The following is a 225094-nucleotide window of genomic DNA, read 5'->3' as shown; positions in this document are numbered from 1 at the left end:
ATCGGACGGCTCGACCATACGGTGAGCTTCTTCAACCAGCTGCTCATGTCGGCCCCGCAGCTCGCCCAGTTCTTCGAGGTGCTGGACACGGTGGGCTCGGTGCGTGACCGGCCGGGGGCGAAGCCCCTGCCGCAGGTGGCGGGCGACGTGGTGTTCGACGATGTCTCCTTCTCCTACGACGGCAAGCGCACGGCGGTGGAGGATGTGACCTTCCATGCCACGCCGGGCCAGACCTTCGCCTTCGTCGGTACCACGGGGGCGGGCAAGTCCACCGCGCTGGCGCTGCTGCACCGGGTGTTCGACCCCCAGTCGGGATCGATCCGCATCGACGGCGTGGACATCCGCGACGTGACGCTCTCCTCCCTGCGCCATGCCATTGGCGTGGTGTTCCAGGAGCCGCTGCTCTTCAACCGCTCCATCGAGGACAATCTGAGGGTCGGCAAGCCCGACGCCACCGAGGCGGAGATGCGCGAGGCGCTGTCCCGCGCCCAGGCGCTGGAGCTGGTGGAGCGCAATCCCCTCGGCCTCAAGGCGGTGGTGGGCGAGCGCGGGCGGGCCCTGTCCGGCGGCGAGCGCCAGCGTCTGTCCATCGCCCGCGCGCTGCTGAAGAACCCGCCCATCCTGATCCTCGACGAGGCCACCAGCGCGCTCGACGCCGCAACGGAAGTGAAGGTGCAGGCCGCTTTGGACGAGGTGATGAAGGGGCGCACGACCCTTGTCATCGCCCATCGTCTCGCCACCGTGCGCAATGCCGACCGTATCCTGGTGTTCGAGCGCGGCTGCGTGGTGGAGGCCGGTACCTTCGACGAGCTGGTGCAGCTCGGCGGCCGGTTCGCAGCGCTGGCCCGCGCCCAGTTCATGACCGGCGCAGCGGATGGAGCGTCACACGTCGCGGCCCATCCCATCGTGGAAACGTAACGGGGCGGAAAGGTTTTCCGGAGCTCAATTCGGGCATTCCCCGGACTGGGGCAAGAATGTGGCAAACAGAACCGTGCCCATGGCGCCATTGCTTGCCTTTCGCCGCCCTATTGCGACTTTCCCGGCGGGGCGAAAGCGGGTAATGAAGGACCAATAGGGTGATGAGCTATTCTGGCTGACACGGGAGCTGAGCGGTTGGCGCGCACGAAATCCAGTCCCGGCGCCCGGGCGACTTCCATGGGCGATGCCCGCCGTGGACTTTGTCTCGGTCTTGCCGCTGCGGTGCTCGGCGTCGGGCTCGCCGGCTCGCTCCTCGTCCATCCCGCGCAGGCCAATCCGGTGCTTCTGGTGGAGGCCGACACCGGCCGGGTGATCGAGCAGAAGGAAGCCGGCCGGCCCTGGCATCCCGCCTCCGTCACCAAGCTGATGACCGTCTATGTGGCGCTCAACGCGGTGAAGAACGGGCGCCTCACCCTGGACACGCCCCTTACCGTCTCGGCCGCCGCCGCCTCCCAGCAGCCCTCCAAGATGGGCTTCAAGCCGGGCACCGTGGTCACCCTCGACAACGCCATGAAGATGGTGCTGGTGAAGTCGGCCAACGACATGGCCTGGGTGGTGGGCGAAGGCGTCGCCGGCTCCATGCCCGCCTTCGTGGCGGAGATGAACGCCACCGCCGCCCATCTCGGCATGAGCGGCACCCATTTCGAGAATCCCAACGGCCTGCCGGACCCGGACCAGATCACCACCGCCCGTGACCTCGCCATCCTGGCGCGGGCCATCATCTACCATTTCCCCGAGCACGAGGCCTTGTTCCGCATCCCGGCCATCAAGATCGGCAAGGCGGTGCTGCGCAACTACAACCGCCTGATCGACCGCTATCCCGGCGCCGACGGCATGAAGACCGGCTTCGTCTGTGGCTCTGGCTATAATCTGGTGGCCACCGCCACCCGCGGCAACAAGCGCCTCATCGCCGTGATCCTCGGCGCCCGCTCCGGCACCGCCCGCACCGAGCAGGCGGCGCTGATGTTCGAGAAGGGCTTCCAGTCGTCCTGGGGTGTGTTCGGCGCTGCGCAGCCGCTTTTGTCCAACATTTCCAACAGCGGCGGCCCGGCCTACGACATGAAGGCCGAGGTCTGCGGCGGCAAGCGCGCCGTCACCGCCTCCGAGGCCGATGACGAGTCCGAAGGCAGCAGCGGCGGCTTCGCCTTTGCCGCACCGGTGCTGCCCAAGTCCGGTGCCGAGCTGCTGCAGACCCTGCCGCCCTCCATGCCGCCGGTGGTGGTCTATGTGGGCACCCGCAACGCGCCGCAGGATCTGGCCTCGGCCTATCCCGAGGAAGAGAAGCCGAAGAAGAAGCCGGGCGCCAAGGACACCAAGCAGGCCAAGGCGTCCGCCGGCTCCGAGAGCGCGTCGGCCGAAAGCGGCGACGGCGCCAAGCCCACCGCCAAGCCGAAGCCCAGGACCGGTGATGGCAAGACCGCCGGCAGCAAGCCCTCGACCGCGACGGCCAGCACCGGTGACGAGCCCAAGTCTGCGGCCAAGTCCAAGAGTGCCAGCACCTCCGGCGACAAGCCGGCGAGCGGTACCGCCCAGAAGAAGCAGGTGCAGCCCCAGGCGCCGGTCACCGCCGGCTCGGTGCCCGCGTCGAAGCCCAAGCCCAAGCCGAAGCCCGCCGAAACCCCGGCCGAAAGCTCCGCCCCGGCCCCCAAGCCCGCCACCTGAGGCGCGCGCCCAAACGGGCGCATTCCAGCAGTCTTCATGCGGCCCGCAAGTGCCGCTCCGCAGGCGCTGTGGGGCGCGTGGGCATGCGCGCCATTCCGGGCGCTATGCCGATCCGGACATCCATCGCCCTTGACCCGGCGCGCCGGCTGATGGAGGCAGAGGGAAGAGACTTCCCTTTCGTCCTGTGGAGACATCGCCATGCCGGGCAACGTGCCCGCCCCAGAGGCGCCCGCCCAAAATGCGCCGGCCGACACCGCGCCCGCCCGCCGTCGCGGACCGCCGGAGCCCATTCCGGTCACGGTGCTGACCGGCTTCCTCGGCGCCGGCAAGACCACGCTGCTCAATGCCTTGCTGGCCGATCCGGGCCTGGCCGACACCGCTGTGCTCATCAACGAGTTCGGCGAGGTGGGGCTCGACCATCTGTTCGTGCGGCCGGTGGAGGAGGGCATCGTCATGCTCGCCTCGGGCTGCCTGTGCTGCACCGTGCGCGGCGACCTGGTGGCGGCGCTGGAGGACCTTTTGCGCGGCCGCGACAACGACCGCCTGCCGCCGTTTGCCCGCGTCATCATCGAGACCACGGGCCTCGCCGATCCGGCGCCGGTGATCCACACCCTGATGACCCACCCCTATCTCGGCCTGCGCTACCGGCTCGACGGGCTCGTCTGCGTGGTGGATGCGGTGAATGCGGACGCCACCCTTGATGCCCATGAGGAGGCGGTGAAGCAGGCGGCCATGGCCGACCGCATCGTCCTCACCAAGACCGACCTGGTGGCCGACGCGGACCGCCCGCAGCTGGAGGCGCTGCGGGCGCGGCTCAAGAGCCTCGCCCCCGGCGCCCGGCTGCTGGACGCGGCGGCGGGGGAGGCGCAGGCCGCGTCCATCCTCGGCGCCGGGCTCTATGCGACCGCCGGCAAGACGCCGGACGTGGCCCGCTGGCTCGCGGCCGAGGAGGTGGCGGCGGCGGAACCGGACGGCGCGCGCCTCGACCCCAACCGCCACGATGCCCGCATCCGGGCCTTCACCTTGGCCACCGACGCCGCCATTCCGGCCGCCACCCTTGACCTGTTCCTGGAATTGCTGCGCGCCACCCATGGCGGCAACGTGCTGCGCATGAAGGGCATCGTGAAAGTGGCGGAGGAGCCGGACGCGCCTATCGTGATCCACGCCGTGCAGCATGTGATGCACCCGCCCGCGCGCCTGCCCGCCTGGCCGGACGAGGACCATCGCACCCGGCTGGTGATGATCGTGCGCGACCTCGACCCCAAGGTCATCGCCCGCCTGTTCAACGCCTTCCTCGGCGTGCCGCAGGTGGATACGCCGGACCGCGCCGCGCTCACCGACAACCCCCTCGCCCCGCCGGGGCTGCGGTGATGCTCAAGGGCATGACGCCTGAGAAAATGACGCCGGCGGATGTGCTCGCCTTCTGGCGGGCGGCGGGCCGGGAGAAATGGTTCGGCGGCGGCGCGGCGTTCGATGAAGAGGTGCGCGCCGCCTTGCTGCCGGCCCATGAGGCCGCCGTGGCGGGAGCACTCGACGCGTGGCGGGAGACGCCCGAGGGGGCGCTGGCCTGGATCATCCTGACGGATCAGGTGCCGCGCAACGCGTTCCGCGGCACGCCGCGCGCCTTCGCCACCGACGCCCGCGCGCTGGCGGCCGCCGAACGGGCGGTGGAGAGGGGCTTTGACGGGGCGCCGGAGATTGCGCCGGCGCTGCGCACCTTCTTCTACCTGCCCTTCATGCATGCGGAGGACAGGGCCGCACAGGCGCGGGGCGTGGACCTCTACCGCGCGCTGGGGCAGGAGGAGGGGATGGCCTTCGCGCTGGTCCATAAGGAGATCATCGACCGCTTCGGCCGCTTCCCCCACCGCAACCCCATCCTCGGCCGCCAGATGTCGGCAGAGGAGCAGGCCTATCTCGATGGTGGTGGCTTCGGCGGCTAGGCCGGAGGATGATCAGGCGGAGGCGATCCTTCGGCAATGGTCCCTGCGCCAGGGATCTCCGGGCCAATCCCGAGCCGCGCCTTGATGCCTTCCGCCGCCGCGCGGCCGGTGGAGAAGCAGGCCTGCAGCAGATAGCCGCCCGTGGGAGCTTCCCAATCCAGCATCTCGCCGGCCGCGAACACCGGCGGCAGGTGGGCAGGCAGGCCGGCGAGGGCATAGTCGTCCCCCACATGGCTCCAGGCGATGCCGCCGGCGGTGGAGATGGCGCGCTCCAGCCCCGCATGGCCGGTCACTTCCAGCGGCAGCGCCTTGATGAGGCGGGCGAGGGCCGGCGCATCCGGCCGCACCGGGCCGGTGACCTCGCGCACCAGGTTCGCCGCCACCGGGGCGAGGCCGCCATTCTTGCCCAGCACGGTGGAGAAGGAGGCCTTCTGCGGCGCGGCGGCGAGCCGGGCGGCGAGGGCCTTTTCGTCCACGTCCGGGCGCAGGTCGAGATGGAGGGTGATGGAGCGGTGGCCCAGCGCCCGGCGCAGGTCGGTGGAGAGGGCATAGATGGCGCCTCCCTCCAGCCCCGAAGCTGTCACCACGGCTTCGCCGCGCACCAGCGTCTTGCCGAAGCGCAGGGCGATGCGCTTCAGCGGCGTGCCGGCGAAACGGGTGCGGAAAATGTCCGACCAGGCGATGGTGACGCCCATGTTGGAGGGCGCCAGCGCGTTCACCGGGACGCCCAGGGCCCGCATCCCCTCGACCCATCCGCCATCAGAGCCGAGGCGCGGCCAGGAGGCGCCGCCCAGGGCCAGCAGCACCGCATCCGCCGTCACCTCGGCCGGACCCTGCGGCGTGTCGAACAGCATTGCACCCGTCGGGCTCCAGCCCCGGAAGGCGTGGCGCAGATGGAAGGCGACGCCCTGTTGCGTGAGCCGCGCCAGCCAGGCGCGCAGCAGGGGCGATGCCTTGAAGCTCAGGGGGAACACCCGCCCGCTGGAGCCGACGAAGGTCTCCTCGCCCAATTCCAGGGCCCACGCGCGCAGGGCGTCCGGGGGGAACGCCGCCAGCGCCGGGGCGAGCCGGGCCTCGGCCGCGCCATAGCGGTTCAGGAAGCGCGGCAGCGGTTCGGAATGGGTGAGGTTGAGCCCGCCGCGCCCGGCCATGAGGAGTTTGCGGGCGACGGAGGGCATGCGGTCATAGACGCCGACGCGCGCCCCGGCTGCGGAGAGCATTTCCGCTGCGGCGATGCCCGCCGGGCCGGCGCCGACGATGGCGATGAAGGGCGCGTCGAGGGTCAATCTGTTGCCTTATGCCAGGGGCAGCCCGTGTGTGGTGGGCCGGGCCCTGAAAACGAGAAACCCTCCGCCGGACGACGGCGGAGGGTCGCAGACTTGCAAAGCTAGAGCACCCGCGCGCCGAAAAAGAGGCGGCGGGCCCTGGCGCTCAGATGGTCTGGTTGTACTCGCCCACTTCCGGGAAGGTGCGCAGCACGCCGTCGATTTCCTTGAACATCTCGCGCATGCGGGCGTCGGAGACCGGGCTCTCCACCACCACCACCAGCTCGGGCTTGTTGGAGGAGGCGCGCACCAGGCCCCAGGAGCCGTCCTCGCAGGTGACGCGCACGCCGTTCACCGTCACGAGGTCGCGGATCTTCTGGCCGGTGACGAGGGCGCCGTCCTTGGCGAGCTTCTCGTAATGCTCCACCACCTTGGCGACGATGCCGTACTTGGCCTCGTCGGTGCAGTGGGGCGACATGGTGGGCGAGGACCACGTCTTGGGCAGCGCTTCGCGCAGGTCGGAGAGCTTCCTGCCGGGGTTGCGGTCCAGCATGTCGAGCACGGCGATGGCGGAGATGAGGCCATCGTCATAGCCGCGGCCGATGGGCTTGTTGAAGAAATAATGGCCGCTCTTCTCGAAGCCGACGAGGGCGCCGGTCTCGTTCACCCGGCGCTTCATGTAGGAGTGGCCGGTCTTCCAGTAGTCCGCCTTCACGCCCAGCTTGATCAGCTCGGGGTCGGTGGCGAACAGGCCGGTGGACTTCACGTCCACCACGAAGGTGGGCTCGGGATAGATCTTGGCGAGGTCGCGGGCGAGCAGCACGCCCACCTTGTCGGCGAAGATCTCCTCGCCGGTGTTGTCCACCACGCCGCAGCGGTCGCCGTCGCCGTCGAAGCCCAGCGCCACGTCCGCCTTGTGCTCCAGCACCGCGTCCCGCATGGCATGGAGCATCTCCATGTCCTCGGGGTTCGGGTTGTACTTGGGGAAGGTGTGGTCGAGCTCGGTGTCGAGCGGGATCACCTCGACGCCCAGCGCCTCGAGGATCTTCGGCGCGAACGCGCCGGCCGTGCCGTTGCCGCAGGCCACCACCGCCTTGATGGGGTTCTTCAGCTTGGGACGGTCGGTGAGGTCCTTGATGTAGACGTCCGGGAAATTCTCCACGAACACGTAGGAGCCGCCGCCCTTCAGGTTGAACTTGGCGCCGAGGACGATCTCCTTGAGCTTCGTCATCTCGTCGGGGCCGAAGGTGAGGGGGCGGTTGACGCCCATCTTCACGCCGGTCCAGCCGTTGTCGTTGTGGGAGGCGGTCACCATGGCCACCGCCGGCACGTCCAGGGCGAACTGGGCGAAATAGGCCATGGGCGACATGGCGAGGCCGATGTCGTGCACCTTGATGCCCGCCGCCATGAGGCCGGAGACCAGCGCCAACTTGATGGAGGACGAATAGCTGCGGAAGTCGTGGCCGGTCACGATCTCCGGCTTCACGCCCATCTCGTGCATCAGGGTGCCGAGGCCCATGCCCAGCGCCTGCACGCCCATCAGGTTGATTTCCTTCTGGAACAACCAGCGCGCGTCATATTCCCGGAAGCCGGTCGGCTTCACCATGGGCTCGGACTCGTAGGCATAGGTGTTGGGGGTCAAGACCGGCTTGGGTGTGGGGAACATGCAGAGAGCTCCTGCGGGCCTGAATTTCGCAGCTGCGAGATAGCACGGTTTCGTGACTGAACGAACGCTGGAAGCTTGAGAATAGCTCCCGAGACGGCAAAAAGTAGCATATAAACGGTATTATAATAACTAAACAGGTGGTTCTGCAGGTCCCTGCGCGATTTTGGGGGCGGGCCCGAAGGCCCTTTCGTCCCCTTTCGCAAATTGCATTCGCGGCGGTGCAGCATGAGCGCCGCCGCGAATGGGGAGGGGTGCGTCGGGTCAGCCCCGCAGCGTGGCGCCGGTCTTCTTGGTGACTTCCGCCACGATGCGGCCCGCCACCTCCTCGATGTCCTTGTCGGTCAAGGTGCGTTCGCGCGGCTGGAGGGTGACCTCCACCGCCACCGACTTCTTGTCGGGGTCGATGCCCTTGCCCTCATAGAGGTCGAACAGGCCCACGGCGGTGACCAGCTTCCTGTCAGCGCCCTGGGCGGCCTTCAGGATATCCGCCGCCGCCACCTCGCGGCCCACCACGAAGGCGAAGTCGCGCTTCACCGCCTGGAAGGCGGAGAGGTCGAGATTGGGCTTCACCCGCGTGGCCTTGGCCTTGGGCTCGGGGATCTTGTCGAGGATGATCTCGAACGCCACCAGCGGGCCGGCCACGTCCAGCGCCTCCAGCACGGCGGGATGGATCTCGCCGAAATGGGCCATGGCGTTGGAGCCGAGGCGCAGCGTGCCCGAGCGGCCGGGATGGTACCAGCCCGGCGCATCGGTGGTGACCTGAAGGTTCGCCACCGGTGCCCCGCAGGCGGCGAGCGCCGCAGTGGCATCGGCCTTGGCGTCGAACACGTCCACCGCGCCGGCGGTGCCGGACCAGTGGCGGCCGGCGCCCGCGGGCTTCGCCGTGCCGCGCCGCAGGCCCGTGGCGGCCTGGCGCTGGCCGGTGGGGGTGTCGTCGAGGAAGATCTGGCCGACCTCGAACAGCGCCGCGTCGGCAAAGCCGCGCGCCGCATTGGTGCCGGCCGCCTTGATGAGGCCCGGCAACAGGCTCGGCCGCATGTCCGAAAGCTCGGCGGCGATGGGGTTGGACAGGGCCAGCGCCGGCGCGCCGCCGCCGAACATCCTGGCGGCCTCCTGGCTGACGAAGGACCAGGTGACCGCCTCTACCATGCCGCGCGCCGCCAGTGCCCGGCGGGCCTTGCGGCTCCTCAGCTGGAGCGGGGTCAGCACCGCCTTGCGGGCATCCTCCCCGCGCGGCAGCTCGGTGGCGGGCACGCGATCGAGGCCGAGGATGCGCACCACCTCTTCCACCAGGTCCGCCTTGCCCTCGATGTCGCCGCGCCAGGAGGGTGGCACCACGTCCAGCACCGGCGCCGCGCCGGAGACGGCGAAGCCGAGCGCCTCCAGCACGTCGCGGATCTCCTGTTCGGAGGCTTCCAGCCCGGCAAGGCGCTTCACCTCGGACAGGGGGAAGCGAATCGTGCGCGCGGTGCCCGGAATGGCGCCGGCCAGCACCACCTCGGAGGCATCGCCGCCGCAGATCTCCTGAATGAGATGGGTGGCGAGCTCCAGCCCCGGCAGGGTGAAGGCCGGGTCCACGCCGCGCTCGAAGCGGAAGCGGGCATCGGAGTTGATGCCAAGCGTGCGCCCGGTCCGGGCGATATTGATGGCATCCCACAGGGCGGATTCGATCACCACGTCGGTGGTGCCCTCGTCGCAGCCGGAGGCTTCCCCGCCCATGATGCCGGCAAGGCTCTCCACGCCGTTCTCGTCGGCGATGACGCACATGGTCTCGTCCAGCGCGTAGGTCTTGCCGTCCAGCGCCAGCAGGGTCTCGCCCGGCCGGCCCCGGCGCACCGCGAGATTGCCCTTCACCTTGGCGAGGTCGAAGACGTGGAGCGGCCGGTTGCGGTCGAACGTCATGAAATTGGTGACGTCCACCAGCGCGTTGATGGGGCGAAGCCCGATGGCGCGCAAGCGGTCCTGCATCCATTGCGGCGAGGGGCCGTTCTTCACCCCCTTCACCACCCGAAGGGCGAAGGCCGGGCAGAGCGAGCCGGTCTCGCCGAATTCCAGCGTGACGCCCAGCGGCGCGGGGAAGGTGCCGTCCACCGGCTTCACCTTCGGCGCCATCAGCTCGCCGAGGCCGGCGGCGGCAAGGTCCCGTGCCACGCCGGCGACGCCGAGGCAGTCGGCGCGGTTGGGGGTCACGGCGATTTCCACCACCGGATCGTTGAGGCCCAGCACCTCGGCGAAGGGGGCGCCGGGGGTGGCGTCCTCCGGCAGCTCCAGGATGCCGTCATGCTCTTCCGACAGGCCCAGCTCGCGGGCCGAGCACAGCATGCCGCGGCTTTCCACGTCGCGGATCTTGCCGATCTTCAGCTCCAGCCCGGAGGTGGGAATGACCGTGCCCGGCGCCGCGAACACGGTCTTCAGCCCCGCCCGCGCATTGGGCGCGCCGCACACCACCTGGATGGGGTCACCATTTCCGATGGAGACGGTGCAGACCTTCAGCTTGTCGGCGTTGGGATGCTTTTCGGCCGTGAGCACCTCGCCCACCACGAAGGGCGCGAGCTGCCTGGCCTTATCCTCCACCCCCTCGACCTCCAGGCCGATGAGGGAGAGGCGCTCGACGATGGCGTCGAACGAGGCGGTGGGCTCAAGGTGGTCCTGGAGCCAGGAGAAGGTGAATTTCATGGGTCCTGCTCCTTACGCGCTCAGGCCGCCGGCGAGGGTCGGGAAATCCAGCGGGCGGAAGCCGTAGTGGGAGAGCCAGCGCACGTCGGCCTCGAAGAAGGCGCGCAGGTCGCTCATGCCGTATTTCAGCATGGCGATGCGGTCGATGCCCATGCCCCAGGCAAAGCCCTGGTATTCGTCCGGGTCGAGCCCGCAATTGCGCAGCACGTTAGGGTGCACCATGCCGCAGCCGAGGATCTCCAGCCAGTCCGAGCCCTCGCCGAAGCGGATCTCGCCAGGGCGGGAGCGGTCGCACTGGATGTCCACTTCCATGGATGGCTCGGTGAAGGGGAAGAAGGACGGGCGGAAGCGCATCTTCACCCCCTCCACCTCGAAGAAGGACTTGCAGAATTCCTCCAAAATCCACTTCAGGTGGCCAAGGTGCGCGCCCTTGTCGATCACCAGCCCCTCCACCTGGTGGAACATGGGCGTGTGGGTCTGGTCACTGTCGCAGCGATAGGTGCGACCGGGGCAGATGACGCGGATGGGCGGCGTCTTGGTCTGCATGGTGCGCACCTGCACCGGAGAGGTGTGGGTGCGCAGCACCTTGCGCTGCCCGTCGGCGCCGGGGGGCAGGAAGAAGGTGTCGTGCATCTCCCGCGCCGGATGGCCAGGGGGGAAGTTCAACGCGGTGAAATTGTGGAAGTCGTCCTCGATGTCCGGGCCTTCCGCCACCGAGAAACCCATGTCGGCGAAGATGGCGGTCAGTTCCTCCATCACCTGGGCGATGGGGTGGACGCGGCCGGTCTCGGCGGCGGCCTCGCGGACCGGCAGGGTCACGTCCACCTTTTCGGTGGCGAGGCGGGCTTCCAGGGCCTTGGTCTTCAGCGCCGAGCGGCGATGGGTGATGAGGCCGGTCACCCGGTCGCGCAGCCCGTTGATGGCCGGGCCCATGACCTTGCGTTGGTCCGGGCTCATGGTGCCGAGCGACTTGAGCAGCTCCGAGACCGAGCCCTTCTTGCCGAGGGCGGCGATGCGCACCTCTTCGAGGCCGGCTTCATCCTCGGCGCCCAGGATGGCGCTCGCGATGTCTTGCTCCAGGTCCGTGATGGCGCCCTGGTCGGTCACGTCGATGTCGGACATGTCGATGCTCATGAAGTTCTGGAACACCCGCGGGGTCGGGCGGGCGCGGGTCCTGGACGGTTGCGCCGCTTATAGACGGGGGCCGCCCAAACGCAAAAGCCCCGGACGGATGACCGCACGGGGCTCTTGAAGGTCTCGGAAGACGGGATGGAAGCTCAGGCGAGCCCGGCTCAGGCCAGCGCGGCCTTGGCCTTCTCCACCAGGGCCTTGAACGCGTCGGGCTCGTGGATGGCGATATCCGAGAGCACCTTGCGGTCGACCTCGATCCCGGCCTTGCCGAGACCATCGATAAATCGCGAATAGGTCAGGTCGAGATCAAGCGCGCGCACACCGGCGTTGATGCGCTGGATCCAGAGCGCACGGAAGTTGCGCTTCTTAACCTTGCGGTCGCGGTAGGCATACTGCATCGACCGTTCGACGGCCGACTTGGCAGCGCGGATGGTATTCTTGCGACGGCCGTAAAAGCCCTTGGCGGCTTCAAAGACCTTCTTGTGCTTGGCGTGCGAGGTAACGCCACGTTTGACGCGGGCCATGGAAAAACTCCTTCAGATCGCGGTGCGGCGTCAGCCGTTCGGCAGGAACGACTTGCGGATGATCCGTCCATCGCACTCGGCGAGGATGGTCGTGCCGCGCTGGTTGCGGATCTGGCTGTTGGTCCGCTTGATCATGCCATGGCGCTTGCCGGCCTGGCCCGCGATCACTTTTCCCGTACCCGTCAGGCGGAAGCGTTTCTTGGCTCCCGACTTGGTCTTCATCTTGGGCATTTGGCTCTCCGTGGCATGGGTTCGCCACGCCTTGCGGCGGGGAACGCTCAGCCTCTTGTTGCTGTTGAGCGATATGAGCCAGCGCGGCAGCCCTTGTTCGCCGGCCGGCTCGAAGGCGGCAGTCGTTACAGGAGGATGACGGGAAAGGCAAGCGCCCGCAGGCGCCGTGGCCGCGAGTGGGTGCTGCGGCGCGAGGGAATTTGTGTAGTGCATCGTCACGCAGGCTTGAACGCGGGCGGTCCGAATTTGAGCAACGGCAACAACTTCGCCGCGTTGTAGCCGTAAGTTACCAAAGGTCCGGCGAAACAATCGACACAAATTCCGCCGAGCCTGTATCGCGTTAAGGGAGTGAGCATCATGTTCGGAACGAAAAGAGTGGCACTGCTCGCGGCCGCGATCGTCGCTGGTAGCATGCTCTCGTTTTCCGGAGCGCCCGCCAGCGCGCAGGCGCTGCGGCTCGGTCTCGTGAACGCAGACATGCAGAACAGCGCCGCGGCCGTGGACACCGTCGCCTACCGCGGCGGGCCGTATCGTGGCGGCGGCGTGAGAATGGGTGGTCCCCGCTACGGCGGTGGCGCGCGCATGGTTGGGCCGCGCTATGGCGGCGCGCGTTATGTGGGGCCCCGTGCCGTCGGCCCCCGCTATGTGGGTGGCTATCATCCGGGCTTTCGTCCTGGTCCGGTTCGCCCGGGCTGGGGTCCGGGACGTCCCGGCTGGGGTCCTGGCGGGCCTGGCTGGGGTCATCCGGGCTGGCGCCCGCCGCCGGGCGCGTGGGGTCCGGGTGCGTGGCGTCCCGGTTGGGGCTGGTACCGGCCGGGCTGGGGCTGGGGCTATTATAACAACAGCGGCGCGTGGATCGCGCTCGGCGTCGCCAGCGGCCTTGCCCTGGGTGCCGTGGCTGCCACGGCGGAGCCGGTCTACGGCGACGATGCGGTGGCCTACTGCGCGCAGCGCTACCGCTCCTACAATCCGGCAACCGGCACCTACACCGGCTATGACGGCTACCAGCATCCCTGTCCCTGAGCGGGACGGGGCTTGAGCGACTGCAGCCCGGCGCCTGGCGCCGGGCTGAGCTATCAGGTCAGCGATCAGGGTTTGGCGGGTGCCAGAGTTCTGGTGTCCTGTGCGTCGTCGACCGAAATCGCCGCGGCCGCGACTGGAAGGATGGGCCCCGAGAAGGGAATGGGCCGCCAGGACCGCCCCACGATGAGGCGATCGTAGAGCGTCCTTGCCGAACCGAGAGACCGTCTCCGCCAGCGGCCGACCTCGCGCAGGCATTTTTCCGGAAATGACCGAACGACCTTCATCTTGGGAGCCGGGGGAACGGGGTCTCGACCCAGAACGCGGACAAGCCGGTCAGGCTGCAGATCCGACTGGGCGAGCTTGGTTTGCTGCGATGGATGGTAAAGGTCCGCCTGAATGCACAGGCCCGGCCGCATCTGGTACCTGATGCTCGGAAAGTAATTGGGGCTGTTCACCGCGAACATGATGTCGTCGATCGGCTCGACGAAGGTCGTCAGGCTGCGAACGGCACGTTCAGCGAAGCCGCGGGTGATGATGCACGCCGCGGAGCCATGATGGCGTGAATAGAGCGCATGGACCCGGTGGCCCGCCAGCCCGCAGCGCCGCGCCCGCCCAACGAGCGATTTCTGAAGCCCTGTTTCCAGCCGCACGATGTCAGCATCCGCGGGCAGGTGGCGCGGATCCTCAAGCAGGAGCTTTGCGCGCGGCGCGATGAGGACATCGTCCTCGAGGATCAGGCAGCGGTTCTCACCAGTCTCCAGAAACCGCTGCCACGCCTTGCGATGGCTCATGGCGCACGCGATCTCGACGGGGGTGATCAGGTCAGTGCCCTGCCCCACGTCCTCGCGTTGCCCATCGACAGCTTCGATCCGCTCAAACGCCAAGCCGAGGGCATCCAGCTGGCCGCGCATGAAGGCGAGACGGTCAGGCCGGCGCGCCAGGTTGATGACGAAAATCAGCATGGGCCTGTATAAGGATGCGATCTGAGGTCGTGCAATCTTTTGGCGGAGCTTCACTGCCATACCGTGAATGCCGCCGGCGCCGCGCGCAGATGCAGACTGCGCGGGTGAAGGCCCTGCCAAGGTTTGGCGCGGCAGGATCGGGGGCCGCAGCTCATGGCAGGGGCCGCTCGGTGAAGCGGGCGACCGCCTGGATGCCCGACATGATCTTCCAGGTGAGGTCGCCTGCGATCCCGAGGTCGGGGCGCATGGGCGTGGCGTTGGCCTGGTGGTCGAGCATCTTCTGACGGCCCGCCACGGTGCTGCTCTCGCGCTTCACGGAATGGCTGATGCCGCAGAACTGGTTGCAGGAGCGCATCAGCTTGCGGATGTTGTCGGCGCCGAGCCAGAACCGCTTCAGGTCGCCGCTGCGCTCCAGGGTCTTGCCGGGAAAGCCGCCGGAAAAGCACAGGCGGGCCACGCCATAGTGATTGACCATGATGTTGCGGTCGTAGGAGTTGCAGATGTGCTCCTGCGTCGCCGTCTTGGAATGCCAGCCGCGGCCGAGGTCCTGCGCGCCGTAAAGCGAGCGGAAATACATGCCCACCTGCGCCACCCAAAGCGGATTGTAGCCGAGGCCGTACTTAGCGTCGCACTGGTTCAGGATCGCCACCAGCTCGTCGGGATCGACCTGGGTCTGCGCAGCGAAGAACGGGTCCTGCTCGCCGGCCTGGCCGAAGCTGGGCTGGAGGAAGTTCAGCTTGAGCTTGTCGGCGCCAATGTCGTTCAGGACCAGGTCGTAGAAGGCGTCGATGGAGCGGTAATTGTCGCCGAAGATGAGCCCCATCACATAGATGCGGGTCTTGTCCTGCGCGTTCAGGCGCTTGCGCGCCGCCACCAGCAGCCGCAGGGCGCGGACCGCCTTGTCGAAGGCGCCGGGCACGCCGCGGGTCTCGTCATGCTGCGCCGGGAACGGGCTGTTGAGCGAGATGGAAATCTCGTGCGGCCCCTCCAGAATCATGCGCTCGGCGAGCTTGTCCTCGCGGATGCGCGTGCCATTGACCACCGAGAGGGCATTGATGCCGTTGCTGCGGCAGGCCTTTGTCAGGGTGAAGTAATCTTCCAGGTCGAGCATGGGCTCGCCGCCGCAGATCACCACGTTGCCGTTGGGATTGAGCTGCGAGAATTCGGCGATCAGCTGCGAGCGTCCGGCGACCGAGAGATAGTTCGCCCGGTCGTCATCGGTCCGTTGCCAGAAGTCGCAGTGCTTGCACTTCAGGTTGCACCGCTTGTTCACTTCCAGAAACAGAAAGCGCGGCGGCAACAGCCGGGAGGATCCCGTCGGCGAAGGGGACGTCGCGCAAGACGCGTCCGACAATGAACCGTGCATGGAGAAACTCCGCTTTGGCCCTGCTTCGGCGCCACCATCGGGCAACCTCTCGCAGACATTTTTCCGGAACCGAACGCTTCACCTTGACCCGTGGACGCGTCACGTTCCGGTAGTTCTGCTCGCGCCGGACCTGGCGAACGTGACGATCCATCTCCAGGTCGGACCGGGAGATGGGGGTGCTTTGCGCCGGCTCATACAGTTCCGCCTGAAGGCATACGCCGGGGCGCAGCTGGAAGCAGACGTTCGGATAATAGTTCGGGCTCTTTGGCTCGAACAGGACATCGTCCAACGGCTCGGCGAACACGGCGAGATCGCGCACCGCGCGCTCGGCGCATGCGCGGGTGATGATATAGGCGGCGCAGCCATGGTGCCGCGACAGCAGCCGGTGCGCCTTGAAGCCGGGCGGGCCGCAGCGCCGGCCGCGTCCCAGGACCGAATGCTGCAATCGCGTCTCCAGCCGCAGGATCTCGGCTCCCTCGGGGAAGCTCCGCGGATCCTCGACGAAGCGCTTGGTCTGCGGCGCGATGAGCACGTCGTCCTCAAGGATGAGGCAATGGCTCTCGCCGCTGGCGAGGAAACGCATCCAGGCCTTGCGGTGGCTGAGGGCACAGGCGCGCTCGACCGGGGTGATGAGGTCGGTGCCCGGCCCCAGATCCACCGCCTTGCCGTCGATGGCGTCGATCCGCTCGAACGCAATTTCAAGCGCATCCAGCTGGTTGCGCATGAAGGCGAGGCGATCCGGGCGCCGGGCAAGATTGATCAGCAGAACCAGCATTCAGGCCATAAGCACGAATTGGAATAGTCCGTGTCTAGCAAACTGCCCTTGGGTCGCAACTCGATTTCAAACGGAGCGCCGATCGGGACGGTATCAAAGTGCGGGACGCGGTTATTCTGTGGGTGCCGTGTGCGAAAGATGTCGCACAACCGATCCCATTTCGAGGGTGGTGCAAGGCAACGCTTTCGCGCGATCGCGAACCCCATGTCGGGTCAAAAAAGAGCCCGTACGGATCAGATCGCGGTGCAATCTGATCCGTACGGGCTCTTGGGTGCTTGGGTGATGCCCAGGTGCTGCCTGAAGCGAAGTAGCGTTCGCCGCAGGTCCCGTTCGGTCGGCTGCCCTCAGCCGTCAGCGAGGATCACCTGATCGATGCGATCACCCGGGTAAAGGGCTCACCTGGGAAACATATCACCTGGGCGACAGGATCATGATCATCTGCCGGCCTTCGAGCATGGGCTCGGCTTCCACCTTGGCGATGGCGGCGACATCCTCCTTCAGCTTCTGAAGCAGCTTGAAGCCGATGTCCTGGTGCGCCATCTCGCGGCCGCGGAAGCGCAGGGTGACCTTCACCTTGTCGCCTTCCTCGAAGAAGCGCTCCATGGAGCGCATCTTCACCTCGTAATCGTGGGTGTCGATGCCGGGGCGGAGCTTGATTTCCTTGACCTCCACCACCTTCTGCTTCTTGCGGGCCTCGCTCGCCTTCTTCTGGTTCTGGTATTTGAACCGGCCGTAGTCGAGGATCTTGCAGACGGGGGGCGCGGAATTCGGCGAGATCTCGACAAGGTCGAGGCCGGCTTCCTGCGCAAGGGTGAGAGCATCGCGAATGGCCACCACGCCGCGGTTTTGCCCATCCTGGTCGATCAGCTGGACTTCGCGGATGCGGATTTCCTCGTTGACGCGCGGACCATCCTTCTCCGGCGCGACGGGTCTCATGGGGCGACGAATGGCTTTTCACTCCTCAGACATTGACGAAATACCCGAGGCGAATGGGCCACGGCGCCGGCTCCTGCCGTCGTCTGCGCAACCCGCGTCTCAGGGTAGGCTGGAAAGATCGTGACAAACGGTCGTAAAGTCAATGACCCATGAGGATTCGCGGGGCGTTCTTGCGGCACTGGTGCGCGGTTTTCCGGAGCGGAGGCGAGCCACAGTTCAGCCGCCTTCCCTGCGCATCAGTAACGATACGGCCGATCCGCGGGCCTTTCCCGTGGGCAACCGGCCTTTCCGGCCACGGACGCACCTGATGACCAACGCCCGTTCCGCCTTCCTGTCCGCGCGCTCCTTCGCGGCGGCTGGCGCCCTGTTCGCCGGCACTCTTCTGGCATCGTCCGACGCGGCCCGTGCCGACGGACGCCTCGAAGCCAAATACACGCTCACGGTGGGCAGCGTGGAACTGGGGCGCGGCTCCATCGTGGTGGAGGCGGGGGATACAGCCTACGAAATCACCGGCGCCGCCCGCGTCACCGGCGTGCTGCGCGCGGTTTCCTCCGGCAAGGGCGCCGCGGCCTCACGCGGCGCGCTGTCCGGCGGCAAGATGGTGCCTCGCATCTATGCCATGAACGCCGAGGCCGACGGCAAGGCCGAGACCGCCCGCATCGCCATCGCCGGCGGCGCGGTGAAGGAGATGGACGTGGAGCCGCCGCTGAAGCCGGTGCCCGACCGGGTGCCGCTGACGCCCGACACGCTCCAGAACGTCATCGATCCCATGAGCGGGGCCTTCATCTACGTGCCCGGCACCGCCGACCTCCTCTCCGCCGCCGCCTGCGACCGCTCGATCCCGGTGTTCGACGGCCGCCAGCGCTACGATCTCAAGCTCTCGTTCCTGCGCACGGAAAAGGTGAAGACCGAGGGCTATGCCGGCCCGGCCGTGGTGTGCGGCGTGCGTTACAGCCCCATCGCCGGCCATCGGCCGACCCGGTACACAGTGAAATACATGGAAGAGAACAAGGACATGCAGGTGTGGCTGGTGCCCGTCGCCGGGACCCGCCTGCTGGCGCCCTTCAAGGTGTCGGTGGCCACCATGATCGGCACCGCCGTGCTGACCGCCTCCTCGTTCGAAACCCAGGAGAAGACCGGCACCGTCCCGGTGAGCGCCCCGCGCCCCTGAATCGTCACGGCCCGAATCCGCCTTGCGGCCTGTCGCACCCCCACAGGTCGTAGGGGGAGAAGCGGGAACCTTCCGATGGGTTCGATTCGGTCGCGATTCGTTCGATGCCTGTTCCCTCCCGGTCCCGGATCGGGACGGGCCCCGGGATGCAGCGGGAGCGCGGCCGCGACGGCGCCGCGTTGACACCCGCCATGGCGCAGGTGTTCCCTCATCAGGCGTGAGCGGTTCACGCGTGAGGGCATCATGGCGAAACGCAGCAAGGGCGCGCAGAAGATTCCGGTGACGGCGCCGCGGGGTGTCAATTCCCTCGCCGAGGCCAAGGCCTGGATGGCCAGCCGGGGCATCACCGAGATCGAGTGCACCGTTCCCGATCTTGCGGGCGTCGCCCGCGGCAAGATCATGCCGGCCTCGAAATTCTTCTCCTCCCCGGTGATGAACCTGCCCCTGTCGGTCTTCTTCCAGACCATTTCGGGCGAGTATCCGGACTATGAAGGCCTGGTGGATTCGGTGGTCGCCGACAGCGACCTGGTGATGGAGCCGGACCTCGCCACCCTGTGCTCGGTGCCGTGGGCGCAGGACCCCACCGCCCAGGTGATCCACGACGCCTTCCACCGCGACGGGCGCCCGGTGGAGCTGGCGCCGCGGCAGGTGCTGCGCCACGTCATCTCGCTCTACGAGAAGAAGGGCTGGAAGCCGGTGGTGGCGCCGGAAATCGAATTCTATCTGGTGGAACCCAACACCGATCCCGACTATCCGCTGAAGCCGCCGGTGGGCCGCTCAGGGCGTCCCGAGATCGGCCGCCAGTCCTATTCCATCCAGGCGGTGAACGAGTTCGATGCCCTGTTCGAGGACATCTACGACTATTCGGAAGCCCAGGGGCTGGAGATCGACACGCTGATCCACGAGGACGGCGCCGCGCAGATGGAGATCAACCTGCGCCACGGCGATCCGCTCACGCTGGCCGACCAGGTGTTCCTGTTCAAGCGCACCATCCGCGAGGCGGCGCTGGCGCACAAGATCTACGCCACCTTCATGGCCAAGCCCATCGCCAACGAGCCGGGCAGCGCCATGCACATCCACCAGTCGGTGATCTCGGCGCAGACCGGCAAGAACATCTTCTCGGACGAGGACGGCGACCCGACGCCGGAATTCTTCTCCTTCATCGCCGGCCACCAGAAATACCTGCCGTCGGTCATGTGCATCATGGCGCCCTATGTGAATTCCTACCGGCGGCTGACGCGCGATTCCATGGCGCCCATCAACCTGCAATGGGGCTACGACAACCGCACCGCAGGCCTGCGCGTGCCGCCCTCCACCCCCGAGGCGCGGCGGCTGGAGAACCGGGTGCCGTCCTCCGACGCCAATCCCTATCTCGTCATCGCCGCCTCCCTGGCCTGCGGCTATCTCGGCCTCACCGAGAACCTGCGCGCCACCGATCCGCTGGAAGGTGACGCCAAGAACCTCGACTTCGACCTGCCGCGCGGCCTGCTGGAGGCGGTGGCGGCCTTCTCGGACAGCGAGCCCCTCGCCGAGGTCCTCGGCCATCGCTTCGTTGCCGCCTATGCCGCGGTGAAGCAGGCCGAGTTCGAGACCTTCATGCGGGTGATCTCGCCGTGGGAGCGGGAATATCTGCTGCTGAACGTCTGAGCGCGCGCATGGCAGGCGAGGCTCAATCCATGCCGCCGACGGGGCTCGATCCCGCCGGGCACGCGCCGTCCTGGTACGCGGCGACGGCCATCGCCTGTCCCGCCTTTCCCGCGCTCGCGGGGGAGGTGAAGGCGGGCGTGTGCATCCTCGGCGGTGGCTACACCGGCCTCTCCGCCGCGTTGCATCTGGCGGAAGCCGGCTTCGACGTAGTGGTGCTGGAGGCGGCGCGCGTCGGCTCGGGGGCTTCGGGCCGCAATGGCGGGCAGCTGCATTCCGGCCAGCGCCACGGCCAGGATGTGATCGAGAAGGCCGTGGGCCTCGACGACGCGAAGAAGCTGTGGGACCTCGCCGAGGAGGGCAAGGCGCTGGTCCATGGCCTGATCGCGCGCCACGGCATGGCGTGCGACCTGAAGAGCGGCCTCATCCATGCCGACCACAAGCCGCACTTCGTGAAGGAGAGCCACGACTACGCCCGCCTGCTGCGGGACCGCTACGGCTATGACGCGGTCGACCCGCTGACCCGCGAGGAGATCCGCGCCCTGGTGGGCACCGATGCCTATCATGGCGGAGTGATCGACCGGAAAGCCGGCCATCTCCACCCGCTCAATTTCGCCCTTAGTCTCGCCAGGGCGGCGGCCGGGGCCGGCGCGCGGATCTTCGAGGGCACCCGCGCCGTGGCCGTGAAGGAGGAGGGGGCGGGGGTCACCGTCACCACCGCGGGCGGCGCCGTGGTGCGCGCCGGCTTCCTGCTGGAATGCGGCAACGGTCTCATGGACGGCTTCGACCGGCGGGTGGACACCCATGTCATGCCCATCTGCAACTACATCATCGCCACCGAGCCTCTTGGGGCGCGGGCGCGGGAGATCATCGCCAATGACGCGGCGGTGGCGGATAGCCGCTTCGTCATCAATTATTTCCGCCTGAGCGGCGACGGCCGGCTGCTGTTCGGCGGCGGCGAGAGCTACCGGCGGGGTCTGCGGACCGACGTGGCCGGCTTCGTGCGGCCCTATATGCTGCGGATCTTCCCGCAGCTTCAGGACGTGCGCATCGACTATGCCTGGGGCGGGGTGCTCGCCATCACCCTCAATCGCATGCCGTTCGTGCGCCGGCTGTCGGACAAGGTGCTGGTCTCGGCCGGCTACAGCGGGCAGGGGGTGGCGCTGGCACCCCTGTTCGGCAAGATCCTGGCCGAGGCGGTGAAGGGACAGCTGGAGCGCTTCGACCTGCTCCAGCGCCTGCCGGTGCCGCCGTTTCCCGGCGGCCGGCTCATGCGCTATCCGCTGCTGGTGGCGGGCCTCAGCTATTACGCCATGCGCGACCGGCTCTGACCTGAGCCGGTCCACCCCGCACCTGAAAAGCTCCGGTCGGGCTCAGTTCAGCCCGCCGAGCCGCCGCGCCTCGGCGAGGGCCTTGAGGCAGCCCGCCTCGTCGCCACCGGCCTGGAGGTTAATGGCCTGGTTGAGCGCGCCATAGGCGCCGCTGTCCGGCGGCGTGAGGCCAGCGGCGGCCAGCGAGCCGGGGGTCGGCTGCTGGTCGGTCTGCGCACCGATGGTCTGTTCCTGGGACGGCGGCTTCTTGGGCGCGGGCTCGCGCGCCTTCAGCTGGGCCTGCACGGTGACGATCTGCTCCAGGCATGCCTCGGCGCGGGCAGGGGCCGACCAGGCGGCAAGAGCCAGCGCCGCGGTGAGCGCACAGGCGGTGCCGAGCACCGCAGGACGAGCGCAGGCGGTGCGAGATGCAAACAGGGCGATCATTCTCGACCTCGAAGACGGAATTCGGGCCGGCAGGGCCGGCCCGAAGCGAGCATAGAGAGGCGCGAGCCGCCTTGCCATTGGCCTTGCTCAAATGGCGGCGCGCCGGCCGCCATTTGTCGGCAAAGACGGGACTGGGCCGCGCTCAATGCCCGCCGGAGGCCGGGCGGCGCCGGCGGGACAGCATGTTGAGCGCCTCGATGGCGGCGGAAAACGCCATGGCCGCGTAGATGTAGCCCTTGGGCACGTGAGCGCCGAAGCCTTCCGCGATCAGCGTCATGCCGATCATGATGAGGAAGCCCAGCGCCAGCATCACCACGGTGGGATTGGCCTCGATGAACTTCGCCAGCGGATCTGCGGCCAGCAGCATGCAGGTCACCGCCGCGATCACCGCGATGATCATGATGGGGATGTGCTCGGTCATGCCCACGGCAGTGATGATGCTGTCGATGGAGAACACGAGGTCCAGCATCAGGATCTGGGCGATGGCCGCGGTAAAGCCGATGGTGACCTTGGCTTCCTGCACGTCCTCGGCATGGGTGCGCGGGTCCACATTGTGGTGGATCTCCGTGGTCGCCTTCCACACCAGGAACAGGCCGCCAGCGATGAGGATGAGGTCGCGCCAGGAGAAGCCGTGCCCGAACACCTCGAAGATGGGCGCGGTCAGCTTCACGATGATGGCGACGGTGCCCAGCAGCGCCAGCCGCATGACGAGCGCGAGGCCGATGCCGATGCGCCGGGCCTTGGTGCGGTACTGGGGCGGCAGCTTGTTGGTGAGGATGGAGATGAAGATGAGGTTGTCGATGCCGAGCACCACTTCCATGGCCACCAGCGTCACCAGGGCCACCCACGCGGCGGGGTCGGCGGCGAGTTGAAGGAGGTAGTCCATCTAGGCAGAACCTTCGGGCAAGAGGTTGGGGGAGAAGGCTGAGGCACCGGCGGGAGCCGGCGTATAAACGTGGATGGCGCCGGGCCGGATCCGGAAATGGGCCGGGGTAAAGGTGACCAGCTCGCCGTCGGTGTTCACCGGGCGCGGCCGGCTGGTGCGCACCACCACCTCGGTGGTGCGGAAGGCGCGCACGTCGTCCCACGCCCCCTGGGTGCCGCGCCGCAGCGCCGGCAGCAGCGCGAGCAGGCGCCACCAGTGGTCCACTTCGAGGCTGTAGAAATCGAGCCGGCCGTCGTCGGCGGTGGCGGTGGCTTCCACCGTCATGCCGCCGCCATAGTGCCGGCCGTTGCCCACGGACACCTGCAGGGTGCGCACCTGCTCCACTGTTCCGTCATGCTCGATGAAGGCGGTGAACAGGCGCGACTGCATCAGCAGGCGCGCGGCCACGATGCCGTAGCCGAGCACGCCGAAGCGGCGCTTGGCCTCATGGGTCAGCGCGCGGGCGAGATCGGCGGAAAAGCCGATGCTGGCCACATTGAGGAAGGCATGGCCGTTCACCTCGCCGAGGTCCATGGGCCGTGGTGCGCCGGCCAGGATCACGTCGGCGGCAGCCGCGAGGTCGCTGGGGATGGCGAGGGTGCGCGCGAAATCGTTGGCGGTGCCAAGCGGCAGCACGCCCAACGGCAGCTGGGTGTCGAACAGGCCCGAGGTGGCCGCGTTCAGCGTGCCGTCGCCGCCGCCGAGGATGACGAGGTCGGCGTCGCCGGCGCGGGCGCGGATGGTGTCGGAGATGGCGGCGGCACCGGGCCATCGCACGTCGGTGAGGTCCAGGTCGCGCGCCAGACGCTCGCGCACGCCGCCAAGCGACGCGGTGCCGTGGCGCGCGCCGGGATTGACCAGGAACAGCGCGCGGCGCCGGTGGGGAGGGCGCGGGACTGTCATGTCCGGTGGGGGGCGATCATGGGCCAGGGTTTCCGGTGAGTGCTGAGCACGCGGTGATCCGACATCGCGCAGCGGAACTGCGCCAGAGGGGCCCGGATCGGTCTCGATAAGGTAAGGCGCTGCGCGCGACGGCCAAGGTGATGTGGCAGAATGTCGCAGCAACGGGCGCGGCCTTCCGGTCCGGCAGGGCACCGGATGGTCAAGGCGCGCGGCCTTGTTACGCGAACAGATCTGAAGGGAGACCCGAAAAATTTGGGGGAGGAGAGCGGGGGCGTTGCTCTCCTCCCCCTGGTTCGATCAAGACGCGGGTTGCGGTGCCGCGGCATTGACCGAACGGTTCGGTTCGGTGCTTATGGTTTAGCGCAGCATGGATGGCTTTGCAAGAGAGAACTGAACGGTTCGGTCGGTTTTGGGTGGCGGCCTCCTGTTGCGGCGATGTCACCTCGTTCCGGCGTATCGCGGGGGTGCCGTACTCGGTGCTTGCGCGCCGGTGCTGTGATCCCGCAAGAACGTAGGGCTGGAAAGAAAGAGACGTGGGAGTATGACCGACATCGGAGGCGCCGACCTCAAGCTGCGCAGTTCGGATCCGCGGGACACGGTGGCGCGGGACGCGGGACATGGCGCGGGCCAGGACCCGGAAAAGCGTAGCCAGATCCTGTCCGGCGCCCGCCAGGTGTTCTTCGAGCGCGGCTTCGATGCGGCCAGCATGGGCGACATCGCCCGCGCCGCCGGGGTCTCCAAGGGCACGCTCTACGTCTATTTCGAGAACAAGGAGGATCTCTTTTCCGCCCTCGTCGGGAGCGAGTGCGAGGAGACCGCCGAGCGCATGTTCGTGCTCGACGCCGAGGAGGAGGACGTGGAAACCGCCCTCACCAAGCTCGGCTATTCCTTCGTCCATGCCATCCTGCGGCCGAGCAGCATCGCGCTCCTGCGCACGGTGATCGCCATCTCGGCCAAGTTTCCCGACATCGGCCGCCGCTTCTTCGAGGCGGGCCCCTGCGAGGGGATCTCGCGCCTGTCGGTCTATCTCGCCGCCAAGGTGGAGCAGGGCGTGCTCGACATCGACGACGTGTCGCAGGCGGCGAGCCAGTTCCTCACCCTGTGCAAGGACGGAGTGACCATCCCCGCCCTCGTCGGCGCGCCCGACGCACCCGATCCCGAGGCGGTGGAGAAATCGGTGAAGGGGGCGGTGCGCGTCTTCATGCGCGCCTATGGCGCCAGCCGCCCTCGACCGCAAGGCTCGTAGTGCGAGGGGGCTCGGCGTGATGGCGCCTCGTCCGAACATGAGCCTTCATGAAGCGGCCCGCTCCGGCACTGTGAGCCGGCCTTCGGCATCGAACGGGAAGAAGGGGTTGTGCGCCACTTCCCACAGGTGCCCGTCGGGATCGGCGAAATAGCCGCTGGTACCGCCCCAGAACACCTTCTGCGCTGGCTTGACCTCTTTGCCTCCGGCCGCCACGGCGCGGGCGATCACGAGCGCGACCGCGGCTTCCTGCGCCACATTGCAGGCGAGGGTCTGGCCGCTGAAGGGCTGCGGCGGCGTGTCGGCCAAGGAGGCGTCGTCGGCAAGGCGGTCGCGCGGATACAGGCTCAGCACCACATGCCCGGCGAGGAAGAAGGCGACGCCCTGCGTGTCCAGGTCCCGCCGCTCCAGTCCCATCGCGATGTAGAAGGCGATGGCGCGGCCAAGGTCGCCGACCCCCAGGGTGACGAGATGCAGGCGAAGCGCGGGTGCCGGCGGCATGGGCATCTCCATGGGGCTCTTCAATCGAACAGGCTGAGCTGCACGCCGGCCGGCTTGGGGCGGCGGAAATGGGCGGTGGTCAGCTTCAGCCCGCGCCCGGCGAGGCCGAGCCGCCGTGCCGCGATCTCGAAGCGGCGGCCCACGGTCCAGGCATAGGGGCCGTCTCCCCGCATCCGCTTTCCGAAGGCGGAGTCATAGTCCTTTCCGCCGTGCATCTGGCGGATCAGGCCGAGCACGTGCCGCGCCTTGTCCGGGAAGTGGGTCACCAGCCATTCGCGGAACAGGTCGGCGATCTCCAGCGGCAGGCGCAGCATGACATAGCCCGCCTCGCTGGCGCCGGCGGCCTTGGCGGCATCGAGGATGCGCTCCACCTCCATGTCGTTGAGCGCCGGAATGAGCGGGGCGGTGAGCACCGCAGTGGGAATGCCCGCATCGGCGAGGCGGCGGATGGTGCCGAGCCGCACATGGGGGCTCGCCGCCCGCGGCTCCATGGTGCGGGCCAGATGCGGATCGAGGGTGGTGATGGAGATGGCCACCTTGACGAGGCCCTTCTCGGCCATGGGGGCGAGGATGTCGATGTCGCGCGCCACCAGTCCCGACTTGGTGACGATGCCCACCGGATGGCCGAACTCGGCGAGCACCTCAAGCAGGCGGCGGGTGACCTCGTAGCGCTTTTCGATGGGCTGGTAGGGATCGGTGTTGGTGCCCATGGCGATGACGCGGGGCTGGTAGGAAGCCTGGGACAGCTCCCGCGCCAGCAGTTCCGGTGCGTCCGGCTTCACGAACAGCTTGGTCTCGAAATCGAGGCCCGCCGACAGGCCGTGATAGGCGTGGGTCGGCCGGGCGAAGCAATAGACGCAGCCGTGCTCGCAGCCCCGATAGGCGTTGATGGAGCGATCGAAGGCGACATCCGGCGACTGGTTGCGGGTGATGACCGTGCGTGCGCGCTCTTCCATCACCTGCGTGCGCAGGGGCGGCAGGTCCTCCAGGCTCTGCCAGCCGTCGTCGAACAGGATGCGGGCGGCCGGCTCGAAGCGGCCGGCGGCGTTGGAGACCGCGCCCCGTCCGCGCCGGCGCTCCCCGTCCACCACGCTCCCGACCTCTCCGTCGAGAGCTGGGGGGACCACGGGGGGCGGTGCGGCCTTTTCCTGCGCGAGGCGCCCGAGGATGCGATTGGCGCGCGGCTCGTTCACCGAGAGGGCCGCCGCCTTGGCCTTGGGTCCCGCAGCCTTGGGTCCCGCGGTCTTGGGGCCGGCCGGCCGTGGGCCGCGTGCGGCACGCGCCGCGGCGACGGTGGTGCCGGCAGGATCGAGGAGGGAATCGCGCTCACGGCTCATGGGAAAAAAGGTAGCACCCGAACCGGAACGAAACAAGAACATTAACGCGCCGGAGCGGCCTTTCCCATTGCGTTCAGGCGGTTGCCGGATGATTCCAATGACTCAGCGGTTTGGATTTGGCATACTGTACACCACAACCCGGTTGCCAGACATTCGCATCTCCGCTAAAGCGCTAATTGAGGCCTTAAAAGGGGGAAAAGATGGCTGAACACGCCACGACCGAATACGCCATTGCGGACGGTAACGACTACGCCGAGCACGAAGGCACCTATGTGCTGTTCACCGCCCTGACCAAATGGGGCGCGATCGCTGTCGCCGTCCTCCTCACCCTCATGTGGATCTTCCTCCTCTGACCCCCTGACGGGTTGGAGCACCGGAGACATCTCTGATGAAAATCGCTGTCCCCGCCGAGGTTGATCTCGGCGAGCCGCGGGTCGCTGCGACCCCGGATACGGTGAAGCGTCTGGTCGCGCTCGGCGCCAGCGTGGCGGTCGAGACGGGCGCGGGCCTCAAGTCGGGCATTCTGGATGCCGACTTCGAAGCCGCCGGCGCCACCATCGCGCCCACCGCCGCCGATGCCCTGTACGGCGCTGAAGTGGTACTGAAGGTTCGCCGTCCGACGGAAGCTGAACTTTCGTCGTACAAGCCCGGCGCGCTGCTGCTGGCCATCGTCGATCCCTATGGCAACGACGAGGCCCTGGCCACGCTGGCGCGCTACAACGTCAACGCCTTCGCCATGGAGCTGATGCCCCGCATCACCCGCGCGCAGGTGATGGACGTGCTGTCCTCGCAGGCGAACCTCGCCGGCTATCGCGCCGTCATCGACGCCGCGGCCGAATTCAATCGCGCCCTGCCGCAGATGATGACCGCCGCCGGCACTGTGCCCGCCGCGCGCGTCTTCGTCATGGGCGCCGGCGTGGCGGGCCTCCAGGCCATCGCCACCGCGCGCCGCCTCGGCGCCATCGTGACCGCCACCGACGTGCGCCCCGCCGCCAAGGAACAGGTCGCCTCGCTGGGCGCCAAGTTCGTCGCGGTGGAGGACGAGGAGTTCAAGCAGGCCGAGACCGCTGCCGGCTACGCCAAGCCCATGTCGGCCGAGTACCAGGCCAAGCAGGCGGCCCTCGTCGCCGAGCACATCAAGAAGCAGGACATCGTCATCACCACCGCCCTGATCCCCGGCCGGCCCGCGCCGCGCCTGATCACGGCGCAGATGGTGGCCTCCATGCGGCCCGGCTCCATCATCGTCGACCTGGCGGTGGAGCGTGGCGGCAACGTGGAAGGCTCGGTGCCCGGCGAAGTGGCCTGGGTCGGCAACGTCAAGATCGTCGGCCACCTCAACGTGCCCGGCCGCATCGCGGCGTCGTCCTCGCCGCTCTACGCCAAGAACCTGTTCAACTTCTTCGAGACGATGGTGGACAAGGCGACCAAGTCCCTTGCCGTGAAGTGGGACGACGAGCTGGTCAAGGCCACCCTCCTCACCCGCGACGGCGCCGTCGTGCATCCCAACTTCGCACCCAAGAATCTCGCCACCACCAGCGAGGGAGCGGCCTGATGAATCCCGCCTCAGCCCAGACCGCGACGGACGCCGCCTCCCAGGCCCGCGCCGCTGCAGAGATCGCGCGCCAGGCGGCGGAAGCCGCCCAGCTCTATGCCGACCAGGCCGGCGCCGCCCTCGGCGCGGTGGCCCACGGCGCGACGGGGGGGGCCATCGACCCCTTCGTGTTCCGCCTCTCCATCTTCGTGCTCGCGGTGTTCGTGGGCTATTACGTGGTGTGGTCGGTGACCCCGGCGCTGCACACCCCGCTGATGAGCGTCACCAACGCCATCTCCTCGGTGATCGTGGTGGGTGCGCTGCTCGCGGTGGGCGTCACCACCGTGGGCGATTCCAGCCACGCCTGGGGCGCGCGCATCTTCGGCTTCGTCGCGCTCATCTTCGCCTCGGTGAACATATTCGGCGGGTTCCTCGTGACCAGCCGAATGCTCGCCATGTACTCCAAGAAGAAGTGAGGCGGAGCACATGAACGCGAATTTCGCTGCCCTGCTTTACCTCGTTGCAGGCATCCTCTTCGTCCTCGCGCTGCGCGGCCTTTCCCATCCCACCACCTCGCGGCAGGGCAACCTGTACGGCATGGTGGGCATGGCCATCGCCGTCCTCACCACGCTGGCGCTCTCGCCGCCGTCGGACCTCGTCGGCTGGGTGCTGGTGCTGGCCGGTATCGGCATCGGCGGCGGTGTCGGCGCGGTGGTGGCCAAGCGCATCGCCATGACCCAGATGCCCCAGCTGGTCGCCGCCTTCCACTCGCTGGTGGGCATGGCCGCGGTGCTGGTGGCGGCTGCCGCCCTCTACGCGCCGCGTGCTTTCGGCATCGGCGATCCGGGCCACCTCCACGGCGCCAGCCTGGTGGAAATGTCGCTGGGCGTGGCCATCGGCGCCATCACCTTCACCGGCTCCATCATCGCCTTCGCCAAGCTCAACGGCAACATGAGCGGCAAGCCGATCATGCTGCCGTCGCGCCACCTCATCAATGCCGGCCTCGGCATCCTGCTGCTGGTCCTGATCATCGCCTTCGTGATCACCGGCTCGATCAAGCTGTTCTGGATCATCACCGTGGTCTCGCTCATCCTCGGCGGGCTGCTCATCATCCCCATCGGCGGCGCGGACATGCCCGTCGTGGTGTCGATGCTGAACTCCTACTCGGGCTGGGCGGCGGCGGGCATCGGCTTCACCCTGGGCAACACCGCGCTGATCATCACCGGCGCGCTGGTGGGCTCCTCGGGCGCCATCCTGTCCTACATCATGTGCAAGGGCATGAACCGCTCCTTCATCTCCGTCATCCTCGGCGGCTTCGGCGGTGACGCCGCGGCGGCCGGCGGCGGGGCCCAGGCGGAAGCCCGCCCGGTGAAGCAGGGCTCGGCGGACGACGCGGCCTACATCATGAAGAACGCCGAGAAGGTCATCATCGTGCCGGGCTACGGCATGGCGGTGGCTCAGGCCCAGCACGCCCTGCGCGAGATGGCCGACCTGCTGAAGGAGGAGGGCGTCGAGGTGAAGTACGCCATCCATCCGGTGGCGGGCCGCATGCCGGGCCACATGAACGTGCTGCTGGCCGAGGCCCAGGTGCCCTACGACGAGGTGTTCGAGCTGGAGGACATCAACTCCGAGTTCGCCCAGGCGGACGTGGCCTTCGTCATCGGCGCCAACGACGTGACCAACCCGGCAGCCAAGACCGATCCGCAGTCGCCCATCTTCGGCATGCCGATCCTGGACGTTGAGAAGGCGAAGACCGTGCTCTTCATCAAGCGCGGCATGGCGGCGGGCTATGCCGGCGTGGAGAACGAGCTGTTCTTCAAGGACAACACCATGATGCTCTTCGGCGACGCCAAGAAGGTCACCGAAGAGGTGGTCAAGGCCTTCGGCCACTGACCTGAGGCGCTGCGGAACGCAGATCTTCAAAGAGCCGCGCGGCGTCAGCCGGGCGGCTCTTGTCATTTGCACACATGTGGTGCCTTCCCCAGCTTGACTGCCAACGTCTTCTTCCGCAGAACGAATCCCGGTCGCGGCTCGACTCAACGAGGTCGGGCGCGTTCTGCCGGCAGGGATTGGCGCGATGACACGTTGGACCCACGGGCTCGTCAACCGCCTCGTCCTGTTGTGTGACGTCGCCATGGCGGCGCTGGCCGCCATCATTGCCCACGGGCGCTGGGATTTCCTGTCCTGGAGCCAGATGGCCATCCTCTGGGCCATCGGCGTCTTCGCCTTCGTCCAGATCCTGCAGACCGGCCGCGCCTATCGGGTCGAGCATTACACGCGCCCGCTGCGCCAGCTCGGTCACCTCGCGGTGGCCGGCGTGCCGGCCGGCGCGCTTCTGGCGATCTGCTACTACGCCATCATCCCCATCGGCTCGACCAACCTCGTTGCGCTGCTCGGCTGGGGCATTCTGACCGCGCTGACGCTGATCTTCGGCCGCTTCGTGCTGGTGCGGACCGGCGTGGCGCTGGTGAAGACCCGCGGCGTTCTGCGACGCAATGCGGTGATCATCGGGGATCCGGCCCGGGCCCGCGACCTCGTGCGTCGCTACCGCGAGGAGGAGGGCGCGAACGGCCTCATCACCTTCGTCGGCATGTTCGACGAGGGACACATGCCGGGCGAGATGACCCCGCCGCCCCCCGCGCCCGACGGCGTTCCCGCGATGGGCGGACTCGCCGACCTGCTGGAATATGTGAAGCACAATCCGGTGGACATCGTGGTCGTCGCCAAGAGCTGGGACGATCCCGCAGCCATCAGCACCATCGCCAACCAGATGTACCAGATCGCCGCCGACGTCATCGTCGAGCTGGATCCCGAGCGCTTCATGCTCAACGACGCCCGGATGACGCGCATCGCCGGCGAGCCCGCGCTCCAGGTGCAGCAGCAGCCACTCAAGGGCTCGCTGGGGCTGCTGAAGGGGGTGGAGGACTATGTGGTGGCCACCATCGGCCTCATCCTCACCGCCCCTATCCTGCTGGTCGCCGCCGCCGCCATCAAGCTGGATTCCCCCGGGCCCATCCTGTTCCGCCAGCCGCGCGTGGGCCTCAACAACCGCGTCTTCTCCTGCTTCAAGCTGCGGACCATGCGGGTCGATCTATCGGACGACGGCTCCCGCGGCACCACCAAGGACGATCCGCGCATCACCCGCATCGGCGCCTTCCTGCGCTCCACCTCCATCGACGAACTGCCCCAGCTCATCAATGTGCTGCGGGGCGAGATGTCGGTGGTGGGGCCGCGTCCCCATGTGCCCAACATGCAGGTCGCCACCAACGTGCGCTACGAGGCGATCCGGCAATATGTGGCGCGCTACCGGATGAAGCCCGGCATCACCGGCTGGGCCCAGATCAACGGCATGCGCGGCGGCATCAACACCCTTGAAAAGGCGGAGCGGGGCGTGGAGCTCGACCTTTTCTACATTGAGCACTGGTCCATATGGTTCGACATCAGAATCATGCTGCTCACCATCACCAAGGGCATGGCCGGGCCGGCGGTCTTCTGACCGTCCTGGTGGCGCTGGTCCTGGTCCTTGGCCTTTCGGCCGGCCACGCTGCGGCGGCGGAGGCAGAGCGACGCCCGTTCCTCGCCTATCTCGCGTCCTGGGCCGAGGTTGCCACGCAGGACCCGGAGAAGACCCTTCTCGCCCGGCTGCCCGGCGCCATCTCCCATGTGGCGCTGGGGTTCGTGAAGCCGGACCTCGCCTATGCCGGGGACCTCGACCTGTCGGGCACCGGCTTCGCCTTTCCCTTTTCCGGCGCCGTCCTGAAAGCGGCCATCGCCGCGCTGAAGGCGCAACACCCGGACACGAAGGTGCTGCTGGCGGTGGGCGGCTGGGGCTATTTCGGCTGGGATGCGCGGGATTTCCGCGCGCTGGCGCATCTGGTGAGCGATCTCGGCGCCGATGGCGTCGACCTTGATTACGAGACGGCGGATTCCGGCTGCGCCCGCACGCCGGACGACCGCATCGCCTGCGCCGACGATGCCCGCGCCATCGCGGTGCTGACCGATCTTCGCGCGGCGCTGCCCCGGCCTCATGTGGTGAGCCTCGCCGGCTGGAGCGTCGGCGCCTATGGCGAGGGCGCCTTCGCCGCCTCGCAGCCGCGCTACGGCCCCTATGTGGGCATGATGCGGGCGCTGCTGAAGTCGGAGGCGGCGCGAGGGCTCGACCTGGTCTCGGTCATGTCCTACGACGCCGGGCCGACCTACCAGCCGCTTGAAGCCTTCCGCGCCTATCGCAGCCTGTGGCCGGGGCCGCTGGCGCTGGGCATCCAGGTCATGCCGTCGGAGGCTGGCGGCCCGCGCTTCACCGTGGCGCGCACGGTGAAGCTGCTTCAGGACGTGCGTGCCGATCCGAAGGCGGGCGCCATGCTTTATGGCCTCGGCCTGGTGCCGCCCGGCCCCACGGGTCCCGATAATCCCGACTATCGCAGCCTCGCCCGCGCCATCTGTGTCAGCCTCGGCCTTGCCGGGTGCGATGCGCCGGTGCCGTGAGCGGGGCGCTCAAACCTGTGAGGAGCGCAGTCCGCGGGCGAAGGCGAGCAGGTCCCCGCCGGGAAACAGATGGCCGGCGATGCCCGCCGCCGCAGCGGCTTCCATGTCGGAAGGCTGGTCGCCGATGAGCAGGCTGCGGTCGCGCGCCACCGGCCAGTGGTCCATGAGGTCGAGGATCATGCCCGGCGCCGGCTTGCGCCAGGGGTGGACCGCGCGATAGGCCGGCACCGCCGCGTCCGGATGGAACGGGCAATAGCGCCAGTCGTCCACATGGGCGCCGATGGCTGCAAGCTCGTCGGCCATCCAGCCATGCAGGGCCGCGACCTCGGCTTCCCCGTAATAGCCCCGGGCGACGCCGGACTGGTTGGTCACCACGAACACGAGATGACCCAGCGCATTGAAGTGCCGCACCGCCTCCCGGGCCCCGTCCACCCAGCGGAAGTCTTCCGGGGCGTGGACATAGCCCGTATCCACGTTGAGGACGCCGTCCCGGTCGAAAAACACCGCCGGGCGTGGCGTGCGTGGGGCGTTCAAAGCATCGTCTCCCGTGCTGTCGGGCGCGACCATAGAAAAAGGGAGCGTTCCCCGCCAGCCCATCCCGGGAAGCTTCCTCCCGCAGCGTGATGACGGGCCTAGAAAGAGCGGCCGTCCAGATTAAAACCCTGCGTTGAAGCGGTGCCGAAGCCTTGTCGGCTTGCGGTAATGGGGCGGCCGACCTCAACGCCGACCCCCTGCCTTTGCTTCGATTGTCTTCCCTCGCGCCTCTGCTATGAGAGGTCAATAGAGTGGCGAGGACGCCTTCTGGCGCGGGGGATGGCCTCCGCATGGAGCGCATGCTGAGATCCCTGAAGGCCATCCTCGAACGCCGCATGCCGCGGGCATTCGCCCTGTTGTGCCCGCTGGTGGATGCACGCGCCGCCCATGACCCTGACAGCGAGGTCCGGCTTCTGCCGCTGCTGGTGGAGCCCGGCGACACCGTCTGCGATATCGGCGCCAACCGCGGGCTCTTCACCTACTGGCTGCTCAGGCGCGGCGCGCGGGTACTGGCCTTCGAGCCCAATCCCTCCCTCGTGCGCATCCTGAAGCTGCGGTTTCCCGGCGAGATCCGCTCCGGCGCGCTGACCCTGTTCGAGACCGCATTGAGTGCCGACGCGGGCGCGGCGGTGCTGCACATTCCGCGCGACCTGTCGCCGCTCGCCACCCTCGATGGCGACCTCGCCGAGCAGGTCGAGGGTCCGACCGATGATGTGCGCGTCGCCATGGCGCGGCTCGACGCGTGCGTGAGCGCGGACGTGAGCTTCATCAAGCTCGACGTGGAGGGGCACGAGGTGAAGGTGCTCCAAGGCGCGCGGGGCATCATCGTGGCGAGCCGCCCCACCTTCCTGATCGAGGCCGAGGAACGCCACCGGCCCGGCGCGGTGGCGGCGGTCCGGCAGGTGCTGGAACCCTTCGGCTATCGCGGCTTCTTCCGGCTGGGCGGCGGGATGCGGCCCGTCGCGGAGTTCAATCCCGCGGTTCACCAGTCGGTCGCGTCACTGGAGCGGGACGGGACGCGCCCTCGCAGGGGCGCGCTCTATGTGAACGATTTCTATTTCGCCGTCCGGCCCGACATCATCGCGCGCCTGGAGCGCTGGCGGGGCTGAACGCCCCACCCTCAAGCTCAGGCCAGCGGCCGGCCCTGCGGGTGGAGCGCCACATAGTTCCCGAACCGTGTGGGGCGGGTTGCGAGCGGGGTCAGCGTGCCGTCGTCCTGCAGCTGGAAGAAGCCGTAGCCAAGCCCGCCCAGCGCCACCCAGGCCGCCGCCGGATCGCCGCCGTCCTTGAGCAGGGTGGGGCAGTTCATCTCGAAGATGACGGCGGGGTGGAACCGGCCCAGGGTGCCGGCGGCGCCCTTGATGACCCGGTCCTCGGCGCCCTCCACGTCGATCTTGAGGCAATCCACCCGCGACAGGCCGAGGTCGCTCGCGAGGCGGTCGAGAGTGGTGATCTCCACTTCCTCGCTCTCGCTGCTGGTGCCGTCATTGATGAGGGAGAAGGCCTGCGGATCGTCGCCAAGGGGATTGTGGAACAGCACCGCCTTGCCCTCCGTGTCCGAGATCGCCTTGGGCACGATGGTGACGTTCCTGAAGCCGTTGAGGGCGAGGTTGTCGGCGAGCTGCCGGCCGGCGACGGCGCCCGGCTCGGCCGCCACCACCCGGCTGGCGAAGCTGGCCGCCTTCAGGGTGAACAGGCCGATATTGGCGCCCACGTCCACGAACACGTCGCCGGGGCGCAGGAATTTCTCAAGGTAGCGTACCTCCGGCTCCACCTTGTCGCGCAGCAGGAACACGCTGGTGGTGGTGAAGCGCAGGTCCGCCGGCAGCTTCAGGCGGGCACCGCCGGGGGTGATCTCCGCCACCGGGCTGCGGCCCAGCGCCACGTGGGCCGCGAGCGAGATGGCCCGGCCCGTCACGGTAAGCGGCGCCTCGCGGAAGGCCGGCTCGTTCACGAGCTTTTTCACGCGTCTCCACATGGCACTGCCCCCTTGGCTTCATCTTCGCACGGCCCATAGGGCCCGCGCCGGCCAGACGCCGGGAATAGACAGCTACCGCAACGCTTGGGCAAGCGCGCGGAACGGCTTTTTTGCACGGCTGGTCATCAATGCTCATGGTATCGCGGCCCGGCTGGCCTTGGGTCGCGCGCTCATGAGCCGCAGCAGTGGCTTCTCCACCGCCAGATGCACGGCGATGGCAACACCGATTGCCGCCCCCACCCCGCAGATGGCGCAGGCGAAGAAGGCGAGCGGCGCCGGCAGCGGCAGATGCACCAACACTTGTCCCACGGCCGAAAGCACCATGCCGTGCACCAGGTAGAGCGCATAGGAGGCATCGCCCAGCAGCACGAACGCGCCGATGCGCTTCACCGGCCTCGCCCGCTCCAGCACCAGGGCTCCGGCCACCACCATGGCGGCGGGGATGCCCCACTGGATCACCCGCGTCTCCGCCGGCACATCGCCCTGCGCCAGCAGCGACATGAAGCCGGCGGCGAGGAAGACGAAGCCCCAGCCGCGCGCCAGGGCCGGTCCTTCCAGATACCAGAGGCCCAAAGCGAGGCCGAACACGAACTCCAGCATGATCGGCGCGGTATAGAAGGCGAGGAACGGATTTTCGCTCGGCACCGCGCGGCCGAGGACGGCGAGCCCGGCGAGGAAGAGGGCGATGGCCGGCAGGCGCGCGCGCGCCGGCAGCAGCAGCGCCACGCCCCACACCAGATAGAAGAACATCTCGTAGTTCAGCGTCCATCCCGGCACCACCAGCGGCTCCAGGGTGCCCAGCACCGGATGGCGCGCCGGCAGGAACAAGTAGGAGGCGAGAATGTGCCAGGCGTCGGCCCGGCCGCTCTTCACCAGCTGCGGCGCGACCAGCAGCAGCGCAAGGCTCGCCGTGGTCACGATCCAGTAGAGCGGCACGATGCGCACGATGCGCTTGAGGTAGAAGCTCAAGGTGTAGCCGTCGCGGCCGCGGGTCGTGACCAGCATCAGGAAGCCGCTGAGCACGAAGAAGATATCGACGCCCGCCGCCCCCGATTGCGGCCACGGCGCCGTGAGGCCGAGGCGCGACAGCGGCGCCCCGAGGTGGAACACCACCACCATGAGGCTCGCCACCGCCCGCAGATATTGCAGGGACTCAAGCATGTCGCATTACTGCGGTGCGCTGGGCGCGGTCAGCCGGCACGTGCGATTGCTCCCGAGCGTCCAAGGGTCACGCGGCGGCCGCCCGAAGTGCGGCCGATGGGGAGCAGGCGGCGTTCTTCCGGCGGCGGGCCGGGCGGCAGCAGGCGCCGGCGCCGGTCGAGATAGATGGTGAGCGCCATGACGACGCCGAGCTCTCCGGGTGTGAACACCACCGAATACACGGCGGAGCTTATGATGAGATACAGCACGTAGTCGCTGAGGGCGAGGGCGAAGGGGTCCTCAAGGCCGCGCGTCAGCCGGAAAGCCGTGACAAAGCACCAGAAGTGCAACGCCGCGAGCAGGACGGCGCCGATGATGCCGTATTCGAACACGACGCCGATCCAGCCCAGATCCGCGATGAAGAACTGGTCGTTGCCGAAGATGTCGTTGAGCGTCACCGTGCTGAAGCGGGTGGTGGCGCCGACCCCGAAAATCCAGCGCAGCGGATCATCGCCCAGGAAGGCGAAGGCCAGCGCCGAGGAATTCTGCCGCACCGAGAGCGAGGCGCCGAAGGCATCCTGCGCATCGCCGGGCGCGGCGCCGCCGGGCAGAAGGCCGAGCTTTCGCCCCACCAGGAAGACACCCACCGCCACCGCCGCCAGCCCCAGCCCGATCACGATCCGTCGCGCCCGCTGCGGCAGCGACATGGCCATGCCGAATATCACCACCACCAGCGCGGCGGCGATGGCGGCGCGCTGCTTGTAGATCAGCAGCATGGGCGCGAAGGCCAGCACCACGCAGAGCCCGTAGAGGATGTTGCGCCGGAGCACGAAGGCGCGGGACAGGAAGAAGACCAGGATCATGCCGAAGAACATCGGCATGTAGACCCGGTAGCCGCGCTCCAGGTCGAACAGCAGCAGCTTGCTGTCGGCGGGATTGTCCGCATACCAGGATGTGGGTGCGACCAGATAGATGATCACCATCAGGAAGAAGGTCGCCGCGCCCAGCCCCAGCACCGCCTTGCGGACGCTCTCCGGCGGCACGGCGAGCAGGGCCAGCACCGCCGACAGGCTGAAATAATAGGTGAAGGGCCAAGCCTTGATGGTGGTGGTCAGCGCGTCGAGGAAGCCGTTGCCGAGCTGGATCACCGAGACCATGGGCGTGAAGCCGAGCCCATAGGCCAGAACCAGCAGGAACATGCGCCCCGCCGGGAGCTTCAGCCGGACCATGCCGTAGAGCGCCAGCGGCAGGGTGAGGAACGGCCAGGCCTTCGACAGCAGGTAGGGCGCCGGATACTCGTTGAGATAGTAGAAGACCTGGGCGAACAGCGGCAGCGTCGCCGCGAAGGCGAGCTTGGCGAGCATGGATGCGCCCCCGTCGAGCGCGGGCGCCATGCCCGAGGCGCTGCGGCGCAGGGGGATGACCACGCGGCGTTGGGGCGGATCCCGGCTCGCGGGGTGGTCGGTCACGATGGCCCGTCCCCGTCGCGCCGCATGCCGTAGGCTGCAGGATCCAGCTTCGCCTTGGCGGCGATGAGGAAAATGGGCAGGGAATCCACGAACACCCGCTCGAAATGGGTGCTCGGGCTCTGCGCCAGCCGGTACAGCCATTCAAGGCCCAGCCGGCGGAAGGCGGGGCTGGCGCGCTGGACGAGGCCGGTGAGGAAGTTAAGCGCGCTGCCGACGCACAGACCGGTGCCCACGGCGCCGCCGCGCCGCGCGATCATGTGCGCGAGATATTCCGAGCGCGGCGCCCCCACCACCAGGAACACGTAGCGGGCGGGATGCTCAATGACGAACTGGATGGCCGCTTCCACCGCGGCCGCATCGTCGATGAAGCCCATGGGCGGCACGTGGAGATTGAGCGTGCCAATGCCGTAGCGCGCCACCAGCCGGCGCTTCATCTCCTCGCTGCCGCCGATCACCGTCACCGGGTCGCCGGGCTGGATGACATGCTCGAACAGCTCGGCGGTGAGGTCGCTGCCGGGACACAGCGGGATGTCGAGGCCGAACAGGCGCTCCGCCAGCAGGTGGGGCACCGCGCCGTCGAGCACGTTGAGGCCCGCGTCATCGAGGGCGGCGGCGAAGCGCTCGTCCTTGCGGGCGTTGAGCCGCACCAGGTGGGAGGCGTTGGAGGTGATCACATAGCTGAACGGCGCGCCCATGGGCCGCGCGCCGATGACGCGCGCGGCGCCGGGCACGTCGAGGCAGGCGAACGGCGCGCCGAGGAAGGTCTCGGTGCGGAACTCCGGGTGCGTCTGGGATGCCGCGTGCATGCGTGTTCGACGCCTCTGGTCGGCGCCCTCCCGGCGCCGGACTGTCATGACACCCGGCGCGGGGGCAGTCGCGCCGGACCCGTCTGGAGCGCGGGCCGGACCATGGGGCGGCCGGTCCGCGCCAAGAAAACGCGTCAAGCTAAGAGGTTACGGCACGATCGAGGTTCCGCCGCCGGTGGTGGAATAGGAGCCGATCGTATAGCTGAACTGGCGCTGGAACGGCACCACCTTGTTGATGAACTGGTCAATCCACAGATTGACCTCCGCGATGGACGAACGCGGCACATAGATGATGTCGCCGCTCACCAGCGGAACGTCGTTGGCATCGAATCCGGTCTGGATCACGTCGCGCACATTGACGAGGCGCAGCATGGGCTCGTTGTTTGGGCCACGGCGGATGAGCGCCACCTGCCCGGTGCGCGATTCCTCGGTGAAGCCACCGGCGAGCAGGATGCCCTGGAGCACGCTGGTGCCCATGTCGGCGAGCTTGAAGGCGCCGGGATGGGCCACCATGCCGCCCACATAGACGCGGGCCGAGGAGGCTTCCTCCAGCGAGACCACCACTTTCTGGTCGGTCAGCTCCTTGCGTGATTCGCGCCGCACATAATCCTGCACCCCGGAGAGGGTGGAACCTTCCACCCGGATCTGGCCGATGGCGCGCGGCGCGATGGAGCCGTCCGGGCTTACGGTCAGGTCCTCATCCATCTCGCGGGTGATGAAATACTTGATCTTGATCTTGTCGCCGGGCCCCAGCCGATAGCTCGGCACCTGGTCGCTCCACGGCTTGAAGCGCTCGGCGTTCACCTCGGTGAAGCGCAGCTCGTGGCCGGTGGTGAACGGCTCGGTGCCGGTGCTCTGGGAACTGGCGATTGCGGCGCAGCCGTTGAGCGCGAGGCTCAATCCGAGGAGGGCAAGGGCGACCCTGCGCCGTGCCCCCCGCGCCCGAAATCGGTCTTTCCGGGCCGGGCCGCGAGCGGTGTTCACCACGCCGCATTCTGGCAAGACCATCGACCAACTCCCGCGCCTAATCGTATTCAAAAGGTTAATGCCGTGGTTTTGACGTGCGTCCCGTCCGGTTTCGACGGCGGACGACGCGGCAAATCTCAGGCGAAAACCCTTGAACGTGGTAAAGCGACCCTAAAGCGGCGTGGTTAACGAAACACTTAACAAAGGTGCCACGAAACCGATGGCGGATGATGCGGCGGTGGTGATGCGCCCGCGCCACGGCGCCCCGTATCCGCCCTCGGCGGACGGAACAGGCGGTGCGGTTCTCGGAACGGGGATGCGCGGGTGCGGCCGTGCACTCAGGCGCGGCTATAGAGCCAGTTCGGCAAGTAATAGCGCCGGCCGAGGAAGACGAAGCCGATAGTGAGGCCGCCGCTCTCCGCCACCTGGTCACGCAGGCGGGCCACCGCTGGCGTACGCGACTTTTCCGCCTGCACCGCGAGGATATTGGCATCCACCAGCTGGCAGAAGCGCTGGGTGACAAGCGAGGCGCCGGGCAGGTCGGAGGAGATGACGACGCAGTCGAAGCCGCGGCGCAGCTCGGCCATCATCAGCTCCGCCTCGGCGATGGGCAGGCGGAAATCGAGCAGCGGCGAGCGCTCCGCGTCGGCGGCGGCCCACAGCAGGGGCACCGGCGTGCCGGTAACGGCGATGCCGCCGCGCACCTCGCCGCCGCCGGCGGCCAGCGGGTAGGGCGCGGCGCTGGAGAGGTCGATCAGCAGCGTGCGCAGCTGGCGCCGCGCGGCGAACTCCTCCGCCAGCCGCCGGGCGAGCCAGGGCAGGGCGTCGTCGGCGTCGGGCGCGAGAAAATGCAGGACCCGCAGCGGCTCCTCGTCGATGCGGGTGTCGAGCAGCAGGGTGGCGCAACTGCCGATGGCCTCGTCGGTCGCGGCATTGCCGGGCTGCTCCGCCTCGGCGTCGAACACCGCGAGCGCCGGCAGGCCGAGCGCGCGTTCCGCCTCGGCGGGGGTGACGAAGGAGGTGCGCAGGCTTGAGGCGAGGGCTCCCGCCGCGCCGCCGAACAGGATGGCGGCGAACAGGCCCGCCGCCACCAGCGGCAGCGCCAGCGAGCGCTTGGTGACCGCCGAGCCGGCCTCCTGCACCACGCGCACCGCGGACTGGCGCGACTGGGCGGCCGCCTCCTCGATGGCGGCGGCCACGGCCCGGCGCTGATATTCGCGGAAGCCTTCGCCCAGCGAATCGCGCTTGCGGTTCAGCTCGATGAGCGGCGTCTCGGCGGCGCGCAGCGCAGCGAGGCGCTCCTCGGCGAGGCGCTGCTGCTGCACCAGCTCGGCCTTCTGCCGGCCGAGGGAATCCTGCTCCACCTTGAGGCTCAGGATCATGTTCTGGATGTAGTTGACCTGCGGGTTGCGCACCGCCCGGTCGGTGGAATAGCGCCGCTCCGAACGGGTCTTGATCCGCGCCCGGATGGTGGCGATCTGGCGATCGAGGTCGCGCAGCAGCTGGCTGCCCGGGGCGTATTGGGAGGCGACCCGGTCGCGCTCCAGCAGCAGCTTGGAGAGGGTGTTGTTGTCCTCGTCGCCGGGCAGGGCGTCGGTCTTCTCGGCGAAGTCGAAGACCGAATCAGGCAGGGCCGCGAACTGCTTTTCGGCCTCCGTGACCTGCGCGGCGACCGCCACCTCGCGCTCGGCGACCTGCCGGCGGCGCTGAAGGATGCTGTCCACCTGGTTAGAGGCGAGAATGGCATCCTGGGCGAAATCGATGATGCCGGCCTTGACCTTGAGCTGCTCGATCTCCCGGTCCACCGCCGTGAGGTCGCTCTGGAAGCGGTTCACCTCCAGCATCAGGATCTTGGCGGTGGGGTTCTCGAACAGGCGGCGGCGGGCGGCGAGATAATTCTTCACCAGCGCGTCGGCGGCGGCGATGGCCACGTCGCGGTCGGGATTGGTGAAGCTGACCCGAATCACGTTGGAGCCGGACTGCACCGAGGCCCGCAGGCTGGCCTGGAAGCGCTCCACCGCCTTGTCCATCACATCCTTGTCGGAGCTGAACAGGCGGGTGATGGCGGCAAGCCGCCCCGGCGGGAACAGCCGGTCCACCCCGATCTCGACCACCGTGGCGCGGGCAACGTCGGCGCTCTCGATGATCTGCACTTCCGATTCGACTTGCTTCAGGCCCTCGATGCTGAGCACGGCGGGGCCGCTGTCGGTCACGTTCTGGGCGTTGGACACCTCGCGGCTCACGATCACCATGAGCAGGCTGGAGGCGGTGTATTCGGTGCGGCTGGTCGCCGCCACCGCCACCGCCACCACGAGCGGGATCAACCCCGCCAGCAGCACGATGCGGATGTGGTAGAAAGCGGCGATCAGGAAATCGCGCAGGGTGAAAGCGGAAGGCGTGGATCCCGTGGCCGGTTCCGTGGCGCCGGTCTGGGCCGCCTGCGGCATCAACATGCGTCCCCCTGCTTCACGCCCCGCTCCCGTGTTCGGCCCTTGCTGCGGCGTGACGGGAGGCTTTCCCCACCGTGCAACGCCGCGCTTACTTTACCGTTAAGAGAGGGTTGCACGCCCCTCTCGCGGTGATCAGAACGCCTGGGGCATCAGCCTGCGCACCATGAGGCTGGCGCCGATGGCGAGCTGGGCCGCGAACACCGCCGTGGCGATGGCCGCCCCGATCATGCCGAAGGGCGGGATGAGCAGCACGCACAGGGCGCCGCAGACCACGGTCTGTGCCAGCGTGAGCCAGCGCAGCACGCCGCCGTGGCCGGCCATGGCCAGCACGATCTCCTGACACGGCAGCAGGCAATAGACCAACTGGCCGACGCCGAGGATGACCAGCGCCGTGGCCGCGATCTCGAACCCCGGCCCCACCAGGTGCAACACCTGCGCGGGAGCCAGCACCATCACCGCCACCACCGGGGTGCCGAAGACCGCCACCGCGAGGCGCACCCGCCGGTTGAGCTGGCGCAGTTCGGTCCATTGCCCCTGCCGGTGCCGGGCGGCGAACGAGGGGGCGGCGACGCTGCCGATGGAGGTGCTAACCACCCACACCAGCATGGAGATGCGGTTCGCCACGCTGAAGGCGCCCACCTGGGAGGGCAGGCCGAAGGTGGCGAGCAGCAGCACCGGCAGGGACGGCAGCAGGATCTGCACGATTTCCACCACCGAGAGCGGCGCCGCGGTGCGCCAGAGCGCGGGCAGCGGCGCGCCCGGCGGCGCATCGGTGTGGGTGTCCACGAAGCGATGGCGTTCGCGAAACAGCAGCACCGCGCCCACCATCGTGGCCGCCACATTGGCGGCGGCGAGGGCATAGATGAGCCCGTCGAGAGAGGTGACGCCGGCAACCACCGCCGCCAGCGTCAGCACCGGCCACAGGCCGTTCTGCACCAATTGCCCCGCCGCGCCCTTGTGGAGGCCGAGCAGCGCGTTGCCGATGAAATAGCAGGCGGCCTGGGGCAGGATGACCAGGGTGGAGAGCAGCAGCGGGCGGGCAGCCTCGGGATCGCGGAACACATAGTCCGCCAGCGGCTGGGCGAAGGCGGCGGTGAGTGCCGTCACCGCGAGGCCGAGGCCCAGTACCGCGCCCAGCCCGACGAGGAAGGCCTGCCCCGCCGCCCGGCCCTTGCCCACGGCCAGCTCGGCGGCGAGGTGGCGCACCACCGCCCGCTCGAACCCGCCGCGCGACACCGTGGCCAGCACGCCGACCAGGGTGAGGCAGAGGAAGAAATAGCCCGAATCATGCACCCCCAGCGCCCGCGCGCCGAGCATGTAGAGCCCGAGCTTGCCGACCAGTTCGAGCCCACGGGCCATCATGGCGCCGGCATAGGTGCCATAGGTCCGCACGAGGGTGAGGAAGGATGGGGACGGTGCCGCGCTCACGGCCGTCCCCGGCCGGTGGCGTTAGCATGCTGCGTGCCAGGCGGGCAGTTCGGGGCGAGCTTGGCTCGGGATGGTTTCGCGATCATGCCGGCCTTGCTCACCCCTGTTTCCCGTCCGTGGCGTTGATCTGGAGCACGTCCGCGCAAAATGCACCCCGGCTCGGGTGACGAACGTGCGATGAAGGCTGAGATAGAGCATGTCCCCTGAGCGGACGTGAACGGAAAATGCGCGCGCTGCGCTCTACACTGCGGCCTGCGCGTTGGCGCCGGACAGGGCCTGGCGCGGAGGGAGATTGTCCCGCGCCGGGTCTGGCTCTGTGCACGCAGCCATACTGCCCGCGGGCGCCGGAGGAAAGCGGCCGGGCCGGGATTGCGGATCAGGATGCGGCAGGGGAATGGGGCTGGAATGGTCGTGAGGATCGGCATGGGGACGGGGTGCCCGCAGGGGAGCACGGCAGGGCGGCACGGGGGGCGGGCGATCGTCACGCGGGCGCTGATGAGGCTGACTCTTGTGGCCGCGCTGGTGGGGGCCGGTGGGGCCATGGCCCAGCAGTCTCCCATGCAGAGCCTTGAAGGCCTGCCGGCGCGCCCGCCCGTCAATCCCGACGTGGACCCCTATCCGTTCGATCCGTTCTTGTCGCTGCGCAGCTATCTCAGGCAGCGCCTGCCGGCGGGCTGGTGGACCCGTGACCCGTCCTATGAGGCCGGGGCCTTCGTGGTGGTGGTGCATATTCCCGAAAGCTGGCGGGGCAATCCCACCTCGGCCATGCTGCGCTTGTGCCCGGAGCCGTCCAGCACGCTCTGGGAGCGCATCCAGGTCGTAGAGCTGCGGCCGTTCTATCACCAGGCGCCGTGGCCGGCGGCCACCTGCCGGCGCTGAAAAGTCCGCTTCAGACTTCGTCGCGCAGGGAACGATGGACGTGGATCGGCGCGGCGGGGGCCAGATGGCGGCCGGAGTGGCGCTCCAGCCCGATCACGGCTGCGATGGCCACGAAGCCGAAGAACACGATGCTGCTGGCGGTGGTCAAGGTAAGCACGGCGCTGCCGACGACGACGATCGTCTCCGACGGGCGCGTGAAGACGGCAACGAGCAGCACCAGGCCAAGGATCGCCGCCACAAGAACGCGAATGACCGACATCTCGCCTCCTCCGGCAATCTCAAGGTTGACGGGGAATTTTTTAACACGGAATGCGCGGGGTTGAGAAGCGCCCTACGCCCGCCGGGCTGCTGAGCACCACCCCGGGGAGCGATCCGCAAGCAAAAGGCCGCCACGCCAGGGGCGGGCGGCCTTTTGAAAAGGCGCGATCGCGATCGCGTGCCGTCAGATCTGGCGCTCGACCATCATCTTCTTGATCTCCGCGATGGCCTTGGCCGGGTTGAGGCTCTTCGGGCACGCCTGGGCGCAGTTCATGATGGTATGGCAGCGATACAGCCGGAAGGGGTCTTCCAGATAATCGAGCCGGGCGCCGGTGCGCTCGTCGCGGCTGTCCTTCAGCCAGCGGGTGGCCTGGAGCAGGGCCGCCGGGCCGAGGTAGCGGTCGCCGTTCCACCAGTAGCTGGGGCAGGAGGTGGAGCAGCAGGCGCACAGGATGCACTCGTAGAGGCCGTCCAGCTTCTCGCGGTCGTCCTTGGCCTGGCGCCACTCCTTCTCGGGGGGCGGGCTGTCGGTCTGCAGCCACGGCTCGATGGAGGCGTGCTGGGCGTAGAAATGGGTGAGGTCCGGCACTAGGTCCTTCACCACCGGCATGTGCGGCAGCGGATAGATGTTGACCACGCCCTTCACCAGCACCTCGTCCATGCCCTTGGTGCAGGCCAAAGTGTTGGTGCCGCCGATGTTCATGGCGCACGAGCCGCACACGCCCTCGCGGCAGGACCGGCGGAAGGTGAGGGTGGGATCGACGGTGTTCTTGATCCAGATCAGGCCGTCGAGAACCATGGGCCCGCAATCCTCGCGGTCGACATAATAGGTGTCGACCCGCGGGTTGCGGCCGTCGTCCGGGTTCCAGCGATAGATGCGGAACTCGGTCAGCTTCTTGGCGCCCTGCGGCTTCGGCCACACCTTGCCGGGCGTGATCTGGGAGTTCTTCGGGAGGGTGAGCTCAACCATGGGACGTCCTGGAACGCTGGAGCGGTAACCGCCCACAGGATTTCTGGCCATGGCCGCGCGCGGTGGGCTTTTTCGCCCGTGCCGCGCGCGGTCGCGATGACACGATCAGTACACGCGCTTCTTGGGCTCGATGTACTGGATGTCGTTGGACAGCGTGTAGGTGTGCACCGGCCGGTCATCGAGACGCACGTTGCCGGTTGCGGTGTCGAAGTAGGCGAGGGTGTGCTTCATCCAGTTCACGTCGTCGCGATCCGGGAAGTCCTCGCGGGCGTGGCCGCCACGGCTTTCCTTGCGGGCGCTCGCGCCCTCCATGGTGACGATGGCCTGGGCGATGAGGTTCTCGAACTCCAGCGTCTCGATGAGGTCCGAGTTCCACACCAGCGACCGGTCGGTGACGCCGATGTCGCTTGCGCCCTTGTAGACGTCGTGGATCAGCTTGCAGCCTTCCTCCAGCACCTCGCCGGTGCGGAAGACGGCGCAGTTGCTCTGCATCACCTTCTGCATGGCGAGCCGCAGCTCGGCGGTGGGAGTGCCACCGGAAGCATAACGAGCCGCATCCAGACGGGAGAGCGCGAGGTCTGCGCTGCCGGCCGGAAGCTCGCGGTGCTTCTCGCCGGGCTTCACCAGCTCGGCGGCGCGCAGGCCGGCCGCGCGGCCGAACACTACGAGGTCGATGAGCGAGTTGGAGCCGAGGCGGTTGGCGCCGTGCACCGAGACGCAGGCGGCTTCGCCGATGGCCATGAGGCCGGGCACCACCGTGTCGGGATCGCCGGAGCGCTTGTCCAGCACCTCGCCGTAATAGTTCGTGGGGATGCCGCCCATGTTGTAGTGCACGGTCGGGATCACCGGGATCGGCTCGCGGGTCAGGTCCACGCCGGCGAAGATCTTCGCGCTCTCCGAGATGCCGGGCAGGCGCTCGTGGAGGATGGCGGGGTCGAGATGGTCGAGGTGCAGGAAGATGTGGTCCTTGTTCTTGCCGACGCCGCGGCCCTCGCGGATCTCCATGGTCATGGAGCGGGAGACCACGTCGCGCGAGGCAAGGTCCTTGGCCGACGGGGCATAGCGCTCCATGAAGCGCTCGCCCGCGGAATTGGTGAGGTAGCCGCCCTCGCCACGGGCGCCCTCGGTGATGAGGCAGCCCGAGCCGTAGATGCCGGTGGGATGGAACTGCACGAATTCCATGTCCTGCAGCGGCAGGCCGGCGCGCAGCACCATGCCGCCGCCGTCGCCGGTGCAGGTATGGGCCGAGGTGGCGGAGAAATAGGCGCGGCCGTAGCCGCCGGTGGCGAGCACCACGAGATGGGCGCGGAAGCGATGGATGGTGCCGTCGTCGAGCTTGATGGCGATGACGCCCCGGCAGCGGCCGTCCTCATCCATGATGAGGTCGATGGCGAAGTATTCGACGAAGAATTCGGCGTGGTGCTTCAGCGCCGCCCCATAGAGCGTGTGCAGCATGGCGTGGCCGGTGCGGTCCGCCGCGGCGCAGGTGCGCTGGGCGGTGCCCTTGCCGTAATGGGTGGTCATGCCGCCGAACGGGCGCTGGTAGATCTTGCCGTCCTCGGTGCGGGAGAAGGGCACGCCCCAGTGCTCCAGCTCGTAGACCGCTGCGGGCGCGTTGCGCACCATGTATTCGATGGCGTCCTGGTCACCCAGCCAGTCCGACCCCTTCACGGTGTCGTACATGTGCCATTCCCACTTGTCCTCGCCCATGTTGGCGAGGGAGGCGGCGACGCCGCCCTGGGCCGCCACCGTGTGGGAGCGGGTGGGGAACACCTTGGTGATGCAGGCGGTGCGCAGGCCGGCTTCCGAGCAGCCGACCACGGCGCGCAGGCCGGCGCCGCCGGCGCCCACCACGAGCACGTCGTAGGTGTGGTCCTCGATGGGGTAGGCAGCGCCGTTGATGCCGGGCGCGGCGGCCCCGTTGGTTGCGGTGTCGGCCATGTCAGCCTCCCAGGCTGATCTTGAGCACGGCGAAGGCGCCGGCGAGGGCAATGGCGATGCTGAAGAAGGTGTTGGCCACGATGAGCATCACCTTGAGTGCCTCAGTGTGGATGTAATCCTCGATCACTACCTGCATGCCGATGCGCATGTGCGTGGTGACCGACAGCAGCGTCAGCAGGATGACCACCGCCACGAACGGATGGCCGAGGGTGGCGCGCGTCGCCGCGTAGCTGGAGCCGGCGAGGCTGATGACGATCCCGATGAAGGCGATCATCAGGATCAGGTTGGCGAGGCCGGTGACGCGCTGCTTGAAGAAATGGTCGGTGCCGGAGCGGGCAGAGCCAAGGCCGCGCACGCGGCCGAGGGCCGTGCGCATGGGGGCGTGTCCGGAGGACGGGGTGTTGCTCATGTGATCCTCCTCAGCCCTTCACCGCGAGACCGACGACCCACAGGATGACGGTCAGCGCCACCGAACCGGCCAGGGTCGCCTGGGCGAGGAGCATGCGCTCCTTCGGGCCGAAGCCGTGGATGAAATCCCAGATGAAGTGGCGCGCGCCGCCGAGCGCGTGGTGCAGCAGGGCCCAGGTGTAGCCGAACAGCACGATGAGGCCGATGGGCGAGCCCGCCACGGAGCGGAAGCTCTCGAAGGCCGAGGGGGAGGTCGCGGCGGCGAGCAGCCACCAGACCAGGATCGCCGTCCCGAAATAGAGCCCGACGCCCGTGATGCGATGCACAATGGACATCACCATCGTAAACAGCGGACGGTAGATCTGTAGGTGGGGCGAAAGGGGACGATCAATGCGTTGAGGGCTGTCGGCCATGGGGCCTCCTCCAAAAAATCGACCGATCAGGTATCTCAATCGTCGACACTTCGCAACGATTCCAAAGCACCTTGGCGGGGCTTTAAAACCGGATACGTCGCGCACCGCAATTGGATGATCGTTGCATGCCGCTTTTGGGTCGCGGCGAATTGCTGCGCTGCCAACGTTCCGGGCGCGGGCGGGTGCGCTGCACGCGCGAAAAAAAACAGCGCCGGAAGACCGGCGCTGTTCTGGAGGTCAGGTCTGGAAGGACCTTATCAGAAACGGTAGGTGACGCCCGTACCGAAGATCCAGGGGTTCAGGTCGGCGCCGCCGGTGAGGTAGCTGCCACCGACGGTCTGCAGGGTGAAGGAGGGCTCGAGGAAGAGCTTCTTCACGTCCACGTTGATGCCCCAGTGACGGTCGATCATCCAGTCGAAGCCGGCCTGCAGTGCGAGGCCCCAGGTGTCATGCACGTCGACGCTGGCGAACGCCGGGTTCTTGGCGTCCTGATTGAAAAACACGGTGTAGTTCACACCAGCGCCGATATAGGGCTTGAACGGCCCGAAATCGGTGAAGTGGTACTGCAGGGTGAGGGTAGGGGGCAGCAGCCACACCTTGCCCACCTGGCCGAGGCTGGTGATGGTGCCCGCGCCGTTGATGTCGTGGGGGGTGACGCCGAGGATGAGTTCGGCCGCGATGTTCTTGGTGAAGTAGTAGGTGATGTCGAGTTCCGGCACCACCGAGTCGGAATAGGTGAGGTCGGAGCCGAGGATGCCGTTCACGGAACCGCCGTTCTCCGGCATCACGTACAGCGCGCGAACGCGGATCTGCCAGGGGCTCAGGGCCTCCTCGACCACCGGAGCCTTGTAGACCGGGGTCGACAGGTCGGCGGCCATCGCGCCGCCGATCGTGAAGGCGGCGAAGCCCGCCGCAACAATGGCACCCAGACCGAACTTCTTCATTGCCCCGCTCCCGCGAACTTGATCAACACAACCATAGGGCAACACATCGCGCTGCTGATCCCCCGAAAGTTTGATTTATGTCAATTTTGGGTCTGTCGCAGCGAAACTGTGGCGCGGAAGCCACAGGGTGGCCGCCCGCCCGCCGCATTTGCCGGGCATGGCTCAGGCTGGTACGCCGTGCTGGCTACGGTCGCTGATTTCCCTTGTTCATGAATGGCTTCCTTTTTCATGTCCTGTTCTGCCGCGGCTCTGCCGCACCGCCTGGCGTGGGTCCGGTCGATTTTGGCCCTGCGTCAGTCGCAACCAGGCCGGGTGCGGCACGCGATCTTCGTGGTCACGGGTGTTCTCGTCCTGTTCGGTGCGATGTTCACGATTCTCCCCGCGCGGGCGGACGCCGTGCGTGACCTGCGGCTTTCAGTGAACGGCGAGGACCGGCGCTTCGTGGTGGTCACGCCCGAGGGGGTAAGCGGGCCAGCGCCGGTCGTGATCGCGCTCCACGGCGCGGCGCAGACCCCAGAAAGCTTCCGCGCCTATTTCGGGCTCGATGCGGCGGCGGCGGCCCACGGCTTCGTGGCGGTCTATCCGGAAGGGGAGGGCCGTGTGTGGAATGACGGGCGGCCCGCCGCCATGCGCCTCAAGATGATGCTGCGGCCCGGCGACGACGTGGCGTTCCTGGTGGCGCTGGTCCAGCGGCTGGCGCAGGAGGGCATCGCCGATCCGGCGCGCATCTATCTCACCGGCATTTCCAACGGCGGCTTCATGGTGCAGCGCATGGCCTGCGAGCATGCGGACCTGTTCGCCGCCTATTCGTCCATCATGGCCACGGCGCCGGCCAATTATCGCGAGGAATGCAAGCCCGACCGGCCGGTCCCCATCCAGTTCATCCACGGTACGGCGGATTCCGTCATCGCCTATTCGGGCTTCTGGACGCCGGTGGGGGCGACCCTGTCGGCACCCGAGAGCGCGCGCCTGTTCGCCCGCATCAACGGGTGCGGCGCCTCGAACCAGCGCGAGCTGCCCGATCTCGACCAGACCGACGGCACCACGGCGGTGCTGCGGCGCTGGGACGGCTGCCGGGATGGCTCGGCGGTGGAGCTCATCAGCATCGAGCGCGGCGGCCACCAGTCGCCGGCGCGGGTGGACACGAAGCCCGACCTCGCCACCCCTTTCCTCGGTCTGCGCAGCCGCGATATCGATTCCGGCGAGGAAGTCTGGCGCTTCATGTCCGCCTTCGGCGGCGGGGTCACCTCCGGGTCGCGCCTTGGCGCGGGCGCGGTGCCCTTGCCACCGCCGTCCCCGTTGCGGGGCAACCGCACGGGCGCCGTGGTGCGCCCGGCGGCGGCCGCCGATCAGCGCGGGATCAGCGCCCAGTAGTCGAGGTCGAGGATCACGCTCGGGTCATAGTCCTCGCCGGTCTCGGTAGCGACCTTGGCGGGGAAGTCGCCCGTAAGCCGGTCCTTGGTGGCGATGGTGCGCAGGCGCAGCGCGCCCACGTCCTCGCGGCCCGGCAGGGGCTGGGCGTCGAGCACCTCCGTCCAGGCATGCACGGTGAGGCCCGCGAACAGGGGCGCCACATGGCGCCCGCCATTGATGGCGGCCACGTGGAACACGTTGGCGAGGCCGTTGAAGGACAGCGCGCGGGCGATCGAGATGACGTGCCCGCCATAGATCAGCCGCCGCCCGAACCGGCCCTGGCCCTCGGTGAACTGGTTGAAATGTACCTTGGCGGTGTTCTGGTAGAGGCGGGTGGCGATCATGTGCTCCGCCTCCTCCACCGTCATGCCGTCCACATGGTCGATGCGCTCGCCCACCTGATAGTCGGCGAAGCGGGCATCCGAGCCGGCGAGGTCGTTGCGCCAGCCCTCGATGTCGAGCAGCGGCACGGCGCCGCCCAGAGCATCGGGGGCGAGCGCAGCCGGCAGCTTGGGCACCACCGGCTCGGGGGCGGGGCGGGAGGGGTCGGCCTTGCGCACCATCACCCAGCGCACATAGTCCAGCACCTCGGTGCCGTCCTGGTTGAAGCCCACCGAGCGCACATAGACCACGCCGCTCTGGCCGTTGGAGTTTTCCCTGAGGCCGATCACTTCCGACACGGCGGTGAGCGTATCGCCGGGATAGACCGGGGCGAGGAAGCGCCCGCCGGCATAGCCGAGGTTGGCCACCGCGTTCAGCGAGATGTCCGGCACCGTCTTGCCGAACACCACGTGGAAGACCAGCAGGTCGTCAACGGGGGCGCGCGGATAGCCGATGGCCTGCGCGAAGCTGTCGGCCGACTGCACGGCGAAGCGGGTGCCATAGAGCGCGCTGTAGAGGCTCACGTCGCCGACCGTGATGGTGCGCGGCGTCGCGTGCCGGATCACCTGGCCGACGCTGAAGTCCTCGAAGAAATTGCCCCGGTTGGTCTTGCTCATCTTCATCCCCCCGTGTCGCGCCATGTTGCAGAGCGGCGCGGTGCGACGCAACAGCCGCGCGGATCCGGCGCCACGCTGCTTGACGCGGCGTGCCTGATGGTCCTCATGGGGGTAAGGCGCTGCGGGCGGCGCCGCCATTCGACAAAGGGGGCAGGGGTGTCGGGTTCGGCGAGCCAGAAATTGTCGTTTCAGGCCATGATCTTCACGGCCTGCCTGTTTCCCTTCTACATTCTCGCGGCCACGCTCACCAATTCGGCGGCGATCCTGACCGACCTGTTGGCGACGTCCTTCGACCTCACCGCGCTCACCGCCTGCTGGCTGGTGCTGCGGCTCGCCCACAATTCCCATTCGGGCAAATATGCCTATGGCCTCGGCAAGCTGGAAAACCTCGCCGAGCTGATGATCGCGCTGCTGCAGACGGTGCTGGTCTTCATCGCCGGCTCCAACGCCATCATGCGCATCTTCCATCCCGAGGGGGTGAGCGGGGCGGAACTGGGCCTGTTCGTCACCGCTGCCGCGGTGATCGGCAATTGGGTCTTGAACCGCAAGGCCACGCGCCTTGCCCATGAGACGCGCTCGCCGGTGCTGGCGGCGCAGGCCCGGGTGCACCTGGTGTCGGCCATCTCCTCGGGCTCGGTGTTCACCGTCACCGTGATTCTGTCGATCTTCCAGAACGTGACGTGGATGTATTATCTCGATCCGGTGGCGTCGTTCGTCGTCATCGGCTTCATGATCTACAATATCTTCGCCATGCTCTCGAGCTCGGTGGCCTCGCTGCTCGACCAGGCCATCGACGAGGCGGGCCAGCTGCGCATTCTCAAGGTGCTCACCAGCCATTTCGACGATTTCGACGAGCTGGGCGACATCCGCACCCGGCAGTTCGGCGGCAAGATGTTCGTGGAGCTGCACCTCGGCTTCGAGGGCGACTGGACGGTGGCGAAGACGCGCGCGGTCGTCGCCCGGCTGACCGACGCGGTGCGGCAGGAATTCAAGCAGGCCGGCGACGAGGTGGACGTGGCCGTGGTGCTCATTCCCGCCCACGGCACCGAGGCCGCCTGACCTCGAAGCCTGTGGCGGGGGCCACCCGAGGCGCCCCCTCGATCAGAGCAGGAAACGCCCGCGCTCCGGTGCCGTGATCAGTGCTCGGACAGCACCACGTCGTCGGACCACTCGCCCTCCACCTCCTTGACGATGGCCTGGCCGCAGATGACGCGGCCCTGCACCGTATCGAAGGTCAGGGTGGGCGCGCCGTGCAGCTGCCAGCCCTTGTTGAGGGCGGCGGAGACGCGCTTGCAGAAGGCCGCGTCGTCGGGGCCGGTGAGGTAGCGGTAGAGCTTCATGGGTCTTGTCCTGGGACGATCGAGCGTTTTCGAGCGAGGTAGATACCGGTTCGCGTGAAGAAAGCGCGAAAACTCAATAATCCAGAGCGCTTTCCGTGAGCCTGGGCGAGCGGAAAACGCTCTGGCGGATCGCTCGGGAGGCGACGTTTCAGAGCCGCGTGGCGGCGCGGCGGGCCGCCGCCACGCGCTTTTCCTGGAAGGCGCGGGTCTTCTCCCGCACTTCGGCGACGAGGCGGGGGTCCTCCTTGTCGCGGGGCGGGAAGGCGGGCGCCGGCTGGTATTCGATAGCGAGGGCGATGCGCCGGGCCTCGTCCTCCCCGGCGATCTCGGCGGCCAGCGCCAGCGCGAGGTCGATGCCGGAGGAGACCCCGGCCCCGGTGAAGCGGTTGCGATCCACCACCACCCGCTCCTCCACCGGAATGGCGCCGAGCAGGGCCAGCTGGTCCAGCGACAGCCAGTGGCTGGTGGCGCGATAGCCGGTGAGCAGGCCGGCGGCGCCGAGAATCAGCGAGCCGGTGCACACCGAGGTGACATAGCGGGCCTGAACCGCCATGCGGCGCAGGAAATCCAGCGTCGGCCCATCATCCATCAGCTCCAGCTGGCCAGGGCCGCCGGGCACGAACAAAAGTTCGCAGCCGGCGACCTCGTTGAAGCTGGCATTGGCCATGATGCCGAGGCCCGCCACATCCACCACCGGCCGCTTGCAGCTCTCGGCCACGATCTCCAGCCGGGCTCCGGGCAGGCGCGCGAACACCTCGAACGGGCCGGTGAGATCGAGCTGGGTCATGCGCGGGTAGGCGAGCATGACAATGCGGAACGGGGCCTCGGCGGGCTGGGACATGCGGGCTAGGACCTCAGGCGCGGGCGGCGATGGCGTCGGCGAGGGCCACCGTGCGCTTGGCCATTTCGGCGTGGAGCAGTTCCACCATGCGCCCATCAAGGGTGATGACGCCCTTGCCCGCATTCTCCGGCAGCGCGAAGGCGGCGATGATGGCGCGGGCGCGGGCCACTTCCGCCTCGGGGGGCGAAAAGGCGATGTTGCAGGGCTCGATCTGGCTCGGATGGATCAGGGTCTTGCCGTCCATGCCGAATTCCACCGCCTGCGCGGATTCGGCCTTGAAGCCGTCGAGGTCCTGGAACTGGTTCCACACCCCGTCGAGCACGTCCACGCCATAGACCCGCGCGGCGGCCACCACGAGGCTCAGCCAGCCCACCATGGGCGCGCGGCCGGGCACCAGCGCCGCCCGCGTCTCCTTGGCGAGGTCGTTGGTTCCGAGCACGAACACCGTGAGCCGGGTCAAAGGATCCTGCGCCGCCTGGGCGATGGCCTTGATGTCGAGGATGGCGAGCGGGGTCTCGATCATGGCCCAGACCCGCGTGGTCTGCGGCACCTTCAGCGCCTCCAGCCGGCGGCCCACCGTGACCAGCTGCTCCACGGTCTGTACCTTGGGCACCAGGATGGCGTCGGGCGCAGCGCCGGCGGCGGCCTCCAGATCGTCTGAGCCCCACGGCGTGTCGAGGCCGTTGATGCGGATCACCACCTCGCGGGGGCCGAAGCCCCCGGCCTTCACCGTATCCACGATGCGGGCGCGGGCTTCCGCCTTGGCGTCGGGGGCCACCGCGTCCTCAAGGTCCAGGATCACCGCGTCGGCGGGCAGGGTGCGGGCCTTTTCCAGCGCGCGGGCATTGGAGCCCGGCATGTAGAGCACGCTGCGGCGCGGGCGGATGGCAATGGCGGCTCCAGCTTCGGCACCCATGGGGACTCCCTTCGCACGTCGATGCGGATCTTATCGCATCGAATCGGTAAAGCGACGCCCGTGCTTTGAAAAGGGGTGCCGCTGCACTGCGGCATGCGACCTTGGACGGCATGCGGCATCGCCCGGGCGATGCGGGTGCCGGGGAACCTATCGTGGCGCGTTAGCGGCGGGCTCGGCGTTGGGCGGGGGCCAGGAGAAATCGTCGGCCCGGCCGCGTACGGGGGCAGGGGCGATGCCGTCCTTCAGCACCCGGGAGGCGGCTTTGGCGCCGGCCGATACCGCCATGGGGTCGGGGGTCTTGGCCGGCACCGGGGGGCCGGCGAGGGCGGCGGGCCGGGAACTGGCGGGATTGGGGAGGTCGGCGCCGGGCTGGGCCTTGCCCGGCTCCTCCAGCATGCGGTTGATGTCCTTCTGCACGAAGAAGGCGAGCTTGCGCCCGCCGGCGCGGGTGAAGCGCACACCGTCGTTGAAACGCAGGCGGCGGCGCTGGCCGTCCACCGCCGGGCCGTTGGCGAGATATTTGCCGTCCTCGTCAACGAAGCCGTCCCACACATTGGCGAAGGCAAGGCCCGCCCGCGCGGCGCGGGTGCGCAGGACCTCGTTGAGCTTGGCGTAATCGTCGGAGAGGGCGGTGTTGGCCACCGGCGCGAGGCCGGTGACGATGACCCGGCCGGCCTTGTCGCGCAGCGCGGTCAGCACCTCGTCCACGCGCTTGCCATAAAGCTCCAGCCAGCGCTCGGTGAGAGGCTGGACGAAGGCCTCCCCGTCCTTGATGGGCTGGAGATCCTCGGAGCCGAGGGCGACCACCGTCACCGAGGGGCGGCCGGCGGCTATGGCGTCGGGGGCGCGGGTGATCCAGTCCACGGGCGTGGGCAGATAGCCGCTGTCGTCGGCGGTGTTGTCGATCACCGCGATTCGGGCGCGGTCGGGAGCGTAGGAATCGGCAAGGCCCTGGGCCAGCTGGGCTGCGAGCCGGTCACCGATCACCAGGATGAACTGGTTGGGCGCGGCGCGCTTGCCTTGCACGGCGGCATCGGCCGAGCCGTAGACCACGCCCTCCGGCTCGGCAGGCGCGGCCGGACGCTTGGGCTGCTGCTGCGGCAACTGCTGCGGCTGCTCGTACTGGGGCTGGGGCTGGAACGGCCACCAGCCGGAGTTCTGGGCCGGCCGCTGCGGCTTGGGCGCCGCCCGCGGAACCGTGGCGGGGGGGCGCAGGAAGGAAAAGAAATCGGCCTGGGCGAGGGCCGGCCGTCCAGCATCCCTCACGAGGGCAAGGCCCAGGGTGACGAGCGCCACGAGCACGGCGAGGCCTGCGCGCAGCGCCTCGGATCGCGCCGGCGCCAAGCTTGCCGTCAGCGGGCCACGGCGGTGGGCATCGGGCGCCGGACGCAACACCGGGCGGTCAATGGATGCGATCTGAACCTGACGGCACATGCGCTAGCAATGGACCAGCCGGGCGTCGGTTTCAAGGCGCGGTGCAGTAGGTGGGCGATTGCGCGGCATGTCCCTGCCATCAGGGAGGGCGGGTAAGCGGGGTGTCGACGCGGCTGGACATTGTGGCCAGGGCAGGAGGCGCCGGGTGCCCCGGCTCCAGCCGATCACGGCTACCGCCCACCCCAAACGAAAAGGGCCGCCCGAAGGCGGCCCGCATGTCGGCTCGAACGAGGCTCGGTGGCGCTCAGTTCAGCTTGGTCTTCACTTCGCCGATGGCGTTGGAGATGAGGCGGTCGCCCACATCGCCGCGCGCGGCGGAGCCCAGCAGGACTTCGGCGGCCTTGGCGGCGGCGTCGGCTGCGATGGCCTTCACGTCGGCCACGGCCTGAAGCTCGGCCTGGGCGATCTTGTCTTCCGCCATCTTGGTACGGCGGGTGACGAAATCCTCAAGCTTGGCCTTGGCCTCGGAGGCGAGGCGCTCGGCCTCCGCCTTAGCGGCGGTGACGATGGATTCGGCCTCGGCTTCGGCCTCGCGCTGCTTGCGCTTGAACTCGGCCACCAGCTTCTGGGCCTCTTCCTTGAGGCGGCGGGCTTCCTCCAGCTCGGCGGCGATGCGCTGGCCGCGACTGTCGAGGGCCGACCCGATGGCGCGGTGGGCGCCCACATAGATCAGGATGCCGACGAAGAGCAGAAAGGCGACGGCGACCCAAAGCTCGGCCAGACTCATCTCGTTCATCGCAGGGTCCTCAGATCCGTCGGCGGCCACACGGCCGCATCTGCGGGGCAATGCCCCTTACGTGCTGGTCCATCGGAGCCGCGAAGGCCGCGGCGGAAAATTCAGACGGCCGCGCGATGGGAGGCGCGGCCGGGGTGCGGCCCGATCAGGCCGCGTCCTTCTTGACGAGCGCCACGTCCACGGCCTTTTCCACGTCGGACTGCGCAGGGCTGGAGCCGATGAGGGTCGAGACGATGGCGTGGGTGGCGTCCACCGCGATGCCCCGCACATGGGTGAGGGCTTCGGTCTTGGTGGAGGCGATGCTCTGCTCGGCAGTCGCCAGCTTGGCGGCGAGGCCGGCTTCGAGCGACTTGCGGTTGGCTTCGGAATCGGCGGCGAGCCGGTTGCGGGTTTCGCCGGCGATGGCATTGGCCTTGGCGCGCGCCTCGGCGAGGGCCTTCTCGTAGGAGGCCTGCGCGGCCTCGCTCTCGGCCTTGTGCTTCGCCGCCTCCTCGAGGTCGTCGGCGATGCGGTCGTGGCGCTCCTCCAGGATGCGGCCGATGCGCGGCAGGGCCACGCGGCTCATCAGGAGGTAGAGGAGGCCGAAGCTCAGGACGAGCCAGAGCAGCTGGGAGGCGAAGGTGGTGGCGTCGAAGGGCGGGAAGTGGCTCTTCTTGCCATGCCCTTCTTCCGCAGCGCCGTGAGCCGCTGCAGCGCCATGAGCCGCCGAAGCCGCCTCATGGGTGCCCTGGCCTGCGGTTCCGGCCGGCGGGGCCGCCTGCGCGACCACGGCCGCCGGAGCGGTAGGGTGGTCGCTCGCCGCAAAGAGGGGGGCGCCCCAGAGGGCCGCACCCGTCATCGCCAGCGCGACAGTCATTTTCCACGACTTCATCATGGCTTGCCCGCCTTCGCACCTGACCTTGCAATCACAGCACCCGGGCGCTGATCGCCCGGGAACCTCGTTCGTCCGGGCGATCAGGCCACGAACAGGAGGACGAGGGCGACGACGAGCGCGAAGATGCCGAGACCTTCCGCGAGCGCCGCGCCGATGAAGGCGCGGGCGAACTGGCCGTCGGCCGCCGACGGGTTGCGCAGGGCGCCGGAGAGGAAGTTGCCGAAGATGTTACCGACGCCGACGGCGGCGAGACCCATACCGAGGCAGGCGAGACCGGCACCGATGAACTTTCCAGCTGCGGGATCCATGGGACTGCTCCTTGAGAACGCTTTGGATTTGGGGATTTGCGATGCGCCGCCCGGTCAGTGACCGGGATGGATCGCGTCGTTGAGGTAGATCGAGGTGAGCACCGCGAACACGTAGGCCTGCAGCATCGCGACCAGGAGTTCGAGAGCGTAGAGCGCCACGATCATGAAGAAGGGCAGGGTGGCGCCGAACCAGCCGACCACGCCGGCCGAAGCGAGACCCACCACGAAGAAGGCGAACACCTTCAGGGCAATATGGCCCGCCAGCATGTTGGCGAACAGACGCAGCGACAGGCTGATGGGACGCGAGAGGAAGGACACCACCTCGATCACCACCAGGAACGGCAGCAGGAAGGCCGGCACGCCCGACGGCACGAACAGGTGCAGGAAGTGGGTGCCGTGGCGCACGAAGCCGTAGACGATGACCGTGCCGATCACCAGCAGCGCCATGGCGGCGGTGACGATCAGATGGGCGGTGACGGTGAAGGTGTAGGGAATGAGCCCCACCACGTTCGACACCAGCACGAAGGTGAAGAGCGAGAACACCAGAGGGAAGAACACCATGCCTTCCGAGCCGGCCGAATCGCGCACCATCTTGGCGATGAATTCGTAGCTCATCTCCGCCGCCGACTGGGCCCGGCCCGGCACCAGGGTGCGGCCGCGCGTGGCGAAGGTGAGGAAGAAGAAGATGATGGCTACGATGCCGAACATGAACAGCGCAGCGTTCGTGAAGGAGAACTGCACGCCGCCGAAATTCAGCAGGTCCACGTAGCGCTTGATCTCGAACTGGTGGATCGGATCGACGGTCATCCGAACGCGCCCCCTGCCAATGCGGCCAAGCCGCAGGAACCAAAGATCACGGCCATAAGCCGCGACGGCCTAATCGACGAGACGACCGGAACGGTCGCCAAAGTGTCCACCGGCACGGCCGCATGAACGGATCCGGCCGCAAACAAAAGGCGGCATTTCGCCGCGAATATCTCGCCCGGAGCCGCCGCGCCTTGAAATCCTTGGAGGATCTGGCGCCCGTCAGGTCCCGGTCTTGCCACGGTTCCGGCCTTCGCCGGAGGCCCGCAGCATATTGGTCACACCGGCGGCGAAGCCGAACAGCGTGAACACGATCATGCCCCAGGGCGCGATCGAGAAGAAACGGTCGATGCCGTAACCGATGAGCGAGCCCACCAGAACGCCCGACACGAATTCCGCACCCAGCCGGAAGGCAAGCGCGGCGCCCGAGGAGGACGAGGTATCCCGGCCTTTCGGTGCGGGGACCTCGGTCTTCGAGCGAACCTGGCCCAACGAGGTGTTGAGCTGCTCGAGCCTTGCGGAAAGCTCGGTGTCGCTGGGCCGGGAGCCGTCCGCCCCGCCGGGTCCTTTGGTCCCCCCGTGGGAGGCGTCGTCAGGTCCCGACATGGCACAAAACCCCGGCTTCGGTGAAGGGCGTGCGGCCCTCCCCCTTGAAACCGCGGCGCACCATAGTTGCGTCAAAATTGGGTGTCAAGGCGCGCGGCCCCTATATTAAACAATTGAAACGAAAAGAAAAAATTGTGGCTGCGACATCGTGCTTCGCCATGATCGCCCGCCGCATTCCGTTTGGGCGCCCCAGCGTTCGCTCCTGCCACGGTCGCGCCGGTGCCCGGATGGGGCAGCATCAGACTGCTTCCAGCAGCCGCTCGGCGCGCTGCAGGTCCACCGAGACGAGGCGCGAGATGCCCCGTTCCGCCATGGTCACGCCGAACAGGCGGTTCTGGTGGGCCATGGTGATGGGGTTGTGGGTGATGGTGAGGAAGCGCGTGTCGGTGAGCTTCGTCATCTCCTCCAGCAGGGTGCAGAAGCGCTCCACATTGGCGTCGTCGAGGGGCGCGTCCACCTCGTCCAGCACGCAGATGGGCGCGGGATTGGTCAGGAACACTGCGAAGATCAGCGCCATGGCGGTGAGCGCCTGCTCGCCGCCCGACAGCAGCGACAGGGTCTGCGGCTTCTTGCCCGGCGGCTTGGCGATGATGTCGAGGCCGGCTTCCAGCGGGTCGTCGGCCTCGGTGAGCACCAATTGAGCTTCGCCGCCGCCGAACAGGGTGTCGAACAGCTTCTTGAAATGGCCGTCCACCACCACGAAGGAGGCCTGAAGCCGTTCGCGGGCCTCGCGGTTGAGGCTCAGGATGGCGCCGCGCAGCCGCTTGATGGCCTCCAACAGGTCGTCGCGCTCACCCACCAGCTTGATGTGCTGGCCTTCGGTCTCCTCCAGCTCCACGTCGGCGCGCAGGTTCACGGCGCCGAGGCGTTCGCGGTCGCGCTTGGCCCGCTCCAGCGTTGCCTCGATGGCGGCGACGTTCGGGGGCGGCGCGTCGGGGTCGATGCCGGCCTGTTCGCGGGCGAGTTCCGGCGGGCCTTCCAGAATGTCGGAGATTTCGCGCAGCAGGTCGTCGCGGCGCTGGCGGGCGGCTTCCAGCCGGGCGTCGGCGCGCGCCGCCTCGGCCCGCGAGCCGGACATGGCCTCCAACGCATCACGGGCGGCGCGGTCGGCGGCGGCAAGTGCCGCCTCGCCCTCGGCCAGGCGATCGGCGGCGTCGCGGCGGGCCGCTTCCGCCGCCTCCAGCGCATTCATGAGGGCCCGCCGGCGCCGGATGAATTCGGACGGGGCGTCCTCCAGCGTCTCCAGCTCGGCCCGCGCCTCGGCCTCGCGGGCGGCGACGGCAGCGAGCCGGTCGCCGGCCCCGCCGGCGCGCTGCCGCCATGAGCGTTCCTCGCCGATGATGGCCTCCAGCCGGCGCTGGCGCTGGGTATTGTCCCGGCGTACCGCGTCCAGCCGGGCGCGGGCTTCCGACACGGCGGCGCGGCGCTCGGCGGTCTCGGCGCGGGCGCGGGCCATCTCCGCTTCCAGAATCTGCGGGGTGTCGAGGGCGAGAAGCTCGCCATGCGCCTCCTCCATGCGCGCCTCGCCCTCCTCGCGCACCGAGGCGAGGCGGGTGCGCGCCTCGGCCAGCGCCGAGAGGCGGGCGAGATGCTGGGCGGCGCGGCGCTCGGCCGCCTCCAGCGCGCTGCGGCTCGCCTCGGCGGCGCGCTGGGCGGCGCGGCGGGCCTCGCGGGATGTGGTTTCGGCCTCCGCTGCAAGGCGCAGCGCGCTGTCGCGGTCGGCGAGGGCGGCGCGGATCTCTTCCAGATGGGCCTCGGCCACCGCCACCTCGGCCTCGATGTCCTTGAGGCGGTTGCGCTCGGCAAGGCGGCGGGCGGCGGCGGTGGGGGCATCCGCCGCAGCGACCACCCCGTCCCAACGCCACAGGTCGCCTTCCACCGAGACCAGCCGCTGCCCGGCCTTGAGCCGCGCCACCAGCCCCGCCCCCATTGCGCGCGGCACGATGCCCACCTGCGCCAGCCGGCGATTGAGCGCCGGGGCGCCGGAAACGAAGCGGGACAAGGGCTCGGCACCGTCCGGCAGGGCCGGGTCGGCGGGATCGGAGGGGGCACCGGCCCAGCGGGCCGGGGCGGCGGCATCCACCGGCAGGTCGAGGTCGTCCCCCAGCGCCGCGCCCAATGCGGTCTCATAGCCCTTGGCGACGGAGACGAGGTCGGCCACCGGCGGGAAGCGATGATCGGTGGATTGCAGCAGCTTGGCGAGGGTGCGCGCCTCGGCGTCGAGGCGGCCGAAGCGGGATTGCGCCTCCGACAGGGCCGGACGCAGCTCTTCCATGGCGCGGCGGGCGGCCTGATGGGCGGCTTCGGCCTCGATGCTGGATTCCTCTGCCTCGGCGAGGGCGTCGCGGGCGGCTTCCGCCTCCATGCGGATGCCTTCCAGCGCCTCGGTGCCGGCCTGCTGCTTGAGGCGGGACTCTTCCGCCTCCACCGAGGCGCGCTCGGCGGCGTTGCGCACCAGCCGGTCGCGGATCTCACGCACGGCTTGTTCGAGACTGGCGCGCCGCGCGCCCAAATCGGCGAAATGCGCGGTCTTCTCCTCCAGCGCCCGCTCGGCGTCTTCGAGGTGCGCGGCCGCCTCCTCCAGCCGGTCGGCGGCGATGGCCTCCAGCTCTGCCGCTTCTTCCTGCTCGAAGCGCAGGGTCTCGGCCTCGGTGGCGAGGCGCTCCAGCACGCCCTCGGCGTCGGCGGAGAGGGCCCGCTCGCGCTCGGTATCCTGGGCGAGCTGGATCAGGCGGCGCTCCAGCTCGTCCTTGCGGGCGGACAGCCGGGCCTCCTCGGCATCCAGCTCCGAACGGGCATGGGTGAGGCGCTGGAGTGCGGCGGCGGCCTCCGCCTCCTTCTGCCGCAAGGCCGGGAGGGCGTGGGCGGCCAGCGCCTGGAGGCGCGCCGCTTCTGCCTGCATGCGGGTGTGCTCGGCGCCGTCGCGATGGGCGGCTTCCACCGCGTGCTCGGCCTCGGCCAGGGCGCGGGTGACCTCGCCCCAGCGCAGCCACAGCAGGGTAGCCTCGCATTGGCGGATCTCGGCAGCCAGCGCCTTGTAGCGCACGGTCTGGCGGGACTGGCGGCGCAGGCTCTCCACCTGCCCGCCGAGCTGGGTGATGACATCCTCCAGCCGCAGCAGGTTCTGCTCGGCGGCCTTCAGGCGGGTCTCGGCCTCGTGGCGGCGGGCGTGGAGGCCCGCCACGCCGGCGGCTTCCTCCAGGATGCGGCGGCGGGCATTGGGCTTGGCGCCGACGATCTCGCCGATCTGCCCCTGCCGCACCAGGGCCGGGGAGCGGGCGCCGGTGGAGGCGTCGGCGAAGATGAGCTGCACGTCGCGGGCGCGCACGTCCTTGCCGTTGATGCGGTAGCTCGATCCCGCCCCGCGCTCGATGCGGCGGACGATCTCCAGCTGGTCCCATTCGTTGAAGGCGGCGGGGGCGGTGCGGTCGGAATTGTCGAGGCTGAGCACCACCTCGGCCGAATTGCGCGCCGGCCGCCCCGTGGTGCCGGAGAAGATCACATCCTCCATGTCGTTGGCGCGCATGGCCTTGTAGGAGCTTTCGCCCATCACCCAGCGCAGCGCCTCGACAAGGTTGGACTTGCCGCACCCGTTCGGCCCCACGACGCCGGTGAGGCCGGGCTCGATCAGGAGATCGGTCGGCTCGACGAAGGTCTTGAAGCCCACGAGCCGCAGGCGGTCGAACTTCATGCGGTCGCGCGCATCCGGAGGGGCGAAGGGGAAGAAAGGGTCATCAGCGCGGGGTGTGCCAGCCTTTGGAGGGTTTGGTCAAATCAGCGTGCCCCCCCTTGGGGAACCGCGCAAGCCTCGGCAGCGCAACGATCCACAGAGGGGCGCGGGCGGGTCGGCTTGTGCGCGAGGCGGCGCACGATGCACGGTTGTACCGGTGGCCCGCCTTAACTTGCCGGCCCGAAAGCGCTAGAACTCGGGTCTAACGCCGATTGCAAGCGCGCGGCGAACGCCCATCTATGGGCTGTCCGCCCCGGCCGCGCCGGGCGGGCTGACGATTTCGGGGATTGCGACACATGCTGTTGAACCAGGCGGGCGCCAAGGGCGCGGCGGGAACGGGCGCGGGAGCAGGCGCGAGCACGGGCGCCGGCAACGGGGCGGCCGGCGGCGACATCATCGACACCACCACCCAGACCTTCATGGCCGAGGTGATGGAGGAATCCAAGCGCCGCCCGGTGCTGGTGGACTTCTGGGCGCCGTGGTGCGGTCCGTGCAAGACCCTGACCCCGGTGATCGAGAAGGTGGTGAAGGCCGCCAAGGGCAAGGTGCGCCTCGCCAAGCTCAACATCGACGATCACCCGGTCATCCCCGGCAAGCTCGGCATCCAGTCGGTGCCTACGGTCTATGCCTTCGTCAACGGCCAGCCGGTGGACGGCTTCCAGGGTGCGCTGCCCGAAGGCCAGGTGAAGGCCTTCATCGATCGCCTCATCGGCCCCGCCGACGATGGCCTTGAGGAAGCGCTGGCCGCCGCCGACGCGGCGCTGGCCCAGGGCGACCTGACCGCCGCCGCCGAGATCTTCGTCGGCGTGCTGGGCGAGGAGCCGGACAATCTCAAGGCCCTCACCGGCCTGGTGCGGACCCAGGTGGCCGCCGGCGCGCTGGAGCAGGCCAAGGCGACGCTTGCCATGGTGCCGGCCGACAAGCAGAACGACGCGCTGGTGAATGCCGCCCGCGCCGCGCTGGACGTGGCCGAGCAGGCCGCCGCCCTCGGCGATCTCGCGACGCTGGAAGCCCGGCTGGACCTCGACCCCGCAGATCACCAGGCCCGCTTCGACCTCGCCCTTGCGCTCAACGGCAAGGGCCGGCGCGAGCAGGCGCTGATCCATCTCCTCGATATCGTGAAGCGCGACCGCGCTTGGAATGAGGATGCGGCCCGCAAGCAGCTGGTGCAGCTGTTCGAGGCGTGGGGCCCCACCGATCCGCTCACCCTTTCAGGCCGTAAGAAATTGTCGGCGATCATGTTCGCCTGAAGGGCGTTGTTTTTAAGGATTGTTCGTCTTGGCTGCCAATCGCACCTATCTGTCGCCGACGGAAATTCCGCCGGTGATCCCGGTTTTTCCGCTCACCGGCGCGCTGCTGCTGCCGCGGGCCGACCTGCCTCTCAACATCTTCGAGCCGCGCTATCTCGCCATGGTGGACGACGCGCTCGCCGGGGGCCGTGTCATCGGCATGGTGCAGCCCGACGAGCAGGCGCCGGTCTCGGCGCGCGGGCCGGGCGTGTATAAGGTGGGCTGCCTCGGCCGCCTCACCCAGTTCAGCGAGACCGGGGACGGGCGATACCTCATTACGCTCACCGGCATCTGCCGTTTCCGCATCGTGGAAGAGCTGGATACCACCACGCCCTACCGCCAGTTCAAGGTGGATGCCACCCCGTTCGCCCATGATTTCGAGGCGGAGGCCGGCGAGGCGGCGGTGGACCGCGACGCGCTGCTGGCTGCGCTGGCGGCGTTTCTGGAAGCCAACAAGCTGGAGGCGGACTGGGACGGCATCCGCGAGGCTGGCACCGAGACGCTGGTGAACGCCCTGTCGGTGATGTCGCCCTATGGCGCGCTGGAAAAGCAGGCGCTGCTGGAGGCGGAGAATCTGAAGGCCCGTGCCGACATGCTGGTGGCCATCACCCAGATGATGCTGGCTCGTATGCCGGGCGACGGCGAAGGCTCGCTGCAATAGGGCGAGCGGCCGGGCGAAGGGCACCGCGCGTCGGCCGGCGGAAAAAGCCCGGGCTGAAAACCGCTTTCGCCTTCGCCCGAGGATGCCGAAGGCGCGCGCGGACCTGTTGCCGCCACAAAATTGATGAACTGGTGCACGTGAAGCGCCCCAGCGTCCGCTCACGGCTCCTCGGCGAACCTCAGGCGGCCGGCGGGGGCGAGGGTGCGGGCGTCGAAGGTGCGGATTTCGACGGCGCCGCCCACGTCGAGGGTCAGCACCACCACGTCGCCGGACACGGCAGTGGCGGTGATCTTCGCGCCCTTGGGCAGCAGCGCGGTGATTTCGCCGGTCGCGATGGGCTTTGCCCGTATCATGCGATAGCCGATGACGCCGAAGACCGCAGCCACCCCCAGCACCATGACCAGCATGGACAGGCTGGAGAAGCGGCGAAACCGCTGGATGATGCGCTCCTGCTCCGGGGTCAGCGCCTCTTCCGGGGTCTCGGTGGGGGACGGGCGATGAAACATGAAGGGGCCGTGGCTCCTGACGGATCGAGAATGGACGCGACCATGACCCAGGCCCAGGTGAACCAGGCCGAGATGAACCAGGCCGAAACCGGCCTAGAGGACCTGGACGAGGGCTTCACCCTCACGGTCCAGATCGCGGCGGAAGACGCCGGCGAGCGGCTGGACCGTGTCCTGGCGCGCCGGTTGGCGCTTGAGGCTCCGGAACTCAGCCGCACCCGCATCCAGCGTCTCGTAACGGAAGGCCGGGTCTCCGTCAGCGGGCGTGTGGTAGGGGACGCGGCGGGCCGGGTCAATGCCGCAGATGTCTATACCCTGTTCCTGCCTCCCCCGGAGGCAGCCGAGCCGGTGGCGGAGAACCTGCCGCTCACCATCGTGTTCGAGGATGCCCACCTCGTGGTCGTCGACAAGCCGGCCGGGCTGGTGGTGCATCCGGCGCCGGGCCATGCCTCCGGCACGCTGGTGAATGCACTCCTGTACCATTGCGGCGACAGTCTCTCCGGTATCGGCGGGGTGCGCCGGCCGGGCATCGTCCATCGCATAGACAAGGATACCTCCGGCCTGCTGGTGGTGGCGAAGTCCGACGTGGCCCACAAGGGCCTCGCCGCCCAGTTCGCCGACCATGGCCGCACCGGGCCGCTGGAGCGGGCCTATCTCGCCTTCGTCTGGGGGGTGCCCGAGGCCCACGGCAGCGTGGACGCGCCCATCGACCGGCATCCCAGCCACCGCCAGAAGATGGCGGTGCGCCTCTCCGGACGGAACGCCATCACCCATTGGGAGGTGCAGGAGGCCTTTGTCGGCCACGGCCGCACCCATCTGCGCAACAAGGGGCAGGTGAAGGGCGAGGTGAAGATGGAGGAGGGGGTGGCCAGCCTCATCGAATGCCGGCTGGAGACCGGCCGCACCCACCAGATCCGCGTCCACATGGCCCATGTGGGCCATCCGCTGCTGGGGGACGAGGTTTACGGCCAGGGCTTCCGCACCAAGGAGACGTTGCTGCCCGAGGACGCCCGCGAACACCTCGCGCGTCTCGGTCGGCAGGCGCTGCATGCGGCCCGGCTCGGCTTCGCCCATCCGGTGACGGGGGAGACGTTGTCCTTCGAAAGCCAGCTGCCGGAAGACCTTGCCGCCCTCGCCGAGGTGCTGGGCGGGTGTGCATCCGCGTAAATTTCTCTCTCATCGACGTGAGAGGATGAAACCTATCCGCATTCCGCTCGTATCTATATCATGATGCGTCGCGGTCGGCGTCATGCGGCCGCTGAGGCGGTCGCCCGGACGGGGGCCGCGGGAGAAGGAGGCCTCGTCATGGCCCAGCCGAAGTCCATGTCCATTCCGTCCGCCGAAGGCGGGCTCTCCCGGTATCTCGAAGAGATCCGGCGGTTTCCCATGCTGGAGCCGCAGGAGGAATATATGCTCGCCAAGAGCTGGCGCGAGCACGGGGACCGTGATGCCGCGCACCGGCTGGTGACGAGCCACCTGCGCCTCGTGGCGAAGATCGCCATGGGCTACCGCGGTTATGGGCTGCCCATCTCCGAGGTGATTTCCGAAGGCAACGTGGGCCTCATGCAGGCGGTCAAGCGGTTCGAGCCCGAGAAGGGCTTCCGCCTCGCCACCTATGCCATGTGGTGGATCCGCGCCTCCATCCAGGAATATATCCTGCGCTCGTGGAGCCTCGTGAAGATGGGCACCACGGCGGCGCAGAAGAAGCTGTTCTTCAACCTGCGCAAGGCCAAGAGCCAGATCTCGGCGCTGGAGGACGGCGACCTCAAGCCCGAGCACGTCAAGCAGATCGCCACCAAGCTCGGCGTCACCGAGCAGGACGTGGTGGACATGAACCGCCGCCTGTCCGGCGACGCCTCCCTGAACTCCCCCATCCGCGAGGATTCCGAGGGCGGCGAGTGGCAGGACTGGCTGGTGGACGAGCGCCTCGACCAGGAGGAGCAGCTCGCCGAGAGCGAGGAGCTGGACAACCGCCGCGCCGCGCTGTCGGGCGCGCTGTCGGTGCTGAATGACCGCGAGCGCCGCATTTTTGAGGCCCGCCGCCTCTCCGAGGATCCCATGACCCTGGAGGACCTCGCCTCCGAGTTCGGCGTCTCCCGCGAGCGGGTGCGCCAGATCGAGGTGCGCGCCTTCGAGAAGGTGCAGAAGGCGGTTATGGACAAGGTCCGCCAGGTCGAGGCCCCGGAGGCGGTAGGGGCGTGAACGTCGCGGGATCAACGAGGCCAGAGCGCTTCTAGCGAGGATGATACTCCCAGTCTTGGTGCGGCGCGTTCTCCATCATTGAGTGAGGGGCGATTCACCGATCGGATTGGGTCAATCTGATCGGTGAATCGCGTTAGTCGAGTTCGTCGCGCACTGTTGAAATCAGGGCTGCGGGAATCTCGGATTCCGAAGCCTCGATGCTGTCCATCTCAGCATTATGTTCAACTCGGGTGAGGCGATACCTGAACATGTCCGGCTCCTGCGGCCTGGAGCCTTTGGTCCCTCGCTCGAACAGGCGAGAGATCGTGGCGCGATCCTGCGTACTCAGGTGATCCAGCGTAAGGCTTCCGCGGCTCTTCAATCGAGAGCCGGGAAGGCCGAACCCGGCGAAGCCGCCAATACGTTCAATGCGGATATCTGTCATAGCAACCTCCACGACATAAGCCGCAGTGTTCCAAGTCACTCGTCAGAGGCCGACGGTGCTCCACGCTGTATCAACGGCCTGAAGCACGCCGGGCTCCGCTGGGAACATGGAGCCTGCAAACTGGCGCGTCAGACCGGCGAAACGAGCCATCTTCATGCCCGGCGAGCGCCCTGATGTAAGAACAGCATACCAGACTTGCCCCATTTTTTCCCAGCTATGGCCGCCGATCTTGGTTGCGGCGAGATAGAAGGCGTGATTGGGAATGCCGCTGGAAAGATGAGGGTCCATTCCGGTCTGATAGCTGGAGAAGTGCTTGGGCTGCGGGGACAGGCAGTGCTGTGCTGGCGGATTCGCCAAGTCTCGCAGACAGGAATACCCCCGCTGTCGGGCGGCAGGCCCAACAATATCGCTGCCGATTAGCCAGTCCGCTTGGCTTGACGACTGGCCCGCGACCCATTGGCGGAACATGGAGCCGAACACATCCGATATGCTCTCATTGAGGCCCCCGGGTTCGTTCGTATAGTTCAGTCCGAGCGTGTGCTGGGTGACGCCATGGGTCAGTTCGTGGCCGACCACGTCGTTGCCCCGGCTGAAATCTACGAATAACTCGCCGTTGCCATCCCCATAGGCCATCTGGGTACCATTCCAGAATGCGTTGTTGTAGCCGTCTCCGAAATGTACGGATGACAGCAAAGTCATCGCCGCATTGTCGATGGAGTTTCGTCCGAACACTTGTTGGTAAAAATCAGAAACTTTGGTGGTTGTTGAAAAGACCGTCTTGATGGTTGTGTCCCGCGACGAGCCGGGATTGGAAACAGGTGTGCCAGGTAAAGTCTGTGAATGATTGCAGTCATAGACTACGATTGCTGGACTTGGTGCGATGGAAATTTTGGCAGCAAATTCAAACGAGGTTAGCCTTGACGCTTGCCGGCGAAGTTTTCGGATCTCTGAATCCAGTTTTATCGTTTGTGAAAGCCCTTGGCGGGCTTCTTCCGGGAGTTTGCGATCTTGTAGCAGTTTTTCGAGAACCGAATCTGGAACGATGCAGCATAAGCACATGGCGCCCTCCCTCCGTCCTTGGCGGACGTTCGACAAGAGCAAAATACTGAAGGTTCTGAATTTCAACCCCTAATTGGTTGAGTAGATGAAAATTATTTCAGGCTGTATATGCTCGCGCCGTTCCGGCCGGGCATGTGGCCGCTTCGTCGCCTGCGTCTTTGTCGAGGAGCGGCGGCTTTATCCTGTGATCGGGTGCTTGCCCCTGGGTTTTCCAGCCATGGCCACGTGCAGCATCATCAGCTCGCCCACATTCTCCGGTGTCAGCAGGCCCACCAGCTTTCCGGAGCCGTCCACCACGCCCACGGCTGGGGTCTGGGCGGAGGTGATGAGCTTGAGCGCCGCATCGAGCTTCGAGCGGGCCTCCACCACCGGAATGTCGGCCTGCATCACCTCGATCACGGCGGTCTGCGGCCCCTGGTCCTTCATGGCGCGGATCATGGCGTCGCGGGTGAGCACGCCGCGCAGGTGGCCGGCGCCGTCCACCACCGGGAATTCCTTCTGGGTGGAGCGGATGAGGGCGTCGGCGGCATCGTCCACGGTGGATTGTGGACCCAGCGTTTCGAAATGGGTGATCATGGCGTCCGCCACCAACAGGCCGCGCGAGGCTTCCTTCAGCTGCACCTGACCGGCCTCGCCCGATGCGGCGAGGAACACGAACACACCGATGATCATCAGCATGGGATTGGTGAAGATGCCCAGAAGGCCCATGCCGATGGCAAGGCCCTGGCCGATGGAGGCGGCGGTGGCGGTGGCCTTGGAATAACCCATCCTCATGGCCAGCAGCGCCCGCAACACCCGTCCCCCGTCCATGGGAAAGGCCGGGATGAGGTTGAACACCACCAGGAAGATGTTGGCGCCGGCCAGCTTCACCAGGATGGAGGTGCGCGGGTCTTCGATCTTGGCGAGGTTGTCCGCCGTCAGGTCGGTGCCGCCGAGGGTGGCGCTCAGGATCACCAGCAGCACCAGCGCGATCACCACATTCACCAGCGGCCCGGCGATGGCCACCACCAGCTCCTGCGACGGCTTCTCCGGGATCCGCTCCAGATTGGCGATGCCGCCGAACGGCCACAGGGTGATGTCCGGGGTCTTCACCCCGTAGCGGCGGGCAGCAAAAACGTGCCCCAGCTCGTGCAGCAGCACGCAGGCGAACAGCAGCGCCACGAACAGCACGCCTTCCCACGCCGCCGAAGACCCGCCGGAGCGATAATAGGCGGCCCAGATCCACACCAGGAACAACAGGAAGGTGACGTGGATGCGGATCGCGGTCTCGCCGAGCCGGCCGATGGTGAGGGACCAGGGCATGGGATCTCCTTGGGCGTGACGACGCACAGTGCCCGCGTCGCGTGCGGATGGAAACGGTCCGCTTCGGTCTAGACCGGGAATGTCGCAGCGACACGTCAAAAGCTGCGGATCGCGTCTTTCGCCGGCACGGGGGCCGAGACAGGTCAGCGAACCGGCCCCCCATCCCGATTTCATCCCGCAGGCGGACATCGCTCCCTTGATAGTAAGGTTTACTGACTATATTGTCTCCTTATCATGGCTGCTCCGTCTCCAACTCCCATCGCCGCCCCGCGCCCCGCGCCGAGCGAACCGCCCCTTGGCTTCGTCCTCGTGGATGCGGCGCGGCTTTATCGTGCGCGCATCGACCGGGCCTTCGAGGGCGCCGGCCTTGGCCTCACCGCCGGGGAGGCGCGCACGCTGGCCTATGTGGATTTCCATCCAGGCCTCAGGCAATCGGCGCTGGCCGAGAAGATGAATGTGGAGCCCATGACCCTGGTGGGCTTCCTCGACCGGCTGGAGGCCGCCGGCCTCGTCACCCGCGAAACCGACCCGAAGGACCGCCGCGCCAAGATCGTGGCGCTCACGCCCGAGGCGACGCCCTACCTTGCCGGGGTGCTCTCTGCGGCGGCCACCGCGCGAGGTGAGGCCACCTGCGGCTTCACGGACGCCGAGCAGGCGCTGCTGCGGGACCTGCTGCTGCGGCTGCGCGACAACCTCGCGCGGGAGCATCGCTTGAGGGACGAGAAATGAGCGCCGTCCCGCACAGAACCGCCCCCGCGCCGGCCGTCGGGGTTTCGGCCGCGCCGCTCATGAGCGAGCGGGAAGTGTCCGTCATCGGCGCGCTCATGGTGATGCTCGGCCCCATCAGCCTTGCCATGTATACGCCGGCGCTACCGACGCTGGTCGAGGCCTTCGGCACCAGCATCGCCACGGTGAAGCTCACCCTCACCGTGTTCTTCATGGGTTTCGCCTTTTCCCAGCTGATCTGCGGCCCGCTCTCGGACGGCTACGGGCGGCGCCCGGTGGCTTTGGGCTTCTTCGGCATCTATCTCGCCGGCAGCGTCGTCGCCATGCTGGCGCCCACCATCGGCTGGCTCATTGCAGGCCGCGCCCTGCAGGGCATCGGCTGTGCTGCCGGCATCGCCTTGTCCCGCGCGCTGGTGCGCGACCAATATACCGGCCAGGCGTCGGCGCGGGTGATGAACCTCATCGGCACCATGCTGGCCATCGGCCCGGCGGTTTCGCCCACTCTGGGCGGGTTCATTCTCGGCACGGCGGGCTGGCATGTGATCTTCATCGCCATGGCGGCCTATGGCCTCCTGCTGGTGGCGGTCCTCGCCCTTCGGGTGCCGGAGACCAACCGCTCGCCGGACCGCGGGCTGGCTTCCCCCCGCGGAGTGACGACGAGCTATCGCCGGCTCCTCACCGACCGTGTGTTCATGCGCGCGGCGCTCACCGCCGGCCTCAGCCTTGGCGGCATCTATACCCTCTCGGCGCTGCTGCCCTTCATTCTCATCCAGCGGGTGGGGCTCTCGCCCACCGGCTTCGGCCTCGCCATGCTGTTGCAGACCGGTGCCTTCATGTCCGGCACCCTCATCGCCCGGCCGCTGCTGAAGCGCTACAGCGCCCACGCCCTGATTCTGCCCGGCCTGTTGCTGGTGCTCACCGGGGCGGTGGGGCTGGGGCTGGGCCCGTTCGTGCTGCCGTTGAGCGTCGCCAGCGTCATGCTGCCGATCTCGTTTTGGGCCTGCGGCGTCGCTTTGCTGCTGCCGGGCTGCACCACCGCCGGCCTCGCCGGGTTCGCGCCCATCGCCGGGGCGGCCTCGGCGCTGATGGGCTTTCTCCAGATCGGCAGCGGCTTCCTCGGCACTTCCTTCGCGGTGCTGTTTCCCTCGCCGCTGGTCGCCATGATGACGCTGCTGCCGGCCCTCGCCGTCACCGCCGCCGGCGCCCACGTGCTGCTGGCTCCGCCCCGCGAGCCGGCCGTCGCAGTCGGGGCCGCTCCCGTCGAGGCCACCGACCTTGAGCTGGCCGCCGATCCGCTCGGCGTGGTGGGCGCCGCCGGCGACGAAATCGAGTCCGGAACTTACGACAGGGCCTCCTGAGGCAATAGGTTACGGCTCCTCGATACCGTCCGCGCCACTCAGGTGATGTCGCAGGTTGACCCCGGCCGATCGGCAATGGTCAATGCCCGCGTGCCCGAACCATCGGGCCGCTGGGGGGACATCGTATGAGATTTGCGGGACTAGCTCTGGCCGCCGTGCTGGCGCTTGCCGGGGGGCAGCTTGCCGTGGGACCGGCCAAGGCCCAGACCGTCAGCTACGCGCAGGCGGCCGGCCTCCTCGCGCAGCATTGCGGCGGGGATATCATGAAGCACTGCCGCGGCCTCAACCTTGGCAACAATGCCGTCGGCAATTGCCTGGCCCAGAACGCCGCGCAGCTGACGTCGGCCTGCGCCGCCAACCATGCCTCCATCCGTGAGATGACCGAGGCGCGGGCCGCGGCTCAGAAGCAGGTCTACAAGGCCTGTGACCGCGACGCCGCCCAGTTCTGCCCCGGCCTCGTGCCCGGCGACGGCAACATCGTCTCGTGCCTGCTGGAGGCGTCCAAGGTGGTGAGCGCCACCTGCACGGCCTCGCTCGTCAATGCCGGCTACGGCCAGTGAAGGGAGGGCTGAGCATGACCCTGTTCCGTTTCGCCAACGTCCGCCTTGGCGCGGTGGTCCCTTTCGCCCGGACGCGCCTCGGCGCGGCCCTGCTCCTTGCCGGCACCGCCGTGGTTCCCGCGCTCGTGGGCGTGCAGCCTGCCGCGGCCCAGGTGTTCACCCCCAACGCCGAGATCGTCCAGGGGCTGCAAACCTCCGTGGATGACGTGCCGCAGGTGTCGGCCGAGGCCCTGCGCGGCCTCGCCCAGGCGCACATGAAGTATACCGGCCCGCCGGAAAGCCGCCCGCCGCTGGCGGCCCAGCTCGACCAGCTGGCCCAGATCAACGTGGAGATCGTGTTCGACCTCAACTCCGCGATGATCAAGCCGGAATCCTACCGCACCCTCGGCTCCATCGCGGATGCCATGCATAATCCGGTGCTGCTCGGCTACAAGTTCCTGGTGGTCGGCAACACCGATGCCACCGGTACCCGCGAGCTCAACATGAAGCTCAGCCAGGAGCGCTCGGACGCGGTGGTCGAGGCGCTCTCCACCACCTTCCGGGTGGACCCGCGCCGGCTCCAGTCCGTGGGCCTCGGCGAGGAGGCGCTTCAGGATCCCAAGCATCCCGACGCCGCCATCAACCGCCGGGTGCAGATCTACAACGTCGGCCGTGCCGGTGCGCTTGCGCAGCAGTAACGCGGCCTGACGCGAAAACAGCGCCGCCGCCCGGACCAAGGTCGGGGCGGCGGCGTTTCCATTTGATGAGACCGTGACGCTCTTGAAGCCGTCCGGCATGCCGGTCAGGCCGGCTTGCGAGCCTTGCCGGGCTTGGTGGCGGCTTTCGCGGCGACCTTTGCGGCCGGGGCCTTCGCCACTTCGGACTTCTTCACCTCGGCCTTCACGGCTTTCGCCACCGGAGCCTTGGCGGGAGCTTTTGCGGCCGGAGCCTTTGCAGCCGGCTTGGCGGGCTTGGCGACGACCTTGGCCTCAGCCTTTGCTGCGGGCTTCGGAGCAGCAGCCTTAGGAGCCACCTTGGCGGGCGCCTTGGCCTCGGCGGTGCTCTTGGCCTTCGCCTTCGGCGCAGTCTTGGCGGGCTCGGCCTCAATCTTCGGGGCGGGCGCCTTGACGGACTTGGCAGTCTTCGCCGGGCTCTTGGCAACGGTCTTCGCGGGGGCAACCGCCTTCGGTGCTGCCGCCTTGGCAGGGGTCTTAGCAGGTGCCTTGGCCGCAGGCTTGGCGGCGGTCTTAGCGGCGGCCTTGGCCGGGGCCTTCGTCTCGATCTTGGCGGCGGGGGCCGGCTCGGCGGCCTTCGGCGCCGGCTTGGCCTTGGTCGCGGGCTTCGCGGCCGGAGTCGGAGCGGCGGCCTTGGGCTTGTCCGGGGCCTGGGTGAGGGCGGAGCCGGCGAGCGCCAGGATCTCGGCGTGGCTCAGGCTGGAGGGATCCTTCAGCGCCTTCGCCGCGATGCTGCTCACCTTGTCGCTCGTCACTTCAGGCTTCTTCGCCAGCTTCTTGGCCATGACTCAATCTCCGAATCCAACGCGCCGGCGCAGAACCTTCGGTCGAATCAAGACGCCCGCCAGCAACCGATCCATCTCCGGATAGATTTGCGGAATGGTTAACGACGATTTTTCACCATGTCTGCCAACGAGTTGGCTGAGTGCCTTGACGCCGGTGGGCGGGCGTGGCGACCTTTCCCCGGCCGCCGGCGCGTGCAGGGACGCCAAAATGATTCGCGTCGCCCGGCAGGTCTGCGCCAATGGGGCGGGCCTGTCATAACTGCGTCGGCTGGGTGGCGTAGGGTGCGATTCGGCGGGCGGGATGCCGTCACAGCGTTTTCGAGCCAGGTGGATATCGGTTCGCGGGACGAACGCGCGCCAGCGCATGTGCTGCTCATATTTCATCGTGATCGTATCCTGACGCGGGCTCCATCTTTCGGGGCGAGAGAAAGACCCATGCCGATGACCGGACGGCCCACTGTTCTCTTCGTGTGCCCGGACAATGCGGGCACGAGCCTGATGGCGGAAGCCATCGCCCTTCACGGCCACCGGGGGCTGCGCCCGTTCAGCGCCGCCGCTCTGGTGCCAGGCGCGGTGGACCCCGCGCTCATCGATTGCCTTCAGGCTGCGCGGGTTCCCGCCGATGGCCTTTCGGCCAAGCCCGCGGGGGTGTTCGGCCTGTCCGGCGCGCCCCGGCTCGACGTGGTGGTGGCGCTCGGGGCGCAGACGTGGCGCGCCCTGCGGCGCCAGCCCTTCATCGGCCTCCTGCGCTTTGAATTCTGGCAACTGCCCGAGGTGGCGCGGGACGAGAGCCTTGCCGCCCGGCGCGCCGCCTATCGCACCCTGCTTCCCGACCTCGACGGCGCCATCGGCCGCCTGGAAGAGCGCATCGCCCTGCGCATGGCCCGCGCTGCCGCCTGAACGGCGGCCGTGGCCCGTGCGACCGCCTGATGCAAAAGGCCGATGAGCCAGGCTCATCGGCCTTTGTTTACCCGCGCGGGGCTGGAGCGGGACTCAGTCCGCGATCTTGCCGCCCAGCTCGTCCTCGATGTGGATGCGGATGATCTCCTCGAAGGAGCTTTCCGCCACGAAGCCCAGCTCGGTGGCGCGGCGGGGCTCGAACTTGCGCGGCCAGCCGGACACGATCTTCTCGATCACCGGATCGGGCGCCCGCTTGATGCGGGCCACCGCCTTGTCGCCGGCCACCTTGCGCAGCGCCTCGATCTGCTCGCCCACGGTCACGGCGAGGCCTGGCATGGTGAGGTTGCGGCGCGGGCCGACCTTTTCGCCGTCGAGGGTGGCGGCATGGATGAGGAAGCCCACCGCCGAGCGGGGCGAGGCATGCCAGTGCATCACCTCTTCCGACACGGGCAGGATGGCGTCCTGCCCGGCAAGGGGCTCGCGGATGATGCCGGAGAAGAAGCCGGAGGCCGCCTTGTTGGGCAGGCCGGGGCGCACGCAGATGGTGGGCAGGCGGATGCCGATGCCGTCGAAGAAGCCCCGCCGGGTATAATCCGCCAGCAGCAGCTCGCCGATGGCCTTCTGGGCGCCGTAGGAGGTGAGGGGCGTGGCGAAGAACTCGTCCGGGATGGCATCCGGGAACGGCGCGCCGAACACCGCGATGGACGAGGTGAAGACCAGGCGCGGCGTGTAGCCTTCCATGAGCCGCACGGCATCGAACAGGTGGCGGGTGCCGTCGAGGTTGATGCGGTAGCCCTTGTCAAAGTCCGCCTCCGCCTCGCCGGAGACGATGGCCGCGAGGTGGAAGATCACGTCAGGCTTGTCCGCCACCACCGCCGCCGCCTCGCCGGGCACGGAGAGGTCCGACACCCGGGTGTCGATGGGAAAGGGCGCCTGCGGCGGCTTGGGCGGCACCACGTCATGGGCGGTGAGGCGGGTGATGGGCTTGCCGCCCAGGCGCCCCTCGCGGGCAAGGCGTTCGATGAGCTTGCGGCCGACCATGCCGGCGCCGCCGATGACGAGAATATGCATGTCAGGTTTCTTCCCTTAAGGCGCCCCGATGCGAGCCGAAGGCGCGATCTTTCGATGATCCTGTGGCAAGGCCGTCCCGGCGGGCGCCCTAGAGCGCCCAGCCGCCGTCGATGATGTGGATCTGCCCGGTGGTGAAGGCGCTCTCGTCGGAGGCGAGATAGAGCGCGAGCGCCGCGATCTCCTCCGGCGTGCCGAGCCGGCCCATGGGCTGGCGGCCGACGAAATCGGCCCGCACGTCGTCCAGCGAGCGGCCGGTCTGGGCCGAGACGGCGGCGATGCGCTCGTCCAGCGAGGGCGACTGGATGGTGCCGGGGCAGATGACGTTGGCGCGCACGCCCTTCAGGATGAAGTCCGCCGCCACCGCCTTGGTGAGGCCGATGACCGCCGCCTTGGAGGCGCCGTAGACATAGCGGTTCGGCACGCCCCGGATGGAGGACGCCGCCGAGGCGATGTTGACGATGGAGCCTTTGCCCTTCTCCAGCATGCCCGGCAGGAAGGCCGAGATGGTGCGGTGCATGGCCTTTACATTGAGGTCGAAGGAGAAGTCCCAGTCCTTCTCCGAAGTGTCGAAGATATTGCCCTGGTGCACGTAGCCGGCGGCATTCACCAGCACGTCCACCGGGCCGATCTCCTTCGCCAGCGCGGCGACGGCCTCGCTGGAGCGCACGTCGAGCTTGCGGGCGGTGCCGGGAAAGCCTTCGAGCTTGGCGGTGTCGAGGTCGGTGGCGATCACGCTCGCGCCCTCGCGCACGAAGGCCTCGGCGATGGCCCGGCCGATGCCCTGTCCCGCCGCCGTCACCAGCGCGGTCTTACCCTGAAGTCGTCCAGCCATGGCGTTCCTCTTGAGCTTTTGGATGGGTGAGGCGATGCCTCACAATGCGGCGCGGATGTCCTCCAGCCGCTGCGTCTGGCGGCCTTCGGCGTCGAAATTGGCGGGATCGAGCCAGGCCTCGAAGGCGGCTTTCGCCTTCGGCCACTCATGGTCGAGCAGGGCGTACCAGGCGGTGTCGCGGCTCAGCCCCTTGATGATCATGTGCTGGCGGAACAGCCCCTCGTAGCTGAAGCCGAGGCGCTCCGCCGTCCGGCGGGACGGGGCGTTGAGGGCGTTGCACTTCCACTCGTAGCGGCGATAGCCGAGATCCTCGAAGGCATGGCGGGCCATGAGATACATGGCCTCGGTCGCCCCCGGGGTGCGCTGGAGTGCGGGGGTGTGGAGGATGTTGCCCACCTCGATCACCCGGTGCGCCGGCTCGATGCGCATGTAGGTGGCGTGGCCCACCGCCCGGCCGGTCGCGGCCTCGACGATGGCGAACAGCAGGGGGTCGGCCTTGGTGGCGGCCACGGCGTAAAAGCGCGCGAAGGCGGCCTCGTCCGGGAAGGGGGCGGCGGAGAGATAGGCCCACAGCGCCTCTTTTTCCGGCCCGTGGGAGAGGGCGTAGAGCGAAGCTGCGTGCTGCTCGGCGTCGAACGGCACGATGGCGACGTGACGCCCCCGGAGGGTCACGGGCGCCGGCCGCCGGGCCGGGCCGCCCTCCACCGGCGCGCCCAGAGGCACCGCATCATGGATCGTGCCGGGCACCCCGCCGGGGACCGCGCCGGAACGGATGCCCGGCGCCGCCTGTTCGCTCATGGGTCTGCTCGCTCAGTGGTTGTCGCGGGGAACGCCCATGGTCTGGGCCACCCGCTGGTACTTCACCGCCGGCTTCAGCACCATACCCTCGTCGAACTGCGCCACCATGGAGCGCTGGATCTCCTGCCAGGGGGTCTGGCTCTGCGGCATGGGGAAGCCGCCATGGCCCTGCAGGTCGGCGCGGCGCTGCGCCAGCTCCTCGGGGGAGATGAGGATATCGGCGGTGCAGGTGTTGAGGTCGATCCGCACCCGGTCGCCGGTCTTCAGCAAAGCGAGGCCGCCGCCGGCCGCCGCTTCGGGCGAGGCATTCAGGATGGAGGGCGAGCCGGAGGTGCCGGACTGGCGGCCGTCGCCGATGCAGGGCAGGGCGTGGATGCCCTTCTTGATGAGGGCGGTGGGCGGCTGCATGTTCACCACCTCGGCACCGCCGGGATAGCCCAGCGGGCCGGTGCCACGAATAAACAGCAGGGTATATTCGTCGATGCCGAGCGACGGGTCGTCGATGCGGTGGTGGTAGTCCTCCGGCCCCTCGAACACCACGGCGCGGCCCTCGAAGGCCTCCGGATCGTTCGGGTTGGAGAGGAAGCGGTCGCGGAACTCCGGCGAGATCACCGAGGTCTTCATCACCGCATTGTTGAACAGGTTGCCGTGCAGCACGATGAAGCCGGCATCCTCCTTCAGGGGCGCGTCGTAGGTCTTGATGACCTCGCGGTCCCAGGAGAGCTTGCCCTTGCAGTTCTCGCCGATGGAGCGCCCGTTCACGGTGAGCGCGCCCTCGTGGATCTTGCCCTTCTCGATCAGCTCGGCCACCACCGCCGGCACGCCGCCGGCGCGGTGGAACTCCTCGCCCAGATATTCGCCGGCGGGCTGGAGGTTCACCAGAAGCGGGATCTTGTGGCCCACGGCCTGCCAGTCATCCACGTTCAGCGGCACGCCCACGTGGCGGGCGATGGCATTGAGGTGGATGGGGGCGTTGGTGGAGCCGCCGATGGCGGAATTCACGCGGATGGCGTTCTCGAACGCCTCGCGGGTAAGGATGTCGGAGGGTTTGAGGTCCTCCCACACCATGTCCACGATGCGCTTGCCGGTGTCGTAGGCGATCTGGCCGCGCTCGCGGTAGGGGGCGGGGATGGCGGCGCAGCCGGGCAGGGACATGCCCAGCGCCTCGGCCAGCGCGTTCATGGTGGAGGCAGTGCCCATGGTGTTGCAATGGCCCACCGAGGGGGCGGACGACGCCACCACGTCCATGAACTCGTTATAATCGATCTCGCCGGCGGCGAAGCGCTCGCGGTTTTTCCACACCACGGTGCCGGAGCCGGTGCGCTCGCCCTTCCACCAGCCGTTCAGCATGGGGCCGCCGGACAGGACGATGGCCGGAATGTTCACGGTGGCCGCCGCCATGATGCAGGCCGGGGTGGTCTTGTCGCAGCCGGTGGTCAGCACCACGCCGTCCAGCGGATAGCCGTAGAGGATCTCCACCAGCCCGAGATAGGCGAGGTTGCGGTCGAGGGCGGCGGTGGGGCGCTTGCCGGTCTCCTGGATGGGATGGACCGGGAACTCGAACGGCACGCCGCCCATGGCCTCGATACCGTCGCGGACCCTTTTGGCAAGGTCGAGGTGATGGCGGTTGCAGGGCGAGAGGTCCGAGCCGGTCTGGGCGATGCCGATGATGGGCTTGCCCGACTGCAGCTCTTCCCGGGTGAGGCCGAAATTGAGATAGCGCTCCAGATAGAGCGCCGTCATGCCGGGATTGTCGGGATTGTCGAACCAGAGCTGGGACCTGAGCTTGAGGCCGTGCTTCTCGGGCTGGTCGCCTTGACCGGACATGGGCGTCTCCATGGGAATCTGCGTGCTCCGACGTTCCGACGCGCCGGTTCTAATCGATTTGATTTTGGCGATATATGCGCCTCGGCGCGCCGGAAATCAATCGGGTTCGCGCCACGTCTCGGCAGGTTTCAGTCCGCCCGCCGTGGCGTGATGTGGCGCAGGGCGACCACCTCCCAGCCCGCCACCACCAGCAGGGCGCCGGTCCCCGCGGCGGCCAGGCCGAGCGGGCTGAACAGGCTGGCGAAGGGGATCAGCAGCGCCAGCAGGCCGAGCCCGACCAGATGGGAGAGCGGAAAGCGGCGGAGGAGCGGGTATTTGAAAAGTCCGCACGCCAGCACATAGAGCGCAGGGCCGCCGAGGATGGCGAACGCCGCCGCCGTCGAGAGATGTCCGTCGGGGTGGGCGAGGATCAGCTCATCGGAGACGGCGCAGCCGACAATGCCGATGACAATGATCTGGTGGATGTAGGTGTAGGTCAGCCGGGCCACATGCCCGCTGTCCTCGACATGGGCAAAGCGGGCGCTGGCGCGTTCCGATCCGGTGTCGAAATAGATCCACCACATGGCCACGGTGCCGAGAAAGGCGGTGACGAAGGCCGTAACATTGAGGCCGGTCCACGCGAGGTCGGAGGCGGTGGCGCCGGTGACGAGGATGGATTCGCCCAGTGCGATGATGATGAACAGGGCGCAGCGCTCGGACAGGTGCCGGCCCTCCACCTTCCAGTCCGCCGCCTTGGAGGCGCCGAGGCCCGGCACGAAGAAGCCGGTGGAGGGCGCGAGGCTCTCCAGCACCACGGCGAGCATCCACAGGCCGAGCCGGGCCTCGCCGTGCAGGAAGGCGCCGACGATCCACAGCACGGACGCCAATGCCTGCCATGCCAGGATGCGCTTGAAGTTCAGGGATTGGGCGCGATCGTGGCGCGCCACCGCCCAGATGGTAAAGGCGGAGCGCCCCGTCTGGAACGTCGCATAAGCGAGGGCGAAGGCAAGGCCGCCCTCATGGAAAGCCTTCGGCAGGGACGCGGACAAGACGAGGCCCACCAGCATCAGCGCCAGCAGCATGAGCCGCACCGGCTTGCGATCCGGATCGAGCCAGTTGGTGACCCAGGCGGTGTCGATCCACGCCCACCAGACGGCGACGAACAGGACCAGCGTCTGCAGCAGCCCGATCACCGAGAGGTCGTGCAGCAGATGGTGGGACAGCTGAGTGATGGCGAAGACGAAGACCAGATCGAAGAACAGCTCGATGAAGGTCACCGCGTGATGGCCGTGCTCCGGCGCCTTGCGCAGAAGGAATTGCCGCGCTCCCAGTCCGCTCATGCCACCTCCCGCAGCGCTGGCCCGCGCGACAGCGGAGCAAGTGCCGGATATCCCGGTGACCCGTGTTTTCGCATCCCCACGGGCGGCAGATCAATCGGTATCGTGGTGGCGCGGCAGGCGGGTCACGGCTTTGGCCGCTGGAAGAGCCGGCGGCGGCCGGGCTCAGCGCGGTCCAGCCCGGCTCAGGAGGCCGTGGCGAGCGCGGCGTCAGCATCCGCCCGGGTGGCGACCACGGTCGCGAGATCGCCAAGGCCCGTGGTGAGAAGGATCCGCTCTACCGTCGGCTCCGCGCCGAACAGGATCAGGCGTCCGCCCCGGCGGGTCAGGGCCTTGGCATTGCTGATGAACAGGCGGATGCCGATGGAGGCGACGTAGGGCATCGCCGACAGGTCCACCAGGGTCGCCTTGGCGTGGCTCGACGCGGCGCTGAACGCCACCTCGATTTGCGCCGTGCCTTCGATGTCGAGCCGGCCGTCGAGCACGATCAGAACCTGTTCCGGGCCGAGGGCGTGGGTTTCAATGTTCATGGAGGTGACCGGGCCTGAAGGATGGCGGCGGCCTCAGGGGTCGCGCCAAGGGAGCGTTTGAACGCAGCTGCCCGCCTCTATTCCATCTGGATGTTTCAGTTGTGTGACGCTGGCCGGGCGTTGTCCTCCCTCGCGTCCGCCGGGAGCCGACCGCCCGCGATAAGGGTTTGCACCGCGCGGGGAAGCGTATAATCCATCCCGCACCCGCGATGTTCACCGCTTCACGATCCGCGCGCCCCGCGCGCCCGCCGAACCGCCCCGACGCCGGCCCCCAGCCCGCCGTGGACAGTCCCGGCCGCGTCGACGGCATGGTGCTCGACCGCGTGGTGTTGGATCGAGGCGCCCGCTCGGTCTTCGCTGGCCTGTCCCTGACCCTGTCCGAGCGCCGCATCGGCCTTGTCGGCGACAACGGCTCCGGCAAGAGCACCCTGCTGCGGCTGTTGAACGGCCTGCTCCTGCCCGATGCAGGTACTGTCACCGTGGCCGGCCTCGACACCCGCAAGGAGCGCCGACGCCTGCCGGCGACCGTGGGCTTCGTGTTCCAGAACGTGGACCACCAGATCATCTTCCCCACGGTGCGGGAGGAGATCGCCTTCGGCCCCATCGCCCAGGGCCGTCCCAAGGCCGAGGCCAACGCCGCCGCCGATCAGTTGCTGGCCCGGCACGGCTGCGCCGGCTGGGGCGAGCGGGCGGTGGCGGACCTGTCCGAGGGCCAGAAACAGCTGGTGTGCATCCTCGCCGCCCTGGCGGCCGGGCCGCGCATCCTGCTGCTGGACGAGCCCTTCTCCAGCCTCGACCTCACCACCCGCCTCGGCTTCGCCGCGCGGCTCGCCGACCTCGACCTCCAGGTGGTGATGGCGAGCCACGACCTGCACCTGTTCGACGGCTTCGACCGCCTGCTGTGGCTGAAGGGCGGCATGGTCGCCGCCGACGGCGCGCCGGGGGAGGTCATCCCGCTCTATGAGGCCGACGCCCGCGCCCGTGCCGCCGCGAACAGGGGGCAGCCGTGATCGCCGGCTATCTCTCCGGCACCAGCCTGCTGCACCGGCTACCGGCGGGGGTGAAGCTCATCGCGCTGGGCGTGCTGTCGGTGTTCATCCTGCCCATCGGCGATCCGCTGGTGCTGGCCTTTGTGCTCGCGGCGGTGCTGCTGGTCTATGCCGGCTTCGGCCGGCGCGGGGTGCTGCGCGTGCTGGCGTGGCGCAGCATGGTGCTGCTGCTGGTGGTCATCTTCGTGCTGCAGGTGTGGGCCGCCTCCCTGTCGATGGCGGTGGCGAGCGTGCTGCGCATCGCGGTGATGGTGCTCATGGCCGACCTCGTCACCCTGTCCACCCGCCTGCAGGACATGATGGACGCCATCGCCGTGCCGCTGAAGCCGCTGGCGCGGTTCGGGCTCGATCCCGAGCGGCTGTCGCTGGCGGTGGCGCTGGTACTGCGCTTCGTGCCGGTGCTGCTGGAAAGCTGGCGAGGACGGGAGGAAGCCTGGCGCGCCCGCAGTCCGCGCCGGCCGGGGCTGGTGCTCATCGGCGCCTTCTTCTCCGGCGCGCTTTCCACCGCCGACCAGGTGGCGGAAGCCCTCGACGCCCGCGGCTTCGGCATGCCCGATCAACCGGTCCCGCCGCCGGCTGCGCCGCCGCGCCCGAACCCGTGAAGGATCGACCATGGACACCCGCACCCTCGTGCGCATCGCGCTCATCGCCGCCCTCATCGCGGCGCTCGGCTTCGTGCCGCCCATCTACATGCCGCTGGCGGCCGGGGTGCCCATCACCGCCCAGAGCCTCGGCGTGATGCTCGCCGGCCTGCTGCTGGGCGCGCGGGCCGGGGCAGCGGCGGTGGCGCTGTTCGTCTTCGTGGTGCTGCTGGGCGCGCCGCTGCTCGCGGGCGGGCGCGGCGGCCTCGGCCTCCTTGCCGGGCCCACCGCCGGCTTCCTCATCGGCTATATCGCCGGGGCCTATGTGGTGGGGCTTCTGGCCGAGCGGCTGAAGCTGCCGGCTTTCGCCTCGGCCCTGGTGGCGTCGGTGGTGGGCGGCATCGGCGTGGTCTACCTGTTCGGCATCCCGGTGCTGGCGGCGGCGGCGGGCATCGGCCTCTCCAAGGCAGTGATCGGCTCGGCGGTGTTCCTGCCGGGCGACCTGCTCAAGGCGGTGGGCGCTTCGGTGCTGGTCACCACCGTGCTGCGCAACTGGTCGGTGGCGGCGCAGCCGCGCCCGTGAGCATCACCCGCCATCTCGCCCGTCACGGCGCCGAGCGCCCCGACGCGCCGGCCCTGACCTGCGAGGGCGAAAGCCTCACCTATGGCTCCCTCGCCGTTCTGGTGCAGCGCTGTGCCGCCCGGATCAAAGAGGCGCCCGAAGGCGGCATCGCGCTCGACCTGCCCAATGGGGCGGCGCTGGCGGTGCTGTTCCTCGCCGCCGCCCATGCGGGACGGGAGGGGCAGGTGCTCGACCCCGCCTGGCCGCCGGGGCAAAGGGCGGACATCCTCGCCCGCATCCGGCCGGGGCTGCTGGTGTCGTGCGGTGCCGACGCGGATGTGCGCCTGTCCCCGGCCCAGGGACTGGCGGGCCTTGCCGAGGCCATGGGCGCCGGCGCGGCGGAGGTGACCGGGGCGCCGGACCCGGACCTGCCCTTCTATGTGGGCTTCACCTCCGGCTCCACCGGCCTGCCCAAGGGCTATCGCCGCGCCCACCGCTCCTGGACCGAGAGCTTCGATGCCGACACCCGCGAATTCGGCATCGGCCCCGATGACGTGGTGCTGGCGCCGGGGGCGCTCACCCATTCCCTGTTCCTCTATGCGCTGGCGAGGGGCCTCGATGCCGGTGCCCATGTGATCCTGTCGAAGAGCTTCCGCCCCCGCGCGGTGGCGGACCTCGCGCGCCGCCACACGGCCAGCGTGCTCTATGGCGTGCCGACCCAGCTCGCCTTGCTGCTGGATCATCTTGCGGCGGAGGGCGCGCGGCTGGACGGCATCCGCCTCGTGCTGTGCTCGGGCGCCAAATGGCCGGCGGGGCGCAAGGCGCTGCTTTCCCGCCACTTGCCCAAGGCCCGTTTCGCCGAATTCTACGGCGCGTCGGAACTCTCCTTCATCACTGTCGCGAAGGGCGAGGAGCCGGTGCCCGAGGGCTCCGTGGGCCGGGCCTTCGACGGCGTGCGCCTCGCCATCCGCGACAAGGCGGGCCGGCGCCTGCCCGTGGGGCGCACCGGCCTCGTGTTCGTGGAGAGCCCCTTCCTGTTCCAGGACTATGCCACCGGCGACAGCGCCGACCTGCTGCGCCATGGCCCGGAAATCAGCGTCGGCGACATGGGCCGGCTGGACGCCGCCGGCTTCCTCACCCTTGCGGGGCGGGCGAAGCGCATGATCGTCACCTCCGGCAAGAACCTCTATCCCGAAGAGGTGGAGCGGCAGCTGGAGCTGCACCCCGCCATCGCCACCGCCGCCGTGATGGGGGTGCCCGATGGCAAGCGCGGCGAGCGGCTGGTGGCCTTCATCCAGCCGGAGGACGGGGCGCAGATGACGCGGGCGGATCTGGTGGCGTGGTTGCGGCCGCGCCTCGCCCTGTTCAAGGTGCCGCGGCTTTATGCGCGGGTCGCCCGCTGGCCGCTGACGGCCTCCGGCAAGACCGATTTTGCCGCCGTCGCCCGCCTGTGGCCGCACGATTGCGAGCTGATCCCATGACCGGCGTCGCCCTTCTGGCCGCCCGGCGCACGGCGGTGGTGCCGCGCGGCGGCGCCTTCCGCGACATGGAGCCCTTCGCCCTGGCGGCGGCCCTGATCGGACCCATCCTCGCCGAGGCCGGCATAGCTGCGGCCGCGGTGGACGAGGTGATTCTCGGCAATGCCCTGTCCGGCGGGGGCAATGTGGCGCGGGTGGCGGCGCTCGCCGCCGGCCTGCCCCAGCACGTCCCGGCGCTGACGCTGGACACCCAATGCTGTTCGGGCCTCGACGCCATCCGCATGGGCGCGGCCCGCATTGCTGCGGGGGAGGCGCGCTATGTGCTCGCCGGGGGCGTGGAAAGCTTCAGCCGCGCCCCGCTGCGCGCCCATCGTCCGCGCAACAAGGACGAGGCGCCGGCCTTCTACCGCCAGCCCGCCTTCACCCCCTGGCCGGAGCGCGAGCCGGACCTTGCCGCCGCAGCGGCGGAGCTGGCCCGCGCCGAGGGCATCCCCCGGCAGGCACAGGAGGCCTTTGCGATGGAAAGCCATCGCCGGGCGCTGGTTCTCCCGCCGCCGGACGGCGAGATCGTGCCGGTGATTGGCGTGGCCACGGACCCGTTCGCGCGGATCCTGTCCCCGGCCTTGCTGGCCCGCCTGCCGGTGATCGCGGGGGACGCGGCCTTCGGGGTCACCGCCGCCACCACGGCGGTGGAGGCGGATGCGGCGGCCATGGTGCTGCTCGGGCCGGGTGGGGCAGGGCCGGTTCAAGTGCTGGGCGCCCTGGCGCGCGGTGGAGATCCGCTGATGCCGGCGCTGGCGCCGGTGCCGACGGTGGAGGCCCTGTGCGGGCGGCTCGGCCTTCATGCGCGCGACATGGAACATGTGGAACTGATGGAGGCCTATGCCGCCCAGGCCCTCGCCGGCATCGGGCGCCTTGGCCTTGATCCGGCGCGGGTGAATGCGCAGGGCGGCGCGCTCGCCCGGGGCCATCCCATCGGGGCTTCGGGGGCGGTGCTGGCGGTTCGGGCCTTCCACCGGCTGCGGGCGGCGGGCGGCCGGGCGCTGGTGGCCATCGCCGGGGCGGGCGGTATTGCCAGCGCCATGGTGCTATCCGGGAAAGACGAAACCCTCCCGCCGTGGCAGGATTGAAAGATGAGATCTGGAGAGGATTCCGGCGGCGGCAAGATCGCGCGACCGGACACCGCTGGCCCTGCCGGGCCGCCGGCCGCCGTTTCGGCCGCGGGGCAGGCGCTGGTGTTCGCGCTCATCGATGTGCTCGACACCCTCAAGGAGGCGCTTGAGGATCCGGACCCGGTGGAGATGGTCCACGATGCCCGCAAGGCCATGAAGGAATTGCGGGCCTTGCTGCGCCTCGTGCCCGGCGACACCGCTTTGGCCTTGCGCCGGCGCACGGCGGAGGTGGCCCGTGCCATGTCCGGCGCGCGCGACAAGGCGGCGGCCGGCGAGGCCATCGACGTGATCGAGTCCGCGGGCCTGCTGATTGCCTGCGACGCGGCGGATGCGCGGGCCGCCATCGGCCCCGATGCGGCGGAGCCGGAGGAGGCGGAGCGACATCGCGCCGCCCTCACGAGCTTCGGGGCCGAGGTCAGGGCGGCGCTCGCCGGCGATTTCGGCGCCGAGGTGGCGGCGGCGGACATCGGGGCCGGGCTTGTGAAAGCCTACCGGCAGGCCCGGCGCGCGCACTTCGCCGATCCGCACCTCCTGCACGAGGTTCGCAAGAAGGTGGTGGTCCATCGCTACCAGATGAGCTTCATCGCCTCCGCGTTCGGGGGGCGGGGCGCCAAGCGCGCCCGCAAGGCCCAGCGCCTGCGGGACATATTGGGCGCCCATCAGGACATCGAGATCCTGCGTCCCATCCTCCAGGCGGCGCCGGATATGGCGGAGGGGACGCGGCACCGGCTCGACTTCGCCATGGACCTTGCCCAGAAGCGGCTGAAGAAGAAAGGCCGCCTGCGGCACAAGGCGCTGTTCCGGCTGCGGCCCAAGGCATTTCTCGCCCGCTATCGTGATCTGCTTGAGCCGGTCGCGGCCATTTGATGCCGGTCATGGTGCCGTAATGAGCGACGCGCATGCTTTGACATTGAGCCGGGGTACGATCCGATCGGATTGACTCAATCTAATGGGATCGCGCCCCGGTGTGCCATGAAAGCGCCCCGAGCAGGGGCAAGGAACTGGATGTGCGTCGCCGGCGACCCGACCGGCGGCTCCCGAGTTTGTGAAGAGACCGGTCGATGCCCCTCGAAACCCGCGTTCCCTCCCTGACCCTCGTCCCGACCGCGCCGTCCGAGGCGCCGGCCGATGTGACCCCGAAGGCCGGGCCGGCCGCTCCGCCGTCCTCCGCTCCGCCTGCGTCCGTATTGCCCGCTTCCGGGACGCAGCGTCCGGCCATGGACTTCTCGCGCCTGCCGGAGTCCGCCCGGATGCTGGCGCAGACGTGGGCACGCCTGACCTGCCAGGACGACGAGGATTTCGAGAAGGGCTCGGGTCCCGAGGCGTTCCGGGCCGTGGACCGGGCAGCGGCGGCTCTGGTGGCGCGGGCCACGTCCGGCCTGTCGCCGGCGGCGCTGTCGCTGGCCTATCTCGACTGGTGGATGCATCTGGCCGCCGCCCCCGGCAAGCAGGCGGAGCTGGGGCTGAAGGCGTGGCGCAAGGCGGCGCGGTTCGGCTCCTACGCGGTGGCCTCCAGCTTCGACCGGACCTTCCCCAATTGCATCACCCCCCTGCCGGGCGACGAGCGCTTCAGCGCCCCGGTGTGGCAGGACTGGCCGTTCCGTCTCTGGTACCAGGCGTTTTTGCTGAACCAGCAATGGTGGCACAACGCCACCCATGGGGTGCCCGGCGTGAAGCCCCACGACGAGGCGCTGGTGGCCTTCGCCGCGCGGCAATTGCTCGACGTGTTCTCGCCCTCCAACTCGCCTCTCACCAATCCGGAAGTCATCCGCCGGACCCGCGAGACCGGCGGGATGAATTTCGTGGAGGGCGCGCGCAACGCGCTCGCCGATCTCGCCCGCAAGGCGAGCGACGCGCCGCCGGTGGGGGCTGAAGCCTTCGTTCCGGGGCAGAATGTGGCGGTGACGCCCGGCGAGGTGGTCTACCGCAACCATCTCATCGAGCTGATCCAGTATCGTGCCACCACCAGCGAGGTGGCGGCGGAGCCGGTGCTGATCGTGCCGGCCTGGATCATGAAATATTACATCCTCGACCTGTCGCCCGAGAATTCGCTGGTGCGCCATCTGGTCTCGAAGGGCCACACGGTGTTCTGCATCTCGTGGCGCAACGTGACCGAGGAAGACCGCCACCTCGGCTTCGACGACTACCGCACGCAGGGCGTCATGGCGGCGCTCGACGCCATCGCGGCCATCGTGCCCGGCAGCAAGGTGCATGCGGCGGGCTATTGCCTCGGCGGCACGCTGCTGTCGGTGGCCGCCGCTGCCATGGCGCGAGCCAACGATGCGCGGCTCGCCTCGGTCACCCTGCTGGCGGCGCAGACCGACTTCTCGGAGGCCGGCGAGCTCCAGCTCTTCGTCGATCCCAGCGAGCTCTATACGCTGGAAAGCATGATGTGGGACCAGGGCTATCTCGCCGCCGGGCAGATGGCTGGCGCGTTCGAGATGCTGCGCTCCAACGATCTCGTCTGGTCGCGCCTGGTCCACGAATATCTGATGGGCGAGCGCGCGCCCATGAACGACCTCATGGCCTGGAACGCGGACGCCACCCGCATGCCCTACCGCATGCATTCGGACTATCTGCGCCGCTTCTTCCTCGACAACGATCTTGCCGCCGGCCGCTACCGCGTGGACGGACGGCCGGTGTCGCTGCTCGACATCAAGGTGCCGCTGTTCGTGGTGGGCACGGAGCGCGACCACGTGGCGCCGTGGCGGTCGGTGTTCAAGATCCACCAGCTCACCGACACCGATGTCACCTTCGTGCTCACCTCCGGCGGGCACAATGCGGGCATCGTGAGCGAGCCGGGGCACAAGCACCGGCACTTCCGGCTGCATGAGACCAGGCACGGCAACATGCATCTGGGGCCGGACGAATGGGTGGAAGCCACCAAGCCGCAGGACGGCTCCTGGTGGCTCGCCTGGGACGATTGGCTGGCGGCGCGCTCCACCGGGCCGGTGGGCCTGCCGAAGATCGGCGGCCCCGGCTATCCGGCGCTCGGGCCGGCGCCGGGCACCTATGTGATGCAGCGCTGAGGACGTTCCGGCCTCGGGGTCACGGCACCAGCACGGCCGCGCCCTTCAGGCGGCCGTGGCGCAGGTCGTCCAGCGCTTCGTTGGCCTGCGCCAGGGGATAGGGCGTCACATGGGTGGTGACGCCGGCCTTGGGGGCCAGCGCCAGGAACTCGTGGGCATCCGCCCGGGTCAGGTTCGCCACCGACAGGATCTTCCGCTCCTCCCACAGCCAGCGATAGGGGAAGGAGGGGATGTCGCTCATGTGGATGCCGCCGCACACCACGCGCCCGCCCTTGCGCACGGCACGCAGGGCCTGCGGCACCAATTCCCCCGCCGGGGCGAAGATGAGGGCGGCGTCCAGCGGCTCGGGGGCGGGGGCGTCGGAGGGGCCGGCATAGACGGCGCCGAGGGAGCGGGCGAAGTCCTGCGCCGCCTCATCCCCAGGCCGGGTGAAGGCATAGATCTCCCGGCCCTGGAAGCGGGCCACCTGGGCGATGATGTGAGCCGCTGCGCCGAAGCCGTAGACGCCGACGCGCCGGCCTTCCCCCGCCATCTTCAGGGTGCGCCAGCCGATGAGGCCGGCGCAGAGCAGCGGCGCCAGCGCGGTGTCGTCGCCCGCCTCGCCGAGGGGATAGACGAAGCTGGCATCCGCCACCGTGTGGGTCGCGAAGCCGCCGTCCCGCGTGCAGCCGGTGAAGACGGGGGTGTCGCAGAGGTTTTCCTCCTGCGCGGCGCAATAGGGGCAGGTGCCGCAGGCGTGGCCGAGCCAGCCCACGCCCACCCGCTCCCCGATCCTGAGGTGGGACACGCCGGCACCCAGCATCGCCACCCGCCCGACGATCTCATGGCCGGGCACGATGGGAAGCACGGTCTGGGGCAGTTCCCCGTCCACCACATGGAGGTCGGTGCGGCAGACGCCGCAGGCGGTGACCGCGATCACCACCTCGCCCGGTCCCGCGACCGGGTCGGGCCGCTCCTGCGCGACCAACCTGTCGCCGCTGCGCTTCAGGACCATGGCGAGCATGCGGACCTCCAAGAATAGACCGATGGCGGGTGAGAGAAGCTCACCCGCCATCGGTCAAGCCCGCGTCGCGTTTGAGCGTAACCCGCTCGGCATCGGTCGAAGACCGAGGCCGACGGTATAAAGGACAAGGTTCGCACCCTTGCGGTCGCCGCGCCAATGATCTTGAGCAAGCTGCAGCGGCGTGGCGCCGTCAGCTGCCGCCGATGAAGATGCCGGCCGCCAGCACCAGCGCGCCGCCCAGCACCACCTGCATCACCGAGCGCCAGAACGGCGTTTCCATGAAGCGGTTCTGGATGAAGGCGATGGCCCAGAGTTCGATGAACACCACGATGATGGCGATGACCGTCGCGGTCCAGAATTCCGGGATGAGATAGGGCAGGGCGTGGCCCAGGCCGCCCACCGCCGTCATCACGCCGGAGGCGATGCCGCGCTTGATGGGCGAGCCGCGACCGGAGATGACGCCGTCGTCGTGCACCGCCTCGGTGAAGCCCATGGAGATGCCCGCGCCCACCGCCGCCGCGAGGCCCACCAGCAGGGTGGTGTGGGAATTCTGCGTGGCGAAGGCGGTGGCGAAGATCGGGGCAAGGGTGGAGACCGAGCCATCCATGAGGCCGGCAAGGCCCGGCTGCACCCAGGTGAGCACGAACTGGCGCCGGGCCTTCTCGTTCTCCTCGGCGCGCTTGTCCACCGGCAGGTAGCGGTCGGCCAAGGAGCCGGCGATCTCCTCGTGCTGCAGCTCGGTCTGGTAGAGGCTTTCCAGCAGCTTGATCGTGCCCGGGTCGGTCGCCTTCTTCTTGGCCTGGAGGTAGAAATTGGCGGATTCGTCCTCCATCCGCCCGACTTCCGCGCGGATGCGCTCGATGCCGAGATTGGCCACCGCCCACACCGGGCGGCGATGGTAATAGCCGGCGATGCTCTCGCGCCGGATCAGCGGCACGTGGGCGCCGAAGCGGCGCTCATATTCGCGGGTAAGGCTGGTGGCATGGCCGCGCTCCTGGGCCGCCATGGCATCGAAGACCTTGGCGGTGTCCGGATAGTCCTTGCGCAGGGTCTCGGCATAGTCGGTGTAGGTGTAGGCGTCGTCCTCCTCCGAGGAGATGGCGAGGGCGAGGATTTCCTGTTCGGACAGATCGGCAAAGCGACGACGGCCGGGGAAAAAGCGGGGCATCCCGGATGACTCCAAATTAGAATATTTCTAATATCAATAGACGAAAGATATCCGCAACGGCAATGCGACCGCATGGCCAAACGCCGGATGGCTACCGGCGAGGAGAGATGCATGCCCGGGGCGGCACGGACTGTGATGGGCGTCGGCCTGGCGCGCAACCGCTACCTCCTGCTCACGGCGGCCGTGCTGCCGCTGGTCACCGGCCTCGGCCTGCTGGTGGCGGGGCAGGATCGCGCGGCGTTCTTCGCCTTCGTGGCCGGCACCGTGCCGGTGCTCGCGGTGCTGGTGTTCGACATCGCGCGGGCGCTGGGGGAAGGCCGGTTCGGCCTCGACCTGCTGGCGGCCCTGTCCATGGCCACGGCGCTGGCCTTCGGCGAGCCGCTGGCGGGTAACGTGGTCGCCCTGATGTATGCCGGCGGCCAGCAGCTGGAGCGCTTCGCCGAAGGTCGTGCCCGGCGGGAGATGACCGCGCTCGCCGCCCGCGCCCCCCGCTCGGCCCTGCTGCGGGAGGGCGACACGCTCCGGGAGGTGCCCATCGGCGCGCTGAAGGCGGGCAACCTCATCGTGGTGCGGCAGGGCGACACGATCCCCGCCGACGGGCGCATCTGCGGCGGGCCGGCGGTGCTCGACCAGTCCTCCCTGACAGGCGAGGCGCACCCGGTGCGGCTGGAGGAGGGGGAGGAGGCGCCGTCGGGCGCCGTCAACGTGGGTGGCGCCTTCGACGTGCGGGTGCTCAGGTCCGCGGATGAGAGCACCTATGCGGCCATCGTGCGTCTTGTAGAGGCGGCGGCCGCCAGCCGCGCCCCCATGGCGCGCCTCGCCGATCGCTATGCGCTCGGCTTCCTGGTGGTGTCGCTGGGGCTGGCGCTGGCTGCGGCGTTCCTCTCCGGCGATCCGCGCCGGGCTCTGGCGGTGCTGGTGGTGGCGACCCCATGCCCGCTCATCCTCGCGGTGCCGGTGGCGCTCATGGCCGGCCTGTCGCGGGCGGCCAAACGCGGCGTGCTGGTGAAGAGCGGCGGCGCGCTGGAGAAGCTGGCCGCCGTGCGGGCGCTGGTGATCGACAAGACCGGGACCCTCACCCACGGCCGGGCCCAGCTTCAGGAGATCCGCACCGCGCCGGACTTCGCCCCCGACGAGGTGTTGCGCCTTGCCGCCGCCCTCGACCAGGCCTCCAGCCATGTGGTGGCGGCGGCTCTGGTGGCGGCGGCCAAAGCCCGCGGCCTCGCTCTCGCCGTGCCGGAGGGCGTGGCGGAAGAGGGCGGCGTCGGCGTCACCGGGCGGGTGGAGGGGCGGGAGGTGGCTGTGGGCGGCTGCAGTTTCGTCGCGGCGCGGGCCACCAGCGACGGGGACGCCCTGCGTGCCTGCCTGCCGACGGCGAGCGCGGTGGTCGCGGTCGGCATCGACGGATGCTTTGCCGGCCTGCTCATTCTCGCCGACCAGGTGCGGGACGATGCGGGGGAGATGGTGCGGGCGCTGAGAGCCGGCGGGGTGGACCACATCGTCCTCGCTTCGGGCGACCGCGCGGAAGCGGTGGAGGCGTTGGGCCGCAGCCTCGGCCTCGACAGCTGGGTGGGCGACCTTCAGCCCGGCGGCAAGGTCTCCCACGTCACCGATGCCCGTGCCCGCGCCCATGCCCGGCGCGCTTCGGGCACGGTGATGATGGTGGGCGACGGGGTCAACGACGCCCCGGCTTTGGCCGCTGCCGACGTGGGCGTGGCGCTGGGCGCGCGCGGCGCCGCCGCCTCTGCCGAGGTGGCGGACGTGGTGCTGCTGGTGGACCGGCTGGATCGGCTCGGCGAGGCCATGGCCATTGCCCGACGGGCGCTCGCCATCGCACGGCAGAGCGTGTTCGTGGGCATCGCCCTGTCGCTCATCGGCATGCTGGCGGCCGCCTTCGGCTTTCTGGAGCCGGTGGCCGGCGCCCTGCTGCAGGAGGCCATCGACGTGGCGGTGATCCTCAACGCCCTCCGGGTGCTGATCCCCGGGCCGGGGGAGGGGTGAGGGCGCACCCACCGGGCATCGCTTGAATAAAAAGGGCCCATGGCATGAGGCATGAAAAAGCCGGCCGCCCCTTCGGACGGCCGGCTTTTTTTATCGGTCGGGCTCAGATCACTCCGGGCCGCTCACTCCGAAATCTTGCGGGCCCGGCTGCCGAGGGTGCGCAGGCGCAGGGCGTTAAGCTTGATGAAGCCCGCCGCGTCGCGGTGGTCGTAGGCGACCGCGCCTTCCTCGAAGGTGACCAGTTCCTGGTTGTAGAGCGAATAGGGGCTTTTGCGGCCGATGACCGTGGTGTTGCCCTTGTAGAGCTTCACCGTCACTTCGCCGGTCACATAGGCCTGGGAGTGGTCGATGGCGGCCTGCAGCATCTCCCGCTCCGGGGAGAACCAGAAGCCGTTGTAGATCAGCTCCGCATAGCGGGGCATCAGCTCGTCCTTGAGGTGGGCCGCGCCGCGATCGAGCGTGATGCTCTCGATGCCGCGATGGGCGGCGAGCAGGATGGTGCCGCCGGGGGTCTCGTAGACGCCGCGGCTCTTCATGCCCACGAAGCGGTTTTCCACGAGGTCGAGCCGGCCGATGCCGTTGGCCTTGCCCAGCTCGTTGAGCTTGGTCAGCAGGGTGGCGGGGGAGAGCGCCTCGCCGTTGATGGCCACCGCATCGCCCTTGTCGAAGGCGATGGTGATGATGGTGGGCTCGTCGGGGGCGGCCTCGGGGGAAGTGGTGCGCTGGTAGACGTATTCCGGCGCGTCCTCGGCCGGGTCTTCCAGCACCTTGCCCTCGGAGGAGGAGTGCAGCAGGTTCGCGTCCACCGAGAACGGGGCCTCGCCGCGCTTGTCCTTGGCGATCGGGATCTGGTGCTGCTCGGCGAACTCCAGCAGGCGGGTGCGGGAGGTCAGGTCCCACTCGCGCCAGGGGGCGATGACGGTGATCTCCGGCTCCAGCGCATAATAGCCGAGCTCGAAGCGTACCTGGTCGTTGCCCTTGCCGGTGGCGCCGTGGGAGACGGCGTCGGCGCCCATCTTGCGGGCGATCTCGATCTGCTTCTTGGCGATCAGGGGCCGGGCGATGGAGGTGCCCAGAAGGTACAGCCCTTCATAGACCGCATTGGCGCGGAACATGGGGAAGACGTACTCGGCGACGAATTCCTCGCGCACGTCCTCGATGAAGATGTTTTCGTCCTTGATGCCGAGCAGCTGCGCCTTCTTGCGCGCCGGCTCCAGCTCCTCGCCCTGCCCAAGATCGGCGGTGAAGGTGATCACCTCGCACTTGTAGGTGGTCTGGAGCCATTTCAGGATCACGGAGGTGTCGAGGCCACCGGAATAGGCCAGCACCACCTTCTTCACGTCACGCGCCATCAGGTCTCTCGGGAGTTTTGCAGGGATAGGAAAGGGCGGCGCGGACTATAGGCCCGTGCGAGGCGGAGGCAAGGGCCGGCGCAAAGGGTGCCGGCGCCGGACCCGGCGTCCAACCCCGCGCCACGCGCGCTGGATGAAGGTCCGCAGCTTCAGCCCTGTCCGGCCGATCATGAGCTCCACGGCGGCGTCGCTCGGCGCGCTCTTGCGGTCGTAGAGGACATAGCGCGTCAGCACCACGAGCACGATCACCAGCACGCCGGAGAACACCACGTCGGTGAAGAAGTGGCCGCCGAAGGCGATGCGCAAGCCCCCCGCCACGCTGGCGAAGACCACCGCCGCCACCATGGCCACCGCCCCGGCCGGGCCGGGCACGAGGCTGGCGGGGGCGGTCATCCAGAACCCCAGCGCGCCCTCGCCGGAGACGAAGGAGCAATTGCCGGGGCAGGTGCCGTCGGTCTCATACCAGGACTTGAAGGCATCGCGGCCGCCGAAGGTATCCACGTGCACCGGCCGGGGCCGTCCCCATTCCTGCTTCAGGATGCCGTTGACCAAGAGGCCCGGCCCCACCGCCATGGTGAAGGCGAGCAGCACGGCGGCCCGCGCCGGCATGAACATCTTGCGGCGCGGGAACAGCAATTTCAGCACGATGGCGATGAAGGCCGGGGCGGCGATGGCCCAGGGGATCCAGTTGGCGAGCGTGCGCACGGTCTGCGCCCAGGGCGCGCCGGCGAGGACGAAATGGCGCCCGTGCGCATCCCAGAACAGGCTGGCGATGGCCATGTCCCAGTCCGGGAAGACGGTGAACAGGATCGCCACCGCGGCCCCGATCACCAGCGCGAAGAAAAGCACCCACTTCAAGGCGTCACCCGACCTCCGGTCCCTTTGATCCAACCGCTTGCGGAACGGCGCTGCCCCGCCGCAGATTGAGCCAGCGATGTACAGGCAGGACACGCCCATGGCCAGCGGCACCCTCGATTTCTATTATGAGTTCGCCTCGCCCTACTCCTATCTGGCCGCCGCCCGCATCACGGCGCTGGCCGAGCTGGCGGACGTGCAGGTGGCGTGGAAGCCGTTCCTGCTCGGCCCGATCTTCGCGGGGCAGGGCTATACCACCTCGCCCTTCAACACCTATCCGCTCAAGGGCGCCCACATGTGGCGGGACCTCGACCGCCTCGCCGTGCTGGCGCGGCTGCCGCCGGTGACCAGGCCGGATCCGTTCCCGGCCAACGGGCTGCTGGCGGCGCGGCTTGCGGTCTATCTCAACGATGCGTGCCGGCCCTCCTTCACCCGGGCGGTGTTCTACGCCGAGTTTGCCCAGGGCCGCGACATTTCGGACCGCGAGACCCTGCGCCAGATCCTGGCCGGGCTCGGCCATTTCTACGGCGATGTCATCGCCGAGGCGGAGCAGCAGGAGATCAAGGACCGCCTGCGCCACCAGACCGAGGAGGCCAAGCACCGCGGCATCTTCGGCGCCCCCAGCTTCGTGACGGCGGATCGGGAGCTGTTCTGGGGCAACGACCGGCTGGAGATGGCCCTCGACCACGCCCGCAGCCTCGCCAGGGTGGGGTGAGGATCACGCCGGTGTGTGCGACGCCGGCTTTATGGCGCCGGCCCGGATCATCCGATAAGGTCCCGGCCCGAAACAACAGCGTGCGGCCAGATTCCCCAATGACGGACCTGAATACGGACCTGAATACGGACCCGAATTCCCAGCCCGGCGCCGGCGCGCCCCGGACCGAGACCCATTTCGGCTACCGCACGGTTCCGCTCACCGAGAAGCAGTCGCTGGTGGACGACGTGTTCCACAAGGTGGCGCGCCGCTACGACATCATGAACGACTTCATGTCCGGCGGCCTGCACCGGGTGTGGAAGGATGCGCTGGTCTCCAAAGTGCGCCCGCCGCAGGGCGCGCGGCCGTTCGAACTGCTGGATCTGGCCGGCGGCACCGGCGACGTGTCGTTTCGGGTGGTGAAGGCGGGCGGCGCGGGCACCCGCGCCACCGTTGCCGACATCAACGCCGAGATGCTGGCGGTGGGCCGCGAGCGGGCGGAAAAGCGCGGCCTGGGCGACAAGGTCACCTTCACCGAAGCCAATGCCGAGGCGCTGCCCTTCCCGGACCAGTCCTTCGACGCAGTCACCATCGCCTTCGGCATCCGCAACGTGCCGCGCATCCCGCTGGCGCTCACCGAGATGCGGCGGGTGCTGAAGCCGGGCGGCCGCGCCTTCGTGCTGGAATTCTCCAAGGTGGACGTGCCGCTGCTGGACAAGATCTACGAGGCCTATTCCTTCAACGTCATCCCGCAGCTCGGCAAGCGGGTGGCCGGCGATGCCGAGCCCTACCAGTATCTGGTGGAATCCATCCGCCGCTTCCCCAATCCGGACGTGTTCGCCAACATGATGCGTGAGGCCGGCTTCTCCCGCGTCGACTTCACGCGCATGACCGGCGGCGTGGTGGCCCTGCACTGGGGCTGGCGCATCTGATGGCGCGCGGCCTTTGACCATGATCTTCTTTCTCGCCGCCGACGCGGCGCGGCTCGCCCGCGCCGGCTACGTGCTCGCCCGCGAAGGCGTGCTCTCCCTCATGTCGCCGGCGGCGGCGCCGCCCCTGGCGCGCCCGCTGCTGCGCATCGCCCGGCTGATCGCCCGCAAGGATGCCGGCAGCCGTCCGGCGCGCTTCTCCGCGGCCCTGTCCCGGCTCGGCCCGTCCTATGTGAAGCTCGGCCAGTTCCTCGCCACCCGGCCGGACGTGGTGGGCGCCTCGGTGGCCCGCGACCTGGAAGTGCTGCAGGACCGCATGCCCATCATCGGGCAGGAGGTGGCGGAGGCCACCGTCGCCGAGGCCTTCGAGCGGCCGGTGCACGAGGTCTATGCGCAGTTCGGCCCGGCGGTGGCCGCGGCCTCCATCGCCGAGGTCCACAAGGCCGAGGTGGCGGACAAGGACGGCACCCGCCACACGGTGGCGGTGAAGATCCTGCGGCCCGGCGTGGAGCGTCGCTTCTCCTCCGACATGGGCTCGTTCCGCCGCATCGCCCATTTTGCCGAGGCCAATTTTGCCGAGGCCCGGCGGCTGCGGCTGGAAACCGTGGTGGATACGCTGGCCCGCTCGGTGTCCATGGAAATGGACCTGCGCCTTGAGGCCGCCGCCTATGCGGAGCTGGCCGAGAACATCGGCGCGGACAAGGAAATCCACGTTCCCCGCGTGGACTGGGACCGCTCCGGCCGCGAGGTGCTGACCACCGAATGGATCGACGGCATCAAGCTCTCCGACAAGGAGGCGCTGGTGGCGGCCGGGCACGATCTCAAGGAGATCGCCCGCGTCGTCATGCAGTCGTTCCTGAAGCAGGCCATGCGCGACGGCTTCTTCCATGCCGACATGCATCCCGGCAATTTGTTCGTGGATGCCCAGGGCCGCCTCGTGATCGTGGATTGTGGCATCATGGGCCGCCTTGGCCTGAAGGAGCGGCGCTTCCTCGCCGAGATCCTCTACGGCTTCATCACCCGCAACTGGCGGCGCACGGCGGAAGTACATTTCGAGGCCGGCTACGTGCCGCTCCATCACTCGGTCGATGATTTCGCCCTGGCCATCCGCGCCATCGGCGAGCCCATCCACTCGCGCACCGCCGACCAGATCTCCATGGCCCGCCTTCTGGCGCTGCTGCTGGAGGTGACCGCTTTGTTCGACATGCAGACCCGGCCCGAGCTGCTGCTGCTGCAGAAGACCATGGTGGTGGTGGAAGGCGTCGCCCGCTCCCTCGATCCGCAGCTCGACATGTGGAAGACGGCCCGCCCGGTGGTGGAGGACTGGATCGCCGGCAATCTCGGGCCCGTCGGCCAGCTCCAACGCGCCGGCGGCGGCCTGTCCGAAATGGCCCATTTCGCCGCCACCTTGCCGGGGCTTCTCACCCGCACCGGGCGGGTGATGGAGCAGCTCGATGTGGCGACGCGGGACGGCCTGAGCCTGTCGCCCGCCTCCCTTGAGGGCATCGGCCGCGCCGAGGCCAAGCGCGCCTTCTGGGGCAACCTCGCCCTGTGGGTCATCGCCGCCGCCCTGCTGGGCATCTGGCTGGGGTGAACGCAAGGCGCGTCGGTATGAAAACCCGCCGCCCGTCCGCTCACTCCGGCATGGATTGCGGGAGGCGCACCCGCCCCGCCGGCGCCGGGCTGCCCACGAGGCTGCCGTCCAGCGCCGGTTCCAGCACCGGGGCGAGGCGGGGCTTGCGGGCGGGGATGGGGCGATAGAGCTGCTTGGTCGCCTCCACCACCAGCACGCCGGAGAACGGCAGGGAGAACTGGGCGCCGACGCGCTCCCATGCCACCGCCGTGCGCAGGAACCAGCGGCTCGGCGGCGCATAAAGTGCCTCGTTCCAGCCCACGGGGGTGAACAGGGCCTGCCGCAGCAGCGCAACCACCTGGCCGCGGGAGAACGGGCGGCCGTTGCCGAACGGCGTGGTGTCGATCCGGGCCCACACCCCGCGCCGGTTGGGCACCACCGCCAGCAGCCGCCCGCCGGGGGCGAGCACCCGCCACACCTCGCTCAGCATCTCAGCGGCATTGGGGGTCATCTCCAAAGCGTGCACCGCCACCACCCGGTCCATGCTGGCGGTGGGAAACGGCAGCAGGGTCTCGTCGGCCAGCGTCGCCAGCGTCGGCGCGGCGGAGGGCCAGCGCACCACCCCCTGCGCCGCCGGCATCACCGCAAGGCAGCGCTCGGCCTCCTCGCGGAACACGCCGAGGTAAGGTGTCGCATAGCCGAGGCCCAGGACGCGCAGGTTGGTGACGTTGTCGAAGCGCGAGCGGATGGCCCGCCCCAGCAGGCGCCGCGTCATGATACCGAGGGGCTGGGCGTAGAAATTGCGCAGGTCGACGACGTCGAGAAACATGGATCCCCTTCTCCCGGCCGCCACCGGTCTGCCGAACACGGGGTGTGCACACCCCGCCGGCCGCTCTTCCGCTCGGCGGCTTAATAGAGGATCATGCCGGCCGCGTCCGCAACCCATTCGGGCGCTGTGTCGAATGCCGTTCCGCTCGCGCTCCGGAGACCCGAGACCGTGCCAGCCGAAATCCGCCTCGTCCCCTGCCTCTCCGACAATTATGCCGTCCTGATCCACGATCCGGTCACCGAGGCGACCGCCGTGGTGGACGTGCCCGAGGCGACTCCCGTCATCGCAGCGCTGGAGAAGGAGGGCTGGAACCTCACCCACATCCTCGTCACCCATCACCATGCCGACCACACCCAGGGCATCCCCGCTGTGAAGGCGCGATTCGGCGCCACCGTGGTGGGGCCGAAATCCGAGGCCGACAAGATCCCCGGCCTCGACGTGACGGTGGTGGACGGCGATCCGGTGGCCGTGGGCTCGCTGGTGGGGCGGGTGCTGGAGACCCCCGGCCACACCGCCGGCCCCGCCACCTACCTGTTCGAGGGCGAGAAGCTGCTGTTCGCCGGCGATACCCTGTTCACCCTGGGCTGCGGCCGGCCGCTGGAATGCGAGCCGCCGGTGCTGTGGGACTCGCTGCAGCGCCTGCGTGCGCTGCCGGAGGACCTTCAGGTCTACAGCGGCCACGAATACACCCTGGCCAATGCCCGCTTCGCCGCCACGGTCGACCCGGACAATCCCGCCCTCATCCGCCTTTATGGCGACGCGCAGCGCAAGCGGGACGCCGGCTCCCCCACCATCCCCTCGCGCCTCGGCGACGAGGTGGCCGCCAACCCCTTCCTGCGCGCGGACGATCCCGGCATGGCGGAGCGCCTCGGCATGGCGGGGGCCGAGCCGGCCCTCGTCTTCACCGAGCTGCGGCTGCGCAAGAACGCCTTCAAGGGCTGAACGGTGGCTGATGGGCTCAACGGGCTGACCGCCGAGGAGGTGGTCGCCCTCCTCCAGCTCCAGCCGCACCCGGAGGGCGGGCATTTCCGCGAGACCTTCCGGGATCGGCCGGCAGGCCGCGATGCTGCAGGCGGGGCGCGGGGCGCCTCCACCGCCATCTATTTCCTGCTGAAAGAGGGCCAGCGCTCCCACTGGCACCGGGTGGACGCGGCCGAAATCTGGCACTGGCATGCCGGCGCGCCGCTGACGCTTGCCATCGCCGATGGCGAGGGGCGGCGCGAGGTGGCGCTGGGGCCGGATCTCAAGGCGGGGGAGCGGCCGCAGGCGGTGGTGCCGCCGTTCGCGTGGCAGGCGGCGCAAAGCCGGGGGGCGTGGACGCTGGTGGGCTGCACCGTGGCGCCGGCGTTCCAGTTCGAGGGCTTCGAACTGGCCCCGCCCGGCTGGGAGCCGGACGAAGGGCCGGCTTAGCGCCCGTCTGGAAACCGAAAAGAGGCATAGCCGCAAGCGCCAGCGTCATGCCCGGGCTTGTCCCGGGTATCCACGCCGAACCGCTTGGGAAGGCTTGCCCAAATTATTCCAGGCCTCGCCGCGTGGAGGGCCGGGACAAGCCCGGCCGTGACGGCGGTCAGAGCCTGAGAAGGAGGGGAGCGCCAAGCCCGCGCGGCGAGTGAGCGAAGTCAGCGTCCCGCGCGGCGATGGAGCGCGATCAGCCGACGCTGCGGGCGGCCGACAAGGCGACCGCGTCGCCTTCCACCACGTCGGCGGTGTTCTCGGCGCCCATGAGCACCAGCAGCTTGGCGCGGGCGCGGTTCACCCGGCTCTTGATGGTGCCCAGCGCGCAGCCGCACACCTCCGCCGCTTCCTCGTAGGACAGGCCCGCCGCGCCCACCAGCACCAGCGCCTCGCGCTGGTCGTCGGGCAGCCGGGCCAGGGCCTCCTTGAGGGAGGACAGGGTCGCCGACCATTCCTGGCTCGGACCGATGTTGGTGTCCTGCTGGGCCAGGGCGCTCATGCCGTCGTTCTCGCGGCGGCGCTTGCGGATCTCGGTGTAATAGGTGTTGCGCAGGATGGTGAAGAGCCATGCGCGCAGGTTCGTGCCCGGATCGAACTTGTCCATGTTGGACAAGGCCTTGAGCAGGGTTTCCTGCACCAGGTCGTCGGCTTCCGTGCGGTTGCGTGTCAGCGACCGCGCGAAGGCGCGCAGCGCCGGGAGGAATTCGAGCACCTGCGTGCGCAGGGCGGCGGCATCCATGTCTCGACGACCCCTTTCCGGGAGATCCCCTTCGCGATCCGCGAGCAAGTCCATTCGGTGACCTATCTTTCGGGCGAAACGGTGGGGCAACACAGGGTGTTGCCGGGAAGGGCGTTGCGGCGGTTCACCGCGCGAGATCCTGTACGAAGCGCCCGGCGGTCTGGCGCACCGCAGAGGGGCGCCGGGCCAAGAAAACGAGTCCCCGCACGCCGTCGTCCTCCCTGAAATCCCCGGTCCCGACCGGCTTGCGCCGAACGGGACCCCAGCCGTATCAAAGCCGCGCCGCACGCAAGCTCGGCCTTTCGTCATGCAGCTCAACGTCGCCACGGGCCTGTCGGTTCCATCACTGGCGCCGGTATCCGGAGGCTGCGCTCAGGTGGTGCCGCCGGTGGGGGGCGTGCCGCCCGACTGGCTGCTCTTCTGCCCGCCCTTCTGTCCGGCCTGCGAGGCCAGAGCCCGGTCGCGGGAGAAGCTGCGATGCTCGTCGGCGACGCTCTGCCCGCCCTTGCGGCCGGCTTCCGCCGCCAGCGCGCGATTCTGGAAAAAGCTGCGCTTTTCGGCGGGAACGCTTTCGCCGCCCTTGCGGGCGATGGCCTTCTGCTTCTCCGCATCCATGGCGGCGAACCCGCGTTGCGACGTGCCCTTGGTTCGAGCCTTGTCCATGTGCTCTGCTCCTGCCAATTGGGACCGTATCGCCATGGCGATACCCCTTGAACCGGATCTGGTCGGATGTTTCGGCGGATCCGTCTCCCGATCCTATGAGAATGCGGTGCCCGGTGGGCTTGCTCGGCAAGCCGTTCGGCGCCTGCTTCTAGGACAACGAGCCAGGGCGGCTCCGGTTCCGATTGAACCGCCCAAGTTTGAGCCGGCGCTCGGCCCGATCCTGCAGTCGTGAGGAAAAACCGCCGTTTCCGCCCCGGTGCCCGGCACCGGCGTGCGGAAGGCTTCAGGCCATGCGGCCGGTATTGGGGCCTGTGGTCCGGGGTACTGTCGTCCTGGGTCCTGTGTTGGGGCGGCAAGGGAAGTCGCCGGCCACCACCAGGCCGCCGCCGGCCTCGTCGCGGCAGCCGAGGCTGCCTCCGAGCTGGGCGGCAAATCCGGAGGCGAGGTCGGTGGCCGAGCCTTTCGAGTCCCAGGTCCCCGTGGCGCTGCGCAGGGCGATGTGGAGGCGCTCGCCATTCCGGCTTCCGCTCAACAGCACGGCAGCGGACCCGGTGCCCTGCGGCAGGGCGAGGTTGAGCGCCACTTCCACCACCATGAGGGCAAGGGGCACAGCCATGTCGGTGGGCAGGGGCGCATCCTGCAACTCCACGGTGATGCGGACATTGGCGTCGGTGCTGCCCTCGATCAGCGAGGCCAGCTCGCCGAGCAGCTCGCGCAGGTGCACCTGGGAGCCGTCATTGGCCTCGTAGAGGATGCGGTGGACCAGGGCGAGGGTGTTCACCCGCAGCCGTAGCTGGTCGAAGCGGCGGCGGTCCTCGCTCTTGCCGATACCCGATCCGTAGAGGCTGAGCAGGCTCACCACCACCTGCAGGCTGTTCTTGATGCGGTGGTGGATCTCGCGCACCAGCGCGGTCTTCTCGGCCAGGTTCTCGCGCAGACGGGCGTCGCGGTGGCGCACGGCGAAGGCCATGTTCTCCACCGCATGGCCGAGCACGCGGAATTCCGAGGGCGCCGCTCCGAGGCGGGTAGGGCGGAAGCCGTAGTGGCCCTGGGCATAGACCGCCGTCACCCGGCGCAGATAAAGCAGCCAGCGCAGGATGATGCGGTCCACCGCCACCCACAGGGCGGCGAGCGACAGGATGATGATGAGCGCCGGCAGGGCGATGCTCGCCGCCACCGTCACGAAGGTCCAGCCGAACAGCCGGTCCGAGGGCATGGCGAAGGCCACGGTGAGGCCGTCGCGGTCCAGCGGCGCGGTGGCGAAGGTCCAGCTCTTGCCGGCGGGATCGGTGCTTTCGTAGAGATTGCTGCGTACGTCCTGGCCGGAAGTCTGGAACATCTCGCGCTGGAACAGGGCGGCGCTCATGGTCCGGGCATTGGACACCAGCTCCTGCCCCCGGTTGGAGAACAGGGCGACGATGCCCGCTGAGGGCGGGATCTGCTGCTTCAGCAGGTTGTCGAGCCATCTGATATCGATGCCCAGGGCGATGGCGCCTTCCAGCCGCCCGGCGGCGTCGCGCAGCGGCAGGATGCCCACCAGCACGTCCAGATTGGCACCGGGGCTGCGCGTCGGCCCCACCAGGCTGAAGCCGGTCCTGCCTATGGCCTCCTTCCACCAGGGCTCCTCGCCCACCGAGCGGCCGGGGAAGGGCAGGGCGGCGCAGGTCACCCTGCCCTGGGCATCGAGCACGCCGATATTGGCGGCGAAGGGCAGGCTGATGGTGGCGCCACGCAGGGTGGCCGCGCAGCTTTGGCCGGCCGCGCGCACCTCTTCCACGTTCTTGAGCGCATAGAGCACGTTTTCTGTGGAGGCGAAGATGTTCTGCTGGCTGACGGCGGCGGCCACGGCCTGCTGCAGCAGGCGCTGGCGCGCAGCTTCCTCCGCATCGGAGAGCTGCATCACGCCCTGGACGATGTTCAGCACCGCGATGGGGGCCAGCGCGAGCAGGACCACGAGGACGAGGCGGCGCCGCACGCTGTCGAAAAGCGTGCGCGGCTGCCCGACTGCCGAGGCAAAGATGGAGCTGCGCTCCCTGTTTCGTGCCCGTGCGGCCTCCGCCTTGCCCAAATCCATGATCGCTCCGCAAGGACAGCGGCGCGCCGGACCCCCCGGAAACCCGTGCCCGCGCCTCTTTTCTGCGGCCTCCGGCGGCAGCCGGAAACGCGCGGCTTATGCTCGTCTGCGCTAGCAGTATAATGCGGCAGGCGGCGCGCGGTTCCCGTAACATGGGAACTTCCGGCCAGGCTTAGGCGTTACGAGGCTTTGACAGCTATCGCTTCAGCTTGTGGCCCGGGCTCCGGCAAAGTTCGCGCTTTGCCGGTCGGGTCGGCAAGTCGGATTGCAACACGACAGTTCCAAGGGATTTCGCATGGCATCGAACTCGCTCGTCAAGCAGCTACCGTTCCTGCGCCGCTATACGCGGGCGCTCGTGGGCTCGCAGGCGGCCGGCGATCTCCTGGTGCAGAACACGCTCCAGGCTATCCTGGACCGCAAGGTGGCGGTGGATACCACCGTCTCGCCCCGGGTCGCGCTCTACAAGGCATTCCACGAGGTGTGGAACCGCCAGCCGCAAGGCGGCGCGGTGCCCTCGCGCGCCGACCAGCGCCTCCAGGCCATGGACCTGTCCTCCCGCGTGGCGCTGCTTCTGACCGCCATGGAGGGGTTCTCCTTCGCCGAGACCGCCAACATCCTCGGCACCTCCCTCGATGAGGTGGAGGCCCAGGTGGTGGCGGCCCAGCGCGAGATCGACCGGCAGATCGCCACCCGCGTCCTCATCATTGAGGACGAATGGGTGATCGCCCTCGACCTGAAGACCCTGGTGAGCGAGCTGGGCCACGAGGTCATCGGCGTCGCCCCCACCCATGCCAAGGCGGTGGAGCTGGCCAAGGCCGGCAATTTCGGCCTGGTGCTCGCCGACATCCAGCTCGCCGACGGCTCCTCGGGCATCGAGGCGGTGACCGAGATCCTGGAGAGCTTCAACGTGCCGGTGATCTTCATCACCGCCTTCCCCGACCGCCTGCTCACCGGCGAGCGGCCGGAGCCGACCTATCTCATCACCAAGCCGTTCCTGACCGAGACGGTGAAGGCCACCATCGCCCAGGCCCTGTTCTTCCACGAGGCGAAGTCCGAGCCCGAGAGCCTCAAGGCCAAGACGGCCTGATGAAGACCGACTGATCACAAGGCGGGTGCCGGCGGAACCATCGCGCCTCCCAGGTCGTCTCTACAGGGAAGGGCGAGGGCCGGGTGACCGGCCCTCGCCCGTTCCGGACAGCGACGGCCTGACCGCAGTTTCGAGGTGCCCACCTCGCCACCTGAATTCACCCGTGGAGACACCACATGGTCCAGAAGCCCGAAATCGTGAGCACCACCCCCGAGCCGAGCCTGAGCGATGTCCGCGCCGACCTCGACCAGCTGCGGGCGGATTTCGCCCAGCTGATCGAAACCCTCGGCAAGACCGCAAAGCACGGCGTCAAGGGCGCGAAGGGTGAGGCGACCAACGCCGCCGAGGATGTGACCGACTGGGCCGAGGGCCAGTTCCTGACCCTGCGCGAGAGCATCCGCGAGCAGCCCATCACCGCCTGCGCCATCGCCGCCGGCGTCGGCGTGATCCTGGGCCAGATCCTGCTGCGCCGCTGAGCGCCCACTGAGCGCCCACGAACCGGGGTGCGGGCGCCGCCGGCGCCCTCACTCGCTCTCGATGTTGAAGCCGAGCTTGCGCAGGCCATTGCGCAGGGTGGCGCCGTCATAGGGCTTGCCCATGAGCGCGATCCTGGGCGAGGCGCCGAATTCCGCTTCCAGTTCCTGGGTGCCGTAGCCGGTGGCGATGATCACCGGCAGGCCGGGCGCGATGGCGCCGAGCCGGCGCACCACTTCGTCCCCGTTCATGTCCGGAAGGCCCACGTCCACCACCGCCAGCACCAGGGCGTTGCGCGACAGGTCGGGCACCGACGCCTCGGCATGGGCCAGCGCCGCGTGGCCATGGGACGCCACCGTGACCTCGAAGCCGTGATCCTCCAGGATCTGCCGCGCCACCATGGCGACGAACGGCTCGTCCTCCACCAGCAGCACAGTGCCGCGATGTCCCGGCGCCTCAAGCACGTCTTTCACTTTCGTGACCAACTCTGCCTGGGTGAACGGCTTGGTCAGGAGGCGCACCCCGTGGTCCAGCCGTCCGTTCTCACTGGCAGCATTTTTCGCATATGCGGTCGTAAATAGCACCCTTACCGTGGTGAGCCGCCGCCGCACCTCGTCCGCCAGATGGCGTCCGTCCATGCGCTGGGCGTCGGTGCCGAGGCGCAGGTCGGTGAGGAGCAGGTCGGGCACGGCGCCGCCCTCCAGCGTCGCGAGGGCGGAGGCGGCGTCGGCGGCCTCCACCACCGTGTGCCCGGCATCGCGCAGGGCCTTGGTCGAGAGCGCGCGGAGGGCGGCGTCGTCCTCCACCAGCAGCACGCGGGCGGCGCCGGTATGGGGCGCGTGGTCCGCGTCGGGGTCGACCGGCTCACCCGCCACGTCGTCGGGGTGACGCGGCAGGTAAAGCTTCACCGTGGTGCCCTCGCCGGGGGCGCTGTAGATCATCACGTGGCCGCCCGACTGCTTGACGAAGCCGTAGACCTGGCTGAGGCCGAGCCCGGTCCCCTCGCGCGGGCCCTTGGTGGTGAAGAACGGCTCGAACGCCCGCGCCCGCACCTCCTCGGCCATGCCGGAGCCGGTGTCGCACACGAAGACCGCCACATACTGGCCCGGCTCCAGGTCCTCGTGGGCGGCGCAATAGGCCTCGTCCAGATAGGCGTTGGCGGTCTCGATGGTCAGCGTGCCGCCCGCGGGCATGGCATCGCGGCCGTTGACCCCGAGGTTGAGGATGGCGTTCTCCAGCTGGTTGTGGTCGATCTCGGCGCACCAGAGGCCGCCGGCCAGCACGGTTTCCACCGTCACCTTCTCGCCCAGCGCGCTGCGCAGCATGTCGGACATGCCGGTGATCAGCTTGTTGATGTCGGTGGGGCGCGGGTCCAGCGGCTGGCGGCGCGAAAAGGCGAGCAGCTGCTGGGTCAGGGTGGCGGCCCGAAGCGCGCCCTGGCGGCCGTAATCGAGGAAGCGCCGGATGTCGGTGGCGTCCTTGTTGGTGTCGTCCCTGGGCACGCGCCGCTCGGCCGCCTCCAGGTTGCCGATGATGACGGTGAGCAGATTGTTGAAATCGTGGGCGATGCCGCCGGTGAGCTGGCCCACCGCCTCCATCTTCTGGGCCTGCCGCAGCTGGGCCTCGGCCTTCAGGCGGTCTTCCATCTCCTGCTTGAGCAGGGCGTTGGCGCGGGCCAGTTCCATGGTGCGGGCGCTGGCGAGCCGCTCCAGATCCTCGTTGGTGCGGGCGAGCGCCTCGCGCGCGGCGACGATCTCGGAAATGTCGGTGCAGCTGCCGTACCAGCGGTCGATGCGTCCGTCGTCGTCGCGCACCGGGACCGCGCGGCACAGGAACCAGCGATAGCTGCCGTCACCGGCGCGGAACCGGCATTCGCGCGAATAGGGCTTGCCCGATTCCAGGCTGCCCTTCCATTCATCGAGGGCGGCGGCCTGGTCTTCCGGATGGAGGTGGGTGTGCCACTCCGACACCTCGCCGGCCGGCGGGGTTACGCCGGTATATTCGCTCCAGCGGTGGTTGTAGTAGTCGCCCTTGCCGTCCGGGGTCGCGGTCCAGACCATCTTGGGCAGGGCCTCGGCGAGCAGGCGGTAGCGTTGCTCGCTCTCGGCCAGGGCCTTCTCGGCGGTCTTGCGCCCGGTGATCTCGGTGACGATCATGCCCACGAGGCCGATGGCCTCGCCTGCCGTGCGCACGGGGAAGAAGCTGACCAGGAAGTGGCGCCACACCCCCGGAGCCGCCGGGGTGGCGCCTTCCACCTCCACGTCGGCGAGGACGGCGCCGGTGGCGCGCACCTGCTCGAGACCGGGAGTGATGGCGCCGGAGAGCTGGGGCAGCATGTCGGCGAGGGAGCGGCCCACGTGTTCCCCGGCCGGAATGCCCACCATCCGCGCCAGGGTCTCGTTGACCCGAATGAAGCGCAACTGGCGGTCGAAGAAGGCAAAGCCCACGGGGGCGTGCTGCAGCAGGGCTTCCAGGGTCGCCACCACGGAGTTCTGTTCGGCCACCGCCGCCAGGAGCGCGCCGTGGGTGGCATTCAGGCGGCGGACGCTGACCCGTATCAACGATCCGATCAGCCACAGGCCGAGGGCGTTCACCGTGAAGGAGAACAGCCCCGCCACCGCGCCGAAGCCGCCGTCGGCAGGGGCGCCCAAGCCGCCGCCCAGATTGCTCCACGCATGGCTGGGCAGCAGCGCGGCATTGGCGAGGGCGAGGGCCACCACGGCGCCAAAGCCCACCCGCGCCCCGCTGATCAGCGTCACCACGATGATGGCCGGCAGCTGGAACAGGAACGGCGCCAGTTCCCGAAGCGACAGGCTGAGGCCGTAGCGCAGGCCGAATGCTCCCGCCAGCACCACGCCGGCGAACCATAGCCGCGACGCCAGCGAGCGCGGCTCTGAAATGATTTTGAGGAACAGGCCGACAAGGCCCCGGCTGGACAGGTTCATCCATGCTCCTGCAGCGAACGGGCCGCCACAATGCCCTTGATGGGGCGTCAGTTTCAACCATCGAGCCGCCGGATGGTTTCCACCGCTCACGATCACTGATGGCTTAACGCGAGAGCTACTAAAATACCGATAGCTGAATCGGGGGCGCTTGCCATCAGGACCTAGTCCTTAACAAGTTACCAACTGACCAAAGCGGGTTCTCACCCCGACGCCGAACCACTGCCACCTCCGCAAGCCGGAGCGGGTATCGAGGCATGGATCCGACTGGATCATCGATCTTCAGATCAAGACCCCAGCGCCTGTTGGCTTGTACAAGGTCCCGCCCAACGAAAAACGGGAGCCTCCCGGCTCCCGTTCCCCCACCGGGCATCCTCAACCGGCAGAGCGGTGGAGGATGCCCGTTATTCAGCCGCCGATCAGCGGGTGGTGGCGGGTGCCGTGGCCGGGGCCGGGTGAGCCGGCTTGGTCACGCTGCCGGTGGTGGAGGGCGCCGCGTCATACTTGGCGAACTCCGGCGCGGCCTTCAGCTCGTCCTTGGTCTTGCGGAGCACCAGGCGGTTCTTGCCGTCGGTGGCGCGGGTCATTTCCACCGCCTCGAACGGAACCGCCACATCCTTCTCGCCGACGCCGAGGAAGCCGCCGACGCCGATCACGGCCGCCAGCACATTGCCCGTGCGGTCGATGACCAGGTCGTTGATCTCGCCCAAATTCTCGTCGGCGGCGCCGTGCACCTTCATGCCGATGAGGTTGGAGGCCAGATGCTGGTCGGCCTTCTGCTGCTGGATGAAGGCCGAGTGACCCGAGGTCGCGCCCGGCGTCATCTGGGTCTTCGCGGCCGGGGTGTTGGGCGTGGCGGGCGGAACCGCGGTCTGGGCCATGGCGGTGGTGGACAGAAGAAGGGTCGCGGCGGCAGCGTAAATCGGCATCTTGTTCATGTTTTTCTCCTCAGGGAAATTGCGGATACGCGAATGGCTCAGGTCGAGGTGATCAGCGCGTAAGCTTCGCCGAAAAATCAGAAAACCTCTGCGCTTGCGATCTGGACACTGAACGATCGTCCGTCTCAATTTTATAGACAGGCGAAGGTGTTCATCTTCGGCCTGCTGCAAGGTAAACTCTGCGCCCACGGACCGGTTCCAACCTTAATTTGGGATGGTGCCTCCACCGGCCAGAGGCGCCGTGCCGAAGCGTGCGCCGCTCTTGCGCGGCGAAAGGCGGCATGGCACAGCCGGATCAGCCCCGAGCAAGGATAGAAGGCGCATGTTCCGCACCCTCTCCGACTTCATCACCGACATCACCGGCGGCGCCCGCGAGGCGGCGGCGTTCGACGAGACCGACTATCGCCTCGCCGCGGCCGCCCTGCTGGTGCACGTCATCTCCATCGACGGCGCGGTGACGGCGGAGGAGCAGGCCGTGCTGCGGACCATCCTCGCCAGCCGCTTCGGCCTGAACGCAAAGGAAAGCGAGGCTCTGGTTGAGCTTGCCATTGCCAAGGATGCCGAGGCGGTGGATCTTTATGCCTTCACCAGCGTGCTGAATCGCGCGTTGGACGACGAGGGTCGCCGCCGCATCGTGGAGATGATGTTCGAGGTCGCCTATGCCGATGGCGGCCTGAGCGAATTCGAGGACAACCTCGTGTGGCGCGCGGCCGAGCTTCTGAACGTCGGCTCGCGCGATCGCATCCGCATCCGCCGCGAGGTCCGGGAGGAGACGGAAACTGGCGGTGAGCAACCGGAATAGCTCTGGCGAAGGCTTTGGGCCGGGGGATCTGGACTCCTCAGGTCCGGACCCGGTGGAAGGTGCGGGCGCGGATCGCGTCACGACCACGAGCGGAACGCCGAGCGCAACGCCTGCCGCCGGCACCGTGCTGGTGGTGCTGCATCAGGCCCGCTCCACCCCCGGCCGCATCGGCGAGCGCCTTGAGCGGCGCGGTTATGCCCTGGACGTGCGCCGCCCCGCCCTGGGTGATGCCCTGCCCGAACGCCTCGACGGCCATGACGGGGTGGTGGTGTTCGGCGGCCCCATGAGCGCCAACGACCCGACCCCCTTCATCACCGAAGAGATCCGCCTGCTGGAGCGGGCGCTGGCCTCCGCCACCCCCAGCCTCGGCGTCTGCCTCGGCGCCCAGCTCATGGCCAAGGCCCTGGGCGCCCGCGTCGCCCCCCATGAGGAAGGGGCGTGCGAGATCGGCTACTACCCGCTGGAAGCCACAACGGCCGGCGCCGCGCTGATGCCGTGGCCGAGCCATGTCTACCATTGGCACTCGGAGGGCTTCGACCTGCCGGCGGGGGCGGACCTGCTCGCCACCGGCTCGGCCTTCCCCAACCAGGCGTTCCGCTATGGCGGCACCGCCTATGGCCTCCAGTTCCATCCCGAGGTGACGCGGGAGATGATGTGCGCCTGGACCGAGCGCGGCGCCCACCGCCTCACCAGCCCCGGCGCCCAGCCCCGCGAGGCGCACTTCGATGGCTGGGGGCGCTATGACGGCGCCGTGTGCCGCTGGCTTGATGCCTTCCTCGACGCGTTCCTGGGTCCTTGCCGTGGCTCGGGCATCGGGCCGGGCGGGCAAACCGAACCGAAGTCGGCCTGAACCGTGCCGATGGTGACGAACCTCCCGATATGGCATTGATCCCCGCACGACTGTCATCGTCCTGCGGTATGGTGGGCTAGCGATGCTGTTTCCGCCGGCCCGGCGGCGCTGATCTGGAGATCCACCATGGATGCCCGCACGCCCGCCGCCGCGATCCGCGGCATCGGCTATTCCATCCGCGCCACCGCGCCGGAGTTCGAGGACCTGCCCGCAAAGCTCGATGAGGCCGAGGGGCTTGGCGTTGATTTCGTTGAGCTTCCCGCTTTCGCCTGGAACCTCGTGGTGGACGGGCGGGTGCTGGAGGATCGCCTCGACCGGCTGGTGCGCATGACCGGGAACCGGCCGTTCGGCTATACGGTGCACGGGCCGCTCGCCATCAATCTCATGTCCCCCAAGGCCCGCCTGCCCCGCCACGAAGCGCTGCTGGATGCCATGATCGCCATCTCCGGCGCCCTGGGAGCCGTCAACCTCGTCCTCCACACCGGCTGCGTGCGCGGCGACGACGATGTGGACGTGGCCTATTCCCGCCAGCGCGATGCCCTCGCCCGGGCCGGCGACAAGGCCGGGGAGGCTGGCGTAACCCTTTGCGTTGAAAACATCTTCCGCTTTGAGCCCATGCGCGAGACGGCGCTGCCCTCGCGCCTCGCCGCCGAGCTGGACGCGTTGGACCACCCCCATGTGCGCGCCACCCTGGACGTGAGCCACGCCTTCCTGCGCACCACCGAGGCGCGGGTGGATTTCTTAAATGAGATCAGTGCTCTGGCCCCCTTCGCCCGGCATGTCCACGTGCACGACAGCTTCGGCCGGCCGCTGGAAAGCTGGACCATGGACGAGGCCGAGCGCCTCGCCCTCGGGGAGGGCGACCTCCACCTGCCGGTGGGCTGGGGCGCCATCAAATGGGAAGAGGTGGCAGCCCGCTGCCGCTTCGCCCCCGGCACCGTTGTGAACCTTGAGTTGCACCGCCGTTACTGGAGCGAGCTTCCCGCCCAGATCCCCGTAGTGCGCGCCCTCGCCGACCGCTTCGCCGAGGCCGCCGGCGTCCCGGCCTGAGGCAGCCCTCCCCGGCGGGACGAAGAAAACACGTTAAAACAATCAGCTAGAGCATTTTCGCGATTCATTGGTACGCGGAAATGCTCTAGCTTTGCTCTGGGAGGATCGTCGCCATGCACAGAGCCCAAGAGCCGTTCGCTGCCGCGCCGAAGACCGAAAAGCCTGTACCTGCCCCCCTCATCCCCGCACCCGCTCCCCCAAGCCGCCACCTGATCTCGCCCAGCCTTGCCGCCCTGCTCGCCCGCTACAGCGTCTTCATCGCGCTGGTGGCCGGCGCCCTCGTGAGCCTGGTCCTGTCCTTCACCGACCAGTCGGCATGGCTGATCGTGTTCTGCGTGCTGTTCCCGCTGGTGCTGGTGGGCGTGTTCGACATCACCCAGTCCGAGCATTCGCTGCTGCGCAATTATCCGGTGATCGGCTCGGCGCGCTGGATGTTCGAGGCGCTGCGGCCCTATCTGCGCCAGTATCTCATGGAGGACGACCTGTCCGAGCGCCCGTTCAACCGCGAGGAGCGCTCCATCGTCTATGCCCGGGCCAAGAACCAGGAAGACCGCCAGCCCTTCGGCACCGAGTTGGACACCTATTCCGCCGAATATGAGTGGATGACCCATTCCCTCGCCCCGGCACCGGTGGCCCATGAGCCGTTCCGCGTCACCGTGGGCGGGCCGGCCTGTGTGAAGCCTTATTCCGCCTCGGTTCTCAACATCTCGGCCATGAGCTTCGGCTCGTTGGGGCGCAATGCCATCGAGGCGCTCAATCTTGGGGCCAAGACCGGCGGCTTCTATCATGATACCGGCGAGGGCGGCTTCTCGCCCTATCACCGCGTCCATGGCGGCGACATCGTGTGGGAGCTGGGCTCGGGCTATTTCGGCGCCCGCAATCGCGACGGCACCTTCTCGCCCGAGCGCTTCGCCGAGCGCGCCGCCGACCCCCAGGTGAAGATGGTGGAGATCAAGCTCTCCCAGGGCGCCAAGCCCGGTCACGGCGGCGTGCTGCCCGCCGCCAAGGTGACGGCGGAGATCGCCGAGACCCGCGGCATCGCCATGGGCGAGGATTGCATCTCCCCCGCCCGCCATTCCGCCTTCTCGACCCCGGCGCAGATGATGGAGTTCGTTGCCCAGCTGCGCGATCTGTCCGGCGGCAAGCCGGTGGGGCTGAAGCTGTGCGTGGGTCATCCCAGCGAGGTGTTCGCCCTCGCCAAGGCCATGCTGAAGACCGGCATCCGGCCGGATTTCATCGTGGTGGACGGTGCCGAGGGTGGCACCGGCGCGGCGCCGCCGGAGCTCGCCGACCATCTCGGCATGCCGCTGCGAGAAGGGCTGATCCTGGTGCGCAATGCCCTGGTGGGCACCGGTTTGCGGCGGGAGGTGCGGCTTGCCGCCTCGGGCAAGGTCACCTCCGGTTTCTCCATGGCGGCGAACATGGCCATTGGCGCCGACTGGTGCAACGCGGCCCGCGCCTTCATGTTCTCGCTGGGCTGCGTCATGTCTATGCGCTGCCATACCGGCACTTGTCCCACCGGCGTCACCACCAACGATCCCCATCTCCAGCGTGGCCTGGTGGTGCCGGAGAAGGCGGAGCGTGTGGAAAGCTTCCACCGCCACACGGTGCATGCGCTGGCCGAACTGGTGGCGGCCGCCGGCCTCTCCCATCCGGGCGAGCTGCTCCCGCACCATGTGTGGCATCGGGTGAGTCCCATCGAGGTGAAGCCGCTGGACCGGCTCTATCCCTTCCTCGCCGCCGGCGCGCTGCTGGAGGCGCCGGACGAGACCTCCTACGGAGCCGACTGGCAGGCGGCCGACGCTGACAGCTTCGCCCCCCGCTCTGCCGTGGGTCCGCGCCGCGCCGCCTGACCTCCGGCTGGCGTTGCGAGCGGCGCCGTCTTGCAGGGATGGGACATGCTTCCCATATCCGGTCGGTCGGGGTGCCGTAAGGGCCTCGGCGGGCGCGGCCGGACAGGTGCGCGCCCGGCAATGCAAAGTCGCTTGACGAGGGCTTTGACCGATGTCGCGGATGTCTTCGCTGTCGTCCCCGTTCCTCTTGGGGTTCGACGAGGTTGAGCGGGCGCTCGACCGAGTCGCCAAGAGTGCCGAGGGATATCCTCCCTACAATGTGGAGAGGATCGAAGCCGCCGGCGAGCCGCTGCGCCTCAGGATTACCCTGGCGGTGGCGGGCTTTACGGCGGAACAGCTGGAAGTCGTCCTCGACGAGAAGGAGCTGACCATCCGGGGCCGCCAGGTCGAGGATGGCCAGGGTCGCGTATTCCTGCACAGGGGGATCGCAGCCCGGCAGTTCCAGCGCACCTTCGTTCTGGCCGAGGGCATGAACGTGCTCGGGGCGGAACTGAAGAACGGGCTGCTCTCGGTGGATCTGGTTCGCCCGGAACCCGCTCGCCACGCCAAGCGCATCGACATCGTCTCCCGCCCGTGAGGGGAGCGGTGCCGCATTGCCCGGAGTGAGGAGTATTGAGATGACACACGACACCGAACACCAGATCACCCCGGCGGAAATCACCCCCGAAGCCCTCGCGGTCCTCGGCGGCGGCGAGATCGCCTATGTGCGCTCCATCCGTTCGGAGGATGTGCAGGCCCTGTTCCCGCAGGCGCCGCAGATCGCGCCGGGGATGAAGCTATTCACCCTGCATGCGGCGGATGGCACCCCCATCATGCTCACCGACAGCCGCGAGGCGGCCCTCGCCAATGCCATGGAGCACCAGCTGGTGCCCGTGAGCGTGCACTGAGCAGGCTTTCAGCCATGCAGTGACGAGACAGCCAGCTGCCGCGGGTCGCCGGTTCGCATTGGACCGGGGGCTTGCGGCATGCAGCTGATTCGCGTCCTCAGAAGCAGGGATACGCCGGTCAGGCGGCGTTGGAGGCCGACGCCGCCGTGAGCAGTGTGTGGATAGATGTGGCGTCGCGGCTGGCGCGCAGCTTTTCCACCACGTCCGGATCCCGCAGCATGCGGGCGACGCGGGCTAGCGCCTTCAGATGGTCCGCGCCGGCGGCTTCCGGCGCAAGCAGCAGGAAGACCAGATCCACCGGCGCGCCGTCCAGCGATTCGAAATCGATGGGCTTTTCCAGTCGCGCGAACAGTCCGAACAGCTTGGTCAGCCCCGGCAGCTTGCCATGGGGGATGGCGATGCCGTTACCCACGCCTGTGGATCCGAGGCGCTCGCGCTGGAGAAGGGTTTCGAAGATCTCCCGCTGGTCGCGGCCCATCAGGACGGACGCGTGGTGCGACAATTCCTGGAGAGCCTGTTTCTTGCTGCTCGCCCGCAGCGTGGGAAAAATGGCTTCCGGGGCGAGAAGGTCGGCGAGAGGCATGGATCGGATCCCTGCGGCGAGCGGCCGAGGCTCGAAATAAGCGGCGGACGCGAGAGACGGATTCCGGGCAGGCAAGCAGGCCTCTGCTTCCCTGCCCGGACCGATCCGTCTCTGTTCAACACGCGGAGGGTTACCCCCTCCAGGAGGTCGTCGTCGCGGCCTCCATTAATGGGATCGCGCTCCATGCTCAAGCCACGGCCCACGCGCGGACCGGACGGCGTCTGGCCGGAGCCGTTCGGGCCTTTTCAACCCGAACGGTAAATCCGTCTCCGACTTTAAGCAAAGAGTCTGTCTTTCCGACCCGGCTGAGGTGCCACCGGAACGGATCTTTCCCTAGTGGAGATCTTCGCCGGTCGGATCGATCCAGCCCACGTGGCCGTCCGGACGGCGATACACCACGCTGACCCGCCCGTGCCCGGCATGGCGGAACACCACCACCGGTGCCCCGGTGATGTCGAGCTCCACCACGGCATCGGCGACGGAGAGCGATCGCAGGCGGCTCACCTGCTCGGCGACGACGGTGGGGCTCCAGCCTTCCAGCTCCTCATCGGTCTCTGCCTCGGGAGCGGCACTGAGGACGTAGCTCTGGGCGGCGAAGTCGTCCGCGCCGTTGCCGTGGCCCTTCCGATCCTTGAGGCGCTGCTTGTAGCGTCGCAGGCGCTTCTCGATCTTCTCCACAGCGGAATCGGCGCAGGAGTTGGCGTCCTGGGCGCTGCCATGCGCTTGCAGGTTCACACCCGAATCGAGATGGAGCAAGCATTCGGAGCGGTAGCCCGAACCGTCCCTGGAGACGGTGACATGTCCCGACCATCCGCCATCGAAGTATTTGGCGAGGACTTCGGAGACCCGCTCGGTGAGACGCAGACGAAGGGCTTCGCCCACGTCGATATTCTTTCCGGACACGCGTAGGGCCATGCGATTTGATCCCCTATGGAGGGGCCGAGTACTCGACCCATCCTGCATTACAAACCGGCCGGCTACCTAAGTGGTAGGAGTGCTTTGCCGACGTGTCAACGGAAGACGCATGCGAAGCGCCGGCCCCTCACATCTCTCGACACAGGTGTTCCGGCGGCGCCCGCTTGGCGCCTGCTGGCCGAGGTCATGCCTGCCGGCGCGAGAGATGGGGCAGCATGCGCGAGAGCACCCCGTCGCGCTTGATGATGCCGTGCCAAAGGCCAGCTGCGATGTGCAGGATCACCAACGCGGTGATCAGATAGGCGAGCCGCTGGTGCCATGCACCGAACAGGTCGGCGAGGGCGTCGTTCTTGCCCACCAGGTTGGGCAGGGTGAACAGGCCGAATACGCTCACCGACGCACCGAAGGCGTTGGAGGCGAGCCAGCCCAGCGGCGGCATCACCAGCAGCAGTACATAAAGCGCGTAATGCACGACCTCGGCGCCCAGCCACAATGCGAAGGGCAGGTTCGCGGGGCGCGGCGGGGGCGGATTGAGAATGCGAACCACCACCCGCAGCACCGCGAGGCACAGGATGGTGAAGCCGATGGATCGGTGCAGGTCGAAGAACCAGTCCTGCGCCGGCCCCGACGGCAGGTTCATCATGGTGAAGCCGGCGGGGATCACGGCGAGGACCAGCAGCGCCATGATCCAGTGCAGCGCCCTAGCCGGCCGCCCGTAGGCGGCGGGTGCGGGCGGGGTTTGATTGGGAATTGCTGGATTGGGCATCGTCGGCTTGGGCCTCCCCTGCTCGGGCGAGATCGCACGCGAACAGCACGTCCCCGTCCGGAAATACATGCGCCCGCGCGGCGGGCCGCAAGGCGTCCGCCAGAGTGTCGCACGCCTTGCGCGTCAGTCCGATCCGGCCGGCGCCGAGGATGACCGGGGACACGAAAACGTGAAGGGCATCAAGGCATCCCGCCTCCAGGAAGGCCGAGAGCGTGTGCGCCCCGCCTTCCACCAGGATGCGGGTCAGGCCGCGGGCGGCCAGAGCCTCCAGCATGGCTGCGGGCTCGAAGGCGCCCGCCCCCTCCATGGCAACGACTTCCACCCCTTCGGCAACGGGCGCGGCGATTCCGGCCCGGCGCAGGACGAGGCGGCGCGCGCCGTCCGGCGCGAAGCAGCGGGCGGCCGGATCGGCGCGGCCGGAGGGGTCGATGATGACCCGTGCCGGGCTCTGGCCCGCCACGCGGCGGACCGTGAGCAGCGGGTCGTCGGCGATGACGGTTCCAGCCCCCACTACCACTGCGTCTACGTCGGCGCGCAGGGCGTGCAGGTGGTCGAGGGCGTGCGGGCCATTGATATATTTGGATTCGCCGGAGGGCGTCGCGATCCGCCCGTCCAGCGACTGGCCGAGCTGAGCCACCACGAAGGGCCGTTCGCCCTTGTGAATGGGATGATATATCGCCACTTCAGGGGAGATCGTCGCCTGATGCGGCGACCGCCGCCGGGTCGTGTCATCCATCGGTTCTCGCCCGCCGTAGAGATGGAGCATGTGGAGCAGGAACGCCATACGCCGTCGTTTGTTACGACCCTGCTGCGTTTGTGGATCTTTTTCTGGCGCGTTGCGGCGCCGCCTCTGCCTGTAAGGGGTCTTCATGACAACGGTGGTTGACGGTCTCGGTCTTGGCCGGGGCGCGGGAGAGATGGCGGTGGAGCGGGCGCTGGCGGAGCTGCGGGCCGGCCGTGGCGTGCACGTGGCGGCAAACGGCACGGCGGTGCTGGTCATTGGCGCCGAGGCTTTCGATGCCGGAACTGCCGCCGCCCTCACCGCTGCGGGCGCGCGCGACGCCCGCCTCGTGCTGCCGGCCCCACGCCTGCTGAAGCTGGGCGCCCCGCGCGCTCAGGCCGGTTCGGTGTCCCTCCCGACCTTTGATCTGGAACGCGTCGCGGCCCTGGCGCTGCGCGTCGAGGCGCGAGTGGATGCGCCGGTGGCGCCGGCCAATGCCTTCGACCACGCGGCCCTTGAGCTCTTGGGCCTCGCCTTGGTCCTGCCTGCCGCCGTGGTGTGCGTGGTGCCGGAAGCGGCGGTTGCGGGCCTTCTCGCGGTTGGTGCAGCGGACGTGATGGCCTATCGCGCCGGGCAGGTGGCGCGGCTCGCCATCGTCGGGCGCGCGCCGGTGCCTTTGGAAGGCGCACCGGAGACGGAATTCGTGGTTTTCCGAGGGGGCGAGGGCCTGCGCGACCAGGTGGCCATCGTGGTAGGCCGTCCGGACCTGTCCGCCCCGGTGGCGGTGCGGCTGCATTCGGCCTGCCTCACCGGCGACCTGTTCGGCTCGCTGAAGTGCGATTGCGGCGACCAGCTGCGCGACAGCGTGCGCCGCATGGCGGAAGGCGAGGGCGGCATCCTGCTCTATCTGGACCAGGAAGGGCGCGGCAACGGCATCTCCAACAAGATGCGCGCCTATGCCCTGCAGGCCCAGGGCTACGACACCTACGATGCGGACGCCGCACTGGGCTTCGACCTCGACCAGCGCCGCTTCGACTTCGCCGCCGAGATGTTGCGCCAGCTTGGGGCGAAGGCGGTGCGGGTGTTCACCAACAATCCGCAGAAGATCGCGGCGCTGAAGGCGGCGGGACTCGACGTGGTCTCCGACCAGCGGGTGCTCGGCCGCCCCACCGCCGAGAATGTGCGCTACCTCGCCTCCAAGCGCGACCGCGCCGGCCACTACATCGATTTCGACGCCCTGGCCGCCCGCGCGCCGGACTGACGCTTCGGCACGCGAAAAAAGCGGCCGGACCGGTTGTCGGGGCCGTTCGAAACGATTTAAAACCGCACCAGTCACGCACGGCAAGACGTGGGACAGGATGTGGGAGAAGCGGCCATGAGCAAGACGGGGAAGAAGATTGCAATCGTGACCGGGGCGGGCTCCGGCGTCGGGCGGGCGGTGGCGGTGGCGCTGGCCGGGGCCGGCTATGGCGTGGCCCTGGCCGGCCGGCGCCTCGATGCCCTTCAGGAGACCGCCGCCGAGATCGGCGACGACGCCCTGTGCGTGCCCACCGACGTGACCGATCCCGATTCGGTCCGCGCCCTGTTCACCGCCACGGTGGAGAAGTTCGGCCGGGTGGATGTGCTCTTCAACAATGCCGGCACCGGCGCCCCGGCCATTCCCATGGAAGACCTCACCTTCGCCCAGTGGCAGCAGGTGGTGGACACCAACCTCACCGGCCCGTTCCTGTGCACCCAGGAGGCGTTCCGGGTGATGAAGGCGCAGGAGCCGCGCGGCGGGCGCATCATCAACAACGGCTCCATCTCGGCCACCTCGCCGCGACCCTATTCGGCGCCCTACACGGCCACCAAGCACGCCATCACCGGGCTCACCAAGTCCACCTCGCTGGACGGGCGCGTCTACGACATCGCCTGCGGGCAGATCGACATCGGCAATGCCGATACCCCCATGGCGCAGAAGATGAAGGCCGGCGTGCCGCAGGCGGACCTCTCCATCAAGGTGGAGCCGGTGATGGACGTGGCCCATGTGGCGAGCGCGGTGGTCTACATGGCCAGCCTGCCGCTGGATGCCAACGTGCAGTTCATGACCATCATGGCAACCAAGATGCCCCTCATCGGCCGCGGCTGATCTCAACTTTGGCGCGCGCCGGGCCGGCAGGGTGCCGGCCCGGCTGGGTCCTTCTCAGCGGATGAACTGGTCGACGAAGCCCGCGCCGAGGCCTGCTGCCGTGTAGTGAGCCCGGCACTTGTCGATGCGGGTGAAGACATCGTCGAAGCCGGTGACGGCGCCGTCCGGGTCCACGTAGATCATGGTCCCGTTCACCTGGAACAGGGTGATCATCTCGTCCACGTGGGGGTCCACCACCAGGGTGTGGGTCTCCCCCGGCGCCTCGTAGACATAGCCGCCCTCGCTCGCCACCCAGTCGTGTTCCAGATAGCGCCACGAGCCCTTGATGACGTAGCCGTGCACCGGCTGCGGATGGCGATGGCGCGAGAGCACGCCGGCCCGGCGCACCCGCAGCACGCTCATCCAGTAGCCGGACGAGGCGGAGAGCAGGAGCGGGCGGAACCACACGTTCTCCTCGATGGGCACCCACAGCCGCTCGTCCTGCGGCACCGCCGCGGCGATCACCAGCTCGGCCACCGCCTCGGCGGGCTGGGGCTTGCGGTAGGGTTGCCAGCGCTCGTCGAGGGACGCGGGGGCAGAGGCGTAGGGTTCAGGGGCGCGCTGTTCAGCGGTGGTCATTCTGGTCCTCCCTGCGTCGTCCCCGCAGGCCGCGCCGCGGGGATCACGTTCTCGATTTGCGCCGCTATCAGGCCGCCTTGCGCAGCCCCATGGCCTCCCGCGCCACCTCGGCGATGCCCGCCGCGTCGAGGCGGTAATGGGCATAGAGGTGGGTGGGCGGCGCGATCAGGCTGTATTCGTCGTGGATGCCGTGGCGCACCAGGCGCACGCCGGTGCCCTCGTCAGTCAACACCTCGGCGATGGCGCTGCCCAGCCCGCCGAGCACGTTGTGCTCCTCCACGCTCATGAGCACCTTCGAGCGCCCGGCGGCGGCGAGGATGGCGGCCCGGTCGAGGGGCTTGATGGTGGGCATGTCGATGACGCCCACGCTATGGCCTTGCGCGTTCAGTGTCCGCGCCGCCGCCAGCGCCGGATGCACGGTCATGCCGCAGGCGAAGATGGTGATCTCCTCGCCCACCAGATGCTCGATGGCCTTGCCGAAGGTGAAAGGGGTGTCGAGCGGGTACACGTCCGGCTCGCGGCCCCGGCCGATGCGGAAATAGATGGGCTCAGGATAGTCCGCCGAGGCCTTGATGGCGGCCGCGAGCTGCGGGCCGTCGGCGGGCGAGACCACGGTGAGGTCGGCGATGGCCCGCATGGTGGCGATGTCTTCCGTGGCGTGGTGGGAGGTGCCGTAGAAGCCCAGCGAGATGCCGGTGTGATGGCCGATGAGCCGCACCGGCTGGGCGCAATAGGCCACGTCCATGCGGATCTGCTCGCAGCACAACAGCCCGAGGAAGGAGGCGAACGTCGCCACATAGGGCTTGAGCCCGGTGGTGGCGAGGCCGGCGGCGGCGGTCACCATGTTCTGCTCGGAAATGCCGAACTGGATGTAGCGGTCCGGATAGCGTGCGGCGAACTTGTTGAGACCGTTGGAGTATTGCAGGTCGGCGGAGCCTGCCACCACCGGCTCGCCCGCCTCCACCAGGGAGATCAGGGCATCGGAGAGGTGGCTGAGGCCGGGGGTCTGGGCGTTCAGCTCGCGGTATTGCCAGGAATTGGGCGAAAGGGGCCGGTTCATGAAAGGCGTGTCCTAGGCTCAGATGGTGCGGTTCATGATTTCCTCGACGGCGCGGGCGGCGTCCGAGGGGTCGAGATAGCCGAGGTGCCAGCCGGGTTCGGTCTCCATGTAGGAGACGCCCTTGCCCTTCAGGGTGCGGGCGATGATGCAGCAGGGCCGGGTGCGCCCCTCATCCGCCTTCACCTGCCGGAGGAGGGTGGTGAGGGCGTCGAGGTCGTGGCCGTCCACGGTGTGGACCTCCCAGCCGAAGGCGCGCCATTTCTCGTCCAGCGGCTCGATGCCCATCACGTCGTCCACCGCCCCGTCGAGCTGGAAGCCGTTGCGATCGACGATGGCGACGAGGTTCGAGGCCTTGTGGTGGGCCGCCGAGATGGCCGCCTCCCACACCTGGCCCTCCTGCATCTCGCCGTCGCCGAGCATGACGAAGACGTTGAAGGCGCGGTCCTGCATCCGCCCGCCCAGCGCCATGCCGAGGCCGGCTGACAGGGCGTGGCCGATGGAGCCGGAGGAGAAGTCGATGCCGGGCACCTTGCGCATGTCCGGGTGGTCGCCCAGCGGATTGCCGAGGCGGGTGTAGTTGTCCAGCGTCTCGCGGTCGATGTAGCCGAGCTCGGCGAGGATGGGGAACAGGCCCACGGCGGCGTGGCCCTTGCCCATCAGGAAGCGGTCGCGGTCCGGCCGGCGCGGGTCGCCGTGGGTGATGTCCATCACGTCGTAATAGAGGGCGGCGAAGATCTCGGCGGCGGAGAACACCGAGCTGTAGTGGCCGACCTTCGCCACCTCGATCAGCCGGATGGTCTCCAGCCGCACGAAGCGCGCCTTCTCCCGCAACAGGGCAAGGGTCTCGGCGGTGGGACGGAAATTGGACGCGTGCCGCGCGTCGTGGGGCAGGGTGCGTTCGGCTGCGCTCATGAAGGCTCTCTGTCTGGGCGGTCCTCGGGACCGGCAGCTCACCGCCCTCATGCCCCGCGGGAGCGGCGCGGATGAGGGGGGCGGCATCGGCTCCGATTCAATAAAATATGATATATCATCTATCAAGGAGTGTGGCTAGCGGGCTCGGCCGAGAACGCCTCGGGACGCGTGAAACGAAAAAGGCCCCGGCGGATGCCGGGGCCTTGAACCTTCAGAGCGAGGATCGCGACGCTGCCGCCGCGATCTAGGCATCAGTTGTTGCGGTTGCCGAACAGCTGGAGCAGCATCATGAACATGTTGATGAAGTCCAGGTAGAGCGAGAGCGCGCCCATGATGGCCTTCTTGCCCATCACCGAGCCGTCGTCACCGACGAAGTACATCTCCTTGATGCGCTGGGTGTCGTAGGCGGTCAGGCCCGCGAACACCAGCACGCCCACCACGGAGACGATGAACTGCAGCATCGTCGAGCCGAGGAAGATGTTCACCAGCGAGGCGATGATGATGCCGAACAGGCCCATCATCAGGAACGAGCCCATGCCGCTCAGGTCCTTCTTCGTGGTGTAGCCGTAGAGGCTCAGCGCGCCGAAGGAAGCCGCGGTGATGAAGAACACCCGCACGATGCTCTCGTGCGTGTACACGAGGAAGATCGTGGACAGGGACGTTCCCACCAGGGCCGCATAGACCCAGAAGGTGATCTGCGCCGCCGATACGCTCATGCGCTCGATACGGAAGCTCAGGAAGAATACAGCCGCCAGCGGCGCGAACATCACCACCCACTTGAGCGGGCTCACAAACAGCGCGTAGCCGAACTGCGTCAGCATGATGCCGCCCGCCACGCGGCCGGCCGCCTGGCTCGGATCGGTGGTCACCGACAGCAGGTAAATGCCGAGCGCCGCCGCACCCGTGATGGCGAGGCCCAGCGCCATGTAGTTGTAGACGCTGAGCATATACGTGCGGAGGCCCTGGTCGATCGCGGCCTGCGAGCGTGCCACCGACGGGTTGAAACGCCCGGCGACGTTGCGATCATAATCGGACATCGTCGTTCCCCTTTGAGAAATCGAGTGACGCGCCAGCCGGCCGAAACCAAGCCTGCGCGTCCGGGCTCAATATGGTGGGTTCGCGAAAGAGCGGCAAGACAAGCGCGGATGAAATTTACGCAAGGTCACTTAACGTCAGGTGGTGACCCGTCTTCGCACCTGCATATAATTGCAACCGGGCTGGGGCGCGGGCGGAATGGGCACGCAGGGCGCAGACGGAGCGAGCGGGGGAAGGGCTTTTGCTGCACTGCGTCGCGGTGCGGAAGAGCTTTGCCGGCTTGTCGCCTTCAGGGCTCTGGATAGTATCCTGCTGCTAGCCACCCTTACCCTCCTTGCCCCCTCGCGAGCCGGGGCTGGGGTCTGGACCCAGGAGGAGGGGCACGGCCAGGTCATCCTGCAGGGCAGCGCGGTGCATTCGGGCTCGGAATTCGGCCCGTCCTCCGATCTCTACGACAGCCGGCCCTATGACAAGCTGGAGGCGACCCTCGTCTTCGAATATGGCGCCTCCGACTGGCTGACCCTCATCATCGCTCCGCAATTGCTCGCGGTGGACCTGGGCGCGCCGGCGCCCTCCTCCTATGCCGGCCCCGGCTATACGGACGCCGGAGCGCGGGTCCGGATTTATAATGAAAACAATGTGGTGGTGTCGGCGCAGGTGGTCGGCCGCCTTCCAGGCACCGGCAATTCCCAGAGCGCGGCGGCGGTGGGCTACGAGGATCCCGAGCTTGACCTGAGGCTGCTCGCGGGCTGGTCCTTCCCGCTCTTCGGCAAGGCCGCCTTCCTCGATGTGGAGGCGGCCCAGCGCTTGCGCTTCGGCGATCCACCGGACGAGTTCCACCTGGACGTGACCTTGGGCGTGCGGGTGGCCGATCGCTGGCAGGTCCTGTTCCAGTCCTTCAACGTGATCTCGGAAGGCGCAGGGGAGGGGCCGTATTTCGACACCTCGTATGAGTATTACAAGCTCCAGCTCGGCGCCGCCTATGACCTGACCGAGGCGGTGACGCTGGGGGTCGCCGTGGTGTCCACCGTGTTCGCCCGCAACGCGCCGCAGGAGAACGGCGTGGTGCTCACCGGCTTCTACCGCTTCTGACCTCAGCTCTTCCCGGGCGTCGTGGTGACGAGGCGGATGCCCAGCGCGATGGGCACAATGCCGATGAGGTCGAAGGGCGGCACTTTTTCCCCCAGCAGCAGCCAGCCGAACATGAGGCCGAGCGGCGGCATCAGGAAGTGCAGGGCGCTGGCGCGGGTGGCGCTGGTGCGGCCGAGGATGAAGAACCACAGGCTGAACGCCCCCACAGAGCCGGCAAGCGTCAGGTAGGCGAAGGACAGGGCGAGCGGCACGGTGAGGCGTACGTCGGCAAGGTCCTCCCGCCACAGCGCAATCGGCAGCAGGGCGAGCCCGCCGGCAAGGGACTGGATGCCGCTGCCCACCCACAGGGAGGCGGAGGTGCGCACCCGCTTGAACAGCAGCGTCGCTGCCGCCAGCGTCACCAGCGCGCCGGCCACGTAGGCCACCCCCACCGGGTCCTCGTGCCCGGAGACGATGCGCGAGCGCACCACCAGCGCTACCCCCGCCATGCCCAGCACCAGGCCGCCGAGCTTGCGGCCGGTCAGCCGCTCTCCCAGCAAAGGCGCCGCCGCGAGCGCCGTGAGCAGCGGATTGGCGGAGATGAGCACCGCCGTCAGCCCCGATGATACATGGGTCATGCCCACATAGCTGAGGCCGAGATAGCAGGTGTTGTTGAGGATCCCCATCAGCGCCAAAGCAATGAGGTCGCGGCGGGTGAGCCGCGAGAATTCCGCCCGCGGCAGCAGGAGCGCACAGCCCGCCAGCACGATGCTGCCGGCGACGAGGAAGCGGAACGCCAGCAGCAGCAAGGGCGGGCAGTCCGCCAGCGCGATCTTGGCCACGGCAAAGGCCGAGCTCCAGATCAGGCAGAACAGGATGATCAGCACCGGCAGGGCGCTGGGCCGGCCGGCTGGGGCGTGAGGCGCTGCGATGGCGCGGATGGGCAAACTCACGGGGATCTCCTTCGCACCGCCGAGGGCACCGTGTCGGGGACCCGCCTGCGCCAGAGACCACGAAATGCGAGGATTGAAAAATTGAATGTCGTGATGTTAGCTAGTGACTAATCGAATGGGTGAACGATGCTCGACATGGATCTGCTGAAGGCCTTCGTCAGCGTGGTGGATGCCGGCGGCTTCACCCGCGCCGGCGAGCGCGTCCATCGCACCCAGTCCACGGTCAGCCAGCAGATCCGCCGCCTGGAGGACCAGCTCGGCCACCAACTGCTGGTGCGGGATGCGCGCGGCGTGACCCCCACGGCCGAGGGCGAGCGGCTTCTGGGCTATGCCCGGCGGATTCTCGCCTTGGGGGCCGAGGCGAAAGCGGCCCTCTCGGGTGCTGCGCCGGCGCTGGTGGTGCGGCTCGGCATTCCGGACGATTTCGCGCTGGCGGCGCTGACCCAGGTGATCGCCGATTTCGCCCGCGCCCGCCCCGGCGTGCGCCTCGCGGTGGAATGCGGGCTCAGCTGCGACATTGCCGCCGCCTTTGCCCGCGGCGATCTCGACATCGCGCTGGTGAAGCGGGAGCCGTCGAGCGGGCCAGCCCTCGCGGTGTGGCCGGAGCGCCTTGTCTGGGTCACGGGGCACGACGTGGTGGTGGATCCGGACACCGTCCCGCTGGTGGCCTTCCGGCAGGGCTGCCTCTATCGCAACAGGGCGGTGCATGCGCTGGAAAAGGCCGGCCGGGCGTGGCGCATCGCCTATGAATGCCCGAGCCTCATCGGCATCGACGCGGCGCTCGCCGGAGGGCTCGGCGTGGCGGTGCTGAGCACCTTGTCGCTCTATCGTCGCGAGCCGAGCCTGCGGGTGCTGTCGGCAGCCGAGCTGTGGCCGCAGATCCCGCCTACGGAACTGGCTTTGCGGGTTGCCGACCCCGCCTGCGCCGCCACCCGCGACCTTGCCGCTTTGGTGGCGGGCTTCTGCGACCGTGAAGCGGCCTGCGCGGCTGCCGCCTGACGGGTGCCTGCCCTACGCGTGCTCTAGTCGTCCACCAGCAGCCGCCGGCCGATCTCGCCGATGCCGATCAGGCCGGGGGTGGCGTGCGTCACCACATGGATGGGGATGAGCGAGAGGCGGTCGAGATAGGGCGGATGCTCCTCGAACGCCGTCCGGAACGGGCTTTCGGCGAACAAAGGCGCCATGGCCCGGCCGATGCCGCCGCCCACATAGACGCCACCCTTGGCATCGAAGGCGAGGGCAAGGTCCCCCAGCACCCGGCCGAGCAGGCGCAGGAAGATGTGGCAGCTCTCCTTTTCCTGCCGCTGGCCGTCCAGCGCCGCCTTGATGATGGCGTGGGAGGACAATTGCTCGCCGGAGAGGATGCGATGCAGCCGCACCAGCCCCGGCCCGGACAGGACGTGCTCCACCGCCACCGGCCCCAGGTCGCGCACTAGGTGGGCGACGATGCGGGCCTCGTCCGTGGTCACGGCGCCGAGGCGCATGTGGCCGGCTTCGCTCGCAAGCACCTCGTAGCCGTCTTCCCGCGGCAGGATCAGCGCGGTGCCGAGCCCGGTTCCGGGGCCCGACAGCAGCATGGGCGCGCCGGGGACGCGGCGGCCGGTGCCCACTTCCATCAGGTCGTCGCGGGTCAGCAGCGGCAGGCCGTGGGCGAGGGCCTCGAAATCGTTGAGCACGGTGAGGCGCGCGAACGACAGCTCCTGGGCCAGCGCCTGCGTGGAGAAGCGCCAGTTCCGGTTGGTCAGCCGCACGCCGTCGCCGTCGATGGGACCCGCCACGGCCAGCGCCGCGCAGCGGGGCGGTTCGCCGCCCAGCGAGTCGAGATAGGTCTTCAGCAGGTCCTCGATGGACCCGTAGGAATCATTGGCCTCGAGACGGATGTCGAACGGTATGCCGTCCACGCCGGCGCGGGCGATGCGCGTGGTGGTTCCGCCGATGTCCGCAAGCAATACGGTGGGAGCCATGGGAGATTCCGATGGATGGGGTGCCGCACGCCGGCGCCGATGCGGTGGCAATCGGGGCCAGGCGCGCTCAGCGCCTTGTAACTTAAGCCTGAACCGCCCGGCCTGTCGGAGCCGGGCGAATGCGTGCTCTACTGCGCCAAGCGCCGGCCGGACGCAAGCGCCGGCTGCCGCCCCACCTTTGCGGTGGTTCCGGCTTGCCCGTTCTCCTCAGGCCGTCGCGCGGCGGCCGCGGGCCGACCATAGCGGCAGGATCGGCACAAGCCGGGTCACGACCCCGAGATCCGTCGCGCGCAGATGAGGGGTTCGATGCGGGATCACGGCTCCGCCGGTCCGGTTTCCTGCTCTGGCCTCAATCGTTTTTATTGGTGGCGCAGAGCGCTCGCCGGCGTCCCCGCTGCCTGCGGCGGCGGGTGAGGTGGCGCCGGGCGGTCACGTGCCGTAAGCTCACACTGAAATTGTGTGTCCGGCCAAACTGTGCGTCTCATGCAGATGGGGGCTGGCGGGACCGCAGCTTCGACGTACATAAGCTGAGATCGGTTTCGGCCCGCGGCGCGGTCGGCGGGAGGATGCCGGTACGGGGCAACACGGCGATGCGGCTTTGCCGCGGCGCCCGAAAGGCATGGCGAAGCGCAGTGCTCGACATTTACACGATCATCTTCCTGGCCCTCGCGGTCTTCATCTTCGTGCGCCTGCGCAGTGTCCTCGGGCAAAGGACCGGACGCGAGCGGCCGCCTTACGACCCCTATTCCCGCGATACCGCCCGCCCGCCGCAGCCGGCCTCCGACAAGGTGGTGCCCCTGCCCGAGCGCCCGGTGAGCCCGCCCGCCGCCTCCCCGGTGGATGAAGCGCCGCCGGCCTATCGCTGGGAAGGCGTGGCGCAGGAGGGGTCCGCTACCGCAGCGGCCCTCGACGAGATCGCCCGTATCGAGCCCGACTTCGATGCCAGGCACTTCCTCACCGGCGCCCGCGCGGCTTATGAAATGATCGTGACCGCCTTCGCCGCCGGCGACCGCCGCGCGCTGAAGGACCTGCTGGCCAAGGATGTCTATGACGGCTTCGTCGCCGCCATCGCCGACCGCGAGAGCCGGCGCGAGACCATGGAATCGCGTTTCGTCGCCGTTGAACAGGCCGAGCTTCAGGACGTGACCGTGCGTGACCGCAGCGCCCAGCTCACGGTGCGCTTCGTCTCCAAGCTGATCTCGGTCACCCGCGGCCCGGATGGTGCTGTGGTGGACGGCAGCCCCGACACGGTCGCCGACGTGACCGATGTGTGGACCTTCGCCCGTGACCTCGGCACGCGCGATCCCAACTGGAAGCTGGTGGCCACCGAAGCCGCCCAGTGAGGCTCCGGTGAGGCACGCGGCAAGCCCTTTTGGTGCAGACGGTGGCCGGGATGCGGCCCCGGACCTTGGCGGAGTAAGGGGGCTTGGAACGGGTCATGACCCTGACCGTCGCCCCGCGACGGGCGCGGCCGGAAGCACGAAGCGCCGCGTGCACCGGGTGGTGGCAATGCTCCTCTCCCTTGTGGCCGTCGCCGCTGCGCCGGCCCACGCTGCCATGCTGAGTGTGGTTGCCCCGCCCGATATCGCCGGCTCGAAGCTGGTGCCGGTAGCCTTCGGCGCTCTCGACGGCTGGGCGGCGGACGACCATGCCGCCGCCTTCCAGACCTTTTTGAACAGCTGCGCCGCCCGTCGCGCCTCGCCAGCCGAGGTGGGACCCGCCTCCGCTCCGGCGCTGGCCGCCGGCCTGACCCATGCTTGCGCGGCCGCCGCGCGGCTGGGCGCCACCACCCCGTCGCGGGAGGTGGCGCGGCTGTTCTTCGAGGCCAATTTCCGCCCCTATCGCGTGGTGCCGGACCCAGGCGGCGAAGCCTTCTTCACCGGCTATTACGAGCCGGAGGTGGCAGGCGCGCTGGCCCCCGGCAATGGATTCGACGTGCCGGTCTATGGCCGTCCGGCCGACCTGCTGATGAGCGGCGGCGGCCCCACTCCCAATTCGGGCGGCGCCCTGCGGCGGGAGGGCGATGCCCTTGTGCCCTATTTCGACCGCGCCGCCATCGAGGATGGAGCGCTCGCCGGCCGGGGGCTGGAAGTCGCCTGGCTGAAGGACCCCATCGACCTGTTCTTCATGCAGATCCAAGGCTCGGCCCGGGTCCGGCTGCCGGACGGGCGGGTGCTCCGGCTGAATTACGACGGCTATAACGGCCATCCCTACCTGCCTGTGGGCCGGCTCCTCATCGCGCGGGGCCTGGTGCCGCGGGAGGAGATGTCCATGGACCGCATCCGCGCCTTCATGGAGGTGGATCCGGAGGCTGGCCGGGCGCTTCGGCGCGAGAACCGGTCCTATGTGTTCTTCAAGGCCCTCGATCTTGGCGGGGAGGCCGGTGCCATGGGCGCTGAGGGCGTGCCGCTGACCGCAGGCCGCTCCATCGCCGTGGACCGCAGGCTGCACACCTATGGCACGCCGGTGTTCGTGGCGGCGGACCTGCCGCTTTCCGCGCCCGGTAGCAGCGAGCCCTTCCGTCGCCTCATGATCGCGCAGGATACCGGCTCAGCCATCGTCGGGCCGGCACGGGCGGATCTTTATTTCGGCACCGGGCTTGAGGCCGGCGCGGTGGCCGGTCGTATCCGCCATTCCGGCAGCTTCACCTTGCTGGTACCGCGCTTCGCGCCCGCCGGGACGCCGGGGCACCCCCGATGAGCCGGCGCGGAGGGCGGCGCCAGCTTTCGGCGGAAGAGCGCGCGCTCTGGGATCATGTGATGCGCTCGGTGACGCCGCTGAAGCTGCCCGCCGTGCCGCAGGATGTGGCGCCGCTGGTGCCGGAAGCCGCGCCCGCGACGGTGGAACCGCCCGTCGCTCCGTCTCCGGCCAAGGCGGCGAAGGCCCTTCTGCCCAAGACGCCGCCGCCTCCCCCACCCGCGCCGCCCCTCGCGTCGCTGGAGCCCAAGACCCGCCGTCGGCTTACCCGTGGCGCCGAGGTGGATGCGCGCCTCGACCTGCATGGCCTCACCCAGGCCGCCGCCCATCGCCGGCTGCGGCTGTTCCTGATCGAGGCACAGGCGCTGGGCCATTCGCTGGTGCTGGTCATCACCGGCAAGGGCGACCCCGACCGCCTCATGAGCACCGGCCCCGCCTTCGGCGAGGGGCGGGGCGTGCTCAAGCGCGCGGTGCCGCTGTGGCTCGCCGAGCCGGAGCTGCGGATGATCGTGGTGGGTTTCGAAGCCGCCGGCCGCCGCCATGGCGGGGAAGGCGCGCTCTATGTGCGCATCCGCCGGCGCAAGATCTGAGCCTCAGCGGGCCTGAGCTTCAATCCCCGATGCAGGCCGAGGCGGGCATCTCATAGGTGCGGCCGGCGCCCAGCAGATGGGCGGTGAAGCCGCGCGGCGGGAACAGGCCGGCGATGGCGGGATCGCGCACGCTCAGGCCGCCGGCATAGGCGCCGAAGGCCGGCAGCACCATGCGGCTGCCATCGGTGACGAAGCAGCGCCGCCGCACGCCCCGCCCGCGCAGCGCGATGCGGGCGGCGGGGTGCAGGTGGCCGCACACTTCCCCCGGGGCGGGCCCTTCCGCCGGCTCGTGGCGGAACAGGAGTGGACCGTGGGCCAGCGCCGCCGTGCCCTCACCGCCGATGTCGGTGGGCATGGGATCATGGTTGCCGGCGATCCAGATGAAGGTGCGTCCGGCCTGGATGCGGCGGATCTCCTCGCGGACGGGATCGGCCATGCGTTCCAGCGCCCAGCGGTCGTGCAGGCTGTCGCCGAGGGCGATCACCATGCGCGGCTGGTGCATGGCGATGGCGGCGGCAAGTCGCTTCAACGTGTCGAGGCTGTCATAGGGCGGCAGCATCTGGCCGCGCCGGGCGAAGGCGGAGCCTTTTTCCAGATGCAGGTCCGCCACGACCATCAGCCGCTCGTCCGGCCACAGCAGCGCGCCGGAGGGGTCCAGCACCAGCTCGGCGCCGGCGAGGACGACGGTGGCAAGGGGCGATTCAACTGATTCGGCACGGGCGAGCATGGCGGGGATTGTGCCCAACGGCCGCCGCCGGGCAAGCGCTGCGTTGGTGGGCTGCGTAACTCGCGCGCAGGCCTCAGCGGAAGCCGGCCCACACGCCGGCCTCCACCAGCATCCCGGCCATGTCTTCCGGCCACACCTGCTCGCTGGCCCGGTTGAGATCGGCCTGCGACCACCATGCGTGCTCTGTGACCACAGCCTGTTCCTCGGGGGTCCAGAGCGCCGAGGACACCTCCAGCGTCGAAACGCGGATGAGGAAATAGCGCTCGTCGGCTTCCACCGCGATCCCGTCCGGCATGGTGAAGGTGACGATGCGCCGGGCGACCTGCGGGCCGGGGTGCGTGATGCGAAGGCCGGTTTCCTCGAGCAGTTCCCGGCACGCGGCCTCTTCGAAGCTCTCGCCCACATCGAGCCCGCCCCCCGGCGGCGCCCAGAAGATGGAGCCGGCCAGCGCGCCGGTCCTGTGCGCGAACCGGAACAGCAACAGGCGACCTTGCGCGTTCACGACCAGAAGGCGGGAGGAGGGGCGCTGTCTCATGGGTGCGCGGCCGGGCAGGGGGTCAAAAGAAGCTCTGCGGGTCCACGTCGATGGCGACGCGGATGTTGCCCGTCACCTTCGGCGCCGTGGCCCGCCAGTCGCGCAGATAGCGCGACAGGTCGAAGGCGCGGGGCGCGCGCACCAGCAGCCGCCAGCGATGGCGCCCGCGCAGGATCGCCAGCGGGGCTTCCGCCGGGCCAAGGATGCGTACCCCCGCGACCATCGGCGCGGACGCGGCGAGCCTTCGGGCATGGCCCTCTGCCACATGGCCCTCGCTGGCGGAGACGATGAGGCTCGCCATGCGGCCGAAGGGGGGCAGCTGGGCCTCCTCCCGGGCGGCGATCTCGGTGTCGTAGAAGGCGTCGCGGTCGCCGGTCACCAATGCCCGCATCACCGGATGCTCGGGCATGTGGGTCTGGATGAAGCCGCGCCCTTCCGTCTTGCCGCGCCCGGCGCGCCCCGCCACCTGGTGCACCAGCTGGAAGGTGCGTTCCGCCGCGCGCGGGTCGCCCTGGCCGAGACCCACGTCCGCGTCCACCACGCCCACCAGTGCGAGGCCGGGGAAATTGTGCCCCTTGGCCACGAGCTGGGTGCCCACCACCACGTCCACCTCGCCCTTGGCCACTGCGTCCAGCTCGGCGCGCATGCGCTCCACCCCGCCGGCGAGGTCCGAGGACAGGACGAGGGAACGGGCGGCGGGAAACAGCGCCTGCACCTCCTCCTGCAGCCGTTCCACCCCCGGCCCCACGGGGATGAGGCTGTCCTTGGCGCCGCAGGCGGGGCAGGCCTCCGGCACCGGGGCCTGATAGCCGCAATGGTGGCAGGTAAGGCGGCGGCGGAAGCGATGCTCCACCAGCCACGCGGTGCAGGAGGGGCAGCGCATGCGATGCCCGCAGGAATGGCACAGGGTGAGCGGCGCATAGCCTCGCCGGTTGAGGAACAAAAGCGCCTGTCCGCCCGCCTCCAGCGTATCGGTGATCTCGGCTTCGAGGCGTGGCGCGATCCAGCGGCCCTTGGGCGGGCCCTCCTTGCGCAGGTCGATGGGCAGGAGGCCGGGCACCTTGGCGCCGCCGAAGCGCACCGGCAAAGCGAGGCGATGGTAGCGCCCGCGCCGGGCGTTCACCTCGGTCTCGATGGAGGGGGTGGCCGAGGCAAGCACGATGGGGGCGGAGGCCAGCCGCGCCCGCACTACCGCCATGTCGCGGGCGTGGTAGGCGACGCCGTCCTCCTGCTTGTAGGCCGGGTCGTGCTCCTCATCCACGATGATGAGGCCGAGGTCGCGGAACGGCAGGAACAGGGCCGAGCGGGCGCCGGCCACCACCTTCACCTGTCCTGAGGCCACCTCGTTGAGGATGCGCCCGCGCCGCCTTGTGGAGACGCCGGAATGCCATTCCGCCGGCTTCACCCCGAAGCGGGTGGTGAAGCGGTCGAGGAAGGCCTGGGTGAGGGCGATTTCCGGCAGCAGGATCAGCGCCTGCCGGCCGTCGCGGATCGCCTGCGCCACCGCCTCGAAATACACCTCCGTCTTGCCCGAGCCGGTGACGCCGTCCAGCAGGAAGACGCTGAAGCCCCTGGCGTCCACCGCGCCGCTGAGCGCGTGTGCCGCCTGCGCCTGCGGCTCGGAGAGGGTGGGCGTGGCGAAGGTCGGGTCGGGGGGATAGGCGGCGGGCTCGGGGGGCAGTACCACGGTTTCAAGAGCGCCCTCGTCCACCAATCCGTCCACCACGGAGGGGGAGACCCCGGCCTCCCGCGCCGCCTCCGACTTGCCGCGCACGAAGCCGTCGGCGAGCAGGTCGAGCAGCCGGGCGCGGGCCGCCGTCATGCGCGCCGGGGCCGGGCCGCTGACGCGCACGCCCACCCGCTCGCGGCCGGCGCCGGGGCTTTCGCCGTGGCGCAGGGCCATACGCAGCACCATGCCGCGCGGGGCGAGGGTGTAGTCGGCCATCCAGTCGACGAGCTTCAACAGGTCCGGCGGCAGGGGGACATAGTCCAGCTTCGCCTTCACCGCCTTGAGCTTGGCCACATCCACCGGCTTGCTCGATCCGCCGCCGGCGGGACGCGGCCAGACGCAGCCGATCATCCCGCGCGCGCCCAGGGGCACATGCACGAGGTCGCCGGGGGAGAGCGTCATCCCCTCGGGTACGAGGTAGGAATAGGGGGTGTCGAGGCCCAGGGGCAGGAGGACATCGACCGTGCGCGCACTCATGGCGGTGTTTTGGTCCGTCCGGCGGGAAAGGTCAAAGGCGCGTGCGACCGCTTCCGATGCGCGCTGAAGGCGCTTTCAGGAGCGGCATGCATTTCCATGGAACGCGGGCTTGAGGTGCAATAGCGTGGCGGTGGTTCATGTCCAATGGGAGGTGCGAGTGGCTGCTTCTGCAAGGGAACCCGCCGAGGGCTTGCCCGCCTCCGGTCCCATTCGCAAGATCGCCCTTGAAGAACATTTCACCACGCCTGACCTCGCGAGCCGCAACGTCGCCCGGCCGACCCGCAGCGATGCGCTGTTCGCGGACATCGAACGGCGGCTGGTGGATTTCGACAGCCTGCGGCTGGAGACCATGGACCGGGCCGGCATTTCGCTGTGCGTGCTGTCGGTCACCACGCCCGGCGTCCAGGCCGAGAAGGACACGGCCACCGCCATCAGCCTTGCGCGCAAGGCCAATGACGCGCTGGCCGAGGAGGTGCGCCGCCAGCCCCGGCGCTATGCCGGCTTTGCCCACCTGCCGATGCAGGACCCCACTGTGGCGGCGGACGAACTGGAGCGGTGTGTCCGCCAGCTCGGCTTCAAGGGCGCCCTCATCAACGGGCAGACCAACGGCCAGTATCTCGATGCCGACAGGTTTCTCCCGTTCTGGGAGCGGGTGGCCGACCTCGACGTGCCGGTCTACCTCCATCCCGGAGAACTGGCGGATGCGCCGGCCATGTTCGCCGGCCGGCCGGAACTGGGCGGGGCGGTCTGGGCATGGACTGCGGAAACGGCAAGCCATGCCTTGCGGCTCGTCTTCGGCGGCACCTTCACGCGGTTCCCGACTTTGAAGGTCATTCTCGGCCACATGGGGGAGACACTGCCCTCCCTGCTGTGGCGCTTCGACAGCCGCTGGCAGTGCGCCCTGGGAGAGACGCTGCCGCCGGAGCAACTGCCGTCGGCCATCATCCGGCGCCACTTCGCCATCACCACGTCCGGCGTTTGCGACCCGACCGCTTTGGCCGCCGCCATCGCGGCCCTGGGCGAGGACGCCGTGATGTTCTCGGTCGACTATCCCTATGAGGACACGTCCGCGGCAGCCGCCTTCATCGAGGCGGCGCCGCTGGATCCCGCCGTGCGCGCCAAGGTGTGCCACGCCAATGCCGAGCGCATCCTGAAGCTGTGAAGATGCGGCCGCCCTTGCGTTTGCGGCTCCTCCCGTCTACCTCCAAGCCATGAAATTCCTCGATCAGGCCAAGGTCTATGTGCGCTCCGGCGACGGGGGGGCGGGTTGCGTCTCCTTCCGGCGCGAGAAATTCATCGAGTTCGGCGGTCCCGATGGCGGCGACGGCGGACGCGGCGGCGACGTGTGGATCGAGTGCGTAGATGGCCTCAACACGCTCATCGACTATCGCTACCAGCAGCATTTCAAGGCCAAGAAGGGCGACCACGGCAAGGGCGCCAACCGCACCGGCGCCCGTGGCTCCGACGTTGTGCTGAGGGTGCCCGCGGGCACCCAGATCCTCGATGAGACGGAAGAGACGGTCCTTGCCGACCTCACCGAGGTGGGCCAGCGCATCAAGCTCCTGGAAGGCGGCAACGGCGGCTTCGGCAACGCCCAGTTCAAGACCTCCACCAACCAGGCCCCGCGCCGCGCCAATCCCGGCCTGGAAGGCCAGGAGCGGTGGATCTGGCTGCGCCTGAAGCTGATCGCCGACGCCGGCCTCGTGGGCCTGCCCAATGCCGGCAAGTCCACTTTCCTGGCGGCCACCACGGCGGCCAAGCCCAAGATCGCCGACTATCCCTTCACCACGCTGCATCCCGGCCTCGGGGTGGTGCGGGTGGACGGGCGCGAGTTCGTGCTGGCAGACATTCCCGGCCTCATCGAGGGCGCGCACGAGGGGGTGGGCATCGGCGACCGCTTCCTCGGCCATGTGGAGCGCTGCCGGGCGCTGCTGCATCTGGTGGACGGCACCTCCGAGCACGCCGGCAAGGCCTACAAGACGGTGCGGGCCGAGCTTGCCGCCTATGGCAACGGCCTCGACGAGAAACCGGAGATCGTGGCCCTGTCCAAGGTGGATGCGCTCTCCCCCGAGCTGCTCAAGCAGCAGAAGGAGCGCCTGAAGCGCGCCGCCAAGAAGACGCCGCTCTTGCTCTCGGCCCAGTCGGGGCAAGGGGTTCAGGAGGCGTTGCGCCTGCTGCTTTCCGTGGTGGAAGAGGAGCGCGGCGCCGAGAAGGCGGAGGAACCGCGGGACGCCTGGCGGCCCTGACGGGGTCGCGGCACCTCCCGGCGGGCTTGAACTTCGGCGACTCGATGGCCTATGCCGTCGCCGGGGCGCATGTCGCGCCGCTTCTCTTCAAGGGGGATGACCTCTCACGCACCGGCGCATTCCGCCCGTCCGCCGGCGTGCTGAAGGGTCCAGAACTTCGATGACATCGACAGATTCGACATCAGATCCGACGGCTCCGAAGACCCCCGTCTTCACCGACTTCCGCCGCATCGTCATCAAGGTGGGCTCCGCCCTGCTGGTGGACCGCGACCACGGGCGGGTGAAGCTCGCCTGGCTCACCTCGCTGGTGGAGGACATCGCGACGCTCCATGCCCGCGGCTGCGAGGTGATGGTGGTGTCTTCGGGCGCTATCGCTTTGGGGCGCACCGTGCTCGGCCTGCCCAAGGGGCCGCTGAAGCTGGAGGACAGCCAGGCCGCCGCCGCCGTGGGCCAGATCACCCTGTCGCGCACCTGGGCGCAGATTCTCGGGCATTACGGCATTACCGCCGGCCAGGTGCTGCTGACCCTGGGCGACACCGAGGAGCGCCGGCGCTATCTCAACGCCCGCTCCACCCTCGGCCGGCTGATGGACCTCAAGGCGGTACCCATCATCAACGAGAACGACACGGTGGCCACCACCGAGATCCGCTACGGCGACAACGACCGCCTCGCCGCCCGGGTCGCCACCATGGCCAGCGCCGACCTGCTGGTGCTGCTCTCGGACATCGACGGGCTCTATACCGCCCCGCCGGCGCAGGACCCCTCCGCCACCCTCATCCCGGTGGTGCCGCGCATCGGCGCGGAGATCGAGGCCATCGCCGGGGATGCCGGCTCCGAGCTGTCGCGCGGCGGCATGCGCACCAAGATCGAGGCCGGCAAGATCGCCACCTCCGCCGGCACCCACATGGTCATCGCCTCCGGCCATGCGAAGAACCCGCTGAAGCGGATCCGGGAGGGCGGGCGCTGCACCTGGTTCCTCACCTCCGCCAATCCGGTGCGCGCCCGAAAGAGCTGGATCGCCGGGGCGCTGGAGCCGCGCGGCACGCTGCACCTGGACGACGGGGCCGTGGCGGCGCTGCGCCGGGGCGCCAGCCTTCTGCCGGCCGGGGTGAAACGGGTGGAAGGCCTGTTCGACCGCGGCGACGCGGTGGTGCTGCGCGGCCCCGACGGCGCCGAGGTGGGCCGGGGGCTGGTGGCCTACGACTCCACCCACGCCGCCCGCATCATGGGCCGCTCCACCCACGAGATCGAGGCGCTGCTGGGCGTCCCCGGCCGCTCCGAGATGGTGCACCGGGACGACATGGCCCTCGGGGTGGAGTGAGGGGGAGAGCGTCTCAGGGCGAGATCTGCTCCCGCCGTCCGCCAGCGAGGCCCACCTCGACCGCCGGATGGCCTGCGGTCGCCACCAGGGTGAAATCGGACACTGCCTGACCGTTCAAGGGCTTCGTACCAATCTCGTGCAGGCCCCCCTTGAAGGAGAGAAAGCGCAGCCGGGTTCGATCGAAGCTTGGCACCGCAAGGTCCGCCACACCGTCGCCGTCGAAATCGGCAACGGCGGCAAGGCCCATCTGGTCCGACCCCGCCACATGGTTGGAGGTGTTTCCCGTGGCGGCGATCTCGACCAGGGCGCCATCGCGCAGCGTGACAATGCGGAGCCGTCCCACGGCGTGGGGCTGCTGCACGTAGGCAATGTCCGGATGGCCGTCGCCGTCGAAATCAGCAATGCCGGCGGGGTTGAGCCAGCGGCGCGGGGCGCCCGTCGACGGGCCTTCGGCAACGACGGCAAGCTCCCCCTTGCGTTCGGCCACCACGACTACGGCCGATCCGGTTTTCAGCGAGGACCGCACCAGCACCACCTCGTCGCGCCCGTCGCCGTCGAGATCAACGATGCGGGGCCGACGGTCCTCGAACACCTGGTCGGCGGGAAGGTCGATCAGCAGCGTCCGCCCGTCCTTGAGGCGCACCTGCAGGCCGCCGGCCTCAACCTCTGCGCCGAGGACGAAATGTCGATAGCGGTCGGTGGGATGAACGAGCCTGGCCTCGGCTATGGTGCCGTTGCCGCGCGCAGTGCGAGCCTGTGGCAGGTCGTCGGCGGTCTTTGCGCCCGCCGCTCCGGCCGGCAGGGGCGCGACGAGGAGGCCGAACAGGACAAGGGGGAGATAGCGCACAATGGAAGCTCGCATTGGGGACGAACGGTTTCACCCGCAGTCGGTGTCCCGTTTCACTGCCACGCTTCCACCCCCGCCGCTGCTGACAATGCCGCGAGTGGGTCCCTCCGGTACCCTGCTCCGGTCTGTCGCATTTCGCCTCTGACGTGCTAATCAGGGTGGTGATGCCTATCTTGTGAGGCATCATCGTCTTACCCCTCAGCGAGACCCTGCCATGGCCACCGCCTCCGCCGCCTGTACCGATGTTTCCGCCGTCGCGGGCCGGTCCGTGCCGCCGGTGGAAGGCGGGGCGGATCTTGCCGCTTATATGAGCGACATGGGCCGGCGCGCCCGTGCCGCCTCCCGTACCCTCGCCCTCACCCCGCCCGAGGCGAAGACGCAGGCGCTCCATGCCGCCGCCGCCGCCATCCGCGCCGCTGCCGACGAGATCCTCGCGGCCAATGCCGGCGACGTGGCCAAGGCGAAGGCGGACGGCATGACCGGCTCGTTCCTCGACCGCCTCACCCTCACCCCCGCCCGCATCGCGGCCATGGCCGAGGGCGTGGAGCAGGTGGCGGCCCTTTCCGATCCCGTGGGCGAGGTGACCGAGAGCTGGACCCGCCCCAACGGCTTGAAAATCGAGCGCGTGCGCACGCCGCTGGGCGTCATCGGCGTCATCTATGAGAGCCGGCCCAATGTGACGGCGGACGCCGCCGCTCTGTGCCTGCGCGCCGGCAACGCCGTGATCCTGCGCGGCGGCTCCGACAGCATCGCCTCGTCCGGCGCCATCCATCGCGCCTTCGTCTCCGGCCTCAAGTCCGCCGGCCTGCCGGAGGATGCGGTGCAGTTCGTCGCCGTGGCCGATCGCGCGGCGGTGGGGCTGATGCTGGCCGGGCTCGACAATAATATGGATGTCATCGTGCCGCGTGGCGGCAAGAGCCTGGTGGCACGGGTGCAGAGCGACGCGAGGGTGCCGGTGTTCGCCCATCTGGACGGCATCAACCACGTGTATGTGGACAAGGCCGCCGACCTCGACATGGCCAAGACCGTGGTGCTGAACGCCAAGATGCGCCGCACCGGCGTCTGCGGCGCCGCCGAGACCCTGCTGGTGGACCAGGCGGTGGCCGCCACCCACCTGAAGCCGCTGGTGGAAATGCTCATCGACGCCGGCTGCGAGGTGCGCGGCGACGAGGCCGTGCAGGCGGTGGACACGCGGGTGAAGCCCGCCACGGCGCTGGATTGGGACACGGAATATCTCGACGCCATCATCGCCGCCAAGGTGGTGGACGGGCTCGCCGGCGCCGTCGCCCATATCGAGGCCCACGGCTCCCACCACACCGATTCCATCGTCACCGAGGATGAGGCGGCGGCGGAGCGCTTCCTGGCGGAGGTGGATTCCGCCATCGTGCTGCACAATGCCTCCACCCAGTTTGCCGACGGCGGGGAGTTCGGCTTCGGCGGGGAGATCGGCATCGCGACCGGACGCATGCATGCCCGCGGCCCGGTGGGCGCGGAACAGCTCACCTCGTTCAAATACCGCATCCACGGTTCGGGGCAGACCCGTCCGTGAGCTTTCCACCCGCCAGCGGGGGGGCGCGGGACGGCGGCGCGGTGAGCCCCCGCGCCGCGCGCCACATGCCGTGGGTGACCGACGGCCTGCGCGTGGGCCTGTTCGGCGGCAGCTTCAACCCGGCTCACGAGGCCCATCGCGCGGCGAGCCTGCTCGCTTTGCGGCGGCTGCGGCTCGACCGGGTGTGGTGGCTGGTGACGCCGGGCAATCCCCTGAAGGACAATCGCGCCCTGCCGCCGCTGGAGGAGCGCGTCGCCATCGCCCGGCGGGTGGCGCGCCATCCGCGCATCGACGTGACTGGCTTCGAGGCGGATCTCGGCGTGCGCTACAGCTACCAGAGCGTGGAATATCTGGCCCGGCGCCTGCCCACGGTGCGTTTCGTGTGGATCATGGGGGCGGACAATCTCGCCCGCTTCGACCGCTGGCAGCGCTGGCGCGCCATCGCCGATCTCATGCCCATGGCGGTGGTGGACCGCATGGGCGAGAGCCTCGCCGCCACCGCATCCGTGGCGGCGCAGGCGCTGGGGCGCTACCGCATCGAGGAGACCGACGCCCCCCTCCTGGCGGACCTGAAACCGCCCGCCTGGGTGTTCCTCCACGGGCTGAAATCCCCCATGTCTTCAACGGGAATACGGGCCGCGCGCAGGGGGCTCGACGGGCCGGCCCGCCAAACATCTTGAATTTTCGTTGATTTAGCGCCATTGTGTGGGGGTGCGACGGTTTGTGCCGTCGCCTCCATCAAGAGGATTTGGACCCCTGTCCACGACGGCACTTCTGGCGGCCGCTGAGATGACACCGCCCGCCACGGTCTCCCGGGCGCTTCCCGACGCCGAGGAGATTCTCGCCCTCGTCACTGCCCGGCTCGAAGACGACAAGTCCGAGGACATCGTCTCCATCGACCTGCGTGGCAAGACCTCCATCGCCGACTACATGGTGATCGCCTCCGGCCGCTCGCAGCGGCATGTGGGCGCTGTCGCCGAGCACCTCATCGAGGCGCTGAAGGCGGCTGGGATCAAGCACGTGCGGGTGGAAGGCCAGCCGGCCTGCGACTGGGTGCTCATCGACGCGAACGACGTGATCGTCCACGTCTTCCAGCCCGAGGTCCGCAGCTTCTACAACATCGAGAAGATGTGGTCCGGGACGCGCCCCTGATGCGTTCCGGGTCGGCTTGCTGAGAGCTGCGTGCGCCTCGTCCTCGCCTGTGTCGGCCGGCTGAAAGCCGGGGCCGAGCGTGACCTCGTCACGCGCTATGTGGATCGCATCCGTCCCGCCGGACGTCCCTTGGGCCTCGGCCCCTGCGACATGATCGAAATTCCGGAATCCGCCGCCCGCCGTGCCGAGGATCGCATGGCGGAGGAGGGCGCGGCGCTGCTTGCGGCACTGCCCGCCGGCGCGGGGCTGATCGCGCTCGACCCGCGCGGGCGCCAGCTCTCCAGCGAGGATTTCGCGACGCGCATGGCGGCGCAGCGCGACGGCGGCCTGCCGGCGCTTGCCTTCGTCATCGGTGGAGCGGACGGGCTCGCCGACGCGGTGCGGGACAAGGCGGCGCTCATGGTCGCCTACGGCACCGCCACCTTTCCCCACCAACTGGTGCGGGTGATGCTGGCGGAGCAGATCTACCGCGCCGTCACCATCCTTGCGGGCCATCCTTACCACCGGGCGTGAGGCGATGGCGGCCCGCCTGCATTGACATCGGCGCCTTCGCCCCTTATCACGCCGGCTCGATCCAGCAACACGGTGTCGAAACGGGCCGCGCGGAAACGCGCAGCGGTCGGCCGGAAAGAGTTTGTCATGAAGATCCGCAATTCGCTGAAGTCGCTGCTCGGCCGCCACCGGGACAACCGTCTCGTGCGCCGCAAGGGCCGCGTCTACATCATCAACAAGACCCAGAAGCGCTACAAGGCGCGCCAGGGCTGAGCCCGTGCGCGGGCTCTCCACCTCTTGCCCGCGCCATTGCCTGCCCTTCTGCTTCTTGGGCTGGGACACCTGTTCCAGCCGGTCGTCCCGCTGTCTCCCTGCATCGTGACCGCCCCGCCCGGCTTCTGGCCGGCGGGTGAGTTGACGCGATCCGCGCATGGGCGGAAACTTCAGGGATGACCGAGGACACGCCGCCCATTCCCGCCCCTTTCGTCAGCGCTTCCCGCAGATGGAAGAGGCGCGCCCGGCCGGCTGCGCTTCTTTTCTGTTTCCCCCTCATGATCACGCTGTCCACAGGTGCCGGAGCCCAATCCGTGCTGCCGGGAGAGCGGGTTCCCGTGCCCCTGCCGGGCGTGCCGACGGGGCCGTCCGAGGCCCGTCCGCCGGCAGAGCCCGCTCCCGCCCGCCCGCGCCTGCCCAAGGACAAGCGCACCCAGCTCGAAGGGCTGTTCGCGGCGCTGAAGGTGGCGCCGGACGACCGCAGCTCCAAGATCATCGCTGACCGGCTGGACCAGCTGTTCTCCGATTCCGGCAGTCCGAGCGTCGACCTGCTGATGGCGCGCGCCGGCGCAGCCGCCGAGGCCAAGGCATTTGACCTGGCGCTCCAGATCCTCGACCAGGTGATCGAGATTGAGCCCGATTACGTGGGTGCCCTCAGCAAGCGCGCCACCATCCTCTATTTGCGCGACGACTATGGCGGCGCCCTCGCCGACATTCGCGAGGTGCTGGCCCGCGAGCCGCGCCATTATTCCATGCTCTACGGCCTCGCCCTCATCATGCGCGAGCTGGGTGACGACAAGCGCGCATTGGAGGCGGTGCGCATGGCCCGCGCCGTCAATCCGCGCCTGGACGGCACCGAGGAGATGGAGAGCCAGCTGTCGCTGAAGGTGGAAGGCCGCGGGATCTGATACCGACCGCTCCGGTCGGAGCGGTCCTATCTGGGCCTTGGCGGCGGGGGCGGCGGCGGAGGAGGCACGTTCGCCTGCGCCGGCTTGGTCTGGTTCGATTCGGTCAGCTGCACGGTCCAGGCCTTCTGCTCCTTCGTGTCCACCTCGAAGAAGCCGGTGCGGTCGAAGCCGCGGGCGAGGCAGTCGTCAGCGGCCTTGATGGTGAATTCCTTTTCCCGCGTGCACATGTAGGCCTTGCCGGCCCATTCCCCGCCCTGGTCGTAATCCACGGCGTAGAGATAATAAAAGCGGGCCGACAACTCGCCGCGCAGCAGGGTCTCGCAGCTGTTGGCCGAGACGTTCCACCAGCCTTCCGTGGTCCAGATGTCGCCGTCCTTGTAGCCGAGGGCGATGCCGATCCGGCTCTGGGTGCGGTTGCAAAGGCGGAATTCGGCGGCGGCGGCATCCGGCAACAGCGCTGCGGCCGGTGCAGCCGCGCACAGCACGAGCAAAGCGTGGCGCAGGCCGCGCGACATCGCGCGCGGGAGGCGCCGGCTCAGTGTGGTGAAACGGGTCATGCCGTCGGACGGGAAGGACATGTCGCGATGGTGTGTGCCTCTAAGCCGCCGGCCCGTCAATGCCCGCGCGAGGATGGGCGATCTGGCGGCCGGTCTTGCGCCGTTGCCGTCCCTTCTGCCGCCGGATCGGGGCGCGAGCGAGGCAGCCCCGGTGCCGGTTTATCGGCCTGCCGCGGCCGCGCCACCACCAGGCCCCCCAGAATGAGCAGCCCGCCGACGGCCTGAAGGGCGCCAATGGGCTCGTGGAGCAGCAGCGCGCCCAGCACCGCCGCCGACACCACCTCCAGGAAGAACACCAGCGCGCCGAAGGCCGGCGGCACCAGGGCGAGCCCCACCGCCATCAGCCCCTGTCCGCCCACCTGGGCGACCAGAGCGAGGGCCACCAGCGCCGCCACTCCGCCGGTGCTCGACGGCCAGAGGGTCGGCTCGGCGAGGATTGCGACGACGAACAGGATCGCCGCCGTCGCCGCCGTGGACACCAGCGTCGCCGCCGCCGCGCTCCGGGTGTGCCGGGCGCGGCTCAGGGCCAGGAAATAGCCAGCGAAAAACAGCGCGGTGACCAGTCCGGCGGCGTCACCCGGCAGGTGTGCGGGATCGAACTGCCAGCTGCGCCCCACCAGCGCCAGCGCTCCGAGCCCGCACAGGCCGAGCCCGGTCCAGCCAGCGCGCGATATGTTCTGGCGCAGCACCAGGACGGCGAAGGCGGTGATCCACACCGGCGAGGTGGTGGCGAGCACGGTGGCATTGGCAACCGTGGTGCCGAGGATGGCGAGGTGCCAGAAAATGAGGTCACCGGCGAAGAAGCCCCCGGCCAGCAGCGAGGCGCGATCCGGCCGGAACGCCCGCCGCCCCTCCGCCAGCGCGGCCCAGGCGGCGAGCACGGGCAAGGCGAGGCCCACCCGCCAGAACGCGCTGGCGAACGGCCCCACATCCGCCTGCCGCACGAACAGGACGGAGGCGCCCATGGCGAGCGCGCCGAGGGTCAGGGTCGCAATGCCGAAGGCGAGGCGCGGGAAGGGCTGGGCTGTCACGAAGCGGATCGGGTTCGGGGACATGAGGCGCGCCGGAAGCGGCGGTCGTGGTGGGCGGGGTATTGCGCCAATCCAGGCCCGCCGCAACAGGGTCGCTTCGCCCGGAGGCGGGCTGGGCGCCCGGATCGCGCCACGGTGCGGCGTGAGGGCAATGGCGGGTATTTGGGATCAAGATACCATAAGCCTCCATCACACCCCGGCTGCGGCGTGGATAGCGGGGACGCATCCTTGACGCGGGCCCGCGCGGCGGCCTCTATCTTCGTCCCGTTCTGGAGCCGTGCCGGTTCCGGACCCGTATTTCGCGCGATCCGTAGGCCGGCTTGGTCCGCGGAGTGCGCTTTCGAGCCAAGGAGACCGGCCAGGTGGCTGAAGACGCATCGGAAGGCCCCGCGGGCTTTGCCAAGGAGCAGCTCAAGTCCTTCATCGAGCGCATCGAGCGTCTCGAGGAGGAGAAGAAGGCCATCGCCGACGACATCAAGGATGTGTTCGCCGAGGCCAAGGCCAATGGCTTCGACGTGAAGGCCCTGCGCGCCATCCTCAAGATCCGCAAGGAAGACGCCGAGGAGCGCAAGGAGCTGGAAGCGATCGTGGAGCTTTATCTCCAGGCGCTGGGCATCTTCGTTTAGGCAGGTTCAGGGCGGCGGGGAGTGCCCCGCCGCGTCACGCCCCCGCTTAGGCAGAAGCTAGGCCGAATGGACCTGCGCGCTCACATGCGCTGGGTGTAGGCGATGGCCGGGGCGCGGAACACATAGGTGGGCAGGTCCGCCACCGCGGTGCCGGAAAAGCGCGATTTCAGGCCGAACGAGCCATCCCGCGAGAAGGCGGAGGCCACCACTTCGTGGGGCGGCGCCATGAAGGTGGCGAGCTGCCGCAGCTCCGGCGTGCGCAGATACAATTCCGTGGAGAGGCTCGGCGACAGGAACAGCCGGCCGAACGTGACCTCGGCGACCCGGGCGCGCGGCTTTCCGGCGGAAGCCGGCGCATGGGCCACGGTGGGGGCGGCGGCGTTGGGCACCATTCCGCCCGAGAGGGTGCTGCGCTGCTCGCTCAAGGGGCCCGGCGAAGCATAGCCCAGGGCGGGACCCTCTTCCGACGCCTCGCCGCGGGTGATGACGGCGGGCAGTGGCACCGAGCCGGCATTGGAGCCGGGGGCGGTAAGGCTCGCCACCCGGGCGTCGCGGCCGCCGGCTTCAGCCGGGCGGCGCTGGGGCAGGGGGGCGAACAGGCTGGCATTGGCGGCCACCAGCGCCCCTGCGGCGATCTCGGCCGGGCGGGACGGGGGCACGGGCGCGGTCGCCACCTGGACAGCGGCCGGAGCGGCCTTGCCGCTGGCGCGGGCGGGCGCGGCGTCCTCGGTTGTGGTTTCGGCGGCGGCGACCGTGGTGGTCTCGCCGCCCTCGTCGTCGTCCGCATCCTTCTTGCCGAACAGGCCGGAGAAGAACTTCTTCACGCCCTTGCCACTGTCGGCCGAGGCCACGGTGACGCCGGCCTTGGAGCCTCGGGCCTGGATTTCGGCGAGGGCGGTATTATAGCCGGAGAGGGGCCGCCCGTCGGTGGGCACGTGCACGGTCTTGCCATCGGGGAAGACGCGGGCGAGCTGGTCGTGGGTCATGCGCGGCCAGTGGCGCACGTTACCGGTGTCCATGTGGACGAAGGGCGAGCCGGAGGTGGGATAGAAGCCCACGCCGCCGCGCTGGAGCCGAAGGCCGGCGACGCGCAGGTCGGTGAGATTCACGCCCGGAATGTAGAAGTCCATGGCCCGGCCCAGCATGTGCTGGGAGAATTTCGCCACGCCGCTGGAGCGCGCGCGCAGCATGGAATTGGTCTCGGGCGAGCGGTAGGACGAGACGATCTGGATCGGCGCCGTGGCGTCGGTCTCGCGATAGACCTCCCACACGATGTCGAACAGGCCCGGATCCATCTGCGTGGACTTCTGGTTGCGCCAGTCCCGCAGGAAATGATTGAGCTGGGCCAGTACCTCGGCGTCGTAGCGGCCGTTCTTTTTGAAGGTGAAGCTGCCGCTCTCGCCGGAATGGGTGTGGTGCAGGGTGATTGTGCGGGTGTCGCCGTTGGCCACCGCGTTCTGCAGCGAGGAGGTGCCGGCAATCAGAAGGCTCGACCCGATGGCGACGGCCCGGAGCGCGGGCAGCCCCTTGATGCGCAAGGTTTTTGCGCGCAGGGATCGGACGGCAGTGATCGCGGAACGTATGGCCAATGTCTCGAACCCGAGGCTCAGATGTCAAGGACGCCGCGACTGTTGCCGCGACGCTATGGGATGAGAGTCTTGTCGGGTTCGGTTAAGGGTGAGTTGACACCCCGCGCCCCCATGCGAACGAACCGCAGGTTTCCCTGAAGCATCGGTCACGGGTCCGTGAATTATCGGCGGAGTGTGGCAAAAACGTGCCGACCCTTGCGTCGGGCTGTGGCTTTGCCGCACCAGGCAACCTGTGACATGCGATATTCACAGGCCGAAAAGCGCGGCAGACTGACGCGTGTGCGATTGGGCTTAGAGCTTCAAGTTATTGAAAAACAAAGGGACGGCCGTTGGGCCGTCCCTGTCGCAGCGGTATGTTGGGGAGGATCAGCGCGTCTTCGGCGCGGTGCCCCGGGTGGAGGTGCCGTCGGCGATTCGCTGCTTGCCGTTGAGGCCCAGCAGGGTCTTGGTCTCGGCATTGATGCCGTAGAGATCCTCGCGCACAGCGAGGCGGCCGGCATCGTCCACCACCACGTTGAAATAGACGATGTGCACCGGGAAGCGCTGTTTCAGGTTCACATAGCGCTCGGAGCTGCCGAACATCTTGCCGATGCGCGTCTGGGTCCAGTGATCGTTGGGCAGGCCGAGGTTGAAGATGACTTCGCCGAACTTGAGCGGCTCGTAGACCCGCACGCAGCCGTGGCTGTAGGCGCGCCGGTCGTTCTGGAACAGCGCCTTGGACGGGGTGTCGTGCAGATAGACCGAATGGTCGTTGGGGAACATGAACTTGATACGCCCCAGCGCGTTGCGCTCGCTGGGCACCTGGCGGAACGAATAGCCGCCGGACCCGTTGCGCACCACCTCGATCCCGCGCCGCGACAGGGCCGAGGGGTCGGACCGCAGCAGCGGCATCATCTCGTTGCGGGCGATGGACGGCGGGATGTTCCACGCCGGGTTCACCACGATGTACTGCATCTCGCGGCTGAGCAGAGGCGTCGGTGTCTCCGGCTTGCCCACCACCACCCGCGTCTCGTGGATCTCATGGCCGCTCTGGTAGATGCGGACCAGGAATTCCGGAATGTTCACCATCACATAGGATTCGCCGAGGTCGCGCGGCAGCCAGCGCCAGCGCTCCATGTTGGCGATCACGTCCGACTTCAGGCTGCCGCCGCCGGGGGTGGCCCCGGCGTTGAGGGCGGCGATGGTGGAGGGGCCGACGATGCCGGTGGGCTTGATCTTGGAGGCCTCCTGGAAGGCCTTCACCGCATCCACCAGCGCCGGGTCGTACGCGTTGTCGTCCGCAGGCCGGCCGGTGACGCCGAGGCGGGTGCGCAGGGTGGGAATGCGCGGGTCGCTGGCGCCGGGGCGGATCTGCGCGCCGGGCGGAACGGCAACCACGCCGGGGGTCTGTCCGGTCACCCGGGCGAGCTGCGCCTTCAGGGCGCGATAGCCGGCATGGGTCGGGTTGTAGGCGGCCAGCGCTGCATTGGCATCGGGGGCATAGGCCACCTTGGCCAGCACCGCGGTGGGGTCGGGAATCTCGCGCACCGGCGTCACCAGCGCCGAGATGCGGCCGGGATCGAAGCGGCCGGCCTGGGCATGCCGCGCATAGGTGAGCACCGCGACGGCGAGCTTCAGCTCGGTGCGGGCAAGATCTGAGGCGGTAGCGCCGGGCTTCGGTGCGGGAACCGCATAGTCGGTGGGCTCGAGGCCATCCTCGCCGGCGGCCTCGAAGCGGGCGATCACCGCCTTGCCGCGGGCGTCGATGCCTTTCAGTCCGACGAACACCGGCATGTTCTGCCGCGCGCCGTAGAAGGCGACGAGGGCTTCCTGCTCCTTCTTCGAAGCCGTGACGCTCTCGGGCGTCGCCAGCAGCGCCGCGATGGCCTCGGCCACCGGGGCGAGGGGATCTTCAGCCGCGACGGTCACCGGCGGGGCCGCCGGCACGGGGGTCGCGGCCGGCGCGGGTGCGGCGATCGTCGCAGCAGGCTGGGCCGGGGTGGAGGTCGGGGCAGACTGGGCCTGCGCCGGCTGGGCGGAATGTGTCAGCGGAAGGGTTTGGGCCGTGTCGCCAGCCGAATCCACGCCGCCACGCACCGGAGCTGCCGGTGCGGCGGGCGAAACCGGTGCGGGCGTCGCCGCTACAGCGCGCGGGGCGGGGGCCGTCACCGGGGGCAGCGGCGTGGTCAGGGGCATATCGCCCGTTCCCATGCCGGCATTGCCGGTGAGGGGTGCTGCGGCGGGCGGATCGGGTTGTTCCGCAAAGGCGGGGATGGACGCGGCAAGCGACGCGCCGACGAGCCCTGCGGCCATCAGCCGTGAGAGCGTGCCCGCCAGCCCCGTGACCACGCGCCCTTTGTCCTGACGCCGATACCCGTTAGCCCCGTACCCACTGGCCCCAAACATGGCCTTCTCCTCGCCACAGCCCCGCCCGTTGGTGCCGTGCTCCGGCGTTCCGATCAACTCACAAGCTTGAGCGGGCCAAGGTTTTCACTGCCTTGTCACTCAGCGGCAACAAACCGCGCGGCATCTGGTTCCACATCGCGGTTGCCGCCTACCGTATCGGCATCCAGTTCAGCGAGCTTGCGGTAGAGGGTGGAGCGGCCGATGCCGAGGCGGCGGGCCACCTCCGCCATGCGCCCGCCATAGAGGTGGCAGGCAAAGCGGATGGCCTCGGCCTCGATCTGCTCCAGCCGGCGGGCATGGCCGGCAGCGTCGAGGCGGGCGTAAGCCAGGCTGTCGGTCCGCAGAAGCGGGGGCAGGGGGGATTCCGTCCCGCTGTCGCGGAGCGGGGGCGGCGCAACGACGAATGGGCCGGACGCGGGGGTGAAGGCCACCACATTGTCCGGCTGTGCGTTGTCTGGCTGGGTCCGCGCGGGCCGGGTCGCCGGCGCGGCGGCGCGGCCGAGGGCCACCGCATTGGCAAGGGCCACCTGCAGGCGCAGCGCCCCGGCCGGCTTCACCACGAAATCCCTCGCGCCGGCGCGAATGGCGCCCGAGGCGGCATCGAGCCCGGCCGCCGTCACCTGCACCACCACCGGAACCGCAAGTCCGCGCGCCGCCATGGCGGCGAGCACGCCCATGCCGTCGAGGCCCGGCACCACCAGATCCAACAGCACCACGTCGAAGGTGCCGGTGGCCAGCTGGTCCAGCGCCGCGTCGCCATCCTGGGCCAGCGTCACCTCGTAGCCGAGGCCGGCGAGGGCCGACGAGAGGCGGCGCGCCTCGACAGGGTCATCTTCGACCAGAAGCAGGGGCAGGGTCATTCAGGAATCGCTTGCGGCAGGACGGAAGAGAGAATCACCGGGAGCTTGGCGGGCGATGGTTAAGAACCCCTGAGCACCTCCGCCCTGGCCGCCCCGGCCCTGCATTCACGCCGTCGCGGCGGGGCCGGCTTGCGGCGCCGGCCCAATGCGGCGATTTTGTCCCCGACGACCGGCGCCCGCGGTGCGAGCCGCGCGCGTCGCCACGGTCCGGAGGTCCCATGTTGCACCCATTCTTCCGTTCGTTCGCTTTGCGCGCGTCCGCCCATCCCGTTCTTTCGGCCGACTTCGAGAGCGCGTTTGCCGCCGCCCGTCACGCCGCCCCCGCCACCGCCGCAGCGGTACAGACCGCCGAGCGCCTGCCCGAATGGAACCTCACCGACCTCTACCCGGCCATGGATTCGCCCGAGCTGAAGGCGGACCTGGACAAGGCCGATGTCGCCTGCAAGGCGTTCGAAACCGCCTTCAAGGGCAAGCTTGCCGCCCTGCTCGCCCTTCCCGACGGCGGCGCGGCGCTGGGCGCGGCGGTGAAAAGCTACGAGGAGGTGGACGACCTCTTGGGTCGGATCGCCTCGTACGGCAGCCTGATCTATGCCGGCGATACCTCGGACCCGGCCCGCGCCAAGTTCTACGGCGACATCCAGGAGCGCCTCACCGACGCCTCCACGCACCTGCTGTTCTTCACGCTGGAGATGAACCGGCTGGACGACGCGGCCCTTGAAGCCGCCATGGCCGATCCCGCGCTCGCCTATTACCGCCCGTGGGTGGAGGACCTGCGCAAGGACAAGCCCTACCAGCTCGACGACAAGATCGAGCAACTGTTCCACGAGAAGTCCAACCCCTCCCGCGGCGCCTGGAGCCGGCTGTTCGACGAGACCATCTCGTCCCTGCGCTTCACCGTGGACGGGCAGGACCTCGCCATCGAGCCCACCCTCAACCTGATGCAGGACCCGCGGGAAGAGGTGCGCAAGTCCGCCGGGCTGGCCCTGGCCGACACCTTCGGCAAGAATTTGCGGCTGTTCACCCTCATCACCAACACCCTGGCCAAGGACAAGGAAATCTCCGACCGCTGGCGCGGGTTCGAGGATGTGGCCTCCTCCCGCCACCTCGCCAACCGGGTGGAGAAGGAGGTGGTGGACGCCATGGTGGAGGCGATCCGCGTCTCCTTCCCGCGCCTGTCCCACCGCTATTACGCGCTGAAGGCCCGCTGGTTCGGCAAGGACCGGCTGGAGTTCTGGGACCGCAACGCGCCGCTGCCCAAGGTAGAGACCCGCGACATCGGCTGGGGCGAGGCCAAGGACACGGTGCTGTCCGCTTACGGCGCCTTCTCGCCGAAGATGGCGGACATCGCCAAGACTTTCTTCGAGAAGTCCTGGATCGATGCCCCGGTGCGCCCCGGCAAGTCGCCGGGCGCCTTCGCCCACCCCACCGTGCCCTCCGCGCACCCCTATGTGCTGCTGAACTACCAGGGCAAGCCGCGGGACGTGATGACGCTCGCCCATGAGCTGGGCCACGGCGTCCATCAGGTGCTGGCCGCCCGGCAGGGCGCGCTGATGGCGCCGACCCCGCTGACCCTGGCGGAGACCGCCTCGGTGTTCGGCGAGATGCTCACCTTCCGCCGGCTGCTGGACGGCGCCGAGACCCCACGGGCCCGCAAGATCATGCTGGCCCAGAAGGTGGAGGACATGATCAACACGGTGGTCCGCCAGACCGCCTTCTATACCTTCGAGCGCGATGTCCACATCGAGCGCCGGCAGGGCGAACTGACCTCCGAGAAGATCGGCGAGATCTGGATGAAGGTGCAGGGCGAGAGCCTCGGCCCGGCGATCCATCTCGGCGCGGGCTACGAGACGTTCTGGACCTATATCCCCCACTTCATCCACTCGCCGTTCTACGTCTATGCCTATGCCTTCGGCGACTGCCTCGTGAACTCGCTCTACGCGGTCTACGAAAATGCGGCCGACGGCTTTGCCGACCGCTATCTGGAGATGCTCTCGGCGGGGGGCACCAAGCACCACGCCGAACTGCTCGCCCCGTTCGGCCTCGATGCCCGCGACCCGGCGTTCTGGCAGACCGGGCTTTCCCTCATCGACCGCATGATCTCCGAGCTGGAGAGCATGGAGGGCTGATCGTTCGCGTGGGTATGTGCATCCGGCGGGGGAAACCCCGCCGGATGTGCCCGCCGGCTTTCCACGTCGACGCGCTTTCGTCACGCGAACCGGTTTCCACTTCGCTCGAAAGCGCTTTGGCGAAGGTTAACGTTTCCTAAACCCCGTTTCCCCGAGGATCTGGGCCATGACCGCAAGGGCCGCCCTGCTCCTGTCGCTTGCGCTCGCCGGCCTGTTGCCGGCGGCGACGGCGGCGCTTGGGCAGGCGGGCGCGGCCCCCGCCGTGGTGCCGCTGCCGCCGGTCCCGCCCTCGCGCTCCGGCCTGGATACCGATGCGCTGAAATCCGACCTGCGCGGCACCGAGGAGGCGCAGAAGCGGCTGCGCGCGGAGCTGGATGCGGCCAAGGGGGATCGCGGCCGGCTCAACCAGATGCTGGTGGAGACCGCCACCCGCACCCGCGCCGTCGAGCAGCAGCTCATCGACGTGGAGGGGCGGATCGGCATGCTCGACGGCTCCGCCACCGACCTTAACGCCTCCCTCGCCAAGCGCCGCGGCGTGCTGGCCCAGGTGCTGGCGGCGCTCATGCGCATGGGCCGCGAGCCACCGCCGGCCCTGTTGATGCGCCCGGACGATGCGCTGGACGCGGTGCGCTCGGCCATTCTCCTCGGCGCGCTGCTGCCGGAACTCAGGGTGGAGGCGGAGACGCTGGCGGCCGACCTCTCGGAGTTGTCCCGGGTGCGTGGCGAGCTGACGGCTGCCCGCGACAGCCTCACCCGCCTGAAGGCCGAGCTGGATGACGACCGCAAGCGGCTCTCCCTTCTGGTGACGGAGCGTCAGCGTCGCCAGGCCGAGGAGCAGCCGGTACCCCCGGCCGAAAGAAGCCAGGCCGAGACGGTGGCCAAGGCCACCGGCGACGTGCACGATCTCGTGACGAGGCTGGAGACGGAAGTGGGGCCTTCCGCCCGCGCCGCCGACGCCGCGAAGGCCGTCACCCGCCCCGTCGAACCGGGCAAGCCGGACCTCACCGCCTTGCGCAATCCGGCACGGATTACCCCCGCCATCGCCTTCAGCCAGGCTAAGGGCTTGCTGCCGTTGCCGGTTGCTGGCGTGACGGTGAAGACCTTCGGCGCCCCCGACAGCGTGGGCGGGGCCGAAAAGGGCATGACCATCGCCACCCGTGCCGGTGCCCCCGTCACCGCCCCGGCCGACGGCTGGGTGGTCTATGCCGGGCCGTTCCGCAGCTACGGACAACTCTTGATCATAAACGCGGGCGGCGGCTACCATATCCTGATGGCAGGCATGGAACGGATCACCGTGGACCTCGGCCAGTTCGTCCTGGCGGGCGAGCCGGTGGGGGTGATGGGCGGCCTGTCGCGTACTGCGGGACCAGCGCGCAGCGCGGTGGTACCGGCCTCAAGCCAGGTTGCAGGTCAGGCAGCAGGTCAGGCCCCGAGCGTTGTTCCGGCAGGCGGATTACGTTTTGGCAATGAGGCTGGCGCAGCCTTGGGACAGCCCCAATTATATGTCGAGTTCCGAAAAGACGGGATCTCGATAGATCCTACCCCGTGGTGGGCCGCAACGGACAGTCAGAAGGTACGTGGATGATGCGTCGGACGTCTCTATTTCTTTTCGGCGTGGCGGCTGGCGCCCTTGTGGCCGTTGCAGCGGTTCAGCCGCGGGTGCTGGCGCCCTTCTTCCTGGGCACCGCCGCCGAGGCGGCGTCCTCGGACACCTACAAGCAGCTCAACCTGTTCGGCGATGTCTTTGAGCGCGTGCGCTCGGACTATGTCGAAAAGCCCGACGATGCCAAGCTGATCGAGGCCGCCATCAACGGCATGCTTCAGTCGCTTGACCCGCACTCCTCCTACATGGACGCGAAGAACCACCGCGACATGCAGGTGCAGACGCGCGGCGAATTCGGTGGCCTCGGCATCGAGGTCATCATGGAAGACGGCCTCGTGAAGGTGGTCACGCCCATGGAGGACACCCCGGCGAGCAAGGCCGGCATCCTCTCCGGCGACCTCATCGCCAAGCTCGACAACGACCAGGTCCAGGGGCTGACCCTGAACGAGGCCGTGGACAAGATGCGCGGCCCGGTGAACACGCCGATCACGCTGACCATCCTGCGCAAGGGCGTGGAGAAGCCCCTCGAGATCAAGCTGGTGCGCGACACCATCAAGATCCAGACGGTGCGCTCGCGGATCGAATCCGACGACATCGCCTATATCCGCCTCAACTCGTTCACCAACGAGCAGACCTACGAGGGTCTCAAGAAGGCCATCGACGACCTGACCGCCAAGATCGGGCCGGACAAGATCAAGGGCTACATCCTTGATCTGCGCAACAATCCCGGCGGCCTGCTGGACCAGGCGGTGGCGGTGTCCGACGCGTTCCTGGAGCGCGGCGAGATCGTCTCCACCCGCGGCCGCAACGCTGAGGAAACACAGCGCTTCAACGCCCGTGGCGGCGACCTCACCAAGGGCCGTCCGGTGATCGTGATGGTCAATGGCGGCTCGGCCTCGGCCTCGGAGATCGTGGCCGGCGCCCTGCAGGACCACAAGCGCGCCACCGTCCTCGGCTCGCGGACCTTCGGCAAGGCCTCGGTGCAGACCATCATCCCGCTCGGCCAGCAGGGCGCGCTGCGCCTGACCACGGCGCGCTACTACACGCCGTCGGGCCGCTCCATCCAGGCCAAGGGCATCGAGCCGGACATCGTCCTGGTTCAGGACCTGCCGGACGAGATGAAGCAGAAGCTCGGCGCGTCCCTCGACACCACCCGCGGCGAAGCCTCGCTGAAGGGCCACCTGAAGAACGGCGACGACGAGCAGACCGGCTCGCCCTCCTATGTTCCGCCGGACCCCAAGGACGATACCCAGCTGAAGCTCGCCGTCGAGCTGATGAAGGGCACCGTCAAGAACGCCGCCTTCCCGGCGAGCCCCAACAAGGCGTCCCAGGCGAACTGAGGTTCACCTTCGGAGGTCTGCCCGGAATATGGGCGCCTGAAGTTTGTGCAAATGCCCCGTCCGAGACATCGGGCGGGGCTTTTCATTTTGCCCCGGCCGGCTCGATCGCGCCTCAATCGGCGGCCCCGTTACCGGTGCCGCTTGTGACGACCGCGTGACGGACCGCCTCCCGTGCGGCAGGCCCGCCGCTGGATAGCCTTGGCATAGGGCTTGCTCAGTCTCCGGCTGAAAGGCGCCGTTGCGCCGTGTCAGGGAGGCAGGCGCAACATGCGCTCAGATCGCAGGAATTTCCTTCGGGCGGCGTTCGCTGCCGGTGCGCTTCTCGGCGCGCTGGCGCCGGTGGCGCTGTCGACGGCCGCGCGGGCGGATACCCTCGACGACATCATGAAGGCTGGCGTGATCCGCATCGCCGTGCCGCAGGATTTCCCGCCCTTCGGGTCGGTGGGCGTGGACCTCAAGCCGCTGGGCTATGACATCGACGTGGCCAACCTCATCGCCGCCAAGCTGGGCGTGAAGGCGGAGCTGGTGCCGGTGACCAGCGCCAACCGCATCCCCTATCTCCAGACCAAGAAGGTGGACCTCGTCATCTCCAGCCTCGGCAAGAATCCCGAGCGCGAGAAGGTGATGGATTTCTCCGTGGCCTATGCCCCGTTCTTCAACGGCATCTTCGGCCCCGCCGACGTGAAGGTGGAGAAGGTGGAGGACATCGCCGGCATGACGGTGGGTGTCACCCGCGGCTCGGTGGAGGACCTGGAACTGACCAAGGTCGCCCCGCCCACCGCCGACATCAAGCGCTACGAGGACAACAATTCCACCATCTCGGCCTTCCTCTCCGGCCAGGTGAAGGTGGTGGCCACGGGCAATGTGGTGGCGGCGGCGATCCTTGCCCGCAACCCGCCGAAGAAGCCGCAGGTGAAGGTGCTGATCAAGAATTCTCCCTGCTACGTGGGCCTCAACAAGGACGAGCCCAAGCTGCTGGAGAAGGTCAACGCCATCATCACCGCCGCCAAGGCGGACGGCTCGCTGGAGAAGATCTCCCAGAAATGGCTCGGCGCGCCGCTTCCCGCGGACCTGTGAGGGCCTGAGTCGTCGCGCGCCGCTTTTGGCCGGCGCGCGACAGCCCGCTCCGCTTTCGCTGCGGTGGGTCGTGAGGACGGGGCCGCCCCTCCTCGGCCCTTGCTCTGCGGCGAGAGGGAGCCGGGTTCCAGGCGCCGGCCCCGGTTCCGGAAGGCGGGTTCCGGCGTGTTGAGTGCCGCCATAGGGGGAAAGGGCACAGATGGCCTACAGCTTCGATTTCTCCTCCCTCGGCGCCTATGCGCCGGTGATCGCCAAGGGCGTCGCCGTCACGCTGGAGCTGATCGCCGTGGGCGGCGTGCTGGGGGTCACCCTCGGCATCGCCTGCGCCTGGGCCAAGACCCAGGGCCCGCGCTGGCTGCGGCCGCTGGTGGAAGCCTATGTGGAGCTGATCCGCAACACGCCGTTCCTGATCCAGCTGTTCTTCATCTTCTTCGGCCTGCCGGCCATCGGGGTCGGGCTCACCGAGATGCAGGCGGCCATCCTCGCCATGGTGATCAACCTCGGCGCCTACGCCTGCGAGATCATCCGCGCCGGCATCGAGGCGACCCCCAAGGGCCAGTTCGAGGCCGGGGCCTCGCTGGCCATGAGCCGGGTGCAGACCTTCCGCCACGTGGTGCTGGTGCCGGCGCTGCAGAAGATCTGGCCGGCTTTGTCCTCGCAGATCGTCATCGTCATGTTCGGCTCGGCGGTGTGCTCGCAGATCTCGGTGGAGGAGCTGACCTTCGCCGCCAACTTCATCCAGTCCCGCACGTTCCGGGCGTTCGAGGCCTACATCGTCGCGACCGTGCTCTACCTCGCCCTCGCCGTGCTGGTGCGGCAGGTCATGCGGGGCATCGGCGCCCTGGTGTTCCCCCGCAGGAGTGTCGCGCGATGACGGCGTTTTCCACCTGGGACATCGTCTCCAACCTGCTGCTGGCCGCCCGCTGGACCGTGCTGCTCTCCCTGCTCGCCTTCGTCGGCGGCGGCGTGGTGGGGCTGGTCGTGCTTTATGCCCGAATCGCCCGCAAGGCGTGGCTGCGCCGCGCCGCTGGCCTCTATATCGAGCTGTTCCAGGGCACGCCGCTGCTGATGCAGCTGTTCCTGATCTTCTTCGGCCTGCCGCTGCTTGGCCTCGACGTGTCGCCCTGGGCGGCGGCGTTCGTGTCGCTGACCCTGTGGAGCTCGGCCTTCCTCGCCGAGATCTGGCGCGGCTGCGTCGAATCGATTCCCAAGGGGCAGTGGGAGGCCTCGTCCTCGCTGGCCATGAGCTTCGTGGAACAGCTGCGCTACGTGATCCTGCCCCAGTCCATGCGCATCGCGGTGCCGCCCACGGTGGGCTTCTCGGTGCAGGTGGTGAAGGGAACGGCGCTGACCTCCATCATCGGCTTCGTGGAGCTGTCCAAGGCCGCCACCATCATCACCAACGCCACGTTCGAGCCGTTCACGGTCTACGGCTTTGCGGCGCTGATCTATTTCGCCCTGTGCTGGCCCCTGTCGAAGTCGAGCCAGATCCTGGAGAGGAAGCTGAATGTCGCTCATCACAATCACTGAGGTGCGCAAGAGCTTCGGCCAGAACGAGGTGCTGAAGGGCATCAACCTCGACATCGAGCCGGGCGAGGTCATCGCCATCATCGGCAAGTCGGGGTCGGGCAAGTCCACCCTGCTGCGCTGCGTCAACGGGCTGGAGACCATCGACCAGGGCTCCATCGTGGTGGCCGGCGCCCAGCTGGCGCCGGACGAAGTGCACCTGCGGGCGCTCAGGCTCAAGGTCGGGATGATCTTCCAGGGCTTCAACCTGTTCCCCCACCTCACGGCGGGGCGCAACGTGATGCTCTCGCCCATGGTGGTGAAGAAGGTTTCCGCCAAGGAGGCGGAGGCGGAAGCGCGGGTGCGCCTGGAACAGGTGGGCCTCGGCCACAAGTTCGACGCCTATCCCGACCAGCTCTCCGGCGGCCAGCAGCAGCGCGTCGCCATCGCCCGGGCGTTGGCCATGAAGCCGCTGGCCCTACTATGTGATGAGATCACCTCGGCCCTCGACCCGGAACTGGTCAACGAGGTGCTCGCCGTGGTGAAGGCTCTCGCCGAGGAGGGCATGACGCTCCTCATGGTGACTCACGAAATGCGCTTCGCCCGCGAGGTGTGCGACCGCGTGGTGTTCATGCACCAGGGCCGGGTGCACGAGATCGGTCCGCCCGAAGACGTGTTCACGCACCCCCAGACGCCCGAGCTGAAGCAGTTTCTTGGTGTGGCATAAGGCGCCGGGCGGCGGCGCGGGCGGTATCCTGGCATCGCGGTGCGGCAATGCGGCCTAGGCGCCATCGTTCGGTCATGTTGCCGCCCACTTCTGCCTGTGTTAGGCACACCGGGATTTCGGGAGGCGGGTTTAGCCCTCTCGCGGGGTCGCACTAGATTATTCCCAACAGATCAAGGGCTTGGGCAATGGCTGCGCAAGGCGCGCGGCATGGGCTGCAAGTTCGAGAGAGGTGCGGGGTGGCGGATACGATCGTGTCAGGCATGGCGGGGCGCTACGCGACCGCGCTGTTCGAACTGGCGACAGAGGCCGGCGCCGTCGATTCCGTGAAGGCGGATCTCGATCGCTTGTCGGCCCTTATTGCGGAGAGCGCGGATCTGGCGCGGCTGGTCAAAAGCCCGGTCTTTTCGGCCGAGGAGCAGCTGAAGGCCATTTCGGCGGTACTTGATCAGGCGGGCATTTCCGGTCTCGCCGGGAATTTCGTGAGGCGGGTGGCGCAGAACCGTCGCCTGTTCGCGTTGCCCCGCATGGTTGCCGACTATGCGTCCCTCGTCGCCGCCATGCGCGGTGAGACGACGGCGCAGGTCACGGTGCCGGCGCCCTTGAGCGATGCGCACTTCTTCGCGCTCAAGGAAGCGTTGGCCCAGCAGACCGGCAAGGACGTGATTCTCGACGTCACCGTCGATCCGTCCATCCTCGGTGGTCTCATCGTGAAGCTCGGCTCCCGCATGGTCGATGCCTCTCTCAAGACCAAACTCAATTCTATCCGGCATGCGATGAAAGAGGTCCGCTGATGGACATTCGAGCCGCTGAAATCACCGCCATCCTCAAGGAGCAGATCCAGAACTTCGGCCAGGAGGCCGAGGTTTCCGAGGTGGGTCAGGTTCTCTCCGTCGGTGACGGCATTGCCCGCGTCTACGGCCTCGACAATGTCCAGGCCGGCGAGATGGTCGAGTTCGAGAACGGCACGCGCGGCATGGCGCTGAACCTCGAAATCGACAACGTCGGCATCGTGATCTTCGGCTCGGACCGCGAGATCAAGGAAGGCCAGACCGTCAAGCGCACCCGCGCCATCGTGGACGCTCCGGTGGGCAAGGGTCTGCTCGGCCGCGTCGTGGACGCCCTCGGCAATCCGATCGATGGCAAGGGCCCGATCGTATATACCGAGCGCCGCCGCGTCGACGTGAAGGCGCCGGGCATCATCCCGCGCAAGTCGGTGCATGAGCCCATGCAGACCGGCCTCAAGGCCATCGACGCGCTGATCCCCATCGGCCGCGGCCAGCGCGAGCTGATCATCGGCGACCGCCAGACCGGCAAGACCGCCGTGGCGCTCGACTCGATCCTCAACCAGAAGCCCATCAACCAGGGCACGGACGAGAAGGCCAAGCTCTACTGCGTGTACGTCGCGGTGGGCCAGAAGCGTTCCACCGTCGCGCAGTTCGTGAAGGTGCTGGAAGAGCAGGGCGCGCTGGAATACTCCATCGTGGTCGCCGCTACCGCCTCGGACGCGGCCCCCATGCAGTTCCTGGCGCCGTTCACCGGCACCGCCATGGGCGAGTATTTCCGTGACAACGGCATGCACGCCCTGATCATCCATGACGACCTGTCCAAGCAGGCCGTGGCCTATCGCCAGATGTCGCTGCTGCTGCGCCGCCCGCCGGGTCGCGAGGCCTATCCCGGCGACGTGTTCTACCTGCACTCCCGCCTGCTGGAGCGCGCCGCGAAGCTGAACGATTCGCTGGGCGCAGGCTCCCTCACCGCGCTGCCGGTGATCGAGACCCAGGCCAACGACGTGTCGGCCTACATCCCGACCAACGTGATCTCCATCACCGACGGTCAGATCTTCCTTGAGTCCGACCTGTTCTACCAGGGCATCCGCCCGGCGGTGAACGTCGGCCTGTCGGTGTCGCGCGTGGGCTCCTCGGCCCAGATCAAGGCGATGAAGCAGGTGGCGGGCAAGATCAAGGGCGAGCTCGCCCAGTATCGTGAGCTTGCCGCCTTCGCCCAGTTCGGCTCGGACCTCGACGCTTCGACGCAGAAGCTGCTCAACCGCGGCGCCCGCCTCACCGAGCTGCTGAAGCAGAGCCAGTTCTCGCCCCTCAAGGTCGAGGAGCAGGTGGCGGTGATCTTCGCCGGCACCAACGGCTACCTCGACCCGCTGCCGGTCTCCAAGGTGCGTGAGTTCGAGCAGGGTCTCCTGCTTGCCCTGCGCTCCCAGCATCCGGAGATCCTGGAAGCCATCCGCTCGTCCAAGGAGATTTCCAAGGACACCACGGAGAAGCTGACGAAGGCCCTCGACGCCTTCGCCAAGAGCTTTGCCTGAGCGGCGCCTGTTCCTCGAACCTGACGGACGGGCACCATGGCGAGCCTGAAAGACCTAAGGAACCGCATCGCCTCGGTGAAGGCGACGCAGAAGATCACCAAGGCGATGCAGATGGTCGCCGCGGCGAAGCTGCGTCGCGCCCAGATGGCGGCGGAAGCGGCCCGTCCCTATGCCGAGCGCATGGATACGGTGCTGGGCAACCTTGCCGCCGGCATCGTCGGCGCCGGTCAGGCGCCGGTGCTGATCGCCGGCACGGGGCAGTCGCAGAAGCACCTGCTTCTGGTCTGCACCGGCGAGCGCGGCCTGTGCGGCGCCTTCAACACCTCCATCGTGCGCCTGGCGCGCGAGAAGGCGCAGCAGCTGATCGGCGAAGGCAAGGACGTGACGTTCTTCTGCGTCGGCCGCAAGGGCTATGACCAGCTGCGCCGGACCTATCCCGACCGCATCATCGAGCTGGTGGACCTGCGCAGCGTGCGCACCCTCAGCTTCAAGAATGCCTCGGACATCGCGTCGAAGATCCTCACCCTGCTCGACCAGGGCGCCTTCGACGTGTGCACGCTCTTCTATTCCAACTTCAAGAGCGTGATCTCGCAGATCCCCACCGCCCAGCAGATCATCCCCGCCGTGTTCGAGGCGCAGGACGAGGGCGAGGGCGGCCCGGTCTATGAATACGAGCCGGCCGAGGAGGACATCCTCGCCGACCTGCTGCCGCGCAACATCGCCGTGCAGATCTTCCGCGCGCTGCTTGAGAACCAGGCGTCGTTCTATGGCTCGCAGATGAGCGCCATGGACAACGCCACCCGCAATGCGGGCGACATGATCAAGAAGCAGACGCTCATCTACAACCGCACCCGCCAGGCCATGATCACGAAGGAACTCATCGAGATCATCTCCGGCGCCGAGGCCCTCTGAGGCCCGGGACCAAGGCTCGGTCGGAAATAGGACACGAGGACGACGAAAATGGCGAACAAGGTCGGACGCATCACCCAGGTCATCGGCGCCGTCGTGGACGTGCAGTTCGACGGCCATCTGCCGGAAATCCTCAACGCGCTGGAGACCACCAACCAGGGCAACCGGCTGGTGCTCGAAGTGGCGCAGCACCTCGGTGAGAGCACCGTGCGCTGTATCGCCATGGACGCTACCGAAGGTCTGGTGCGTGGCCTCGAGGTCACCGATACCGGCGCGCCGATCCAGGTGCCGGTGGGTGCCGGCACCCTCGGCCGCATCATGAACGTCATCGGCGAGCCGGTGGACGAGCTCGGCCCGATCGAGGCGGAAGCCACCCGCGGCATCCACCAGCCGGCCCCCTCCTATGCGGAGCAGGCCACGGAAGCCGAGATCCTCGTCACCGGCATCAAGGTGGTGGACCTCCTCGCCCCCTACGCCAAGGGCGGCAAGGTGGGCCTGTTCGGCGGCGCCGGCGTGGGCAAGACCGTGCTCATCATGGAGCTGATCAACAACGTGGCGAAGGCGCACGGCGGCTATTCCGTGTTCGCCGGCGTGGGTGAGCGCACCCGCGAGGGCAACGACCTCTACCACGAGATGATCGAGTCCAACGTGAACAAGGACCCGCACGAGAACGGTGGCTCCGCCGCCGGTTCCAAGTGCGCCCTGGTGTACGGCCAGATGAACGAGCCTCCGGGCGCCCGCGCCCGCGTGGCGCTGACCGGCCTCACCGTCGCCGAGCACTTCCGCGACCAGGGCCAGGACGTGCTTTTCTTCGTGGACAACATCTTCCGCTTCACCCAGGCCGGCTCGGAAGTGTCGGCTCTGCTCGGCCGCATTCCCTCGGCGGTGGGCTACCAGCCGACGCTCGCCACCGACATGGGCGCGCTCCAGGAGCGCATCACCACCACCACCAAGGGCTCGATCACCTCGGTGCAGGCCATCTACGTGCCGGCCGACGACCTGACCGACCCGGCGCCCGCCGCCTCCTTCGCCCATCTGGACGCCACCACCGTGCTGTCGCGCTCCATCGCGGAAAAGGGCATCTACCCGGCGGTGGATCCGCTGGACTCCACCTCGCGCATGCTCTCCCCCGCCATCCTCGGCGACGAGCACTACAACACCGCGCGTCAGGTCCAGCAGACCCTGCAGCGCTACAAGGCTCTCCAGGACATCATCGCCATCCTGGGCATGGACGAGCTCAGCGAAGAGGACAAGATCACGGTCGCCCGCGCCCGCAAGATCGAGCGCTTCCTCTCGCAGCCCTTCCACGTGGCGGAAGTGTTCACCGGCTCCCCGGGCAAGCTCGTGGACCTGAAGGACACCATCGCCGGCTTCAAGGGCCTGGTGGAAGGCAAGTACGACTACCTGCCCGAGCAGGCCTTCTACATGGTCGGTTCCATGGAAGAAGCCATCGAGAAGGGCAAGAAGCTCGCGGCCGAGGCGGCCTGAGCGACTGCAAGGCAAAGGCGTTCCGGTCATCCCTCCAAGGTGATCGGAATGCGTGATTTTCCTGCTCCGCTTTGAGGCGAATTTGCCGCGCAGGGTGTTGTACCCAAGTGGGAAGTTCGGATCAGGGGGTGAGGAAATGATGAATGTGAAGGTCCTGGGCCTTGTGCTCGGACTGGTGGCTGGCGGCATCACCGGCTGGCTGACCCGGCCGCAGGTCGCCGAGATCCGGCTGCCGGGCATCAATATTGAGCTGCAGGGTGAGAGCCCGCGCGGCGGATTGACCTCGGAGCAAAGCCGGCACATCGGCCTTGCTGCCGTGGTGGGTGCCATCATCGGGCTCGGCGTCGGCTTTGTGGCCGACCGCCGGCGCTGATGCCGCGGAGGCGGTTGCGGCCGGGCTGATCAGGCCTGTCCGGTGAAGCTGCCTTCCTTCATGGAGTAAGGGCGTCCATCCGGTGGATGGCGTCCGGAGGAGCACCCGATGTTGGGGCGCCTCCCGTTCGGGACGACCCGGAGACGAGAATTATGGCGACCTTACCCTTTGAGCTGGTCTCGCCCGAGCGGCTCGTGTTTTCCGGCGCCGTGACCGAGGTGATCGTGCCCGGTGCGGAAGGCGAATTCGGCGTGATGGCTGGCCATGCGCCCTTCATCGGCATGCTGAAGCCCGGCATCCTCACCATCAAGGGTGACGGGGCGCCGCGCTCCTATTTCGTGCGCGGTGGCTTTGCCGAGGTGAACCCGGCTGGCCTCACCATCCTCGCCGAAGAGGCGAAGCCGCTGGACGAGCTGGATCTGGGTGCGCTCCAGCAGCAGATCCAGGACGCCAAGGAAGACGTGGCCGACGCCACCACCGACGAGAGCCGCCAGCGCGCGGCGCGCCAGCTCGCCGATCTTGAGCAGGTCTATACGGCGCTCGAGAACGGCCGCACCGGCGGGCACTGAGGCGCGACGGAGCGTTTCGCTTCTGGCCTGTGTGGGCGGGTCCGGTCCGGCCGGTTGGTTCAATCCGGGTGAACCGGACAGCGCCTTGGAGAGATGGATTGTTCGAACGGCGGCCGCGAGGCCGCCGTTTGCGTTTCGGCTGCCGCTGTCAGTCTATTTATATAGATAATCGACCAAAAAACTTATAATAACGATGGTACGCTTCTTGCGGTTGAGAATCGATCCAACCTGGAGAGAAGCCATGCTGAACGCCCCGCCCCATGGGCCGCTTCCCGTCGCGGCATCGTCGCTCCTGGCTGGCGCCACTCCTGCGCAGGCGCTTCTGCTCACAGAGAACGCCGCCCTTACCAATGGCCCGCCGCTGCTGTTCCAGCGCCTCACCGCGAAGGAGCGCGAGGAGGTGCTGCGCGAGGGCCAGAAGCGCGTGGTCTATCGCGGCAAGATGCTGTTCTCCCAGGGCACGCCCCACGATGGGATCTTCCTGATCGAGAGTGGCCGCATCCGCGTCTTCTACATCGCGCCCTCGGGCCGCGAGATCACCCTGGCCTATTGGAACTCCGGCAATTTCGTCGGCGGACCTGAGCTGTTCGGGCAGGGACAGCATGTGTGGTCGGGGGTTGCGGCCACCAATTCGGTGGTGGTGCATCTGAACGGCAAGACGCTGCGCCGGCTCATCGCCCAGATGCCGGCCTTCGCCATCGGCCTCATCGAGGGGCTCACGTTCAAGGGGAAATGCTACTCCGCCCTTGCCCAGATGCTGGGCACCCGATCGGTCACCGAGCGCCTCGCCCACCTGCTCCTGCACCTCGCGGATTCCTATGGGGTGCGGGAGGACGGCGGCATCGTCGTCGGCACGGCGTTTACCCACGCCGACCTCGCCCACATGGTCGGGGCGACGCGGCAATGGGTCACCATCAGCCTCAAGCGCCTACAGGAACAGGGCGTTCTGAAAGCCGAGAAGGCCAAGATCGTGATCCATGACCTCGACGCGCTCCATGTGATGCGGGGCGACCGCTGAGGCCCGTTGGGGGGCAAGAGGGGGTGCGCCGGTAAGGCAGGCACCGTGTGATCAAGAAAGAGGCGGGTCTCGAAAGGAGGCAACTAATCGACACCCCCTCCGCATCTTCCTTTGAACGAATGGAAGCTGGCGCCCGAAGATCACCGTCAAGAGCCGTCTTTGCCCCGAGAGGTGGATCCGATGACCCAGTTTCGCGCCAAGTCTTTCCGCTCCAGCCTGCTTCGCACCGTGGCCGCCGTCCTCACGGCAAGCTGCGCCTTTGCGGCGCTTCCCGCCCGCGCCCAGACCGCTATCAGCTTCGGCATCGGCACCCAGGACACCACCACCAACACGGTGACCACCGGCGTCGTCATCAAGGAGCTGAAGCTGCTGGAGAAGTACCTGCCCAAGGACGGCAAGTACGCCAACGTTGCCTACACCATCGACTGGCAGAACTTCACCTCCGGCCCGCCGGTCACGAACGGCATGATGGCGGACAAGCTCCAGTTCGGCGCCATGGGCGATTATCCGCTGGTGGTGAACGGCTATACCTTCCAGTCCAATCCCCAGTCCAAGTCGCAGCTCATCGGCATCGCCGCCTATAATCTCGACGGCTCCGGCAACGGCGTGGTGGTGCACAAGGACTCGCCCTATTTCGAACTATCCGACCTGAAGGGGAAGGTGCTGAGCGTGCCGTTCGGCTCGGCGGCCCACGGCATGATCCTCAAGGCCATGCAGGACAAGGGCTGGCCCGCCGACTATTTCAAGCTGGTGAGCCAGTCGCCGGAGGTTGGCTCCACCAACCTCCAGGAAAAGAAGATCGACGCCCACGCCGATTTCGTGCCCTTTGCCGAGCTGCTGCCGTTCCGCGGCTTCGCCCGCAAGATCTTCGACGGGGTGGAGACCAACGCCCCCACCTGGCACGGCATGGTGGTGCGTACCGATTTCGCGCAGAAGTATCCGGAAGTCGTCGTGGCCTATCTGAAGGCCGTGATCGAGGCCAATGAATGGGTCCGCAAGGATCCGCAGGGCGCGGCCGAGAAGATCGCCAAGTGGACCGGTATCGACAAGGAAGTGGTCTACATCTTCCTCGGCCCGGGCGGCATCATGACCCTGGATCCCACCCTCAAGCCCCAGCTCGTGGCCGACGCGGCGGAGGATGCCGCCGTGCTGCAGAAGCTCGGCCGCATGAAGGAATTCGACACCAAGGCCTGGGTCAACGACACCTATATGCGCCAGGCTTTCAAGGAAATGGGCCTCGATTACGAGGCGCAGCTCAAAAGCCTCGCCAACTACGAGGTGAGCGGCGACGACAGCTTCTGCAAGGTGAAGATCACCGAGCCGCGCAAGGCCGGCGAGATCTGGATCGAGGGCGAGGGCGTCAAGCCCTATTCCAGCGCCGCCTGCACGCTGGGCGCTCTGGCCGAGCTGACCGCCCAGGGCAAGAAGGCCAACATGACCTATCTGTTCGATACCGCCCGCGGCATCAAGCTGTTCGCCACCGATGCGTTCTTCGCGGTGAGCGCGAAGGACGGCAAGAGGGAGATCCTGCCCTTCATGCTGAAGGCCGACGCGGAAGCGGCGGCGGCCAAGGCGGGCGGCAAGGTGATGAGCTTCGGCGATGCGCTGAAGGCCGCCACCGCGGGGCGCGGGTGAACGCCATGAAGAGCGCCGCGGCGAAATCCCCCATGAAGATGCAGGCCCCCCTGCATATCGCCGGCGCAGCGGAGGGGGCGCTTGCGCGTCCCGCCGCCGGATCCATCCTGCTGCGGCCCGAGCGACCGGCCGTTGGGGTCGTGGTGCCGCCAGACCGTTCGCTGCCCGGCCTCGCCCGGCGCTGGCTCAGACTGAACATGCAGGTGATCCGGGCGACGCTGCTCGGGGCGCTGGCCATCGGCCTGTTCATCCTCGCCTGGCACGTGGTCACCGTGAACCGCATGGACCTCTATGTGCGGTTCCTGAACGTGCCCTCGCCGGAACAGGTGCTGGAGAGCGCGCGCACCGCCTTCTCCACCGGCACCTTCTTCGACCATATCGTCATTTCATGCCGTCGGATCTTCCTCGGCTTCGCCCTCGCGGCGCTGGTGGCGGTGCCGATGGGACTGCTGATGGGGCGCTATGCGCTCATCAAGGAATTCGTGTTCCCGGTCTGCGAGGTGTTGCGGCCCATCCCGGCCATTGCCTGGGTGCCCATGTCCATCATGCTGTGGCCCACCAACGAGCAGAGCATCGTCTTCATCACCTTCCTCGGCGCGTTCTTCCCCATCCTGCTCAACACGCTGCACGGCATGGCCAATGTGGACGAGGTGCTGGTGCGCGCCGCGCGCTGCCTCGGGGCGAGTGAGCGCGCCACCTTCCTCGAGGTCTATTTTCCGGCGGTGCTGCCGCAGATCTTCACCGGCCTCACGGTGGGTATGGGGGTGGCCTGGGTGTCGCTGATCGCGGCGGAGATGATCTCCGGCCAGTTCGGCATCGGCTACTTCACGTGGGAGGCCTATTCCCTGGTGCAGTATCCTGACATCGCGCTGGGCATGATCACCATCGGCGTGCTGGGGCTCGCGTCGTCCTTCCTCATCCGGCTGGTCGGGCGGGCGGTGACGCCCTGGTCCCGGGCAAAATGAACCCCGCGAGGCGCGCCATGGCCATTCCCGCAACCGCCCCCACGAACACCGGCCTCATCGAGGTCACCGGCTTCGAGCTGGCCTACGACACCATCGACGGCGCGGTGATCGCGGTGAGCGACGCCGACCTGGTGGTGAACCCGGGCGAGTTCGTCTCCATCATCGGCCCTTCAGGCTGCGGCAAGTCCACTCTGCTCAATGCGGTGGCGGGCTTCCTGAAGCCCACCGCCGGCCGCGTCACCGTGGACGGGGAGGCGGTGAAGGGCCCCTCCGCCGACCGTGGCATGGTGTTCCAGCAATATTCCCTGTTCCCGTGGAAGACGGTGCGGGAAAACGTGGAATTCGGCCTCAAGATGCGCGGCATGGGCCGCTCCGAGCGGGCGGTGGCCGCGCGCACCCTGCTGGGGCTGGCCGGCTTGTCGGCCTTCGAGAACCACTATCCCGACCGGCTGTCCGGCGGCATGAAGCAGCGCGTGGGCATCGTGCGGGCGCTTGCCACGGGGCCGAAGGTGCTGCTGCTGGACGAGCCGTTCGGCGCGCTCGACGCCCAGACCCGGGTCATCATGCAGCAGATCCTCACCAACCTCTGGCAGCGCCTCGGCATCTCGGTGCTGTTCGTGACCCACGACATCGACGAGGCGATTTTCCTTTCCGACCGCATCTATGTGATGACCGCGCGCCCCGGCTGCATCAAGGCCGAGGTGACTGTGCCCCTGCCGCGCCCGCGCGATGCGGCGTTGCAGCTTTCGCCCGAATTCATCCGGCTGCGGGCCGACCTCGGCGCGCTGATCCGCGAGGAGAGCCTGAAGGCCATGGGCGGCGAGCTGAACGAGGACGCCCTGAAGGGCCTCGCCGTGAACCTCAACGGCTCGAACCTCGCCCAGGTGGTGTGAGGGGCACGCCGCGGCTCCCGCCAGCCTCCGCCTTGTCCGGGGTCCCCTCTTCACCGGGGATGACGGCGTTTTGTTGCGGAGAGGCATCGGGGAGCTGGCTCTTGCCGTCGTCCTCGATCACATGAGCATAAAAGACTGCAATTAATTGACCCTCCAAGGCCTTAGCGCTCAGTCTTGTGGCGCCGTAAGGCTAGTCTTGTTGCAGACTTAACAGGACCTGCCCCATGGCCTATGTCGTCACTGACAATTGCATCCGCTGCAAATTCATGGATTGCGTCGCCGTCTGCCCGGTGGATTGCTTCTACGAAGGCGAGAACATGCTCGTCATCAATCCGGACGAGTGCATCGACTGCGGCGTCTGCGAGCCCGAATGCCCCGCCGCCGCCATCGCGGCCGATACGGCGCCGGAGGCCGGGCCGTGGATCGCGCTGAATGCGCAGTATGCGGCCCTGTGGCCCAACATCGCCGAGAAGAAGGAGCCGCCGGCGGACGCCGCCCAGTGGATGGACGTGGCCGACAAGTTCGAGAGCGCGTTTTCCCCCGCGCCGGGTCAGGCGGACGGCTCCTCCGCGTCCGGCGCGGCGTGAGGAGGGGCGCATGAGCAATCTCAACACCGAGACCGTCCTCGAGGTTCGTCACTGGACCGATCGCCTGTTCTCCTTCACCGCCACCCGCGATCCGGCGTTCCGCTTCAAGAGCGGCCAGTTCACCATGATCGGCCTGCCGGTGGACGAAAAGCCGCTGCTGCGCGCCTATTCGCTCGCCTGCGCGCCCCATGAGGACCAGCTGGAATTCTTCTCCATCAAGGTGCCGGACGGTCCGCTCACCTCGCGCCTGCAGATGCTGCAGCCGGGCGATCCCATCCTGGTCGGGCGCCGGCCGACGGGCACGCTGCTGCTGGACAATCTGAAGCCCGGCAAGCGGCTCTATCTGCTGGCCACCGGCACCGGGCTGGCGCCGTTCGTCTCCATCGCCAAGGACCCGGAGGCCTATGAGCGCTTCGAGCACATCATCCTTGTGCACGGCTGCCGCGAGGTGGCGGAACTGGCCTATGGCGAGGACGTGGTGGCGGCGCTGAAGAGCCACGATTTCCTCGGCGAATATGCCTCAACCCAGTTGCTCCATTATCCCACGGTGACGCGCGAGCCGTTCCGCAACCGCGGCCGCGTCACCGACCTGATGGAGAGCGGCCAGTTGTTCGCCGACCTCGGCCTGCCCGATCTCGACCCCGCCCATGACCGGGTGATGCTGTGCGGCTCGCCGCAGATGATCGCCGACACCCGCGACCTCTTGGAGCGCCGTGCCTTCATGGAAGGGGCGGGGCACCGGCCCGAGACCTTCGTGGTGGAAAAGGCCTTCGCCGAGCGGTGAGGGCGTGGGGGGCATGGCGCGGCCTTGCCCCTTCCGACCAGATGTCAAAATAATCATGAAAATCGATCAATTGTAGAAATATAACTCGTTTGATCGATGTGTCATGCGGCGCGATCCTCGCCGCGTTCGAGGAACCCCGCCATGACCGACAAGTTGTTGTCCGAGCCCGCCATTCCCCCCACCACACAGCCGCTGCCCGCCGCGCCCGGCTTCCTGACGCGCGCGTTCGGCGGCATCCTGCCGGGTCTGGCGCTGACGGTGCTGATTGCTGCGGCGGCCTATGGGCTGCGGCAGATCCCCGGCATGGGGCTGGTAAGCCCGCTGGTGCTGGCCATCGTCATCGGCATGGGCCTGCACAACATCTTCGGCACGCCGGCCATCGCCAGGCCGGGGGTGAAGTTCGCGCTGCGACGCATCCTGCGCTTCGCCATCGTACTGCTGGGCCTGCAGCTCACCTTCGCGCAGGTGCGCTCGGTCGGCTTCGTGGGCTTCTCCATTGTGGCCGGGACGCTGTTCGCCACCTTCTTCGCCACCCGCTGGCTGGGCCGGCTGATGGGGGTGGACAGGCAATTGTCGGAGCTGATCGCGGCGGGAACCGCCATCTGCGGCGCCTCGGCGGTGATCGCCACCAATACGGTGACGCGCGGCTCGGATGAGGACGTGGCCTATGCGGTGGCCTGCGTCACCGTGTTCGGCTCGCTCTCCATGCTGATCATGCCGGCGCTTTTGCCCTACACCGGCCTCGACGCCCACGCCTTCGGCCTTTGGACCGGCTCGTCCATCCACGAGGTGGCGCAGGTGGTGGCCGCCGCCTTCCAGGGCGGCCAGCAGGCCGGCGAGTTCGGCACGGTGGCCAAGCTCTCGCGGGTGATGCTGCTGGCGCCCCTCGTCATCGGCCTCGGCGCTGCCGCCATCTGGCGGGCGCGCGGCGACAAGGAGGCCGGCCATGCCAGCCCGCCCATGCCGTGGTTCGTGTTCGGCTTCATCGGCATGGTGATGCTGAATTCCACCGGGGTGGTGCCGGCGGAGGTGAAGGCCAACATCGCCGTCGCCACCACCTTCCTGCTGGCGGTGGCCCTGGGGGCCATGGGGCTGGAGACCGACATCGCCAAGCTGCGCCTCAAGGGGGTGAAACCCCTGATGCTCGGCGCCGCCGCCTGGCTGTTCATCTCGGTGCTGAGCCTTATCCTGATCAAGACGCTCATGTGAGCCAGCGCGGCGTTTGAGCGAAGCCCTCTCGGCCCGGTCGCAGACCGGGCCGTTGGCATGAGATAGCCCGCGCGGCGCCTGAGCGTGCCCTCTCGGCCCGGTCGCAGACCGGGCCGTTGGCATATGATAGCCCGCGCGGCGCCTGAGCGAACCAGCTCGCGCGGCGATCGAGCGAAGCAAGGTGGCGCGTCCATGACGCTGGAGCAGTTGAAGGTCTTCGTCGCCGTGGCCCGCGCCCTGCACATGACGCGCGCGGCCGAGGCCCTCCACATGACCCAGTCTGCGGTGAGCGCCTCGGTGGCGGCGCTGGAGGCGTCCTGCGGGGTCGCCCTGTTCCACCGGGTGGGGCGGCGGATCGAACTGACCGAGGCCGGACACGCCTTCGTGCCCGAAGCCGAGGCCGTGCTCGCCCGCGCTGCCGCCGCCGAGACCGTGCTCGCGGATCTCTCGGGCCTCAGGCGCGGGCGGCTGGCCCTTGAGGCCAGCCAGACCATCGCCAATTACTGGCTCGGGCCGGTGCTCAACCGCTTCCACACGCTTTATCCCGACATCGCCCTGTCGGTGGTCATCGGCAACACCACGCAGGTGACGGCGGCGGTGCGGGAGGGCAACGCCGACCTCGGCTTCGTGGAGGGCGAGGTGGAAGAGCCCCTGCTCGCCCGCACCGCTGTGCCCGGCGACCGGCTGGTGCTGGTGGCGGCGGCGGGCAGCCCCTTCGCCAAACGGCGCGCCATCGCCCCGGCCGATCTGTTCGAGATGCCGTTCGTGCTGCGCGAGCCGGGCTCGGGCACGCGGCAGGTGTTCGAGGACGCCCTGAAGGCCTCCGGGCTCGACCCCGCCGGGCTCAGGGTGGTACTGGAGCTGCCCTCCAACGAGGCGGTGGTGAGCGCGGTGGCGGCAGGGGCGGGCGCGACGGTGATCTCGGATCTCGTGGCGGCGGCGGGCCTTGCCACCGGCACCCTGCGCCAGCTGCCCCTGACCTTTCCGGCCCGCCGCTTTTACGTGCTGCGCCACGCCGATCGCTATCATTCGCGGGCGGCGCAGGCGCTGATGGCGCTGATCCGCGAGCCGGCGGAAGGCGCGACGATTCCCGCAACCGGAGCCGCTGCGGCGCCCGTCAGCCGCCCGCGGTCTCGAGCTCGGCGCTGACGGCGAGCCATTCTTCTTCCACCTGGGCCAGCTTTTCCACCGCATCGGCACGGGCCTTGGCGAAGCGGGCGGCGTCCAGCGGCTTCTTGGCGTGGAGGTCCGGCGCGGCGAGCTTCACGTCGATGCCGGCGATCTCCTTCTCCAGCTTCTCCACAGCGGCTTCCAGCTCGCGGATGCGCTTCTTCAGCGGGCCGGTGGCGACGCGGCGCTTGCCCTCGGCCGGGGCGCCGTCCTTCTTCAGCTCGGCCTTGTCCTTGCGGCCGGCATCGGTCATGCGGTCGCCGTCGGACTTGGAGAGCACCTCGCGCTTGTACTGGTCGAGGTCGCCGTCATAGGCCTTCACCGTGCCGCCGGAGACCCGCCACAGCTGCTCGGCGCAGGCTTCTAGCAGATGCCGGTCGTGGGACACGAGGATGACGGCGCCGGGATAGTCGTTGATGGCCTCGATGAGGGCGGCGCGGGCCTCGATGTCCAGATGGTTGGTGGGCTCGTCGAGGATCAAGAGGTGCGGCCCGTGGAAGGTGGCAAGGCCCAGCAGCAGCCGCGCCTTCTCGCCGCCGGAGAGGGACGACACCTTGGTGTCGGCGGCACCGCCGGAAAAGCCCATCTCCGCCGCGCGGGCGCGCACCCGCGCCTCGGGCGCGTCGGGCATGAGCTTCCTTACATGCTGGGCCGGGCTGTCGCCGGGGATCAACTCGTCGATCTGGTGCTGGGCGAGATAGGCCACTTCCAGCTTGTCGGCGCGCACCACGCTGCCGCTTTCGGCCTCCAGCCGGCCGGCGATGAGCTTGGCGAAGGTGGACTTGCCGTTGCCGTTGGGACCGAGCAGGGCGATGCGGTCGTCCTCGTCGATGCGCAGATCAAGATTGCGCAGGATCGGCTTGCCCGGCACGTAGCCCACCGACACGTGGTTCATCACCAGGATGGGCGGGGACAAGAGCCGCTCCGGGTGGCGGATGGAGATGGCGGCGGCCTCCTCGCTCACCTGGGCGGCCAGAGGCTCCATGCGGGCGAGGGCCTTGAGGCGCGACTGGGCCTGCTTGGCCTTGGTGGCCTTGGCGCGGAAGCGGGCCACGAAGGATTCCATGTGGGCGCGCTGCATCTCCTGCTTCTTGCGCGCCTTCTGGTCCAGCAGCAGCCGCTCGCGGCGCTGGCGGTCGAAGCCGGTGAAGCCGCCCTTGTAGAGGGTCAGCTTCTTGCCGGTGAGGTGGAGGATGTGGTCCACGCTCTCGTCGAGCAGGTCGCGGTCATGGGAGATGAGGATCACCGTGCGCGGATAATGCGCCAGGTAATCCTGCAGCCACAGGGTGCCTTCGAGGTCGAGATAGTTGGTGGGCTCGTCCAGCAGCAGCAGGTCCGGCTCGGTGAACAGCAGGGCGGCGAGGGCCACGCGCATGCGCCAGCCGCCGGAGAATTCCGAGCAGGGACGCTGCTGCGCGCTCTCGTCGAAGCCGAGGCCGGCAAGGATGGTGGCCGCCCGCGCCGGCGCCGAATGGGCGTCGATGTCGAGGAGCCGCATCTCGATCTCGCCCATGCGCATGGGGTCACGGGTGGTCTCGCGCTCGTGCAGCAATTGGGCGCGCTCGGTGTCGGCGGCGAGCACGCGCTCCAGCAGGCTGTCGGGGCCGGCGGGCGCCTCCTGCGCCACGCGGCCGATGCGGGTGCGGTTGGGCAGGCGCACCGCGCCGCTCTCCAGCTCAAGCTCGCCGACGATGGCCTTGAACAGGGTGGTCTTGCCCGAGCCGTTGCGCCCCACCACGCCCACCCGCGCATTCTCCGGAATGGCGACAGAGGCATGGTCGATGAGCAGGCGCCCGGCGAGGCGCAGGGAAATATCGTCGAGAACGATCATGGTCGCGCCTTTTCGCAGGCGCGGGCAGCGGGGGCAAGGGGCGGGATGGTGGGGGGCGCCCTCACCGGCCTTTCCCTCATGCCAGCTCGGCCACTGCGTCGGTCAGGCGCTCCAGGTCCTCCGGGCGGGACAGGCGGTGGTCGCCGTCCTTGATGAGGGAGAACACCACGTCGTCCTCGGCAAGGCAGCTCACGAGCCGCATGGCGTGCGCCCACGGCACGTCCTCATCCTGCGCGCCCTGCAGGATGCGCACCGGGCAGCCCACCGCGAACGGCGCGCCGAGCAGCAGGTGGCGGCGCCCGTCCTCGATGAGGGCGCGGGTGATGACATAGGGGCCGTCGCCATAGGCCGAGGGCCGCTCGAAACGGCCCGTGGTCTCGATCTGCGCCCACACCTCGGGGGAAAAGCGCGCCCGCATCAGGTCTTCGGTGAAGTCCGCCGCCGGGGCCACCAGCACCAGCCCCTTCAGGCGCGTCTCCCCCCGTTTGGCCAAAAGCCGCGCCAGCAGCAGCGCGATCCAGCCGCCCATGGACGAGCCGATCACCACCTGATCGCCTTGCGTCTTCCGGTCGAACACCGCCACCGCCTCTTCCAGCCAGCGGGAGATGGTGCCCTCCTCGAACGCGCCGCCAGAGATGCCGTGGCCGGAATAGTCAAAGCGCACGTTGGCGCGGCCATGCCCGGCGGCCCAGCGGGCGAGGTGTTCGGCCTTGGTGCCGGTCATGTCCGACTTGAAGCCGCCCAGCCAGAACAGGCCTGGCGCCGCGCCGGCCACGCTGCGCACGGCAATGTCGCGGCCGTCCACGTCGAGGCGGGAGAAGTCTTCGTCGAGTGTCGTTTCACTGGGCGTCATGCGAACTCACGCGAAGGTTGAGAAATAGCGGGCGATGATGCGGCCGTAGATGGCGGTGAGAGCCTCGATGTCCTTGACCGGCGTCGCCTCGTCCACCTTGTGCATGGTGCGGCCCACGAGGCCGAATTCCACCACCGGGCAGATGTCCTTGATGAAGCGCGCATCCGAGGTGCCGCCCGAGGTGGAGGGCTCGGGCCGGCGCCGGGTCACCTCTTCCACCGCGCTGGCGACCAGCTCGGTGAAGGGGCCGGGGGCAGTGAGGAAGCTCTGGCTCGCCCCGTTCTGGAATGCGAGGTCGTAGGTGAGGCCGGCGCCGTCGAGGCGGCGGATGATCTCGGACTTCAGGCTCTCCAGCGAGAACAGGTCGTTGAAGCGCACGTTGAAGCGGGCGGTGGCCTGCGCGGGGATCAGGTTGAACACCGGATTGCCCACGTCCACCGAGACGACCTCCAGGTTGGAGGGCGGGAAGAAATCCGAGCCGTGGTCGAGGGGGGCGGCGGTCAGCTCGCCGATGAGCTTCAGGAGGCGCGGGATGGGATTGTCGGCAAGGTGCGGATAGGCCACGTGCCCCTGCACGCCCTTCACGGTGAGGATGCCGGAGAGGCTGCCGCGCCGGCCGACCTTGAAGGCATCGCCCAGGGCATCGGGGTTGGTGGGCTCGCCCAGCACGCAATGGTCGATGGTCTCGCCCCTGGCCTTCAGCCACTCCACCACCTGCACCGTGCCGTCCAGCGCCGGGCCTTCCTCGTCGCCGGTGATGAGGAAGGAGAGGCTGCCGCGCTGCGGCCGGCCGAAGGCGAGCGCGGCGGCGAGGAAGGCGGCCACCGCCCCCTTCATGTCCACCGCCCCACGCCCATGGAGCACACCGTCCTCAACCGTGCCGGCGAAGGGGGCGTGGTGCCATTGGGTGGCATCTCCCTCGGGTACCACGTCCACATGCCCGGCGAAGCACAGGTTCGGGCTGTCGGTGCCGATACGGGCGTAGAGATTGGGGATGGGCACGCCGCCGGTCTCGAATGTCAGGCGCTCCACGCGGTACCCAGCGGCCTCCAGCCTTTTCGCCACCAGCTCCAGCGCATCGTCCGCGTGCGGCGTCACCGAAGGCGCGCGGATCAGCTCGGCGGCCAGCGCCACCGGATCGGGGGTGGCCGGGGAGGCGGCAATCGGGGCGGCAATGGGGGCGGCAATGGGGTCGGAAGGTGCAGCCTGGGGCTTGACGGGAGCGGCGCCGGTCATCACGAGAGTCTCTCTGCCTCCGGTTGCGGCCGAAGGATGCGAAAAGGCGAAAATCGGGACGATCTTTATACCGGTTTTCGCGATTTCGAAGCCCCGCCGCGCCGCCTTTCTCTCCCATCCGCCACGAACATGCCGCCTTCGGGCGACAGGAACGCCGCCGCGGAGGTCCGATATGCATGTAACGAAGCCCGCGGCCGTTCTGGTCGCGCTCTTCCTGTCGATGGTTGTGGCGAGCGTTCCCCTGGCCCAGGCCGGGGCGCAGACGGCGCAGGGGCAGGCCGCCCCGCACCAGAGCGTGCCCGCCGCGGGCGCGCCGGCTGGGCCTGCGCCCGTCGCCGGGGCCCCTGCTGCCGGAGCCCCTGCTGCTGCTCCGCCTGCCGCCGCCGCTCCGGAAGCGGCGAAGCCGGTGGTGGTGCCGCCCGACCCCATGATCACCGCCGCCCGCGAGAAGCTGGAAGCGGCACGGGCCACCCTCGACGCCCTCGACGCGACGCTTGCGCTGGAGGGGCTGCGCCCCAACGACCTCGACGACGTGCGCCAGCGGCTCGACCCCGCCCGCCGCGACCTTGCGACGGTGAGCGACCAGATCGCCCCCCGCGTCGCCGACACGGAGAGCCGGCTGAGCGGCCTCGGCGCCAAGCCCGCCGAGGGCGCCACCGAGGACCCGGCGGTGACCGCCGACCGCGAGCGCCTGCAGAAGATCAGCTCCGACCTTGGCGGCGTCCTGAAGCAGAACCGCGCCCTGTTGCTGCGCGCCGACCAGATCTCCGACCGCATCAGTTCCCGCCGCCGGGCGCTGTTCACCGGCCAGCTGTTCGAGCGCTCGGACTCCATCCTCGATCCCGATCTCTGGGGCAACGCGTTGTCCTCGGTGTCGTCCGAGTGGCGGGCCGTCAAGTATTTCGTGAACGACTGGTCCTCGTTCGCGCAGCGCCGCCAGGGCTCCCTCGCCTTGCTCGGCATCGTGCTGGGCGGCTTCGGCATCGGCGCCGCTGTGGTGCTGGGCGGGCGATTGCTGCGCCGCCGGCTGCGCACGCCGCCGCCGGGGTCGGGCGAGAGCTTCACAAGGCTGCGCTCCGCCCGCGAGGCGCTGAAGGTGCTCGTCCTCAACGCCTGCGTGGCGCCCGCCGCCACCATGGCCGCCCTTGCCTTTCTGGGCGGGTTCGACGTGGTGCCGCCGCGCGCCGCGGACTTGCTGCACGGGCTGGTGGTGGCGGTCTTCATCAAGGCCATCGGCAATGCGGTGGCGCGCGCGCTGCTCGCTCCCGACGAGCCGTGGCGCCGCCTGCCGCCGCTCTCGGACGCCGCCGCAGCGCTCGCTTTCCGCTACTTCTCGTTCGCGGTGTGGACGCTGGCCATCGCCGCCTTCCTCAACGCCCTGCACAAGGTGCTGTTCGCCCCCGTGGGCCTGACGGTGCTGACCAGCGCGCTGCTTGCCCTGTTCATCGCCGGCTTCATCGCCCGCTTCCTGGTGGGTGTCGCGCGCTCGGAGGATGGCGGCATCGAGACCGAGGGCGAGGCCTCCCCGGCGGAGCAGGCGGCGTCCGGCAGCCGCCCGCAATGGCTGCGCCTTGTCATCTGGATGTCGGTGATCCTGCTCATCGGCGCCCTGGTGGGCGGCTATGTGAGCTTCGCCGCCTTCGTCGCCGCCCGCATGATCGTGGCCGCAGCGGTACTGGGCGGGCTCTACCTGCTCTACGCCCTCATCGATTCCTTCTTCGGCGAGGGGCTTTCGGCCGAGACGCCGCGCGCGCGGCATATGTCCAAGACCCTCGGCCTCCAGCCCACCAGCCTCGAGCTGATCGGGGTGGTGCTCTCCGGCCTGCTGAAGCTGCTGCTGTTCGTGGTGGCCGCCTTCCTCATCGCCGGCAGCTGGGGCACCTCCACCGCCGACGTGATGGACACGGTGGAGCGCGCCTCCTTCGGCGTGCGCATCGGCACCGCCACCATCACCCTGTGGAGCGTGTTCTACGCGGTGCTGCTGCTGCTGGTGAGCCTGGTGGCCGCCCGCGCCTTCCAGCGCTGGGTTTCCACCGCCCTGTTGCCGCGCTCGGGGCTGGAGCCGTCGCTGCAATCCTCCATCGCCACCATCGTAAGCTATGTGGGCACCATCATCGCCATCATGATCGCCATGAGCGAGGTGGGACTGAACCTGGAGAACATCGCGCTGGTGGCCGGCGCGCTCTCGGTGGGTATCGGCTTCGGCCTCCAGGCCATCGTGTCCAACTTCGTGTCGGGCCTGATCCTGCTCGCCGAGCGGCCCATAAGGGTGGGCGACACCATCAATGTGAAGGGCGAGGAGGGCTATGTGCGGCGCATCTCGGTGCGCTCCACCGAGATCGAGACCTTCGAGCGCGCCACGGTGATCGTGCCCAATTCCGACCTCATCACCGGCATGGTGAAGAACTGGACGCACTCCAACACCACCGGCCGCATCATCGTGGCGGTGAACGTGTCCTACGATTGCGATGCGGAGGAGGTGCGCGACATCCTCGTCGGCTGCGCCTGCGACCATCCGCAGGTGCTGCAGACGCCGCCGCCGCGGGTGTTCCTCACCAAGTTCGCCGATGCGGGCATGGCATTCGAGCTGCGCTGCGTGGTGGCCAATGTGGACTACGGCCTGACGGTGAAGAGCGACCTGCATTTCCAGGTGCTCGCGCGCTTCCGCAAGGCCGGCATCGGCATGGCGATCCAGCCCTGGGCCTCGCTGTCGCGCGCGCCCGCCGACATGGTGCCGCCGCCGCCGGCCCCGCCCGACCCGCTCCAGTGAGGGCGGCGAGGGGCTTCGGCTCCCCTCCGCTAACGCTTCTTCAACCCTGAGGGCGCACAAGGCGGGCGGTCCCTCGCGCGCCGGATCCGCCGAGATGGCGGGCTCCGGCGAACCGGGCGGGATGTCCAAGGGGCGAGGAGCCCCGAACCAGCTGGAAGAGAGCCATGCGCGACCCGATCCTCCGCCGTCCCCTTCTCGCCGGTGCCGGGCTCGCGCTGTTGCTGACGCTGGGCGCCTGCGGCACCACCGACACCCAGCTCGACAGCCAGCCGGCCTTCTACATCAACCTCGCCAAGACCGGGAAGCCGGTGGACGCGGCCGCCGCCGCCTCCATCATCTCCGACTACCGGGTCGGGCGCGGGCTGACCCCCGTCACCATCGACGACCAGCTCAACAAGATCGCCCAGGACCAGGCCAACGCCATGGCGCGGGCCGACAATCTCTCCCACGAGGTGGGCGGGCGCAATTTCATGACCCGCATGAAGGCCTCCGGCTACAACGCCTCCAAGGCGGTGGAGAATGTGGGCGCGGGCTATCACACTCTGGCGGAGGCGTTCTCCGGCTGGCGCGATTCCCCCTCCCACAACAAGAACATGCTGGAGCCGGGGGTGACCCGCATGGGCATCGCCACCGCCAATGCGCCCAATTCCAAGTACAAGGTCTACTGGGCGCTGGTGCTGGCCGAGCCGGACAAGAGCGGGCGGTGACCTAACGTTCTCGGCCCGGGCCGGTGTGTCCGGAGTCGGCAAAAGACACTTGCATCTCGCAGCCGCAACCCTGTAGCGTGCGCCGCAACATTGCGGGGGCAGAAGGGTCGGCCGGGTCATGCTGGCGCACACGAGTGAATACGAGCGCCGGTGCCGGGCGTTTTCCTGGGATATCCCGCGCCGCTACAACATGGCGGTCCATGCCTGCGACGGCATCGCCGCCCGCGCGCCCGACCGTCCGGCCCTGTTCCTGCCCCATGGCGCGGGCTTTCGCCCGGTCTCCTACGGCGCGCTGGCGGCCGCCTCCAACCGACTGGCTCACGCCCTTCTGGCCCACGGTATCGGGCGCGGCGACCGGGTGGCGATCCTGCTGCCCCAGTCGCTGGACGTGCTGGTCACCCACCTCGCCGTCTACAAGATGGGCGCCATCGCGGTGCCGCTGGCCGGCGCCTTCGGGGTGGACGCCATCGCCTATCGCCTCGCCGATTCCGGCGCCAGGGCCCTCGTCACCGACGATGCCGGCCTTGCCAAGGTGGTGGAGCGGCCGCAGGCGCTGGGGCTTGTCCTCAATGTGGACGGGGCGCGGGCGGGGGTGCTCGATTTCACCACCCTGCTGGATGCCGCCTCCGACCGGCCGCTCGCCATCACCTCCGGCCCGGACGATCCGGCGCTGATGATCTACACCTCCGGTACCACCGGCCAGCCCAAGGGCGCGCTGCACGGCCACCGGGTGCTCCTGCCCCACGTGAGCGGCGTCACCTTCACCCATGAGGGGATCGGCCAGGCGGGCGACCGCATGTGGACCCCCTCCGACTGGGCCTGGGCCGGCGGGCTGCTCAACACCATCCTCCCCGCGCTGGCGCTGGGGGTGCCGGTGGTGGCGCAGCCGCGCGGCAAGTTCGATCCCGAGGCGGCCTTCGACCTGATCAAGCGGGCGCAGGTGCGCAACGTCTTCATCCCGCCCACCGCGCTCAAGATGATGCGCGCCGTGCCGGACCCCAAGACCCGCTTCAACTTCGACCTGCGCACCGTGGGCTCGGCGGGCGAGGCGCTGGGGGCGGAGACCTTCGAATGGGGCCGGCAGGCCCTCGGCGTGCCGGTGAACGAGTTCTACGGCCAGACCGAATGCAATTACGTCATCGGCTCCTCGGCGGCGCTGGGCGTAGCGAAAGCCGGGGCCACCGGCAAGGCGGTGCCGGGCCACGAGGTGGCGGTGCTGGGCGAAGACGGCGCCGTGCTGCCCCCCGGCCAGATGGGGCAGATCGCGGTGCGCGCGCCCGATCCGGTCATGTTCCTTGAATACTGGAACAGGCCGGACGCCACGCAGGAGAAGGTGCGCGACGGCTGGCTCATCACCGGGGACCTCGCGACCCAGGACGAGGAGGGCTATTTCCACTTCCTCGGCCGCGACGACGATGTGATCACCTCCGCCGGCTATCGCATCGGCCCGGCGGAGATCGAGGATGTGCTGCTACGCCATCCGGCGGTGTCCATCGCCGCCGCAGTGGGCAAGAAGGACCCGCTGCGCACCGAGATCGTCAAGGCGGTGATCGTGCTGATGCCCGGCATCGCACCCTCGCCGGCGCTGGAGGACGACATCCGCGCCTTCGTGCGCACCCGCCTTGCAGCTTACGAATATCCCCGCGAGATCGAGTTCGTGGCCGAGCTGCCCCTGACCACCACGGGCAAGGTCATCCGCCGGCTGCTCAGGGACTGACGGCGCGGCCGGGAGGCTGGAGCCGCCGCTCCCGCGTTCAGAGGGGGTCCGTTGCAGGCGGCCCCGCCTGCGGCCTGTCACGCCGCCCCCGGCTGCCCACCATTTCGGCTTGCCCGCAGGGCGCGTGCGCCTACACTGAAGTCTTTACAGCTTCATCCCTTTTCATTCGACGGATACTGTCATGCATAACAAGAGGCTCGAAGCCTTGCGCGCCAATCCCGGCGGGGAGTGGCGGCCCGCCGACATCGAGATCACCGCATCCCAATATGCGATGAAGTTTCGCAAGGTGACCGGGACCCACGTGGTCTTCACCCACCCCTCGGTGCCCGATTGCGTCGCCGTGCCCATGAAGCAGAAGATCCGCTCCGTCCACGTGAAGGCGTTCGTCGCCATGGTGGACCGCATGGACGAGCAGGACCAATGAGCGCCCCCGTCGCCCCCGATCTTGATGCCTATCCGGTCACCCTCGCGCCGATCCCGCCCGAGGAGGGTGGCGGCTTCGTGGCAAGCTTTCCCGATGTGCCCGGCTGCCACGGCGTGGGCGAGACGGAGGAGGAGGCCCTCGCCGACGGCCGGCTGGCCCTGTTCGCCTGCATCGATGCCCTGAAGGCCGCCGACCGCGAGCCGCCCGCACCCGGTTCGGCGAAGGCCTGAGGCGGTGGCCGCTTCAGCGCCCGCCGCGCGCCTTCTCTTCCAGGTAGGAGGAGACGGTGTCGAGCAGGCGGATGGCGCCGGGCAACTGGGCGTGGGCCTCGCTTTGGGCTTCGTTTTCCGGCTCCAGGGTGCGCCACCACACGATGAAGCGGCGGATCAGCGCGCGGCCGGGAATGGCCTCGAACGGCATGCCGGGAAAGCCCTCGGTGCCGAACGCCGCCTCCAACTGGCGGAGGCAGCCCTCGATATAGACGCGGTCTTCGGCGTCGAGGCTGTACGGCCCTTCCGGGGCGCGCCGCTCCATGCGCACTTCGCTGAGTTCGGGAATGTAGTCGGTCTTGACCAAGATGGACCCTCGCGCCCGCCCCACGCGTGGGGCGCTTCGCGCCAAGCAGGAACGATGCCAGCAGGTCCACTGCCGACCCGCGCTTATTCGGGAACGCCGGCATGACCGTGCCCGCCCGTCCGGCTCTGGCCGCCGCGCCCGCCCATGAGTCGGCCGTCGCGGTCCATGCGGTTCCCGCTCTGGTGCTGGAGCACGGTTTCCGCCTGCTGGTGCTGCGCGAGCTTGCCGCCGGCGACGGGCCGGCCGGCTTCGCCGTCATCGAGCAGGCGCTGCTGCGGCCGCCGCCCCGCACCATCCGGCACGGCGTGGCCTTTGCCCTCGCGTTCCGTCCCGAAGTGGTGGCATTCCTGACCTCCCATCTCGGTCGGCCGGGGGCGCGGGGGCCGGATGACCTGCCCGTTCGCAACCCGCGCTGGCCGGCCCTGTCGTGGCATCGGGCCGAGCGCCTCTGGTCCGATGGCGCCCGCAGCATCGAGTGGAGCGCCGACATCCTGTTTGCGCGGGAGGATGATTGCTCAGCCTTCGCCCGGCAGTTCCATTCCGTTTTGGGCGTGGAACAGCCGGTGGGCTGAGGCCCGTTTCTTGCTTCTTCGCAAGGTTGGCCACGCTTGTTTGTTTGATCGCCTTTTTTGGGGAGTTTCGTCCATGTCGGATGTTATCGAGACCCGCTCCATCGTCACCGAAGCCGAGTTCGAGTATCCGGTGGACATTGTCTGGCGCGCCATTACCGATTCCGAATGGCTCGCCGTCTGGTTCTTTCCCAACGATATCCAGCCCCTGGAAGGGCACCGCTTCACCATCTGGGGCCGGCCCATCGAGCGCTGGGACGGCGAGTTCCAGTGCCAGGTGAAGACCGCCGTGCCCGAGCGCGAGCTGTCCTTCAGCTGGAAGGGCGGGCACGAGGAGCTGAAGGGCTTCGGTCATTATATCGACACGGTGGTCACCTGGACCCTCACGCCCACCCCCTCCGGCGGCACCCATTTCCGCTTCGTCCATGACGGCTTCAGCACCGCCGCCACCTCGGACGGGGTGTTCGACGTGATGAACAAGGGCTCCCAGAGCGTGCTGCGCACCTTGACCCGCCGCCTGCCGGACCTCATCCAGCACGGCGCATAAGTCGCGCGCCTGCTTGAGCGCGCGATGCGCGACAAGCGAGGGAACCCTTCGGCGAAGGCCGCGTTAAGTCTCCGGTAGCCATGTTGCGCCTTGAAGGCGCGCCGGCAGAGGAGATCACTATGGGACGCAGCCTTCCGCCCACCGATCCCTTTTCTCTGCGCATCGTCATCGGCGATGCGGAGACGCGGGCCTCCAGCATCGACGACGTGGTGCGCTTCCTGCGCCAGCAGGAGGCGGATGATTTCGCCGACCTCCTCCTGACCCTGCCGAGCGATGGCGCGGCGCCCTCCCTGAGCGATGTCTGCGCCCGCATGGAAGCGCTTTGCGCCATGGTGTGAGGGGCTCGCTCTGATGGATCGCGCTGGACTTCTGCGGGCTTGACTTTCCGCATCCGGGACGCAGTCTTCCCGCTTGTGAGATCAGGCTTTATCGGGGGTTGACGGGTGGGCGCAGACGAGAGGGCCGAGGCGGGCGCAACCCAGGCGCCCGGTCCTGATGCGCCGGACGCCCATTCCCTGGAAGCCCTTTCGGCCCGTATCCATGAACGGCACCGCGACCTCATCAAGGTGCAGAAGCCCCACGTGGCGGTGGCAAACCTCGCGCGCATCATCGATGCGGCGCTGAAGCTCTCCAACCGCCACGGCTTCCATGCCATGACCCTGCGCCAGCTGGCGGCCGAATCCGGCCTCAGCATGGGCGGGCTCTATTCCTATCTCGACAGCAAGGACACCCTGCTGTTGATGATCCTCGGCGAGGTGGCCCACGCCGTGGAGGCGGAACTGGGCAGCGCGCCTGAGGCGGTGCGGGCAGATCCTGCGGCGCACCTCAACTGGCTGATCGCCGCGCATGTGCGGCTGTCCGAGGCCATGCACGCGTGGTTCGTGTTCGCCTATATGGAGGCCAAAGCCTTCCCGCCCGAGGCCAGGAAGCGCGCCATCGACAGCGAGCGGCTCACCGAGCGCATCTTCGCGGACGTGATCGCCGAGGGCATGCGGCAGGGGGTGTTCGCGGCCGAGGACCCGCTATTCGCCGCCACCCTCATCAAGCCGCTGCTTCAGGACTGGTACGTGAAGCGCAGCAAGTATCGCGAGCGCGGCATCGATGCGCAGACCTATGCGGCGCAGGTGACGCGCTTCGTGGCAGGCGCGCTGGCGGCGCGGTGACGCGGCAGCAGCGACCTAGCTCCGCCGTCGTATCCGGGACGGGCGCCATACTCGGCGCGCCGCACTTGGCGAGCCGCACTTGGTGAGCCGCACTTGGTGAGTCGTCTTGGCGATCGATGCCATGCGCGCGGAGATGCGGCCTCACCGCAGGAGGTCAGCCCTATTGCACCGGCAGCCCGCGTACCGGCGCCCATTCGATGGCGAGGCGCTGGGCGGTGGCGAGCTGGGCGGGGCTCATCTTGGTGGCCACCGCATTGCGCAGCCGGGTGTAGACATCCCGCTCGCGCCTGGAGGCCCGGGCGGTGGCGAGGATGAGCCACTTCTGCGACAGCACCACGTCGCGCGGCACGCCGTGGCCCTTGTCGTAGAGCAGGCCCAGCAGATATTGCGCCGTCGCCTCGCCCTGCTCGGCCGCGCTGGCGTACCAGTTGGCCGCCGCCACATAATTCTGTGGCACGCCCTTGCCGTATTCGTAGAGGAAGCCGAGCAGGCCCTGGGCGCGGGGGTCGCCGGCCCACGCCAGCGGCGTCAGCTCGGCGGCCGCCGCCTCATAGTCGCCCCGCGCGTAGAGCGCGAAGGCGCCGGACGTGGAGGGCGCCCCCGCGCCGGCGGGCGTCACCGGCGGGCCGAGGATGGCCGCGAGCAGGAGCGCGGCCAGCAGCCGGCGCAGGGCAGGGGGAGCCGTCAGCTTCATGGCCGCTTCCCGATCCTCCTCACAACAGCCCGGCCGACCAGCGGTCGAAGAGCCAGCCGATCCAGATGGCTGGCGCGAAGAACAGGCCGAACGGCAACCGGTCCCGCACCCGCACGGCGCGGCCGGCGACGAGACGGGTGATGCCATAGGCGAGGAGCCCGGCGAGCGCTGCGATCTCCACCGCCACCGGCATGGCGGTGACGCTGAGCCAGATCCCCGCCACCGCCGCGAGCTTCACGTCGCCCAGCCCCAGCCCGTCGCGGCCGCGCAACGCGCGATAGCCGAGGTGGATGGCCAGGAACACGAAGGCCAAGGCTGCGCCGCCGAGGATCGCCGCGCCGAGGCCATCCGCCGGTTCCGGCGCGGTGGCGGCAGCGGCGAGGCCGAGGAGCGCACCCAGCGCGTTCAAGGAATCGGGAATGATGAAGTGCCGTGCGTCGATGACGGCGATGGCGGCGAGGACCGGCACCAGCGCCGCAGCCAGCAGTCCACCGATGGATGGCTCGACCGCAAGGCTCGTCGCCATGGCGGCTGCGATCACCGCCGCGAGGGCCGCCTTGCCGGCGCGGTCACCGGCGGACAGCGCCGTGGGGAAAGACATCGCCATGGCCGGCCTCACCGTGCGCCGAGCGGCGCCTGCGGGCCGCCGGGCAGGGTGGTGACGGTGCCGCGCAGCTTGGCGCGCAGCTCTTCAGCCACCGTATGGGCATCCACATTGTCGCGGATGATCTGGGGCCGGATGAAGATGATCAGCTCGGTGCGCTTCACCGTGCCGTTGGTGTGGGCGAAGGCGTCGCCGACGCCGGGGATCTGGTCGAGGATCGGCACGCCCTGCCGCACGCCGTTGTGGCGCTCGCTGATGAGGCCGGCGAGCAGCACGGTCTGCCCGCTCGCCACGGCGATGACGCTCTTCACCTTGCGCTGGGACACGGTGGGCGTGAGCCCGGTGGAATTGCTGCTGGTGCCGCTGGTGGTGGGATCGGACTGGGTGACGTTGCTGATCTCCTGCTCGATCTCGAGCCGCACCTGCCCGTTCACGTTCACCCGCGGCACCACGTGGAGGATGATGCCGGTGTTCTTGTACTCGATGGTGTTGACCACCGTGTTGGACGACGAGAGCACCGTGGCGCTGCCGGTGGAGACCGGGACCTCGTCGCCCACCTGCAGCGTCGCCTTCTGGTTGTCCACCACCACCACGGACGGGTTGGACAGCACCTTCACGTCGGTCACCGTATGCAGGGCGTCGAGGATGGCGCGAGGCTGGTTCTCGCGGCCCACCAGCAGGTTGAAGCCGGGCAGCACGCGGTTGATGGCCTGGTCGGTGATGTCGCTGGACAGGGTGTTCAGCACCGAGCCGTTGTTGCGGCCGAGGCCGAGGTCCTTGCTGGTGAGATAGAACTGGACGCCGTAGGCCAGGGTGTCGTTCAGCGTCACCTCTGCTACGGTGGCCTCGATGGCCACCTGCAATTGCGGCTGGTCGAGCTGCATCAGGGTGCGCTCGATGATGCGGTAATTCTCCTGGCTGGCGAAGATCAGCAGCGAGTTGTTGATGGCGTCGGCGGTGATGCGGATGCCGGACAGCAGCGCGCCGCCCCCTCCCGCGCCCCCGCCGGAGCCGCCGAGGGGCGCGCCCTCGCTGTCGACGGCGATGGTCTTGCCCCCCGTGCCGCCCGTGTCCTGCTTGGGCGGGGACTGGCCGAGCCGCTGCTGCACCGTGAGGCCCGATCCGGAACCATTTCCGTCCGAACCGCCGCCGGACGAGACCGAGGCGCCGGAGCCGGGCGCGATCTGGCTGGCCGCCTGGTCGAGGCCGCTGGACGATCCGCCCACGAACAGCTCGTTGAGCACCTTTGCCATCTGCTTGGCGTCGCCGTAGCGCAGGCGATAGACGCGCACGCCCACCGTGGTGTCGGAGCGGTCGAGGCGGCCGATCCAGGTTCCGGCGGTCTGCAGCAGCTCCGGCTTCTTGGCCACCACCATGATGGCGTTGAGGCGGTTGATGGCCTGGAACTTCACCATCTTGTGGCTCAGCCCGCTGTCGCCCGCGTCCATGATGCTCTCCAGCTCGGAGATCAGCGGCTCGGGCGCGCTGTTGCGGACCGGATAGACCCCCACCGACTGGCCGCGCATCCAGTCGGCGTCGAAGGAGAGCACGGTGTTGATGGCCGATTGCCGCTCGGACCCGGTGCCCTGGACGATGAGCAGGTTGCGCCCGGGATCGGCGCGCACCGCGCCGGCCCTGGTGGCGAAGCTGTCCAGCAGCGGCATCAGCGCCTCGGCGGAGACATAGCGCAGCGGCACCACGGAGATGCCGTAGCCCGGCTCCGGCCGCGAGGTGCCCACATCCGCATTGCCGCCGCCCGCCGCCTCGGTGAGGGGCACGAGGCGATAGCCGGCCCCTTCGCGCACCATGGCCACGTTGTTGGTCTTTAGCGCGGCTTCGAGCACGTAGAGCAGCTCGGTCTTCGGCACCGGTCGCGCCGAGGCGAGGGTCACCGTGCCCTGCACCCGCGGGTCGATGACGTAGCCCACGCCGAGGATGTCGCCCAGCACCACCTTGGCGACGCTGGTCACCGGCGTGTTGTCGAAGTTGAGGTCATAGCCGTCGGCGCCGCCGCTCACGCCGCCCCGTCCGGCCACGCCCACCTCGGAACGGTCGGAGACCGCCGCCGCGGTGCTTGAGCCGAAATATTCGATGGCCTTGCGGTCGTCGGGAATGTCCTGCGGGCCGGGCACCGGCTTGGTGTCGCGCGGCAGCAGGTCGATGGCGCGGACCTGGTCCATCACGCTCGGCGGCTTGACGTCGTCCGGCACCAGAGAACACGCGGCCAGCGCCGTGGCGATGAGGATCGCGCACGTCAACAGCAGGGTGCCCGGTCGGGAGCCGAACCGGTTTGGCCGATCTTTCCGCACTTCCACCCGATGCCTCGATAGAACCCAGCTGCCGTTCGAGGTGGATGGCCCCGATCTCCGGACGGACGTCACCTAGTATCGATGCCGTATGACAGAAATATTAGGGTCACCTGAAGTTGCGAAACGACGGGCTCTGCACGGCGCGCGGGGCGGGACTGTTACGGGACTGTCATGAAGTCGCCGCGAAACCTTCATGGGGCGACACGATGATGCACCCGCCGACGCGAGCGTGCTCGGGCCGGACGGCTGCGCGTTCGATCAGGGATGCCTCGAAGGGCTCCCGCACAGAGGCTGTCGCGGGACGAGATGTCCGGCGCGTGTGAGCCCTGCCCGGCGGCAAGGATCAAGGTGAGGCGCGACGGGCGAGCCGAAACCGGCCGGCGCGCCGTTCGGGCGACGGGGACGGGGATGACGGCCGACGGCGCCGGCGATTTGGTTGGCGATTTCATGGGCTATCTGGCGCGATGCGGGCTGCTGCGGCCGGGCGACGCCGTGCCTCTGCGCCCGGATGAGGTGCATTCGCCCGCCTCGTCCGCCACAAGCCCGAAACCTTTGCGCAAGGTGTGGGAATCCACCGAGCTTGCCGCCGGCGACTTCGCCGATGCGGTGGCCACCTTCTATCATCTGCCGCGCGTGAGCCTGCCCGAGCTGATGGCGGCCCCCGCGTTGGTGTCACACTTCTCGCCGCGCTTCCTGCGCGAGATGACGGCGCTGCCCTATCGCGGCGCCGATGGCGTGGTGCGCCTCGCCGTGGGCGATCCCACCGACGGCGCGGTGCGGCGCGCCGCCGAGATCGCCCTGGGCGAACAGGTGGCGCTGGTGGTCGCCTCCTTCGAGGACATCGCCACCGTCCTCACCGAGCGGCTTGGCGGCGACGAGGCGCCAGCGGCGGGGATCACGGACACCGGCGGCGCGCGGGCCGATGACGACATCGACAGCCTGCGCGACCTCGCCTCAGGCGCGCCGGTGGTGCGCGCCGTCAACGACCTTCTGGAAAAGGCCATGGAGCTGCGCGCCAGCGACATCCATATCGGCCCGTTCCGGGGGACCATCGAGGTGCGCATGCGCATCGACGGGCTGCTGCGGGTGGTGCCCGCGCCGGCCGACGTGCTGCCGCAGGCGGTGATCTCGCGCATCAAGATCCTCGCCGGCCTCGATATTGCCGAGCGCCGCCTGCCGCAGGACGGCGCGGCGCGCCTGAAGCTCGGGCGCTCCGAGATCGACGTGCGCGTGGCGCTGATGCCCACCCAGCACGGCGAGGCGGCGGTGATCCGCCTCCTGCCCCGCGACCGGGGGCTCCTGAACATGGACAAGCTCGGCCTGTCGCCGGGGGATGCGGAGATCCTCAAGCGGCTGCTGGCGCTGCCCCACGGCATGGTGGTGGTCACCGGTCCCACGGGATCGGGCAAGACCACCACGCTCGCCACCATCCTCTCCATCCTGAACGAGCCGACGCGCAAGATCCTCACCATCGAGGACCCGGTGGAATATGAGATCAAGGGCGTCTACCAATCGCAGGTGAAGCCTGCCATCGGGCTCACCTTCGCCGCTGCCCTGCGCTCCTTCCTGCGCCACGACCCAGACGTGATCATGGTGGGCGAGGTGCGTGATCCCGAGACCGCGCACATCGCGGTCCATGCGGCGCTCACCGGCCATCTGGTGCTCACCACGCTCCACACCGACACGGCGGCCGCCTCGGTGCCGCGCCTGCTGGATCTCGGGGTGGAGGGCTTCCTGCTGAAGTCCACGTTGCGGGCGGTGATCGCCCAGCGCCTGGTGCGCCAGCTCTGCGACCGCTGCAAGCGCCCGCGCACCCTCACCGCCACCGACGTGGCCGACGATCCGCGCTTCTCGGCGCTGGGCTTTGCGGCGGGGGAGACCGTGTACGAGCCCAAGGGCTGCGAGCGCTGCGGCGGGGCCGGCTATCGCGGCCGGGTGGGGGTGTTCGAGATCCTCACCCTGTCGGACGAGATCCGCGAGATGATCGACCGCCACGCCGGCGCCAGCGCCGTGGACAAGGCGGCCATCGCCGGCGGCATGACCACTATGCTGGACGACGGCATCCTGAAATGCCGGGCCGGCATCACCTCGCCGGCCGAGGTGCTGCGCGTGACCACCGTGCGCTGATGGCGACCTTCACCTACAGGGCCCTCACCCAGGCCGGACAGATTGTGAGCGGCGAGATCACCGCGCCCACCGAGGCGGAGGTGCGCAGGCGCATCGAGTTCCTCGGCCTCATGCCGGTGGAGACGACCCCGGCCCGGCCGAAGGGCGAGGGCGGGCGGTTCGGCCTGTCGCTGGGCGGGCCGAAGGCGGAGGACGTGACCCTCTTCACCCGCGACCTCGCGCTGCTGCTGAAGGCCGGCGCGCGGCTCGACGAGGCGCTGGAGCTATTGTCCGGCGATGCGGACCTCGGCCGCATGCGGGCGGTGGTGCGCAAGCTGCGCGCCGACGTGCTCGCCGGCCAGAGCTTCGCCGAGGCGGCGGCGGGGGAGCCCAAGCTGTTCCCGCCGGTCTATGTGGCGCTGGTGCGGGTGGGCGAGGCCTCCGGCACCATGGACCGCATCCTCGACCTGCTCGCCCAGGAGCGGGCGCGGGCCGAGCAGCTGCGCCGCAAGCTGATGGAAGCGCTGCAATATCCCGCCTTCGTGCTGGCGGCGGCGGGCGGGGTGCTGGTGTTCTTCCTTTTGTTCGTGCTGCCGCAATTCTCCACCGTGCTGCGCGACATGGGTGCCAAGCTTGATCCGGCGGTGGAGATGCTGCTGAACCTGTCGGACCTCGCCCAGGCCCATGGCGCCGCGCTGGGGACGGGGGCGTGCGGTCTGGTCATCCTCGGCTGGCTGGTGCTGCGCCGGCCGGCGATGCGAACGGCCGTGATGGGCGCGCTGGCGCGGCTGCCGCTGGTGCGCACCATTCTCACCTTCCGCCGCTCGGCCGTGTTCTGCCGCAACCTCTCCATCCTGCTGGGCAACGGCGTGACGCTGACCAGCGCCCTGCGCATCATCGTGGAGGTGATGGCGGCAGGCGACGATGCCTCGGTCTGGGCCGCCACCTCCGACAAGGTGCGCCAGGGCGCGCGGCTGTCGGATGCGGTGGCGGCCGGCGCGGCGCTGCCGCCCATGGCGGTGCGCATGCTGCGCCTCGGCGAGGAAACCGGGCAGCTTGCCATGCTGTCGGGCCGCATCGCCGATTTCTACGAGGAAAAGCTCCAGCGGTCCCTCGCGAAGGTGGTCGCCATCATCGGACCCGCCGCCATTGTCACCATCAGCGTCGTCGTCGGCGGCCTGATCGTTTCCGTCATGACCGCGCTTCTGTCGGTCAGCCAAAGCATCGGATGAACCGCGTGAACACCAGTCTTCCGGCGGGCCGCGCCCGCATCGCCCAATTCCGCCGCCGGCGCAGGAGCGAGGGCGGCTACACCCTCGTGGAGCTTTTGGTGGTCATTACCATCATTGGCCTCATCGTCGCCCTGGTGGGGCCGCGCGTGCTCGGCTATCTCGGCGACAGCAAGGTGAAGACCGCGAAGATCCAGATCCAGGGCTTCTCCAGCGCCCTCGACCTGTTCTATCTCGACACCGGCCGCTATCCCTCCACCTCGGAAGGCCTCGTCGCGCTGGTCCAGCGCTCCCCCGGCGCGGCCACCTGGAACGGGCCGTACCTGAAGGGCGGCACCCTGCCGTCGGACCCCTGGGGCAAGCCCTACATCTATCGCGCGCCGGGCGAGCACGGCGCCTACGACATCGTCTCCCTCGGCTCGGACGGGCAGCAGGGCGGCACCGGCACCGCCGCCGACATCACGAGCTGGTCGAAGTGAGCGGGGCGCGCACCATCTCCGCATGCGCAGGGCAGGCGGGCTTCAGCCTGCTGGAGGTGGTGTGCGCGCTGGCCATCGTCGCGGCGCTGGCGGCGCTTGCCCTGCCGCGCCTGCCGCTCGGCACCTCGCGCCAGCGGCTTCAGGCCTATGCGGTGGAGACCGCCGCCTTGCTGAAGGCGGACCGCGCCGCCGCCCTGCGCCTTGGCACGCCGGTGGCCACCGTGGTGGATGCGCCCGCAGGCCGCATCCGCTCGGGCGCGGGGGGTAGGCAGGGCGCGCGCGAAGTGCGCATTCCCGACGATGTGCGCATGACCGCCGTGCTGCCGAACATCTGCAACGGCCGCGCGGCGGGCGGGCGCATCGGCTTCCTGCCCTCGGGCCTGTCGTGCGGCGGGGTGGTCGCCCTCACGCGCAACGGCGCCGGCTATGAGGTGCGGGTGAACTGGCTGACGGGAGGAGTTGAGATTGTCCCGCGCCTCAAGTCCTGATGCCCTCACCGGCGCGTCGGGATGCGCCGGCTTCACCCTGCTGGAGGTGCTGGTGGCGCTCGCGGTAGCGGCAGCTGTGCTGGCGGCCATCGGGCAGGTCATGGGCGCCAACGGGCGCGGCGCCCGGGCGCTGGAGGCGCGCGCCGGGCTCCTGTCCACCGCGCGGGCGGTGGAAGCCGGCATTCCCGCCCGGAACAACCTCGCTCTCGGCCGCACCGATGGCGACATCGCCGGCCATGGCTGGCGCATGGATGTGCGCCCCCTCGCCGTGGCGGGCGTGCCCGACGGTGCCAAATGGACGCCGCGCGACGTGGTGATCCGGGTACGCGCCCCCTCCGGCGCCATGGTGGTGCTGGAGACGGTGCGCCTCGTGCCGGTGGCAGCGCAATGAGCCGGGCTTTCCCCCAGCGCGCGGCCACGGCCGGCTTCTCCCTCATCGAGGTGCTGGTGGCACTGACGCTCACCGGCCTCGTGCTCTCGGCGCTGGCCATGGTGACGGGCAAATGGCTGCCCAACTGGCAGCGCGGCCTTGCCCGCGTGGAGGCGAGCGAACTCATCGCCCTCGCCGTGGACCGCATGGCCGCCGACCTTGCCGCCGCCGAATTCGTGCCGGCCCATCTGACGGCCAAGCGCCCGCTGTTCGTGGGCACGTCCGCGTCCGTGCTGTTCGTGCGCACGGCGCTCGGCCCCAATGCGAAGCCGGGGTTGGAAATCGTGCAACTGGCGGCGGCCGGCGGCGGCGGGCTGGCGCGCATCGCTGGGCTCTTCGCCCCGCGTCCGGCCGATGCCGGCCTGCCGCCGTTCGGGACGCCGGTTCAGCTCCTGGGCGCGGCCTATCGGGTCTCTTTCTCCTATGCCGGGCGGGACGGGGTGTGGCGCGACGGCTGGACCGACGCGGACACCCTGCCGCGCGCGGTGCGCCTGGTGATCCGCGAGGCACGCACCGGCCGCGCCCTCGATGCCTCCAGCGCGGTGGTGATCCGCGCCGAAGTGCCGGCGGTGTGCGTCACCGACGAAACCCGGCCCGTCTGCGCCAAGCCGCGCCCGGCTGGGGCAGGGCAGGGCGCACCGGATGCATCCGGCGAGGGGCGCGCGCCATGACCGCCATGTTCGCCGTGCCCGTTGCCGCGTCTTCACCGCGCGCTCCCGCCGCCGCGGACGGCACCTGCCACGCCGGGTTCATCCTGGTGGCGGTGCTGTGGATCCTCGCCGCACTCGCCACCCTCGCCACCGTCTATGCGGTCTACATCTCCAGCACCGCCACCGCCGCCGCGGTGCGTGACGATAGCCTCATCGCCCATGGCCTTGCCACGGCGGCGGTGGAGATCGCGGCCCTGCGCCTCATCGCCGTGCCGAAGGACAAGCGCCCGTCCAGTGGCGAGGTGGCGTTCCGGATGGGCAACGCCAGCGTGAGCGCCAGCTTCGTGGGCGAGGCGGCGCGCATCGACCTTAATGCGGCTCCGAAGGACCTGCTCGCGGGGCTTTTTGTGGCGCTGGGCGCGCAGCCCGAGGCGGCGGCGGACTATGCCGACCGCATCCTCGGCTTCCGCACACCCTCCTCCGGCGATGGCGGACGGGAGGCCGGGCTCTATCGCGACGCCGGCCTCGACTACGAGCCGCGCGGCGCGCCCTTCGTGCATGTGGAAGAGATCTGGCGGGTGGTGGGCCTGCCGCCGGCACTGGTGGAGCGGGCGCTGCCGCATCTCACCGTGTTCAGCGGGCGCGGCGAGATCAATGCGGTGGATGCCGATCCCGTGGTGCGTGCGGCGCTGGCCGGTGCGACACCGCCGGCTGCGGGCGGCGGCGAGGGCGGGCAAGCCGCGCCTGCCGTTCTGCCCGACACCATCCGCGAGGCGAGCGACGCGGTGCGGGTGCACATCATTATGGCGTTCGACAATGGGCGTCGCCGGGCGGCGGAGGCCGTCATCCTGCTGCGCGACTTCGGCGATGACCCCTACCGGGTCTTGTCATGGCGCGAGGATGCCGACCTGCCGGCGGAGGCCCCGCCGCCGCGCCCGAAGGGGGAGCGCCGGCCATGACCCAGATGACGAAGCCATCTTCCTCTTCCGCCCTCTCGCTGGCGCGGTTCCTCGACGCCTTCTCCGCCTTCATCGACCTTGCCGCTGGCTTCGTCGCCGACCTGCGCGAGCAGCTCACGCGCGGGGCGGCGGTGCGTCTGGTGGAGAGGGAGGCGGGGGTGTTCACCTTGGCCCTGCCGGACGGGACGGCCCGCCTCCGGCTGGATGATCCCACCCCGTTTGCGCCGGAGATCGTGGCGGCGCTCAAGGGGCGGGAGGTGGAGCTGGCGCTCGATCCCGGCCGCTTCCTGTTCCGCCCACTGGAGCTGCCGCGCGGCGCCGCCGCGTTCCTCGACGGCATCGTGCGCTCGCAGATCGACCGCCTGACTCCCTGGAGCGCGAGTGAAGCGGCCTATGGCTTCACGGCGCCTGAGGACGCGCCCGACGAGCGCCTCGCCCTCACCGTGGCCGCCACCGCGCGGGCCCGCCTTTCGCCCCTCCTGGAGCGGCTGAAGGCACAGGGCGCGGGCGCCATCCTCGTCACCACGCAGGCGGAGGGCACGGGGTCGCCCATCCGCGTGCTCGATCATGCAGCATCCGGCGCGGTCTCGGGGATGGCCGGGGTGCGGCGTGTCCTGCTCGCGGTGCTCGGTGGCGCGGCGGCGGCGGCGCTGCTGGCGCTCGCCGTCTCCGGGCTGGTGGGTGGCAACCTCGATGCCGAACTGGACGACATCACCGAGCGCATCGGCGCCCAGCGCCGGGCGCTGGTGGCGGCGCGTGACGGGCAGGGCGGGACGGCCGTGCTCGCCGCCCTCGAACGGCGCAAGCGCGAGGTGCCCGCCAGCGTGCTGGTGCTGGAGGCGCTGTCGCAGGCGCTGCCCGACGACACCTATGTCACCGAGCTGCAGATGGAGGGCGACAGGGTGGAGGTGACGGGCGTCTCGCGGGAGGCGGCGGCGCTGATCCGCCTGCTGGAGCAGTCGCGCCAGTTCGCCGAGGCCACTTTCGTGGCACCCACCACCCGCGCGCCCGGCGAGGCCGGCGAGCGCTTCCAGATCTCCGCGCGCGTCCTCCTGCCCATGGAGGCCCTGCGATGAGCGTGCTGCCATCCGTCATCCCATCGCGCCGGCTGCCGCTGCTCGCGGCGCTGGGCTATCTGGCGCTTGTCCTGGTGCTGCTCGCGGTGACGGGGAGCGCCGTCGGCGACCTGATGGACAAGCGCGCCGCCGTGGCCGAGGCGTCCGATGCGCTGGACCGGCTGCAGGGACGCAAGCCTCCCCGTGCCGGCGACCCGGCGGAGCCGTGGGCCGGCGCGCCGGTGCTGGAAGGACCCACGGTGACGGTGGCGGGCGCCGCGCTCATGCAGCGCATCGCTGCCGCCGTGGAGCGTGCGGGCGGGCGCATCACCTCGTCCCGGCCGGAGCTTCAGGGCACGCCTTACGGGCCGGGCCTCGTCGCCGTGGCCGCGAGCCTCGACATCGGCGAGGATGCGCTGCAGAAGCTGCTCTACGACATCGAGGCAGGACAGCCGTTCCTGTTCGTGGACCAGCTGGCGATCCAGAGCGAGGCGCCGGCATCGGGCGCGCGGACGGTGGACGGGGGCGGCCAGCCCATGGCGCTGAAAGTAACCTTCACCGCCTACGGCCAGTGGCAGGGCGCGCGATGATCGATTTTGCGCGGGCTCCCTGCTTTGCCCTGTTGGCTATCGTCCTCTTGGCGATGGTCCTCGTGGTGTCGGCCACGCCTGTGGGCGCCTCCGAGCTCGACGCGCCGATCTCGCCGGCCGGCGCGGTCCAGGTCCGCACCGCCGAGGACGGCGATGGCGCCGCAGGGCCCGGCCGTACGGGATCTGTTCCGCGCGGCAATCCCCTGTGGTCGCTGCCCCTCGACCGGCTCGACGCCACACGGGCGCGGCCGCTCTTTTCGCCCTCGCGGCGCCCGCCGGCCGCGGTCGAGGTCCCGCCGCCACCCGCACCCGCCGCGCCGGTGGCGGCTGCTCCGGCGCGGCCGCGCGTCACCCTCATCGGCACCGTGGTGGGGGTGGGCGACGCCTACGGCATCTTCCTCGATCCGGCGAGCAATGCCGTCGTGCGGCTGCGCACCGGGGAGAGCTTCGAAGGCTGGGTGCTGCGCTCCGTCAGCGTGCGCGACGCGCTGATGCAGAACGGCCGCAACAGCGTGGTGCTGGCGCTTCCGGCTTCAGGGAGCGGCGGCGCGACGCCGGCCGCGCGTGGGCCGGACGGCACCCCTCTGCTGGCGCGCCCGGGCCGTCCGGCCGGCGAGCGGCCCACAGCGCACATCATCGCTCCATACCGGCCACCGCCGGCCCTGTCGGACATCGAATCCAGCCATTGAGGCCTGTGGGCGTCGACCGGGCGCGCCGGGTCGTTCCACCGTCATCCGCAGGTCATGGCCCATGGGGAAAGTGCGCGCCGTCTCCCCCTTTCTGCCGGACCGGACAGGCGCCATCGTGAGCCAGCTTATCGGATTGTTTCCCACCCCCGTCATGCGGGTGCCGGGATTGCTCGAACCGGAGACGGTGGCCGCCCTCGCCGCCGAGGCGCAGGACGCCACTAGCCTCACCAACGCCTATTCCGACCTGCTCTCCCACACCCCGGTGGCGGGGACCGAGGCGAATTCCCTGCACGCGCGGCTCGGCGCGCTGGTGCTGCCCAAGGTGGCAGAGTTCGGCGAGGTGCTGTTCGGCGAGGCGCTGAACTGGCAGATCAAGGAAATCTGGGTGAACGTGCTCGAGCCCGGCGGGCACCAGGCCATCCACACCCACGCCAACAGCTTCATCTCCGGCGTGGTCTATCTGACGCCGGCGCACCCCTCCGCCAACATCGTGTTCCACAAGAGCATCGGCGGCACTGGCTTCCTGTTCGGCAACAGCAATCCCAACGCCCGTATCAATGCCTTCAACGGCGGCAAGTGGGCCATGCCCGAGACGCACGCCGGCGACCTCGTGATGTTCCCGAGCTACCTGCTGCACGAGGTGCCCGCCAATCGCGGCGAACGGCGCATCTCCATCGCCTTCAACGCCATTCCCGACCGGCTCGACAATTTCGGCTACGCCATCCGCTTCGCGTGAGCGGGGGCGCCCCCCTCAGGAGTTTGCAGGACGATGAGACCCGCCCCCGCCATCACCGCGCTGCTCGCCGGCCTTGTCGTCGGCGCCTGCGCGCCTGCGTTCGCCCAGTGCGCATTCGACCAGTCGGTGCCCAATGCCAATGACGTGCTGGGCGAGAGCGAGCCGGCGGTGACCATCGATTTCACCGACGAGTTCGAGCTCCATGAGGTGAAGGTCATCGGGTCGGACAATGCCGAATGGGCCACCGACTGGACCCGCCCCACAGCGCAGGTGCGCCAGACCGCGTTCCGCGTCACCCAGCCCCTGCCGCCGGGCAAATACATGGTGATCTGGAACGGCTATTTCCGCCGCCATTATCACGCTGACGGCGGCTCCATCCCCTTCACCGTGGCGGCGGCGGGCGAGACGCCGACCCCGCATCCGGCGGCAGCGCCGCAAGAAGGCGGCGTGCATCGGGTCGGGCCGGGTTCGCCCTATCGAGTGCTTCTAGGAGGCGGCGCGCCGCAGCCGGCTCGCTGACCGCGCGCTGCCGCGCCATGGCCAGCACCGGCCCATAGGCCGGCTCGAAATCCGGGCTCATGCGCACGATCTCGATGAGGCGCGGGGCCAGCGTCCCGATCACGTCGCGCGGACCGCGCGCGGCCAGCGTCTGCGCCCCAGTTTCCAGATAGGCATTGCGCGCGCGCCAGTAGGCGGCAAGGCGGGCGCGGGCCTGCGGATCCGACCCATCCAGCACCGCCTCGGGCGCGGGGTGGAGCGCGGCGAGGAGGGCCACCAGCCGGTCGGCGGGGGTGTCCGTGCCGGCATAGGCGATGCGGGGTGCATCGGTGGTGACGAGGGGGCGGTCGTCCGTGTTCACCGGCCCCTGCCCGGCGAAGGCGGAAAGCTCCGGCCGGCCGGCGAGATAGAGGCCGAACAGCGAGAAGTCGCCGCTCATGTCCAGCGCGGCAAGCCGCCCGGCGAGGTCCGGATCGGTGATGCGCCGCGCCGCCCAATCGGCGGGATAGGTCTTCGCCTCGCGCCGGCCGATGAGCGCGATCAGGGGCGTCTCCACGCTGAACTGGGCAAGATAGGCGCTGGCATCCGGGAACGTGTCGAGGAAGGTGCGCACGATGATGCGCAACGTGGGCAGGTCCAACTGGTGCAGGGGCAGCCATTGGGCGAACAGCCCGCCCTCCGCCAACCGGTCGCGGATGGCGGCGAAATGCTCTTGAGCATAGAGCGCGCCGGAGCCGTCCACGGACGGATGGTAGAGGTCGGCGACGATCACGTCGTAGCGGCTGCCGGGTGCGCGCACGAAGCGCCGGGCATCGGCCACATGGACGCGCAGGCGCGGGTTGCGGCCGATCTCGCCGGCCGAGGTGCCGAACAGGGGGAAGGTTTCCACCACCTCCGGCACCAGTTCCACCCCGTCCGCCTGGAGGCCGGGATGGGCGCCCGCAGCAGACAGGGTCGCGCCGGTACCGAGGCCTAGGAACAGGGCGCTTTCGGGCGCCGGATGCAGCAGCAGCGGAATGTGCGCCTGCCGGTGGTCGGAGCGCATGGAGGCGCTGCCGCCCATGCGGAAATGGTTGTTCACCTGCAGGTGCCGGTCGCCGGCGCTGTTGGAGATGACGCTGACCGCGGCCATCACCCCGTCGCGGTGCCACACCAGCTCGCCGCCGGGCGGGATGCGCACGAAGCGCAGGGACAGGGGCGCCACCATCAGTGCCGCCGTGGCCGCGCCGACGAGTCCGGCCGCCATGAGGGACCTGCGCGCCAGATCCGGCAGCACAAGGAGATAACCGACGGCGATGATGACGAAGGCGAGCTTGGCGCCGAGCAGCGGCAGCAGCAGCGGGCCGAACAGGATCGGCGCCAGCGCCGCCCCCAGCGTGTTGACGGCGAGCGCGGGACCCACGCCGCCGGCCTTGTCGCTTGCGCGCTGGGCCAGCTCCGTGAACAGGGCGCCCATGGCGATGGTGGGGGGCAGGAAGGCCAGCGCGGCGATGCCCAGCTCGGCGGCAAGCCGGCCTTCGAGCGTGGCGGGAAGCCCCGCCCGTAGCATCTCCAGCATCCGGTCCGACACCCCGAGCAGCACCGCACCGAGGAGGCAGGCGAGGGCGGTCGCCACCACCAGCGGCCGGGTGAGGTCCGCGCCGGGACGCCGCGCGGCGATTGCATTGCGCGCCACGGCGCCGAGGGCCGTTCCGGTGAGGTAGGCGGCGAGCAGGATGGCAAAGGTGTAGATGGTGTTTTCGAGGATTTGGCTCAGCACCCGCACCGTCACCACTTCGTAGCCGATGCCGAGCAGGCCGGTGACGAACAAGGCCATGAGGGGGGCGTGCGCGCGCTCCGTGTCCACGCGAAGAGACGCCGGGGACGCCACCAGCGCCGCGCCTCGTCCGCCCGCGAAGGCGATGAGCAGGGCGGCGCAGGCGAAATTCAGCCCGGCGCAGGCCATCAGCGTCGCTGACAGGCCGAGCGCCGGAATGAGCAGGAAGGCGGTGGCAAGGGTGCCGGCCACGGCGCCCGCCGTATTGGCCGCATAGATCCGCCCCACCGCCCCGCGCGCCACCAGCAGCGGCGCGAGCACGGCTTCCAGCGCCGGAACGGTGGCGCCCATGGCGAGCGTCGCGGGCAGCAGCAGCACGAAGGGCAGGCCGAAGGCCACGGTCCATTGGCGCAGCGGGTCCGCATCCACCGGCACCAGAGCCGGCACCTGCTCGGCGGCCAGCGGCGACAGGAGGATGAGGGCAAGCGCCCATAGGCCGATGACGCATTCCAGCCCGGCGTACCAGGTGGCAGGCGAGCGGCTCGACGCGATGCGGCGGCCGAGGAGCAGGCTGCCGAGGGCAAGGCCCGCGAACAGCGCGGAGACCACGCCCAGCACCGCCACGATCTCATGGCCCAGCGCAACGGCGAGCATCCGCGCCCAGACGATCTCATATCCGAGCCCGGCGAGGCCCGACAGCGCGGCCACGGCGGTGATGGCGCCGATGCGGCGGCCGCTGGTGCCGGCACCGGCGACCTCAGGCGAAATGGCAACAGGCGACGAAGCAGTCATCGTGGCGGTCGAGGCCGGGCGGGTATCGGACACGGGGAACTGGGACATGGGGAACCTGGACTGTGGAAAAAAGCGAGCCGGGGGCCGTGAAGGCCCCCGGCGTTACGCGGTCCCAAGATCGGGTCCGGACCGGCGGGCCGAAGCGCGCCGGTTCAACCTCACTTCTTCAGCGCGACGGCCATGGCGCCGTTGGTCTCCACCAGCAGCTTGGGCTGGTCGGCGACGCGGATGAAGATGGGGTTGGTGTGGAACCACAGGTCCGCCCAGCCGGCCACGTCGTAGCTGGAGAGCTTCACGCCGTCGCGCACCACCATGTGCGAGGGGCAGGCGGCGTCGGTGCAGGGCACGAACGGGCCCTGGTCGGCGTTCAGCGGATCCCAGTCGTTCAGGGGGTTGCCCTTGGCGTCGGTCTCGGCCGGGGTGGACGGCGGCAGGTTGCTGCCGAGGGTCCGGACATACATGTTGTTCTGCACGTTCGAGATCGTCACCACCATGGTCCGCTTCTGGCCGTTCACGGTCCAGTTGTTCGGGCCGAAGGAGGCGTAGATGCTGGCGGTGGGGTTGGTGGCGTTGGTGTAGTTGGCGCTGTCGGCGGCGACGACGCCGGTGACGTTGCCCTTGATGAACTGCACCTGGCGCAGGGTCGGCCGGTTCAGGGGCTCCTGAATGCCGATCTGGGCGAGCGAGGGGTTGTTGAAGCTGTAGGGCGAGTTGTTCTTGGTGGTGGGCAGGTTCACCTCGAGGGTGAGCTTGACCGAACGGCCACGCGGAACCACCAGCGTCTGGCCCATCTTGGCGGTGCCGGCGGCCGCATAGCCGATGACCTCGGCCTTGTAGGTCAGCTCGCCGGTGATCAGGTCGCCCTGCACCGAGTAGGAATTGCCGGAGCGCACGCCGTCGACGATCACGTTCGGGCGCAGGGTGGTGCCGGCCGCAGGGCGCGGCAGGTACAGCTTCTGGTATTCGCCGGGATAGAAATCCTGGGTCGAGGCGGCTTCATAGATGCTGAAGGAGCCGCGGTTGTGCCAGTCGGAGCTGGCATAGAAGAACCAGTTGCGGCCTTCTCCCAGCATGGCGTCCCACAGGCCGCCGATCTTGGCGGCGTAGATGCCGGTGCCGCCGAAGGTGGTCACGCCCACCGAATCGCAGCCTGTGCCGCAGAAGCCGGCGCGGTATTCGCCGCGATTGTTGGCGGCCTGGTGGCCCGGCTGGCTCTCGAAGCCGACGGCGACGGTCGGGCCCGCATTGTTGAAGTCGCGGAAGTGCTCGACGTTGAAGCCGTTGTTGCCGTTCGGGTTGAACACGCCGGCGCGCTCAACGTGGGCAGGCACGTAGTAGCTGTCGAGGGGATAGTATTTCTGCAGCCACTGGACGGAGGGAACCGCCTTGTTCTTGTGGTTCGCCGTGCCCGAGCCGGAGCCGGAGGCGTTCGCCACCTTGCCTTCCCAGGTGTGGTTCGGAGCGCCCTTGGAGAAATCGGTGTCCGAGCGGTCGAAGCGGTATTCGAACTCGGCCACGCCGGTGGCGTCGCCGGTGTCGCCACCGAAATTCTGCGGCTTCTGGTTGCCGATCACGGTCATCGAGGTGTGCTCGTGGCCGGGCACGTTGGTTTCGATGCCGGCATAGAGCATGGGCCGGTTGAGCTCCTTCGCGAGGCGCGCGAGCTCGGGATAGATGATCTCCTCGGCGCTCTGCCAGCGCCACATGGAGCGATGGCCCTGCGACATGGCCACGTCGCCCTTGACCTGGGTCACCGGCGCCACGTCCCAGAACTTGCCGGTGCCGGTGGTGGAGCCGTCACCCTCGGGATCGTCGATGCGGCAGTCGCGCGGGCTCGAGCCGCCGTGGTCGGCAGCGCCGAGCCATTCCAGGCCGTAGCTCTGAACCGCCTTCTTCACCATGGTCTCGACCGACGAGCGGCCGTCCGAGCATGGCGTGTGGTTATGGAAGTCGCCGGCCATGTAGCTGTCGGCGAACGCCGGGGTAGACGGCAGCGCCATCCCACCGGCCACGGCGAGGACCGAGGCCCCCGCAATCAGTTGATGCGCCAGCACCGCGCTTTTCATTCTCCAACCCCTTTGAATGAAACGGACGTCCAGAATCCGCTGGCGCTCTACTATCGGTGTTCTGTGACTGCCTGCTGAAGCTTTGATGACGCGGGGAAAGGTGAGCCGAATAACTGGATTGTCGCATCCGCGGGAAAACACGCCGCGCTGTCATCAACGCGACACCACCCGTTCGGTAGGTCATGCGCCTCAACAGGAAGTCGCAGCCGGAACGCGAGCCATCGAGCGCTTGCTGGCATCCGTGCAGGGTCGGTGCGGGGGACGGGATTTGACGTCATCGGGTTTGGAGCCGGACGCACGAGCGGCCGATGCGAAGAAGCGCGTTTGGGGCGTGCCTGGCTTTCTCCGGCGCCTCGTGCGTGAGCCGCTGGTGCAGTTCATGGTGCTGGGCGCGGTGATCTTCGCGGTGCATGCCGCCACCACGCCCTCGGTCAGCAAGGAGCGGCTCATCGAAGTGACGCCCGCGGTGCGCCAGTCCATCGTGGATGCCTTCAAGGCCTCCCACGAGGGGCGCGAGCCGGGCGCCGACGAGCTCGCCAAGCTGATCGACCTGTGGCTGCTGAACGAGATCACCTTCCGTGAGGCGCTGGCGCAGGGCCTCGACAAGGGCGACGAGATGATCCGCGACCGCATCACCCACAAGATGCGCCTGCTCATCTTCAACGGCGTCGACGTGAACGAGCCGACCCGCGCCGAGCTGAGCGCGTGGTATGAGAAGCGCCGCGCTGCCTACGACATTCCCGACCTTGTCAGCTTCATCGCGGTGCCCTTCACCGGCGCCGACGCGGAAGCCCAGAGCCGCGCCGTTCTGGACGAGATCCGCGCCGGCACCGAGCCCGAGGACGTGCAGCTGCGCGCCCTCATCTTCGGTCAGCGGCCGCGGCAGACACTGGAGCCTTCCTTCGGCAAGGCGTTCGTGGACCAGATCGTCGCCGGCCCCTCGGGGGAGTGGCGGGTGCTGTCCTCGGACGCGGGCTGGTACGTGGTGCGCCTCGACAGTTTCGTGCCCGGCCGCCGGGTGGAGCTGGACGAGGTCAGCTCCCAGGTGGCACAGGCGTGGAAGGACGAGCGCCGGCGCGTGCTCGCCATCGCCGCCACCCGCGACCTCGGCAAGGCCTATGTGATCCGGCGCGACGACGCACCGGCGGGCGGCAACCCATGAGCGGAACAGGCAATTCCGGTGTCCGGCGTCGCCCCTTCGCGGTGCTGGGCAGCCTGGCCGCCGCGCTGCTGTGCCTCGCGCTCGCGCTGCTGGTGCCGGCCGCGGCGTCGCGGGCGCACGAGGCCACCATGGCGGTGATCACCTTGCGTGAGATTGCGCCGGGCCGCTTCATCGGCCAGTGGACCATGCCGCCGGTGGATATGACGCTGCAGCCGATCTTCCCGCCCCACTGCACCTGGGAGCCGCCGGAGCTGGTGTGCGGCGCCCGTGGCCTGACCGGCCAGCTGAGCTTCATGGGCCTCGGCAGCAAGCAGTCGGTCGCCACCATCCGGGTCATCCCCCACGAGGGACCCATGGAGGTCTATACGGTGAGCGCCGCCAAGCCCACCGTGATGGCCGCCCGCGATCCGGGCACCGACCTTGCCGTGTGGCGGGACCTGGCCGAGACCTATGTCAATCTCGGCATCGACCACATCCTGCGCGGCATCGACCACCTGTTGTTCGTGCTCGGCCTGATCTGGCTGGTGAAGGGCGGCTGGAAGCTGGTGAAAACCATCACCGCCTTCACGGTGGGCCACTCGCTCTCGCTCGCCGCCGCCACCTTCGGCCTGGTGGGCGTGCCGGAACGCCCACTCAATGCCGCCATCGCCCTCTCCATCGTGTTCGTGGGCGTGGAGATCGTGAAGCTGCAGCGCGGGGAGGTGGGCCTGACGGCGCGCTATCCCTGGACCGTCGCGTTCGCCTTCGGGCTGTTGCACGGGCTGGGATTTGCCACCGCGCTCACGGCGCTGGGCATTCCGCAGGCGACGCTGCCCATCGCGCTCCTGTTCTTCAACGTCGGCGTGGAAATCGGCCAGCTCTCCTTCGTGGCGGTGGTGCTGGCGCTGTTGTGGGCCCACCGGCAGGCGCAGGCGCTGCTGCCGCGCTGGGGCGCCGCCATCCCGGCCTATGTGATCGGCTCGGTGGCCTCCTACTGGTTCCTGCTGCGGATCTGATTTCGGTGCCAGCCGACACCACGCCTCTGAGAGGAAAGAGCAGATGAAACGCCTCGTTCCGAACGCCACCGCGCTGGTGGCGTTCCTGTTCGCCGCCATCCCGCTGGCGCCCGCTTTCGCCCACACCGGGACCGGCGTCTCACTCGGCCTCCTGAGCGGCTTCATGCACCCCCTCTCCGGCGCCGACCATCTGGTGGCCATGGTAGCGGTGGGCCTGTGGGGCGCGCAGCTCGGCAATCCCGCCATCTGGGTGCTGCCGGTGACCTTCCCATTGGTGATGGCCGTGGGCGGCCTGCTCGGGGTGCTCGGCGTCCCGCTGCCGGCGGTGGAGCCGGTGATCGCTGTGTCGGGGATCGCCCTGGGCCTGATGGTGGCGCTCAGCGCCCGCCCGCCTTTGTGGGTGGCCGCCGTCATGGTGGGGGTGTTCGCCATCTTCCATGGCTATGCCCATGGCCGCGAGCTGCCCGAGGCGGCGGACGCGGTGGCCTATGCGGTGGGCTTCGTCGGGGCCACCGGCCTGCTCCACCTGTCGGGCATTCTCATCGGCGTGCTGGTGGGCTGGGAAGCCGGCGCCAGGGTGGTGCGCGCCTGTGGCGCCGCCATCGGCTGCGTCGGAGTCTATTTCCTGCTCGCCGCCGTGGGTGTCATCGAATGAAACGCTGGCTTCGCCTTCTCGCCGCGGCAGCAGCGCTCGCTCTCGCGCCCACCGCGGCCCACGCCCATCTGGTGGATACGCGGCTCGGCGATTTCTACAGCGGCGCGCTTCATCCGCTCACCGACCTGCAGCAGGTGCTGCCCTGGATGGCCTTGGCGGTGCTCGCCGCCTTCCAGGGGGCGCAGCGGGCGCGCTGGATCATCCTGGTGTTTCCGCTGGCCCTTGCCGTCGGCGGGGTGGCTTCGCTTTATGTCCCGCTGCCGGCCTTCGCGCCGTTCCTCGGGCTCGCGCTGGTGGCGGTCACGGGCCTTGCCGTGGCGGCTGCGGCGCGCCTGCCGCTGGGCGTGCTGCTCGCAATCGCGGTGGTGATGGGCCTGTTGCACGGCGCGCAGAACGGCGCAGCCATGGTGGCGACCACCGACCGGGTGCTGTTCCTCTCCGGCATGACCGCCATCGGCTATGGGGTGATCACGCTCGCCACCGGGAGCGCCATCGCCTTCCTGCACGGCGCGGCGTGGCGGCCTATCGCGCTCCGGGCTGGCGGCAGCTGGGTGGCGGCGGTGGGCATCATGGTGCTCGGCCTCAATCTGGTGCGCCCCGTCGCGGGGTGAGGGCGGGCGCGCCCGCTGGCCTCGGGTGCGTGCCGTCAGCCGGCCACGTTGAAATGGATGGAAGCTCGGCTAAGCTTGATCCCCAATGCCGAATCGCGGTTGCAGAGGGGAAAGGCGAATTGCCGCATTTCAATTCTTCGGCCATATCGCGGGCCGAATACAACCCGAAGACGCGGGTCCTGTCGATCTGGTTCACCGATGGCGGCGGGCCGTACGATTACGATCGCGTGCCCCTGTTCGTGTATGAGGGCCTGTGCCGGGCCGGGTCGAAGCGCAGCTTTTTCAAGACCTACATCCTGGACCAGTACACCGCCCGCTAGGGCATTTCCCGCGCGGACCAGCTCACGGTCGTCACTCTAATATATTGTTTTAACGTGCATTTTCCCCGCGAACCTGTTTCCACTTCGCGCGACACCGCTGCAAGGCAGGCCCTGATCCCCCTAATCCTCGGCCCTGAAACTGAAAAAGCCCCGGACCGGCCGGGGCTTTTTCATGTGTGAAAGACCAGTCGTATCAGCCGCCGGCCACCGGCAGTGGGATGGGCGCGGGGCCGAGCGCCGTACGGCGGGACGAGGCGGCGGAGGTGCGTTCGGCCACCCGGTCGGCGTAGGGCAGCTCCAGCCGCTCCCACACATCGGTGAGCGCCTTGGCCAGATGGGCGATCAGCGCGTCGTCGTGGAACGGGGTGGGGGTGATGCGCAGCCGCTCGGTGCCGCGGGGCACGGTGGGATAGTTGATGGGTTGGATATAGATGCCGTACTCGGCGAGCAGCAGGTCGCTCGCCATCTTGCAGGCCTTGGCGTCGCCCACCATCACCGGGACGATGTGGGTGGGGGTGTCCATCTGCGGCAGGCCGGCGGCGGCGAGGGCGCGCTTGACCTTGGCCACCTGGGCGCGCTGGCCGTCGCGTTCCGCCTGCGAATTCTTCAGGTGCCGCACCGAGGCGGCAGCCGCCGCCGCGACCGCCGGGGGCAGCGCGGTGGTGAAGATGAAGCCCGGCGCATAGGAGCGCACCGCGTCGATGATCAGGCGCTTGCCGGTAATGTAGCCGCCGACCACGCCAAAGGCCTTGCCCAGCGTGCCCTCGATCACGTCCACCTTGTGCATGACGCCGTCGCGCTCGGCCACGCCGCCGCCGCGCTCGCCATACATGCCCACGGCGTGGACTTCATCGAGATAGGTCATGGCGCCGTAGCGCTCGGCCAGCTCGCAGATGGCGCCGATGGGGGCGATGTCGCCGTCCATGGAATAGACGCTCTCGAACACCACCAGCTTGGGCCGGTCGCCGGCGGCCTTGAGCAGCTCTTCCAGGTGCTCAAGGTCGTTGTGGCGGAAGATGGCCTTCTGCCGCCCGCCGTGGCGCACGCCCTCGATCATGGAATTGTGGTTGAGCTCGTCGGAGATCACCACGCAGTCGGGGATCAGCTTGACGATGGTGGAGATGCCGGTGGCATTGGAAATGTAGCCGGAGGTGAAGACGAGGCCGGATTCCTTGCCGTGCAGGTCGGCCAGCTCGCGCTCCAGCATCACGATCTCGTGGCTGTTGCCCGAGATGTTGCGGGTACCGCCGGCGCCGGCGCCGCGCGCTTTCGCCGCATCGCACATGGCGGCGACCACGTCGGGATGGCTGCCCATGCCCAGATAGTCGTTGGAGCACCACACCACGATGTCGCGCGGGCCACCGGGCGAATGCCAGACGGCGCGCGGGAAGTGGCGCGCGTCACGCTCGATCTCGGCGAAGGTCCGATAGCGGCGCTCCTTGCGCAGGGCGTCGATGGCGTCGGCAAAAAAGCTGTCGTAGTTCATTCCGAACCCTGCGGCGACTGAGCGACTGGGTGCGGCTCCGAGGAGCCGTTCCTCATTGTTATAAGGTTATCGCGGCACCTTGCTCCTTGTATTGATACCAATCAAGAGGCGAGCAGGACGCGCGGCGATCCGGCGCAAGGCGGTGTGCGGAGCAAAAGATTACCGCATTGCAGCATCTTGGACGGGGCAGCCCGGGACAACGCGCGGCAGCCCTTGGCCGCCCCGCGCTGTCCGGTCCCGCCGATGCAGCCGGGGCGTGCTACTTCACGTCCACGGGCAGGAAGGCGAAGGGCTGGGCCGGCTCGAAGTGCCCAGCCGCATTGCCCGAATAGACCTTGCCGCCGGTCAGCGTCAGCTTCTTCACCGGCGCCCCGGCCTTGAGGTCGAGACTGTCGAGGGGCACCCAGAAGCTGTTGGGGCTGGTGGCGGAATCGAAGAAATAGACGTGGTCCTTCTGGTCGCTCACCGTTCGCCACAGGGTGGAGGCGATGTTCGGCTCGCCGGGCGTGGTGAGGCCCAGCGGCACGCTCACCGAGCGCATCACGCTGGCGACGCTGGCCACCGCCTGGTTGGCATAGGTGCCCTCCGGCACGGCGGTGAGGATGGCCGGGGCGGCCTGCGTCGGAATGGCCTTGATGAAGAAGCTGGCGCGGGCGAAGCGGTCGGCCGCCCGGTTGGTGCCGGGCAGGAACACCGTGCCGCCGATCTGCTGCCAGTAGCTGTTCAGCGCCAGCTGCTGGTCGAACGACGGCGAATTGGTCATCACCTGGTATTGGCGGCCATGGTGGACCACCAGCTTGCCGCCCAGATATTCGAAGATGGCGCTGTCGCCGGAGGGATCGGAGATGGCGAGGTGCAACTGTGCGCCCGCGCCATTGGGCAGGTTCGCCGTCACCACCACGAACGGCTCGGCGGACAGCGCCGTCACCGCCTCGCTCACGGTGGCGAAATTGTCGAGCACATATTGCGCCCACAGGCTGATGGAGAGGGCGGGGCGGCCATCGGGCTTGGCATATTCGGATTCGGCCAGATAGAGCAGGTTGGCGACGAGGCCTTTCTCGTTCATGCCGTCTGCCGTGCCCACGTCATAGCCGGAGGCGATGAGGCTGCCGTATTTGGCCACCCATTTCGGGGTGTTGGCGCCCGCTGCGCCGCTGCGTGCCATGCCCGCCGGGAACGCCCAGAGATTGGTGCGCATGTCTTCCGCCCAGTCCATGGACCGGCCGGTGATGACCACGCCATCGGAGCCCAGATAGACCGCGCGGGTGCAGGCTTGCGCGACCCCGGCGCCAAGGCCTGCGACATAGAGTGCGGCGGCGGCGAGCGCGGCGGTGCGGATGGACTTGAATGTGAGGGGAGCGCGCGTAAGCGGCATGACCGTCTCCGGTTGGGCGGCCGGATTATTTTTTGAGCGTGCTGCCGGAGCCTGAGGCTCCGGCAGCACCGCATCGACCGCCGGATAGACGGCTGAAAGAGATACCGGCTCCGCCCACACAGCAAGGCGGAGCCGGTCATCCATGCCCTGTCTGCCCCGAAAAGACATGGACAAGAGGGAGATAACCACTACCCCCGGCTGGATTCTCTGAGATGGATCAAATTTCGCGGAAGCCGGTCAGATTTTTGCTATGGACAAAAGTCGTAGCCAGCTTGGCCGCACGCAATAGGGAACCGCGCCGCCGGCGCACGACATTCGCAACGCGCCTCAGGCGCCTGGAGAGACGATGCTCGATAAAGAGGCCCATATGCCGGACGAGGTCCCGGTGATCCGGACCATCGCCATGCCGGCGGACACCAATCCCAACGGCGATATTTTCGGCGGCTGGCTGATGTCGCAGATGGACCTTGCCGCTGGCAACGTGGCGGCGCGGCGCTCGCGCGGGCGCGCGGCCACGGTGGCGGTGGAGGCCATGAGCTTCCTGTCGCCGGTGGCGGTGGGCGACGAGGTGAGCCTGTTCGCCCGCGTCGCCAAGCTGGGCCGCACCTCCATGCGCATCGAGGTGGAGGCCTGGCGTCGCGCCCGCGCCAGCGAGCAGACCACCAAGGTGACGGAAGCCGTCTTCACCTTCGTCGCCATCGACGAGGAGGGCCGCCCCCGCCCCATCCCGCAGGACGAGGGCTGACAGGCGCTGCCCAGCCTCCCCGCTCCTACGTTCCCCTTGGCTTGGCGCGGGTGGTGGGGGGCGCCTCGGCGGGGTCCTCGGGCCAGGGATGCTTGGGATAGCGCCCGCGCATGTCGGCGCGCACGTCGCGCCACGAGCCGCGCCAGAATTGCGGCAGGTCCTTCGTCACCTGGATCGGCCGGTGGGCGGGGGAGAGCAGGGCCAGCGTCAGCGGCACCCGGCCGCCGGCGATGGCCGGATGCTGGGTGAGGCCGAACAATTCCTGCACCCGCACGCTCACCTGCGGCCCGCCCTCCGCGCCATAGTCGATGGGCAGGCGGGAGCCGGTGGGGGCGACAAAATGGGTGGGCGCCTCGGCCTCCAGACGCGCCGCAAGCGCATAGGGCAGGAGCGCATGGAAGGCGTTGCCCACATCGCCCGGTGAAATCTCGGCCAGCGCGGTCTTGCCGGTGAGGAAGGGGGCCAGCCAGTCGGCGGCGGTAGCGGCAAGGGTTATGTCGGAGAGGTCCGGCCACTCCTCGCCCTCGGCCGCGCGCAGGAAGGCGACGCGCTCGCGCCATTGCGCGGTGGCGGCACTCAGCGGCAGGCGGTGGAGGCCAAGCGAAGCGATGCCCTCGGCCAGCACCCGCGCCGTGCCCTCGTTGGCCGGCACCGGACGCGGCCGGGCGGCCAGCACGATGGCCCGCAGCCGCCGCACCTCCCGCGCCCTTACGGCGGCGGCCTCCGCATCGAAGGCGATCTCAGTCCCGGCGGTGATGTCGCCGGCGAACTGGGTCTCCACCTCGTCCGGCGACAAAGCGGCGGCCAGCGAGATGCGCGCGGCTTCGGCCCGTCCGCCCACCTCCGCCACGGCGAGGAAGGGTGCCCGCGCGAGGGCAGTCGCCGGGTCCATCACCGCGCCCCGGCCATTGGCGAGGAGGAAGCGGGTGCCATCACCCCGCGCCTTCGCCACCCGGTCCGGAAAGGCGAAGGCGAGGAGCGCCGCCGGCGACGGGCGCGGGCCATCGGTCCTTCCACCGTCCCGCTGCGCCATCTCGGCCCAGCGGGTGGCGAGACGGCGGGCGTCCTCGGCCCGGCGGGAGCGGTCGCGACGGAAGCCGTCGAGGCGGTGGAGGAGGTCGACGCCATCGCCGCCCAGCCCGCGCTCGGTGAGCAAAGCGGCAATCTCCGCCGCCTCCCGCGCCACGCCCCGGTCGGCGCCCACCACCACCAGATGGGCGAGGCGCGGCGGCAAGGGCAGGCGCGCCATGCGCCGGCCGAGGGCCGTCACCGTGTCGTCGGCATCAAGGGCGCCGAGCAGGCGCAGCAGCGCCTTGGCCTCGTTCACCGCCGGGACGGGCGGCGGATCGAGGAAGGGCAGGGAGGCGGGCTCGCGCACGCCGACGCGGGCGAGGTCCAGCACCAGCCCGGTGAGATCTGCGGCGAGGATTTCCGGCGTGGCGAAGGCGGCAAGGCTTCCCGTCTCGCCTTCCCCCCACAGCCGATAGCACACGCCCGGCTCGGTGCGCCCGGCGCGGCCGCGCCGCTGGTCGGCGGCGGCACGGGAGACCCGCACGGTTTCGAGCCGCGTCAGCCCCACGTCGGGCTCGAAGCGCGGCACCCGGGCAAGGCCGCAATCCACCACCACCCGTACCCCCTCGATGGTGAGCGAGGTCTCGGCGATGGAAGTGGCGAGCACCACCTTGCGCCGGCCCTTGGGTGCCGGCAGCACGGCGCGGTCCTGCTCGGCGGCCTCCAGCGCCCCGAACAGGGCCACCACATCCACGGAGGGGTCGCGCACCTGCTCCAGCAAAAGGGTCTCGGTGCGCCGGATCTCCGCGGCGCCGGGCAGGAAGGCGAGGATGGAGCCGCTCTCGCGGGCGAGCGCGCGGCGGATGGCCTCTGCCATCTGCGGCTCAAGGGGGCTGCGCGGGTCGCGACCGAGATAGGAGGTCTCCACCGGAAAGGCCCGGCCCTCGCTCTCGATCACCGGCGCGGGGGCACCCGTACTGCCCATGAGGGCGGCGACGCGGGCACCATCCAGCGTCGCCGACATGGCGACGAGCCGCAGGTCCTCGCGCAGGCCGCGCTGGGCGTCGAGGGCCAGGGCGAGGCCGAGGTCGGCATCGAGGCTGCGCTCGTGGAACTCGTCGAACAGCACGGCGGCAACGCCGGAAAGCTCGGGGTCCTCCAGCACCATGCGGGTGAAGATGCCTTCGGTGATCACCTCGATGCGCGTGCGGCCTGACACCTCCGAGGAGAGGCGGGTGCGGTAGCCCACCTGGTCCCCCACCCGCTCGCCCAGACTCTGGGCCATGCGGCGGGCGGCGGCGCGGGCGGCGAGGCGGCGCGGCTCCAGCACCAGGATGCGCCCGCCCTTTACCCACGGCGCATCCAGCAGCGCGAGGGGCACCCGCGTGGTCTTGCCCGCGCCCGGCGGTGCCACCAGCACCGCGCAGGTGGCGGTGGCGAGGGTCGCTGTGAGGTCGCCGAGAACGGCGTCGATGGGCAGGGGCGTGTCGAACATGGCTTTCGCCCGCTCATAGAGCGTTTTCAGCAAAAGGGAATTGCCCAGGTGCGCGAGGAGGGCGCGCGCGCCTCAGTCCGCCCAGGCCGGGTCGGCGGTGAAGGCGATGGTGAGCCAGCGGTCCGGGCTCTCATGGCCGATGGCATCGCCGATGCGGTCGCGGATGGCGTCCCATTCCTCCACCCGGCGCGGCGGCAGGCCGGTGGGCACGATGAAGTACAGCTCCACCTGCTTTGCGCGCCCCACCTTGGCGATATAGGCCCGGTAGGACAGGAAGCCGTAGTCCTTCAGCACGCCCTTCGCCACGTCGTGCACATGGGTGGTCAGGTCGTCCGGTGCGACCAGGAGAATGTCGGTGAGCGCCTGCCGGATGTTGGACACCGGAAGGGGAATGATCACCGCGCACACCAGAGCGAGCACGGCGGGATCGATATAGGGCGAGATCCATTCGAGGGTGGTGCCCTGCACCAGGTAGCCGCCGCAGAAGGCCACCAGCAGGGCCGCGGTGATGCCCCCCGACATCATCCACGCCTTGGCGTCGAGGCCCACGAAGTCCGACCGGATGGTGCGGTTGGCCTTGGTCTCCAGCACCGCCATCACCGTGCAGGCGATCAGCGTGACCACCGCATAGACGATGGCGAAGTCGAATTCGAGCGCATGCCCGCCCATGAGCAGGCTGCCGATGGCATTGACCAGGGCGTAGACGGACACCGCCACCAGCAGCACCCCGTTCAGCCCCAGCACGATGGGCTCCAGGTGCCAGAAGCCGGTGGAGAATCGCGCCCTCAGCGGCCCGGCGGCGGCCCGGCTCGACGTGTAGGAGGCGATGAGGTTGGCCACGATCAGCGCCAGCACGCTCATGCTGGCATCCACCAGGGCATAGATTCCGTCGAACGCGATGGAGAAGGAGCCGGACAGGATGCCGAAGGTGATGCCGAACGCCGAGATCAGCAACGTGACCATGATCGAGGCGCGAAGGACGCCCTGTTCCGTCTGCATGGATGATCCCTGAAACCGCTGGCGCATGCTCTCGCGGGGTGTCGTGGGTCGGGTATAGGTCATGGAACCGGCGCGGCAAAGAGCCGTAGGGCAAACGCGGCCGGCCTCTCCGGCGCCTGCATCCAGCCTTGCGGTCGGGCACGTTCGGTGCCTTATGAGGCGCGTCGATGCCGTAACCGGGAACGCCGCCTTCATGTCCACCGCCCCGTCCAGCCTCACCAGCAAGGTCCAGCCCCTCGCCTTCGATACCGGGATCTTCGCCCTCGCCTTTCTCGATGCGGCGGTGGCCTTCGTTGGCACGGAGGGCGTGGTGCATCTGGTGGGAGCCGAACCCAAGGCGGTCAAGATCCACGACGGCGCTGTGCTCGACGCCGCCTCCGACGGCAAGCGCCTCGTCACCGGCGGTGACGACGGGCAGGTGATGGAGACCCGTTCGGACGGCTCCACCCGCGTCCTCGCCGGCCAGAAGGGCCGCTGGATCGACCGGGTGGCGCTGGGGCCGGACGGCGTCGTCGCCTGGTCCGCCGGCAAGACCGCCCATGTGCTGCCGGCGAAGGGCGAGCCGAAAAGCCTCGAGGTGCCCTCCACCGTGGGCGGCCTCGCCTTCGCCCCCAAGGGCCTGCGCCTCGCTGTGGCCCATTATGGCGGCGTCACCCTGTGGTTCCCCAATGCCGCCGCTAAGCCGGAGCTGTTCGGTTGGAAGGGTTCCCACCTCGGCGTTGTCTTCTCGCCGGATGGCCGCTTCCTGGTCACCACCATGCAGGAGCCGGCGCTCCACGGCTGGCGGGTGGTGGACGGCGCGCACATGCGCATGACCGGCTATCCCTCGCGGGTGAAGTCGTTCGCCTTCACGGCGGACGGCAAGTGGCTCGCCACCTCCGGCTCGGGAGAGGCCATCCTGTGGCCGTTCCAGGCCAAGGACGGCCCCATGGGCAAGGAGCCGTCCATGCTCGCCCCGTCCCCCACCACCCGCGTCACCGTAGTGGCGCCCCATCCCAAGGATCCGGTGGTCGGCATCGGCTACGAGGACGGCATGGTGATGATGGTGCGCATCACCGACGCCGCCGAGATCCTGCTGCGCGCCCCGGATTCCGATGCGGTGAGCGCCATGGCCTGGCATCCCTCCGGCGGGGCGGTGGCCTTCGGCACGCAGGGCGGCAAGGGCGGCCTGCTGGCTTTCTGAATCCGCAGGGCCGGAGCGGGAGCTCTTTTGAGGCCGCAGGGTGGTCGTGCTTGCAGCTTGACCCCTTCCAGCGCGGCGCGCCCGGATCTCGTCGTAGCTCTGTCACCGCGGAGCGGTAAGCGGGCGCGGGGCTGGTCGCCCATCCTGCCGCAAGTCGTTGGGAGATTTGCGCGCAACTGCTGATGGAACCGCTTTTCACGCGCCCGCGTGCGCACTAACGTGCCACCATCCGTTCGCGACTGCGAAGCGGGCCACGGAGCACGAGAGAAACGCCGATGAAGATCGCCGACGTTCGCCGCACCGCCTATTCGATGCCTCTCGTGAACCCCTCCTACCCGCCGGGCCCCTACCGGTTCATCGATCGTGAATTCATGATCATCACCTACCGCACCGATCGCGCCGCGCTCGAAAAGGTGGTGCCGGAGCCGCTCGAGATCGTCGAGCCGATCGTGAAGTACGAATTCATCCGCATGCCGGATTCCACCGGCTTCGGCGACTATACCGAGACCGGACAGGTCATCCCGGTGAAGTTCGAGGGCGTGGAGGGCGGCTATGTCCACTCCATGTACCTCGACGACGAATCCCCCATCGCCGGCGGCCGCGAGCTGTGGGGCTTTCCCAAGAAGTTCGCCAATCCCAAGCTGGTGGTGGAGAAGGACACGCTGGTGGGGTCGCTGCACTACGGCAGCGTGCTGTGCGCCTCCGCGACCATGGGCTACAAGCATGTGGCCGTGGACAAGGAGAAGGTGCTCGCCTCGCTCCTGACTCCGAGCTTCCTGCTCAAGATCATCCCCGACGTGGACGCCAAGCCGCGCATCTGCGAGCTGGTGCGCTACTATCTGGAAGACGTGAACCTGAAGGAAGCCTGGACCGGCCCGGGCGCGCTCGGCCTGTTCCCCCACGCCCTGTGCAACGTCTCGCAGCTGCCGGTGCTGGAGGTGATCTCCGCCCTGCACATCAAGGCGGACCTGACCCTCGGCATGGGCGAGGTGATCTACGACTATCTCAAGGACGGCGAGGGCTGACGCTTCCGGGCGTCCGCGCGGGCGGAGGCCGGCTCGCGAAGACGCGGTGAACCATGCGACGAGGGCCGGTCAGGCTGATCTGACCGGAACATGATCCGGCGGAACGGGTGGCGCGGCGCGCCGCTGTTCGACACCACGGAACGCTCCGCCGGAATGCGAGAGGCAGAATTCATGACCGCACACGCCAATCACCTGCCCCCCGATCTGTGTGACACCATCAGCGAGTACAAGCGCGTCGCCCTGGTGTTCCAGGGCGGCGGGGCGCTTGGCGCCTACCAGGCCGGGGTGTACGAGGCGCTGCACGAGGTGGGCTGCGACCCCAACTGGATCTCGGGCGTGTCCATCGGGGCCATCAATTCGGCCATCATCGCCGGAAACGCGCCGGCGGACCGGGTGGCCAAGCTGCGGGAGTTCTGGGAGACCATCACCTCGCAGCGGATCATCCCCTTCAATCTGGAGGGGGACATCTTCCGCCAGTGGCGCAACCAGTTCAGCGCCGCCCGGACCATCCTGCAGGGCCAGCCCGGCTTCTTCCAGCCGCGTTTCCCCAATCCGTGGCTGGTGCCTGCGGGGGCGACCGGCGCCACCTCCTTCTACGACACCGCGCCCTTGCGCGAGACGCTGCTGAAGCTGGTGGACTTCGACCGCATCAATTCCGGCGAGAAGCGGTTCTCGGTCGGTGCGGTGAACGTGCGTACCGGAAACTTCCTCTATTTCGACAACAAGATACACACCATCGCGCCGGAGCATGTGATGGCCTCGGGCGCGCTGCCTCCCGGCTTCCCGGCGGTGAAGATCGACGGCGAGTATTATTGGGACGGCGGCGTCGTCTCCAACACGCCGCTCCAGTTCCTGCTGGACCAGCCGGACCATCCCAGCGCGCTGGTGTTCCAGGTGGACCTGTTCAGCGCTCGCGGGCCACTGCCGCGCGACATGTTCGATGTCAGCGAGCGGCAGAAGGACATCGGCTATTCCAGCCGCACCCGCTACACCACCGATGTGTTCCGCCGGGTCCAGGATCTGCGCCAGAAGCTCTATGACGCGCTCCAGCGCATTCCCGAGCAACTGCGCACGGAAGACGACCTCGCCCTGATCGAGGATTACAGCGCCTCCGGCCCGGTCAACATCTGCCACCTGATCTATCAGGAAAAGACCTACGAGCGGGAATTCAAGGACTATGAATTCTCCACCACCTCCATGCGCGACCACTGGCAGACCGGCTACGAGGACACGGTGAAGACCCTGCGCCGGGGCGACTGGCTGAAGAAGCCGGACGACACCATCGGCATCGTGGTGCACGACATCCACCGCCTCTCCGAGTGAGGGGGGGGGTGGTTCAGCGGAACCCGCGCGCCAGCATGTAGGCGCCGAGCAAGGCGAGGCCGGCGAAGAAGACCCGGCGGAACACCAGCGGCGAGACCGCGAGGCGGATCCGCCGGCCCAGTTCCATGCCGAGGAAGGCGGGCGCAAGCGCCGCCACCGAGGCCAGCGCCACCTTGGGGTCGGTCAGCACCGCGCCGCCCTCTCCGGGACTTGCGAGCACCGCGGCAAGCGCGAATGTGGAGACGGTAAAGGTGAGGCCGAGGGCCTGCACCAGGTCGTCCCGGTTGAGGCCCAGCGCCTGGAGATAGGGTGCCGACGGCATCACCGAGACCCCGGTGGTGCCGGTTACGAGACCGGTCAGCACACCCATGAGGGGCGACAGCCAGCGTTCGGTGCCCACGGGCAGGCGCAGCGGAATGGCGCTGAGGCCGAGGGCACCGTAGAGCAGCAGGGTCGCCCCCAGCGCCGGCACGGCGGCCGGGGAGGCGAGGCCTCCGAGCAGCAGCCCGCCCGCGAGGGTGCCCAGCACCACCGTGACCATCATGGCGCCGAAGCGCCGGGCCGTGCCGGCCACGTTCGGCCCGGTGAAATATTGCCAGAGATTGGTGACGGTGGCCGGCAGGATCAGCACGGCCGCCGCCTCGGCGGGGGTGAGGAACAGGCTCAGCAGCCCGATGCCCACCGTGGGCAGGCCCATGCCGATGAGCCCCTTCACCATGCCGGCCAGAACCAGCACTGCGAAGCCCGCCGCGAGTACGCCAATGGGCAGACCGGCGGCGGATGCCAGCATCGCGGCGATCAGAATTCGGCGCCGAGTTCTTCCAGTTCCTCGGGCTCGTTCTGCGCGCCGCTGATCCATTCCTGCATCAGGGGCAGGGCCATGATGCGGGCGCGGTAGGCGTCGCACTCGGCATCCAGCTTCACGTCATAGGTGGTGAAGCGCGAGCAGACCGGGGCGTACATGGCGTCCGCCAGCGTCGGCGCCGCACCCATGAGGAAGGGGCCGCCGTGGGCGGTGAGGCAGCCGCGCCAGATGGCGACGATGCGCTCGATATCCGCCTGCGCCCCGGCCCACACCTTGAAGCCCGGATAATGGGCCTTGATGTTCATGGGCAGGGCCGAGCGCATGTTGGCGAAGCCCGAATGCATCTCCCCCGAGATGGAGAGGCAGTGCGCCCGCACCGCGCGATCGGCCGGCAGGAGCCCGGCCTGCGGGAAGACCTCGTTGAGGAAGGCGGCGATGGCGAGGGTGTCCCACACGGTCACGTCTTCGTGCACCAGGCGCGGCACGAGGAAGGAGGGGGACAGCAGCAGCAGCTCCGCCTTCATGTCCGGGTCGTCGAGGGGTACGCGCTCCTCCTCGAAGGACAGGCCGGCCATCTTGCACAGAAGCCACCCGCGCAGGGACCAGGAGGAGTAATTCTTGCTGGAGATGGTGAGTGTCGCCATGCTGGATGCTCGTCTGCCTGTCCTGCGCCTTCGGATATTCGACCTGGATGCCCGAACTTGATGCTCGATCCCGTGACCTGAGTGTCACCGTGGCCCGCAACGCCGAAGGCGCACGGTAACAGCACGAAAGTGACACCGCGAGGGCACGAACCGGTCCGGCGCAAGGGCCGATCGGGGTCTGAAGTCCAGCATCCATTCGCAGGCGGATCGACTGATCAGGCCGATTTCGACACGAATGGCTCCGGTTCAGGCGCTCCTCGCGTGGAAGCGTGTTGCATTGCACCACGCGCCGCTTCAATATTCGTGTAACAGGTACATCCGTTCAGGCTTGCTGCAAAGCGGAAAGCAGGCCCTGCGGCAATAACTTAAACAGAATGGTTCCGCCGTCCATGGGGGCGTCGGCAGACGGGGAATAGAAGGACCTTTCAGCGTCATGCTGCAAATGATATTCAGGTCAGTCTCTCCGGGGCACAGCCGCCGGTCGCAGCGGCACGGGCAGCCATGATGTATCAGGCGTATCAAACCCAGTCCGACTTGATGGGGCCCATCCGCTTCCTGGCGGGGCTCGCGCGCCAGACCCTCACGGGTCCTCTGATCAATGGTTACGGCCATGCAGGCCTGCGCCATCTCGCCGCTGCCTACGAACTTGTGGAGCGCACCGGGCTTAGCCACGGGCGCCCCGACTTCGGCCTCCGCACGGTGGAGGTGGGCAACCGCGAGGTCCAGGTCACCGAGGAGAAGGCGGCGGTGCTGCCCTTCGGCACCCTGCTGCGCTTCAAGAAGGACGTGGACATCGCCCAGCCCCGCGTGCTGGTGGTGGCGCCCCTCTCCGGCCATTTCGCCACGCTGCTCGTCAACACAGTGAAGACGATGCTGCCGGACCACGATGTGTACATCACGGACTGGCACAATGCCCGTGACGTGCCGTTGTCGGCCGGCCGGTTCGCCTTCGACGACTATGTCGAGCACGTCATCAAGTTCCTGGAGATCATGGGGCCGGGCTCTCACCTCGTGGCCGTGTGCCAGCCGTGCGTCCAGGCGCTGGTGGCGGCGGCGGTGATGGCGCAGGACAAGAATCCGGCCGCGCCGGCCTCCATGACGCTCATGGCTGGCCCCATCGACTGCCGGGTCAACCCCACCAAGGTGAACGAGCTCGCCACCTCCAAGCCCATTTCCTGGTTCGAGAAGAACCTGATCGCCACGGTGCCGAAGGGGTTTCCCGGCTCGGGCCGCAAGGTCTATCCGGGCTTCGTGCAGCTCACTGCGTTCGTCAGCATGAACGTGAGCCGGCACGTCAAGGCCCACCTCGACCTTTATAACGCCCTCGCCGAGGGTGATCACGAGAAGGCTGAGGCCACCAAGTCCTTCTACGACGAATATTTCGCGGTGCTGGACCTCGACGCCGAGTTCTACCTGGAAACGGTGCGGTACGTGTTCCAGGAATACCGGCTGCCCAAGGGCGAGCTCACCTATCGTGGCCAGCCCATCGACTTCAAGGCCATCCGCAAGACGGCCCTTTTGACGGTAGAAGGCGAGCGGGACGACATCTGCTCCATCGGCCAGACCATGGCGGCGCAGGACATCTGCTCGGGCCTGCGGCCCCACAAGAAGCGCCATCACATGCAGGCCGGCGTCGGCCATTATGGCGTCTTCTCCGGCCGCAAATGGGCCGGGCAGGTCTACCCGATCGTGCGCAACCACATCCTGTCCAGCGACTGATCCTCTAACGGTCCGGGGCGCCTGCCCCGGCCGCGTTCCACCGACATCGCCTGACGGGCCAGGGCAGGCCGGACCAGAGCCGGCCGCCTTGGCTCGGAGATCTGCCCCGTGTCCCAAGCTTCTGCCCCGACCCCATCCCCTTCCGAACGGCTGCGGGATCACCCGGCCTTTCTGCTGTTCTGGATCAGCCGCGTCGCTTCCGCCCTCGCCTTCCAGATGCTGGGCGTGGCAGTGGGCTGGCTGGTCTATGCCCTCACCGGCAGCGCGGTGGCGCTGGGACTGGTGGGCCTTGCCCAGTTCCTGCCCCTGCTGTTCCTGAGCCTGATTGCCGGCCATGCCGCCGACGTGTTCGACCGGCGCCGCATCGTCTTCATCGGCCAGTCCGTCGCCGCCGTGACTCTCGCCCTGCTGGCCCTGGGGCTTGGCGAGGGGGTGGTCGGCCTTGCCGCCATTTACGGCGCGGTGGTGATGCTCGGCGCCTGCCGCGCCTTCGAGCATCCCACCATGGCGGCGCTATTGCCCCGCCTCGTGCCCGGCGAGGTGTTGCCCCGGGCGCTGGCCGTGTCCTCTTCCGCCATGCAGATGGCCACCATCGCCGGCCCGGCCGTGGGCGGCTTCGCCTATGCCCTCGGTCCCACCGTGCCGCTGGCGGGCGCCGCCCTGTGCTATGCTGCCGCGGCCCTTGCCATGATGGCGGTGCGCCATGTGCACGCCCCGGTGCAGCGCGGCGGAATGACCCTCGCGACCCTGCTCGAGGGCCTTGCCTTCATCCGCGGGCACAAGGTGGTGCTCGGCTCCATCTCCCTCGACCTGTTCGCGGTGCTGCTGGGCGGTGTCACGGCGCTGTTGCCCATCTTTGCCAGCGATATCCTGCACGTGGGCGCACAAGGCCTCGGCGCCCTGCGCGCGGCCCCGGCGGTGGGCGCCGTGCTCATGTCGGTGGTGCTCGCCCGCGTGCCGCTGTCGCACAAGGTGGGGCACAAGATGTTCGCCGCCGTGGCGGTGTTCGGCCTCGCCACCGTGGTGTTCTCCCTTTCCAGCAGCTTCCTTCTGTCGTTGGGTGCCCTGTTCGTGCTGGGGGCTGCGGACAATGTGAGCGTGGTCATCCGCTCCTCGCTGGTGCAGCTCTCCACCCCCGATGCCATGCGCGGACGGGTGAGCGCGGTGAACTCGCTGTTCATCGGCACCTCCAACCAGCTCGGCGAGTTCGAATCGGGCATGGCCGCCGCGCTGCTCGGCGCGGTGGGTGCGGGGGTGGCGGGTGGCGTCGGCACCATCCTTGTGGCCCTGCTGTGGATGCGCCTCTTCCCCGGCCTGCTGAAGGTGGACCATATGCCCGCCCGCCCGGCGCGGGCCCATCCCGCGCAGGCCAAATCCGCCTGAGCCGATGCGGCGCCAGAGCGGCCGGGAGCGAGCGTCCTCATTTGGTTTGCCGGCTTCCGCGCGCCTCTTCGGTTGACGCGCGGGCGCGCTTTTCCCATGGTGCCGCCGCCCGCGCATCCGTCGCGGGTCCTTGCCCCCGACGCTGCGCCGACGAAGCGGTTTCCGCCCGGCCGTCGTGCGTCCCGGGAATCTGTGATCGAGCGGCGCCCGGTTCCCGTGACGGGAGGCGCCGCCCCCCGACGAGGAGTGTAGCGCCATGAGCGACTGGCCGGTCCACGCGAAGATCGACGGCCCCATCGTGATGATCGGGTTCGGTTCCATCGGCCGCGGCACCCTGCCGCTGATCGAGCGCCACTTCGATTTCGATCTCTCCCGCATGGTGGTCATCGACCCGGTAGCGGACCACAAGACGCTGCTCGACGCCCGGGGCATCCGCTTCATCCAGTCCGAAGTCACCGCCGAGAATTACCGCGAACTGCTCACCCCGCTCCTCACCAACGGCGGCGGCCAGGGCTTCTGCGTGAATCTCTCGGTGGACGTGTCGTCCGTGGCGGTGATGGAACTCACCCGCGAGATCGGCGCGCTTTACGTGGACACCGTCATCGAGCCCTGGAAGGGCTTCTATTTCGACGAGACCATGGATAACGCCGCGCGCACCAACTACGCCCTGCGCGAGAGCCTGCTGGCCGCGCGCCGGCGCAATCCCGGCGGCACCACGGCGGTGTCCACCTGCGGCGCCAACCCGGGCATGGTGTCCTGGTTCGTGAAGCAGGCGCTGCTCAACATCGCCGCCGACACCGGCCTCGACCGGCCCGAGCCGGCGAACCGCGAGGAATGGGCGCAGCTCGCCCGCGCGCTCGGGGTGAAGGGCATCCATATCGCCGAGCGCGACACCCAGCGCGCCCGTGAGCCCAAGGTGATGGGCGAGTTCTGGAACACCTGGTCGGTGGAAGGCTTTGTCTCCGAAGGCCTCCAGCCTGCGGAGCTCGGCTGGGGCACCCATGAGAAGTCCCTGCCGCCGGACGGGCGCACCCACGAGGCCGGCTGCGGCGCAGCCATTTACCTGCTCTCGCCCGGTGCCGCCACCCGCGTGCGCTCCTGGACCCCGACGCCGAAGGCCCAGTACGGCTTCCTCGTCACCCACAACGAGAGCATCTCCATCGCCGACTACCTGACGGTGCGCGACGGCGACACCGTGCTCTACCGGCCCACCTGTCACTATGCCTACCACCCGGCGAACGACGCGGTGCTGTCGCTGCACGAGATGTTCGGCAATGGCGGCCACTTCCAGGAGAAGTGGAAGATCCTCGACGAGCATGAGATCGTGGACGGCATCGACGAACTGGGCGTGCTCCTCTACGGCCACGCCAAGAACGCTTACTGGTTCGGCTCCCAGCTCTCCATCGAGCAGACGCGCGAGCTTGCGCCCTACCAGAACGCCACCGGCCTGCAGGTGACCTCTGCCGTGCTCGCCGGCATGGTGTGGGCGCTGGAGAACCCCAACGCGGGCATCGTGGAAGCCGACGAGATGGACTTCCGCCGCTGCCTTGAGGTGCAACTGCCCTATCTTGGTCCGGTGATCGGCACCTACACGGACTGGACGCCCCTCACCGGCCGCCAGAAACTGTTCCCCGAGGACCTGGACCTTGAGGACCCCTGGCAGTTCAAGAACGTCATCGTGCGCTGAGGGGATGGGCGGCAGTCGCCGCCCGGACGCGCACTGGTGTCCAAAATGAAAAAGCCCCGGCCTTGGCCGGGGCTTTTCTGCATCTGGCTACGGTGCAGGCGGGACCGAAGGCAGGGCCTTCGTCCTATGCCGACTTGCGCATCTCCACGGCGAGAAGCTCGGCCAGCGACG

The 225094-nt window shown here is 68.8% G+C and carries 216 protein-coding genes and 1 pseudogene (2 of these 217 running past the window's edge); 120 read left to right on the top strand and 97 right to left on the bottom strand.

What is annotated here, in order from left to right:
* The 4 genes from V5F66_RS12925 to V5F66_RS12910 form a co-directional block, all read left to right on the top strand.
* Nucleotides 1–918, top strand: partial view of a glucan ABC transporter ATP-binding protein/ permease gene (locus tag V5F66_RS12925; protein ID WP_394006958.1) — the 3' portion only. The gene continues 882 nt to the left of window position 1, outside the view; the window shows 918 of its 1800 coding nt (coding positions 883–1800); its start codon lies beyond the left edge, outside the window; it ends in the stop codon at nt 916–918.
* A gap of 237 nt (nt 919–1155) precedes the next feature.
* On the top strand, nt 1156–2640 hold the full coding sequence (locus tag V5F66_RS12920) for a D-alanyl-D-alanine carboxypeptidase family protein (protein ID WP_394006960.1): 1485 nt from the start codon (nt 1156–1158) through the stop codon (nt 2638–2640).
* Nucleotides 2641–2838: 198 nt separating this feature from the next.
* Nucleotides 2839–4011: a CobW family GTP-binding protein gene (locus V5F66_RS12915; protein WP_394094000.1), complete on the top strand. Its 1173-nt coding sequence runs from the start codon at nt 2839–2841 to the stop codon at nt 4009–4011.
* An 11-nt stretch (nt 4012–4022) separates the two neighbouring features.
* Complete coding sequence (locus V5F66_RS12910) at nt 4023–4580, top strand: DUF924 family protein (protein ID WP_394052070.1); 558 nt, start codon at nt 4023–4025, stop codon at nt 4578–4580.
* Here V5F66_RS12910 and V5F66_RS12905 read toward each other — a convergent pair.
* The 6 genes from V5F66_RS12905 to rpmI all read right to left on the bottom strand — a co-directional run bounded on the left by V5F66_RS12905 (nt 4577) and on the right by rpmI (nt 12073).
* Entirely contained in the window at nt 4577–5866 is a 1290-nt protein-coding gene (locus V5F66_RS12905; protein ID WP_394093999.1) for a TIGR03862 family flavoprotein, read from the bottom strand. The genes V5F66_RS12910 and V5F66_RS12905 overlap by 4 nt on opposite strands.
* A gap of 145 nt (nt 5867–6011) precedes the next feature.
* Nucleotides 6012–7511, bottom strand: a complete 1500-nt coding sequence (locus V5F66_RS12900) for a phosphomannomutase/phosphoglucomutase (protein WP_393999277.1) — start codon at nt 7509–7511, stop codon at nt 6012–6014.
* Nucleotides 7512–7772: 261 nt separating this feature from the next.
* On the bottom strand, nt 7773–10187 hold the full coding sequence (gene pheT / locus V5F66_RS12895) for a phenylalanine--tRNA ligase subunit beta (RefSeq protein ID WP_394093998.1): 2415 nt from the start codon (nt 10185–10187) through the stop codon (nt 7773–7775).
* A 12-nt stretch (nt 10188–10199) separates the two neighbouring features.
* A complete protein-coding gene (pheS, locus tag V5F66_RS12890) occupies nt 10200–11309 on the bottom strand; it encodes a phenylalanine--tRNA ligase subunit alpha (RefSeq protein ID WP_041576651.1) in 1110 nt (369 codons plus the stop codon).
* A 170-nt stretch (nt 11310–11479) separates the two neighbouring features.
* The gene (rplT, locus tag V5F66_RS12885) at nt 11480–11842 is read right to left on the bottom strand and encodes a 50S ribosomal protein L20 (RefSeq protein ID WP_012113955.1); all 363 of its coding nucleotides are present in this window, start codon (nt 11840–11842) and stop codon (nt 11480–11482) included.
* Between the two features lie 30 nt (nt 11843–11872).
* Entirely contained in the window at nt 11873–12073 is a 201-nt protein-coding gene (gene rpmI, locus V5F66_RS12880; protein ID WP_041575364.1) for a 50S ribosomal protein L35, read from the bottom strand.
* Between the two features lie 411 nt (nt 12074–12484).
* On the opposite strand from rpmI, the gene V5F66_RS12875 reads away from it, so the two are divergent.
* Entirely contained in the window at nt 12485–13096 is a 612-nt protein-coding gene (locus tag V5F66_RS12875; protein ID WP_198139288.1) for a BA14K family protein, read from the top strand.
* A gap of 65 nt (nt 13097–13161) precedes the next feature.
* Here V5F66_RS12875 and V5F66_RS12870 read toward each other — a convergent pair whose 3' ends face one another.
* The 4 genes from V5F66_RS12870 to infC form a co-directional block, all read right to left on the bottom strand.
* Nucleotides 13162–14058, bottom strand: coding sequence for a glycosyltransferase family 25 protein (locus tag V5F66_RS12870; protein ID WP_041575366.1), 897 nt, complete (start codon nt 14056–14058; stop codon nt 13162–13164).
* A 151-nt stretch (nt 14059–14209) separates the two neighbouring features.
* On the bottom strand, nt 14210–15358 hold the full coding sequence (locus tag V5F66_RS12865) for a radical SAM protein (protein WP_198139230.1): 1149 nt from the start codon (nt 15356–15358) through the stop codon (nt 14210–14212).
* A complete protein-coding gene (locus V5F66_RS12860) occupies nt 15273–16199 on the bottom strand; it encodes a glycosyltransferase family 25 protein (RefSeq protein ID WP_041575368.1) in 927 nt (308 codons plus the stop codon). Before V5F66_RS12860 ends, V5F66_RS12865 begins: the two co-directional genes overlap by 86 nt.
* Nucleotides 16200–16610: 411 nt before the next feature.
* Entirely contained in the window at nt 16611–17135 is a 525-nt protein-coding gene (gene infC / locus V5F66_RS12855) for a translation initiation factor IF-3 (protein WP_012113959.1), read from the bottom strand.
* A gap of 307 nt (nt 17136–17442) precedes the next feature.
* Here infC and V5F66_RS12850 point away from each other — a divergent pair, with 307 nt between their 5' ends.
* From V5F66_RS12850 to V5F66_RS12840, 3 genes are all read left to right on the top strand, one after another.
* Nucleotides 17443–18306 carry a DUF3108 domain-containing protein gene (locus tag V5F66_RS12850; RefSeq protein WP_393999281.1) on the top strand — a complete coding sequence of 288 codons (864 nt, stop codon included), beginning with the start codon at nt 17443–17445 and terminating at the stop codon, nt 18304–18306.
* Nucleotides 18307–18549: 243 nt separating this feature from the next.
* Nucleotides 18550–19953: a glutamine synthetase family protein gene (locus tag V5F66_RS12845; RefSeq protein ID WP_012113961.1), complete on the top strand. Its 1404-nt coding sequence runs from the start codon at nt 18550–18552 to the stop codon at nt 19951–19953.
* Between the two features lie 8 nt (nt 19954–19961).
* A complete protein-coding gene (locus V5F66_RS12840) occupies nt 19962–21281 on the top strand; it encodes an NAD(P)/FAD-dependent oxidoreductase (RefSeq protein ID WP_394093997.1) in 1320 nt (439 codons plus the stop codon).
* A 42-nt stretch (nt 21282–21323) separates the two neighbouring features.
* Here the strand turns inward: V5F66_RS12840 and V5F66_RS12835 are convergent, their stop codons facing one another.
* The 3 genes from V5F66_RS12835 to V5F66_RS12825 form a co-directional block, all read right to left on the bottom strand.
* Nucleotides 21324–21707 carry a hypothetical protein gene (locus V5F66_RS12835; protein ID WP_012113963.1) on the bottom strand — a complete coding sequence of 128 codons (384 nt, stop codon included), beginning with the start codon at nt 21705–21707 and terminating at the stop codon, nt 21324–21326.
* Between the two features lie 142 nt (nt 21708–21849).
* Nucleotides 21850–22593, bottom strand: coding sequence for a TerC family protein (locus tag V5F66_RS12830; RefSeq protein WP_012113964.1), 744 nt, complete (start codon nt 22591–22593; stop codon nt 21850–21852).
* Nucleotides 22594–23535, bottom strand: coding sequence for a lipid kinase (locus V5F66_RS12825; protein WP_012113965.1), 942 nt, complete (start codon nt 23533–23535; stop codon nt 22594–22596). It lies immediately after the preceding gene.
* A 541-nt stretch (nt 23536–24076) separates the two neighbouring features.
* Here V5F66_RS12825 and V5F66_RS12820 point away from each other — a divergent pair.
* Nucleotides 24077–24781: a TetR/AcrR family transcriptional regulator gene (locus V5F66_RS12820; protein ID WP_012113966.1), complete on the top strand. Its 705-nt coding sequence runs from the start codon at nt 24077–24079 to the stop codon at nt 24779–24781.
* Between the two features lie 45 nt (nt 24782–24826).
* On the opposite strand, the gene V5F66_RS12815 is transcribed toward V5F66_RS12820, so the two are convergent.
* Together V5F66_RS12815 and V5F66_RS12810 are read right to left on the bottom strand one after the other, a co-directional pair.
* Nucleotides 24827–25279, bottom strand: coding sequence for a VOC family protein (locus V5F66_RS12815; RefSeq protein ID WP_012113967.1), 453 nt, complete (start codon nt 25277–25279; stop codon nt 24827–24829).
* Nucleotides 25280–25299: 20 nt separating this feature from the next.
* Entirely contained in the window at nt 25300–26616 is a 1317-nt protein-coding gene (locus tag V5F66_RS12810; RefSeq protein WP_394093996.1) for a PA0069 family radical SAM protein, read from the bottom strand.
* A gap of 200 nt (nt 26617–26816) precedes the next feature.
* Here V5F66_RS12810 and V5F66_RS12805 point away from each other — a divergent pair, with 200 nt between their 5' ends.
* The 6 genes from V5F66_RS12805 (at nt 26817) to V5F66_RS12780 (ending at nt 32632) form a co-directional block, all read left to right on the top strand.
* Nucleotides 26817–26969, top strand: coding sequence for an aa3-type cytochrome c oxidase subunit IV (locus V5F66_RS12805; RefSeq protein WP_012113969.1), 153 nt, complete (start codon nt 26817–26819; stop codon nt 26967–26969).
* A 35-nt stretch (nt 26970–27004) separates the two neighbouring features.
* Nucleotides 27005–28168, top strand: a complete 1164-nt coding sequence (locus tag V5F66_RS12800; protein WP_012113970.1) for a Re/Si-specific NAD(P)(+) transhydrogenase subunit alpha — start codon at nt 27005–27007, stop codon at nt 28166–28168.
* Nucleotides 28168–28623, top strand: coding sequence for a proton-translocating transhydrogenase family protein (locus V5F66_RS12795; protein ID WP_041575370.1), 456 nt, complete (start codon nt 28168–28170; stop codon nt 28621–28623). Before V5F66_RS12800 ends, V5F66_RS12795 begins: the two co-directional genes overlap by 1 nt.
* Before the next feature lie 10 nt (nt 28624–28633).
* A complete protein-coding gene (locus V5F66_RS12790; protein ID WP_012113972.1) occupies nt 28634–30040 on the top strand; it encodes an NAD(P)(+) transhydrogenase (Re/Si-specific) subunit beta in 1407 nt (468 codons plus the stop codon).
* 184 nt (nt 30041–30224) lie between these two features.
* Complete coding sequence (locus V5F66_RS12785) at nt 30225–31643, top strand: exopolysaccharide biosynthesis polyprenyl glycosylphosphotransferase (RefSeq protein ID WP_394052087.1); 1419 nt, start codon at nt 30225–30227, stop codon at nt 31641–31643.
* Nucleotides 31644–31651: 8 nt separating this feature from the next.
* A complete protein-coding gene (locus V5F66_RS12780; RefSeq protein WP_394093995.1) occupies nt 31652–32632 on the top strand; it encodes a glycosyl hydrolase family 18 protein in 981 nt (326 codons plus the stop codon).
* A gap of 9 nt (nt 32633–32641) precedes the next feature.
* Here the strand turns inward: V5F66_RS12780 and V5F66_RS12775 are convergent, their stop codons facing one another.
* A complete protein-coding gene (locus V5F66_RS12775) occupies nt 32642–33166 on the bottom strand; it encodes an HAD family hydrolase (protein ID WP_394052091.1) in 525 nt (174 codons plus the stop codon).
* Between the two features lie 290 nt (nt 33167–33456).
* Between V5F66_RS12775 and V5F66_RS12770 the strand changes: the two genes are divergently transcribed.
* A complete protein-coding gene (locus tag V5F66_RS12770) occupies nt 33457–34275 on the top strand; it encodes an FkbM family methyltransferase (RefSeq protein ID WP_394093994.1) in 819 nt (272 codons plus the stop codon).
* A gap of 17 nt (nt 34276–34292) precedes the next feature.
* Here the strand turns inward: V5F66_RS12770 and V5F66_RS12765 are convergent, their stop codons facing one another.
* The 7 genes from V5F66_RS12765 to V5F66_RS12735 form a co-directional block, all read right to left on the bottom strand.
* Nucleotides 34293–35132: an FkbM family methyltransferase gene (locus V5F66_RS12765; protein WP_394006990.1), complete on the bottom strand. Its 840-nt coding sequence runs from the start codon at nt 35130–35132 to the stop codon at nt 34293–34295.
* Between the two features lie 144 nt (nt 35133–35276).
* Entirely contained in the window at nt 35277–36305 is a 1029-nt protein-coding gene (locus V5F66_RS12760; protein WP_394093993.1) for an acyltransferase family protein, read from the bottom strand.
* Nucleotides 36306–36334: 29 nt separating this feature from the next.
* Entirely contained in the window at nt 36335–37753 is a 1419-nt protein-coding gene (locus tag V5F66_RS12755; protein ID WP_012113980.1) for a hypothetical protein, read from the bottom strand.
* On the bottom strand, nt 37750–38559 hold the full coding sequence (locus tag V5F66_RS12750) for a WecB/TagA/CpsF family glycosyltransferase (protein ID WP_012113981.1): 810 nt from the start codon (nt 38557–38559) through the stop codon (nt 37750–37752). Before V5F66_RS12750 ends, V5F66_RS12755 begins: the two co-directional genes overlap by 4 nt.
* A 147-nt stretch (nt 38560–38706) precedes the next feature.
* Nucleotides 38707–39567, bottom strand: coding sequence for a polysaccharide biosynthesis/export family protein (locus V5F66_RS12745; RefSeq protein ID WP_012113982.1), 861 nt, complete (start codon nt 39565–39567; stop codon nt 38707–38709).
* A 296-nt stretch (nt 39568–39863) separates the two neighbouring features.
* Nucleotides 39864–41978 (bottom strand): GumC family protein, encoded by a 2115-nt coding sequence (locus V5F66_RS12740; protein WP_012113983.1) that lies wholly within the window; start codon nt 41976–41978, stop codon nt 39864–39866.
* Nucleotides 41979–42107: 129 nt separating this feature from the next.
* Nucleotides 42108–43403, bottom strand: coding sequence for a lipopolysaccharide biosynthesis protein (locus V5F66_RS12735; RefSeq protein WP_394093992.1), 1296 nt, complete (start codon nt 43401–43403; stop codon nt 42108–42110).
* Nucleotides 43404–43898: 495 nt separating this feature from the next.
* Between V5F66_RS12735 and V5F66_RS12730 the strand changes: the two genes are divergently transcribed.
* Complete coding sequence (locus V5F66_RS12730) at nt 43899–44282, top strand: hypothetical protein (protein ID WP_157048080.1); 384 nt, start codon at nt 43899–43901, stop codon at nt 44280–44282.
* A 10-nt stretch (nt 44283–44292) separates the two neighbouring features.
* On the opposite strand, the gene V5F66_RS12725 is transcribed toward V5F66_RS12730, so the two are convergent.
* The 6 genes from V5F66_RS12725 to V5F66_RS12700 form a co-directional block, all read right to left on the bottom strand.
* Nucleotides 44293–44541 (bottom strand): hypothetical protein, encoded by a 249-nt coding sequence (locus V5F66_RS12725; RefSeq protein WP_394093991.1) that lies wholly within the window; start codon nt 44539–44541, stop codon nt 44293–44295.
* Nucleotides 44542–44724: 183 nt separating this feature from the next.
* Complete coding sequence (locus V5F66_RS12720; protein WP_012113987.1) at nt 44725–45510, bottom strand: succinate dehydrogenase iron-sulfur subunit; 786 nt, start codon at nt 45508–45510, stop codon at nt 44725–44727.
* Nucleotides 45511–45615: 105 nt separating this feature from the next.
* Entirely contained in the window at nt 45616–47451 is a 1836-nt protein-coding gene (gene sdhA / locus V5F66_RS12715; RefSeq protein WP_012113988.1) for a succinate dehydrogenase flavoprotein subunit, read from the bottom strand.
* Between the two features lies 1 nt (nt 47452).
* Nucleotides 47453–47860 carry a succinate dehydrogenase, hydrophobic membrane anchor protein gene (gene sdhD, locus V5F66_RS12710; RefSeq protein ID WP_012113989.1) on the bottom strand — a complete coding sequence of 136 codons (408 nt, stop codon included), beginning with the start codon at nt 47858–47860 and terminating at the stop codon, nt 47453–47455.
* Between the two features lie 10 nt (nt 47861–47870).
* A complete protein-coding gene (sdhC, locus tag V5F66_RS12705) occupies nt 47871–48272 on the bottom strand; it encodes a succinate dehydrogenase, cytochrome b556 subunit (RefSeq protein WP_012113990.1) in 402 nt (133 codons plus the stop codon).
* A 257-nt stretch (nt 48273–48529) separates the two neighbouring features.
* A complete protein-coding gene (locus tag V5F66_RS12700) occupies nt 48530–49216 on the bottom strand; it encodes an OmpW/AlkL family protein (protein ID WP_394093990.1) in 687 nt (228 codons plus the stop codon).
* Between the two features lie 330 nt (nt 49217–49546).
* Here V5F66_RS12700 and V5F66_RS12695 point away from each other — a divergent pair, with 330 nt between their 5' ends.
* Nucleotides 49547–50590 carry an extracellular catalytic domain type 1 short-chain-length polyhydroxyalkanoate depolymerase gene (locus V5F66_RS12695; protein ID WP_394093989.1) on the top strand — a complete coding sequence of 348 codons (1044 nt, stop codon included), beginning with the start codon at nt 49547–49549 and terminating at the stop codon, nt 50588–50590.
* Here the strand turns inward: V5F66_RS12695 and V5F66_RS12690 are convergent.
* Entirely contained in the window at nt 50566–51627 is a 1062-nt protein-coding gene (locus V5F66_RS12690; RefSeq protein ID WP_394093988.1) for a MaoC family dehydratase, read from the bottom strand. The two genes, V5F66_RS12695 and V5F66_RS12690, sit on opposite strands and share 25 nt — an antisense overlap.
* A gap of 156 nt (nt 51628–51783) precedes the next feature.
* Here V5F66_RS12690 and V5F66_RS12685 point away from each other — a divergent pair, with 156 nt between their 5' ends.
* Entirely contained in the window at nt 51784–52686 is a 903-nt protein-coding gene (locus tag V5F66_RS12685) for a cation diffusion facilitator family transporter (RefSeq protein ID WP_394093987.1), read from the top strand.
* 77 nt (nt 52687–52763) lie between these two features.
* Here the strand turns inward: V5F66_RS12685 and V5F66_RS12680 are convergent, their stop codons facing one another.
* From V5F66_RS12680 to V5F66_RS12635, 10 genes are all read right to left on the bottom strand, one after another.
* Entirely contained in the window at nt 52764–52967 is a 204-nt protein-coding gene (locus tag V5F66_RS12680) for a DUF1737 domain-containing protein (RefSeq protein ID WP_012113995.1), read from the bottom strand.
* Nucleotides 52968–53115: 148 nt separating this feature from the next.
* Entirely contained in the window at nt 53116–53808 is a 693-nt protein-coding gene (locus V5F66_RS12675; RefSeq protein WP_394093986.1) for a DJ-1/PfpI family protein, read from the bottom strand.
* A gap of 13 nt (nt 53809–53821) precedes the next feature.
* Nucleotides 53822–54724, bottom strand: a complete 903-nt coding sequence (locus V5F66_RS12670; RefSeq protein ID WP_012113997.1) for an HpcH/HpaI aldolase/citrate lyase family protein — start codon at nt 54722–54724, stop codon at nt 53822–53824.
* Nucleotides 54725–54871: 147 nt separating this feature from the next.
* The gene (locus tag V5F66_RS12665) at nt 54872–56068 is read right to left on the bottom strand and encodes an SGNH/GDSL hydrolase family protein (RefSeq protein ID WP_394093985.1); all 1197 of its coding nucleotides are present in this window, start codon (nt 56066–56068) and stop codon (nt 54872–54874) included.
* A 334-nt stretch (nt 56069–56402) separates the two neighbouring features.
* The gene (locus V5F66_RS12660) at nt 56403–56894 is read right to left on the bottom strand and encodes a F0F1 ATP synthase subunit B family protein (protein WP_012113999.1); all 492 of its coding nucleotides are present in this window, start codon (nt 56892–56894) and stop codon (nt 56403–56405) included.
* A 145-nt stretch (nt 56895–57039) separates the two neighbouring features.
* On the bottom strand, nt 57040–57663 hold the full coding sequence (locus V5F66_RS12655) for a F0F1 ATP synthase subunit B (protein WP_393999581.1): 624 nt from the start codon (nt 57661–57663) through the stop codon (nt 57040–57042).
* Nucleotides 57664–57848: 185 nt separating this feature from the next.
* Complete coding sequence (locus V5F66_RS12650) at nt 57849–58076, bottom strand: F0F1 ATP synthase subunit C (protein ID WP_012114001.1); 228 nt, start codon at nt 58074–58076, stop codon at nt 57849–57851.
* Between the two features lie 54 nt (nt 58077–58130).
* Nucleotides 58131–58883, bottom strand: coding sequence for a F0F1 ATP synthase subunit A (locus tag V5F66_RS12645; protein WP_012114002.1), 753 nt, complete (start codon nt 58881–58883; stop codon nt 58131–58133).
* A 219-nt stretch (nt 58884–59102) separates the two neighbouring features.
* The gene (locus tag V5F66_RS12640; RefSeq protein ID WP_394093984.1) at nt 59103–59486 is read right to left on the bottom strand and encodes an AtpZ/AtpI family protein; all 384 of its coding nucleotides are present in this window, start codon (nt 59484–59486) and stop codon (nt 59103–59105) included.
* Nucleotides 59487–59724: 238 nt separating this feature from the next.
* Nucleotides 59725–63177, bottom strand: coding sequence for a chromosome segregation SMC family protein (locus tag V5F66_RS12635; RefSeq protein ID WP_394093983.1), 3453 nt, complete (start codon nt 63175–63177; stop codon nt 59725–59727).
* A 335-nt stretch (nt 63178–63512) separates the two neighbouring features.
* On the opposite strand from V5F66_RS12635, the gene trxA reads away from it, so the two are divergent.
* Nucleotides 63513–64466, top strand: a complete 954-nt coding sequence (trxA, locus tag V5F66_RS12630) for a thioredoxin (protein WP_394093982.1) — start codon at nt 63513–63515, stop codon at nt 64464–64466.
* Nucleotides 64467–64494: 28 nt separating this feature from the next.
* Nucleotides 64495–65166, top strand: a complete 672-nt coding sequence (locus V5F66_RS12625; protein WP_394052125.1) for an LON peptidase substrate-binding domain-containing protein — start codon at nt 64495–64497, stop codon at nt 65164–65166.
* Between the two features lie 158 nt (nt 65167–65324).
* Here the strand turns inward: V5F66_RS12625 and V5F66_RS12620 are convergent, their stop codons facing one another.
* Entirely contained in the window at nt 65325–65672 is a 348-nt protein-coding gene (locus tag V5F66_RS12620; protein ID WP_012114007.1) for a hypothetical protein, read from the bottom strand.
* 30 nt (nt 65673–65702) lie between these two features.
* On the opposite strand from V5F66_RS12620, the gene V5F66_RS12615 reads away from it, so the two are divergent.
* Nucleotides 65703–66836: an RluA family pseudouridine synthase gene (locus V5F66_RS12615; RefSeq protein ID WP_394093981.1), complete on the top strand. Its 1134-nt coding sequence runs from the start codon at nt 65703–65705 to the stop codon at nt 66834–66836.
* Between the two features lie 138 nt (nt 66837–66974).
* Entirely contained in the window at nt 66975–67871 is an 897-nt protein-coding gene (rpoH, locus tag V5F66_RS12610) for an RNA polymerase sigma factor RpoH (protein WP_394052129.1), read from the top strand.
* A 133-nt stretch (nt 67872–68004) separates the two neighbouring features.
* Here the strand turns inward: rpoH and V5F66_RS12605 are convergent, their stop codons facing one another.
* The 3 genes from V5F66_RS12605 to V5F66_RS12595 form a co-directional block, all read right to left on the bottom strand.
* Nucleotides 68005–68295: a protealysin inhibitor emfourin gene (locus V5F66_RS12605; RefSeq protein WP_394052131.1), complete on the bottom strand. Its 291-nt coding sequence runs from the start codon at nt 68293–68295 to the stop codon at nt 68005–68007.
* A 42-nt stretch (nt 68296–68337) separates the two neighbouring features.
* Complete coding sequence (locus V5F66_RS12600) at nt 68338–69354, bottom strand: M4 family metallopeptidase (RefSeq protein ID WP_394052133.1); 1017 nt, start codon at nt 69352–69354, stop codon at nt 68338–68340.
* Nucleotides 69355–69531: 177 nt separating this feature from the next.
* The gene (locus V5F66_RS12595; RefSeq protein WP_394052135.1) at nt 69532–70656 is read right to left on the bottom strand and encodes a site-2 protease family protein; all 1125 of its coding nucleotides are present in this window, start codon (nt 70654–70656) and stop codon (nt 69532–69534) included.
* Between the two features lie 234 nt (nt 70657–70890).
* Here V5F66_RS12595 and V5F66_RS12590 point away from each other — a divergent pair, with 234 nt between their 5' ends.
* The 4 genes from V5F66_RS12590 to V5F66_RS12575 all read left to right on the top strand — a co-directional run bounded on the left by V5F66_RS12590 (nt 70891) and on the right by V5F66_RS12575 (nt 73977).
* On the top strand, nt 70891–71385 hold the full coding sequence (locus tag V5F66_RS12590) for a MarR family winged helix-turn-helix transcriptional regulator (RefSeq protein ID WP_393999309.1): 495 nt from the start codon (nt 70891–70893) through the stop codon (nt 71383–71385).
* Complete coding sequence (locus V5F66_RS12585) at nt 71382–72740, top strand: multidrug effflux MFS transporter (protein ID WP_393999310.1); 1359 nt, start codon at nt 71382–71384, stop codon at nt 72738–72740. The genes V5F66_RS12590 and V5F66_RS12585 overlap by 4 nt, the downstream gene beginning before the upstream one ends.
* Nucleotides 72741–72865: 125 nt before the next feature.
* Nucleotides 72866–73300, top strand: coding sequence for a cysteine rich repeat-containing protein (locus V5F66_RS12580; protein WP_012114014.1), 435 nt, complete (start codon nt 72866–72868; stop codon nt 73298–73300).
* A 14-nt stretch (nt 73301–73314) separates the two neighbouring features.
* On the top strand, nt 73315–73977 hold the full coding sequence (locus tag V5F66_RS12575) for an OmpA family protein (RefSeq protein ID WP_012114015.1): 663 nt from the start codon (nt 73315–73317) through the stop codon (nt 73975–73977).
* A gap of 104 nt (nt 73978–74081) precedes the next feature.
* On the opposite strand, the gene V5F66_RS12570 is transcribed toward V5F66_RS12575, so the two are convergent.
* Complete coding sequence (locus tag V5F66_RS12570; protein ID WP_394093980.1) at nt 74082–74798, bottom strand: hypothetical protein; 717 nt, start codon at nt 74796–74798, stop codon at nt 74082–74084.
* Between the two features lie 3 nt (nt 74799–74801).
* On the bottom strand, nt 74802–75182 hold the full coding sequence (locus tag V5F66_RS12565) for a hypothetical protein (RefSeq protein WP_394093979.1): 381 nt from the start codon (nt 75180–75182) through the stop codon (nt 74802–74804).
* Nucleotides 75183–75233: 51 nt separating this feature from the next.
* On the opposite strand from V5F66_RS12565, the gene V5F66_RS12560 reads away from it, so the two are divergent.
* Nucleotides 75234–75698 (top strand): arsenate reductase/protein-tyrosine-phosphatase family protein, encoded by a 465-nt coding sequence (locus V5F66_RS12560; protein WP_394007031.1) that lies wholly within the window; start codon nt 75234–75236, stop codon nt 75696–75698.
* Between the two features lie 93 nt (nt 75699–75791).
* On the opposite strand, the gene denD is transcribed toward V5F66_RS12560, so the two are convergent.
* The 6 genes from denD to V5F66_RS12530 form a co-directional block, all read right to left on the bottom strand.
* Entirely contained in the window at nt 75792–76769 is a 978-nt protein-coding gene (gene denD, locus V5F66_RS12555; protein ID WP_012114018.1) for a D-erythronate dehydrogenase, read from the bottom strand.
* An 88-nt stretch (nt 76770–76857) separates the two neighbouring features.
* Nucleotides 76858–77601: an SDR family oxidoreductase gene (locus V5F66_RS12550; protein ID WP_012114019.1), complete on the bottom strand. Its 744-nt coding sequence runs from the start codon at nt 77599–77601 to the stop codon at nt 76858–76860.
* Between the two features lie 39 nt (nt 77602–77640).
* On the bottom strand, nt 77641–78399 hold the full coding sequence (locus V5F66_RS12545; RefSeq protein WP_394093978.1) for a GNAT family N-acetyltransferase: 759 nt from the start codon (nt 78397–78399) through the stop codon (nt 77641–77643).
* Between the two features lie 12 nt (nt 78400–78411).
* A complete protein-coding gene (locus V5F66_RS12540; protein ID WP_012114021.1) occupies nt 78412–80226 on the bottom strand; it encodes an IlvD/Edd family dehydratase in 1815 nt (604 codons plus the stop codon).
* A gap of 128 nt (nt 80227–80354) precedes the next feature.
* Entirely contained in the window at nt 80355–81545 is a 1191-nt protein-coding gene (locus V5F66_RS12535; protein ID WP_394093977.1) for a low temperature requirement protein A, read from the bottom strand.
* A 182-nt stretch (nt 81546–81727) separates the two neighbouring features.
* Nucleotides 81728–82072 carry an STAS domain-containing protein gene (locus V5F66_RS12530; RefSeq protein ID WP_393999315.1) on the bottom strand — a complete coding sequence of 115 codons (345 nt, stop codon included), beginning with the start codon at nt 82070–82072 and terminating at the stop codon, nt 81728–81730.
* 209 nt (nt 82073–82281) lie between these two features.
* On the opposite strand from V5F66_RS12530, the gene V5F66_RS12525 reads away from it, so the two are divergent.
* The 7 genes from V5F66_RS12525 (at nt 82282) to V5F66_RS12495 (ending at nt 89943) form a co-directional block, all read left to right on the top strand.
* Nucleotides 82282–83082, top strand: coding sequence for an energy-coupling factor ABC transporter ATP-binding protein (locus tag V5F66_RS12525; protein WP_445329423.1), 801 nt, complete (start codon nt 82282–82284; stop codon nt 83080–83082).
* Nucleotides 83079–83723, top strand: coding sequence for an energy-coupling factor transporter transmembrane component T family protein (locus V5F66_RS12520; RefSeq protein WP_394093975.1), 645 nt, complete (start codon nt 83079–83081; stop codon nt 83721–83723). Before V5F66_RS12525 ends, V5F66_RS12520 begins: the two co-directional genes overlap by 4 nt.
* 10 nt (nt 83724–83733) lie before the next feature.
* A complete protein-coding gene (locus V5F66_RS12515; protein ID WP_012114027.1) occupies nt 83734–84285 on the top strand; it encodes a biotin transporter BioY in 552 nt (183 codons plus the stop codon).
* Nucleotides 84282–85745, top strand: a complete 1464-nt coding sequence (locus tag V5F66_RS12510; protein ID WP_394093974.1) for an AMP-binding protein — start codon at nt 84282–84284, stop codon at nt 85743–85745. The genes V5F66_RS12515 and V5F66_RS12510 overlap by 4 nt, the downstream gene beginning before the upstream one ends.
* Nucleotides 85742–86872 (top strand): thiolase family protein, encoded by a 1131-nt coding sequence (locus tag V5F66_RS12505; RefSeq protein ID WP_394093973.1) that lies wholly within the window; start codon nt 85742–85744, stop codon nt 86870–86872. The genes V5F66_RS12510 and V5F66_RS12505 overlap by 4 nt, the downstream gene beginning before the upstream one ends.
* A gap of 3 nt (nt 86873–86875) precedes the next feature.
* Nucleotides 86876–87781, top strand: coding sequence for a CHAD domain-containing protein (locus V5F66_RS12500; RefSeq protein ID WP_394093972.1), 906 nt, complete (start codon nt 86876–86878; stop codon nt 87779–87781).
* A 350-nt stretch (nt 87782–88131) separates the two neighbouring features.
* The gene (locus tag V5F66_RS12495; RefSeq protein WP_012114031.1) at nt 88132–89943 is read left to right on the top strand and encodes a PHA/PHB synthase family protein; all 1812 of its coding nucleotides are present in this window, start codon (nt 88132–88134) and stop codon (nt 89941–89943) included.
* 19 nt (nt 89944–89962) lie between these two features.
* Here the strand turns inward: V5F66_RS12495 and V5F66_RS12490 are convergent, their stop codons facing one another.
* Together V5F66_RS12490 and mbfA are read right to left on the bottom strand one after the other, a co-directional pair.
* Entirely contained in the window at nt 89963–90946 is a 984-nt protein-coding gene (locus V5F66_RS12490; protein WP_394052149.1) for a zinc-dependent alcohol dehydrogenase family protein, read from the bottom strand.
* A gap of 190 nt (nt 90947–91136) precedes the next feature.
* Nucleotides 91137–92114, bottom strand: a complete 978-nt coding sequence (gene mbfA / locus V5F66_RS12485; RefSeq protein WP_012114033.1) for an iron exporter MbfA — start codon at nt 92112–92114, stop codon at nt 91137–91139.
* A gap of 111 nt (nt 92115–92225) precedes the next feature.
* On the opposite strand from mbfA, the gene V5F66_RS12480 reads away from it, so the two are divergent.
* Nucleotides 92226–94115 carry a heavy metal translocating P-type ATPase gene (locus tag V5F66_RS12480; RefSeq protein WP_394093971.1) on the top strand — a complete coding sequence of 630 codons (1890 nt, stop codon included), beginning with the start codon at nt 92226–92228 and terminating at the stop codon, nt 94113–94115.
* Between the two features lie 122 nt (nt 94116–94237).
* Here V5F66_RS12480 and V5F66_RS12475 read toward each other — a convergent pair whose 3' ends face one another.
* Complete coding sequence (locus V5F66_RS12475; protein ID WP_394093970.1) at nt 94238–95467, bottom strand: argininosuccinate synthase; 1230 nt, start codon at nt 95465–95467, stop codon at nt 94238–94240.
* Between the two features lie 45 nt (nt 95468–95512).
* Nucleotides 95513–96316, bottom strand: coding sequence for a phosphatase PAP2 family protein (locus V5F66_RS12470; RefSeq protein WP_394094006.1), 804 nt, complete (start codon nt 96314–96316; stop codon nt 95513–95515).
* Nucleotides 96317–96422: 106 nt separating this feature from the next.
* Between V5F66_RS12470 and V5F66_RS12465 the strand changes: the two genes are divergently transcribed.
* From V5F66_RS12465 to ubiB, 3 genes are all read left to right on the top strand, one after another.
* Nucleotides 96423–97037 carry a 2-hydroxychromene-2-carboxylate isomerase gene (locus V5F66_RS12465; protein WP_012114037.1) on the top strand — a complete coding sequence of 205 codons (615 nt, stop codon included), beginning with the start codon at nt 96423–96425 and terminating at the stop codon, nt 97035–97037.
* 98 nt (nt 97038–97135) lie between these two features.
* Nucleotides 97136–97948: a bifunctional demethylmenaquinone methyltransferase/2-methoxy-6-polyprenyl-1,4-benzoquinol methylase UbiE gene (gene ubiE, locus V5F66_RS12460; protein ID WP_049775906.1), complete on the top strand. Its 813-nt coding sequence runs from the start codon at nt 97136–97138 to the stop codon at nt 97946–97948.
* Between the two features lie 19 nt (nt 97949–97967).
* Nucleotides 97968–99539 (top strand): 2-polyprenylphenol 6-hydroxylase, encoded by a 1572-nt coding sequence (gene ubiB, locus V5F66_RS12455; protein ID WP_012114040.1) that lies wholly within the window; start codon nt 97968–97970, stop codon nt 99537–99539.
* Between the two features lie 40 nt (nt 99540–99579).
* On the opposite strand, the gene V5F66_RS12450 is transcribed toward ubiB, so the two are convergent.
* Nucleotides 99580–100347, bottom strand: coding sequence for a class I SAM-dependent methyltransferase (locus tag V5F66_RS12450; RefSeq protein ID WP_012114041.1), 768 nt, complete (start codon nt 100345–100347; stop codon nt 99580–99582).
* A gap of 168 nt (nt 100348–100515) precedes the next feature.
* Here V5F66_RS12450 and gloB point away from each other — a divergent pair, with 168 nt between their 5' ends.
* Nucleotides 100516–101289 carry a hydroxyacylglutathione hydrolase gene (gloB, locus tag V5F66_RS12445; RefSeq protein ID WP_041575378.1) on the top strand — a complete coding sequence of 258 codons (774 nt, stop codon included), beginning with the start codon at nt 100516–100518 and terminating at the stop codon, nt 101287–101289.
* 3 nt (nt 101290–101292) lie between these two features.
* Nucleotides 101293–101757: a cupin domain-containing protein gene (locus V5F66_RS12440; RefSeq protein ID WP_393999326.1), complete on the top strand. Its 465-nt coding sequence runs from the start codon at nt 101293–101295 to the stop codon at nt 101755–101757.
* A gap of 238 nt (nt 101758–101995) precedes the next feature.
* On the opposite strand, the gene V5F66_RS12435 is transcribed toward V5F66_RS12440, so the two are convergent.
* From V5F66_RS12435 to V5F66_RS12425, 3 genes are all read right to left on the bottom strand, one after another.
* On the bottom strand, nt 101996–102541 hold the full coding sequence (locus tag V5F66_RS12435) for a sigma-70 family RNA polymerase sigma factor (RefSeq protein WP_012114045.1): 546 nt from the start codon (nt 102539–102541) through the stop codon (nt 101996–101998).
* A 372-nt stretch (nt 102542–102913) separates the two neighbouring features.
* Nucleotides 102914–103204, bottom strand: a complete 291-nt coding sequence (locus V5F66_RS12430; RefSeq protein WP_041575380.1) for a con-10 family general stress protein — start codon at nt 103202–103204, stop codon at nt 102914–102916.
* Between the two features lie 283 nt (nt 103205–103487).
* Complete coding sequence (locus V5F66_RS12425) at nt 103488–105278, bottom strand: sensor histidine kinase (RefSeq protein ID WP_394093969.1); 1791 nt, start codon at nt 105276–105278, stop codon at nt 103488–103490.
* Nucleotides 105279–105573: 295 nt separating this feature from the next.
* Between V5F66_RS12425 and V5F66_RS12420 the strand changes: the two genes are divergently transcribed.
* Together V5F66_RS12420 and V5F66_RS12415 are read left to right on the top strand one after the other, a co-directional pair.
* Nucleotides 105574–106365 (top strand): response regulator, encoded by a 792-nt coding sequence (locus V5F66_RS12420; RefSeq protein WP_393999328.1) that lies wholly within the window; start codon nt 105574–105576, stop codon nt 106363–106365.
* A 176-nt stretch (nt 106366–106541) separates the two neighbouring features.
* Nucleotides 106542–106841, top strand: coding sequence for a DUF883 family protein (locus V5F66_RS12415; RefSeq protein WP_394093968.1), 300 nt, complete (start codon nt 106542–106544; stop codon nt 106839–106841).
* A 48-nt stretch (nt 106842–106889) separates the two neighbouring features.
* Here the strand turns inward: V5F66_RS12415 and V5F66_RS12410 are convergent, their stop codons facing one another.
* Nucleotides 106890–109784 (bottom strand): hybrid sensor histidine kinase/response regulator, encoded by a 2895-nt coding sequence (locus V5F66_RS12410; RefSeq protein ID WP_394093967.1) that lies wholly within the window; start codon nt 109782–109784, stop codon nt 106890–106892.
* Between the two features lie 416 nt (nt 109785–110200).
* Nucleotides 110201–110719, bottom strand: coding sequence for a PRC-barrel domain-containing protein (locus V5F66_RS12405; protein ID WP_012114051.1), 519 nt, complete (start codon nt 110717–110719; stop codon nt 110201–110203).
* A gap of 322 nt (nt 110720–111041) precedes the next feature.
* Here V5F66_RS12405 and V5F66_RS12400 point away from each other — a divergent pair, with 322 nt between their 5' ends.
* The 6 genes from V5F66_RS12400 to V5F66_RS12375 all read left to right on the top strand — a co-directional run bounded on the left by V5F66_RS12400 (nt 111042) and on the right by V5F66_RS12375 (nt 116161).
* Nucleotides 111042–111521, top strand: coding sequence for a tellurite resistance TerB family protein (locus V5F66_RS12400; RefSeq protein WP_012114052.1), 480 nt, complete (start codon nt 111042–111044; stop codon nt 111519–111521).
* A complete protein-coding gene (locus V5F66_RS12395; RefSeq protein ID WP_394093966.1) occupies nt 111505–112371 on the top strand; it encodes a glutamine amidotransferase in 867 nt (288 codons plus the stop codon). The genes V5F66_RS12400 and V5F66_RS12395 overlap by 17 nt, the downstream gene beginning before the upstream one ends.
* 126 nt (nt 112372–112497) lie before the next feature.
* Complete coding sequence (locus tag V5F66_RS12390) at nt 112498–113421, top strand: sugar phosphate isomerase/epimerase family protein (RefSeq protein ID WP_394093965.1); 924 nt, start codon at nt 112498–112500, stop codon at nt 113419–113421.
* A gap of 113 nt (nt 113422–113534) precedes the next feature.
* On the top strand, nt 113535–115274 hold the full coding sequence (locus V5F66_RS12385; protein ID WP_394093964.1) for an FMN-binding glutamate synthase family protein: 1740 nt from the start codon (nt 113535–113537) through the stop codon (nt 115272–115274).
* A gap of 151 nt (nt 115275–115425) precedes the next feature.
* Entirely contained in the window at nt 115426–115851 is a 426-nt protein-coding gene (locus V5F66_RS12380) for an Hsp20 family protein (RefSeq protein WP_012114056.1), read from the top strand.
* A gap of 40 nt (nt 115852–115891) precedes the next feature.
* Nucleotides 115892–116161, top strand: coding sequence for a BQ00720 family protein (locus V5F66_RS12375; protein WP_138401485.1), 270 nt, complete (start codon nt 115892–115894; stop codon nt 116159–116161).
* A 118-nt stretch (nt 116162–116279) separates the two neighbouring features.
* Here V5F66_RS12375 and ptsN read toward each other — a convergent pair whose 3' ends face one another.
* From ptsN to V5F66_RS12355, 4 genes are all read right to left on the bottom strand, one after another.
* Nucleotides 116280–116744 (bottom strand): PTS IIA-like nitrogen regulatory protein PtsN, encoded by a 465-nt coding sequence (gene ptsN / locus V5F66_RS12370; protein ID WP_012114058.1) that lies wholly within the window; start codon nt 116742–116744, stop codon nt 116280–116282.
* A 333-nt stretch (nt 116745–117077) separates the two neighbouring features.
* On the bottom strand, nt 117078–117659 hold the full coding sequence (hpf, locus tag V5F66_RS12365; protein WP_012114059.1) for a ribosome hibernation-promoting factor, HPF/YfiA family: 582 nt from the start codon (nt 117657–117659) through the stop codon (nt 117078–117080).
* A 184-nt stretch (nt 117660–117843) separates the two neighbouring features.
* The gene (locus tag V5F66_RS12360) at nt 117844–118344 is read right to left on the bottom strand and encodes a cytochrome b (RefSeq protein ID WP_394052172.1); all 501 of its coding nucleotides are present in this window, start codon (nt 118342–118344) and stop codon (nt 117844–117846) included.
* A gap of 16 nt (nt 118345–118360) precedes the next feature.
* Nucleotides 118361–119161 (bottom strand): RibD family protein, encoded by an 801-nt coding sequence (locus tag V5F66_RS12355; RefSeq protein WP_394093963.1) that lies wholly within the window; start codon nt 119159–119161, stop codon nt 118361–118363.
* Nucleotides 119162–119294: 133 nt separating this feature from the next.
* Here V5F66_RS12355 and ribA point away from each other — a divergent pair, with 133 nt between their 5' ends.
* Nucleotides 119295–120407 (top strand): GTP cyclohydrolase II RibA, encoded by a 1113-nt coding sequence (gene ribA / locus V5F66_RS12350; RefSeq protein WP_394093962.1) that lies wholly within the window; start codon nt 119295–119297, stop codon nt 120405–120407.
* 114 nt (nt 120408–120521) lie between these two features.
* Nucleotides 120522–121274, top strand: a complete 753-nt coding sequence (locus tag V5F66_RS12345; RefSeq protein ID WP_394093961.1) for an SDR family oxidoreductase — start codon at nt 120522–120524, stop codon at nt 121272–121274.
* 54 nt (nt 121275–121328) lie between these two features.
* Here the strand turns inward: V5F66_RS12345 and V5F66_RS12340 are convergent, their stop codons facing one another.
* From V5F66_RS12340 to V5F66_RS12325, 4 genes are all read right to left on the bottom strand, one after another.
* Complete coding sequence (locus tag V5F66_RS12340; RefSeq protein ID WP_394093960.1) at nt 121329–121892, bottom strand: 2,4'-dihydroxyacetophenone dioxygenase family protein; 564 nt, start codon at nt 121890–121892, stop codon at nt 121329–121331.
* A gap of 67 nt (nt 121893–121959) precedes the next feature.
* A complete protein-coding gene (locus V5F66_RS12335) occupies nt 121960–122952 on the bottom strand; it encodes a transketolase family protein (protein ID WP_394007084.1) in 993 nt (330 codons plus the stop codon).
* A gap of 18 nt (nt 122953–122970) precedes the next feature.
* The gene (locus V5F66_RS12330; RefSeq protein WP_041575383.1) at nt 122971–123864 is read right to left on the bottom strand and encodes a transketolase; all 894 of its coding nucleotides are present in this window, start codon (nt 123862–123864) and stop codon (nt 122971–122973) included.
* Between the two features lie 251 nt (nt 123865–124115).
* Nucleotides 124116–124901 carry a Bax inhibitor-1/YccA family protein gene (locus tag V5F66_RS12325; protein ID WP_012114067.1) on the bottom strand — a complete coding sequence of 262 codons (786 nt, stop codon included), beginning with the start codon at nt 124899–124901 and terminating at the stop codon, nt 124116–124118.
* 409 nt (nt 124902–125310) lie between these two features.
* Here V5F66_RS12325 and V5F66_RS12320 point away from each other — a divergent pair, with 409 nt between their 5' ends.
* Nucleotides 125311–125991, top strand: a complete 681-nt coding sequence (locus V5F66_RS12320; RefSeq protein WP_394052184.1) for a hypothetical protein — start codon at nt 125311–125313, stop codon at nt 125989–125991.
* A gap of 2 nt (nt 125992–125993) precedes the next feature.
* On the opposite strand, the gene V5F66_RS12315 is transcribed toward V5F66_RS12320, so the two are convergent.
* Nucleotides 125994–126923: a DMT family transporter gene (locus V5F66_RS12315; protein ID WP_394052186.1), complete on the bottom strand. Its 930-nt coding sequence runs from the start codon at nt 126921–126923 to the stop codon at nt 125994–125996.
* 126 nt (nt 126924–127049) lie between these two features.
* On the opposite strand from V5F66_RS12315, the gene V5F66_RS12310 reads away from it, so the two are divergent.
* Nucleotides 127050–127922 carry a LysR family transcriptional regulator gene (locus tag V5F66_RS12310; RefSeq protein ID WP_394052188.1) on the top strand — a complete coding sequence of 291 codons (873 nt, stop codon included), beginning with the start codon at nt 127050–127052 and terminating at the stop codon, nt 127920–127922.
* 23 nt (nt 127923–127945) lie between these two features.
* Here V5F66_RS12310 and V5F66_RS12305 read toward each other — a convergent pair whose 3' ends face one another.
* Nucleotides 127946–128887 (bottom strand): glucokinase, encoded by a 942-nt coding sequence (locus tag V5F66_RS12305; protein ID WP_012114071.1) that lies wholly within the window; start codon nt 128885–128887, stop codon nt 127946–127948.
* A gap of 632 nt (nt 128888–129519) precedes the next feature.
* On the opposite strand from V5F66_RS12305, the gene V5F66_RS12300 reads away from it, so the two are divergent.
* The 3 genes from V5F66_RS12300 to V5F66_RS12290 all read left to right on the top strand — a co-directional run bounded on the left by V5F66_RS12300 (nt 129520) and on the right by V5F66_RS12290 (nt 132174).
* The gene (locus V5F66_RS12300) at nt 129520–130230 is read left to right on the top strand and encodes a Tim44/TimA family putative adaptor protein (protein WP_393999343.1); all 711 of its coding nucleotides are present in this window, start codon (nt 129520–129522) and stop codon (nt 130228–130230) included.
* A gap of 166 nt (nt 130231–130396) precedes the next feature.
* Nucleotides 130397–131587: a murein transglycosylase A gene (mltA, locus tag V5F66_RS12295; protein WP_394052190.1), complete on the top strand. Its 1191-nt coding sequence runs from the start codon at nt 130397–130399 to the stop codon at nt 131585–131587.
* Entirely contained in the window at nt 131584–132174 is a 591-nt protein-coding gene (locus V5F66_RS12290) for a Smr/MutS family protein (protein ID WP_394052192.1), read from the top strand. Before mltA ends, V5F66_RS12290 begins: the two co-directional genes overlap by 4 nt.
* 19 nt (nt 132175–132193) lie before the next feature.
* On the opposite strand, the gene pdeM is transcribed toward V5F66_RS12290, so the two are convergent.
* From pdeM to V5F66_RS12275, 3 genes are all read right to left on the bottom strand, one after another.
* Entirely contained in the window at nt 132194–132901 is a 708-nt protein-coding gene (gene pdeM / locus V5F66_RS12285; protein WP_393999346.1) for a ligase-associated DNA damage response endonuclease PdeM, read from the bottom strand.
* A gap of 73 nt (nt 132902–132974) precedes the next feature.
* The gene (locus tag V5F66_RS12280) at nt 132975–133436 is read right to left on the bottom strand and encodes an NUDIX hydrolase (RefSeq protein ID WP_394052194.1); all 462 of its coding nucleotides are present in this window, start codon (nt 133434–133436) and stop codon (nt 132975–132977) included.
* A gap of 22 nt (nt 133437–133458) precedes the next feature.
* A complete protein-coding gene (locus tag V5F66_RS12275; RefSeq protein WP_394093959.1) occupies nt 133459–135642 on the bottom strand; it encodes a primosomal protein N' in 2184 nt (727 codons plus the stop codon).
* Between the two features lie 157 nt (nt 135643–135799).
* On the opposite strand from V5F66_RS12275, the gene V5F66_RS12270 reads away from it, so the two are divergent.
* From V5F66_RS12270 to proB, 3 genes are all read left to right on the top strand, one after another.
* Nucleotides 135800–136804, top strand: a complete 1005-nt coding sequence (locus V5F66_RS12270; RefSeq protein WP_394093958.1) for an amidohydrolase family protein — start codon at nt 135800–135802, stop codon at nt 136802–136804.
* A 49-nt stretch (nt 136805–136853) separates the two neighbouring features.
* Nucleotides 136854–137888 (top strand): GTPase ObgE, encoded by a 1035-nt coding sequence (gene obgE / locus V5F66_RS12265; RefSeq protein ID WP_012114079.1) that lies wholly within the window; start codon nt 136854–136856, stop codon nt 137886–137888.
* 160 nt (nt 137889–138048) lie between these two features.
* Nucleotides 138049–139209, top strand: coding sequence for a glutamate 5-kinase (gene proB / locus V5F66_RS12260; protein ID WP_012114080.1), 1161 nt, complete (start codon nt 138049–138051; stop codon nt 139207–139209).
* 13 nt (nt 139210–139222) lie between these two features.
* Here the strand turns inward: proB and V5F66_RS12255 are convergent, their stop codons facing one another.
* On the bottom strand, nt 139223–140056 hold the full coding sequence (locus V5F66_RS12255) for an FG-GAP repeat domain-containing protein (protein WP_198139240.1): 834 nt from the start codon (nt 140054–140056) through the stop codon (nt 139223–139225).
* A gap of 307 nt (nt 140057–140363) precedes the next feature.
* On the opposite strand from V5F66_RS12255, the gene V5F66_RS12250 reads away from it, so the two are divergent.
* The 6 genes from V5F66_RS12250 to V5F66_RS12225 all read left to right on the top strand — a co-directional run bounded on the left by V5F66_RS12250 (nt 140364) and on the right by V5F66_RS12225 (nt 144430).
* The gene (locus V5F66_RS12250; protein WP_394094005.1) at nt 140364–141605 is read left to right on the top strand and encodes a glutamate-5-semialdehyde dehydrogenase; all 1242 of its coding nucleotides are present in this window, start codon (nt 140364–140366) and stop codon (nt 141603–141605) included.
* Nucleotides 141602–142285, top strand: coding sequence for a nicotinate-nucleotide adenylyltransferase (locus tag V5F66_RS12245; protein WP_394093957.1), 684 nt, complete (start codon nt 141602–141604; stop codon nt 142283–142285). Before V5F66_RS12250 ends, V5F66_RS12245 begins: the two co-directional genes overlap by 4 nt.
* 109 nt (nt 142286–142394) lie before the next feature.
* Nucleotides 142395–142757, top strand: coding sequence for a ribosome silencing factor (rsfS, locus tag V5F66_RS12240; RefSeq protein WP_041575393.1), 363 nt, complete (start codon nt 142395–142397; stop codon nt 142755–142757).
* Between the two features lie 30 nt (nt 142758–142787).
* Nucleotides 142788–143270 carry a 23S rRNA (pseudouridine(1915)-N(3))-methyltransferase RlmH gene (gene rlmH, locus V5F66_RS12235; protein ID WP_393999353.1) on the top strand — a complete coding sequence of 161 codons (483 nt, stop codon included), beginning with the start codon at nt 142788–142790 and terminating at the stop codon, nt 143268–143270.
* A 126-nt stretch (nt 143271–143396) separates the two neighbouring features.
* A complete protein-coding gene (ykgO, locus tag V5F66_RS12230) occupies nt 143397–143522 on the top strand; it encodes a type B 50S ribosomal protein L36 (protein WP_012114086.1) in 126 nt (41 codons plus the stop codon).
* Between the two features lie 314 nt (nt 143523–143836).
* On the top strand, nt 143837–144430 hold the full coding sequence (locus V5F66_RS12225; RefSeq protein WP_394093956.1) for a tetratricopeptide repeat protein: 594 nt from the start codon (nt 143837–143839) through the stop codon (nt 144428–144430).
* Nucleotides 144431–144456: 26 nt separating this feature from the next.
* Here V5F66_RS12225 and V5F66_RS12220 read toward each other — a convergent pair whose 3' ends face one another.
* Both V5F66_RS12220 and V5F66_RS12215 read right to left on the bottom strand, forming a co-directional pair.
* Nucleotides 144457–145008 (bottom strand): DUF1036 domain-containing protein, encoded by a 552-nt coding sequence (locus tag V5F66_RS12220; RefSeq protein WP_394052202.1) that lies wholly within the window; start codon nt 145006–145008, stop codon nt 144457–144459.
* A gap of 35 nt (nt 145009–145043) precedes the next feature.
* Nucleotides 145044–146042, bottom strand: a complete 999-nt coding sequence (locus V5F66_RS12215) for a DMT family transporter (protein ID WP_394093955.1) — start codon at nt 146040–146042, stop codon at nt 145044–145046.
* A 338-nt stretch (nt 146043–146380) separates the two neighbouring features.
* On the opposite strand from V5F66_RS12215, the gene V5F66_RS12210 reads away from it, so the two are divergent.
* Nucleotides 146381–146644 (top strand): DUF2312 domain-containing protein, encoded by a 264-nt coding sequence (locus tag V5F66_RS12210; protein WP_012114090.1) that lies wholly within the window; start codon nt 146381–146383, stop codon nt 146642–146644.
* Nucleotides 146645–146724: 80 nt separating this feature from the next.
* Here V5F66_RS12210 and V5F66_RS12205 read toward each other — a convergent pair whose 3' ends face one another.
* The 3 genes from V5F66_RS12205 to V5F66_RS12195 all read right to left on the bottom strand — a co-directional run bounded on the left by V5F66_RS12205 (nt 146725) and on the right by V5F66_RS12195 (nt 151478).
* Entirely contained in the window at nt 146725–148182 is a 1458-nt protein-coding gene (locus V5F66_RS12205; protein ID WP_394093954.1) for a DUF882 domain-containing protein, read from the bottom strand.
* 417 nt (nt 148183–148599) lie between these two features.
* Nucleotides 148600–150561, bottom strand: coding sequence for a L,D-transpeptidase family protein (locus V5F66_RS12200; RefSeq protein ID WP_394093953.1), 1962 nt, complete (start codon nt 150559–150561; stop codon nt 148600–148602).
* Between the two features lie 152 nt (nt 150562–150713).
* Nucleotides 150714–151478, bottom strand: a complete 765-nt coding sequence (locus V5F66_RS12195) for a response regulator (protein WP_394093952.1) — start codon at nt 151476–151478, stop codon at nt 150714–150716.
* 218 nt (nt 151479–151696) lie between these two features.
* On the opposite strand from V5F66_RS12195, the gene V5F66_RS12190 reads away from it, so the two are divergent.
* The 21 genes from V5F66_RS12190 to V5F66_RS12090 all read left to right on the top strand — a co-directional run bounded on the left by V5F66_RS12190 (nt 151697) and on the right by V5F66_RS12090 (nt 173756).
* Entirely contained in the window at nt 151697–153604 is a 1908-nt protein-coding gene (locus V5F66_RS12190; protein ID WP_394093951.1) for a M3 family oligoendopeptidase, read from the top strand.
* A gap of 166 nt (nt 153605–153770) precedes the next feature.
* Nucleotides 153771–155189: a murein hydrolase activator EnvC family protein gene (locus V5F66_RS12185; RefSeq protein ID WP_394093950.1), complete on the top strand. Its 1419-nt coding sequence runs from the start codon at nt 153771–153773 to the stop codon at nt 155187–155189.
* A complete protein-coding gene (locus V5F66_RS12180) occupies nt 155186–156547 on the top strand; it encodes a S41 family peptidase (RefSeq protein WP_012114096.1) in 1362 nt (453 codons plus the stop codon). The genes V5F66_RS12185 and V5F66_RS12180 overlap by 4 nt, the downstream gene beginning before the upstream one ends.
* Before the next feature lie 267 nt (nt 156548–156814).
* Nucleotides 156815–157624: a transporter substrate-binding domain-containing protein gene (locus V5F66_RS12175; protein WP_012114097.1), complete on the top strand. Its 810-nt coding sequence runs from the start codon at nt 156815–156817 to the stop codon at nt 157622–157624.
* Nucleotides 157625–157823: 199 nt separating this feature from the next.
* Nucleotides 157824–158498 (top strand): amino acid ABC transporter permease, encoded by a 675-nt coding sequence (locus V5F66_RS12170; protein ID WP_012114098.1) that lies wholly within the window; start codon nt 157824–157826, stop codon nt 158496–158498.
* Nucleotides 158495–159154 carry an amino acid ABC transporter permease gene (locus V5F66_RS12165; protein ID WP_012114099.1) on the top strand — a complete coding sequence of 220 codons (660 nt, stop codon included), beginning with the start codon at nt 158495–158497 and terminating at the stop codon, nt 159152–159154. Before V5F66_RS12170 ends, V5F66_RS12165 begins: the two co-directional genes overlap by 4 nt.
* Nucleotides 159132–159857: an amino acid ABC transporter ATP-binding protein gene (locus V5F66_RS12160; RefSeq protein WP_012114100.1), complete on the top strand. Its 726-nt coding sequence runs from the start codon at nt 159132–159134 to the stop codon at nt 159855–159857. The genes V5F66_RS12165 and V5F66_RS12160 overlap by 23 nt, the downstream gene beginning before the upstream one ends.
* Nucleotides 159858–160042: 185 nt before the next feature.
* Nucleotides 160043–160648 carry a F0F1 ATP synthase subunit delta gene (locus V5F66_RS12155; RefSeq protein ID WP_394007126.1) on the top strand — a complete coding sequence of 202 codons (606 nt, stop codon included), beginning with the start codon at nt 160043–160045 and terminating at the stop codon, nt 160646–160648.
* A complete protein-coding gene (atpA, locus tag V5F66_RS12150) occupies nt 160648–162177 on the top strand; it encodes a F0F1 ATP synthase subunit alpha (RefSeq protein WP_012114103.1) in 1530 nt (509 codons plus the stop codon). The genes V5F66_RS12155 and atpA overlap by 1 nt, the downstream gene beginning before the upstream one ends.
* A gap of 36 nt (nt 162178–162213) precedes the next feature.
* Nucleotides 162214–163089 carry a F0F1 ATP synthase subunit gamma gene (locus tag V5F66_RS12145; protein ID WP_012114104.1) on the top strand — a complete coding sequence of 292 codons (876 nt, stop codon included), beginning with the start codon at nt 162214–162216 and terminating at the stop codon, nt 163087–163089.
* 48 nt (nt 163090–163137) lie between these two features.
* Entirely contained in the window at nt 163138–164574 is a 1437-nt protein-coding gene (gene atpD / locus V5F66_RS12140; protein ID WP_012114105.1) for a F0F1 ATP synthase subunit beta, read from the top strand.
* A 52-nt stretch (nt 164575–164626) separates the two neighbouring features.
* Nucleotides 164627–164947 (top strand): hypothetical protein, encoded by a 321-nt coding sequence (locus V5F66_RS12135; protein ID WP_394093949.1) that lies wholly within the window; start codon nt 164627–164629, stop codon nt 164945–164947.
* A 152-nt stretch (nt 164948–165099) separates the two neighbouring features.
* Complete coding sequence (locus V5F66_RS12130) at nt 165100–165516, top strand: F0F1 ATP synthase subunit epsilon (RefSeq protein ID WP_394093948.1); 417 nt, start codon at nt 165100–165102, stop codon at nt 165514–165516.
* Nucleotides 165517–165757: 241 nt separating this feature from the next.
* Nucleotides 165758–166534: a Crp/Fnr family transcriptional regulator gene (locus V5F66_RS12125; protein WP_394093947.1), complete on the top strand. Its 777-nt coding sequence runs from the start codon at nt 165758–165760 to the stop codon at nt 166532–166534.
* A gap of 180 nt (nt 166535–166714) precedes the next feature.
* The gene (locus V5F66_RS12120; protein ID WP_394093946.1) at nt 166715–168169 is read left to right on the top strand and encodes an ABC transporter substrate-binding protein; all 1455 of its coding nucleotides are present in this window, start codon (nt 166715–166717) and stop codon (nt 168167–168169) included.
* A gap of 5 nt (nt 168170–168174) precedes the next feature.
* Nucleotides 168175–169134, top strand: coding sequence for an ABC transporter permease (locus tag V5F66_RS12115; RefSeq protein ID WP_394093945.1), 960 nt, complete (start codon nt 168175–168177; stop codon nt 169132–169134).
* Between the two features lie 17 nt (nt 169135–169151).
* Complete coding sequence (locus tag V5F66_RS12110; RefSeq protein WP_012114111.1) at nt 169152–170027, top strand: ABC transporter ATP-binding protein; 876 nt, start codon at nt 169152–169154, stop codon at nt 170025–170027.
* A gap of 224 nt (nt 170028–170251) precedes the next feature.
* Nucleotides 170252–170614: a ferredoxin FdxA gene (gene fdxA, locus V5F66_RS12105; RefSeq protein ID WP_012114112.1), complete on the top strand. Its 363-nt coding sequence runs from the start codon at nt 170252–170254 to the stop codon at nt 170612–170614.
* A gap of 10 nt (nt 170615–170624) precedes the next feature.
* Nucleotides 170625–171398 carry a ferredoxin--NADP reductase gene (locus V5F66_RS12100; RefSeq protein WP_394093944.1) on the top strand — a complete coding sequence of 258 codons (774 nt, stop codon included), beginning with the start codon at nt 170625–170627 and terminating at the stop codon, nt 171396–171398.
* Between the two features lie 141 nt (nt 171399–171539).
* Complete coding sequence (locus V5F66_RS12095) at nt 171540–172607, top strand: YeiH family protein (RefSeq protein WP_394052226.1); 1068 nt, start codon at nt 171540–171542, stop codon at nt 172605–172607.
* Between the two features lie 192 nt (nt 172608–172799).
* A complete protein-coding gene (locus V5F66_RS12090; RefSeq protein WP_394093943.1) occupies nt 172800–173756 on the top strand; it encodes a LysR substrate-binding domain-containing protein in 957 nt (318 codons plus the stop codon).
* On the opposite strand, the gene V5F66_RS12085 is transcribed toward V5F66_RS12090, so the two are convergent.
* The 3 genes from V5F66_RS12085 to dapE form a co-directional block, all read right to left on the bottom strand.
* Nucleotides 173725–175608: an ABC-F family ATP-binding cassette domain-containing protein gene (locus V5F66_RS12085; RefSeq protein WP_012114116.1), complete on the bottom strand. Its 1884-nt coding sequence runs from the start codon at nt 175606–175608 to the stop codon at nt 173725–173727. The two genes, V5F66_RS12090 and V5F66_RS12085, sit on opposite strands and share 32 nt — an antisense overlap.
* A gap of 76 nt (nt 175609–175684) precedes the next feature.
* Entirely contained in the window at nt 175685–176461 is a 777-nt protein-coding gene (locus tag V5F66_RS12080; RefSeq protein ID WP_394093942.1) for an alpha/beta hydrolase, read from the bottom strand.
* Between the two features lie 6 nt (nt 176462–176467).
* Nucleotides 176468–177697 carry a succinyl-diaminopimelate desuccinylase gene (dapE, locus tag V5F66_RS12075; protein WP_394093941.1) on the bottom strand — a complete coding sequence of 410 codons (1230 nt, stop codon included), beginning with the start codon at nt 177695–177697 and terminating at the stop codon, nt 176468–176470.
* Nucleotides 177698–177869: 172 nt separating this feature from the next.
* Between dapE and V5F66_RS12070 the strand changes: the two genes are divergently transcribed.
* The 5 genes from V5F66_RS12070 (at nt 177870) to V5F66_RS12050 (ending at nt 183545) form a co-directional block, all read left to right on the top strand.
* Nucleotides 177870–180467 carry a DUF3772 domain-containing protein gene (locus V5F66_RS12070; protein ID WP_394093940.1) on the top strand — a complete coding sequence of 866 codons (2598 nt, stop codon included), beginning with the start codon at nt 177870–177872 and terminating at the stop codon, nt 180465–180467.
* A gap of 164 nt (nt 180468–180631) precedes the next feature.
* Nucleotides 180632–181174: a CAP domain-containing protein gene (locus tag V5F66_RS12065; RefSeq protein ID WP_012114120.1), complete on the top strand. Its 543-nt coding sequence runs from the start codon at nt 180632–180634 to the stop codon at nt 181172–181174.
* Between the two features lie 118 nt (nt 181175–181292).
* On the top strand, nt 181293–182891 hold the full coding sequence (locus V5F66_RS12060; RefSeq protein ID WP_394093939.1) for an AMP-binding protein: 1599 nt from the start codon (nt 181293–181295) through the stop codon (nt 182889–182891).
* Nucleotides 182892–183072: 181 nt separating this feature from the next.
* Complete coding sequence (locus tag V5F66_RS12055) at nt 183073–183315, top strand: hypothetical protein (protein WP_012114122.1); 243 nt, start codon at nt 183073–183075, stop codon at nt 183313–183315.
* Nucleotides 183312–183545 carry a type II toxin-antitoxin system HicB family antitoxin gene (locus V5F66_RS12050; RefSeq protein ID WP_012114123.1) on the top strand — a complete coding sequence of 78 codons (234 nt, stop codon included), beginning with the start codon at nt 183312–183314 and terminating at the stop codon, nt 183543–183545. Before V5F66_RS12055 ends, V5F66_RS12050 begins: the two co-directional genes overlap by 4 nt.
* 13 nt (nt 183546–183558) lie before the next feature.
* On the opposite strand, the gene V5F66_RS12045 is transcribed toward V5F66_RS12050, so the two are convergent.
* Nucleotides 183559–183891 (bottom strand): hypothetical protein, encoded by a 333-nt coding sequence (locus tag V5F66_RS12045; RefSeq protein WP_394093938.1) that lies wholly within the window; start codon nt 183889–183891, stop codon nt 183559–183561.
* 101 nt (nt 183892–183992) lie between these two features.
* Here V5F66_RS12045 and V5F66_RS12040 point away from each other — a divergent pair, with 101 nt between their 5' ends.
* From V5F66_RS12040 to V5F66_RS12025, 4 genes are all read left to right on the top strand, one after another.
* A complete protein-coding gene (locus tag V5F66_RS12040; protein WP_394093937.1) occupies nt 183993–184463 on the top strand; it encodes a hypothetical protein in 471 nt (156 codons plus the stop codon).
* 73 nt (nt 184464–184536) lie between these two features.
* A complete protein-coding gene (locus V5F66_RS12035) occupies nt 184537–185007 on the top strand; it encodes an SRPBCC family protein (protein ID WP_012114126.1) in 471 nt (156 codons plus the stop codon).
* Nucleotides 185008–185126: 119 nt separating this feature from the next.
* The gene (locus tag V5F66_RS12030; RefSeq protein ID WP_012114127.1) at nt 185127–185345 is read left to right on the top strand and encodes an SAM domain-containing protein; all 219 of its coding nucleotides are present in this window, start codon (nt 185127–185129) and stop codon (nt 185343–185345) included.
* 105 nt (nt 185346–185450) lie between these two features.
* Entirely contained in the window at nt 185451–186170 is a 720-nt protein-coding gene (locus tag V5F66_RS12025; protein WP_394093936.1) for a TetR/AcrR family transcriptional regulator, read from the top strand.
* Nucleotides 186171–186330: 160 nt separating this feature from the next.
* Here the strand turns inward: V5F66_RS12025 and V5F66_RS12020 are convergent, their stop codons facing one another.
* The 3 genes from V5F66_RS12020 to gspD are packed head-to-tail and all read right to left on the bottom strand — an operon-like array spanning nt 186331 to nt 189726.
* The gene (locus V5F66_RS12020; RefSeq protein ID WP_012114129.1) at nt 186331–186864 is read right to left on the bottom strand and encodes a tetratricopeptide repeat protein; all 534 of its coding nucleotides are present in this window, start codon (nt 186862–186864) and stop codon (nt 186331–186333) included.
* A 19-nt stretch (nt 186865–186883) separates the two neighbouring features.
* The gene (locus V5F66_RS12015; RefSeq protein ID WP_394093935.1) at nt 186884–187471 is read right to left on the bottom strand and encodes a prepilin peptidase; all 588 of its coding nucleotides are present in this window, start codon (nt 187469–187471) and stop codon (nt 186884–186886) included.
* Between the two features lie 8 nt (nt 187472–187479).
* Nucleotides 187480–189726 carry a type II secretion system secretin GspD gene (gene gspD, locus V5F66_RS12010; RefSeq protein ID WP_394007151.1) on the bottom strand — a complete coding sequence of 749 codons (2247 nt, stop codon included), beginning with the start codon at nt 189724–189726 and terminating at the stop codon, nt 187480–187482.
* A 498-nt stretch (nt 189727–190224) separates the two neighbouring features.
* Here gspD and V5F66_RS12005 point away from each other — a divergent pair, with 498 nt between their 5' ends.
* From V5F66_RS12005 to V5F66_RS11950, 12 genes and pseudogenes are all read left to right on the top strand, one after another.
* Complete coding sequence (locus tag V5F66_RS12005) at nt 190225–191904, top strand: GspE/PulE family protein (protein WP_393999584.1); 1680 nt, start codon at nt 190225–190227, stop codon at nt 191902–191904.
* Nucleotides 191904–193115 (top strand): type II secretion system F family protein, encoded by a 1212-nt coding sequence (locus V5F66_RS12000; protein WP_394093934.1) that lies wholly within the window; start codon nt 191904–191906, stop codon nt 193113–193115. The genes V5F66_RS12005 and V5F66_RS12000 overlap by 1 nt, the downstream gene beginning before the upstream one ends.
* The gene (gspG, locus tag V5F66_RS11995) at nt 193112–193591 is read left to right on the top strand and encodes a type II secretion system major pseudopilin GspG (protein WP_012114134.1); all 480 of its coding nucleotides are present in this window, start codon (nt 193112–193114) and stop codon (nt 193589–193591) included. The genes V5F66_RS12000 and gspG overlap by 4 nt, the downstream gene beginning before the upstream one ends.
* On the top strand, nt 193588–194079 hold the full coding sequence (locus V5F66_RS11990; RefSeq protein WP_394093933.1) for a prepilin-type N-terminal cleavage/methylation domain-containing protein: 492 nt from the start codon (nt 193588–193590) through the stop codon (nt 194077–194079). Before gspG ends, V5F66_RS11990 begins: the two co-directional genes overlap by 4 nt.
* Nucleotides 194057–194470: a prepilin-type N-terminal cleavage/methylation domain-containing protein gene (locus V5F66_RS11985; protein ID WP_394093932.1), complete on the top strand. Its 414-nt coding sequence runs from the start codon at nt 194057–194059 to the stop codon at nt 194468–194470. Before V5F66_RS11990 ends, V5F66_RS11985 begins: the two co-directional genes overlap by 23 nt.
* On the top strand, nt 194467–195180 hold the full coding sequence (locus V5F66_RS11980; protein ID WP_394093931.1) for a PulJ/GspJ family protein: 714 nt from the start codon (nt 194467–194469) through the stop codon (nt 195178–195180). Before V5F66_RS11985 ends, V5F66_RS11980 begins: the two co-directional genes overlap by 4 nt.
* On the top strand, nt 195177–196118 hold the full coding sequence (locus V5F66_RS11975) for a type II secretion system minor pseudopilin (protein WP_394093930.1): 942 nt from the start codon (nt 195177–195179) through the stop codon (nt 196116–196118). Before V5F66_RS11980 ends, V5F66_RS11975 begins: the two co-directional genes overlap by 4 nt.
* Nucleotides 196115–197194, top strand: a complete 1080-nt coding sequence (locus V5F66_RS11970; RefSeq protein WP_012114139.1) for a PilN domain-containing protein — start codon at nt 196115–196117, stop codon at nt 197192–197194. Before V5F66_RS11975 ends, V5F66_RS11970 begins: the two co-directional genes overlap by 4 nt.
* A complete protein-coding gene (gspM, locus tag V5F66_RS11965) occupies nt 197191–197763 on the top strand; it encodes a type II secretion system protein GspM (RefSeq protein ID WP_394093929.1) in 573 nt (190 codons plus the stop codon). The genes V5F66_RS11970 and gspM overlap by 4 nt, the downstream gene beginning before the upstream one ends.
* A 47-nt stretch (nt 197764–197810) precedes the next feature.
* Nucleotides 197811–198452 (top strand): hypothetical protein, encoded by a 642-nt coding sequence (locus tag V5F66_RS11960; RefSeq protein ID WP_394052260.1) that lies wholly within the window; start codon nt 197811–197813, stop codon nt 198450–198452.
* Nucleotides 198453–198567: 115 nt separating this feature from the next.
* Nucleotides 198568–199188, top strand: coding sequence for a TIGR02466 family protein (locus V5F66_RS11955; RefSeq protein WP_394093928.1), 621 nt, complete (start codon nt 198568–198570; stop codon nt 199186–199188).
* 33 nt (nt 199189–199221) lie between these two features.
* Nucleotides 199222–199518 (top strand): annotated as a pseudogene (locus V5F66_RS11950) (copper resistance CopC family protein); the annotation flags it as partial.
* Nucleotides 199519–199570: 52 nt separating this feature from the next.
* Here the strand turns inward: V5F66_RS11950 and V5F66_RS11945 are convergent.
* Both V5F66_RS11945 and V5F66_RS11940 read right to left on the bottom strand, forming a co-directional pair.
* Complete coding sequence (locus tag V5F66_RS11945) at nt 199571–202282, bottom strand: fused MFS/spermidine synthase (RefSeq protein ID WP_394093927.1); 2712 nt, start codon at nt 202280–202282, stop codon at nt 199571–199573.
* Between the two features lie 110 nt (nt 202283–202392).
* The gene (locus tag V5F66_RS11940) at nt 202393–204300 is read right to left on the bottom strand and encodes a putative signal peptide (protein WP_012114145.1); all 1908 of its coding nucleotides are present in this window, start codon (nt 204298–204300) and stop codon (nt 202393–202395) included.
* Nucleotides 204301–204631: 331 nt separating this feature from the next.
* Between V5F66_RS11940 and V5F66_RS11935 the strand changes: the two genes are divergently transcribed.
* The 5 genes from V5F66_RS11935 to V5F66_RS11915 all read left to right on the top strand — a co-directional run bounded on the left by V5F66_RS11935 (nt 204632) and on the right by V5F66_RS11915 (nt 208043).
* Nucleotides 204632–205462 (top strand): peptidyl-prolyl cis-trans isomerase, encoded by an 831-nt coding sequence (locus V5F66_RS11935; RefSeq protein WP_393999387.1) that lies wholly within the window; start codon nt 204632–204634, stop codon nt 205460–205462.
* The gene (locus V5F66_RS11930; protein ID WP_394093926.1) at nt 205459–206457 is read left to right on the top strand and encodes a HupE/UreJ family protein; all 999 of its coding nucleotides are present in this window, start codon (nt 205459–205461) and stop codon (nt 206455–206457) included. The genes V5F66_RS11935 and V5F66_RS11930 overlap by 4 nt, the downstream gene beginning before the upstream one ends.
* A gap of 43 nt (nt 206458–206500) precedes the next feature.
* Nucleotides 206501–207112 carry a HupE/UreJ family protein gene (locus tag V5F66_RS11925; protein WP_394007173.1) on the top strand — a complete coding sequence of 204 codons (612 nt, stop codon included), beginning with the start codon at nt 206501–206503 and terminating at the stop codon, nt 207110–207112.
* Entirely contained in the window at nt 207109–207723 is a 615-nt protein-coding gene (locus V5F66_RS11920) for a HupE/UreJ family protein (protein ID WP_012114149.1), read from the top strand. Before V5F66_RS11925 ends, V5F66_RS11920 begins: the two co-directional genes overlap by 4 nt.
* Before the next feature lie 119 nt (nt 207724–207842).
* A complete protein-coding gene (locus V5F66_RS11915; protein ID WP_041575401.1) occupies nt 207843–208043 on the top strand; it encodes a KTSC domain-containing protein in 201 nt (66 codons plus the stop codon).
* Between the two features lie 193 nt (nt 208044–208236).
* On the opposite strand, the gene hemA is transcribed toward V5F66_RS11915, so the two are convergent.
* Nucleotides 208237–209529 carry a 5-aminolevulinate synthase gene (gene hemA / locus V5F66_RS11910; RefSeq protein WP_012114151.1) on the bottom strand — a complete coding sequence of 431 codons (1293 nt, stop codon included), beginning with the start codon at nt 209527–209529 and terminating at the stop codon, nt 208237–208239.
* A gap of 259 nt (nt 209530–209788) precedes the next feature.
* Entirely contained in the window at nt 209789–210904 is a 1116-nt protein-coding gene (locus V5F66_RS11905) for a linear amide C-N hydrolase (RefSeq protein WP_394093925.1), read from the bottom strand.
* A gap of 346 nt (nt 210905–211250) precedes the next feature.
* Between V5F66_RS11905 and V5F66_RS11900 the strand changes: the two genes are divergently transcribed.
* Nucleotides 211251–211649, top strand: coding sequence for an acyl-CoA thioesterase (locus V5F66_RS11900; RefSeq protein WP_012114153.1), 399 nt, complete (start codon nt 211251–211253; stop codon nt 211647–211649).
* Nucleotides 211650–211674: 25 nt separating this feature from the next.
* Here the strand turns inward: V5F66_RS11900 and hrpB are convergent, their stop codons facing one another.
* On the bottom strand, nt 211675–214155 hold the full coding sequence (gene hrpB / locus V5F66_RS11895) for an ATP-dependent helicase HrpB (protein WP_394093924.1): 2481 nt from the start codon (nt 214153–214155) through the stop codon (nt 211675–211677).
* A 72-nt stretch (nt 214156–214227) separates the two neighbouring features.
* Nucleotides 214228–215154: a cation diffusion facilitator family transporter gene (locus V5F66_RS11890; protein WP_394093923.1), complete on the bottom strand. Its 927-nt coding sequence runs from the start codon at nt 215152–215154 to the stop codon at nt 214228–214230.
* Nucleotides 215155–215347: 193 nt separating this feature from the next.
* On the opposite strand from V5F66_RS11890, the gene V5F66_RS11885 reads away from it, so the two are divergent.
* The 3 genes from V5F66_RS11885 to V5F66_RS11875 all read left to right on the top strand — a co-directional run bounded on the left by V5F66_RS11885 (nt 215348) and on the right by V5F66_RS11875 (nt 218685).
* Nucleotides 215348–216337, top strand: coding sequence for a WD40 repeat domain-containing protein (locus V5F66_RS11885; RefSeq protein ID WP_394052271.1), 990 nt, complete (start codon nt 215348–215350; stop codon nt 216335–216337).
* 275 nt (nt 216338–216612) lie between these two features.
* Nucleotides 216613–217362, top strand: coding sequence for an acetoacetate decarboxylase (locus V5F66_RS11880; RefSeq protein WP_393999396.1), 750 nt, complete (start codon nt 216613–216615; stop codon nt 217360–217362).
* A 171-nt stretch (nt 217363–217533) separates the two neighbouring features.
* Nucleotides 217534–218685 (top strand): patatin-like phospholipase family protein, encoded by a 1152-nt coding sequence (locus V5F66_RS11875; RefSeq protein ID WP_041576725.1) that lies wholly within the window; start codon nt 217534–217536, stop codon nt 218683–218685.
* A gap of 13 nt (nt 218686–218698) precedes the next feature.
* Here the strand turns inward: V5F66_RS11875 and V5F66_RS11870 are convergent, their stop codons facing one another.
* Nucleotides 218699–219475, bottom strand: a complete 777-nt coding sequence (locus V5F66_RS11870; RefSeq protein ID WP_394052273.1) for a sulfite exporter TauE/SafE family protein — start codon at nt 219473–219475, stop codon at nt 218699–218701.
* An 8-nt stretch (nt 219476–219483) separates the two neighbouring features.
* The gene (locus V5F66_RS11865; protein WP_012114160.1) at nt 219484–220134 is read right to left on the bottom strand and encodes a glutathione S-transferase family protein; all 651 of its coding nucleotides are present in this window, start codon (nt 220132–220134) and stop codon (nt 219484–219486) included.
* Between the two features lie 501 nt (nt 220135–220635).
* Between V5F66_RS11865 and V5F66_RS11860 the strand changes: the two genes are divergently transcribed.
* From V5F66_RS11860 to V5F66_RS11850, 3 genes are all read left to right on the top strand, one after another.
* Nucleotides 220636–221853 carry a polyhydroxyalkanoate depolymerase gene (locus V5F66_RS11860; protein WP_012114161.1) on the top strand — a complete coding sequence of 406 codons (1218 nt, stop codon included), beginning with the start codon at nt 220636–220638 and terminating at the stop codon, nt 221851–221853.
* A 108-nt stretch (nt 221854–221961) separates the two neighbouring features.
* Nucleotides 221962–223236: an MFS transporter gene (locus tag V5F66_RS11855; RefSeq protein ID WP_393999399.1), complete on the top strand. Its 1275-nt coding sequence runs from the start codon at nt 221962–221964 to the stop codon at nt 223234–223236.
* A gap of 256 nt (nt 223237–223492) precedes the next feature.
* Nucleotides 223493–224923 (top strand): homospermidine synthase, encoded by a 1431-nt coding sequence (locus V5F66_RS11850; RefSeq protein WP_012114163.1) that lies wholly within the window; start codon nt 223493–223495, stop codon nt 224921–224923.
* A 124-nt stretch (nt 224924–225047) separates the two neighbouring features.
* Here V5F66_RS11850 and V5F66_RS11845 read toward each other — a convergent pair whose 3' ends face one another.
* Nucleotides 225048–225094, bottom strand: the final stretch of a protein-coding gene (locus tag V5F66_RS11845; RefSeq protein ID WP_394093922.1) for a GNAT family N-acetyltransferase. Its footprint extends 508 nt past the window's final position; 47 of the gene's 555 nt are visible here — the last part of the coding sequence; its start codon lies beyond the right edge, outside the window — the gene reads right to left on this strand; its stop codon occupies nt 225048–225050.

This window comes from Xanthobacter versatilis (assembly GCF_043193975.1).
In the GTDB taxonomy this organism is placed as follows: domain Bacteria; phylum Pseudomonadota; class Alphaproteobacteria; order Rhizobiales; family Xanthobacteraceae; genus Xanthobacter; species Xanthobacter autotrophicus_E.
Note: the sequence above shows the minus strand (reverse complement) of the source record. Positions and strands in the feature narration are given on the sequence as shown.

Coding starts and splice junctions, on each gene's coding strand:
- rplT (WP_012113955.1), bottom strand. CDS start 11,842: ATGGCCCGCGTCAAACGTGGCGTTACCTCGCACGCCAAGCACAAGAAG.
- V5F66_RS12325 (WP_012114067.1), bottom strand. CDS start 124,901: ATGTCCGATTATGATCGCAACGTCGCCGGGCGTTTCAACCCGTCGGTG.
- V5F66_RS12180 (WP_012114096.1), top strand. CDS start 155,186: ATGATGCGTCGGACGTCTCTATTTCTTTTCGGCGTGGCGGCTGGCGCC.
- ptsN (WP_012114058.1), bottom strand. CDS start 116,744: ATGCCTCTCGCCGACCTTCTCGCCCCGGAAGCCATTTTTCCCACGCTG.
- V5F66_RS12850 (WP_393999281.1), top strand. CDS start 17,443: ATGACCAACGCCCGTTCCGCCTTCCTGTCCGCGCGCTCCTTCGCGGCG.
- V5F66_RS12195 (WP_394093952.1), bottom strand. CDS start 151,478: ATGACCCTGCCCCTGCTTCTGGTCGAAGATGACCCTGTCGAGGCGCGC.
- V5F66_RS12835 (WP_012113963.1), bottom strand. CDS start 21,707: ATGATCGCCCTGTTTGCATCTCGCACCGCCTGCGCTCGTCCTGCGGTG.
- V5F66_RS12560 (WP_394007031.1), top strand. CDS start 75,234: ATGCCGATGACCGGACGGCCCACTGTTCTCTTCGTGTGCCCGGACAAT.
- V5F66_RS12720 (WP_012113987.1), bottom strand. CDS start 45,510: ATGGTTGAGCTCACCCTCCCGAAGAACTCCCAGATCACGCCCGGCAAG.
- V5F66_RS11870 (WP_394052273.1), bottom strand. CDS start 219,475: ATGCTGGCATCCGCCGCCGGTCTGCCCATTGGCGTACTCGCGGCGGGC.
- V5F66_RS12120 (WP_394093946.1), top strand. CDS start 166,715: ATGACCCAGTTTCGCGCCAAGTCTTTCCGCTCCAGCCTGCTTCGCACC.
- V5F66_RS12055 (WP_012114122.1), top strand. CDS start 183,073: ATGCATAACAAGAGGCTCGAAGCCTTGCGCGCCAATCCCGGCGGGGAG.
- V5F66_RS12800 (WP_012113970.1), top strand. CDS start 27,005: ATGAAAATCGCTGTCCCCGCCGAGGTTGATCTCGGCGAGCCGCGGGTC.
- V5F66_RS12590 (WP_393999309.1), top strand. CDS start 70,891: ATGGCTGCTCCGTCTCCAACTCCCATCGCCGCCCCGCGCCCCGCGCCG.
- V5F66_RS12110 (WP_012114111.1), top strand. CDS start 169,152: ATGGCCATTCCCGCAACCGCCCCCACGAACACCGGCCTCATCGAGGTC.
- V5F66_RS12500 (WP_394093972.1), top strand. CDS start 86,876: ATGAGATCTGGAGAGGATTCCGGCGGCGGCAAGATCGCGCGACCGGAC.
- V5F66_RS12340 (WP_394093960.1), bottom strand. CDS start 121,892: ATGACCACCGCTGAACAGCGCGCCCCTGAACCCTACGCCTCTGCCCCC.
- V5F66_RS12400 (WP_012114052.1), top strand. CDS start 111,042: ATGTTCCGCACCCTCTCCGACTTCATCACCGACATCACCGGCGGCGCC.
- V5F66_RS11905 (WP_394093925.1), bottom strand. CDS start 210,904: ATGCCGCTTACGCGCGCTCCCCTCACATTCAAGTCCATCCGCACCGCC.
- V5F66_RS12020 (WP_012114129.1), bottom strand. CDS start 186,864: ATGAAGCTGACGGCTCCCCCTGCCCTGCGCCGGCTGCTGGCCGCGCTC.
- V5F66_RS12620 (WP_012114007.1), bottom strand. CDS start 65,672: ATGTTTCATCGCCCGTCCCCCACCGAGACCCCGGAAGAGGCGCTGACC.
- V5F66_RS11875 (WP_041576725.1), top strand. CDS start 217,534: ATGACCGCACACGCCAATCACCTGCCCCCCGATCTGTGTGACACCATC.
- V5F66_RS11945 (WP_394093927.1), bottom strand. CDS start 202,282: ATGTCCCAGTTCCCCGTGTCCGATACCCGCCCGGCCTCGACCGCCACG.
- V5F66_RS12790 (WP_012113972.1), top strand. CDS start 28,634: ATGAACGCGAATTTCGCTGCCCTGCTTTACCTCGTTGCAGGCATCCTC.
- V5F66_RS12875 (WP_198139288.1), top strand. CDS start 12,485: ATGCTCTCGTTTTCCGGAGCGCCCGCCAGCGCGCAGGCGCTGCGGCTC.
- rsfS (WP_041575393.1), top strand. CDS start 142,395: ATGACACCGCCCGCCACGGTCTCCCGGGCGCTTCCCGACGCCGAGGAG.
- V5F66_RS12415 (WP_394093968.1), top strand. CDS start 106,542: ATGGTCCAGAAGCCCGAAATCGTGAGCACCACCCCCGAGCCGAGCCTG.
- V5F66_RS11890 (WP_394093923.1), bottom strand. CDS start 215,154: ATGCAGACGGAACAGGGCGTCCTTCGCGCCTCGATCATGGTCACGTTG.
- V5F66_RS12640 (WP_394093984.1), bottom strand. CDS start 59,486: ATGTCGGGACCTGACGACGCCTCCCACGGGGGGACCAAAGGACCCGGC.
- V5F66_RS12690 (WP_394093988.1), bottom strand. CDS start 51,627: ATGAGCAAGACCAACCGGGGCAATTTCTTCGAGGACTTCAGCGTCGGC.
- V5F66_RS12475 (WP_394093970.1), bottom strand. CDS start 95,467: ATGGCGCGTGACGTGAAGAAGGTGGTGCTGGCCTATTCCGGTGGCCTC.
- V5F66_RS12275 (WP_394093959.1), bottom strand. CDS start 135,642: ATGAGTGCGCGCACGGTCGATGTCCTCCTGCCCCTGGGCCTCGACACC.
- V5F66_RS12920 (WP_394006960.1), top strand. CDS start 1,156: ATGGGCGATGCCCGCCGTGGACTTTGTCTCGGTCTTGCCGCTGCGGTG.
- V5F66_RS12660 (WP_012113999.1), bottom strand. CDS start 56,894: ATGAACGAGATGAGTCTGGCCGAGCTTTGGGTCGCCGTCGCCTTTCTG.
- V5F66_RS12815 (WP_012113967.1), bottom strand. CDS start 25,279: ATGCCGCCGGCACCCGCGCTTCGCCTGCATCTCGTCACCCTGGGGGTC.
- V5F66_RS11860 (WP_012114161.1), top strand. CDS start 220,636: ATGATGTATCAGGCGTATCAAACCCAGTCCGACTTGATGGGGCCCATC.
- V5F66_RS12410 (WP_394093967.1), bottom strand. CDS start 109,784: ATGAACCTGTCCAGCCGGGGCCTTGTCGGCCTGTTCCTCAAAATCATT.
- V5F66_RS12390 (WP_394093965.1), top strand. CDS start 112,498: ATGGATGCCCGCACGCCCGCCGCCGCGATCCGCGGCATCGGCTATTCC.
- V5F66_RS12670 (WP_012113997.1), bottom strand. CDS start 54,724: ATGGGTGCCGAAGCTGGAGCCGCCATTGCCATCCGCCCGCGCCGCAGC.
- V5F66_RS11980 (WP_394093931.1), top strand. CDS start 194,467: ATGAGCCGGGCTTTCCCCCAGCGCGCGGCCACGGCCGGCTTCTCCCTC.
- V5F66_RS12540 (WP_012114021.1), bottom strand. CDS start 80,226: ATGTCCGGTCAAGGCGACCAGCCCGAGAAGCACGGCCTCAAGCTCAGG.
- V5F66_RS12090 (WP_394093943.1), top strand. CDS start 172,800: ATGACGCTGGAGCAGTTGAAGGTCTTCGTCGCCGTGGCCCGCGCCCTG.
- V5F66_RS12290 (WP_394052192.1), top strand. CDS start 131,584: ATGAGCCGGCGCGGAGGGCGGCGCCAGCTTTCGGCGGAAGAGCGCGCG.
- ribA (WP_394093962.1), top strand. CDS start 119,295: ATGACAACGGTGGTTGACGGTCTCGGTCTTGGCCGGGGCGCGGGAGAG.
- V5F66_RS12190 (WP_394093951.1), top strand. CDS start 151,697: ATGTTGCACCCATTCTTCCGTTCGTTCGCTTTGCGCGCGTCCGCCCAT.
- V5F66_RS12385 (WP_394093964.1), top strand. CDS start 113,535: ATGCACAGAGCCCAAGAGCCGTTCGCTGCCGCGCCGAAGACCGAAAAG.
- pheT (WP_394093998.1), bottom strand. CDS start 10,187: ATGAAATTCACCTTCTCCTGGCTCCAGGACCACCTTGAGCCCACCGCC.
- atpA (WP_012114103.1), top strand. CDS start 160,648: ATGGACATTCGAGCCGCTGAAATCACCGCCATCCTCAAGGAGCAGATC.
- V5F66_RS11885 (WP_394052271.1), top strand. CDS start 215,348: ATGTCCACCGCCCCGTCCAGCCTCACCAGCAAGGTCCAGCCCCTCGCC.
- V5F66_RS11865 (WP_012114160.1), bottom strand. CDS start 220,134: ATGGCGACACTCACCATCTCCAGCAAGAATTACTCCTCCTGGTCCCTG.
- V5F66_RS12360 (WP_394052172.1), bottom strand. CDS start 118,344: ATGGCGCTGCTGGTCCTCGCCGTGATCCCCGCCGGCTTCACCATGATG.
- V5F66_RS12100 (WP_394093944.1), top strand. CDS start 170,625: ATGAGCAATCTCAACACCGAGACCGTCCTCGAGGTTCGTCACTGGACC.
- V5F66_RS12095 (WP_394052226.1), top strand. CDS start 171,540: ATGACCGACAAGTTGTTGTCCGAGCCCGCCATTCCCCCCACCACACAG.
- V5F66_RS12050 (WP_012114123.1), top strand. CDS start 183,312: ATGAGCGCCCCCGTCGCCCCCGATCTTGATGCCTATCCGGTCACCCTC.
- V5F66_RS12430 (WP_041575380.1), bottom strand. CDS start 103,204: ATGGACAAGGCTCGAACCAAGGGCACGTCGCAACGCGGGTTCGCCGCC.
- V5F66_RS12550 (WP_012114019.1), bottom strand. CDS start 77,601: ATGGCTGGACGACTTCAGGGTAAGACCGCGCTGGTGACGGCGGCGGGA.
- trxA (WP_394093982.1), top strand. CDS start 63,513: ATGCTGTTGAACCAGGCGGGCGCCAAGGGCGCGGCGGGAACGGGCGCG.
- V5F66_RS11940 (WP_012114145.1), bottom strand. CDS start 204,300: ATGAAAAGCGCGGTGCTGGCGCATCAACTGATTGCGGGGGCCTCGGTC.
- V5F66_RS12080 (WP_394093942.1), bottom strand. CDS start 176,461: ATGACGCCCAGTGAAACGACACTCGACGAAGACTTCTCCCGCCTCGAC.
- V5F66_RS12030 (WP_012114127.1), top strand. CDS start 185,127: ATGGGACGCAGCCTTCCGCCCACCGATCCCTTTTCTCTGCGCATCGTC.
- V5F66_RS12545 (WP_394093978.1), bottom strand. CDS start 78,399: ATGAGCGAACAGGCGGCGCCGGGCATCCGTTCCGGCGCGGTCCCCGGC.
- V5F66_RS12820 (WP_012113966.1), top strand. CDS start 24,077: ATGACCGACATCGGAGGCGCCGACCTCAAGCTGCGCAGTTCGGATCCG.
- gspG (WP_012114134.1), top strand. CDS start 193,112: ATGAACCGCGTGAACACCAGTCTTCCGGCGGGCCGCGCCCGCATCGCC.
- V5F66_RS11970 (WP_012114139.1), top strand. CDS start 196,115: ATGACCCAGATGACGAAGCCATCTTCCTCTTCCGCCCTCTCGCTGGCG.
- V5F66_RS12345 (WP_394093961.1), top strand. CDS start 120,522: ATGAGCAAGACGGGGAAGAAGATTGCAATCGTGACCGGGGCGGGCTCC.
- V5F66_RS12700 (WP_394093990.1), bottom strand. CDS start 49,216: ATGAAGAAGTTCGGTCTGGGTGCCATTGTTGCGGCGGGCTTCGCCGCC.
- gspM (WP_394093929.1), top strand. CDS start 197,191: ATGAGCGTGCTGCCATCCGTCATCCCATCGCGCCGGCTGCCGCTGCTC.
- V5F66_RS12615 (WP_394093981.1), top strand. CDS start 65,703: ATGGACGCGACCATGACCCAGGCCCAGGTGAACCAGGCCGAGATGAAC.
- rpoH (WP_394052129.1), top strand. CDS start 66,975: ATGGCCCAGCCGAAGTCCATGTCCATTCCGTCCGCCGAAGGCGGGCTC.
- V5F66_RS12565 (WP_394093979.1), bottom strand. CDS start 75,182: ATGAAATATGAGCAGCACATGCGCTGGCGCGCGTTCGTCCCGCGAACC.
- V5F66_RS12125 (WP_394093947.1), top strand. CDS start 165,758: ATGCTGAACGCCCCGCCCCATGGGCCGCTTCCCGTCGCGGCATCGTCG.
- V5F66_RS12280 (WP_394052194.1), bottom strand. CDS start 133,436: ATGAGACAGCGCCCCTCCTCCCGCCTTCTGGTCGTGAACGCGCAAGGT.
- pheS (WP_041576651.1), bottom strand. CDS start 11,309: ATGTCCGACATCGACGTGACCGACCAGGGCGCCATCACGGACCTGGAG.
- V5F66_RS12740 (WP_012113983.1), bottom strand. CDS start 41,978: ATGTTGATGCCGCAGGCGGCCCAGACCGGCGCCACGGAACCGGCCACG.
- V5F66_RS12490 (WP_394052149.1), bottom strand. CDS start 90,946: ATGCTCGCCATGGTCCTGAAGCGCAGCGGCGACAGGTTGGTCGCGCAG.
- proB (WP_012114080.1), top strand. CDS start 138,049: ATGACATCGACAGATTCGACATCAGATCCGACGGCTCCGAAGACCCCC.
- V5F66_RS12480 (WP_394093971.1), top strand. CDS start 92,226: ATGCCCGGGGCGGCACGGACTGTGATGGGCGTCGGCCTGGCGCGCAAC.
- V5F66_RS12830 (WP_012113964.1), bottom strand. CDS start 22,593: ATGGACTACCTCCTTCAACTCGCCGCCGACCCCGCCGCGTGGGTGGCC.
- V5F66_RS12825 (WP_012113965.1), bottom strand. CDS start 23,535: ATGACAGTCCCGCGCCCTCCCCACCGGCGCCGCGCGCTGTTCCTGGTC.
- V5F66_RS11925 (WP_394007173.1), top strand. CDS start 206,501: ATGAAACGCCTCGTTCCGAACGCCACCGCGCTGGTGGCGTTCCTGTTC.
- V5F66_RS12405 (WP_012114051.1), bottom strand. CDS start 110,719: ATGAACAAGATGCCGATTTACGCTGCCGCCGCGACCCTTCTTCTGTCC.
- obgE (WP_012114079.1), top strand. CDS start 136,854: ATGAAATTCCTCGATCAGGCCAAGGTCTATGTGCGCTCCGGCGACGGG.
- V5F66_RS12770 (WP_394093994.1), top strand. CDS start 33,457: ATGGAGCGCATGCTGAGATCCCTGAAGGCCATCCTCGAACGCCGCATG.
- V5F66_RS12505 (WP_394093973.1), top strand. CDS start 85,742: ATGACCGGCGTCGCCCTTCTGGCCGCCCGGCGCACGGCGGTGGTGCCG.
- V5F66_RS12465 (WP_012114037.1), top strand. CDS start 96,423: ATGGCCAGCGGCACCCTCGATTTCTATTATGAGTTCGCCTCGCCCTAC.
- V5F66_RS12435 (WP_012114045.1), bottom strand. CDS start 102,541: ATGGATGCCGCCGCCCTGCGCACGCAGGTGCTCGAATTCCTCCCGGCG.
- V5F66_RS12535 (WP_394093977.1), bottom strand. CDS start 81,545: ATGAGCGGACTGGGAGCGCGGCAATTCCTTCTGCGCAAGGCGCCGGAG.
- V5F66_RS11880 (WP_393999396.1), top strand. CDS start 216,613: ATGAAGATCGCCGACGTTCGCCGCACCGCCTATTCGATGCCTCTCGTG.
- V5F66_RS12725 (WP_394093991.1), bottom strand. CDS start 44,541: ATGTCGGTCATTCGCGTTCTTGTGGCGGCGATCCTTGGCCTGGTGCTG.
- fdxA (WP_012114112.1), top strand. CDS start 170,252: ATGGCCTATGTCGTCACTGACAATTGCATCCGCTGCAAATTCATGGAT.
- V5F66_RS12425 (WP_394093969.1), bottom strand. CDS start 105,278: ATGGATTTGGGCAAGGCGGAGGCCGCACGGGCACGAAACAGGGAGCGC.
- V5F66_RS12915 (WP_394094000.1), top strand. CDS start 2,839: ATGCCGGGCAACGTGCCCGCCCCAGAGGCGCCCGCCCAAAATGCGCCG.
- V5F66_RS12650 (WP_012114001.1), bottom strand. CDS start 58,076: ATGGATCCCGCAGCTGGAAAGTTCATCGGTGCCGGTCTCGCCTGCCTC.
- V5F66_RS12145 (WP_012114104.1), top strand. CDS start 162,214: ATGGCGAGCCTGAAAGACCTAAGGAACCGCATCGCCTCGGTGAAGGCG.
- V5F66_RS12330 (WP_041575383.1), bottom strand. CDS start 123,864: ATGAGCGCAGCCGAACGCACCCTGCCCCACGACGCGCGGCACGCGTCC.
- V5F66_RS12040 (WP_394093937.1), top strand. CDS start 183,993: ATGACCGTGCCCGCCCGTCCGGCTCTGGCCGCCGCGCCCGCCCATGAG.
- V5F66_RS12450 (WP_012114041.1), bottom strand. CDS start 100,347: ATGTTTCTCGACGTCGTCGACCTGCGCAATTTCTACGCCCAGCCCCTC.
- V5F66_RS12805 (WP_012113969.1), top strand. CDS start 26,817: ATGGCTGAACACGCCACGACCGAATACGCCATTGCGGACGGTAACGAC.
- V5F66_RS12910 (WP_394052070.1), top strand. CDS start 4,023: ATGACGCCTGAGAAAATGACGCCGGCGGATGTGCTCGCCTTCTGGCGG.
- ykgO (WP_012114086.1), top strand. CDS start 143,397: ATGAAGATCCGCAATTCGCTGAAGTCGCTGCTCGGCCGCCACCGGGAC.
- V5F66_RS12675 (WP_394093986.1), bottom strand. CDS start 53,808: ATGTCCCAGCCCGCCGAGGCCCCGTTCCGCATTGTCATGCTCGCCTAC.
- V5F66_RS12310 (WP_394052188.1), top strand. CDS start 127,050: ATGCTCGACATGGATCTGCTGAAGGCCTTCGTCAGCGTGGTGGATGCC.
- V5F66_RS12000 (WP_394093934.1), top strand. CDS start 191,904: ATGGCGACCTTCACCTACAGGGCCCTCACCCAGGCCGGACAGATTGTG.
- V5F66_RS12785 (WP_394052087.1), top strand. CDS start 30,225: ATGACACGTTGGACCCACGGGCTCGTCAACCGCCTCGTCCTGTTGTGT.
- ubiE (WP_049775906.1), top strand. CDS start 97,136: ATGACGGACCTGAATACGGACCTGAATACGGACCCGAATTCCCAGCCC.
- V5F66_RS12750 (WP_012113981.1), bottom strand. CDS start 38,559: ATGCACGCGGCATCCCAGACGCACCCGGAGTTCCGCACCGAGACCTTC.
- V5F66_RS12530 (WP_393999315.1), bottom strand. CDS start 82,072: ATGAACATTGAAACCCACGCCCTCGGCCCGGAACAGGTTCTGATCGTG.
- V5F66_RS12760 (WP_394093993.1), bottom strand. CDS start 36,305: ATGCTTGAGTCCCTGCAATATCTGCGGGCGGTGGCGAGCCTCATGGTG.
- V5F66_RS11900 (WP_012114153.1), top strand. CDS start 211,251: ATGCTCGATAAAGAGGCCCATATGCCGGACGAGGTCCCGGTGATCCGG.
- V5F66_RS12840 (WP_394093997.1), top strand. CDS start 19,962: ATGGCAGGCGAGGCTCAATCCATGCCGCCGACGGGGCTCGATCCCGCC.
- mltA (WP_394052190.1), top strand. CDS start 130,397: ATGCTCCTCTCCCTTGTGGCCGTCGCCGCTGCGCCGGCCCACGCTGCC.
- dapE (WP_394093941.1), bottom strand. CDS start 177,697: ATGACCGGCGCCGCTCCCGTCAAGCCCCAGGCTGCACCTTCCGACCCC.
- V5F66_RS12525 (WP_445329423.1), top strand. CDS start 82,282: ATGTTCACCGCTTCACGATCCGCGCGCCCCGCGCGCCCGCCGAACCGC.
- V5F66_RS12595 (WP_394052135.1), bottom strand. CDS start 70,656: ATGCCCTGGTCCCTCACCATCGGCCGGCTCGGCGAGACCGCGATCCGC.
- V5F66_RS12635 (WP_394093983.1), bottom strand. CDS start 63,177: ATGAAGTTCGACCGCCTGCGGCTCGTGGGCTTCAAGACCTTCGTCGAG.
- V5F66_RS11850 (WP_012114163.1), top strand. CDS start 223,493: ATGAGCGACTGGCCGGTCCACGCGAAGATCGACGGCCCCATCGTGATG.
- V5F66_RS12185 (WP_394093950.1), top strand. CDS start 153,771: ATGACCGCAAGGGCCGCCCTGCTCCTGTCGCTTGCGCTCGCCGGCCTG.
- V5F66_RS11930 (WP_394093926.1), top strand. CDS start 205,459: ATGAGCGGAACAGGCAATTCCGGTGTCCGGCGTCGCCCCTTCGCGGTG.
- V5F66_RS12605 (WP_394052131.1), bottom strand. CDS start 68,295: ATGACAGATATCCGCATTGAACGTATTGGCGGCTTCGCCGGGTTCGGC.
- V5F66_RS12250 (WP_394094005.1), top strand. CDS start 140,364: ATGAGCGACATGGGCCGGCGCGCCCGTGCCGCCTCCCGTACCCTCGCC.
- V5F66_RS12870 (WP_041575366.1), bottom strand. CDS start 14,058: ATGCTGATTTTCGTCATCAACCTGGCGCGCCGGCCTGACCGTCTCGCC.
- mbfA (WP_012114033.1), bottom strand. CDS start 92,114: ATGCCCCGCTTTTTCCCCGGCCGTCGTCGCTTTGCCGATCTGTCCGAA.
- sdhC (WP_012113990.1), bottom strand. CDS start 48,272: ATGGCCGACAGCCCTCAACGCATTGATCGTCCCCTTTCGCCCCACCTA.
- V5F66_RS12160 (WP_012114100.1), top strand. CDS start 159,132: ATGTCGCTCATCACAATCACTGAGGTGCGCAAGAGCTTCGGCCAGAAC.
- V5F66_RS12155 (WP_394007126.1), top strand. CDS start 160,043: ATGGCTGCGCAAGGCGCGCGGCATGGGCTGCAAGTTCGAGAGAGGTGC.
- V5F66_RS12355 (WP_394093963.1), bottom strand. CDS start 119,161: ATGGATGACACGACCCGGCGGCGGTCGCCGCATCAGGCGACGATCTCC.
- V5F66_RS12115 (WP_394093945.1), top strand. CDS start 168,175: ATGAAGAGCGCCGCGGCGAAATCCCCCATGAAGATGCAGGCCCCCCTG.
- V5F66_RS12570 (WP_394093980.1), bottom strand. CDS start 74,798: ATGGCCAAGAAGCTGGCGAAGAAGCCTGAAGTGACGAGCGACAAGGTG.
- pdeM (WP_393999346.1), bottom strand. CDS start 132,901: ATGCTCGCCCGTGCCGAATCAGTTGAATCGCCCCTTGCCACCGTCGTC.
- V5F66_RS12215 (WP_394093955.1), bottom strand. CDS start 146,042: ATGTCCCCGAACCCGATCCGCTTCGTGACAGCCCAGCCCTTCCCGCGC.
- V5F66_RS12375 (WP_138401485.1), top strand. CDS start 115,892: ATGACACACGACACCGAACACCAGATCACCCCGGCGGAAATCACCCCC.
- V5F66_RS12035 (WP_012114126.1), top strand. CDS start 184,537: ATGTCGGATGTTATCGAGACCCGCTCCATCGTCACCGAAGCCGAGTTC.
- V5F66_RS12005 (WP_393999584.1), top strand. CDS start 190,225: ATGGGCTATCTGGCGCGATGCGGGCTGCTGCGGCCGGGCGACGCCGTG.
- V5F66_RS12165 (WP_012114099.1), top strand. CDS start 158,495: ATGACGGCGTTTTCCACCTGGGACATCGTCTCCAACCTGCTGCTGGCC.
- V5F66_RS11920 (WP_012114149.1), top strand. CDS start 207,109: ATGAAACGCTGGCTTCGCCTTCTCGCCGCGGCAGCAGCGCTCGCTCTC.
- V5F66_RS12845 (WP_012113961.1), top strand. CDS start 18,550: ATGGCGAAACGCAGCAAGGGCGCGCAGAAGATTCCGGTGACGGCGCCG.
- V5F66_RS12170 (WP_012114098.1), top strand. CDS start 157,824: ATGGCCTACAGCTTCGATTTCTCCTCCCTCGGCGCCTATGCGCCGGTG.
- V5F66_RS12585 (WP_393999310.1), top strand. CDS start 71,382: ATGAGCGCCGTCCCGCACAGAACCGCCCCCGCGCCGGCCGTCGGGGTT.
- V5F66_RS12810 (WP_394093996.1), bottom strand. CDS start 26,616: ATGAGCCGTGAGCGCGATTCCCTCCTCGATCCTGCCGGCACCACCGTC.
- V5F66_RS12015 (WP_394093935.1), bottom strand. CDS start 187,471: ATGGCGATGTCTTTCCCCACGGCGCTGTCCGCCGGTGACCGCGCCGGC.
- V5F66_RS12745 (WP_012113982.1), bottom strand. CDS start 39,567: ATGGTCTTGCCAGAATGCGGCGTGGTGAACACCGCTCGCGGCCCGGCC.
- infC (WP_012113959.1), bottom strand. CDS start 17,135: ATGAGACCCGTCGCGCCGGAGAAGGATGGTCCGCGCGTCAACGAGGAA.
- hrpB (WP_394093924.1), bottom strand. CDS start 214,155: ATGTTCGACACGCCCCTGCCCATCGACGCCGTTCTCGGCGACCTCACA.
- V5F66_RS11975 (WP_394093930.1), top strand. CDS start 195,177: ATGACCGCCATGTTCGCCGTGCCCGTTGCCGCGTCTTCACCGCGCGCT.
- rpmI (WP_041575364.1), bottom strand. CDS start 12,073: ATGCCCAAGATGAAGACCAAGTCGGGAGCCAAGAAACGCTTCCGCCTG.
- V5F66_RS12065 (WP_012114120.1), top strand. CDS start 180,632: ATGCGCGACCCGATCCTCCGCCGTCCCCTTCTCGCCGGTGCCGGGCTC.
- V5F66_RS12305 (WP_012114071.1), bottom strand. CDS start 128,887: ATGGCTCCCACCGTATTGCTTGCGGACATCGGCGGAACCACCACGCGC.
- sdhD (WP_012113989.1), bottom strand. CDS start 47,860: ATGAGCAACACCCCGTCCTCCGGACACGCCCCCATGCGCACGGCCCTC.
- V5F66_RS12085 (WP_012114116.1), bottom strand. CDS start 175,608: ATGATCGTTCTCGACGATATTTCCCTGCGCCTCGCCGGGCGCCTGCTC.
- denD (WP_012114018.1), bottom strand. CDS start 76,769: ATGCATATTCTCGTCATCGGCGGCGCCGGCATGGTCGGCCGCAAGCTC.
- V5F66_RS12495 (WP_012114031.1), top strand. CDS start 88,132: ATGGACTTCTCGCGCCTGCCGGAGTCCGCCCGGATGCTGGCGCAGACG.
- hemA (WP_012114151.1), bottom strand. CDS start 209,529: ATGAACTACGACAGCTTTTTTGCCGACGCCATCGACGCCCTGCGCAAG.
- V5F66_RS12795 (WP_041575370.1), top strand. CDS start 28,168: ATGAATCCCGCCTCAGCCCAGACCGCGACGGACGCCGCCTCCCAGGCC.
- V5F66_RS12220 (WP_394052202.1), bottom strand. CDS start 145,008: ATGTCCTTCCCGTCCGACGGCATGACCCGTTTCACCACACTGAGCCGG.
- V5F66_RS12515 (WP_012114027.1), top strand. CDS start 83,734: ATGGACACCCGCACCCTCGTGCGCATCGCGCTCATCGCCGCCCTCATC.
- V5F66_RS12860 (WP_041575368.1), bottom strand. CDS start 16,199: ATGCTGGTTCTGCTGATCAATCTTGCCCGGCGCCCGGATCGCCTCGCC.
- V5F66_RS12335 (WP_394007084.1), bottom strand. CDS start 122,952: ATGAACCGGCCCCTTTCGCCCAATTCCTGGCAATACCGCGAGCTGAAC.
- V5F66_RS12175 (WP_012114097.1), top strand. CDS start 156,815: ATGCGCTCAGATCGCAGGAATTTCCTTCGGGCGGCGTTCGCTGCCGGT.
- V5F66_RS12580 (WP_012114014.1), top strand. CDS start 72,866: ATGAGATTTGCGGGACTAGCTCTGGCCGCCGTGCTGGCGCTTGCCGGG.
- V5F66_RS12680 (WP_012113995.1), bottom strand. CDS start 52,967: ATGAAGCTCTACCGCTACCTCACCGGCCCCGACGACGCGGCCTTCTGC.
- hpf (WP_012114059.1), bottom strand. CDS start 117,659: ATGGCCCTACGCGTGTCCGGAAAGAATATCGACGTGGGCGAAGCCCTT.
- V5F66_RS12730 (WP_157048080.1), top strand. CDS start 43,899: ATGAGGCTGACTCTTGTGGCCGCGCTGGTGGGGGCCGGTGGGGCCATG.
- V5F66_RS12380 (WP_012114056.1), top strand. CDS start 115,426: ATGTCGCGGATGTCTTCGCTGTCGTCCCCGTTCCTCTTGGGGTTCGAC.
- V5F66_RS12420 (WP_393999328.1), top strand. CDS start 105,574: ATGGCATCGAACTCGCTCGTCAAGCAGCTACCGTTCCTGCGCCGCTAT.
- V5F66_RS12645 (WP_012114002.1), bottom strand. CDS start 58,883: ATGACCGTCGATCCGATCCACCAGTTCGAGATCAAGCGCTACGTGGAC.
- ubiB (WP_012114040.1), top strand. CDS start 97,968: ATGATCTTCTTTCTCGCCGCCGACGCGGCGCGGCTCGCCCGCGCCGGC.
- V5F66_RS12060 (WP_394093939.1), top strand. CDS start 181,293: ATGCTGGCGCACACGAGTGAATACGAGCGCCGGTGCCGGGCGTTTTCC.
- V5F66_RS12600 (WP_394052133.1), bottom strand. CDS start 69,354: ATGTGCTTATGCTGCATCGTTCCAGATTCGGTTCTCGAAAAACTGCTA.
- sdhA (WP_012113988.1), bottom strand. CDS start 47,451: ATGGCCGACACCGCAACCAACGGGGCCGCCGCGCCCGGCATCAACGGC.
- atpD (WP_012114105.1), top strand. CDS start 163,138: ATGGCGAACAAGGTCGGACGCATCACCCAGGTCATCGGCGCCGTCGTG.
- V5F66_RS12575 (WP_012114015.1), top strand. CDS start 73,315: ATGACCCTGTTCCGTTTCGCCAACGTCCGCCTTGGCGCGGTGGTCCCT.
- V5F66_RS12900 (WP_393999277.1), bottom strand. CDS start 7,511: ATGTTCCCCACACCCAAGCCGGTCTTGACCCCCAACACCTATGCCTAC.
- V5F66_RS12130 (WP_394093948.1), top strand. CDS start 165,100: ATGGCGACCTTACCCTTTGAGCTGGTCTCGCCCGAGCGGCTCGTGTTT.
- V5F66_RS12070 (WP_394093940.1), top strand. CDS start 177,870: ATGCATGTAACGAAGCCCGCGGCCGTTCTGGTCGCGCTCTTCCTGTCG.